Origin of the sequence: Zhongshania sp. (assembly GCF_029212375.1) — a bacterium.
In the GTDB taxonomy this organism is placed as follows: Bacteria; Pseudomonadota; Gammaproteobacteria; order Pseudomonadales; family Spongiibacteraceae; genus Spongiibacter.
The window spans coordinates 68,395-242,323 of record NZ_JARGNU010000005.1 but is presented as its reverse complement, the minus strand read 5'-3'; the positions used below and the strand labels follow the sequence as shown (position 1 = coordinate 242,323).

The following is a 173,929-nucleotide window of genomic DNA, read 5'->3' as shown; positions in this document are numbered from 1 at the left end:
GAATGAAGTGATCACGTTCAAGCGGTACGACTGATCAGGTTCAGCGGAATACGCACATACGCCATCTTCAATAGCATCCATCAGTGAATATTGATAATCAACAATGAGCCGCCCTTCCGGTGTCGAGTAACGAGCCAAGGCAATTACTTTTTCATCAGAACGCCACGGAGTGCCGGACATTGCCAGCGTATACGCAGCCGCATCCTGAAGTTGCTGAATGATTTGTTGCCCCCAGAAATTACCTCCCTCAATTTCATCCCCACCCGCGCAATGGTGAATTTCGTCGAAGATAACCAATATCCGCATACGTTCAAAAAGTCGCCAGAAAGCATTACTCTGATGTTCAATGGATTGGTATGAGAGCGCCATACCCACAGCCCCTATTCGGCCATCAAAGGCCATATTCAAAACATCTGAGAAGGTTTTTTGAAACCCGTCAACGACCTGGCATGAAGGCGCAAAGCAAACAACGGCATCTATTTTGTTCTGCTCTAAAAGCCTTTTGGCTAACTCCGCAGCCATCCTAGTTTTTCCTGCCCCAGGGGTTGCTTGGCAGAGAAAATGTTGATCCCGTGAATAATGAGAAAGCGCACAAGTAATACACTCTAACTGCCAACGACGAAGACTCATTGCAACGTACCAATTTTTTGAAGTGCCAGCTCGAGAGCATTCACATGCCCAAGAAGGCGGGAGCTTTTGTTACGTGCTGCGACCAAATCCGGCTCCAAGGTGACTTGTAGACCCGGTATTTCTTCAATCATTAGAGCGTATCGCTCAGTTTCTCCATACGATGTCATAAAATCCAGTTGAGTTTCCTTGAGCATTTGTCTTAGCTTGTCCGAGGCATGAGGATTCTTAGACGACCCTGCTTTCAATGATTGCGAAGGAGCCTCTAAGATGGCTTTTTTCTCAAGCCGCCAATTTGTGCACTCTTCCATATTCCTGCCAGGAGGAAGTAACTTCACAGTCAGATTCTCTGGCTTTACATTCATCTCAAAACGCTGTCCACGTGTCTTTTTCTCGCTGTGATACGACGCCCAGCCACACCTAACTAAACGAAGAACCTGGCTATAGATGTAGACCCGCAGTTTTGGCAGTGAAACATCTTTAGAATTGACGAGTTTCAGGTATCGATCACGCAGCTCCATAATAGTAAATGCGCCAACGTCCTCTTCCATGAGAATGCGGTGAAGAATACGATCAAGGGTTATCGAGGAGGATTTCATTCTCGTACCACTCCAAAAAATGCGGATTATAATCCGTGGCTATAAATACCGCAAAAGGAAACATTGCAGCTCTTATTACGGAGTAGCGATGAAGATTCTTGCGAGAGAGCTGGGAGCCAACATCCGAGCCAAAAGAAAGGACATGGGAATATCCCAAGACGACTTAGCCCTTGATTGCGGTGTTGATCGAAGCTATATGGGGCGCATCGAAAGAGGTGAAGTAAATATCACCTTAAAGAAGCTGTATAGCATAGCTTGGGCTCTGAGCTGTGAAACGGCAGCATTACTCCCCCCTGTTGCGGTGATCAAAAGCCAAGATTGATTGTCTTCCAAGAGTAATATGGGCAACAAGCAGGCGATTCGACGGAGGATGAATTCTGAGTTATAGCTATACACTCAGGGGAGCATACGGCTATATAGGACCTCCGGGGCCAAAGTTTTGAGACTGGAAATAGATACTCCAATTAATAGATAGAAAGCTACGCCTGTCAGGTTCTTCCGTATCTGCCGGGTGAATTTTGATGGCCAAATCAATAATTCAAAAGAAGTGAAGGATTGTTGACCTGTTTTATATTAAAACTGTGGTTCCCACCCTATCTAATCCCAACTAATCAGACCTAAACACATAAAACCATATGTACATGGTACTTGGCATATGTAATTCTACTCAAGCTATCACACCTCTAACTGTTTGACGGAAGAATACCTAATGTCTGAGCGCTGGCTTTCAGTAGAAGAAATGGCCGAATACTTGGGTGTCAGTAAAGACACCGTGTATGCCTGGATCAACAAAAAGAACATGCCAGCGCACCGGATTGGCCGCTTTTGGAAATTCAAGGCTGATGAAGTCGATCAGTGGGTTATATCTGGCGGTGCTGCAGAATCGGATGGTGAACGTGACACAAAGTAGCAGTATCGAAAAACTAGGATTTAGTATCTCTATAAGTGGGGCGCATCTGTCGCGCACGATAATGCTGTCGGAATTACAGCAATTGTTCGACTATTTGCCCGAAGCAACAGCAGAAAAGGAGGTCTATTTCGAGGCGATAGTAGACGACAACTGCTTGTCAAAACGCTCAGCGCGCACCCGACTATTAACGGCCCGCCATCTGGCAGACCTTTATGGCTTAGATAATGCCTTTCTGCTTTTTCGTGCCCTGAAGTTTTTTTGGTATCGCGCAGAATCCGCTCGCTCGCAACTGGCACTGTTACTTGCCTATGCTCGCGACCCCATTTTGCGTATGAGTGCTAAGCATATTTTATCCACAAGCCCAGGGGTGCAAATTCAACGGCAGGAAATTGAAGACATCATCAGCAATCAATTTCCTGATCGTTTTAGCGAAGCAACCCTAAGATCGACGGCTCAGAATATTAATGCAACCTGGACCCAGGCGGGCTATTTAACGGGTAAAGTTAAAAAAATTCGTTGCACATCAGAAGTCAGTGAGGCAGCTCTGTGCTTTGCACTGTTGATGGCCTATCTTCGTGGCACACGCGGCGAAGAGCTCTTCACCAGCGAATACGTTCAGTTACTAAATTGCCGGCCAGACAAAGCAATTGACCTTATCGAGTCTTCTGCTCGCAAAGGTTGGGCAGTATTTAAGCGTGTTGGCTCGGTTGTCGAGGTAGCGTTTCCTTCCTTGATCAATCAACAAGAAATGGAGTGGGTGCGTGAGCAAGCTTAAACGCCTCGTCGAAAACTATGGCAACTACATTGCAACACCTTGGAGTGATGCTGCAGCGGCTCAGCGCGTCATTTTTTGTGTCTACAACGAAAGTGATGAATTACGGTTGCGCGTCTCCATCGATGAGTTTGAGCTTGCAACCAAAGCCAAAGGCCATCAATGGTGTCATTTTGATCTGACAGATACCTTTGCGGATTGGTTGGCGAGTCAGAAATATGCCAAGAGCTATTTTCAGAAGCCTCTGTTGATCAACACGCTATTGCCAAAATACGCAGAATACATCGCTGCCCAATTCAAAGAGCATATCGAGCAAGCGGGAGCCGATCACAGCACCGTTGTTGCCGTGTCGGGTGTGGGCAGTTTATTTGGCTTTCAAAAGGTCAAAGATATAGTTGATAAGCTGGCACCGATGGTGCCTGGTCGCCTGCTGGTGTTTTTTCCTGGAAGCTACGAAAACAACAATTACCGATTGCTTGATGGTTACGACGGCTGGAACTACCTCGCCGTACCGATTACTGCCGAAAAGATATATTAACAAGGACGCTCGAGTATGATTAACCAGGATATTTATTTAACCAGCCCATCTAGCCGTAAATTGGTTAACGAAGGTGTTGCCAGTGTTAATGATGATAAAACCCAAGAAGCACTGAATGTTCTTAGGTACGAACTGGAAACCTTCGTTTGCGATGGCCAGTACGAAAAAGGCGTTGAAGATATTTTACATACTTACCTCAAGAATATTGATCAAGCTCAGCAGCCAGCGGTTTGGATCAGTGGTTTCTATGGCTCCGGTAAATCACACCTGGTAAAAATGCTGCGCGCTTTGTGGACGGACATGACCTTCCCCGATGGCGCCACCTCGCGCGGTATCGCTAAACTGCCGCAAAACGTTAAAGACTTGTTGGCAGAGCTTTCCACTCAAGGCAAACGTCACGGTGGGCTGCACGCTGCGTCGGGCACATTGGGGGCGGGAGCGAGCGGCAGTGTGCGTTTGGCGCTGCTGCGCATTGTCTTTAAATCGGTTGGCCTGCCAGAACAATATCCCGTTGCCCGCTTTGTGATGTGGCTCAAGTCGGAGGGTATCTACGAGCAAGTTCAACAGCATGTAGAAAACAATGGCCACGATTGGAATGAAGAGCTCGATAACTTCTACGTTGCAGAGGGCTTGCATGAAGCCCTGTGTGAGGTAAAACCCAACCTGTTTTCATCGCCCGTTTCATGTGTTGAAACGCTCAACAACCTGTACCCCTACGTTCAGGATGTCAGCTCTGACGACATGATCAAAACCATCAAGGCGGCCTTGTCGAACAATGGCAAGTTCCCGCTAACCCTGATCGTGTTGGACGAAGTCCAGCAGTACATTGGCGAAGACAGCCAGCGCTCCATCGACGTGCAAGAGGCGGTTGAAGCCTGCTGTAAAAACATCGGCGGTAAACTGCTGTTTATTGGCACCGGCCAGACCGCAGTAACGGGTACGTCTAACCTCAAGAAACTGGAAGGTCGTTTTACCGTCCGTATTGAACTATCCGATGCCGATGTGGACGCGGTTATCCGCCAGGTGATTCTGGCGAAAAAAGTAGAATCGCTCCCCAAAATTGAACAGACCCTGCAGCAAAACCTAGGTGAAATATCCCGTCATTTGGCGGAGTCAAAAATTGGCCACCGTCAGGACGATATCCAGTTCTTTGCCCAAGATTACCCCATCCTGCCAGTGCGCCGCCGCTTCTGGGAAAACACCCTGCGTGTGTTGGACCAAACCGGAACGGACAGTCAGCTGCGTAACCAACTCAGCATGATCCACAAGTGCATCCAATCTAATCTGGATAAGCCCCTGGGCAGTGTGATCCCCGCCGATTACCTTTACTTCGACGGTGCCGACAAACTCCTGCAATCACGCGTGCTACCGCGCAAGGTGCATGAAAAAACCTTTAGTTGGATGAAAGGCAACGAAGAGCAACAGCTATTAGCCAGAGCCTGCGGTCTCGCCTTTTTGGTCGGTAAGCTTCAAGCCGAGAACAAAGAAATCGGCATCAAAGCGAATTTAGAAACCCTTGCTGATCTAATGGTTGAGGATTTAAACCAAAGCAGCTCGGCACTGCGCACTAAATTGGCAGGCTTATTGGATAACTGCGAATTGCTGATGAAAGTCGGTGATGAATACCGCATTCAAACCGAAGAAAGCCAAGCCTGGAACGATGCCTATTTGCGCCACCGCAATACCCTGGCGAACGAAGCCCACCGATTGGAAACCGAGCGTACCGACCGCATCCGTAAGAAGTTCTCTGAACGGGTAAAAAAATTCTCCGTCAATCACGGTCAGTCTAATGTGCCACGCGCGTTGTCGCCGCTGTTTGATACTTCACTGCCAGCCGATGCCGATAGCAAAATTTATGTCTGGGTGCGCGACGGCTGGAGCATCGACGAAAACTCAGTGCGTGTGGACGCACGCCAGGCTGGCAACGCCGCCTCTACCATTTACGTGCACATTCCCAAACGCTCTGCCGATGACCTGCGCCATCATTTAATCGACCTAAAGGCAGCCACCGCCACCTTGGAAGAAAAAGGCTCGCCCGATACTCCAGAAGGCAAAGAGGCTCGTGCCGCCATGCAAACGGCCCAAGCCATGGCCGAATCAAAAGTTAATGACTTGCTGGGCGATATTCTTGATGGCGTGCGTGTATTCCAGGCCGGCGGTAACGAAGTGCTGGGCAACGACCTGCAAGAGATGATTATAGAAGCGGCTGAAAATTCGCTCACCCGCCTCTACCCGCAATTCCATGTCGCCGACCATACCGGTTGGAGCAAGGTGTACGACAAAGCCAAAACCGGTGCATCGGATGCCTTAAAAGCCGTAGGTGACGACGGCGAGCCCGCTAAAAACCCGGTATGCAAAGCGGTGATCAACTTTTTGGCCGGTGGTAAGAAAGGCACCGATATTCGCACCCAGTTTGAAAGTGCGCCCTACGGCTGGCCAGGCGATGCCGTGGATGGTGCTTTACAAGTATTGGTGGTGGCAGGCGTGGTTCGCGCCCAAACAGATCGCGGCCAGAACATTGAGCCGCGCGAACTGGAGCGCAAAAAAATCGGCCTTAGCCTCTTTAAGCTAGAAACCGCCGTGGTCACCACACCGCAGCGCATCCAAATCCGCAAATTGCTACAGCAAGTGGGCTGCCAGGCCAAGCAAAATGAAGAGCTGGCAGTACTGCCAGAATTCTTACAAAAGCTCAGCCAGTTGGCCGACAATGCAGGCGGCGATGCCCCGCGCCCGGCTAAGCCTGACACCAGCCACCTGGACGATATTCGTCGTGCCGCAGGCAACGAGCAGTTACTGGCGATTTACAATCTGCGTGATGAGTTCAAGCAACAAATTGAAGACTGGCAAGCCCTGAACGACAGCATTCAGCATCGTCTACCGGCCTGGCAAAGCCTGCAAACCTTCGCCAGCCACGCCAAGTCGCTTGATGGTGCCGAGGTGCTGCAAACCCAGGTCGATCAAATTAAAGAGCAGTGCCTGCTGCTGGCTGAGCCAGACCTGATGGCACCGTTAATGGCCAGCTACACCCAACTGCTGCGCGATGAACTCAATAGCCTGCAACAGGCCTACGATGCCGCACATGCCAAAGGCATGCAACGCTTAGGGGAAGACAGCAACTGGCAGCAGTTGGAACAGGAACAAAAACACCAGTTCTTGGCCGAGCAAAAGCTTACCGCAACCGATAAACCCGAAATTGCCGTTGGCTCCAGTGACGATATTCAACAGACGCTGCAGCGCATCAGCATTGGCATGCTGGCCGAGCGTATTGCCGCCATGCCTAGCCGTTTTGATGCCATCTCCATCAAAGCCGCAGAAGAAATGGAGCCCAAGGCCCAGTTTGTATCATTACGCCGCTGTACTTTAAAAACTGAAGCTGAGATACAGCAGTGGTTACGCGATGCTGAAAACCAACTCAAACAAGCCCTGGCCGAAGGGCCAGTGGTTATACGGTAGGTATGCCATGCTAACCCAAATTACCTTTGAAAATTTCAAGAGCTACAAGGCTGCAACCTTACCCTTGGCCGCCATCACTTTTTTAATTGGTGCCAATGCCTCTGGGAAAAGTAACGCACTGGAAGCAATTCGCTTGCTCAATTGGCTGGCCAAAGGGAGCCGACTGGATGACATTGAAAAAGTCATTCAAGGTGGAGATGGCATTGTTCGCGGCTTGGCCAAGGATTTATTTCGCGATGAAGCGGCAGCTTTTAAATTAGGCTGTCATATCAGTGACGCGCCTGAGGGGTGGTGTGATTTTAAAATTGATATTCACCAGCTTGCTGAACAGTTAGTCGTTGAAAGCGAGACTGTCACAGGTAAAAGCCAGAATATTCCGCTTTATAAAGTTGATAGCAAGCCCAACCAGCATTCAGATGAACTGAGTATTGCTTACAACAATTTCACCAAAGGTAAAAATAAACCGCATATTCCTTGTTCAAACCGTCAGGCAATTTTTTATCAGCTTGAAACGCCTGGGAGATTTAATAAATCACATAAAAAATCACAAGAGATCATTCCTAGCGTAACAAAGTCTCTTCGTGAAACCTTACGTGACATCGTATTCCTAGACCCGCGCCCCGCCTTAATGCGTTCATATGTATACGCCAAAGATGATGATATAAAAGAGGATGGTAGTAATCTTTCAGCCGTGTTGTATAGCGTTTGCCAAAAAGGCGAATCAGAAAAACAACAGCTGCTTGAGTTTATCCGCTCTTTGCCAGAGCAGGATATATCTGACATTCAGTTTATTGAGACCGAACGTAAAGATGTGATGGTGCGCTTGGAAGAAAGCTTTGGCGCTCAAAAACGCAAAGTAGATGCTCCCTTATTGTCTGACGGCACTTTGCGAGTGCTGGCCATTGCTGCCACCTTGCTGACTGCTAAACAAGGTGCCTTGGTAATCATTGAAGAAATTGACAATGGCGTGCACCCCAGCCGTGCGAAATCCTTAGTCACGCAAATTCAAGCACTGGCCAGCGAGCGCCAGCTTCGTGTGTTGTTAACCTCCCATAACCCAGCATTGCTGGATGCGCTGCCAGATGAGTCATTGGCCGATGTCATTTGTTGTTACCGAGACCCTAAAGAAGGCGACAGTCGTTTAGTGAAATTAGGCGATTTAGAACGGTATTCAGAATTAGTCGCTCAAGGGCCGCTCGGCCAATTGATGACACAACGTGTATTGGATCGCTTTTTAAAAGACGACACCACCGCCGAGCAGCGCCAACAGCAGTCTTTAAATTGGTTGGAGTCGCTAAAACAAAATACAGCAAACTCTGAAAATAAGGGCGGTAGCGAATCATGACCGCCATATGTTTAATCGACACGTCTATTTTTGTGGAAGTGCTGAATATACCTACAAAATCGAGCCAGCATGAAGCGATTGTTGAACAACTGGGGCAAAAAATAACAAACAGGGAAGAGCTGTTTTTACCCATGGCCACTATTATTGAAACCGGCAACCATATCGGCCAAAACGGTGATGGCACCCTGCGCCGTCAATGCGCTGAACGTTTTGTTGCACAAGTGAATCAAGCATTAGATGGCTGCTCGCCCTTTAAACCCATCAGCTTTTTAAAGCCTGATGAATTAAAGCAGTGGTTAGGTGAATTTACCGATCACGCCATGCTCGGTAGCGGTCTGGGCGATTTATCCATCATTCATGATTGGCAGCGGCTGTGTGCCCAGAACCCCAGCCGTCGCGTTTATATCTGGTCGTTAGATACCCATTTAGCCGGTCACGATCAAGCAGCAAGGATGTAACGAATGACTTTAAATAATCACCTACAGCCCCTCGATAAAAAGCTGCGCAGCCAGCTGGAAAATACCGTAAAAAAAGCGCGGGATATTGCCGAAGAAGCCGCGGTAGCAGTATTAGAGCAATTGGGTGTGGGCGAAAAGGCCAAGCCGTCATATCTTAATGACGCCCAGCAAAACCTTCGTGTGCGCCTGCGTGCTCATGCCCGTAGCTTGGGTGATGCGCGCAAAGCCGATGGCGAACAAAGCATTGAACGCCTGCAAGAAGAAGTGGCCTACGAACACTGGCACCGTATGCTTTTTGCCCGCTTTTTGGCGGAAAACAACCTGCTGATGTACCCCGACCCAGATGAGCCGGTGGCCATTACCCTGGAAGAATGTGAAGACCTGGCGGCAGATGAAGGCGCCGCCAACGGCTGGGAGTTGGCCGGGCGTTATGCCTCGCAGATGCTACCGCAGATTTTCCGCGCCGATTCACCGGTGTTTGAGCTCAAGTTCGCCCCCAACCACCAGTTGGATTTAGAAAAGCTGCTGATCAGCCTACCTATCGAAGTCTTTACTGCGTCGGATTCTCTAGGCTGGGTGTATCAGTTCTGGCAAGCCAATAACAAAGAGCGCATCAATAAATCGGAAGTGAAAATCGGCGCGCGGGAATTGCCTGCCGTCACTCAGCTGTTTACCGAGCCCTATATGGTCAGCTTTCTGCTGGATAACTCTCTGGGTGCCTGGTGGGCAGCACGGCGTTTAAGCGAAGATGATTTTAAAAACGCCAGCACCGAAGAAGAGTTGCGCCAAAAGGCGGCGATTGAAGGCGTGCCGTTGGAGTATCTGCGGTTTGAACAAGATGATAGTGGAGTTTGGTCACCTGCAGCGGGCACCTTTGATGATTGGCCTGAGCAGCTAGCAGAGTTAAAAACGCTTGACCCCTGCTGTGGCTCTGGGCACTTTTTGGTTTCAGCATTCCTGATGCTGGTGCCCATGCGAATGGAACTCGACGGGCTTTCAGCACACGAGGCGGTGGACGCGGTTTTAAGCCATAATATTCATGGTTTAGAGTTGGATCAACGCTGTGTGGAGTTGGCTGCTTTTAATTTGGCATTAACGGCTTGGAGGTTTCCAAGCGCTGGAGGCTATCGAGTATTACCAGAGCTACATATGGCGTGTTCTGGCTTGGGAATTAACGCCAAGAAAGAAGATTGGTTGGCATTAGCGGGGGGCAGCAACAATCTTCGGATAGCGCTTGATGAGCTATATAAACAGTTTGAGCAAGCGCCTGTATTAGGAAGCTTGATTAATCCAGAGGCAAGTTTAGGTAAGGGCTCGCTATTCGAGATAACATGGGATGAAGTAGAGCCACTATTATCAAAGGCTCTCATTGAATTAAAGGATGTTGAGAAGAGTGAACTTGGTGTTGTTGCAAAAGGGACATTTAATGCTGCGAAAATCTTGTCGGGGAAATTTAATTTTATTATCACCAATGTTCCATTTAAAGAAACGAAGCAACTAGTTGATGAGGCCCAAAAATTTATTGAGCAGCATTTTGCAGCGGGTAAAACAAACTTAGCAACAGCATTTGTGTTGCGGATAAAAGCCATTCTGGCGGCGGGAGGTACTGCGGCTATTGTAACGCCACACGAATGGCTTTTTTTGAAATCATATGACAAGGTACGCAAAGATTTATTGACGCATGCTACCTGGAATAGTCTTGCGGATTTAGGTGAGCTTGCATTTGAAAGTCCACAAGCGGCAGGGGCTTTTACCGCGTTAATCTCTTTTACTAAGCGTATCTCTACAAAAAATAATTCTTATCTTGGTGTCAATGCAACACAAGAAAAGGGTGCCGCAGCAAAGAATAATTTTTTGAAGAATTGTACAGTTGAACGATATTCTCAGAACCAACAGTTATCAAATCCGGATTGTAGAATCGGATTATTTGAGGCGTCCGATCAACCTCTACTGTCGACACTGTCTGGTTCTTATGTTGGTCTCCAGAATGGAGATGCACCCAAGTTTTTGTATCAATTTTGGGAAATATTTGAGCATAAGCATCAAACTATTTGGGATTTCTTTCAGTTACCATGCGACGTGCCAAAGCACTTTAATGGAAGAGATGGGATGGTTCGTTGGGAAGGCGGGAGTGGCGCTTTAAGCACTTCATCACAAGCGAGAATTCAGGGCGTTGAAGCTTGGGATAAAAGTGGAATCGCAGTGCGCCAAACTAGGTCTCTACCAGCAACCCTTTATTCAGGTGACAAATATGATCAATCAAGTGCAGCAATAATTCCTACTGACCCACTTCATTTGCCCGCCATATGGTCATTTTGCTCTAGTCAAGAGTTTCACGATGAAGTCAGAAAAATTGATAAGAAAAAAAATGTAACTAATGCAACGTTAGTGAAAATTCCATTCGATCTAGTCCGCTGGACTAGAGTCGCCGAAGAGCAATACCCCAACGGACTGCCCAAACCCTATACCGACGATCCCATACAATGGATCTTCCACGGCCACCCATGCGGTTCGGTGGTTTGGGATGAAGAGCAAAAATGGACGGCTGATGGCCCACTGCGCACCGACGAAACTGTCCTGCATATCGCCGTGGCTCGTTTACTCGGCTACCGTTGGCCTGCTGAATTAGACTCAGAAATGGACTTGGCCGAGGAACAACGCGAATGGGTGAAGCGTTGTGGGGCTTTACTTCCATTGGCCGATGAAGACGGCATTGTCTGTATCCCTGCAGTGCGCGGTGAATCCTTAGCTTCTGACCGTTTAATCAATCTATTGGCTGCCGCTTATGGCGATGCTTGGACTCCGTCGACACTCAATCAACTGCTGTCATCAGTTGGTTATACCGGTAAAACCCTGGAAGCCTGGCTGCGCGATAAGTTCTTTGAAAAGCATGTAAATCTGTTCCAAAACCGCCCCTTTATTTGGCATATCTGGGATGGCTTGAGCGACGGTTTTGCCGTGCTGATTAACTACCACAAGTTTGATCAAAAACTCATGGGAACCCTGATTTATAACTATCTGGGTGACTGGATCAAACGCCAGAAAGACGAGATTACAGCGGGTGTGGATGGTGCCCAAGAACGCCTGGCGGCTGCCGAAGCGCTGCGCAAACGCTTAATTAAAATCCTAGAAGGCGAAGCACCGCTGGATATCTTCGTGCGCTGGAAGCCACTGGAGCAACAACCCATCGGCTGGAACCCTGATTTAAACGACGGCGTGCGCCTGAATATTCGCCCGTTTATTTTGGTAGATGATGTGAAGGTAAAAGGCGCCGGTGTACTGCGCAATAAAATCCCCAGCATCAAATGGACCAAAGATCGCGGTGCGGATGTCGAAAGCGCCCCCTGGTACCACTTAGGCCCGCAATACGGCGGCAAAGAAGGTGATCGTATTAACGAACATCATTTGAGCCTCGCTGAGAAAAAAGCAGCTCGCGAAAAACTACGTGAGAGTTCTTAATATGGGAACAATCAACCCAATCAATAATTTAACGATTCAGGGCTTTAAATCTATTAAGGATTTAAAACAGCTACGCCTTGATAGCTTGAATGTGCTTATTGGCGCCAATGGTGTCGGCAAAAGTAATTTTGTTTCTTACTTCCGATTACTCGGCGAAATGCTGGATAAACGCCTACAAGTGTGGACCAGCAAACAAGGCGGTGCAGACAGGGTTGTTTCTTATGGCGTTAAAGAGACGACTAAGTTTTCGTCCTTCATTAAATTTGGATTGAACGGTTATCAATTTGATCTGGAGACTACGGCTGACGGCGGCTTTACCTTTGCTCGTGAAGCGCTTTTCTTTAGAGGGCCATATTATGGTGATAAATGGATAGAGCTTGGCGCCGGTCATGTTGAAGCGAAGCTTAAAGATGCTTTTGAAAAAGGGCATAAAGGCAGTGAAGCTGACTACTGTTATAGCTCTATTGCTAGCTGGCGGGTTTACCATTTTCACGATACCAGTGACACCGCAGGTGTAAAACGCTTAGGTGCTTTGCACGATAACGCCTACTTTAGACCCGATGCCTCCAACCTTGCGGCGTTTTTGTATTCACTGAAAGAAAGCGAAAGCAAAGCCTATGAGCAGATTGTTAAAACGGTACGGTTAGCTATTCCGTTTTTTGATGATTTTGTATTAAAACCTCAAAAGCTGCCTACCGAAGAAGAACAAATCAGACTGCTGTGGAAGCAAAAAGACAGCGACTATTCGCTATGGCCAAGCCAGTTGTCCGATGGCTCCATTCGGTTTATATGCTTGGTGACGGCTTTGCTTCAACCCAAACCCCCATCAACCATCATTATTGATGAGCCAGAGTTGGGCTTGCATCCATTTGCCATTGCACTGCTGGCAGGTTTATTGCGTTCAGCGTCCAAACGCATGCAAGTGATCGTGTCTACCCAATCCGCACCGCTTGTGGATGAGTTTTCTATCGACGATTTAATTGTGGTGGAGCGTGAACAAGGCGCGACGGTATTTAAGCGACTCAACGAAGAAGACTTCACCAACTGGCTGGACGATTACACGGTAAGTGAGCTTTGGCAGAAGAACATTTTGGGTGGGAGACCATCCCGATGATTCGAGTGCATGTAATTTGTGAAGGGCAAACGGAAGAAATGTTCGTTAACGAGGTAATGGCGGACCTATTTACACCTCAAGGCATTTATTTGTTTCCTTCTTTAGTCGGCAAGCCAGGTCACAAAGGTGGCAATTTCAAATTCCAACGCGTGCTGCACGATGTGAAAAGCCGTCTGCTCGATGATACAGAGGCCTATTGCACCACGTTCTTCGATTTTTATGGCTTACCCGAAGACTTCCCAGGCAAAGCGGAAGCGCTGACCTTGCCGAATATTGAGGATAAGCGACGCCGGGTGGAAGAAAAGCTCGTAGAGCAATTGATTCCCCATATTGGCGAAGACGCGATGCGCCGGTTTATCCCTTATGTGCAAATGTATGAGTTTGAAGGTCTGCTGTTCAGTAAACCCAATTCGATTGCCTCGGAAATAGGAGAAGCTGGTTTAACGGCCCATTTTGAGCGTATTCGAAATGCATTCGACTCTCCAGAACACGTAAACAACAGTAGCGCGACCGCGCCGAGCAAACGCATCAAGGCGTTGTTTGACCAATATGACAAAGTCATTCATGGCTCTTTAGTCGCGTTAGATATTGGGATCACCACAATGCGCGAAGAATGCCATTTATTTAATGATTGGGTCGGGCAACTTTTGGCATTGGAGATGGCTGCATGACCACCGTATTAGCCGCCGTAGAGCACGCCTTACTGAATTCAGGTTCTTTCAACCCGGATATTGAAGTGGCCCCCGCCGCCGTGCTGTGGCCGGACAAAGACCGTTTGTGGCAACCCATCATTGGGCAGCTACAAGCGAGACTCCCGCAATTGTGGACCTTAGGCGACTATGCGCCGGAGCAAAAGACTGGTCCGGCTATTTGGCTGCGCTGCGCTATGGCTAATCGGGTAGACGGTATCGATGCAGCTGGCGCTATCCCAATTTTGTATCTGCCGGGTGTCAGTCGCCAGGAAATCCGGGCCATCGAAAGTTGCCCTGAATCCCTTAAACCCTTGGCAGAGCTGCAGTACCGAGGCGTGATTTGGTCGCAAGTGAATGCCAAAGACTGGACCATTCTCGCTTTTTTGCGTTCAGACCAAGGTGGCTTGGGGCTGGACGTAGCCCAAGATCGCGCTGCTTTACATGCCATGCAACTGGCCTTGTATCGACTGCTGGATGTTGATGTAAGCCTGCTTAAAGGCAAACGCTTAGATAAAGACTACTTCAATACCTTATTGATTGATGGCGACCCGATTCGTGATCTGTTGCATTGGTTGGATCAGGGCGATGCTTTTAAAGCCGCCAAGGGCGATACCGCCTGGCCAGCCTTTGTAGAGATTATTAAATCGCAGTTGGGTTTTGACCCAGACAAACAAGGCACATTGAGTGCGGCCGCTTTATTGGCTGCTCACGAGGGCCCTTGGCAACCGGTTTGGGACCGATACTGCGAAGCACCTAAGCGTTACCCTAATATTCCAGCGCAGCTGGAAAAAACCGCACTGCCCATGGATATGTTTGCCGATAAAAGTGGTTGGCCACAGTGGAATCGGCAACAAGAAAATGAATTACGCCTGGCACTGGCGCGCCTGGAGCAGGCATCCCCTGCGCAAGCCCGCAAATCGATTGCAGATTTGGATAACACCCACGGTGAACGCCGAACCTTGGTGTGGGCAGAGCTCGGCTTGTCGCCACTGGCACAGTCATTGAAGTGGCTCAAAAAGCTGGCCGATGTGACTAGAAGCTCGATTGCGGGTGGCACCATTGCGGATATGGCCAATACCTATCAAACCGTCGCCTGGCAGGCGGACGATGCGGTTGTGCAGGCGTTAAAGCCCATTGATCAACAAGAAGACTTTGATGCGGCCTCTAAGGCCATTCGGGCTATGTATACCGATTGGGCGCAAGACGCTGCCCGCTATTTACAAGAGTCCGTGCAAAAACATGGTTACCCAGGACTCATTGCTGCCAACCGTAAGCCGGTTAAGTACGCCAAAAGCGAGACCGTATTTTTTGTGGATGGTTTGCGCTTTGATGTGGGCAAGCGTTTTGCTGAATCACTGGAAGCCAAAGGCTACAGTGTCGAGTTGTCGACACAATGGTCCGCTTTACCCAGCGTAACAGCGACGGCTAAACCTGCTGTGTCCCCTGTGGCGCAGCTTATTTCAGGTGTAGTTGGTAGCGAGGCTTTCGAACCTTGCGTTAAGGAAACCGAGCAAAAGTTAAGCGGCCATCATTTTCAAAAGCTGCTGGAAACCAACGGCTGGCAAAAACTCGCGAAAACCGATGTTGGTGAAAGCTCTGGACAAGCCTGGTGCGAGTATGGAGACATAGACTCTGAAGGCCACGATCGGGGTTGGAAGCTGGCAAAACACATTGATGCCATTTTGGTCGAAGTTGAAGACCGCATTGCGAGCCTGTTGAATGCTGGTTGGAAGCAAGTCCGCTTGGTCACTGACCATGGTTGGTTACTGCTACCTGGCGGGCTGCCGAAAACGGAACTGCCGGCGGCGTTGGTGGATAGTAAATGGGGACGCTGTGCTTCGATTAAGCCAGGTTCTCACACCGATGAACAACTGTACCCTTGGCATTGGAATGCCGACCAGCATTTTTCACTCGCCAACGGCATTAGTTGCTACAAGCTGGGTGAAGAATATACCCATGGTGGCCTCAGTCTGCAGGAATGCTTAACACCGGAGTTGATCATTCGCAAGGCAGGCAATGCTTATGTTGATGTTAAAGCTGAAATCACGGATGTTTCCTGGCGTGGCCTGCGTTGCAATGTGGCCGTAGAGGGTGCGTTTGAAGGTTTATTGTTGGACGTTCGCTTAGATGCTGGTGACGCTACGACCAGTAAGGTTATGAGTACAAAAACGATTAAAGAATCCGGCGTGGGTTCTGTGGTTATAGATGATGAAGATTTAGAAGGCGTTGCTGCGGTCATCGTGTTGCTTACCGAAAGTGGTGAGCTAATCGCCCAGCAGCAAACGCGTATCGGCGGAGAATAAACAATGGAATTAGACCAGCTCGATCAAATTGCCGCCGCGCATTTGGAAGGTTATTTAGTCCGTAAAGATTTAGTGCGAACCTTTGCTCGGCAATTTCCTGTACCTACCTATGTGGTTGAGTTTCTGCTGGGCCGGTACTGTGCTAGCACCGATCCAGATGAAATTGAGGAAGGGCTGGAAATTGTTCAGCGGCAATTGGAGTCACGTACCGTCAGAGCCGGTGAAGAAGAGCTCTTTAAAGCGAGAGCCTATAAGAACGGTACGGTAAAGCTGATTGATTTGGTTAGTGCCAGATTCAGCCAAAAAGATAATGGTTACGTGGCGACTTTACCAAGTGTACAGCTCAATCGTGTTCGTATTAACGATAACGTCGTAGACGATAATGAGCGACTATTAACGGGTGGGTTCTACGCCGAAATCACTTTGGAATATGACTCTTTGATTGCCGAAGAAAAAGGCGATGCTTTTGGCATTAAGGATTTACGCCCCATTCAACTTTCAAAGCGTGACGTGCTAGATGATTTAGCCGAAGCAAGAAAGCAGTTTACCAGCCAGCAGTGGAAAGACTTTCTTCTGCGCAGTATTGGGCTCGAAGCAAACGCGTTGAGCGACCGCGCCAAAGATGCCAATTTGCTGCGTATGGTTCCCTTTGTAGAGCGTAACTATAACCTGGTGGAGCTGGGGCCGCGCGGTACCGGCAAGAGCCATCTCTTCCAGCAGGTTTCCCCCTATGCGCATTTGATTTCCGGTGGTAAAGCGACCATTGCCAAGATGTTCGTGAATAATGCCTCCGGAGCGCGCGGCTTAGTATGCCAATACGATGTGGTCTGCTTCGACGAAGTGAGTGGCATTTCCTTCGATTCCAAAGAAGGGATCAACATCATGAAGGGCTACATGGAGTCAGGCGAGTTCTCACGAGGCAAGGAAAGCATTCGCGCTGACGGCTCGATGGTGTTTGTCGGCAACTTTGATGTGGATGTAGAGCACCAGCAGCGGGTTGGACATTTATTCGGGCCACTGCCTCAAGAAATGCGTGACGATACCGCTTGGATGGATCGTATCCATTGTTATCTGCCCGGCTGGGATGTGCCGAAAATGAACAAAGAGCTCACGACCGATCACTTTGGATTGGTCAGTGACTTTTTCTCTGAATGTTTAAGTCGTTTGCGTTTCCAAAGCCGAGTTAGCGTACTACAAAATCGCGTTCACTTTGGTGGGGCATTGAGTGGTCGTGATGTAAATGCCGTTAACAAAACCGTATCTGGCTTGCTGAAACTGATGTATCCCTCACAGGACATGGAGATCAGCGACAAAGATCTGGAATGGGCGGTAAGACTGGGGTTAGAAGTACGTCGCCGCGTCAAAGAGCAGCAAAAGCGTGTGGGTGCCGCCGAGTTCCGCAATACCCATTTCAGTTATTTCCTGGGTGATGACGGTGTCGAGAAGTTTGTTGCCACGCCTGAGCTCCGATCAGATAACGAAATTGGCGATGACCCACTAGAGCCAGGTCAGATTTGGACTGTAAGCGAGGGTGGCCAGGACATTGACGACAACCCTGGCTTGTATCGTATTGAAGTTAATGAAGGTCCGGGCTCGGGAGTCAAAATCCTCAACAATCCAGTACCGCCAGCGTTCCGTGAATCTGTCCGTTACGCTGAGCAGAACCTTTATTCTCGAGCTATGCAACTGGTTGGCGATCGTGACCCGCGTGCGCATGAGTTCACGATACAGCTCAGGGCGTTTGACGCCTCCAAGCGTGGATCGAAGCTTGGTATCGCCTCTCTGGTTGCGATGTGCAGCGGCCTGCTCAAAAAACCTGTTAAAGGTGGCCTGATTGTGGTGGGTGAAATTAACCTGGGTGGCTCAATTGAACCGATAAATAGTGCAGTGAATATTACTGAACTGGCGGTTGAGAAAGGAGCGTCATCATTGTTGATGCCAGTGACCTGTCGCAGGCAGCTGTATGATCTATCGGATGATATGGCGACCAAGATCGACATCCAGTTTTACCAGGACGCAAGAGATGCGCTGTTGAAGGCGATTGTGGAGTGATAAATAAGGTCGCAACGTACAATCATCTTTCGATGAGTGGTGCCGTAAAAGAAATGGTTGCTAAGAAGAATTTATAAAAGGATAGATCCTCAACCCTAATTTATCCTCATTTAGGAAGGAAGCATGGAAGTAGAAATTTGGGATGGTGGCTTACAAGAGCAGGAAGTCGCAGCCATCGAGAAAATAAAGGCTGCCTTTTCGGGTTCTACTAATGCACCTAAGGCTCCTGTTCGTGGAGGAACTCTGCGCGACCAGCTGCAAAGCAGTTATGGCAACAACAAAGGTATGTTCCCATGGAAAGGCTATGCAGGCTTTCGATTTGTTGACTCGAAGAATCACGATGGGGAGTTTGACCTAATCATCGTGACTCACTGCATTGTGATCATTGTCGAACTGAAGGATTGGAACCATCAACCAGTAACGGCGAGAGGCGATAATTGGTACAAAGGTAACAAAAATATGAAACGCTCGCCTGTGAGCGTTACCAGAGTAAAGAAACAAACTCTGGATAATAAACTATTAAGAGTTGCTCATCGTTTTACCAACAAGGGATTTGTACCTCATGTCCATTTCTTCGTAGTTATGACGGGGAACGCTGATTTTAGCAAGCTGCGGGAAGATCAGTTACTTCACACTATATCGCTTGAAGAATTTCTTAAGTTTGCAGACCGAAAGTTATTTAACTCACGCTTTAAGCCGCACCCTAATGCGCAGGTTTTAAACCAAGACTTTCCTTTGTTTGATGAATTGTTTATTGGGCCGCAAACAGCCCCTAAAGCTCATCGGGTAGATGGCTATGAAGCCATAGATATCATCTTCGAACATCCGAAAAAGGTATATAAGGAATACATTGCTAAGTCGGAAATATCGAGTAACGCAGAAGCCTTGCTTCGCGTATGGAAGTTTAAGAATGTTGAGGGTAGCAAGGCATACACTCCTGAAGGAAGAGCAGAAATTGTTTCCCGAGAGCGTGAGGTGTTACAGCACATCAACCACCAAAACCGGGATCTATACAACCACTGCCTGAGATCTCTGACGAGTTTCCAAAAAGACGAAGTAACAGCAGAATACAGTGAGGTATACGAGCTACCACCTGGTCATGTTCGGTTTAACGAATTTATAGGAAAGTATGGCAAGGCTTTCTCAGAACTAGACCGCTTGAATGTCGCTAAGTTGTTAATTGCTAAGTTTGGCGACTTGCACGAGATGAAAATTGCTCACAGGGATATTGCTGATCACAGTCTCTGGATCTCACCATCAAAAGAGGTCGCGTTATCAAACTTTATCTCAGCATACCACCAACCTGCTGGTACGGTTGGAGATTATCGCAAGAGCTTGTCAGTGGGTCCGATTGAAGCTCAAGGCATGTTAGATGGGGGCGACTTGACACCTTTTCAGCAGGATATTCATGCCTTAGGTCTTGTTGCCTGGCATTTGCTTAGCGGCACGCGTATGTCTCCTAAGAGCCTTGAAACAGTTCAGGATGACATGCTCAATAGTGATCAATGGTTTTCAGAAGTCTTATTGGCTGCTGTTGCTGCAAGGTTCGCTTCTGCTACGGAATTTTTTGATGTATTGAAGCAAGCTGAACCTGCAGGCGAGCCTATTCCAACATTTGATGACGCTGATCTTGATCCCTACCGGCATGCTATCAACCACTCGCGTCAGTATCGAGAAGATGATGACTTTCTGGTAGAGACAGCTGAGAAAGAAGTCTATGTATCAGGCGGAAGACTCGTAAAAGCCTGGCTGAATGCAGGCGGACAAGGAGATGACTCGGCAGCAAACTTCCGGGTTCTTACTTTTCTGAAACAGCTAGATAAACTTTCGTTAGTTAAACCGACTTACCTACCAGAAATACGAGAGTTTGGTATTGCCTCTAAGTCATCGAGTCTGTACATGGTTACAGATAAAGTCCAAGGTGCTACCTGGGACAAGGCGCTGATTGCGGACGATGAGAAAACAGAGCTAATTGGTAAGTTCGTTGCTGCTGTAGAGCATTTGCATGGCCTTGGCATTGCTCATGGCGATATTCATCCTGGCAACGTGATGCTGGAGACTGAAAGTTGCTCTCTCTACTTAATCGATATCCCAGATTTTTCACCGTCAGGAGAAGAGCCCAAAAACCACAGTTATAGTCCTGAATACATCGATGGGTGTACTTCTTTTGAACGTGACAACTTTGCAGTGATGAAGATGTCCTGCGAGTTGCTTGGTTTGTCTTGGGGGCATGAGTCTGAGACTTACCCCGCCTTGGCAGATGCAATTCGCGCTGAGTTAGAAGATTCTCAGTTTGGGTTTAAGGATTTAGGTCGCTTTAAAAAGGCGATAGATAGCGATGAAGCATCGTCGACGCAAAGCCTGATTGAGATTACAGCAGGCGACGCCGATGAAGCTATCACCATCCTACCCGATAACGGGCATATGTATGTCAAAATAGAGCCTAACCATAGAGAGCCAACTGAGGTCAAAGTAACCTTTATTGGGATTGGTGGCAGTTTTTCTGCAATGTTTTGCAAACAGCAGAAAGCTCTGCTTGTTGGGTTTAAACCATGGCCACGGACATCTATTCGCAAGCAGGATATTGACGATAGCCAGTTTGAGATTGGCACTGGTATACGGGTTATTCCTGGTCGCCCGCAAGACATGTCTACTTTGACTGCGCTGCTTAATGAAGATGAGTCTTTTGCTCGTGCGATTGAGTTGGCGACAGCACCTGAAGAAAAAACAGAGCTTGAAGTAGACACGCTAACTCTTCAGCTGAAGGAAGCCTTCTCAAGGCTAGATGAACAGGCTGTTGCGCCAGCGTCAGCAAAGACCCTCGAAATACCGACAGCGAAGCTATGGAGGGCAATCCTAGATACAGAGACTGAGTCGTATCCCAATATTGAAGTTAGTGGTGAAATTGTTCCTGTAGCAGACGTCCGTGGAGAGCTTCTGATACCTTACTCTGCAGATGTAGATCCTCTAGGTGGATTCAGCAGTAGTGATGAAGTCGAAGCATTATTGGTTGATAAGGAGGGTGTAGAGAGGTTCATTGGTGAGGTGTCACTTAAGAAATCAGCGCTCAAGGAAGTTCGACTGATCAAAACACGAGCGGCAGCATACAAGTTGAACGACTCTGATATCGTCTTCTTCCGTACCAAACAGGATCGTGCTTCATATCGCAAACGTAAACGAGCTTTGGAGCGACTACTGGATCGAGAAGGTGTGATGCCAGACCTGATGGATCTCTTTGATCCAGCTTGCGAAAAAGCCGCAACGAACTACGGCATATCGTTAAGGGACACTGACTTCGCCAGGTATGATCGTGAAGACCAGCACGGAAACAAGATTAGCCTAAATGAACAGCAGCGAGAGGCCTTCGCCAAGTTGGTCAACAATGGGCCACTTTCCCTGCTACAGGGCCCTCCGGGGACGGGTAAAACAGAGTTTATTGCAGCCTTTGTGCATTATTTGGTTGAAAAGCAGAACACCAATCGCATCTTATTGGTAAGCCAGTCGCATGAGGCTGTAAATACAGCTGCTGAGCGGATCAGGAAGCACTGTGCCCGACTCAATACCGATCTGGAAGTCGTAAGGTTTAGTAATCGCGAAGGGGCTGTTTCTCCAGGTCTAAAAGATGTCTATTCGAACTCAATCACAACTGAGAAGCGTGAACTTTTCAATGCTGAGAGTAAGTATCGCGTTGAAGCCTTGAGTGAGGCCATTGGCTTGGAGCCTGAGTTCATTTCCAGTGTTGTGCTGGCAGAGCTTAAACTGTTCAAGCAAATTGATCACCTTGAGACATTGCTATACCAAGTCAATGACTTAAGCGATGAGAAAGACATAAAGGAGCTTAAAGATATATCAGTAGAACTGGATCTTTCAATCCGTTCCAAGCTAAGCACAGAGTATGGCATCAGCCTAGAAGCAGGAGCGAGGGTCTCAGACGCAAAAGAAATACTGATTTCCACGTTATGTAGGAAGTACGGTGTTAGGCCTGATGAGGCACGTCGAGTCAAAGCACTAGCAAAAATATCGAGGGATATGCAGGATGCTTTATCTGGAGAGCGGGTCAACTTAGATGAGTTTTATGCGCGCTCCAGACAGTTGGTGGCTGGAACATGTGTAGGTATCGGTCAAGGTCACATTGGCATTCATGAAAACATCTACGACTGGGTGATTATCGATGAGGCTGCTCGGTCAATTGCTAGTGAACTAGCCATCGCGATGCAATCTGCTAGACGTGTTTTGCTAGTGGGAGACCACCTGCAGTTACCTCCGTTGTACTCCGATGCGCACAAGGCTGCGTTGGCTAGGAAGTTGGGAATCCACAGTTTGCGCACTGAGATCGACGAAGTATTACGAAGTGACTTTGCTCGCGCATTTAACTCTACCTATGGTGATCAAGCTAGCGCTGCACTGCTGACTCAGTATCGAATGGCTCCGCCTATTGGTGATTTGGTATCGAAGACCTTCTATGAAGGCAAGCTTCGTAATGGCGATCGAGTAATTCCGGACGTCTATCAGCATGCACCGCAAGCTTTGCGTAGTATGGTGACTTGGATAGATACCTCTAACTTGGGCCAGCGGGCGCATCACTTGGAAGATCGTGGGACAAGTATTTACAACCGCAGCGAAGCTGATCAGATTATATCTGTGCTCAAACAGGTGTCTGAGAATGCTGATTTTGTTGTGGAGCTTTCAAAGCTCACTAGCAAAGATGAAGCTGCAATCGGTGTGATCTGTATGTACGCCGAGCAAAAGCGGTTGCTTCGCCAGAAATTCAATCAGGAAATCTGGAGTGATGGCTTCAAGGATATCGTCAAAATTGACACGGTAGACAGCTATCAAGGTAAAGAAAATAGGATCATCATTTTGTCCTTAACGCGTTCTGATAAGCGGCATAGCCCAGGATTCCTGCGCGCACCAAATCGGATCAACGTTGCGATGTCCCGTGCAATGGATCGTTTGTTGATTGTTGGTAACGCGGATATTTGGAAGGGGATCAACAAGGAGCTGCCATTGGGCTCCGTTGTTAGCTATATGACTGAGCGTGGTCAGGAAGCTGGGTACGCATTTACCTCAGCTACGCAGGATGGGAAGCAGAAATGATGTCTGATAACACTGTAACGTATCACGAGGTTGACTTCCTACTGCCTGCGCAGAGGTTTAACATTCAGTTTTCATATGTCTCTCAGAGAGGGCTGCCATTTATCAGAGAGTTTGTGCTGAGGATTATGCATGTCGCACCTATGAGCAAAGTACAAATTTCGACCTATTTTGGCCTTAGCCGCCGTGAGACTGACGAAGCAATTTCAGACTTGGTTCAGCGTGGTGAACTGACACTTTCACCGGAAGGACGCCTGACCTTGACTGAAAAATCAAGTGGGTACTTCTCTGAAATTGGTGAAATCCCTCAGCTTTCTACCGTACAAGATAGTGGGGCTACCCTGTCATTTGATCTAGCTACGTTTAGTTGCTTCAGCAACCAGAATGACCAAGACAAGTGGAAAGATGGTATATCTCTCAATATCGATAATGGCAACGCCTCTCAAAGCGAAAAGCTGGTAGAGAAACACTTCCAGCATCAGTTCAACCAGATTCTAGATAAGGGCTACCTATCTCACATACAGACTCAGGATGGAAAAGAGCAACCCTCTATCTACACCGTGAACTCTGTCAATAAACTGCGGCAGCTGCCGCTACGTTTGACTACAACGTTTCAGATGGATAACGACGGTAAGGCTGTTGAACGTGAAGACTATGAAGAGCTAAATAGCTCGGAGTGTGTTCATGAACTAATGGCCATTGAGCTATCTAGGTTATCGACGCTCAACAATACCATGAGTATCTTTAAGTCCATGCTTTCGCTAAGCGATGAAGAGACTCTGAAGCTGTTTGATTCAAATACAAATCTGATTAATCCGAACTATTTAGAGGATATACGAGCTTTGGAGGAGCATACTGCTTCTGGCAGGACGACTTTCCTTGGCCCGATATACTCGAAAAGCAACTGGGATCAGTTTCAGAAGTCTTTAGTTTCAGTGATCAATGAACGTATAAAAAGCAAAGCTGATACCAGCGGCAGCCGATTTATTTGGATTGCGCCTTCGGATCCATACTGGGCAAAGAGTAGTCGCTTTAGTTCTAGCTTAAGCGATTTCATTCGAAGGTCTAGCACGAAGGAGAAGAAGCTATATGACCCCATATTGTATGTACCCGTATCGGATGATAAGGATTTCAGAGTAGCTAGGCAGTGGAAGCATGAACTTGGGCAGTTTCATGATTATGCAAGAGGACTTGCGGAAGGTTTCTTGGATGGGAATATTGAAATTCTGCATCTTGAGGATGAAGTGGGTGTTGTGATTTACCATTTCTCGCAACCAGAAACTTTACCGGTGACTATGCCCCTGGGCTTTATGACAACAAATAAAGAGCTGGTTGCTAAGCTCGGAAAGCTGGTTAATGACTATGTAAAAAGTAGCTCTAGTTTCGATAAACCGAATGATTGTGGAGCTATTTCTTCAATAGCTAAAGGCGGTTAATGTGCCTACATGCAGCCGCTGATCGAAAATATGAAGAGCACGAACAAAAGTAGAGTAAATTATATTATTTTTTTACAACTTTATTGTCTACCAACAACATGCTGTTGTCATCCATAGAGCCCGGAGTGTACGACACGAATATGTTCCTTACTTTTAGCTGCGATCATAGATACGGGGTAGAACCCTACCCAACTTAGGAGCATAAACGGCCGAATATTGAAACCCAACATCGGCGTCCATGCCAGCCCTCTAGGTGCCGAATCATTCTCCCGCAGGAAATCCGCGTCCTGTATACTAAAAGCCTAATTTTCTAGGCGTACCGGCAATGCAACAACATCCCTACAGCAAGCTAACACCTGACGTCATCCTTGATGCTATTGAGGCCGAAGGCTACCTCTGCGATGGCCGTCTAACAGTCCTTAACTCATATGAGAACAGAGTATTTCAGATAGGTATAGAGGACACCCAGCCTATAATCTCCAAATTCTATCGTCCCGAGCGCTGGACACACGAACAGATTGCAGAGGAGCATTCTTTTAGTCGTGAGTTAGAAGCAGCCGAGTGGCCAATCGTTGCTCCTTTAGTTTCGCCTGAAGGCACAACCACGCACCAGATTGACGGTTTTACTTTTGCACTATTTCCACGCTTTGGAGGGCACGCACCAGAGCTGGATAAGTTTGACACTATAGCGCTGCTAGGACGCTCTTTAGGACGACTCCATGCAATAGGTGCCCTATCATCGTTCAAATACCGTCCGACTATCGACATACAGTCTTATGGTATCGACAGTCGCGATTATTTACTATCTAGCGGTTATATCCCGGATAGCCTCCGAGAGGCTTATGAAACCCTAAGCAAAGACCTTCTGATCCAAATAGAAGCACTTTTTAAACAATGTCCATACACAGCAATTCGCCTTCATGCTGATTGCCACCCAGGCAATATCCTTTGGCGTGATGAGCGTGCAGTTTTCGTGGACTTTGATGATTGCCGAATGGGGCCCGCAGTGCAGGATTTGTGGATGCTGCTCAGCGGAGACAGGCAGGATCAAACAGATCAGCTGGAGGCCTTGCTAGAAGGCTATGAGATGTTCCACGAGTTCAATGATGATGAACTGATATTGGTTGAACCACTGCGAACACTAAGGATGATGCATTACGCAGCTTGGATAGCAAGAAGATGGAACGATCCAGCTTTCCCTTCAGCCTTTCCATGGTTCAATACTGAGAGGTATTGGGCGGAGCACATTATTGAGTTAAGAGAGCAATTCAGCATCCTCCAGGAAGAGCCGTTATCCAGACAGAATGGCAATTCTTAGCTCACCGGTCGCATGTGTACATTAATTATTTTTTGAATTTGAATATGTACATTATTTTCTAATTTTGTACATAAAAACCGCCAATTCCTCCTTGTACATATATTTTCACCCCCCGTCCTTAAATAGCCATGTCTTCTGGGCTACAAGCGATGTACATAAACGCGGCAATTAAGGTTGCTACGAAAATCGAGTGTACCAATTTGGGTTGGAAGACAAAGAACCACTAGTAGTGAAATTTTATCGCCCCGAACGCTGGAGCGACGAGCAGATTCTAGAGGAGCACCAATTTACCCAGCAACTCTTTGATACCGATATTCCTGTCATTGCGCCCTGGCGCAATGAAGCGGGCGCTAGTTTATTCAGCTTCGAAGGCTACCGCTTCGCACTTTACCCCCGTCGCGGGGGGCACGCCCCAGCCCTCGACGATATGGACAATCTCTTTCAACTCGGCCGCCTCATTGGCCGCCTGCATCTGGTTGGCGCCAGCACGCCTTTTCAATATCGGCCGACCTTAGATACCACCAGTTTTGGCGACGAAAGCCGCAGTTTTATCCTCGACGGGGTAATTCCAAGCAATTTAAGCGATGCTTACGCCAGCCTCAGCGCAGATTTGTTAAAACGCGTTCACCAGCGCTTTACAGACATTGCACCTCAGTATATCCGCACCCACGGCGACGGCCATGTTGGCAATATTTTGTCGCGCAACGGCGAAACCTGGCTGGTCGACTTTGACGACAGCCGCATGGCTCCAGCCATACAGGATTTATGGATGTTCCTCTCTGGCGAGCAGGACGCCCAACAGCGCGCCATTATGGAGTTAGTGGAAGGCTACAATGAGTTCTACGATTTCAATCCCAAAGAACTGGGTCTCATCGAGGCGCTACGCAGCCTGCGAATTATGCACCACGCCGCATGGCTAGCGCGCCGCTGGCAGGATCCAGCGTTTCCCAAAGCCTTCCCTTGGTTTAACACCGAGCGCTACTGGGGCGAGCATATTTTACAATTGCGGGAACAGCTGGCCTTGATGCAAGAAGCGCCGCTGCGCCTGCCTTACTGAGTAATTTTAAATAGTAGTAATTTAGATGCCCATCACAATGATCCACTCCCAGTGTTTACACGTATAACATTCGCTGCTACTTTCGGCGGCACACACAGTGCCGCCGTTAGGCCACTGTAAAATAAAATAAAACTACGTCGTAAGCACAGCCAGTATTCACCCGGCCAGCCCCTTTTACCCAAAGTGGCGCAGTGCATCGCTATCAGCTCAAACCGCCGCAACGGTTCGATTAGGAGTTAAGGCATGCTAACAATCCAAGTAAACGGTGTTGCCCAAACCGTGGACGCCCCCGAAGACAAACCCTTGTTGTGGGTATTACGTGAAAACCTCAAGCTAACTGGCAGTAAATACGGCTGCGGTCAAGCGCTCTGTGGCGCCTGCACCGTGCATATCGACGGCCAACCCACTCGCTCCTGTGTGTTACCCGTGGGCGCAATTGGCAATAAGGCCGTGCGCACCGTTGAAGACATTCGCAATGAGCATATCGGCAGCCTAGTGCAAAATGCCTGGCGCGAGCTGAACGTGCCCCAATGCGGCTACTGCCAGTCTGGCCAGATTATGGCGGCCACCGCTCTGCTCAAAAGTAATTCCGCGCCCAGCGATCAAGACATCGACCGCGCCATGTCGGGCAATATTTGCCGCTGCGGCACCTACCCACGTATTCGCAAGGCAATACACAAAATTGCTAGCGAGCAACTGTAGGAGCGGGCCATGAAAAAGCATTCAGGATTTAATCGGCGAGATTTTATTAAAGTCAGCGTGATGGCAAGTGGCGGCCTACTTGTTGCCTGTGGCGGCAGCTCATCTGGTGGTACAACAGCCAATTCCAACATCGCCCCTAGCGACAACACGCCGGCGTCACCGAGCGAAGAATACCAACTCAGCGAATTTATGCGGATTGGCACCGACAACCGAATTACGGTGCTTGTTGGCGCAGCAGAAATTGGACAAGGTGCGCTCACCGCGATTCCCATGATTGTTGCCGAAGAACTGGACGCCGACTGGAGTCTAGTCAGCGCTGAACTGTCACCGGTTGCCACCCGCTTTAACAACCCCTATTTCCAAAACCTATTGCAATTTACGGTGGCGAGTTCGGCAATTCGCGGCTATTTCGACACCCAGCGCAGTGTTGGCGCCACCATCAGACAAATGTTCCTCAGTGCTGCCGCCGAGCGATGGGAGGTAAGTGCCAGCAGTCTGCGCACCGAAGCCAGCTATGTCATTGACGACATTGGCGGCCGCAGTGCCAGCTACGGCGAACTTGCCAGCGCTGCCGCTGAGCAAAATGTGCCCGCCAATCCAGCCCTGAAAGACCCCGCCAGCTACCGCATTATCGGCACCTCTCGTGAGCGCACCGACGCCAGCGCCAAAACCGACGGTAGCTTTAAGTACGGCATGGACGTGGATATTCCCGGTATGCTCACCGCACTCATCGCTCGGCCGCCCCGCTTCAATGGCCAAGCCTTGAATATTGATGACAACGCCGCACTCGCCGTTTCTGGGGTGCGCGGCGTGCACAGAATCCCTGGCGGTGTTGCGGTCGTCGCCGACGATTTTTGGTCAGCCGAAAAAGGACGCAAAGCCCTGCAAGTCAGCTGGAATGAATTGCTGGCTGGCCGCACCGACTCGGCCAAGCAGCGCGCCGAATACAGCTTTAAACTCAATTTACCAGGGGTACCTATTCGCTCCGACGGCTCCACCCTACTCGCCCAAACCTTGAGTAGCGAAACCCTAAGCGCAGACTACTATTTTCCGTTTATGGCCCACGCCGCCATGGAACCCTTAAACGTGGTGGTGGATTACGACGGCAGCAGCGCAGAGATTTGGACCGGCACCCAGTCGGCCAGCCTCGACAAGATTTTTGCGGGTGTTGTACTAGGGCTACTCCCCAACCAAATAAACTTCCACATGATGCCCTCGGGTGGCGGCTTTGGTCGCCGCGGCAATCCACTGGCCGATTTTGTCCGCGATGCCTGCTTTGTTGCTAAATCTTTACAACAACCAGTCAAAGTTATTTGGACGCGGGAAGATGATATGAAGGGTGGCTACTACCGCCCCGCTGCATCGGTGCGGGTATCCGCCTCGCTGAACAAGGCAAATAAAATTACTGCTTGGACCCATCGCGCAGTCACCCAAGACGTTACCGCTTCGCTATATGCCGAGAATGCGCTAGATGCGCTTCACGACATGAAGCTACCACCGCTAGCCGAACTAACCGATTTTGAAACCGGCATGCCCTATAAAATCGACAATGTCAGCATGGACGTTCACCTTACCGTGCTACCAAATATGCCGGCGTTGTGGATGCGCTCGGTAAATAAGTTTTCGGACGTTTACGCGCAAGAGACCTTTATTGATGAGCTCGCCCTACGCGTTGCTCAAAACCCCTACGCCTTTCGTCGCTCGCTGCTCAGCGAAAAGCCGCGTCACCGCGCCGTTCTCGACGCCGTAGCCCAAGCGGCCAACTGGGGGCAAAGCGCTTCTGGCGTAAGCCAAGGTATCGCCGTAATGGGTCACTGGAATAGTTTTGTGGCACAGGTGGTTGAGGTTTCCGTTTCGGCGAACCGTGAATTAACTATCCATCGTGTCGTCAGTGCTGTCGATTGCGGCACCGCAATTAACCCAGACCTCGTCATTGCCCAGGTCGAATCAGCCGTTATCTTTGCATTATCAAGCGTGTTATTTGGCGAAATCATTTTAGACGACGGCGTAGTCCAACAGAGTAATTTCGATGACTACCCCGTACTGCGCATGCACCAAACGCCCAGCATTGAGACGGTGATTGTAAATAGTGGAAATACCGTCGGCGGCGTTGGCGAAATTGGTGTGCCCTGCGTGGGTCCCGCCCTCGCTAACGCAATTTTCGGCGCCATCGGCGAGCGGATTCGCGAACTGCCGCTGAGTAATAGCAACTTTATTCTTGCCTAAACGGGGACGCCAATGATCACTGCACACTTTACCAAACCACACGCCCTGTTTATCTGCGCAGCGCGTGTAATGCTATTAGCCTTGTTAAGCAGCACTGCCATGGCCCAATCGCCCCTGTTTCAACCGCTGTACGAGGTGCTCACCCATCCGCGCTGCCTAAACTGCCACACCAAAACCGAGTTTCCCCGCCAGGGTGACGAGCGCCGTCGCCACGATCAATTAGTGGTGCGCGGCGCCGACAATCACGGCGCGCCAACGCTGCAGTGCGCCGCGTGTCACCAGGATGAAAATGTCGCTGACGATGCCGTGCCCGGCGCGCCACACTGGGGTTTAGCCCCGCTCAGCATGGCATGGGAAGATCTAAACGCCAGCAAGCTGTGCATTGCGCTGAAGGATCTGAGCAAAAACGGCAACCGCAGCTTAAGTGACTTGCTGCGCCATATGAGCGAGGACGAATTGGTATTATGGGGCTGGAGCCCAGGCGCTAACCGCACCACGCCACCTCTTAGCCAAAGCGAATTTGTTGACGCCTTAACACGCTGGGTAAATGCCGGCGGGCCATGTTAGCAACAGTGAGCTTAGCGCAATGAGCGACGCAGAAGATCGGCAAGGCAATACTGAATTGCCAATCTACGTTCAATTTATCAGTGTGACGCCACTAATTCTTTAATCGATAGCCAGTGCGAAATATCCAATAAATAAGGGCCAAACACGTGACCATAAACACCAAAATCATTGCCGCACTGACGCCGACATTCACATCTGCAACATCGTAAAAACTCCAGCGAAAGGCGCTAATCAAATACACCACCGGATTCGCCAAGGTAATAGTCTGCCATAGTGGCGGCAGCATGCTAATTGAATAGAAACTCCCACCAAGAAAGGTTAAGGGAGTTACGATTAACATTGGCACCACTTGCAGCTTTTCAAAACCGTCGGCCCAAACACCAATGATAAAACCAAACAAGCTAAAGGTGATCGCCGTTAACACCAAAAAGGTAATCATCCAAAGCGGGTGGGCGATATGGTAGTCCACAAATAAGCGCGCGGTGAGCAATATAATTAAACCCAAAATAACCGACTTGCTCGCCGCTGCGCCCACATAGCCAATTACAATCTCGCGCATGGAAATCGGCGCTGACAAAATCTCGTATATGGTGCCGTTGTATTTAGGAAAATAAATACCAAAAGAGGCATTGGAAATACTTTCGGTCAATAGCGCCAACATCACCAAACCGGGAATGATGAACGCCCCGTAACTCACGCCGTCAATCTCCACCATGCGCGAACCAATCGCGGATCCAAACACCACAAAATACAGTGAGGTCGAGATGACTGGCGAGGCAATACTCTGCATCAAGGTGCGCCAAGTACGGCCTAATTCAAATTTATAAATCGCTCTTATCGCGTGCATATTCATTGTGCCGCCTCCGCATTTTGCGCTGCGCTACTTTCCCGCGCCGCCGACACCAAGCTGACAAAAATTTCCTCTAGGGAACGCTGTCGCGACTGCAAGTCTTTATAGTCGATGCCATGCTCATCCAAACGTCGGAACAAATCGGCGATACCGGTGTGCTCCGCCAAGGTGTCAAAATGGTAGATCAATTCCATCCCCTCTTTTCCCAAGCTCAGGGGGTAGGACTTCAGTTCTAGGGGAATTTCAGTGAGTGGCTGTTGCAGCTGTAAGCGCAGTTGTTTTTGGCCGAGCTTGTCCATAAGTGCGCTTTTGTCTTCGACGAGAATGATTTCTCCTTTACTAATCACGCCGATGCGATCGGCCATTTCCTCGGCCTCTTCAATATAGTGAGTGGTCAATATAATGGTTACTCCGCGCTCGCGCAGGCCGCGCACCATGTCCCACATATCGCGGCGCAGCTCTACATCCACCCCCGCGGTGGGTTCATCCAAAAACAGAATGTCGGGCTCATGAGACAGCGCCTTAGCAATCATCACGCGGCGTTTCATACCGCCAGACAAAGCCATTATGCGCGAGTCTTTTTTGTCCCATAGCGAGAGCTGCCGCAAAATCTGTTCGATATACGCAGCATTCGGCGGCTTACCAAATAGGCCGCGACTGAACTTCACGGTTGCCAGCACACTTTCAAAACCATCGGTGCATAGCTCCTGAGGAACCAATCCGATTTTGCTGCGCGCTGCGCGGTAGTCCCGAGCAATATCACTGCCATCGGCGCTAATATTGCCGCTACTGGGATTGACGATGCCGCAAATAATACTAATTAGCGTGGTCTTGCCCGCGCCATTGGGGCCGAGTAGGGCAAAAATTTCGCCGCGACGGATCTCGAGATTGACATTTTTTAAGGCCTGAAAGCCAGTGTCATACACTTTATTTAAATTTGTTACCTTGATAATGGCCGACACAGCAGCTCCTTTGTAAGTAACCGACAATAAGCTTGAGAAGTGTCCAGCAAGTACACCAGCGAGGCAAGGCTTGCGCAGTTTTATCTGAAGCGCCAGATAGCCTAGCCCGAGGATTCACTACCACGTAGCTGCTGCCAGAACATCCGCGCCGCGGTGTCGGTCATGGCGGCCACAGCCGCAGAGTCGAGATAAATACCGTCAATTAACAAACAACTCATGCCGTGCAGAGTAGACCAACTCACTTGGGCATAGCGCAATGCGTCCACCGCAGTTTCTTTAGCGGCAAATTGCTGCCAAGCCCTAACCTGATCAACATACAATTTAAAAGAGGCGTGGGCCTCATCCTTTAATGAAGCCGTTAATTGTTGCGACTTCCACAAATGGCCGCCAAACATAAGTCGGTAATATTCGGCATTGTTCACTGCAAAATCGATATAGTTGCGGATAAAATTACGGATAGTCTCCTCGTCGAGTACTGGACTTAACGCAGCGTTTGTTTCGCCGCCCGAATACGCCTGCGGGCCAAAACTGACTTGCACCCGAAAGCGCCGAAAACCCTCTTCTGCCACTGCGCACAGCAGGGCCTGTTTATCGCTAAAATGGTGGTAGGGAGCGGTGCGCGATACGCCTACTTCCTGAGCAAGCTTGCGCATCGACAAAGCGGCCTCGCCCTCGTCGCGAATGATGCTTGCCGCGGCGTCCAGCAATTGCCTCCGCAGGTCGCCGTGGTGATAAGGTTTACTGCTAGACAAGGTATTGTCAGGTATAAAATTAGTCATACATGCAATCTATCAAGCAATCTTGACGGCGTCTATATAGAGCACAGTTAGAGTTCAGCTAACATTCCGTTAGCGTGATAAATCAGGAACAAAGTGTCATCAGCGCACTCTATACTCGGTACTTAGCGCTCAGCCCCTGCGTTCGCCCCCACCAGAAACAATAGGAATATTATGGCCCGCCCCAAACTTAGCGCACTTGCCGGACTGTTCTGTGTTCTGGGTTTGCTTTTGGCTTCGGCTTGGCCGCAACCCAGCTTAGCAGCCAAAGCGAGCGAAGCGGCTAGCGAGCAGTTTCAAGTGAATGCCCCCCAACTCAAGGAAATGAGCGGCATCAGCGCCAGCCCCAGTCGCGCCAATCGCTATTGGGCGCACAACGACAGTGGCGACAGCTCGCGCCTATTTGCCTTTGACGAGCAAGGCAAGCTACTAACTGAACTGAAGGTCAAAGGCGCAACAGCCTTTGACTGGGAGGACATGAGTAGCTTCAGCGACAGCAGTGGCAGCTATTTATTAATTGGTGATATTGGCGACAATTTATCCTTCCGGCCCTTCACCGATGTTTATTTGCTAGCGGAACCCCAGACGCTAACTAGCCCACAGATGGAATTGGCCATTAGCCGCCATTTTTTATTGGTCAATGAAGACGGCCCCCGCGATGCCGAAGCACTGGCGGTAGACAGCCGCGAGCGCTTTGTTTACATCCTTAGCAAACGCGACATTCACCCCCGCCTCTATCGCTTTTCGCTAGATGCACTCACCGGCCAGCCGATTCCGCTGAACTATCTTGGCGAAGTGCGCAGTATTCCCAGCGCAGACAAACACCAAGCCCAAGGTGCCGGACGCATCACCCGCTTTTCGCCCACCGCCATGGAGTTCAGCCCCGCAGGCGATGCGGCGATCATTGTAACCTTGGGCAAAACTTATTATTTTCCCCGCAAGAAAACGCAAACGTGGCTACAAGCGCTAAACCAGACGCCAACAGTGGTAAATGTGAACAGAATGCCGCAGATTGAAGCTGGCACATTTAGTCGCGACAGCAAAAAGCTATTGATTGGATCGGAAGGCTTGCCCGCCAAAATTGAGGTAATCCCGCGCCCAAAGGCAAAATAATATAGCGCGGGGCGCGAATCGTCGGCGCAACCCATTAGGGCAACATCCAGTTGTGTAGTCTAAGCCTCACCCGCGTTACAGACGCCGCCGCCAGCGCTATACTATTGCAACATTTTCTATTACCGTGTTGACGATGACTATTCACGCCGCAAGCAAAACAACTGACAAACTCGACCCCGTATGGCAAACCATCCGCAAGGAGACCGCCTGCGAGGTTGAGCGCGAGCCTGTATTGGCCAGTTTTCTGCATTCGACTATTCTCAACCACGACACCTTGGAAACCGCACTGAGCTATCACTTGGCGCATATTCTCAACAGCCCAGCGGCGTCTGCTCTACTGGTGCGAGAAGTGATTGAAGAAGCATTTCTTACCGACCCAGAGATTGGCCGCGCCATACGCGCCGACATCTGCGCGGTGTTCGAGCGCGACTCCGCATGCTCGAGCTTGTCGATACCCTTTTTATACTTTAAAGGCTTCCACGCCCTGCAGTCCTACCGCATAGCTCACGCGCTGTGGCTGCAAGGTCGGACCTCGCTGGCACTGTATTTTCAAAACCGGATTTCCTGTGAGTTTGGCGTGGATATTCACCCTGCTGCCAAGATTGGTCGCGGTATTTTAATGGACCACGCCACGGGGATCGTCATTGGTGAAACCGCCGTGGTCGGCAATAATGTTTCCATTATGCAGTCGGTCACCCTTGGCGGTACCGGCAAAGAGGAAGGCGACCGCCACCCGAAAGTTGCTGACGGAGTATTACTCAGCGCTGGCGCCAAAATATTGGGTAATATCCATATTGGTGAGGGTGCACAAGTCATGGCGGGTAGCGTGGTATTGCGTGACGTACCTGCTCACACCATGGTCGCTGGTGTACCAGCCAAGGTCATCGGCAAGCCAGACTGCTTGGCCCCAGCGCTGTCGATGAATCACCGCGCCTGTTGCGACGAATAATATCCGCCGCAAGACCAGCGACGAGGCAACCCTCCTCTCGTCGCTAGCGCACTTAGTTTTAAAACACGTGTGAACTTCTCTTAGCGGCGGCATACCGGCTTAACGCCATTGGCCTGAGCACGCTGATACAGCGGTTTTGCCGTTACTAGCTGCCTCTGTAAATCTTTGATACGCGAGGCATGCGAGGGGTGAGTAGACATAAACTCCGGTGGCTGTCCGCCGCCAACTGCACTCATATTCTGCCAGAGCGCAATACTGGCTTCGGGATTAAAGCCAGACTTGGCCATCAAGTCCAAACCCACCAAATCCGCTTCTGATTCTTGAGCGCGGCCATAGGGCAGTACGACGCCATACTGGGTACCTAAACCGAGCAAACCCATCACCGTTTCTTTACCGGCGCCCTCACCCAATAACACGCCTACCAGCTGAGTACCGGTACCCGCCACACTCTGCACCGACATGCGCTCTGCACTGTGGTGGGCCAATACATGACCTACTTCATGGCCAATAACCGTGGCGAGCTGATCGGCATTTTTAGCCACGGCGAATATACCGGTGTGCACGCCAATTTTTTTGCCTGGCAAAGCAAACGCGTTGGCCGACGCCTCTTCAAACACCACAACTTCCCAACTGCCACGCCACTCAGAGGGCAAGCTAGCAGTAATCGCATCAGCAACGCAGCTAACATAGCGATTGGTGGCACTGTCTTTGTTGATGGTCATTTTCTTTTTCATTTCATCAAATGCAGTACCGCCCATTTGCGACATTTCACTATCGGAAAACAGCAGCACTTGACGACGACCCGTAGGCGACTCAGCGCACGCGACAACCGTTGCCGCCAATAACAAGGCCAAAACTGGCTTAATGATTTTCATAGAACTCCCTGTTGAATTAGTATATTAGGAAATAATGGCCTTCATTATGGCATAGCCGCCAGCGCTGTGAATGGTGTAATCTGCCAGAATTAGAAAAAGGAGTGTGAGCTGTGTCTGAAGTCTGTAGCTGGTGCCAAAGCGACCCACTGTATATTCGCTATCACAACGAAGAGTGGGGCGTACCCAGCGACGACGACGCCAAGCATTTTGAGTTTTTAACCTTGGAAGCCGCCCAAGCAGGTTTAAGTTGGCTGACCGTTTTGCGTAAACGCGAAGGCTATAAAAAAGCCTTCGCCAATTTCAACCCTCGTAAAGTCGCTAAATTTGACGAGGCTATGGTCGAGGTTTTAAAGGCAAACCCAGCGATTGTGCGCAATCGTTTAAAAATTGAAAGTGCGATTAGCAATGCTCGGCTATTTTTAGATATCCAAAAAGAATACGGGAGCTTTGCCCGCTATATGTGGTCTTACTTTAACGACAAGCCGATTCAAAACCACTGGCAAAGTATGGCCGAAATCCCCGCTACCAGCCCCGAATCTGACCAGATTAGCAAAGATCTTAAAAAGCGCGGTTTTCGTTTTTTTGGCAGCACTATTTGTTACGCCAATTTGCAGGCCTTGGGCTTTGTAAACGATCACCTGCTAAGCTGTCCTAGACACGCAGCGTGCGCCAAATTAGGCAAAAATTTCCAGCCACACTGGCAATAAGGAAAAACAAATGAAAACCACCAGCCTATTAATGCTCATCTTCGCCACCCTGCTAAGTGCTTGCAGCACCACCAAAGTGGTAAGTGACTACAACCCGAGCGTCGATTTCAGTCGCTACCAACGCTACATTTGGTCAGAAAACAACGGCGCAGATAAAAGCGTCTCACCCTTTATTATCGACAATGTTAAAACTGCCCTGCAAACTCAGCTCAATAACCGTCTGTTTACCAAAGCCAAAACGCCCCAAACGGCCGACTTCATTGTTCAATACTATTTAGCCGAAGCCGCCGACACCATTGACCGCAGCCCCCGCCTAGGCTTAGGGATTGGCAGTTTTGGCGGCAATTTTGGTATGAGTAGCTCGGTGGGTGTTCCACTTGGCAAAGACACCGTCAACCGCAATGTGCAAATTATTATTGATTTTCTAAGCTCCGCCGACATGAAGTTAAGCTGGCGGGGTTCACTCGTTGTCGAACTGCACAACAACGACCCCAAAGCCAATGCCGCTATCACTGAACAGGCAGTGGATGCGATATGGAATCAGTTTCCACCAACTAAATAATCGTCCGTTAAAAGCGCTAATTTAAACACAGGCTCGATTGTAAAATTGGCCACTTACGATGGCCCAATCATATGGCGCCGCACAAGCAATACCCCGTCCTTTTGTCTCGTGAGGCACATAGAAAACTAGCAAATAGATCACCACACGCTCGGTGGACAAGGCGATAGAATAACGGCAGACGAAATCGGCGCTCCGTCGCGAGCGCCGCGTCCCCTCAGCCATGCGGTGCGGTTTTAGCGCTCAGCGGCGCGTGAGGCAAGATAGCTTTTGATTTCATCCAAGGTCACACTACCACGCTGGGTCTGGTCAATATCGTCAAATTTGCGGGTGACAAAACGCATGCCGCCTGCCTTGGCTTCTTCGAGGCTAAGCTTACCGTCGCCGTTGCTGTCGGATTCGCTAAAGCGCTCGGTCAGTTTTTGCACCAGTTTTTCCTGCCGTGTCAGCTCCTCGTCGGCCTGTGCGGCCACAATTACACCACAGCTGAGTAGCGCGGCGATGATCGCCTGATGGTATTTTTTCATTGTTGACTCCTTTTGAGGTTGTAGATGCTCTAACGCGATGGACAGGCAATTTCACTGCCGCTGCCATCAAAGCAGGTTGCGCTATGGCTGACGCCAGCTTCTTTACTATACTGGGTGTTGCCCTGATAAGTATTTCCCGTTTGCGCGTTGGTGATAGCGGTGTCGCGGTTCTGGGTGAGATTGCCATTGGCATCGCGCTGATAACCACCGTTTGTTTCAACGCCGCCTTTCTCGCCACTGGCTTTCAAGCCGCTTTGATGTTGCACCGATCCATCCGCGCCGTGCACGGTGTTGCTAAAGCGTCCGCCTTGGCCACCATTGGGCGTTCGGAACAAACCGCCGCTGGTTTTGCTGACATTGCCTTGATCATCGCTGCGAACGACCCGACGTTGCGCCAATACACCGCCGTTTTCGGCCGCCACATACCGACCGGCACCAACGGTGCGGCCGCCCTTCATATTGTCCCGATCAACGTGTCGCCCATCGGCCGCCGCGCTGCTGGCACCAGCCAAGCTGGCTAGGCTGAGACCGAAACAAAAGGCCATGGTGGTGATTGAGGTTTTCATAGTGTGCTCTCCGTATTGATTATGCAGGCGTGTTATCGACAGTGACCAATTTACGGGAATGGCGGTCTTGCTGGGTTACAGGCAAGAGCTGAAGTATGACTAGAGATAACCTAGGAGGCTGCTGTAACCCATTGCAACAATCTGGCCGAAGGTAACTTGCCGAGAGTGCTTTATGATGCACCAGTGATAGCAGAAACGGATAAAGCATGAGCGACTATAAAGGCAAACTACTGGTGCTAGACGACGAGGTGGAGCTTCGGGCACTGCTCAGTAACTATCTGGGCTCTCGGGGCTACCTAGTACGCCAAGCGGAAAACGCCAGACACTTAGATACATTGCTGGCGCGGGAAAGCTTCGATGTGCTGATACTTGACCTGATGATGCCAGGCGAGGATGGTTTGTCGATTTGTAAACGGCTGCGGCTGGCGGGTGAGACCATTCCAATTCTCATGTTGACTGCGCGGAGAGAGACTATCGACCGCATTGTCGGTTTGGAGATGGGGGCTGACGATTATTTGGGCAAACCATTCGAACCGCGGGAGCTGCTGGCGCGGCTCGACGCGATGTTGCGGCGGCAAAGCATTCTGGGCGCTCACCATAAACAGCATGCCGAAGCCTGCGAAGGGTTTGGCGACTACCGCTTAGACTACTCAGGCCGCCGCCTATTTCACGGTGACCGCGAGCTGCCGATTCACAGTGCTGAATTCGATTTATTGCAGGTACTGGTCGCCAATCGCGGTCGGCCACTCAGTCGCGAGCGCTTGCTTGACCTCACCCGTGGCCGAGGCGCGAATCTTACCGAGCGCAGTGTCGATGTACAGATCCTGCGCATCCGCCGGTTGTTGGAAGACGACCCCAGCGGATCCAAATACATTGTGACAGTTCGCGGGAAAGGCTATATGTTAGCGGATGAGATCAAGCCATGAAATTGTTTCCCGCCAGCCTGCTGGGCCGCAACACGCTGCTGCTAATTACTCTGATTCTGCTTGGGCAGATCTTTGCTGGCCTGCTGTTTCGGCAGTTTGTGCAAAAGCCTTTTGTAGAACGTCTGTCCACGATACTGGCCAACGACCTGATCGCCGTGCAAGCGGGTCTAAGCGCCCTGCCCGAGACCCAACGCCAGCCCTTTGTTGAAGCTTACAATATCCGTGACAGGGCGCTGCGTGACGACACGGTTGACCTAGAGATCATCCTGCCAGCGGAGAAGCTGCTAATACGCCGCACGTCAGCCAAACTCGCGAAAAAAGGGATAAAGGTTATCTGGCGGCGCGAAGCCGAAGAACAGTATTTTGCACAATTCAGTGTCACCAATAGCAGTTACTGGGTGTCTACCAGCGGCATGCAGCGGGGCAACCGGCTACCCAGAGCAGCGCTATTTTCCTGGTTGGTGGGTATTAGCCTAGCCTTAGCTGGCGCATATTTAATACAGCGTCGTTTGAATAAGCCACTGAGACAATTGGCAATCGCCGCCGATCAAGTCGCCAAAAATGAACATATTGACGCATTGCCCGAAGATGGCCCCGACGAAATAGCCAAAGTCTGCCGCCGCTTTAACCTCATGCAGCGAGAACTACTGGAACAGGAGCGCCAGCGCGCACTAATGCTAGCCGGTGTTTCCCACGACCTGCGCACACCGTTAACCAAAATTCGCCTGGCCACCGAAATGTTAGGTTGTGGCAGCGATGAGGATAACCGCGACAGTATTATTCGCAGCTGCACACAGCTTGACGCCATTATCGACCAGTTTGTTGATTTTGCTGGCGTGGGTAACAGCGAAGCCAGAGCGCGGTTGGAGTTGTCGGCACTGATTCGCGAGGTGGTGGAAGACAGCCAACTTGACTTTACGCTATCAGTGGAACTGGGGCATTACGTCTGGCTGCGGCCCCGAGCATTTAAGCGTGCACTCTCGAATATTTTGGAAAACGCCCACCGTTACGGCGCGCCGGAGTTTGGCGTGGTCTTGCGTGGTGAACAAGACCATGTGGCGGTATATGTCAGAGATAGAGGCGATGGCATCGACGAAGACCAAGCGGAAGCCTTGCTAAAGCCCTTCACCCGTGGCAACAGCGCCCGTAGTGGCCCGCTAGGAGCCGGATTGGGGCTAGCGATTGCCTGGCGGATTATCAGCATGGAGCAAGGCGAGCTGCAACTAGGTAATCGTCAGGGTGGTGGTCTGGAGGTGTGTATCTCGCTGCCGCTGCCTTAAACAGTAAATTGCCTAATCGCCCCTCAAGTCATTTCAACTGAACGAGTAGTCATCAAGGTTTGTATACCCCAAAGGCTAAAGGCGTGTTATTCGAAATGCTAGAACTTTTACCAAGACCATGCAGGGAAGCTTTGGTGAGTTTTTAACGGACAACTATATAGCAGTGCCTGCTCAGCGAAAACAATAGGGGAATAACGCCTTAATAGCGGCTTTATCCATATTCTGAAACAGCTGAATATTTCGCTCCGGAATTGCCTCTGGATCAGGGTACACCGCTAATACCGCCTCAAGACTAGCCTCGCGCAGTAGATGAAATATCGGGTAAGGCGCCCGATTGGTGAAGTTTTCCGCATCACTTAGCTCAGTTCCAGCAAACTGGTAATGGGGATGGAAGCTGGCAATTTGAATCACCCCTTCCCAATCACCTTCCTCCACCATGGCATCGGCGATATCGAGAAAGTCGTTATAGTCGTAAAAATCAGCCAGCATATTGGGCACAACTAAAAGACTGGTTTCCAATTCGGCGGCGGGAGTTTCCTCTAATCGGCACAGCCCTAGATGTAAATCACCCGCCAACTCTTCGGGGGTTTGGGCCAAACTAACATCTATTCGCACCCGCGCTTCCAGCAAGGGTTTGGCGGCAAAGGGGCACAAACCCAAACCCACCACAACCTGCTCCAGCCAAGCGCGGACACCGCCCTCAACAATCTCAATACTAGCTTTTTCACCGTTTATAGTGCTCATTTAACTCCCAAAATCACCTTGGCAATAGATTTATCGGCAATCACAGTCACGCCGCTTAGACAAAAATACAATAATAAAGCCCCATAAAGCACGGGGCAGCCTGCCCAGACACTGATAGACTGAAGCAGAGGATTGTAGCAGTAATGGCCACACTCTCTTAGGCCCAGCGCTACTCCATAAGCTAGCTACGGTTAGGAGCACAATAATATGAAACGCTATTTTTTTCTGGCTGATAATCTCGACAAACTCGAAGCTGTTGAACACGACCTTGAAGCAAACGGAATCTCCACCCCGCAAATACATATTTTAAGCAATGATGACAGCGGCGTGACAGTACGCAAACTCAATGATGTGGAAGCCGTGTTACGCAAAGACGTAGTTCATTCAATGGAACGCGGCGCACTGCTTGGTGCAGCGGCTGGAGCCGTTGTACTTGCGGTGGGGCATTACTCTGGCGCGACTGACACAGCGGCAGGCTGGATGCCCTTTATTTTCCTCGCCATTGTGGTGCTCGGCTTCTTCACTTGGGAAGGTGGCCTCTTTGGTATTCAAGAACCACACCACGAGTTCAAACGTTTCCAGCAGGCCTTGGCCAGCGGTCGCCATTTATTACTTATCGATATTAACGAAAAAGACCACGGCATACTCAATCGTGTGACCGCGCACTACCCCGAACTGGAATTTTCCGGCACCGGCAACGGCGCGCCCCAGTGGTTTATTAGCCTCCAAAACAGATGGAAGCATTTTGTGGAGGTTATGCCCTAGGCCTTAAACTTTAACTGAGGTATCTATAAAGCTACGAAAAAAGGCGGGATAACCCGCCTTTTTTACGATTAAAGCTTAGCAATTACTTGCGGTGATATGGCGCCGATAGCTCTCGAACACATTCGATGAATGCGCCAGCATGCGCTGGGTCTACCTCAGGGGTAATCCCGTGACCCAAATTAAATACGTGACCAGGGCCAGTGCCGTAACGGGCTAAGATTATCGCAACTTCTTCGCGAATCCGCGCCGGCGACGCCCGCAGCATAGAAGGATCCATATTGCCCTGCAGGGCAACTTTATCGCCAACCCGAGCTCTCGCCGCACCAATATCGGTAGTCCAGTCTAGGCCCAGCGCCGAGGCACCTGTTGCCGCCATCAACTCTAACCACTGCCCGCCGTTTTTGGTGAACAATATAACCGGCACTTTGCGACCATCATTTTCTTTAATCAGGCCATCAACAATCTGCTGCATATAACGCAGGCTGAATTCTTGATACGCATTGTGACTAAGTGCCCCGCCCCAAGTATCAAAGATTTGCACCGCTTGAGCTCCAGCGCGAATTTGATCGTTCAAATAGGCAGTGACGCTTTTAGCCAGTTTATCTAATAAGGCGTGCATCAATTCTGGCTGGTCAAAAGCCAAGGCCTTGCAGCGGGCATGGTCTTTTGAGCCACCGCCCTCAACCATATAGGTAGCTAAAGTCCAAGGGCTGCCAGAAAAACCAATTAACGGCACGCGGCCATTGAGCTCACGACGGATAGTACGCACCGCGTCGCAAACGTAAGTGAGGTCATTCTCGCCATCGACAATCGGCAAGGCGTCAACATCGGCCATGGTGCGCACGGTTTTCTTAAAGCGTGGGCCTTCGCCAGTTTCAAAATACAAGCCCAAACCCATCGCATCGGGAATAGTCAAAATATCTGAAAACAGAATAGCGGCATCTAGCGGATAGCGCTCTAGCGGCTGTAAAGTCACCTCGCAGGCCAGCTCAGGATTCATGCACAGCGACATAAAATCGCCGGCCTTGCCCCGAGTAGCACGGTATTCAGGTAGATAACGGCCAGCTTGGCGCATCATCCATACCGGCGTGTATTCCACCGGTTCGCGCTGCAGGGCGCGGAGAAAGGTATCGTTTTTAAGTTCAGTCATAAGTCGCTCAATGCTAGACGGTAAACGGGAGACGCTAGGATGGAACGCCACACAGTTTTTGCGTTTTCCGTCTCCCGTCTAGCGTCCTGCGATTTAAACTTTTAAGTAATCCAATATGCCTTCAGCGGCTTGGCGGCCTTCCCATACGGCAGTAACCACCAAGTCTGAGCCGCGCACCATATCGCCACCAGCAAATATCTTCGGGTTGCTGGTTTGGAATTTATAGGTTTGCTGCTCGGCGGCATCGATACCGCCCCAGCTATTTACGGTAACACCAGCGTCTTGTATCCACGACGGTGGATTGGGCTGGAAGCCAAAGGCAACCAAGACCACGTCTGCGGGAATCACTTCTTCGCTGCCTGGAATCACTTCGGGGCGGCGACGACCATTCTCGTCGGCTTCACCAAGCTGAGTACTTACAACTTTGATGCCTTCGACATGCTCATCACCAACAATGGCGATTGGCTGGCGATTAAAGAAGAACTGCACGCCTTCTTCACCGGCGTTTTGTACTTCTTTACGCGAACCTGGCATATTTTCTTCATCGCGGCGGTAAGCGCAAACTACGCTTTCGGCGCCCTGACGAATCGAGGTGCGGTTACAGTCCATTGCCGTGTCACCACCGCCTAAAACCACAACCCGCTTGCCTTTCACGTCAATAAAGTCGGCTGCGCTTTTTTCCCAGCCCATATTGCGATTTACATTAGAAACCAAAAACGGCAGAGCGTCGTAAACACCTGGCAGATCTTCACCGGGGAAGCCGCCCTTCATGTATTTGTAAGTACCCATACCGAGGAATACGGCGTCGTATTCGTCAAGCAAGGACTCGAGTGTGATATCAACACCAACATCAACGTTAACTCGGAACTCGACGCCCATGTCTTCCAACACTTTGCGGCGACGCTGGATAACAGACTTCTCAAGTTTAAACTCGGGAATACCAAAGGTCAGCAAACCGCCAATTTCTGGATAGCGATCAAATACCACTGGTTTAACACCAGCGCGCACCAATACATCGGCACAACCGATACCGGCAGGGCCAGAACCAATCACCGCAACTTTCTTATCAGTCCACACCCGCTTAGACATATCTGGGCGCCAACCCATGGCCAGTGCAGTATCGGTTATGTACTTTTCGGTAGAGCCAATTGTAACCGCGCCAAAACCGTCATTTAGGGTACATGCACCTTCGCACAGACGATCCTGCGGGCAAACTCGGCCACACACCTCAGGCAAGCTATTGGTCTGGTGGCTTAACTCCGCCGCCTCGAACAAATTGCCCTCGGTGACTAGTTTTAGCCAATTGGGGATATAGTTATGAACTGGGCATTTCCACTCACAATAGGGATTGCCACAGCTCAGGCAACGGTGCGACTGCTGCTTTACGTCCTCTTCTTTATAAGGCTCGTAAATTTCAACAAACGCAGTTTTACGCTGCACCATGTCTTTTTTGCTGGGATCCTGACGACTAACATCAAGAAACTGGAATGTATTTTGTAAACGTTCTGCCATTTTCGATTTACCTCATCGCTACTCGGCTTAGCTTATTCCGGACGTCTTCTGGTGGAGTCAAGCAAACGGCTGAGGCTCGCCGCCTTAGGCTTAATCATCCAGAACTTACCGATGTAGTCATCAAAATTATCAAGTATATGCTGACCCCAAGCCGATCCAGTTTCAGTCACAAACTCTTGAATATTGCCGCGCAGATGTGCCCGATATGCCTCCATAGACTCAGAGGTAATCCGACACATTTCGACTAGCTCACTGTTATAGCGATCGACGAAGCGGTTGGCTTCATCGAGCACATAGGCGAAGCCACCGGTCATACCTGCACCAAAATTGACCCCTGTAGGACCCAATACGGTCACATTACCGCCAGTCATGTATTCACAGCAGTGATCACCAGCGCCTTCTACTACCGCATGGGCGCCAGAGTTACGCACGCCAAAGCGCTCGCCGGCAATACCCGCGGCAAACAATTTACCGCCTGTAGCACCGTACAAACAGGTATTACCAATAATCGCGGTATCCTGGCTAGCAAACACGCTACCTTTGGGTGGGTAAATTACTAATTTACCGCCAGCCATGCCTTTACCGACATAGTCGTTAGCATCGCCTTCCAAGAGCATGTTCAGGCCACCCGCATTCCACACCCCAAAGCTCTGACCCGCAGTGCCTTTTAGGTTGAGGATAACCGGTGCATCTTCCATCCCAAGATTGCCATAACGCTTGGCAATCTCACCGGACAGACGTGCGCCAATAGAGCGATCGCAGTTAGTAACAGCAAAATCTAATTCAATACCGGTTTTCGCTTCAATTGCCGGCAGTGCCGCGGCAACCATTGCCTCGGCTTTCTCGCCCTTGTCGAAAGGTGCGTTTAGATCCACTTCGCAGAACTCAGGCTGACCGGCCATTGCCGGATCTTTGTACAAGATCGGTGCCAAGTCGAGCAAGCCGTGTTTGTCAGTCTGGCCCTGTTTCTGTTCCATTAAATCGGTGCGGCCAATCAACTCAGCCATAGTGCGAATGCCCATGCTGGCCATCCACTCGCGGGTTTCCATCGCGATAAAGGTGAAGAAATTCATCACCATTTCGACAGTGCCAATAAAGTGTTCATCGCGCAGGCGCTCATCTTGAGTAGCCACACCCGTTGCGCAGTTATTCAAGTGGCAGATACGCAGGTATTTACAACCTAACGCCACCATTGGCGTGGTACCAAAGCCAAAGCTCTCAGCGCCGAGCATCGCCGCTTTAACCACGTCGAGGCCGGTTTTTAAGCCACCGTCGGTCTGAACCCGCACTTTGCCGCGCAAGCCATTGCCGCGCAAAGTTTGCTGGGCTTCGGACAAACCGAGTTCCCACGGCGAGCCAGCATAGCGGATTGAGGTAATTGGGCTTGCCGCCGTACCACCGTCATAACCAGAAATGGTAATCAAATCGGCATAGGCTTTAGCAACACCCGCGGCGATAGTGCCAACGCCGGGCTCAGACACCAATTTAACCGACACTAACGCGCTGGGATTAACCTGTTTAAGGTCAAAAATCAGCTGGGCCAAATCCTCGATAGAATAAATATCGTGGTGTGGCGGCGGTGAAATCAAGGTTACGCCAGGCACCGCATAGCGCAAGCGCGCGATCAAGGCGTTTACTTTACCGCCAGGCAACTGGCCACCTTCGCCAGGTTTCGCACCCTGAGCCACTTTAATCTGCAGAACTTCGGCATTCACCAAGTAATGCGGGGTAACACCAAAGCGGCCAGAGGCAACCTGCTTAATTTTAGATACCCGCTCAGTGCCGTAGCGCGCGGGATCTTCACCGCCCTCACCAGAGTTTGAACGACCGCCAAGCCGGTTCATCGCCGTTGCCAGCGCCTCGTGAGCCTCGGGGCTCAATGCACCCAGCGACATACCTGCCGAGTCGAAGCGGCGCAGCACGCTCTCTATAGGTTCGACTTCATCAAGCGGAATAGGCTTAACGTCGCCTTTAATGCCAAGCAAGTCGCGCAAAGTCGCCACTGGGCGGGTATTCACGAGATTCGCGTATTTTTTCCAAACCGCGTAGTCACCGCTCTTAACCGCGTCTTGCAGTGTCATTACCACATCGGGGTTAAACGCATGATATTCTTTGCCGTGCACGTATTTCAGCAGGCCACCCTGATCTAGCGGCTTACGCGGCAGCCATGCGATGGTCGCCAAGGCTTCTTGATCGCGTTGCAACTCGGCATAACCTGCTCCGGCGATACGGCTAGCAACACCCTTAAAGCATGTGTTTACAATCTCGTCAGCTAAACCAATAGCCTCAAATAACTGGGCGCCACGGTAAGAGGCGATAGTCGATATGCCCATTTTGGACATAATTTTGAGCAGACCTTTATTAATGCCTTTGCAGTAATTGGTGTGCGCAGTCTGCTCGTCGCCGAGAATCGAGCCATCTTCCAACATATCGCTAATAACAGCGAAGGCCATATAAGGGTAGACCGCCGTCGCACCAAAACCAAACAAGCAGGCCATTTGATGAGAGTCGCGGCCGCTGCCAGTTTCAACAACAATATTGGCATCGCAGCGTAAACCCTGTTTTATCAAGTGGTGATGCACGGCTCCCGTTGCCAGCAAGCTGTGAACAACCAACATGCCAGGTTCAATACCACGATCACTTAATAACAAAATAACTTTACCGCTGCGCACGGCGGCTTCAGCCGCTTCGGCAACAGCAGTCACTGCGTCTTGCAGGGAGGTCAATGCTGGGTCATACGCCAGTTCAATCCGCGCTAGCGGGTAGCGCGGCGAATCAACGTGCATCAGCCGGTCAAATTTATCTGGCGATAACACTGGGCTAGTCAGAATCAAACGGTCGGCGTGGTCAGCCGTTTGTTCAAAAACATTTTGCTCAGCGCCGAGCAACGTTTCCAGACTCATTACAATCGACTCCCGCAGGGGGTCGATTGGCGGATTGGTAACCTGCGCAAATTTTTGACGGAAGTAATCGTATAGCGAGCGCTGCTGACGGCTCAGAACCGCCATCGGCGTATCGTCACCCATCGAACCAACGGCTTCGTTGCCGCTATCGGCCAAAGCAGACAACACCTGCTCACGCTCTTCAAAGCTGACTTGGAAATACTTTTGCAAGGCAACGAGGGTATCGCCCTCGGGCAGGTCGGGGCGATTGCCCTGCGCCAATTGGTCTTGCAGACGATTGCCGTTTTCGCGCAGCCACTGTTTATAGGGGTGTGCAGACTTCAGGCGATTATCCACTTCTTCGGTGTGCAGGACTTCACCGGTTTCAGTGTCAACAACCAATATTTGCCCAGGCCCAACTCGGCCCTTGGCGACAACGTCGTCTGGCTGATAACCGTAGGTGCCAATTTCGGATGCCACGGTAATAAAACCGTCTTTGGTAATCACCCAGCGCGACGGGCGCAAGCCGTTGCGGTCGAGCATACATACGGCGTAACGGCCGTCGGTAAGCACCAAACCAGCAGGGCCGTCCCACGGCTCCATATGCATGGAGTTGTATTCGTAGAATGCTTTTAAATCCGCATCCATGTGTTCAATATTTTGCCAAGCTGGCGGCACTAACATACGCACCGCGCGGAATAGATCCATGCCCCCAGCAACCAGCAATTCAAGCATATTATCCAAGCTTGAAGAGTCAGAGCCAGTGCGATTCACTAGCGGCATTAAGCCTGCAACGTCAGGCAACAGCGGGCTGCTGAAGTTTTTGGTTCTCGCCTCAGCCCAGTTGCGGTTACCTTCAATAGTGTTTATTTCACCATTGTGGGCCAGCATGCGGAATGGCTGAGCCAGCGGCCAACGTGGACTGGTATTGGTTGAGAAGCGCTGATGGAATACGCATATCGCCGTTTCCAGCTCAGGATTCGCTAGGTCTAGGTAAAAACGCGGCAAATCCACCGGCATTACCAAACCTTTATAAGCAATTACGTCGGCCGAGAGGCTACAGATATAAAAATCCGGATCATCTTTTGTCGCAATTTCCACTTCGCGGCGCACCACAAAAAGGCAAGTACGCAGCTGTTGGGTATCCATGCCCTCAACGTTAATGAACAACTGTTCAATACGAGGCAGGCTAGACAGGGCGATTTCGCCGCACACCGTTGGATCGATAGCAACTTCACGCCAGCCAGCAGGCTGTAAGTTGTTGTTTTTGAGGACAGTCTCAAAGGCATCCCGAGCCGCTTTAGCGCGCAGTGGATCGCGGCTTAAAAAGATTTGGCCAACACCGTAGGTTGCCGTTAATTCAACGCCATTTGCCTCACGGGCCATAGTCCGCAGGAATGCATCGGGCTTTTTAAGCAGCAAGCCGCAGCCGTCACCGGTTTTACCGTCGGCGGCAATGCCGCCGCGGTGCGTCATGCAGGTCAGCGACTCAATAGCAGTCTGCAATAAAGTGTGACTGGCGGTGCCCTGCATGTGAGCGATCAGGCCAAAGCCACAGTTGTCGCGCACATCTTCAGGTCTGTACAGGCCTGTACTCATAAAACGACTCTCGCAAAATTTACTAAGAAAAACAAAAAGATAGTCGGAAAGAATGTTTCAGGATTTTTCACATACCCGAAAAAAGGAGTGACATTCTACACGGACAGAGCATAAGCGACAAACTTAGCCCCGCCCCGCGGTCAATTTTTAAACAATTACCGCCATTTTCGACAGCTAAGCACTGACACCCGCAGCAAGCAATACCTCGGTGATAATTTCGATAGGGGCCTCGCTTGTCACCACTGCTTCGCCTAAGCCGATCAATAAAACAAGGCGTAAGCGGCCGTCGACAACTTTCTTATCACGCCCCATTAGCTGCAAAAATTGATCCACATTCATATTCGAAGGCGGCGCAACGGGCAGCCCAGCCTGTTCCAACAGCGCCACACCGCGAGCAGCGACATCTGGCGCTAGCCAAGTCAACCTAACCGATAACGCCAAGGCCAGCGCTGTACCTGCTGCAACCGCCTCACCGTGCAGCCAATTGCCATAACCTTCGGCGGTTTCAATGGCATGACCAAAGGTGTGACCCAAATTTAAAATTGCGCGCCGCCCGCCTTCGCGCTCATCCTCAGCAACGACAGTCGCTTTATTTTCGCAGCAGCGATATACCGCTTCGCTCAATAACTCGGCGTCGCGGGCCATTAAACCCGCTATGTTTTGCTCTAACCACCCGAAAAACTCGGCGTCACAGATCAAACCGTATTTAATGACTTCTGCCATGCCTGCGGAAAATTCGCGATCCGACAGGGTTTTCAACACGTTTAGATCAGCTAGTACGCAATTGGGCTGGTGAAACGCACCAATCATATTTTTACCAAGCGGATGGTTTACCCCAGTTTTACCACCAACCGAAGAATCCACCATCGCCAACAAGGTAGTAGGTATCTGGATAAACTGTACCCCGCGCTGGTAGCAAGCCGCAGCAAAACCGCACATATCGCCAACCACTCCACCGCCTAAAGCGATCAATGTGGTGCTACGATTGTGGTTATTGGCCAGCAAGGTGTCGAAAATCTGCTCTAGAACGGCCAAGGTTTTATGGGCTTCGCCATCTGGAAGTATCACTTCGCAAACATTTTTCTCGCTCAGCTGCGCCTTCAGACCAGCCAAATACAGGGGCGCAATGGTGTCGTTACTTACAATACATACCTGACTGCCCGCAATATACTTCAGCCACAGAGCGCCATCAGCAAGGATACTGGGCGCGATAAAGATGGGATAGCTACGCTCTCCCAGATCGAGTTCGAGGTTTTTCATTAATGACGTATCCGGGAAAAGAGAAAGAGGCACTAGACCGGGATACGTAGTATATCAATATTGTGCGCTGGGGTCGCCGGCGCCGAGTTGAGTACACAATTCCTGCACAACAGACTTTGGCGTGCGATTATCGGTTAGTACTGTGTAATCGGCAATTTCTTCGTATAGCGGCTCCCGCAGCGCCATTAAATTGCGCAAGGTGGTACCGGGGTCACCGCTCTGCAACAAGGGCCGCTTACGGTCTCGAGCGGTGCGACGAATCTGCTCTTCTACCGAGGTTTTAAGGTAAATCACCGTACCGCGAGCAACCATTAATTTACGGCTAACGCTACGTAAAACCGCGCCACCACCGGTAGAAATAACCACTTGGGAGCCATCGCTTAATGCCGCCAACATACTTTCTTCGCGGTCGCGAAAGCCCTCTTCACCTTCCATATCGAAGATCCAAGGAATATCAACACCACTGCGCTCTTCAATTTCGCGATCAACATCGCAAAACTCAAAACGTAGCGTCTCTGCAAGCAAACGCCCAATGGTACTTTTCCCTGCACCCATTGGCCCCACTAAAAAAATTGCACCCGATTTCAACATCACCAATCAATCTACCAAGCTGTCGGCGAGAATTCGCGGTGTAATAAAAATCAAGGTCTCTTGCTTCTCACGTGTCACCGTTGTGGTCTTAAACAAATGTCCGAAGAATGGAATATCACCAAGCAGCGGCACTTTGGTTTCTGACTGCACATCAATTTGATCGTATACCCCGCCCAGCACCACGGTTTCTCCGTTGCTTACCAGAACACGGGTTTTCAACTCGGTGGTGTCGATTGTTGGCACTTGACCACCTAAACCAGTGGAAATAACAAGTGAACCGATGGTGTCCTGATTAATCGTTAAATCCATAATAATCCGGTCATCTGGGGTGATAATTGGCGTAACATCCAGCTTAAGCACCGCCTCTTTAAAGGCAATGGTTGTTTTACCGTTAGCCGAAGACTCAGGATAGGGAATTTCAGTACCCGACTTGATAATGGCAGGCTCTTTATCGCCAGTAACAACCCGAGGCTGCGACACAATCTCACCCCGCCCTTTAGACTCCAGTGCCGACAACTCTAAATTCAACAATACATCAGGGCCGATAAAACCGAGCGCAAATGAACCCGCGGCGCCGGAAACACCCAAATCGGTAACCAAACCTGGCACTGCGGTATAGGTTGGCGAGCCCGCCGCTAATGCACTCAAATAATTATTCTGAGTGGCTTGATCGCTGGCGATATCACCGTTGGCAGAATAAACCTTGTCGCCATCTTGTTTAACGTAGGCGCCGCCCCATTTAACCCCGAGCGAACGATCAAAATCAGAGCTTGCGCGAACGATACGCGCCTCTATCTGCACCTGACGAACCGGCACATCAATAAGCGAGATCAGACGCCGAAATTCATCTAGGCGCTCGGCAGTTTCGGTAATCAATAAAGAGTTAGTACGTTCGTCAACAATTACCGAACCCCGAGGGGAAAGAATACTTCCGGTTGATGGGCCGTTATTATTACCTTCATCATTAACATTGCGATCAAATAACTTAAACAATTCCGCTGCATCTGCGTAACGCACCCGAATAAATTCGCTTTGCAAGGGTGCCAATTCTTCAACTTGCTTTTGCGCTTCAATTTCTTGACGTTCACGCTCGGCAATTTCTGCCGCGGGCGCCACCATTAGCACATTACCGATCTGACGCTTGTCCAAGCCCTTAGTTTTCAATACTAATTCCAGCGCTTGGTCCCAAGGTACATTCTGTAAGCGCAGGGTAATATTGCCCTTCACCGTGTCACTAGCAACCAAGTTTAGCTCGGTAAAGTCAGCAATCAACTGCAGTACAGAGCGCACTTCAATGTCTTGGAAATTAAGTGATAGTTTTTCGCCCACGTAGGCAAACTCACGACGGCGATCTGCCACTTCTTTTTTCGTGAGCGGTTTAACACTCACCACGTATTCGGTATCCGTTTGATAGGCTAAGTAGTCGTATTCACCTTGGGCCTCTAAGGATAATTTCGCACCTTTTTGACCCATACGGGCTTCAATCGATTTCACCGGCGTGGCGAAATCAGCTACATCAAAGCGACGCTGCAAATTACTCGGTAAGTTAACCCCGCCAAAATCAACTTTTATCTTAGAGCCTTCAACATACACATTGATGTCTGCCTTGGCGTCGGCCAACTGAATCACTAAGCGGCCTTCGCCTTTATCGCCACGACGAAAATCAAGATCGGTAATATTATTAGCCGCTGCCATCGCAGGCTTTGAAGATGCAACTAGCGGGCTATTATATTTCTCTTTGAGATAAGCTTGACCACCACCGCTGCCCACTTCAACAACCAGTGTATTACCCTCAACTCGCGTCTGATAAGACGCCAGCTTAATCAGATTAAATACCACACGAGTTCTATCTCTCCCCTCTAATACCACCGCGCTGCTGGCATTATCGTAAGACAGAGGAAACTTCTTCTGGGACAGCTTATTGCCGGTAGCAACTAAGTCCAGCGCAATCCGCGCCGGCTTTTCAATGGTATAGCCCTTCACGTCGGGGGCCGGCCCATCAAAACTAAGGCGCGCTTCAAAGCTACCGCCCTGCAGCGAGTTAAATTGCACGTCGGTCAGGTTCGCTGCTGAGGCGGCAATCGACGCCAACAACAAACACACCCCACTTAGGATCTGTCGCCCCATACTTGTGGTTGCGCCACCAGCGCGTTTGCACTGCTCTGCGCCTTGTATTTGCATTCGGGTATTCATTTACTTCTCCGCCAATCGAATTCTTAATTACGGACTTTCAGTTCAAGGGAGCGCGGCCGTTCAACCCAACCATCCCCGCCGGTGGATACAATCTCAATAACCGTCAGGTAATTCTCTGCAACCTCAATGATCTTGCCATAGTTCCGTCCTAGGTAATTATTTTTACTCACCCGATGCACGCCGCCATCAGCGTCTTTCACTAGCGCCCACAATTTGCCGCTAAGCCGAACAGTGCCCACTACCGACAAGGAATCGAGTGAGTATTGTTCCAAATATTCTTTTTCGCGTTTGGTGTCGGGTTTAACGCTGCTAGCCGCTTCAAGACGAGCAATCTCTTTAACGTCAACTGGGCGGTTAAAAGGGCCGCGCAGTCCAGATGCGGTATAACTGAAAGCACGGTAGGCTTTTAATGCTGGAATTGGGGCAATCTGCCCCGAGGGTGCGGCCCGCTTTTCAGCCACAAAAGCATCGAGATCAGCAAACTCGGTGTGACCACTACATGCAGACAGTGCTAACAACGCCAATATGCCCAGCGAGATACCAGAAAACCTCATCATGATCCGGCCTCCGTATCTTTATAGCGATAGGTCTTGGCGGTTATCGACATACTCTGCTGACTGCTGTCTTTGTTTGAGCTAATACTGTAATTATGTAAGGTTACTATGCGCGGCAAGCCGGCTATGCCACTCACAAACGCAGCTAAATCGTGGTAACTGCCGCTAACCTTAATCGCAATTGGCAGCTCAACGTAAAACTCTTGTACTCGCTCGGTTTGCAATTGAATACTGCTGATTTCCAAACCATTGGAAACCGCTTTCTCAGTCATATCTTCAAGCAAACCTGGTACTTCGGTATCCACAGGCAATTGACTAAGCAAAATCCCAAAAGACTCTTCCATCTCTTCCATTTGCTTTTTCAAGGGAATCAACTTTGCCGCCTTGAACGCCTTTTGCTCAAACTCCTGCTTTAACTGTATTTCCTTAGCTTCAACCCCAGACAATTTAATTCTGAGATCGGCGACCAAGTAAAAATAACCGCCCACCAAACACAGAACAAATACCGCAAGCCACGCTGCTACCCGCACCAGCAAAGGCCAAGCACCAATGTTCTCGACATTAAGTTCACCGAGATCGAAGCTTTTCAGCTCGTCAACTAATTCCTGCCACGCAGCCACCGCTATCGCTCCCTATTTCTCATCATCAGGCGCAGGCGCACTGATTTGGAAAGACAATTTGAAACTGCTGGCTTGATCGCCATACGCCGAGGCCGCGCTCACTGCCGTTAAGTTGGGGTCTGCAAACCACGGCGAGGCATCGAGCTTACGCATCAAACTTGATACGCGATTATTCGACTCAGCAATGCCTTCAACATTAATGCGTTTCTCATTGCGAACCACCGAGGTATAAAACAAACCATCCGGCAGGGTTCTCACCATTTCATCAAACACCCGCACAATTAACGGACGGGTGCCCTGTAAGTCTTGAATAATTGTCATTCGGTCAAGTAACTGTTGGCGCCGCTTTTCAAGGTCGCGGATTTCCGCCACTTCCTTATTAATTTTGGTGATTTGGCCCTGCATGTAATTATTGCGGGCCTCTTGGCTGCTAATTGCACCATTAACAATAGACATTGCCAGCACTACCAGCAGCCCACCAAGCACGGCCACCCCGCCAAGCACCACAAGGAACTGCTGCTTAATTAGCTCGCGGCGCTCCTCGCGCCAAGGCAATAAGTTAATTGTTGCCATTAATCAAAACTCCTCAGTGCCAAACCGCAGGCAATCAGCATGGCTGGAGCGTCGCTGGTCAATTTAGTGGCATCCACCCCTGGCGCCACTGACATCGCAGCAAAAGGATTGGCAATAATGGTATTAATTCCCAAGCGCTCATGCACCAACTCGACCAAACCCTGCATTACCGCGACACCGCCCGCCAACAAGATAATATCGACACCGCTATATTGGCTGGCAGAGTAAAAAAATTGCAGCGACCGCGATACTTGTTGAATTACCGCTTCTCGGAACGGCGCCAAGACCTCGCTGTCATAGTCATCGGAAAGCCCGCCCTGTTTTTTGGCCAAGCCCGCTTCTTCCACGGTCAAGCCATAGCGACGTTGAATCTCTTCGGTTAGCTGGCGACCACCAAATATTTGATCGCGGGTATACACAGTTTCACCCGCTACCACCACGCTTAGCGAGGTCATACTTGCGCCCACATCAACAATGGCCACCACGGTATTATCATCGCAGCCCAATTGGCTCGCAATCAGTTCAAAACTCCGTTCAATGGCGTAGGCTTCCACATCCACAACTTTTGGCACCAAACCAGCCACTTCCAGCGATTCACTACGGGTATCAACATTGTCGCGTCGACAAGCCACTAACATCACGTCAACTTGATCTGGATTGCCATCAGACTCACCGAGAACCTCAAAATCCAAGGAAACCTCATCGAGAGGGTAGGGAATGTATTGGTCTGCTTCCAGAGAAATCTGGGTTTCCATCGCATTGTCGTTTAGGCCGGCTGGCATATGCAAAATTTTGGTAATAATGGCAGAACCCGGCACCGCAACGGCTGCTCGCTTGAGCTTTGTTTTTGATCGCGCATGCACGGCGCGCACGACCTCACCCACCGCTTCGACGTCTGCGATATTCTTTTCAACCACAGATTGCGAGGGCAAGGACATTACCGCATAGCTTTCTACGCGATACTTATCGCCATTTCGACTCAATTCCAACAGCTTAACGGCGCTGGAACTTATATCGATACCGAGCAGACTGCGGGAACTCTGACCGCCAAACAAGCCATCTAGCACTGTAATTTTCCTATTTACATCGTGGACTTAGGGCGCACTTTTATATACAAGATTAAATACCAGTGTATACCAATGCGCAAATAGTAATGAAAAAAAGACACCGATAATGTCACAGATTTAGTTATCCTAGCCTTCGAATTTCCACCGACTTCTCGATTTACAGGAAAAATATGTCACGCAAGACCAGCTTCTTCCGTCTTTTCATCGGCCTAGGCGCTCTCGCCAGTTGTGGCGCCGTCATGATTTTTGCCGCAGCCTTTCTCTATATTAGCCCTAAATTGCCGTCCGTCGAGGCGCTAAGAGATATTCAGCTACAAACCCCACTGCGGATATATAGCGCCGATGGTAAATTATTAGGGGAGTTTGGCGAAAAACGCCGCTCTCCTATCAGCTTCCAAGAAGTACCCGAGCTATTCATCAAAGCTTTTCTTGCCGCTGAAGACGACCGTTTCTATGTTCACCATGGCGTTGACGTTACTAGCTTGCTGCGCGCCGCATCCCAATTAATCACCAGCGGCAGTATCCAATCAGGTGGTTCCACCATCACCATGCAAGTTGCTAAAAACTACTTTCTCAGCCAAGAGCGCACCTTTACTCGTAAATTTACCGAAATTTTCCTCGCCATCGAAATAGAGCGCGCCCTGAGTAAAGGCGACATTCTTGAACTCTACTTAAACAAAATTTTTCTTGGCAACCACGCCTATGGTATCGAAGCCGCGGCCCAAGTCTATTACGGAAAACCCATAAGAGAGCTCAATCTCGCCCAAATGGCAATGATCGCCGGCCTACCCAAAGCCCCCTCTGCTTACAACCCCGTCGCCAACCCCAATCGCGCTAAAGTACGGCGCAACTGGATTTTGGGCCGGATGCTCAGTTTGGGCTATATCACCCAAAACGATTACCAAGCCGCCATTGTTGAACCCATCAGCGCCAAAGCCTACGGTACCCAGCTCGATGTAGACGCACCCTATGTGTCAGAAATGGTTCGCCTGCACATGCTCAGCACCTACGGCCAGACCGCCTACGAAGATGGCTACACGGTCATCACCACGGTTGACAGCCATTTGCAGCAAGTTGCCAATCACGCCCTGCTCGACGGCGTCGTTGAGTACGATACCCGTCACGGCTACCGCGGCCCAGAACGTCACTGGAACTTGAGCAAGGATATTGACGAGGAGCAGCGCCAACGCCTAAGCCAAAAACTTGAGGAAGTGGGCAGTATTGGCGCGTGGTATCCGGCGCTGGTAATCGCGGTTGCAGAGCAAAGCGCAACGGTGTTGCTCGCCACCGGCCAGCAAACCACTTTAGACTGGGAACATGGCCTTAAGGGCACGGTGCGCTATATCAGCGAAGACCGAGTTAGTTATGCCCCCGAAACCGCAGGTGATCTGCTCAAGATTGGCGACGTCATCCGCCTACGCATGAGTAACGACGAACCCCGCCACTGGGAGTTGTCACAACTGCCTAAAATTCAAGGCGCACTGGTTTCATTAAACGCCGATAGCGGCGCAATCATCAGCCTTGTGGGCGGCTATGATTATCAAAAAAGCGCCTTTAACCGCGTTACTCAAGCCGAGCGACAGCCTGGCTCCAACTTCAAACCTTTTATTTACACCGCTGCCCTAGACAACGGTTTTACCCCCGCCACCATTATCAATGACGCCCCCATCGTGTTCGACGATGCGGGCCTTGGCAACACTTGGCGACCCAGCAATGACAACGGCACATTCAACGGCCCCATGCGGCTGCGCAAAGCCCTGTATATGTCTCGCAACTTAGTATCCATTAGGGTGCTAAGAGACCTTGGCATCGGCAAGGCTATCGACTATGTTGCACGTTTCGGCTTTGACCCCAACAAATTGCCACGTGACTTGTCTCTAGCGCTAGGCAGCCATTCACTGACACCGCTGGATATCGTCACCGGCTACGCCGTATTTGCCAACGGCGGCTACAAAGTCAAACCCTTCCTCATTGACCGTATTATCGACCGCGACGGCAACACCCTCTATCGTGCCGAACCCGAAATTGTCTGCCGCAGCTGTGGCAACGATAACGATGACGACGATATCAACAACACCCATCACAGCATTGAGGCCGACTCCCTCGACGACATCATCAATCGCGGCGACGAAGTGGTCCACGCCAACTATGCCGAGCGAGTGCTCAATGAAGAAGTGGCGTTTCTGATCGACAGTATTCTGCAAGATGTCATTACACGGGGAACTGGGCGCAAAGCACTTGTGTTAAACCGCAGCGATGCGGCGGGTAAAACCGGCACCACCAACGGCCCCACCGATGCGTGGTTCTCTGGCTACAGTGGCGGCGTAGTAACCTCAACATGGGTCGGCTTTGACCAAAACCACAACTTGGGCCGCCGCGAATACGGCGGTTCGGTGGCGCTACCAATCTGGATTGACTACATGAAGGAAGCGCTTAAAAATAAGCCGGTGCGTCACTTAAAACAACCAGATAGCATCATTTCGGTACGGATTGATCCCGATACCGGCAATCTTGCTCACCCTGGGCAAGCGAACGCCATCTTCGAATTCTTCCGCAGTGACAATGCGCCCAATGAAGGCTTCAACCAACCCCAAAGCCCCTACGGTGGCAGTGCTGGTGACGACCCAATCGAAATATTCTAAAGCTAAGTTCGAAATGGAGTCGCTGGCAGTCTAAATGGCCTCCAACGCCTCGGCGAGGGTTTTAACTGCCACCACCTCCATCCCCGCCAGCGCTCCCCTTGGCGCATTGCCGTGAGGCACAATAGCGCGGCGAAAGCCGTGCTTGCGGGCCTCTTGCAGACGCTCTTGGCCACTGGGCACGGGGCGAATCTCGCCAGACAAGCCCACCTCACCAAACACCACCAAGTCTTCCGGCAGGGGCCGATCCCGAAAGCTCGACACAATGGCAAACAACAGCGCCAGATCCGAGCCGGTCTCCAACACCTTGACGCCGCCCACCACATTTACGAACACATCTTGATCGCCAACCTGCAGGCCACCGTGACGATGCAGCACCGCCAGCAACATCGCCAAACGATTTTGTTCCAAGCCCACTGCTACTCGGCGCGGATTGCCAAAACCAGAACTATCGACTAGGGCCTGAATTTCCACCAACAAGGGTCGCGTACCCTCCCAAACCACCATCACCGTGCTACCCGAAGACACCACTTCACCGCGGTTGAGAAAGATTGCCGAGGGATTTTTAACCTCTTTCAAGCCGAGTTCGGTCATCGCAAACACGCCCAGCTCATTCACCGCGCCAAAGCGGTTTTTACTACCGCGCAAGGTCCGGTAGCGGCTGTCGCTGCTGCCTTCAAGCATGATGGAGCAATCGATTATATGCTCCAGTACCTTGGGGCCAGCCAAGCCGCCATCCTTGGTAACGTGGCCAACCATAAGCAATACCGTACCACTCTGTTTGGCAAAGCGAGTCAGGGCCGCCGCACACTCGCGCACTTGAGACACACTGCCCGGCGCCGAGCTGACTTGCTCACTGTGCAAAACCTGAATGGAATCGACCACCAATATCGCCGGCTTATTCGCCACCGCTTGAGCCAAAATGAGCTCTAAACTCGTTTCTGCACACAGCTTTAAAGTATCTGCGCTCAAATTTAAACGCTGCGCCCGCATCGCAATTTGAGGCAGCGACTCCTCCCCGGTCACATACAGGCATTCACACTGAGCTGCCAAACGACACAGCACCTGCAACAGCAAAGTACTTTTACCGGCGCCGGGGTGACCACCAATCAACACCGCGGAGCCCGCCACCAAACCGCCGCCCAGCACTCGATCAAACTCGTCAAAACCCGTGGAGCGTCGCGGCAGCGCCTCAATACTTACATTGGCCAGCATTTGCACCTCGCCGCCCACCTCGCCAGCGTAACCTTGGCGCACCGGCGCGGCTTTGGCGCTAGTCGCGGGCCCTAGCCGCAGTTCCGACAGCGTATTCCAGGCACCGCAGTCCTGACACTGACCCTGCCATTTATTGTGATCTGAGCCACAGTCAACACACACATACGCGGTTTTTTGCTTTGCCATAATATTGAAGCAATCGCTCCCTCTCACTAATAATAATGGACGACACAAACCTAAAACTTGGGGCTAAAGACAGGGCTGACAGCAGCCCATACAAGGCCGTACAATGGCCCGCTATCCACAGAGTAAATTGAATGTCGGCTGCATTTGTAGAACGCCAACTATTGGTATCCCCGTCCCTCGCCGCAACCCTCGGCCTAGAGGCGGCACTGCTATACCAATTACTGGCCGACTGGCTGCCTCTGCTCGACAGTCGCGAAAGCCAAGGTGTTGCTTGGTATATCATCGACAAGCAACGCCTCAACAAACAGCTGCCCTTTTGGGACATGGACAAAATTGAAGAAGTGCTGCGCACCCTCAGCGACCAAGGTGTCATTATTATTGGCGCCGCCTTAATGAGCAATGCCCAAAATATTCGGCTCGCCTTGGCTCAGTCCAAATTAGCCCAGCCCAACTCGGCGCAGTCGAAATCTGCCCCGCCGCGAGCCAACAACACCCAAGCGCCCACTGCTCGTGTGTCACAGCAACCTCAACAACCATTACCGGCCCAGCAGTCCGACCGCAGCGGCCAGCTGGTGGCCAACAGTACGCGCATTAACCGCCACACCAATACTGCCAGCCCGCGTCACCCCGTGCCCGGCAATAGTATCATTGCCGCCGACTGGCTGCCGGATCAAGCCGGCATCGACTATCTCACGCGCTTCAACCAAGTCGATCCCGCTTTTATTAACGCGGTTCTACCTGAGTTTATTGCCCACTATCGCGAAACCGGCGAAACCCGCAGCTCGTGGAGCAGCGCCTTTAGCCAGTATGTAAGCCGGCGCTGGAAAAAGCAGCAGTACCAAAAAATCGAAGAGTCGCGCAATCTGCCCATTAACGACAGCTGGAAACCCAGTCTCGACGCCGTCGAAATTTTAGAGCGCGACGGCATCAGTCACAATTTTATAGAAGACGCGATTCCCGAGTTCACCCTATTCTGGCGAGAGCGCGGCACCGCCGACAGCAACTGGAATTCGCGCTTTATACAGCATATTCGCTTGCAGTGGGCGCGCTACACCAATACCGTCAGCAATGAAAACGAAATAGCCCCAATTCGCGGCGACTGGCAACCCAACGACGCGGTGTTCGATATCTTGCGCATGGCCCGCATCGACCCCGAATTTGCCAGAGCACAAATTGCCGAATTCATTTTATTTTGGCAAGACAGCGGTCAGGCGCACCGCTCATGGAACACAAAATTTCTCCAACATGTAAAATACCGTTGGGCAAACAATCATCAACTGGGACAGAGCGATGCAAGACAGCAACAAGCTTCTGGAGCAAGCAAATCGGCAACTGGCTTCATCGCCAAGCACACCGACCGCAGCTGGGCCGACGAACTCTGAGCCACTGCCCGATCGAGACGCGGTAATTGACGCACTCAATCAAATGTTTGCCGAGTTTGAACTGGTTTACCACAACCAGTACAACAAGGCCTTTTCCAATGCCGAAAAGCTCTCTTACGCCAAAAAAATCTGGTTTAGCAATCTGCGCCACATCAGCCCTGAGCGTATTATTGCCGCAACCCACCGCGCCATTCGCGAGTCTGAATTTTTGCCCACCGTAAAAGGCATTTTAAAATACTGCGAGCCCGACCTACGCGAACTCGGCCTGCCCGATAGTCATAGCGCCTATCTCGAAGCCTGCCGCGCACCGCAACCCAAGGCAGAGTACTCTTGGTCGCACCCTGCGGTTTACCACGCTGGCCGCGCCTGCGACTGGTTTTTTTTGGCCGGCAATACCGAACACGCGGCTTACCCTGTTTTTAAGCGCCACTACGAAGACATTTGCCAGCGCGTAATTAATGGCGAAACCCTGAGCTTACCAGCGCAAATCGCCCTACCAGAAACCATTAGCAAGCCCCTCAGCCCCGACGAGCAGCGTCAGCGCATGCAACAGCTTCGCGATGAACTGGATATCTGAGCTGCGCGTATAAGATCCCACAAAATCCTATCGTGCAGGGCGCCCACGCAAACGCTACAATAGCGGCCTAACTACGCGGGCCGCCCCGCCAAGACCATACCAAGCAGGCAGAATTTATGGCAGACGACAAAACCACCCACTTCGGCTACAAAACCGTCGACAGCAAAGACAAGGTCAAAATGGTCGCAGGTGTCTTTCACTCGGTTGCAGCCAAATACGACATTATGAATGACCTAATGTCTGGCGGGGTTCATCGTTTGTGGAAGCGCTTCACCATTGAATTATCTGGAGTGCGGCCAGGCAATAAAGTCCTCGATATTGCTGGCGGCACCGGCGACCTCGCCGCAAAATTTAGCCGCTTAGTCGGCAGCGATGGCAAAGTGGTACTGGCCGACATCAACGATTCCATGCTCACCGTTGGCCGCGAAAAACTCACCAACAAAGGTATTGTTGGCAATATCGAATACGTTCAGGCCAATGCCGAGTGCCTGCCCTTTCCCGACAATTATTTCGACTGCATCACCATCGCCTTTGGTCTGCGCAATGTCACCGACAAAGACGCTGCCCTGCGCTCCATGAACCGCGTACTCAAACCCGGCGGCCGACTGCTGGTGTTGGAGTTCTCTAAGCCGGTTAACCCCGTGGTGGCCAAACTCTACGACCGCTACTCCTTCGACATTCTGCCCAAAATGGGTCAACTGGTCGCCAGCGACGAAGACAGCTACCGCTACTTGGCCGAGAGCATTCGCATGCACCCCGACCAAGAAACCCTCAAGGGCATGATGAGCGACGCCGGCTTTGTCGATGTGCGCTACCACAATATGACCGCTGGAGTGGTTGCCGTACACCGAGGTGTCAAACCGTGATTCCGCCGGTACTGCAAGGTGCCGCGATTTCCGGCCTCGAAAACCTAATTAACAAGGCTCTGCACCTCGACCCCGCCGCCCGCGCCAAACTGCGCGAGCTAGACGGTCAGCGCTTTGCCCTTGAGCTAAAAGATCCCGATGTGAATTTAGGTATTGGTGTGAGCGGCAGTCGCCTGCGCCTGCTGGGCAAGCTCAACGACGGCATTAGCACTCGGCTCAGCGGCACCTGGCGCGAATTTGCCAGTGTGGCCACCGCCGCCGACCCCGCCGGAGCGCTGATTAATGGCAATATTCAAATCAGCGGCGACACCGCGCCGCTGCTCGCACTGCGCAAAATTCTCGCCGAATTAGACATCGACTGGGAACAACCCCTGGCCGACTCCTTTGGCGATGTTGCCGCCCACCAAATTGGCACAGGGCTGCGCGCTGGCCACCACTGGCTGAGCAGCACCCGCAAAAATTTACACCGCCAGCTCGAAGAGTTTTTACTAGAAGAAAGTCAGCTGGTTCCCCACCCCTGCCAGGCAGATGCGTTCTACCAAGAAATTGACGAACTCAAAACCCGCAGTGAACGCCTTGAAGCCAAAATGCGCCGCCTGCAGCAGCGCCTAACGCCCCAAACCAATAAAAACTAAGGAAACACGCTATGGGGCTGCGCCGCCTGCTCGCTATTTGCTGGATTATTTGTCACTACCGCCTCGACACGCTAATTCCCGCTGAGCGCCTACCACTGCGCGCCCGTTTGTTGCTGCGCTGCGGGCCATGGCGCCTCTTTCCCAAGGGCGAATACAGTCGCGGCGAACGCCTGCGTCTTGCACTGGAGCAACTCGGCCCAATATTTATTAAATTTGGTCAAATTCTCTCTACCCGCCGCGACCTGCTCGCCGACGATGTCGCCATGGAACTGGCCAAACTCCAAGATCAAGTGCCGCCGTTCCCCAGCGACCAAGCCGTGGCGGTTATTGAGGCTGCACTCGGCAAGCCAATAGACGAGCTTTTCGTTGCCTTCGACCGCCAACCCCTCGCCTCGGCCTCTATCGCCCAAGTGCACACCGCCACCCTCGACGGCAACATCGACGTGGTCGTTAAAGTAGTGCGCCCAGGCATTGAACACACTATTAACGCCGACTTAAAACTGCTGCAAACCATTGCCGTGTTGATTGCCCGCTATATTCCCGACGGCCGCCGCTTGCGCCCCACCGAGATCGTCGACGATTACCGCCACACCATTCTCGACGAGCTAGACCTGCAACGCGAAGGCGCCAATACCTCGCAATTGCGCCGCAACTTTAAAGATTCCGACATTCTGTATGTGCCGGAGGTCTACTGGGATTACACCCGCCGCAATGTTTTGGTGATGGAACGGATTCACGGCATTCCCGTCACCGATTTAGACACCCTGCGCGAACAGGGCACCGACATGAAAAAACTCGCCGAGCGCGGCGTAGAGATTTTCTTTACCCAAGTATTTCGCGACAGTTTTTTTCACGCCGACATGCACCCCGGCAATATTTTTATTGCCCACAACCGCCCCAATTCGTCGCAGTACATCGCCATCGACTGCGCCATTATTGGCAGCCTCAGCGATTTCGATCAGTATTATTTAGCGCGTAATTTACTGGCGATATTCCAACGCAATTACCGCGAAGTGGCCGAGCTGCATGTAGAGTGTGGCTGGGTGCCGCCAGAAACCCGCGTGCATGAGTTTGAAGCCGCAATTCGCACCGTGAGCGAACCAATTTTTGAAAAGCCACTGTCAGAGATATCCTTCGGTTTATTGCTCTTGCAACTGTTCCAAACCGCCCGCCGCTTTGACATGGAAGTGCAGCCCTCACTGGTACTGCTGCAAAAAACCCTGCTCAACATTGAAGGCTTGGGTCGCCAGCTCTACCCCCAGCTCGATTTATGGTCTACCGCCATGCCGTTTCTAGAGCGCTGGGTGCGCGACCGCTACTCACCGCAAAGCATGCTTAAAAAGGTCAGTCATCGCCTGCCCGGCTGGTTAGAGCAATTGCCCAACTTACCCGAGGCCCTGCTTGAGCGCGGCAATACCACTAAGCATCCTGCGACCGGCAATGGCAATGCCCCGCAGCCGCAAGGCGAGCTTAGCGCCCAGCTACGCCAGCAATCCGCCCGCGCCCGCAATCAACGCATTGCCATTATGGCCGCGCTGGCCGCCGCCCTAATCGCCGACCCAAGCATAAGGCACGGCCTGCAAAGCCTACCCAATATCAGTATTGGCCTTTTTAGTATCGCTTTATATTTCTTTATCCGCAGCCGCTGAGGTAAAGTATGGCCCTTGTAAATACGGGCGCAGATATAAGCATGTCGCAGTTATGCCCAACGGAACGCACATGAGCAGCAAACCCAAAGACAGCACTTGGCTAGATCAAGTAAAGTGGAACAGCGACGGCCTTGTGGCCGCCATTGCCCAAGACGCCGCCAGCGGCCGCGTATTGATGATGGCGTGGATGAATCAAGAATCACTGCTGCTGAGCATTGCCAGTGGCGATGCTGTGTACTGGTCGCGCTCACGCAGTAAGCTGTGGCGCAAGGGCGAAAGCTCCGGCCACGTTCAAAAAATTCACAGCATGTCGCTAGACTGCGACGGCGACGCCCTCTTGTTGCAAGTTGAACAAATCGGCGGCATTGCCTGCCATACTGGCCGCCAGAGCTGCTTTTATCGCCAACTTCAGGAGCGCGACTGGCAGAGCACCGAAGCCGTCTTAAAAGACCCAGCAACAATGTATAAAAGCGTGGACCAATAGTATGGCAGAATCCATTTTAGCCCAGCTCGACGTGGTACTCGCGGCCCGCAAAGACGCCAGCCCCGACAGTTCCTACGTGGCCAGTCTTCACCACAAAGGGCTGAACAAAATATTAGAGAAAGTTGGCGAAGAAGCGATAGAAACTGTGCTCGCCGCCAAAGACGCAGAAATCAGCGGCGATAATAGCAAACTCATTTATGAAACCGCCGACCTGTGGTTTCACAGCTTGGTGATGCTCTCTCAACTCGGCGAAAATCACCAGCCGGTACTAGACGAACTGGCGCGACGCTTTGGCTTATCTGGCCTCGATGAAAAAGCAGCGCGCAAATAATAACTTTTATTCACACTTAGTAAAAAGGACAAACTCATGGGCTTAGGCGGCATCAGTATTTGGCAACTCTTAATCATTCTCGCCATTGTGGTCTTACTTTTTGGCACCAAAAAGCTTAAAGGCATGGGCACCGACCTTGGCGGCGCGCTTAAAGGCTTTAAAGACAGTATGAAAGGCGACGAAGACGACGAGGCCAAAAACCTCGAAGGCAAAAAGCCCCAAGACAGCAGCACAAAAACCGAGAGCAAAGAAGAGACCAAACTGTAAATGTTCGATATCGGCTTTGCAGAACTCTTGGTTATTGGCGTACTCGGTCTGCTGGTAATTGGCCCCGAGCGTCTGCCGGGTACGGTGCGCACGCTTGCCCTGTGGATTGGCCGTTTGCGGCGCAGCTTTAGCGACATTCGCAGCGAGATCGAGCGCGAGGTTGGCGCCGACGAAATTCGTCGTCAACTTCACAACGAATCAATTATGGCATCGTTAAAAGAAAGCAAAGACCAGATTAATAAAGAAATAGACAAAGCCGGCAAAGAGCTCAGTAATATTGAGAACAGTATCGCGGCCAAGCCTAACTTAAGCCAAAGCTCAAACCCGAGTTCAACTCCAGATTCAACGACAGGCTCAACAACAGAAGCCGAGCCCGCCGCAATCGCTGACGAACAAGCAAGCAAACCCTCACCACAAGACCCTAAATCATGACCGATGCCGACCAGGATCAAGGCCAACCGCTGGTTGCCCACCTAACGGAATTACGTGATCGCCTGCTGCGTATCGTTCTCGCCGTGCTCGTCTGCACCGTGGGCCTTATGCCCTTTGCCAACACCATATATTCTTTTGTTGCTGAGCCACTGCGTCGCTATTTACCGGAAGGCACCAGCATGATCGCCACCGAAATAGCCTCGACGTTTTTAACCCCATTTAAACTGGTGCTAGTCTCAGCATTTTGCATGGCCATGCCGGTAATCCTTCACCAAATATGGCAGTTTGTTGCACCAGGTATGTACCGCCACGAAAAACGCATTGCTGCGCCGCTACTGGCCTCGAGCGTTATCTTGTTTTACGCAGGCCTCGCCTTTGCCTACTATGTGGTATTTCCACTGGTCTTTGGCTTTTTTAGCGGCATCACCCCCGAAGGCGTCAATTACACTCCCGACATCGCGCGCTTTCTCGACACCGCATTAAAGCTATTTTTGGCCTTTGGCATCGCCTTTGAAATTCCCATTGCCACAGTGCTGCTAATCGCGTCGGGGGTAACCACCGCCAACGATTTAGCCGAAAAGCGCCCCTATGTAATCATCGGCTGCTTTGTATTTGGCATGCTGCTCACCCCACCCGATGTTATCTCTCAAGCCCTACTCGCGGTGCCGATGTGGTTGCTGTTTGAAGTAGGGATTGTGTTTGGCCGACTAGTCAAAAAGAAGCAAGCTGAACAAGCACCAGATTAACCATCGGTTATTTACACCACCCCAAAGGCCAGCATTGCATCGGCCACTTTTTTAAAGCCAGCGATATTGGCGCCACGTGAATAGTCCACGTGGCCGTCGTCTTGCAGGCCATAGCGCAAACAGCGGCTATGGATATCTTGCATCACTTCCCGCAACAAGCTATGCAACTGCTCTTCTTTCCAATACAGCCGCTGGCTGTTCTGGCTCATCTCCAAACCCGACACGGCAACACCGCCAGCATTAGCGGCCTTAGCTGGACCAAATAAAATTTTGGCGTCGCGAAACAAGTGCACGGCGTCATTGTGGGTGGGCATATTTGCGCCTTCCGCCACCAAGCTAACGCCATTGGCGATAAGCGTGCGAGCATCAGTTAAACTAATCTCATTTTGGGTCGCGCAGGGCAGCGCAATATCACAGGGAATTACCCACGGACGCTTTTCTGCATAATACGCCGCACCGGCAAACACCTCGCAGTAAGCCGCCAAATCACCGTCACCCTGAAATTTACAGGCTTTAAGCCATTTGATCTTCTCGCTATCAATACCCGCTGGGTCGTGCAGAAAACCGCCTGAGTCAGACACGGTTAACACCACCGCACCCAGCGCAATCGCCTTTTCGGCGGCGTGCAGGGCAACATTACCGGCCCCAGAAATAACAACGCGTTTACCCTCTAGGCGCTCGGTACGGTATTTGAGCATTTCCTCAACAAAATACAGCAAACCGTAACCGGTCGCCTCGGTGCGCACCAAACTGCCACCCCAATCCACGCCCTTGCCCGTCAACACCCCCACATAACGGTTGGTAATACGCTTGTATTGGCCAAACATATAGCCAATTTCCCGAGCGCCCACACCAATATCGCCAGCGGGTACGTCGGTGTCTTCGCCAACATGCCGATAAAGCTCGGTCATAAACGATTGGCAAAAGCGCATAATTTCACGCTCACTTTTACCTTTGGGGTTAAAGTCACTACCACCTTTGCCGCCGCCCATCGGCAAACCCGTTAAACTATTTTTAAACGTCTGTTCAAAGGCAAGAAATTTGAGAATACTTTGATTAACACTGCGGTGAAAACGCAAACCGCCTTTATAAGGCCCAATAGCATTACTATTCTGAACACGATAGCCACGCTGAACCCGAATGTTGCCGCCGTCATCCTCCCAGCACACGCGAAACGAAATAACCCTATCTGGCTCAGCCAAACGCCGCAGTATTTGTGCCGAGTGGTAAACCGGCTTGTCGCGGATGTACACATAAATATCCTGTACAACCTCAAAAACGGCTTGATGGAACTCCAATTCACCAGGATTGCGGCGTACAACTCCCGCCATAAATTCATCCAAGCTCAGCGGAAAATTAGTCATCATTTGTCAATATTCCTCAACACGGCGCACAAGAGACAAGTACCCATTAGGCTCGCTCATCAAACATGATGTCAATGTCCAACCATTCGAGCCTTACCTTACCCAACTCGCCATCCAAACTGACGAAAATCTGTGTAAGGCATAAATTGGGTTTGGCGCCTAAGCAATTTAATTTCGACTCCGTCCGCGCGGCTCATCACCCTCATAGAGCACAATATCAGAATGCAAAAATTCCGCAGCCTCGGCTGAGCCTTCCACCTTAATTGCACTGCGCGCTAGCATCTCTGTTTCAAACTCCCTTAACACACTCTCCCGCACGCCAGTTTTTCGCCATTGAGCAGACAACCGGCAGCCTTTTGCGATTCCTCGCGCCAGTGCCAGCGCATCTAACAGCGCTTGATTGGCGCCCTGGCCTTTGAACGGGCTCATCGGATGAGCCGCATCGCCAATCAGGGTCACTTTAGCGCCTTTTTCCAATAACTCTGCCGTGAGCAATTCGCGGTCATACACAGGGTAGCCAGACACCTGTGCTAGCCGAGTCGCCGCTAAAATCTGGGGAATGGGCTCGTGCCACTGAGTTCGTCGGCAGGCTTCCTCTTTAAGGGCCTGCGCACCTTGGGCACTTAAGGCCTTGGCTTCGCCCTCTGACAGTGGAAAACTGAGCTGCCACATCACCGAGTCTGCCGCGTAAGGCATAATATAAATTCGTTCATTGCCATTGGCGGTTTGAAACACCGTCGCCGAGTCTAATAAATCGCTTTCAATACCGTCTAAATCCGCCAACGGGCAAATACCCAAAATCACAATACAGCCTAAGTAACGCAGCGGTGTGTCTTCGCCAATTAGCAGACGACGCACTGTGCTGCGAATACCATCTGCGCCCACCACTAGATCGGCCTTGGCGTGTTGTATCTCGCCGTTAACCTCAAAACTCAAATCAACACCGTCACCCTCGCATTCCTTTAAATCGACTAACTGATGCCCCCACTGCACCGCGTCGTTGCCGCCAAGCTGATCAAGCAATGCTAAGCGCAATGACTGCCGCGCAATATGCACATTGGTGCGCTTGGGTGCCTTTTTGCTACCTGAGTGCACCCACTTTCTCATTCCCCATTCGGCGACCACTTTCCCTGTGGTGGTATGAACCACATGCCTTGTGGAAATAACGCCGTCTTTTAAACCGAAAATACCAAATCCTTCAATCGCCTTGCTCGCTTGCTGCAAAGTGAGCCCATAACCCTGAGAGCGAACACCAAAGCCGCTGTCGCGTTCAAAAAGCGTAAACGGAATACCGCGGTGCAAACACGCCACCGCCAGCGCAACACCGCCTATTCCGCCGCCAATAATGGCCACCTGAGGGTAATTTTCATTGTGTGCAGTAGCACCACAAACCGCTGCAATCAAACCCGAGCCGGCACATTTAAGGCATAGTTCAAGGTGGCCCTTAGGGCGAACTGGCGCGTGCCCCTCTCCGTTTGATTGTTCAAATTCGCCCAACTGCTGCTGATAAAGCAGCCGTACTTTTTTGCGAATCCGTCTGCTTCGTTTTCCGCGTCCCTGACAATCCGGACAAATAGCCCAACTAGCCGCTTGATCATTCATTTATGTCACTTAAACGTTTTAAACTGATGCACACTTCTTTTTTAGAAGCGAAACAGATAACGCCCGTTAGCACGCTCAATGGAGACCGGCTTTGGCGGTAACGGTGCTTGAACAACTTATTACATGGCGTTTACTCCGGCGCATGACATACGGCCTCTACATTATTCCCATCTGGATCAATGGCGAAGGCGCCATAGTAATTTTCATGATACATAGGACGCAACCCGGGTTTGCCATTATCTTTGCCGCCATTCCTAATTGCCTGATAATAGAAACTATCGACCGCGCTACGGGAAGCAGCAGAAAAGGCAATGTGCCTTGATGTAGAAATTTCCTTAGTTTCAATTATCCAGAACGAAGACTTACCTTCTACGCCAAACGCACACATTCTTTGTGTAGGAAATTCCTGATTCCACTCTGCAACAAACTCCGTTTGCAGTGAATAGCCCAACGGCAAAAACGCCGCCGCGTAAAATGATTTTGTAACCAAATACTTTGTTGTATATGTGCTAATGTGGTCGATCATGAACTCTCCTTGTAATTTAACGCTCAGCTCACCGAGATAATTCTTAATGGCGGCTTTTGTGCGTTGCTTTGCACATAAGGTGGCAGCAAAAATTTGTCCGGTTCAGCCGTTTGTTATGCGATTTACACTCCATAGTATTTTGAGCTAAATGCCACCGTCAACGGTGCGCCATCATAAAAGCAAAACACACCAACCTTGAGCTTTCTTCTATGATCATAGCAAGCATGGTAATGAGTTTTCTTTCTCTCTAAATCGAGTTCCGTTAGCCCAATACGTAAAGCACCAAGAATTGGCTCTAAATCAAACTCTTGATTTTGGCTGTGTGGAGCCGCTGCTTTAAGATCAACCTCAACGTAGCTAATAAAATTTCCTTCAGCTTCTAGGGGCATTCTGCAATCATCTGACTCTACGATAATGTAGCAAACGGCGAACAAACTCCTCGCGCTTTCCAACGATTTCTTTGCGCGACCTATCGCGTAATCTTTGTAGCGGAAGATCACGGTATCTCGACTTACCGCTTCCAGCCCAGCTCATAATGCGGGAAGACGAGTTATTTAGAGGAGCTCGGTATGCTGACGCGAGCCTTGATGGAAAACGGCAACGAGGGAGTAACGCATAAAGCCGGTGCAGGTGGTGAGGTAATCGTGAAGGCCGTGTTTGACGATATCGGCAAATGACTCGCCTTTATATTTCCACTGTTCAGATTCAGAAAGCTGTTTGATTTTGGCATTCATAGCTGACATATCGCAGCGAACGCGATGCTTTGCGTCGCGGCGTTTGCTGTCGTCACAAACCACCACGGTTAACACCGATGCGTTTGTATTCCACTCGAACATGAGATAGAGAGAGTCGTCTTCAATATTAACGGCAAGCAGGTCCACCGCGCGCTCAACGCAATTTGCCAATAGCGCTTCTATTTGCCACTTATCTGGGTCGCTAACCGCGGCGCTATAGAGCATATTCTCTTCGCCGTTTTCTATCAGTACCGAATCCGACCATGCCAGCGTCTGCTCGCCATATTGCTGTGGATTATACAAATGAAACCCCTTAAATAAAAAAGGCTGACCCGCATAGCGGAACAGCCCAAAACCAACTTACTTAGCCGCAGCTAAGCAAAGAGTAAAACTTTAGCGAATACTGGCCGTAGCGCGGCTGGCAAGATGCGTAGCAATTTTGCGCTTTTGGTATTCTTTAGCGGCGCTGGCGACGGTGCCGCCATTGCCGGAGGCCAGCCAGCGTTTGATCCGACCGGCGTCACCCATCGGGCTGGTTTTGCCAAAGGAGTCGAGCATTACAATCAATAGGTCTTTGCCATCGACTTTCGCCTTCATCACTAAGCAGCGGCCAGCTTCGTCTAGGTAGCCGGTTTTACTCATGGCTACGTCCCAGCGCTGGTAGCGAACCAGCGGATTGGTGTTTACATAGTCGAGACGATAACGTGGGCGGCTAAAATTAGCGGTGTATATTGGGGTGGTTGAGTAATTGGTGATTTCTTTATATTTAGCGGCCGCGGCAACCAGCTTGGCTAAATCGGCAGCGGTTGAGACGTTTTCGTGCGACAGGCCACTGCTGTCTACATAACGGGTGTTTTTCATGCCCAAGGCGCGCGCCTTGGCATTCATTTTAGCAACGAAAGCAGGTAGGCCACCTGGAAAATTACGACCCAAGGCCGCCGCCGCCAAGTTTTCTGATGACATTAGGGCTAAACGCAGCACTTCGCCACGATCTAGCTCAGAGTCGACCCGAATACGCGAATGATAGTAATTGATGGCCTTGCGGTCGTCTTGGCTAAACCGAATCGTCTCATTCAAGGGCAGTTTGGCGTCTAGCACTACCATGGCGGTCATCACCTTGGTTAGCGAGGCGATGGGTTTCACCATATTGGCGTATTTCTGGTAGAGCACTTCTCCGCTGCTCGCATCCATTACCACAGCACTTACCGAGGCTAGCTGCAAATTGGCGGGATTATGTGCACCACTCTTGTCTGCCGCCATTGCTGGCGCGAGAAAAAGGGCTAAAAACAGGCTAATCATTATTTTTGTCATTACAATACCATTGGCCAAATAGGCTCTAACACAAAAACTAAGCTGAGATTATCACAGCCAAAACGGCCAAAATGCCGACTCTGTTCAATTTTCATTCAAAACTCGCCAGTCTCTACCGCTCAATCTTGCTCATCGTCTTTTAAACGCAGCGTATCTAAAATTTGATCTACTGCGGCGCGATCCATATCGCGGTCGTCTTCCGCGCAGGCATAGCTAATAAGTAACAAATGGTCACCAGCGTGTAAAAACCATTCCCGAATATAATCCCCTTCTTCGACAGTTTCAAATTCCCAGCCTTGGTAATCGTCGCCGATTTTACAGATTTTGCCTTCTTCGAGACGCATACCCACTTCTTTTATCAGCTCGCGCACGTCGTCGGCAGTCGTCGGTTTACCGTGTTTGGCCTGCAACGTGCTCAAGCTTATACAGCCAAGCTCGTCTTGGTCGAAGATGAGTATGCTGTCTTCATCCTGCTCGGTATGCCACTCTTCGGGCAGCCCGATAAACCACCAATCTGATTCAACTTCCTGCATTTCAAGATCTGACATTGGCTATAACCTGCGTAATTTGCATTGATATTAGTGCTTACTGACAGCTAAACGCTATCCACCTAGCGGTAAGTCTGCCGACATTAAAACCGCATGTTCATAACCATCGCCAAGGGGGTAATAGTTCTTGCGAATACCGTCTTCAGCAAACCCAAGGTCGCTGTATAAAGAGCGCGCTACTGTATTGGATAGTCGCACCTCAAGTAAACAGCGGGCGCCACCAAATTGCTGCATCCACTCCAGCCCCTCGGTTAATAAGCGCCGACCTGCACCTTGGCCACGGCTGTCGGCATCCACCACAATGTTTAACAAACTTACGTCGTCTAGCACCAAGCAGTAACAACTAATGGCCAGCAGCTCGGTGCCCTTCCACAAACCTAGGCAGTGGTCGTCGCGCAAACTGCGCAACCAATTTTCTCGCCCCCAGGGATGGGGGTCAGAACGGCTTTCTAGTAGCAGACATTGCTCTAGGTGTTTAATGCCAAGCATCGCGACGCGCATCATGAACTGAATAAAACCTTACGTAAATTCTGCCACAGCGGGGCTTTTAAGCTGCCATCGCTAAGCATTGCCGCTGGCTCAGCGGCGTAGAGTAATTGTACTGCTGCGGTTTGCAGGGTCGCCACGTCAATAAACGGCTGTAGGCTACTGCCAAACAATATTACGCAATGGGCTTGCTGGCGTTCAGCCTGTGCCATGATATTGGCTTGCAGTGCTTCTTTAGCCGCGTCGCGGCCCAATGACAAGCCAGGCGCTTTTAACACCGGCCATTTAAAGCGCGAGGTGGCGAACTCTGGCGCCTTAGCAAGCTTGTGATGGCGACTTACCGCCACCGCAATATTGGCCATTAAGCGTTTTTCGGCGGGGCTGGGTGGCCCTGCGGTGGTGTCTACAATCATTAATAAGCCGATTCCTGTGGCCACCAGCTCTACAGTAAATTCTGGATTAGCCGCTGCCGCTTGCGCCCCGTCGCCGACAATTTGCTCCGTTGCCGCGGCTGGATTCTGGCCTGCTTGGGCAGAACTCGCCAAGCCCAATTCCTGCATTGTTGAGGCTAGCCGCGAGCCTGCGCTGAGCGGTGCATTTGACGCGTCGCGGTTGTTGCGCTCCGCCGCCTCAGCCATCTGCTGGTATTCGGCGTCGCTGTCGAAGTGCCCTGTCTCAGTGGCGTGTTCCTCGCGATTAGACTCTTCGTTGTAATCGTTGGCAGGGGTGGTAGCGGGCACATCTGCAACCACAAGGTTTAAGTCACAGAGCGGAGACGGTGCAGCACCCTCTAATTCAAAGCGCGGCACATAGCTCGCTATCCCCATGGCGTGGAGATAATCTAAGCGCAGCGCTTCATTCACCTTATACGCCCTCGCGTTGTGGATGCGCCTTAATTAATCCGGCATCCAGTAAGTTAAGCGCGTCCAGATAGGCTTTTACCGAGGCCACAATAATATCGGTGTCGGCGCCATTGCCATTCACAATGCTGCCGTCTTTTTCCAATCTTACTTGCACTTCCCCCTGGGAGTCGGTGCCCTTGGTAATGGCGTTTACAGAGTAAAGGAGTAAATTGGCGCCGCTATTAACTAACTGTTCCACCGCTTTAAACGCGGCATCGACTGGGCCATCGCCTTCGGCTGCGGCTTGCTTGGCCTCGCCGTCAACCAAGAGCTGAATATCGGCACGAGGTTTGAAACCGCTGCGCGATACGGCTTCCAATGCCACATAGCTGTAGCGGTTATGGCGCTCGCTAGGCTGCACATCGCTCATTAATGCCTGCAAATCTTCGTCGAAGATTTCATGTTTTTTGTCTGCCAGCTCTTTAAAGCGGGTAAAGGCCAAATCTACCGCCGCCTGGTGGGCAAGGGTAATACCCAAATCTGCTAAGCGGGCTTTAAACGCCGCGCGGCCTGAGTGCTTGCCCAACACCAATTTATTGGCGTTCCAGCCAACGTCTTCGGCGCGCATAATTTCGTAGGTTTCGCGGTATTTCAGCACGCCGTCTTGATGAATACCCGACTCGTGCGCAAAGGCATTGGCACCCACAATGGCTTTGTTAGGTTGCACCGGAAAACCCGTAATAGACGAAACCAGCCGCGAGGTGGGCACTATTTGAGTGGCGTCAACACTGACTTCAACTGGGAAGATATCGCTGCGGGTGCGAATGGCCATTACCAACTCTTCGAGTGAGGCATTACCCGCCCGCTCGCCCAGACCATTGATTGTGCACTCTACTTGCCGTGCGCCGTGCATTACTGCCGACAAGGAGTTGGCCACCGCAAGGCCAAGGTCGTTATGGCAGTGCACTGAGAAGATGGCCTGATCGGCATTGGGCACGCCGTTCATGATGCGCGCTACCATGGCGCCGTATTCACCTGGCTCGCCGTAGCCGACGGTGTCGGGCAAATTAATGGTGCGGGCGCCGGCTTTGATTACTTGTTCAATAATCCGGCACATAAAGTCGTATTCAGACCGCGAGGCATCTTCGCAGGAGAACTCAACATCGCCAACGAGATTGCGGGCGTGTTTAACAGCCGCCACCGCGCGCTCCAGCACGTTGTCTGGGGCCATGCGCAGCTTGTATTCCATATGAATAGGCGAGGTGGCGATAAAGGTGTGAATACGGCCGGCGGCGGCAGGCTTAAGCGCCTCGGCGGCGCGATCTATATCTTCTGCGCCGGTTCTTGCCAAGCTACACACCGTGCTGTCTTTTACTGCTTCGGCCACAGCCCGCACCGATTCGAAGTCGCCAACGCTGGCAATCGCAAAGCCGGCTTCAATAACATCCACCCCCATTTTCTCCAGCATTTTGGCAATGCGGACTTTTTCGTCGCGGGTCATAGACGCGCCGGGGCTCTGCTCGCCATCGCGCAGGGTGGTATCAAAAATAATCAGGCGATCTTTAGCCATGACAAACTCCTAATTTATCGTTATGCGGGGCAACAAACCGAGGTGTTGCAAAACTCTGGCGGCAATTATAGTCGGACACGCCCCAGACTTCTTGGCTCTTTTATCGCCAAAGGCCCCGATTTTTAGGAAATATGCGTTTACCAGCCTCTGCAATTGGCAAAAATGCCAGCGCTACAGACTGAACTTCGCCAGCGTATACCGTCAAAGCCCCAGCAAGGTAAATAGAATTTGGGGCAATTACCAAGTTTTGGGCGTTTATGTTGGTGAATTTGTATACAATTTGGCCCAAATCAACTTATTGTCAAAATACGGCATCGCAGCCCACTGGCCGATGCGAATACTCAAGGGAGCAAGCCGCATTATCATGCGAAGCACTTTCGTTTTTAGCGTAGCACTCAGCCTGTTGTGCGTAATTAATCCAGCAATGGCCAATGAGCAAACGCCTGCGTCACTTGACGAGTCAACTAGCGTCGATGCCGATCCTACGTTCACGCCAAGCCGCCGCAGAAATGCAGCGCTCAATATCGACTTTGACAAAAATGGCAGCGCCGCGGGTAATACCGAGGTCGCCTTAACCCTGCTCGGGCAAGATGTGCTGCGCGGCAGTTTTGAGCGCCTGTACTGGACCGCCGGCCAAGCGGTGGCGGGCTTAGCCATGCCCACCCCCATTTTGGTTGCTGCCGGCACCAAACCTGGCCCAACACTTTGCCTAACCGCCGCCGTACACGGCGACGAGCTTAATGGCGTAGAAACCATTCGCCGCGTAATGTTCAGCTTAGAAAGCGACAAACTAAACGGTGTGGTGATTGGTGTACCCATTGTAAATATGCATGGCTTTCGCCGCACCTCGCGCTATTTGCCCGACCGCCGCGACTTAAACCGCTATTTTCCTGGCGACCCCAAAGGCAGCTCAGCAGGCCGCATTGCCTATAGCTTTTTTAACGAAGTAATCTCCCACTGCGACCGCCTAATCGACATTCACACTGGCTCGTTCCACCGCACCAACCTCACCCAGCTGCGCGGTAATTTGGGTAAGGAAAGCGTGCTGCAATTTAGCCGTATGTTCCACGATGTGACTGTGCTCGACGGTGGCGGCGCGCCCGGCACCCTGCGCCGCGCAGCGGTAGATGCCGGCATTCCCGCGGTTACCCTAGAGGCTGGCGAGCCTCTGCGCCTGCAATTAAAAGAAGTAAAGCAGAGTGTTAACGGCATTAAAGCGGTTATGCATCATCTCAATATGATTGACCAAAAACCCCAGCGCGCGCCCAAGCAAAATGTGTTTTATAAATCCACTTGGCTGCGCGCCGACCAGAGCGGCGTTTTTCTGACCGAAGCTAAGCTGGGGCAAACTGTTAAAAAGGGCGATATTCTTGGCTCGGTTACCGACCCCATCACCAACCGCAGCTCGGTAATACGCTCCAATGTTGCCGGCCAAATTATTGGCTTAGCCTTAAACCAAATGGTAATGCCCGGCTTTGCTGCTTACCACGTGGGTATTGCCGCCAATGTAAAAGAAGTGACCGCCGATAAAGTCGCCGACAGCGTGGTTGCCGAAGCGCTGGAGCCGGTGGCTGAAAACATGAAAGAAGTGGCCAGAGAAGCGGCGCAAAAAGCGGCTAAAACCAGCAATGACCCCGCCACAGTAGATGCCGCCGTGCGCAAGGCAATTAAAGACAACGCCAAAAACGCCTCGCAGCTAGTCGATGAGCCGCCTAAAGAAAATGTACCTGGCGACCACACCAACAACGGCAACAGCCCAGCGCCCGCGGTTTCCAACCGGCCCAATGACGAGCTAGAAGAGCACCCCGAATAAGCGCTTTCGCTCCTCCGACTAAGGCCAGTTAAACCCCCGCCCCGCATACCCTGCGGGGCTTTGCATTTTGGCCTCGCCAATTTAACAGGTGAATCCCAACTCCCGCTCTAACTGCGCCGCTAAATTGAACAGCGTTGCCTCGTCGGCCATGCGGCCAGTAAACTGCATACCAATCGGCAGACCATTCTTACTAAGGTATAAGGGCACCGACATAGCGGGTAAACCGGTAACATTGCCCATAATAGTAAATGCCATTTTCGCCAAAAGCGGCCCCGCCATTTGCTCCACCAATCCGCTTCGCAACAGCAATTTGCCAATATTGAAACGGTGGCTAGCCAGCATCAAAAACGCTTCAAACTGAGTATTAGGCAGCACGCCGTGGGGCTCGGCCGGCGTGGGCACCGTGGGGCAAAGCATCACGTCAAAATCGGCCAATAAGCGCCCCATCGCCAGCTGCACATCGTGCCAACCGCGCTTGGCCGTTACTAGGTCGGCGGCGCTAAAGGAGCGGCCCAGCATGGCCATATTTTTGGTTGCCGGTTCAAATTTAGCGACACCAGCGGCGCCATACAAACGCCGATAGCGCTCAACCATGCTCGCCACCTCGGCGCAGACCACCACAAAGAAATCTCGCCACAATTGGTCCGCATCAATCTGTGGATCAGTCTCTTCCACATGGTGGCCAAGCTTGCGCAATTGATGGACGGTAAGGTCTACTGCGGCGAGCACGTCGGCGTCGACCACGGTTTTTACCATTGGCCTCTTACTCACTGCAATGCGCAGCGGCTGGGCTTCGCGCTGGGTCGCCGCCAAAAAACGTTCTTTGGACGGGGCAATATTATATGGCGCGCCCAACTCAACGCCGCTGCTGCAATCCAACATTGCCGCGCTGTCGCGCACACTGCGGGTGAGTACATGCTCGGCAACCGCGCCCTGCCAATCTTCGCCATTATCGGGGCCCAGTGGATTGCGCCCCCGCGAAGGTTTTAAACCAAACACCCCACACCACGATGCGGGAAGGCGAATTGAACCACCGCCGTCACCACCATGGGCCATGGGCACAATGCCCGCCGCGACCGCCGCCGCGCTGCCGCCCGAGGAGCCTCCCGTGCTGTAACCGTGCTTATGGGGATTGTGGCTAGGGCCAAAAGATTTAGGCTCGGTAGTAATAATTAAGCCAAACTCTGGGGTGTTGGTTTTTGCAAAAATATTCACCCCGCTGGCTTTGTAGCGCCGCACCAGTTCGCTGTCGTAGTCCGGTGTAACACAAATACCGCGGCTGCCCATACGCAGCGGCTCGCCGGCAAAGCACGCGAGCAAGTCTTTTAAAACAAAGGGCACACCTTTAAACGGGCCATCTGGCAGCCCCTGTTCAATTTGGCGATAGGCGCGCTCGTCAAAGCGATGAATAAGGGCATTTATCTCGGGGTTGCGCTCGTTGGCGACTGCCAGTGCCGCGTCAAGCACATCTTTGGGACTTACGTCGCCCTTGCGAATTAGCTCGCCTAAACCGAGAGCATCGTATTCGCCGTATTCTTTAAACATTCGCAGCCACCCCTATTATTTTATTAAGAATAGTAACAGAGCTGTTACCTAAACCAAGGAATATCCCCACAAGCAAAAATGCCTTTGGCAGCACGGTGCAATACGCGCTACAGTAGCAAAACAAACGCCGACACACTGTTTGCAAGCAACACACCCATCTCATAACAATACAAGGTTGCAGATATGCCGTTATCGAAAGACATTCTTGACGAAATTCGCGTATTAACCCAATTCAACCCCGCCTCTGCACTTGAGGGCATTAAGGTCCACCACACCGCCGAGCCAGCAACTATCGCGGCCACCGAGCGACTGTTTGCAAAAGAACTCATTAGCCAAGCCGATGGCGGCTATCTCACCAGCAGTGGCCTAGAAGTTATTCGCCACCTCGACAGCCTGATGACGGTATTGAGCTGCAAAGACCAAGAGCCAGCCTAGCCACTCGCAAGGTAACATGGATCCACTCACCCAAGGCCTACTCGGTGCGACTGCCGTCGCCAATAGCCGAATAGGCAAAGCCCCTCGCGCCGCGGCACTCGGCCTTGGTTTTTTGGGCGGCATGGCCGCCGACTTGGATGTGCTGATTCGCTCGTCTAGCGACCCATTGCTGTTTTTAGAATTTCACCGCCAGTTCACGCACTCGCTCATTTTTATTCCCTTTGGCGGCTTGCTTTGCGGGCTGGTCTTGCACGCGCTGTTTGCCAAACGCAAAGGCGTTAGCCGCTGGCAGAGCATTTTATTTTGCACCCTAGGCTACGCCACCCACGCCCTGCTCGATGCCGGCACCACTTACGGCACCCAGCTGTACTGGCCGTTTAGCAATGAGAGAGTGGCGTGGAATGTTATTTCAATTATCGACCCGCTCTACACCCTACCCATTGCGCTGCTGGTCGCGCTTAGCCTGTCGCCGCAACGCCGCTGGCTGGCGCGGCTTGCCTTAGCGTGGGTGGTCGCCTATCCCGCGCTGGGTTGGTGGCAGAAAAGCCGAGCAGAAGATGCTGGCTATCAATTAGCGGCGAGCCGCACCCACCAAGTTATTAGCCTGAGTGCTAAACCCTCTTTTGCTAACGTGCTGCTGTGGAAAGTGATTTATCGCACCCCAGACTACTTTTATGTGGATGCCATTCGCGTGGGAATAAAGCCAACAGTGATCGCCGGCGCGGCAGTTGCGCCGCTCAATATCCAACGCGATTTACCGTGGCTGCAAGCTGGCTCCCAACAAGCGCTGGACCTTGAGCGCTTTCGCTGGTTTTCGCAAGACTACATTGCCCTGGCGAACGACAATCCGCTGCGGGTTATGGATTTGCGCTACTCGCTACTGCCCAATGAAATTGAGCCGCTGTGGGGCATTGAATTGTCGCCCGCCAACAGTGGACAGCACGTGCGCTATATAAGCCAGCGGGGCGACAGCCGCGCTAAATCCGCTGAATTATGGCGAATGTTATTCGAATAATTTAGCAGCTTGCGCTTAGCCTTATGTGCTAAAAATAATAGCCAAAGTTTAAACGTAAGCCCTTAACATCGCCGGCTTTTACCACACTAACGCCAAGTCGTAAAAAACTCAGCTGGCCCATATGGCGGCGAGTACTGCCAACACTAAAAGCGAGCTCATTCTGGCTGCGGGCATAGGTTTTAGTACCGGTAAAATAAGTATTCACAAAACTAAATTCAACACTGCGCAACTTGTTGAAAAAATCCAAAGGCAGCGAATACAACACCCCATTTCTAAACACCGTATTAGCAATATTGGGGTCAAACTCGCTGCCAGCCAAGTTCACTTTTACAGTTTTGTAATAGCCTACAAGATTACCGATATGAATCGAATCACCCCCAGCCCCCAACGGAATACGGTAGGCGCTAGACAGCGACGCCCCAGCTTGCTGCGCCTCTTGCTCTAAATCATTTGACTTTACATAGCCAACAGCCAAAGCCGGCGTAAGTGCCCATCGCGAGGTCACCGGCACCCGCAGCGCTAAGCCCGGCCGCACTGAGTAGGTTTTAGCACCATTTACCTCACCGACAGATAGCGGCGCGCTCACAATCCATTCACGCCCTAGATCCTGCTTGGGTGGAAAGGTATACGACAGGGGCACGGTGACATAGCTGGTTTTTATGCCGTTGGCTTCAAACCTGCCAATTGTGAAACTAAGGCCAAATAAATTGGAAATATCACCGAATTCTCTAAACGCTTCATCGTTGCGGTCCAAGGTATCGCCCATCATAGTGGCAAAGGCATCTTCCACAGCCTGAGTCTGCAATGACGCAGGGTTACCGGCCAACAAGCTAGACGCGCTGCTCCCCAATGCGTCGCCAATACCCGAAAGCAAGCCCGAATCATTCCCAAGATTAGATAATGGTGACGTAGAATCCGCGGCAAAGGTTTGCGATACCGCAATAGAGAAGAACCAGAGAAAAACAACTACCGCGCACTTTGCCACTCGCATTAGCCCCCAATACAGCGACTACGTGAGTATCCAAACCCACGCCGGTTCACCGCCACAAATTAAAATTCAAACACAACAACCGCTAAGACAATCTGTTATAGCCTAATACTGAGCAATTTGCGACCTTCCGCTTGGCAAAGCTATCGCGACAACTTAGCTGAACACGTTGAAATATCCCCAGCTCGCCCCAATCATATTTAAACGCCTAGACTCAGGAATAAGCCATGACTCAGCTCTCCGTGCTCGACCTATCGCCCATCACTGCCGACGGCTGTGCCGGTGATTCCCTGCGCAACACGCTAGACCTAGCCCAGCACGTCGAGCAGTGGGGCTACAACCGCTACTGGTTGGCCGAACATCACAATATGAGCGGTATCGCCAGCGCCGCCACCGCGGTGGTTATTGGCCATGTTGCAGCAGGAACCAAAACCATTCGGGTAGGTGCTGGCGGTGTTATGTTGCCCAATCATGCACCGCTGGTTATTGCCGAGCAATTTGGTACCTTGGAAGCACTGTTCCCCGGTCGTATTGACCTAGGACTAGGCCGCGCCCCTGGCAGTGACCAAGCCACTGCCTACGCCCTGCGCCGTAACCTCCATGCCGACGCTGACCAGTTTCCCCAAGATGTTGTAGAACTGATGAACTACTTTGGCGAACCCGAACCTGGCCAGCGTATTCACGCTTTTCCCGGCAGCGGCCTAAACGTACCGATTTGGATCTTGGGCTCGAGTTTATTCGGCGCTCAGCTCGCCGCCTCGCTGGGCCTGCCCTATGCCTTTGCCTCGCACTTTGCGCCAGGGCAAATGCTCGAAGCCATTGAACTCTACCGCCAACGCTTCCGGCCTTCCGCCCAATTAGACAAACCCTATGTGATGCTTGGTTACAATGTATTTGCCGCCGACAGTGACGCCCAAGGCGAGTATTTATCTAGCTCCATGCAGCATACCTTTGTTAATTTGCGCAAAGGCAATCCTGGCAAACTTCAGCCGCCGGTCGACAACTATCTGCAAACCTTAGCGCCTAGCGAGCAAATGATGCTGCAGCAGGTCATGTCGTGCAGCGCCATTGGCAGCCCCGCAACCGTGGCCAGAAAAATGCAGGAATTTATTGCCCTGACCCAAGCCGACGAGCTGATGATTACCTCGCAAATTTACTCCCACCCCGCTCGTCTGCGGTCTTACGAGATTCTTGCTGGGCTGCGCGAGCAATTAGCATAGCCCTGCGCTAAAACGGCCGATTAAAATCAGGGCTTAGAGCGCGCGAATTTAATACTTGGATCGGGCAGTTGATTGGGATAAAAATCGCGCAAATAACGCAGCCGGTAGCGGCGCATAATTAAGCCGCGTACCAGTTTAAAAACATGCCAGCGCAGCACCGTTGCCCGTGACGGTTTCATACTGCCCCAGGGTTTGGCAATCGACGACGGTCGCTGGCGCTCGGCGATAACATGGGGCTCAATGCCGTAGCAGCGGATGCCGGTTTCCCAATAGCAATCATAAAAGCCGTCAATCGGCTGGCTCATGCAATTGGCGTGGCGAATAAATTTTTCCATGCCGCTGCGATTAATAATATAGCCTTGGGTGCCACACCAACCGCGCAAGGGCCTAACCAACTGCCAGCACTCGGCAATGCTCGCCACCACTTTGCGACGGCGACGTTTTAGCCCCATCAAGCGCACCATCTCGGCCTCGGCGGGCAGCGCCAAAATGCCTTGCACCACCTCGACCAATCCGTCGCGAATCTCAACATCGTCTTCTAATAGCAGTAAATGTTGCGCGCCCTTGGTGTAGGCCTCGCGAATCGCTCGAGCGTGCGACAGAAAACACCCCACCTCGGCATTCGACAAAATCGCCCGCCGACGCAATAAAGAACTCGCTTGATCAACAGACTCACCAGCGCGTAACACCGGCATTGCAGAGCGGCCATCAACGGCCGCAAATAACTGGGGCTTAAAGCCCAAATTTCCCAATTTACGCAGCAAGTCACGAACGTCGGCGGTGTCGGGTTCCAGAGATATAACAAGAGTTGGCAATTGCGCCAATGCAGACATAACAAACCTTAAATGAAAAAACTGCGCCTGCGCCATCCAATACAGCGCATACCGAGCAATCCACCATTTAAATCAAGGCCTGTGACAATAAGGTGACGAAAGTCTAATTTTTAGGTTCTGCTTCGCGTTTAAAAAGCGTCATTTTCACTAAACACCTGCACCCGCGGTAACTCGTCCTCATCAATGGCCACACTCACCACCATTGGCCGGCAACACACCTCGCAATCTTCGGTGTACTGCTGCTCCCCCTCAGAGCTATCAACCAATAACTCCACGCGCTCGCCGCAATACGGGCAGCGCGCCACCACAGACTCTAGTGCATTCATATACCCTTGCCTCACATATTACGGATGAACGGGTGATGAACCTTATAATGGACGGCTTTCCATAAAAAGTGCAAATTGGACCGCCTATCGATATAAATAAGGTAGCAACTGTATCTTAATTGAGTCATTGCGAAATGACTGACATCCTCGTTTCGCTGAACAATAACAACGACTGTCACACATTTCGGTATAGGGAAATACGTGTTAAGTGAAATAAACGCCGCGAACAGCCCAGCGTTAAGGATAATAATGTATTTAGTTAGGTCTGGCGCCGTCGAGGGCATCGACACCCTTGTGCGCAAACTGGGTAGCAACCCCAATCGCATTAAAGAAAGCGCCGGACTGCGACCTGCGCAGTTTCGCGACCCCAATAGTTTTTTGGCGCTAAGTAAACTATCGCTGTTGCTCGAAACCGCCGCGCGCAGCTGTAAGTCTCCGTATTTTGGGGTTTTACTTGCCGACCATCAGGATTGGCATGTGCTGGGCGAACTGCCGATTAATATCTGCCAAGAACCAACAATAGAAGCTGCCATACACAAGTTTGGTAAGATTCTGTTTTTGCATGCCGGTGGTATCGAAATTACGATCGCGTCTTGCCGAAAACAAAGCCAAATACAGTTTCGCTATCTCTTCGGCAACGCCGACGACATGCTCCAGCTTTATCAAATTTCCTTAGGGCAATTATGCCATATTTTGCTCAGTCTCCTTGGTTCAGACAAAGGCATTCTCAGCCTCCACCTTAGGCAAACAAAACCAAAAACCGAGCAGAGCTTTACCAGTAAACAGTTCTCAAACATCCAATTTTCTAGTGCGTTTAATGGTATTTCTATCACGCCAGAGGCCCTTAAAATCAAGCCTCGTCTTGATAATGAGATGATTAAGCAACACTTTGATGATTACCTGCATCACCTCCAAAACAATTTCCCCAACAGCTTCAGCGATCAGCTCAAAGCACTGATTGGCAGAATGCTGCCGTCCAGCGATTGCAGCTTACGCAATATTGCCCAAGCGCTCGACCTTCACCCCCGAGAATTGCAGCGGCGGCTGCAAGCGGAAGGCACCTCTTATATAAAACTGATACACGAAACCAGAGAAAAAATTGCCAAGGAATATCTCGAAAAAAGCGATATCGCTATTACCGATCTGGCGCTAAACCTTGGCTTTGCCGAAACGGCCTCTTTTAGTAGAAGCTTCCGCACATGGACAGGTGTATCTCCCAAGGCATGGCGTAAAAAAGCCATGGCGAGCTAAGCCACTAAGCCACGCTAGCGGCCACGCCCTGCGGCCGTTGAAACACAGACATACACCAAGCAGCACCATTAAAATCCGGCGTTAATCTTTCAAAAACGTAGCAAGCCAGCTTGTCGCAATCCATCAATTCTATGTCGCATTCCGACAATTTTTTAGCTCAGCTGCGCATAGAATAATGTTCGAAACGTGGCGTATAAGCCGCCACAGCTAATAACAAATAAAAGCAAACCTCGCAAAGCCATGCTCTGCAGGCATTCTAATAATTACGATATCTAGGCGGGTAAATTGATGAACGAATCCATATCTATCATTCCCAATGCAGATGGCGTTACCGCAGATTTTATCAACGCGCAATTGAATAGCCACGGTCATCCGGTTCAAATCAGTGCTATAAGCTCAGAGCCCGTTGGCGCAGGGCAGGTCGGCGACACTTATCGCTATCACTTGCAGCACGAATCCGCCGCGAGCGAGTTTCCCCGTGTGATGATTGGCAAGCACCACTCCGCCAATACCGACAGCCGCGCCGTGGCCAAGCAGTTGTCGCTGTACCGCAACGAAGCGCTGTTCTACAAGCATATAGCCCCTAGCGCCGGAATCTGCAGTCCCCATGCGTATTTGGTTATGCACGACGACAGTGATCGCTTTTTGATGTTACTAGAAGACGTATCCCCCGCCCGCGTTGGTGATCAACTCGGCCTAACAACTGAGCGGGAAGCACGCATGGCAGTGTTAGAAGCGGCCAAATTGCACGCCTCGCACTGGGGACGCAACGATATTGTTAGCAAAGGCTATATTCAAGCGCCAGACCTAGCGCAAGGCATTGGTTCACCGGCCGCAATACAACAATGCTGGGACGGCTTTAAAGCGCGGTTTGGCGATATTGTCTGCGCACCGCATTTAAAGATTGTAGAACGCTTTGTAAAAAACAATAGCCACTGGAATAGGCCTTTAGATCGACCGCGCTGCATTACCCACAACGACTACCGCCCCGAAAATATGCTTTTTTCCGAAATTGAAAACAGCAAACACCCGCTCTATGTGGTCGACTGGCAAACCCTGAGTTTCAACTATGGCGCCTCCGACGTTGCCTACTTTCTCGGCGGCAGTTTTGAAGAAAATCAGCTGGCCATTATGCAAGAACTCTTGCTCCCAGAATATTATGACGCGCTGTGTAGCCAAGGTGTTAGCGACTACAGCTATGCGCAGTTCTACCGCGACTACCAGTATTTTTCATTTGCTGGACTCACCATCACCATCATTGCATCCATGAGCGTAAAGCGCACCGAGCGCGGCGACCAATTATTTAACAAGATGCTGTCGCGCTACTGCCATCAAATTGAGATTAACGACGCGGCGCGCTTTTTATAATTACTGCGCAGCCGAAGCGGCGACAAAACCAAAACCACAAACATAACGAGGCGTTAACATGATTACAAAAGGCGATGACTACCCTATTCACCAAACCGCAGATCCAATTGCGTTTTCTGGCACCGACCGTAACTTTTACGACCGCTATTTTTTTAATGGTTACACCGACGACGGCCAAAACTACTTTGCCGTGGCCTTCGGGGTTTACCCCCATTTAAATATTGCCGATGCTCACTTTTCGGTGATACGTGACGGCAAGCAGTACAGTGTGCACGCGTCTCGGCATTTGGGCATGGAGCGTCTCAATCTTGAGGTTGGCCCAATCGCAATTAATATTATTGAGCCGCTGCAAGTACTCGAAGTTGTTATCGACAATTTCGAAGGCATCAGCGCAACAATCCGCTTTGAGGGCAGTGCCTTTCCCATTCAAGAACCGCGTTTCACTCACCGCTTTGGGCCGCGAGCGTTTATGGATTACACCAGAATGACCCAGCGCGGCACCTATACAGGCTGGATAGAAATAGACGGCAAAAAGCAGCAACTCGACGAGCAATACAGCGGCATTCGCGACCGCTCATGGGGCATTCGGCCCGTTGGCGAATCAGATCCCCAAGCCTTCGCGCCCGCCGTTCCCGCTGGCTTTTTTTGGATATGGGCGCCGGTAAACGTTGCAGGCACCAGTTATTTCTTTCACGTTTGCGCCGACGGCAACAGCACCATATGGAATAAGCGCGGCGCAATTGCGCCCGATGGCAGCAGCGCCGAGCGCATTATTGAGGTGAGCGACACCGAGGTGATCTGCGACTTTCTCCCCAAAACCCGTTACCTAAAGTCGGCGACCGTAACCCTGCGACCAGAACGCGGCACCGAGATTTCAATTAGCTACCAACCAATCACCCGCTTTCTGATGCGTGGCTTGGGCTACTTCGACAAGAAATGGCATCACGGTAAAAATCAAGGTCCACTGTGCATTGAGCGCGAAGACTTAAACCCAGCCGAGCTCAATGTTGCTGACACCGAGAACGTCCACACACAGGCGATTTCGAGGGTAGAAGTAAAGCGCAATGGCGTCATGATTGGCAGCGGCATCGGCATATTGGAGTCGCTCGTGCAAGGGCCAAACACCCAGTTTGGTTTTAGTGAAGCGAACGACACCTTTCAAGCAAACTTTACGCCGGTATCCAATCGTCTATAAAACAGTTCTAGTAGCTGATATTTATGGAAAGCTTAACAATCTAGACGTAATTCACTGCAATGCAAAAATCCGCTCGCAATATTGCTTGGGGATTTTTTAAACTCTACAGGTTACCATTTGCAGCTAATAAACCCTCAGTGGATAGTGACTATGCCCGATAATAAAACAACTAAAATTAAGGATACCGCCGCAGCACTCTTTGACGGCTACAACGACGAAAAGCCGTATGAATTATGGTTAGGCTTTGACAAAGAGTTAGCCAAAGGCATATCCCGATTTGTCGTCGGCGACATGTACGCCCGTGATGTGCTGCCCCGCACCACACGACAATTAGTTGCCATTGCTGCACTCAGTGCAATGGGCAAGCAAGACGAACTCAAATTGCATATTCACGCGGCGTTGAACGTAGGCTGTAAACCACGGGAAATTTCAGAATCTATTTTCCAAATTGGCGTTTACGCCGGTTTTCCCGCCATGAATAACGCGCTTGTTACGCTGCGTACCGTACTGGAAGAACATAACCTTTGGCCACTTGATCAAAGCTCTGCTGATTAAATCAGGTTCGATAAAAATTAGGCCTCAGCAAAATAAGTTTACTGAGGCCAATATCGTTAACATTAGTCTTGAATCTATTTAAAGCGCTTTGATTGCCGCCGCAATATTAGGCTGCCCAGTGTGAGCGGTCGCGCCCCCGTCAACGGCCCAAATTGCACCCGTTACGTAACTAGCATCATCAGATGCAAGAAATGCCACAACCTTGGCGACTTCTTCGGGCTGTCCGGCACGGCCAATGGGAATAGAGGCGGGCCATGACTCACCCAAACCGAGGTCGTCAATTAACGCAGTTAGCGGTGTCTGAATAAGGCCCGGGCAAACCGCATTCACCCTAATGTTTTCTTTGCTGTGGTCCACCGCTAAATTACGTGTGTAATTCACCACTGCGCCCTTTGAGGCGTTATAGGCAGAAAAGCCATAGTCGCCCCCCAAACCAGAAATCGATGCGGTATTAATGATGACCCCTCGACCACCGCGGCGCATCAAGGGAATAGCCAATCGACAGGCGTAAAACACGGCGTGCACATTCACCTCAAACACCTTCTGCCATTCGTCCGGGCCCAGATCAGGCGTTGCGTGAAAACTGCCGATACCGGCATTATTATGCAAAATATCCAAGCGCCCAAAATGGGCATCGGCGGCATTCACCAATGCCTCAACCTCTTCCCGACGTGACACATCACAGCGCTGAAATATAGCCCTGTCTTGGCCGCCCAGCTCAAGTGCAAGCGCTTGGCCTGCCACCTCATCAATATCGGCTAATACTAGCTTTGCACCGCCAGCCGCTAGCTCTCTTGCCGTTGCCGCGCCAATTCCAGAGGCGGCACCGGTCACAATCGCAACACGGTTCTTAAATCGTTCTAATGTCATTTTTATTGTCCTTCTTCTGCTTCGCGGCGCAGTTCGCGCTTGAGTATTTTCCCCGCGCCGGATACCGGCAGTGGCGCGCTGCGAATATCGTAGCTGCGAGGAATTTTGAACCCCGCCAAGTCTTTGCGCAGCGCGGCAGTCAGCGCCTCGGTATCAATACTTTTACCGGGTTGCGGCACAATCACCGCATGAATGCGCTCACCCCACTGCGCGTCAGACACACCAATTACAGCGCACTGGGCCACGCCGGGAAAAGCGTAAATAAATTGTTCAACCTCAATAGAGAACACGTTTTCTCCGCCGGTGATGATCATGTCTTTAAAGCGGTCGGTCACGTAAACGTAGCCATCATCATCCATATAACCGGCGTCGCCGGTATGCAACCAGCCATCTTGTAAGGCTGCGGCGGTTTGGGCTTTGTCTTGCCAGTAACCGGTCATTACACTGCCGCTGCGCGCCACAATTTCACCGACCTCGCCATTCGCCATAGCCGTGCCATTTTCATCAACAATACACACATGGCAGCCCGTTACTGGGCGCCCTGCCGCGCGGCGACGAGCAAGATGTTCGGCTGGCGGATTATGATCTGCCGATTCAAAAATAGTAATAATAGGCCCAGCTTCGGTTTGGCCATAAAGCTGAATAGGCGACACATGGGGCAGAGCGTTAAGCAAACGCAAAATAGTTTGCTCAGCCAGTGGCGAGCCGCCATACCAAAGTCGGCTAAGACTAGTGGTGTCAGTTGTCGCCAACGCGGGGTGATCCAATAACATCTGAATCATCGTAGGTACCAACACCACATCCGTTATTTTATGCCGCGCTACCGCATCTAGAAATGCGCCAGCCTCAAAGCCCGGAATAGTAAAGTGGGTACCGCCGATATACGTCACCCCGTAAATAAACTCTGCGTCGGCAATATGAAACATCGGCGCCGCGTGTAGATAGCGCAACTCGGCTGGGTTAGCACTGCGACCTGCCCACATGGCTAAACTGTGAACATGATGATTAGCCTGCGACAACATCACGCCTTTTGAGCGACCAGTAGTACCACCGGTATAAAAAATGCCAGACAAATCATCGCCACGTCGGCCCGCATCTTCGCAGGGCTCGTGGTCGGCAATTAACTTAGGAATATTTACATCCGCTTCACCAGCATGAATACCCACCACCGTCGCGAGCAAACCTGTTTCGGCAATCGCCGCCAAAGTTACATCCTTTAGCGCCGAGTCTACAAATACAAAATTACTTTCCGCGTGGCCCAATATATAGGCAATTTCCGGTACGCTAAGCCGCGTATTCACCGGCACCACCACCCCGCCAGCCCACGCGACAGCGAACATGGCATCGAGATAGCCAACTGAATTAAGAGCAATAATCGCCGCCCGATCCCCCGCCTTCATGCCCTTTGCCCGCAGGCCTGAGGCAAGACGCGCAATATCGTCTCGCCATTGCCGCCACGTTCTCGCCCCATTTTCGCCAACAATGGCAGTGCTATCTGCTCGCATTTGCACACCGCGATGCACGGCTTGGGTAACACTCATCATTTTTATTATCCCTCTTTTTTTGTAAAGCTCAGCGCAGCCTTGCAACAAACTAATACCTCATCAAATTGTGCTAGACATACGTAAGCAAAAATTAATGCTATGAAGAGATCAGTTGTAGCACAAATAATAATAAAAATGCCCACACCGCAACGCGCTATGAAAAGATTATAAAGTGACAGTCCTGCCTAGTTCTTGTGCCAGAATTGCGCATCGACAATGCGCTTGCACCAAACTTTGGTTAGCGGCGCCAACCACATTGCAAGGTACATTTCACCCATCAGGTATTTACTTTGGCAAACGAGTGGGAATGTCTCTACCGTTCACATCCATTAACGACGCCGTCATGCTGGACATAATTCAACATCAAGTGCAGTAGCCGTGAACCGCTTCAGTGGTATTAGATTCTGAATCAAGTTCAGAATGACAGTTCGCTGCGTTCAGAATGACATTTCGCGGCGCTCTGAACGACGATACGTAGAGTTCCGAAGATGACGCGTAGAGCTCTGAAGGCGATGCGTAGAGTTCCGAAGATGATGCGTAAAGTTCCGAGGACGATGCGTCGAGCTCAGAGACTGTGTGACAGCAATGGCAGCTGCGCCGTAGCAACCGCACATTAGGGCTTAACCCAGTTCTCCGCTCTTGGGCTTGGGACGCTATTAAATTCTTTTATGCTATTGGTGACGATAATTAAACCGCGAGATCGAGCGTGGCCTGCAATCATTTGATCTTAAAGTCCGAGGCTTACCTACCTTTGCAAGTTCTGCGCGTATTTGGCCGGTGTGGTAGCGGCAGTGTCGTCATAAACCAAGACTTCTAATGCCTCTCCTAGCGACATACCTTTGTGTAAGCTATCTAACCAAGACTACCCGATTACGGGTCCCAATTTCGCCGTAAGATGCTGCTTAACCCCAAGCCATTCATTGCTGATTATGGTGAACACCACGGAGTCGCGCACGCGGCCGTCGGCCATTACCATGTGGTTGCGCAGGATGCCTTCTTGCTTGGCGCCTAGCCGCAAAATGGCGTTGCGCGAATTTTGATTGAGGAAGTCGGTAACAAACTCGACTCGGTTTACTTTGAGTTTTTCAAAAGCGTGTTCCAGCATCAAGAGTTTGGTTTCGGTGTTGATGTGGGTTTTTTGATGGGATTTGGCAATAAAGCTAAAGCCAATTTCTACCCTTTTATTGGGCGGGCTGGCGCGCATATAGCGGGTTGAACCAACAATTTTGCCGCTGGCTTTATCGATAATGGCAAAAACGAGGCCATCGCCCTCTTCTAGCGCGTAATAGGCGTTGCCGATAAATTCGTCGAGGTCCTTGGGGTGAGGGACTTTGGTAACAAAAATATTCCACAGTTCGCCGTCGGATATCGCCTCGCTCAAGCCGTCTTTGTGACTGATTGATATTGGCTCTAGGCGCACTCGCGGGCCTTCCAAGGTGACTTTGTCGAAGACCTTATCAAACACCATGACGTTTCTCGCTTTAATCCATTAATAACGATAGAAATGCAAAGCCGATGCCAATCCTAAAGAGGCCAAACAATAGGCATCGAGTGAATTAGCGCGATGCCTATTTAAACAGCTTAGCCAGCGAAGGCTGCCATCGCGCTGCCGATAAGACTTCCGAAAACCAGAATAATGGTGGCCAAGCCGCCAATGCCAAAACCCAAACTGCGCTTTGCGGCAGCGGCCATATAGCCTTTGCAATACAGGGCGCGACCAATCACAAATACGCCGCCTAGGCCAGCGGCTACTGGCGCACTCACATACATGGCAAACAGCCACATGGCCGGAATGACTAATACCATCTGCTCTAAGGTATTTAACTGCACGCGCAGCATGCGCTCTAATTTTGGGTCACCGGTCATCGCGGGGGCTTGAATGCCGGTTTTACCCCGTGTTACGCCAACCAGCATCACAAACACAAAATACTCAATCAAAATTAAACTCATTACCACGGCGACTAAAGCCATTATGTTTTCCTTATGGTGACGTTATTTATAGTTAATGTTATTACGCGGCTTCTGCGCCGCTATTAATGGCCTGTTTGCGAATCAGCTGCTGCATGCTCTGCTGCACGTCTGGCCCCAATAGCGCCACCCAACGTTTAGACAAAGCCTCTAGACGTTTATCAACGCGCAGCAACTGCTGTTCATCGCGCTCTTCCACCAGTAGTAAGCCCTGCTGAATGAGGGTGTCCATATAAACACGGAACAAGTTTTTGTCGAAGTATTCTGGCGCCTCGCGGCCACTTAAAATGGCCAAGCGCTGTGCCATTTCAATGGTGTGCTGTTCTATATCCATACGCGGCGCGGGGGTATCTGAAATCTCTTGCACCAGTAGCAAGCTGGTTACGGTGTAGCGCTCAAAGGTTTCTCGCAATATTCGCCCAAGGCCGGTGAGTACTGCGTAGGTCTCGGTGCCAACATCGGCGCGGCTCAGGCTGCCGTCTTGTGCATTGCGGCTAAGTAAATTTAAGGCGATAAAATTATCGATTTGCGCCTTAACATCGGCAGCGCAATCTTCTAGGCGCACCCGCAAGAACAACTCTTGCTTCACAAAGGGGTACAGGAGCACGCAGGCCTCGATGAGTTCGGCCTCGTTAACGGTTTGACTGTGCCGAAAGAAACGCGCAATCAAGCTTGGCAGCGCCAAAACATGCATTACCGAGTTGCGGTAATAGGTCAGCATTACTGCTTCTTTGCCAGTCGCGGTGATGATTGGCCCCCAGGGGTGTTCGATTCGCGACAGGCCAGCGGTGCGCGCCGCTTGTTCAAAAATCTCTGCGGCGCTGCCCTCGGGCAAGGTTACGTCTGGGCTGTAGGGCAGGCGTTTTAATAGCGCAATAAAGTGGTCGATTTGCAGTAGCAATTCGTCTTCGGCCATGGCCCGCTGGGGGCTAGACAGCAGGATCATCGACACCAAGCCTATGGGGTTGACCACCGCCGCGGCATTGATCCGCTCCATGTTTTCCTGGGCGATATAATCAATAACCGCGGGCACAAAGCTGCGATCTCCCGCCTGTGCCAATTTCCGCCAATTGGGCTCGATATGACTAAAGCACTCATCCAAACTCAGGGGGTCGCCAAAGGCGACATGGGGGCTGCCGTAGGATGATTTAAAAATTTTGCGCGCTTTTAGCAGGCCGCCAGCCGACTCGCTCTGCTTGCTTGCACCGCGCAATTCCTTGACATACGAGGCGCTCTCTACCAGCTTGTCGTAGCACACATAAATCGGCACCATCGCCACTGAGCGCCCCGGTTGCTGAAGAAAACTCTCCACCGTCATTTTTAACACGCCTTTTTTGGGCGGCAATAAACGGCCGGTGCGGCTGCGGCCACCCTCGGGGAAAAACTCCATGGGATAGCCGCGACTCAGAATTACGTCTAAATACGATTTAAATATCGCCGAATACAGGGGCTGACCACCAAAGCTGCGGCGAATATAAAACGCGCCGCCGCGCCGCAGCAAGCCGCCCACCGGCCAGAAATTAAGATTTACACCGGCGGCAATATGGGGCGCAACCAAGCCTTGCACATATAGAGTGTAAGAAATTAACAAATAGTCGAAATGGCTGCGGTGCGACGGCATGTAAATAAGCTGGCGGCTATTGGCGGTCTCGCGCAGGCGATCGATATGATAAATATTAAGACCGGCAAAGATCTTGCGAAACACCCAGCTAAGAATCAGCTCCAGCGCGCGAATCATGCGGTCATCGTAGTTTGCCGCTATTTCCTCGGCCATCTTACGGGCCTTTTTATTAACCGCCGCGGCGTTTTCGTCTGGCGACTCCAGCGCGCTCGCAATGGCATCACGCACTGATTGCCGGCGCAGTACCACGTCTACAATCCGTTGCCGAGACAATAAATGCGGCCCTAAGGTTGCGGTTGCACGCCGCGAAAAATAGAAAGACATTAGGCGCGCTAGCATGGCCGCCGCCGCGGCGGGATCTTGCTTGCGCTCTACAAACTTGTCGAAGGTTAAGGGCTGCGCAATATGCACCAGCACATTGCGCCGCTGGGCAATAATAATCAGCAGTTTGCGCAGTGCACCGGCGCGTTCGCCGTCACCTAATAGCAGTTTAAAGAACGAGGTTTCACTGCCGGGGTTGCGGCCCCAAAAAATCGACACCGGCACAATCTGCAAGGGGTAATCGCCCTGCGCGGCCTGCTTTATAAGCCCCGCCATGGTTTGCTGCCCGCGTGAACCGCCACGCTGGCCAGCCAACACCGGCAAATACAGGCACGCCGCACGTTCGGCATCTGGCAATTTGCCAGGCGACGCCCGCAGCAGGGGAAGGTTGTGGGCTTTAAAGATGCGCTCTAGCAAGAAACGGTCGGTCCAGCTGTGCAAGCGCAACACATAGCACACTGGCTTGCCCTGCAGTTCGTCGTGCAAGGCCTCGTCAAATTGCAGTAACTTGGGCTTTACGCCGACGAGGAATGGTGCCGACAACAGCCGACACAGCACAAAAAACAAACGGGTAAACCACGGCATAATGCTCAAATCCTTAGTTATATAGGGCGCTCAATTATGTTTTTAGTTTTACCCTTGGGGTCAGCGCCTAAATTGGCCCGTTTTAGGCCACTGGCGGCGATTTTACTTGGTCTGGTCGCTCCCGTCTCGTATTTCACCAACCTTGCCAACACGCCCCCAGCAGCCAACAGCAGCAGCGCCACTGCAGGAAATACACCGCTATTAAGGTACAATCCTCTTAACTACACCGGCGCTCACAGTCTATACCCGCCGTTTTACCGTTTTTATACAGGCCAATGTCATGACGCCATCATCCAGCCCTGAATTTGACAATACTTACGCCGAGCTTCCCGAGCGCTTTTACAGCAAGCAAGCGCCCAGTAGCGTCGCTAATCCGGGCCTCATTCGAATCAATACCGAGTTAGCCAAGCAGCTCAATATTTCGCCTGAATGGCTGGCCTCGCCAGAAGGCATTGCCACTATGGCGGGCAATCACGTACCTGCCGGCGCCCAAAGCCTAGCAGCGGTCTATGCTGGCCACCAGTTTGGCGGTTGGAACCCCCAGCTTGGCGATGGTCGCGCGGTATTGCTCGGCGAGCTAATGGGCCGCGACGGCATACGCTACGACTGGCAGCTAAAAGGTTCGGGGCGCACCCCTTACTCTCGGGGCGGCGACGGCAAATCGCCGCTTGGGCCGGTAATCCGCGAATATATTCTCTGCGAGGCCATGGCGGCGTTACATATTCCAAGCACCCGCGCCCTAGGTGCGGTGACCACTGGCGAGATGGTATTTCGCGACCAAGGTTTGCCGGGCGCCGTTTTTAGCCGCGTGGCCCGGAGCCATATCCGCGTTGGCACCATGCAATTCTTTGCTGCCCGCCGCGACACCGAGGCATTGCAAATACTGAGCGACTATTTAATAGCGCGGCACTTCCCCGCGGCAGCGCAAACCAGCAACCCCGTGTTAAGTATGCTCAATGAGATTATTGGCCGCCAAGCCAAACTCATCGCCCAGTGGCAATCTGTCGGTTTTATTCACGGCGTAATGAACACCGACAATATGCTGCTGTGCGGCGAAACGATCGACTACGGCCCCTGCGCGTTTATGGAAAGCTATGATCCTGCAACCGTATTTAGCTCGATCGACCACAATGGTCGTTACGCCTATGGCAACCAGCCGGCGATTGCTCATTGGAACCTTATGCAACTCGCCCAAGCGCTGCTGCCTATTTTAGATCCGCGCCCCGAAGCCGATGAAGACAGCGCAGTAGCCATCGCCCAAGCAGCCATTGACGGGTTTCAAAACCTATTTTTGGTGGCTTACCAAGATATTATTAAAGACAAACTTGGCGTGAGCAGCTTTACCGACGCCGACGACAGCCTTTATCAAGACTTACTCACCTTGATGAAAAAAGAGCGTGTCGACTTTACCCTGTGCTTTCGCCGCCTTGGCGAGTTAGCCAATGAGGGCGCCTGCATTAACAGCAGCATTCGTGAGTTATTTGAATTTAGCGACGCCTTTACGCCCTGGCTGCAACAGTGGCGCCAGCGTCTAAGTGACGACCCGCAAACTGCCGAACAGCGCCAAGCGCGAATGTTTAAAGCCAATCCGGTATTTATTCCGCGCAATCATTTAGTGCAAGAAGCCATTGCCGCCGCTGAGCGCAAAGGCGACTTTAGCTTTTTCAATCAATTGGTGGAGGTGCTCGCCAAGCCCCACAATTTTGACCCACAAAAGCTGCGCTACGCCATGCCCGCCAAAAGCAATGAGCAAGTACTGCAAACTTTTTGCGGAACGTAATTTTTAAAATACAAAACATCAAAACTAAAACTAAAACTAGGAATACAAAATGCGAATTTGTGGTGTAGAACTCAGCGGCAATGATGCCGTAATTTGTTTGCTTAATTTAGAGAAACAGCAATTTAATATTCCCGATTGCAGGGCCCGCAAATTAAGCCTAGCGAAAGAACATGGCCGCGAAGAACTTGTGCAATTTCAAGCGGCCTTTGCAAAGTTAATGAGCGATTACAGCGTAGACAAAGTCGTTATAAAAGGCCGTTTAACAAAGGGCAAATTTGCCGGTGGCGCCGCCAGCTTTAAACTCGAAGCCGCTATTCAGTTAATTGCCAATCTCGACGTGCAGGTGCTAAACACCAGCCAACTCAAAGCCGCCATTGCCGAAAATCCCTGCCCTATCCAGTTTGCAGATACCGGATTAAAGCAATTTCAAGAAGCCGCATTTACCGTTGCTTACGCGGCGCACGCAGCGTAATTAAGGGCGGGCAGCAGGCGACGATAACAGTGATTAATCTCAACTTAAAATACCTGCAAGCCTACCCTGAGCATTTACAAAACCAAGTGCGCAAACTCATCACTGAGCAGCGCATTGAAGCCTATCTAAATCAGCGCTACGGTCAAGTTCACAATATTCAAAGTGACAAAGCGCTCTACAGCTATGTGACAAAACTAAAACAGGAAAACCTGCGCAACGCGCCGCAAATCGACAAGGTATTATTCGACAACCGCCTCGACCTCACCCACCGCGCACTCGGCTTACACACTGCGGTATCGAGGGTGCAGGGCGGAAAATTAAAGGCCAAAAAGGAAATTCGTATCGCCTCGCTATTTAAGGCGACAGCACCCGAGTTCTTAGAGATGATCGTGGTTCATGAACTCGCCCACCTTAAAGAACACGATCACAACAAGGCCTTTTACAAGCTCTGCGAATACATGTTGCCAAATTACCACCAATTAGAATTTGATTTGCGAATTCACCTTACGTGGCAAGAACTTAAAACCGCGCAGTAAATAGTATTGCGTTTACAAACAAATAGTTAAAAACCATCCGCTGAAAAAATGGCCGCCAAATAGGTCCTCGCTAATCACAAGGTAATTATCAAAACCGAAAAAATGAGTCATGGCTTTTTTATTTCTACGCGATTCTTTCTAGACAATCACCGCAAATGTCTGCCAAAATTCTGAAGATGTATTTATTTAGTTCTCTATGATGCTCCCCAGCTGTATTGCGCTGTAGATCAATACTTGCAAATGGAATTTGCTATGACAAAACCTCAGCACTCTACTGGCTATAGCCTAATTGAAGTCTTGGTCGCACTCTTAATAACCACCACTGGTGTGATGGGCAGTGTTGCTACTCACCTCAATGCCATTAAATTCAATCAAACTGCCGATGTGCGCTCCCACGCCACCTTGCTGGCTTATGAAATAGTCGATCGCATGCGCGCCAATCGCAACGCCGCTTTATCGGGTAATTACACTATCGCCCTCAGTGCCGACGCACCTAGTACAACGCCGAGCACCATCGCGCAAATTGATATTCAAGACTGGTTCACCGCCATCGGATCGCGCTTAACTGCCGGTGATGGCGCCATTGACAAAAATGGCAATGTTTTTACGGTTACCGTGCAATGGGACGAAAGCCGTATTAGCCGCAGCCGCGAAGCCGATGCTAACGGCGGCAATACACAGTCCTTTGTGTTTACCACCGAGCTGTGAGGTGGGCAGCATGACCCGACAATCTCAATCTGGTTTTGGCATTGTTGAATTGATGATTGCCATGACACTCGGCTTGTCACTCAGCGCGGCGGTGATTCAAGTGACCCTCGCCAGCCAGCGCAGCCAGCGGGTGCTCGAAGCATTGGCGCGACTGCAAGAGAGTGGCCGTTTTGCCGTAAGCTTTCTGCGCAAAGACATACGTATGTCGGGTTATATGGGCTGTCCAAACGTGCAGCGCATCCCCGTGAATGTGATTGCCAAAAATCCACCAGCTGATTTGAATTTTATTGCCGCTGGCGTACTGGTGGGCGAGGACAACGTTGATGCCAACAATGATTACGACGCGCTAGAAAATACCGACATGCTGTTTATACAGCGGGCGGTCACCCCCGCCGCGACACTCACCGGTAATATGGCCGCAGACAATGCCAATATCCAAATTAACAGTAATCCCGCTGGCCTCGAAGCCGACGACTACGTGTTTATTACTGACTGCATTACCGCCGATCTCTTCAGTGCCACAAATGTTTCTAACGACAATGGTAATAGTGGCCACATCACCATTGCTCATGCCAACAACAATAATATAACGAATAAGCTCAGCAAGGTTTACGGCAGCGATGCCGAAATTATGGGTTTTCAATCACTCGTCTATTTTGTGCGCGACTCAGGCCGCAACACTCCTGCGGGCAACCCAATTCACTCGCTGTGGGTGCAGGCCCGCAACCTTGGCGGCGCCGCGCCCGTTGCCACCGAACTGGTGGAAGGAGTTGAAAACATGCAAATTAGCTACGGCGAAGATACTAACGACGACCGCAATATTGATGTGTACCACACCGCCGCCACCGTCGGTAATTGGGCTGCGGTTTTGAGTGTGCGTATTGAATTACTGCTGCACAGCACCGACGACAACATCGTTGGCGCCGCTGGCGAGTTCGTGCAAAACAACCTGATATTCAATGGCGCACCGGTGCCCAGTGATCAGCGTTTGCGGCAGGTATACAGCACCGCTGTCGCCATCCGCAACCGCCTGCCGTGAGATGCACTAATGACCTCAGCCACGCTAAGCAAGCAATCCCAACACGGCGCAGCACTGCTTATAAGCTTAGTTTTTATGCTAATTCTCACCATTATTTGTGCCAGCGCCCTGCAGTCTACCACTCTGCAGGAGCGCATGGCGGGCAACGCGCGCGACACTAACACCGCGTTTCAAGCCGCTGAAGCCGCCCTCCGCGAGGGCGAAACGGTATTGCAAGGCGCCTCTGCAGGCCCCTTCGACGGCAGTAATGGCCTATACCAACAATGCAGCGGCGCTGGGGCAGAATGCACGCCGCCCGACTGGAACGACCTCGCCGCCACGGGCTGGCGCACGGTCAATACCATCGCTGGGGTATCGAGCGCGCCGCAATTTTATGTTGAGGAACTCACCCAAATAGATGACCCCGTCGCACCATTGGATGCCGGCACGCCAGTAAAATTAATTACTAATTACCGCATCACAGCTCGCGGATTCGGGGTCAGCGACCGAGCCATGGTTGTGCTGCGCACTATTTATCGCCGCGAATAAAACCTCGAGGACCGTGTATGAACGGTAACGCCGCCCTGCGCTGGGCACAGCACACTCTCGTTCTAATGCTGCTCGCACTGGGCTCAAACAATGGCCTAGCGGCGCTTGATGTTGCCGATACGCCGCTGTCGCTCGCCACAGGTGTTACCCCAAACATTATCATTGCGATCGACGACTCCGGCAGCATGGACGCAGAACTGCTCATGCCCACTAACGATGGCGCCTTGTGGTGGCATACCGGCAACGAGAGTTTTATTGGCCTAGATAAAAGCGATGTTGCAGCGCCTGACACCCTAAATTTCAATAAGGTCGGCGGCGCAAACGACACTTGGAAAAAGTACATTTATCTTTTCCCCAACGGCACCGGCACGGGTAAGCGCGTGTATAGCGATTCCAATAACGATCACTACGCCGTGCCGCCGATCCCAAGCTTTGCCTTTGCCCGCTCCCCAGACTATAACAAAGCTTATTTTAATCCTGAAGATCGCTATGTGCCGTGGCCCAGTGTTGGCAGCAAGTCTTTCTCTAACATTACAGCAAGCAGTGCACCGAGTGACCCCAACGTGGGGACATCCACGTTTAATCTGACTGCCGATATAGATAACGACAGCGAAAACCACACCTTCCGATTTCAGCAGGGAATGACAATCCCAAACAATATAAGTGTCGCCGGATACCCCAGTGACAAGAAGGTAAAATACTACCCTGCTACATTTTATTTACAGAACCCACTACCCGCCAGCTATGGCTACACCGGAGCCACCTTAACCGGCTATGCACCCAACGGTTCAAGTACGCTCATTGGCTATGAAATTAAATCAGCCAATTTTTCGACACCGGCAGCCTATACCGCCATGATGCAAAACTTCGCCAATTGGTTTTCCTATTATCGCAAACGCCATTTAGCAACCCGTGCCGGCGTCGCACAATCTTTCTTCGACGTAAATAATGCGCGGCTTGGCGAATTCACCATTAATAACCGCAGCGACGTCACGATGAAAACCTTAGCCAATAGTGATGACCGCAATAGCTTTTACAACACACTCTACTCTCGCGGCGGTAATAGCGGCGGCACCCCCAACCGTGAAGCCCTCAATCACGCCGGTAGCCAATACCAGCGCAGCAACGACGACGCGCCAATTACCCACGCATGCCAAGCCAATGCCGCCATTCTTTTTACCGATGGCTATAGCAATGTTAGTAGCATTAGTGGTGTTGGTAATGAAGACGCAGGCAAAGGCGCGCCCTACGAAGACACGGCGAGCTCCACCATGGCCGATATCGCCATGAAATATTACGACAACCCCCTGCGCTCAGATTTTGCGACTGGGCAAGTCCCTGTTGCCGCCGCGTGCAACCGTCAATCGCCGCCACCCGCCCTAGACTGCAAAACCGATTTACACATGCTTACCTATGCCGTTACCTTGGGCACCGGCGGCATTTTATATGACCCAAACAACCCTGCAGATCCCTATACCAGCCCACCAAACTGGCACACCTCATTTGAAAATCGCAGCCCCACTGCTATTGACGATTTGTGGCACGCCACCATCAACGGTCGCGGTGCCTTGCTAATTGCGAGCAAGCCGGTAGAGATCGCCGAAAAATTAAAATCGGCCATCACCCAAATTTTACAATCAGTTGGCTCATCTTCGTCTATCGCCACAAACTCCACCCGCCTAGATTCCGACACCATAATATTTCAAGCTCGCTACGACAGTCGCGACTGGTCTGGGCAAATACTGGCTTATGAGGTTGGTAGCGATGGCGCCCTAGCGGAAGAAAAATGGGACACTAACACCAATGGCGGCATACCCGCTCACGGCGACCGCAATATACTCACATGGATTAGCCCTGCTACGGGCGCAGAATCGGCGGTTAATTTTACGTGGGATAATTTATCTGCAACTGAACAGCTAGCCCTCACTCTTGATGTGGCCACCGCGGATGTGTCACTTGAAGGCCCGCGGCGCGTAAATTGGCTGCGGGGCGACCAAAGCCTAGAGGGGGTCAACGCCAACTACCGTGTTCGCTCGCACTTACTTGGCGACATTGTTAACTCCAACCCCTATTTTCACTGGGGTCAAAACTACGGCTTTAGCCGTTTGTCTGGCACCGCTGGCATTAGCTATGCAGCCTACCTCGGCGCCAAAAAGACCAAACCACCCATGTTGTATGTTGGCGCCAACGACGGCATGTTACATGGTTTTAATGCAGCTACCGGTGTAGAGAGTTTTGCCTACATACCCAAAAGCGCCTTTGGCAATCTGGCCTCGCTAACAAAACCCGATTACACCCATTCATATTTTGTAGACGGCTCGCCGCTCGTGATAGACGCCTATTGGGATGATACATGGCATACCATATTGGTCGGCAGCAGCGCAGCGGGTGGCGGCTCGGTATTTGCCATTGATGTCAGCGATCCCGCCAACGTCGACGCCAGCGATGTGCTGTGGGATTTTCACACCACAGCGGGCGCCAGCAATAAGCTGGGCCTGAGTATGAGCAACCCTGTTTTGACTCGGCTCGCAAGTGGTGACTGGGTTGCCCTTTTTGGCAACGGCTATAACAGCGGCGACACGGTAAAGCTCTTTGTGGTTAACCTTAAAACGGGGAATTTAATCAAAGCGATAGACACCGAAGTTTCCGGCAGCGATAACGGTCTTGGCGATATTTTGGCGGTAGACAGCAATAGCGACCGCATTGCCGAGTATGTCTACGCTGGCGACCTCAATGGCAATGTGTGGAAATTTGATTTAAGCAGTAGTAACAGCAACCAGTGGAAGCTTGCCTTTAAATCTGGAAACACGCCCAAGCCATTATTTGTAGCGAAAGCCCCCGATGGAAGCACCCAGGCCATTACCGCAGGGATGACCTCTGGACGCCACCCCGATGGCGGCATCATGATTTATTTTGGCACGGGTAAATATTTTGAGCGCGGCGATTCCCTTGTCGCTAATTCGCCGCAATTACAAAGTTTTTACGGCATTCGCGACAACGGCAGCCAAATCTCGGCGCGCAGTAATTTACAGCAGCAGACTATCACCTATGAGGGCACGCCCACGCTGCGCGGTGGCACCGCTGAGTTTGCTGTTCGGGTAGTGTCGAATACCACAGTAGATTACAGCGCCAAAGCCGGTTGGTATCTCGATTTAATAGGCCCTTCTGCCGCCGGCGGGGCTGGCGAGCGGGTGATTGACCAAGCTATTTTACGCAATGGCAGGGTGATTTTCCCTACCCTCATTCCCTCGGCCGATCCCTGCAACTTCGGTGGCACTGGCTGGCTAATGGAAATCGACAGTATTAATGGCGGTCGCCTCGCCGACACGGTGATTGACATCAATGGCGACGGCTTAATTAATGACGACGACATGGCCAATCTCAGCGACGAATTCTTTCCGCCCAGCGCCAAAAAATTCGATCAATTACTCACTCGGCCAGGCATCATTGGCGCCGGTGAAAAAGAGTATAAATACACCTCCGGCTCCCGCGGTAGTATTGGCCTCACTGTTGAACGGGGAACGGGCAACGAATTGGGCCGACAAGCGTGGTGGCAACTGCGATGATATCGCGCAAGCCAAAAACTGGCGGCGATAAGGGCGCTATCTCGAGCAGCGCCCTGCACTTGTTTATTATTTCGCGTTTTAGAAATTTTGCGTTAAAAAAGCCCCGCCTTGTATAAAAAGCAGGGCTATTCTTAATACTAGGCGCAGTCTTACAAGCGCAGCTGTAAACGCACAAAGCCGCCCTCTTCAAACTCAAACTTGTTACGCGCTTCTACATCGAACTCCATGCTGCCGTAACCGACCTGAATAGCTGAGTTCTGAAATAGACTGAACTCGGCACTGAGCGACCATTCATCGTAACCTTCAATATCGCCAAAGCCCGTCGCATCTGGCGCGTAATACAAGCCCGCCCGTAAGCGCACAATTTCATTTAAGGGCAAGCTTACATCGCCACCAAACGCGACCGCGCCACCGTTTACATCGGCGTCGTCACCTTCAAGACCAATCGCTTTAGCCCCTACTCGACCACTCACAGCGCCACGCTGACCATTGGCATACAAGCCCAAGGCGACCATGTCGGCGTCGTCATCGTGATGTAGCCAGTCCAGTTGCGCACTGCTTTCTGGGCTCATGTCGCCAGCAACTGACACGCCAAAGGTGTCTGAGCCAAAGCGAAACGCGACACCGCCGGCCAATACCGAGCTGCTCGCGCTAGCCAATAGTAAAGCTGCAATAAAGGGGGCTTTCATGCTACTGATTCTCCTGTTTACAAAAATCTAAAAATAAAATCGCTACCATACACGTTACCAGCCGCAACTGCCTATATGATCGCGTTTTTTACTACCGCCCCTGAAACCGCACGGGTTCCTTGGCCTTGTCGCTAATGACCACCGTACCCGCAAGTTTGTCGTGCCAGCCCTGTTTACGGCGATCCAAACCAACCCAAATAAAGCCCAGCATCAACGCAAAGGTAGAAAGATAGTAACCCAAATAGCGAATCAGCCATTGTGACGTGGTGGGCTTGCCACCGGTTTTAGCGTCGACAATGCGGAGCTTCAGCACTAATTTACCTGGCGTTGCCGACTTGTAGAACCAAAACACCATAACGGCCACCGCGGGCAGAATATAGTTCAGCAATATGCTTAAGCCGCTGCTCATCCCCATAGCCTGGAATGACATTGTTGAGGCGTGCATGCCTTCACGCTCCATACTCGACCACTGGGCATCGCCCATGGTAAGGGCAAAAATAGGAATCAGCAGCAGGCCAAACAACATGGTGTCAATAATGGAAGCCAGCACCCGTATCCAAAAGCCCGCGTATTCTAATTTATCTGGTTCTGGTGATTGCGGTATAGCGTCCATAGGTACTCCACTGTGGTGAATTTAGCTGTCTACTGGCGGGTATTAATTATTAAAATAGACAGCAATGATCGGGCATTGTTGTAGCCAATGTGCAAAACAAGCCAAACTGCCGATAAAGAGGGATCATAGCAAGAGCACATTACAGCATCTACAAATTGGCAGCACACTCGCCACCATAAATACCTAGGGATTAGCTATCTTAGTGTTTGCGCTGCTTCGTGCACCAGCATAGCTTGCTTGCGCTGGGCACCCCAGCGATATTGACTGAATTCGCCGGTACTGCGAATTACTCGGTGACAGGGAATAAGGTAGGCAACGTGATTGCGGGCAATGGCACTGGCCACCGAGCGCACCGACGACGGAATTCCCATTGCCCCAGCCACTTGCTGGTAGGAGCACAGCTCTCCGTGGGGAATAGCCATTAGCGCCTCCCAGACTTTGAGCTGAAATTCGCTTCCCTTGAGCAATACCCGCAGCGGCGCCGCGGGATCACCGCGACCTGAAAACACTTGCCTAAAAACGCCCGCTAGCGCTGGCTCATCCCGCTGTAAATCTGCCGCTGGCCACTCTTGCTGCAACTCCTGCAGTACAGCGACCTCTTGGCTCGGTTCGTCAAAAAAGGCCATTTTGCAGATCCCGCGCTGGGTAATCGCAATAAGGCAGTAACCAAAAACCGAAGTTTGAACGCTATAGGCAATCTGCAAACCCGCCCCCAAACTGCGATACTCGCCAGGGGTCATGCACTCAGCTTTAATCATTAAATCGTGTAAGCGACCGCTGCCGCTCAAGCCGCTGGCGAGCGCCGCCTCAAGCACGCTCGATTTGCGCAGCTGTTGTTTGGCCCGCTCCTTGGTCAAGAACTGCAAAAATTGCTTGGGCGAGATACCTGCCCACTCCGAGAATATGCGCTGCAGATGAAACTCGCTCAGACCAACATGGCTGGCCAACTCAGCCAAGCTCGGTTGCGCGGCCTGTCGCTCACTAAGATAGTGAATTGCCTTGGCCACCCGCTGATAATTTATATGTTGTTCTGTCATAACGCCCCAGCGATCGTCTGCGTAATTAAAATAAGTGTGCCTTTCACACCTTTATCTTGCCACCCGATTCTTGCGTAATTCTACTGCGTCACATCAATGGCGCTGCATTTACGGCACAATTGGCTATACTTAGCGCACGAACCGTTTGGTGAACTTATCGGCAGCGACAGGTCAAACCCATACTATCCAAAATAGATCTACCCACCCTGCTAAGACCAAAAATACATGGAGAGATAAATGGCCCGCGCAATAAAATACATTTTTATCGGCCTGCTCAGCGTTGTAATTTTAGCTGGCAGCGCCATTGCCGCCTTGGTATTTTGGGTAGACCCAAATATCTTTAAAGATGAAATTGAAAAACTCGCCGCCGACCAAGGCTTGATTTTGCACTTGGACGGCGATTTAGCTTGGCAGATATATCCCGACATTCAAATTGCACTCGGCGCCGCCAGTCTCGCCATCCCCGACGCGAGCACCACACCCAATTCAAGTACAGGGGAAAGCACCGAGATTGTGCGCTTTGAACAGGCCCAACTCGCGGTTGCCCTAAAACCCTTGCTGCAAAAAAATATTGTTATTAAAGGCATTACCCTGAAGGGCCTCAATGCCAACTTGGTGGTTGACGAACAGGGCGTGGGTAATTGGAGCAATATTGGCAAGCAATCTGCTTCGGCAGCTAAGGAGCCGACCACCGAGAGCAGTGCCCCCCAGCAATTGGGCATTCAAAAATTCCAATTAGCAAACAGCACCGTGCACTACCGCAACGCCCAAACAGGGCAGACCATCGCGCTCGAAAAGCTCAATGTAAACGGCGAAGATATTCAGCTTACCAACAAAGCTTTTCCCCTAGAATTTAGTGCGGCAATTAATTTCAAAGACCCTCTGCAAAGTTTGGCGGCCGACATTAGCCTTAGCGCCAAAGTACAAGTTAACGACACCATGGATAATATAATCGTCAATGACGGCGACATTAGCCTTAGTGCCGAACATCGCAACGAACAAGCACAGGTCTCGGCAAAAACTCGGCTCAAGCTGGCCGCCACCGCGAACTTCAAAGACGCCTTGGTTTGGTCACTGTCTGAGCTTGCCGTGCAGAACACCACCATGCAGTACGCCGCCAAAGACGGCACTAAATTAGAGTTGAAATCCTTGGATGTCAGCGGTGCTATTCAGCCTGGTGGCGACGCGAACGCCCTGAGCGTGGCGTCGGCGCTAAACTACAGCGCCACGAATCAAAGCCCTATTAGCACCAAAATCAAACTAGACACCCGGCTAAAGGTTGACGCCGCGCTGAACAATTTCACTGCGAGCAACACCGTGCTAGCTGCCGACGTTGGCGACGAAATACTCACTTTGAAAGGCGATGCCAACGCAAGTGTGAGCCCCTTGGTCTATCAGGCCAGCCTGCAGCTCAGCCCCGCCAATCTCCGCAATATTGCGAAGACATTGGCCATTAGCCTCCCAGAAATGGCAGAGCCAAGCACGTTGAGCAACGTAGGGGTAAAAGCTAAGATTAAAGGCGATGACAAGCTTATTAGCATTTCTGATCTCAACGCCACCTTAGACACCACCACGATAAGTGGCGACGCCAGTTTGCCCATGAACAAGGAGCAAGTTACCAAGCTAAATCTTGCCATTGATAAAATTAATCTCGACCACTATTTGCCGCCCAAGCCGCCAGCAGACGCCAGTCAAGCCAATGACAAAACCACGCCGCCGGCCGGCAGCACGCCGAGTAGCGATGAGCTTCCTCTGCCCAGAGAGCTATTAAACGCCCAAAATATTAGCGCTAAGCTGAAAATTGGTGAACTTGTGGTCAGCCAGCTGCCCTTTAAAGATCTCAATGTAACGCTGGCGGCTAAGCAAGGCCTTAGCCGCATTAGCCCCTTTAGCGGCCTTGTTTACGACAGCCCGTTTAAAATCGAAACCGAATTGGACACCCGCGCCGTGGCGGCCAAACTCCACATAAAGGCCAACAGCGATCAACTTCCGCTTGGCAAGGTGTTAACCGCCCTAGAGATCAGTCAGGAATTGTCTGGGCTAAGCAATGTTAATCTCGACCTCAACACCAGCGGCACCACCATCAGCGGTCTCAAAAAGAACCTTGACGGCAATATTGCACTGAGCGGCCAAAAGTTGCGTTTAGCCAATATGAATATCGAACGCGCTTTCTGCCAGCTGGTAACTCGCCTGCAGCAGGAAACCTTCGACCCCAATAATTGGCCGCTGTACACCGACCTGCAAGACACCACCACCAAGATTGTGATCACTAAAGGCGTGGCCAAAATTGAGCAGTTTAATGCCGGTGTCACCAAACTGGCTTTGCGCGGCAGCGGAAGCGTTGACTTAAATAATGACAGTTTCGACGTGGTGCTCAACAGCCGCCTCGCCCAAGGCGATCAAGAGGCCATGGCGTGTAAAATAAACAACGAAAAATTACTGAATCGCGATATTCCAATTCGCTGCAAAGCGAGCTTCGGCAGTATTGGCGCCACCAGCTGCCTGCCCGATTTTCGCGTGATTGAGGACATTGCCAAGGAAAAAGCCAAAAATAAAATCGAAGAAAAAACCCAGGAGTTAATTGATCGTAAGATGGGTGGCGAAAATGGCGAAGCCGCCAAGCAGTTATTCAATCAGTTTTTCAAAAAATAAACGCGCCTGAATAGGCGGAACGGCAAGCAAAGAACGATGACTCGCGGTGTAGATGTTCAGGTCTCGACCTCTACACCGCAGTAATCGGCTAGTTTCGCAGCGACAGTTCACTCAAGCACCACGTTCCAAAGGCTATATTCGCGCTGCTGAGCGCCCGCAACCGCTGGGCAGGTCAACATTCCCCGCGCCACACTTAAGCCTGCAGCCAAACCAGGATTAGCGTTTAAACACGCCTGCAAACCACTGGCTGCTAATTTTTGCACATAGGGCAAGCTCGCCTGACTGAGCGCTTGGGTAGCGGTGCGCGCCACCGCGCTGGGAATGTTGGCCACGCAATAATGCACAATCCCCGCCTCGACAAAGCTTGGCGCCAAGTGGGTGGTGGGCCGCGTGGTGGCAAAGCAACCGCCTTGATCGACGGCAACGTCAACCAATACAGAACCCACTGCCAAGTACTTGAGGTCCTCAACGCTTAACAGCTTAGGGGCCGCGGCACCTGGTACTAATGCGGCGCCAACAACCATATCGGCGTCGGCCAGCAAGCTCGGCAAATCGAGTCCCTCACTGCCAATTGCGGTAAAGCGATCGCTAGTAAACTGCGCAGCCAGACTGGCGCGACGTGGCGCAAAGGGTTCTATTAATGTGACTTTAGCACCCATGCCCAGCGCCACATCGGCGGCATTGCTACCAACCACGCCACCGCCAAAAATCAAGACATGGCCTGGATCTAAACCGGCAACCGAACCAAGCAAAACTCCCGAACCGCCTTGGGCTTTTTCTAGGCAGTGAGCACCGGCTTGGGTGGCTAAGCGGCCAGCAATTTCGCTCATAGGTTTGAGCAGCGGGAGGCGCCCATGCTCGTCAGTAATGGTTTCGTAGGCAATACAATTGGCGCCACTGGCAATAAGCGCATCGGTAAGCGCGCGATTAGGGGCAAGATGCAAGTAACAAAACAACATTTGCCCTGCGCGCAGCCGCGCCACTTCTTCGGTTTGGGGTTCTTTTACTTTTACGATCAGCTCGGCTTGCTGGTATAGCTCACCAACGCTGGCAAGGATCTGAGCGCCGCTGGCGCGGAATTCCCCATCGTGGTAACCCGAGTCTAAACCTGCGCCCGATTCCAATAAGACTTGGTGCCCCTGCTGCGTGAGCATTAAGACCGCTTGTGGGGTTAAACCAACACGATATTCCTGAGCTTTGATTTCTTTGGGTACACCGATACGCATACAAACCCCTTTCCATCGTTGCTTAAATCTAGAAAAACGTCCTCTCTACTTGCAATCTACACCAGCTCCCACTGGCCCTCGTGTTGGCGAGCGCTAGACTCCTTCTCTAATTTAAGCAGATGCGCCCATAAAGACAATTTTGCAATGGGGTGAATGCTCACATCAACATCACGATACGCCACCGCCACCAAGGCGTCGAGGTCGCCTTTTACGACCTCCTTAAACGCGGCGACAATTTTCGCTTCTCGCCCTCGTCGGTGGGCAACCAAGGCCTCCACCTCGGCGTGGGGGCTAGCGATTAAACTGCCGTGGCCCGGCGCCAAATATTGCATGGGGTAATCGAGTAGTAAGTGCAGCGAGTCAACATAGTCGGCCATATCACCAGCAGGTGGAATTATCACCACCGTGGAGCCCTGCATAATATGATCGCCGGTAAACACGGCGCCGGTGGCTTCGTGTAAGAAGCAAAAATGATTCGCAACATGGCCAGGGGTGTAAATTGCGCGCAGCGAGCTGCCCTCAATAGCAAAGCAATCGTCGTGAGCAAGGCCCTGTGTGGGCGCAAAACTCTGATCCTGATATCCGTCATCAACAATACGCGCACCAATCACCGGCACACCTGGAAAATAGTCTTGTAAAGTGGCAGCGCCCGGCGAGTGGTCGGAGTGGGTGTGGGTGGTCACAATGCGCTCCACCTCGGCTCCCAGGGTTGCCACGGCCGCCACAATAGCGTCGATATGCGCTGGAATATCTGGGCCTGGATCTAAAATAGTAATGGCCTTACTACCCAGCAAATAGGTGTTGGTGCCCGGCCCCGTTAATGCACTGGGGTTAGGCGCCACCAGCCGGTGAATACCGGGAAGAATTGTCTCCAAAACACCTGCTTGCATCATAAAGCCCGTCTCGCATTCAAGTTAGTCACTGTACATATCTGTAAATCATTAATATGAGAAGAGTAAGAGCCTAAATAGCCAATGGCAAGTCGACAACGCAACGCGTTGCTATCGGTGTATGCAGGGACACCTGCCCGTGATCGAAAAAGCCATCACTAAGACTCATTTATGGTATATTGTGTAAATGGAGCAACGCCGTTCAGGACGACATAATTTTGCCACTGGCGCTTAAGCCAGCAGGGGAACGCGTGAAACGCTTATTCTATCTACTATTCAAAGCCGAGATTCCCGATTTTGGCGAACGCTATCGCAGGCTTGCCAATGCGTTGGTAATTGCATTTGCGCTCACCTACAGTATCGGTTTTTTACAGCTTCTGCACCTTGGCGCCTACCTCGGCCCAGGCCTTGGCGACGTAGTCAGCTTTCAACCACTACTGGACAGTTTGCACCAACTGCACCGCGCGCAGCCAATGTTGTGGTATAGCGCCCTCAGCTTACTGGCCTTTACTACCCTATTCAGACTTGTCGTGATACTGGCTGGCTATTTTCTATTTCAGCGAGAACAAGGCAAGCCCTACCCAATTCAGTGGCTTGCAGTTTTTTTATTCACCAATGTCCTCGCCACGGCGGCCATTCCGCTAATACTGTTTGGCCTTGGCATACTGGGCAGTTTAGCAGGCCTAGACTTTAGCCTCGGCTGGCATTGGATAAGCCTCAATGTAAGCTTTGCCCACCAGCTCGTTATGCAGAATATACCAACGATTTTCGATACACCAGCGCCCTTAGCGGTCGTTATTATTGCGGTACTAAGCGGGTTTTTCCACTACTGGTTTCACCGTCTCGGCCACAGTTATCGCCTTCTCTGGCTATTATTCCACCGCCCCCACCACATGACCCCAGCGCTGATTCAGCCCACCACCCTCGCGGTATTCAGCGCTCTACCACTGTTTGTGTTTTTGGTACTGCCCTACAATTTAGTACTGGGCGCCTGTACCAAACTATTCAGCACTGAGCCGCTGTATACCGAGGTGATTATTTATAATTGCCTCATTTTGATTCCAGAGATTTTTGGTCATCAGACGGCCTTATACCGCTGGGCATCCCGCAGCCGAATCATTCGCGTGGCGAGTTTTATCTCGGGCGGTGGCGTGTATCACTATATGCACCATTCATCGGAACCCGAACACTGCGGCCGCAGCGGCGCAGTGAACTTGGTCAATATTGGCGGTGGCCCGCTGTTTATTTGGGACATTATGTTTGGCACTTACTGCCCGCTCAGCGCCACTACGCCCCGCGTTGGCCTCAGCGGCCAGCCGACTTTACACATGAACCCACTGCGCCTGACCCTAGCGGGCGTGATGCAGGTGGGCAATGAGTTGCTGGCCAACCCCAGTTGGGCGGTAAAATGGCGCGTACTGAGCGGTAGTTCGGCCTATAGACCACGTATCAGCCACGATTTTGCTATTCGCAGTAATAAGTCAGTAACTGCGCAAGAAATACCCAGTCCGCTCTTTGCGCCTTCGCAGTATTTTTCACCTGCAAGCACCAAGCCTAGTGCAAGGGCTGGCGTAATCGCCAACGCAAGCGCAGGCCCAGCAATACCGCGGCAGAGCTAAGCCCCGCAAACAGACCCAACCAAAAGCCACTGGGCCCCATTGCGGGCACGGCTAAATCGGTCATGGCGAGCATATAGCCGAGTGGCAGACCAACACCCCAGTAGGCAAACAAGGTCAATACCATTGGGATAGTGGTGTCTTCAAAGCCCCGTAAACAGCCGTTTGCCGTTACCTGAATAGCATCAGAGATTTGATATAGGGCGGCAAAGAGTAAAAGGTAGCTCGCCAAGCTAATCACCGCGGCGTTATCGGTATAAATTAACGGTATCCAAGCTCTGGTCAGCACCAGCAAGGCCGCAGCCGTGCCACCAATACAGAGGGTAATTTTAAACGCGATTTTCACTGCGCGGCGCAGCCCCTCGGGGTCATTGCCACCGCGGGCAAGGCCGACCCGCGTGGTCGCCGCCAATGCAAAACTTAGGGGCAGCATAAACACCAGCGAGGTAAAATTGAGCGCCAGCTGATGCCCCGCAACAATTTCTGCCCCCGCCTGGCTGATAAACAGCGCGATAATGCAAAACACACTCACTTCAAAAAAGATGGTCATGCCAACTGGCAGGCCCAGCTTAAGTAAATAAGCGATGGTGCGTGGCTCCCAGTGCCAGGGCTTAAAGCTTAAACGAACCTCTTGATAAACTCGGTGCCGATATACATAGACCAGCATCATTATAGCCATCAGCCACATCACAATTGCTGTAGCCCAACCACAACCAACGCCGCCCATCGCGGGTACGCCCAGCTTGCCGTAGATCAAAACGTAATTGATAGGGATATTGGCAAGCAGCCCGACAACACTAATGATTAACACTGGGCGGGTGTGGCTCAAAGCCTCGGTATAGCTGCGCAACGCCAACACCAGTGCTACCGCCGGCATTCCCCAGCTCAAACCGAACAGGTACTCCAGCACCAGCGGACGCATGGCGGGATCAACATCCATAAACTCGAGTAGCGGTTCGGTATTGCACAGCAATACCATGGCGATAAGCCCCACCCCAATCGCGATAGTGGTCACCTGATGCATCAGCGGGTTGATACGCTGCAATTGCTTGCCACCAACGTGGCGAGCCAACACCGAGGTGGCGCTCATCAACATGCCGGTCATAAAGAGGAATACTGGCACCCAAATACTGGCGCCCACCCCCACTGCCGCCAAATCCAAAGCGGACACGCGGCCAGACATCACCGTGTCGACAAAGCCATTGGCCGACTGGGCGAGTTGGCCACCAAAAATTGGCAGCGCCAATTTTAACTGGGCACTCAATTCCTGACGGGATAATTGACGAGACATTAAAGACATGGAAATTCCGACGCAAAAAGCCGCCACACTCTAGCTCAGCGCGGGCCTTGCCGCAAATGCTACGGGCATAAAAAAAGGAAGCCGCAGCTTCCTTTTTAAACAAACAGGGCCAAAATTAGACCATGTTTTTAATCGCCACTTCTGGATTAACATCAGCGTCGTAATCTACGCCATCAATTTCAAAGCCAAACAAGCGCAGGAACTCGCGTTTGTAGCCGCTAAAATCAGTGGTCTCGTGAAGATTTTCGGTGGTGACGGCTTCCCACATTTTGGCAACCGCATCTTGCACCTCAGGCCGCATTTCCAAGCCATCGGCCCGCAAACGCCCCTCGTCATCACAAATTGGCTCGCTGCCATACAGGCTATTTTTGAACAGGCCGTAAACTTGCTCAATACAGCCCTCGTGGCTGCCATCGCCTTTCATGACTTTAAACAACAGCGCCAAATACAGAGGCATAACCGGAATTGCCGAGCTAGCTTGGGTAACAACCGCTTTAAGCACCGACACCCGTGCGTCGCCACCTTTGGCGGCGAGGCGTTCGCGAATATTAATCACGCGCTTATCCAGGTCTTTCTTGGCTGCGCCAATCGTGCCGTGCCAGTAGATATCCCAGGTTAGACGGTCACCTAAATAGGTGTAAGCGGTAGTCTTGGCACCATCGGCCAGTACACCGGCGTCGTCCAGTGCATCAATCCACATTTGCCAATCTTCACCACCCATTACCGCAACAGTGTTGCTTATCTCTTCGTCGCTGGCCGCAGCCAAGGTAAAGTTTTCGATGGTTTCTTTATCGGTATTCACGCCGCGCTGGGTAACATCTTTACCAATCGGTTTTAAGGTAGAGTTATACACCACACCTGTTTTAGGGTGCTGGCGACGCGGCGAGGCCAAGCTATACACCACTAAATCGACCTGACCAAGATCGGCTTTAATCTGCGCAATGGTCTTTTCTTTAATGGCATCGGAAAACGCGTCGCCATTAATGCTCTTTGCATACAGGCCTTCGGCCTCGGCAAATTTATGAAAGCCTGCCGAGTTATACCAACCAGCGGTGCCAGGCTTTCTTTCAATCCCTTCTTTCTCAAAGAAGATACCCAAGGTGGCGGCGCCAGCGCCAAAGGCGGCTGTAATCCGTGAAGCAAGGCCGTATCCCGTAGAGGCACCAATTACCAGCACCCGCTTAGGACCATCTGCAATTGGCCCCTGCGCTTTAACATAATCGATTTGCTGACTAACATTGGCCTCACAACCCTTGGGGTGAGTTGTTACACACATAAAACCACGTACACGAGGCTTGATGATCATAAAGGGTCCCTGCTCCGAATAATTGAATAAAACTTGTAACGTGTGGGCATTATAACCACCCTTGCCCGCTCGCACTAATACTCAGCGTAAACATCCGGCGCACCAAGCGCTGCACATCATCAATAATGACCATGGCTACTCAAAACCTTATAGCCTCGCGATTTTTCCCCGAACCTCGTTACGACGTTAGCTATTGCAGTACTTGTACGTAGTTGCCGTCAATAACTAAGTCGACACAGTAGTAGTGCCAGACATAGCTACCTATACTGTGGACTAAGCTGGGCGCAGGGCCGCGGACCCTAGGAATTAACTATTTGAATAACATCCGCTAAGCTGCGGCCAAATGCTATAAATAAACAAGCCATCACCCTCATTGGCTATGATATTGGTGGCAAGTATTTCCTACAGGTTATTTGTCCACACTATGACTGAACAGCAAATACCAGAAAAGGATCAAGGTGCCATCCTCACCGAACAGCAAGCCTTGGAAAAGGCCGGCGGTTTGCATTGGGTCCACTGGCTAGTGGTGAGCTTGTCACTCCTGCTAACCCTTGGTGTATGGCAATATTCCCGCCACCAAGTGCAAGACAAAATCGAGACTCGCTTTAGCCGCGAAGCAGATCAAAGTATTACGTTACTTTCGGAGCGTCTGCAGAAATACGAAGATGCGCTGTGGGCTGGAGTTGCTACCATCCAATCCCACGATGGGAATATGAGCCGACATCAATGGCAAGAATTTGCCAGCGCGCTGCACTTGCCAATTAAATACAAGGGTATCAACGGCATTGGCGTAATTCACAAGGTAAGCAAGGGCGATTTAGATCGCTATTATGTGGAGCAGCGCAAAAGCCGAGCTAATTATGAAATTCACCCTCAGCACAACAATGGCTACTTACTCCCCATTACCTATATAGAACCAGAAAAAGACAATCTGGCCGCGGTCGGGCTTGATGTTGCCCACGAGACTAATCGTTTAACCGCCGCGCTTAAGGCTCGCGATACCGGCCAAGCGCAAATCACCGGTCCGATTGTCTTGGTACAAGATGCCGAGAAAACCCCAGGTTTTTTGTTTTACGCACCGTTCTATCGCAAACCTCCGCCTGTTAACGCGGTTAGTAGCCTAGAAAGCAGGCGCGCGCAATTTGAGGGCATGGTTTACGCCCCCTTCGTTGTTCATAAGCTGATGCGTGGCACCTTGGAGAAAAGTCGTCGCCAGGTCGGTATTCGCATTAGCGACCAAGGCGAGTCGCTATACGATGAAAACAATCGCGATGAAGCCTACTTTGACCCCAATCCACTGTTCAAAAAAAGTTACACTATTGAGGTTTATGGGCGGGAATGGCTGGTCGAGGTGTGGTCAACCAAGGCATTTCGCGCAGAAACTCAAAATACTCAACCCACCTTAATACTCATTGGCGGTATTTTTGTCGACCTCCTGTTGCTTAGCCTATTTCTATTACTCTCGCGGGCCAATCGCCGCGCGCTGGGATTTGCACAGCGCATGTCTGAGGGCTATCAACTCAAGGCGCAGCAATTACAAAAATCGGTCCTGCGCTTAGAAGCGTCCAACGAAGAATTAGCCCAATTTGCCTTTGCTGCATCTCACGACCTTCAGGAGCCCTTGCGTACTTTAAGCAATTTTAGCGATCTACTGCGCGAAGAGCTGTCGGGTAGCGAACCCAATGAACGGGTTTTAATGTCGGTAAACTTTATTGGCGAAGCCGCCGAGCGGATGCGCAAGCTCGTGTTTGGGCTAATGTCTTACAGCCGGATAGGCAGAGCCCCAGAACTGGTTACGGTTAACTGCGAAGCGCTTGTTAGCAAGGTCATTGCCGATTTAGATGCAGGCATTAATTCTGACACTACCCACATTAAGATAGGTCGTTTACCGGTGATAACGGCCTATGAAACCGAATTGCGCATTCTCTTCCAAAATCTGATTAGCAATGCCTTAAAATTCAGAAAACCAGACACCCCTCTGCAAATTGACATTAGCTGTGTAGATAAAAAAAGCGACTGGTGTTTTACTGTCAGTGATAATGGCATTGGTATTGAGGCTGAGTATATAGACCAAATTTTTATGATATTTAAACGCCTGCACAGCCAAGACACCTACCCCGGCAGCGGTATTGGTCTGGCTAATTGTAAAAAAGTTATTAATTTGCACGGCGGCAAAATTTGGGTAGATTCTGCTTTAAACCAAGGCTGCCGCTTTTGCTTTACTATACCCAAGGTGATATCGATATGACCGCGAAGCTCGAAAAAATTATCTTGGTTGACGACAGCAGTGCTGACAATTACTACCACCAAATGATTATTGAAAAAGCGCGTATCTGCAAAACGGTCACCAGCTACACCCTCGCTGCCGAGGCCTTGAATACCATTGGCAGCGCCATAAAACTAAAGCAGCGGCTACCCGAACTCATTTTTTTAGACCTCAATATGCCGGCCATTAATGGCTGGGAATTCCTTGATCGATATGAAGGTATTGTTCCCCAGGATTTACGCCAACCTGTGATTATTATTTTATCAACATCCGTCAACCCCAGTGATCATGAGCGCGCAGAGTCGCACCCCGCTGTATCTGCGTATTGCAGTAAGCCGCTTAACGCAGACAAATTGCAGGATATTGTGGAGCAATATTTTTCCTAGGGCCGGTGCAGATAACGTGGTTAATTAAGTCCACCGTTATGGTACTCCACACAGCAATCTCACTCCTTCTCAAAAGCGTCTTCAATCGTTTTTCCTACTAAATATGCACCGATCGCGGCAAGCACAACTAAAACCCCAGCAGCGAACCCCGTCGTTTTTAGAAAACTAAACGCCTTCTCTTTGACTTCGTCTACTTCAGAAAAAAGATGAGAGTGCCCAGCTTTATCACTAAAGCCAAGTTCAGTTATTGCAGTAATAACCGAAGTTTCGTGTTTACCGCTGACAAAATACACCAGATAAGAATTACTCAGCTGCAGTGGTAGAGGTTTGTTTACCGCCGGCCGATAAATTCGCGTATTTGTGCAAGCGCTTAAGCTAAAGGCCATCGTAATGGCGATTAATTGACGCAACCGAAGCTTTCTGAGCTGCATATGAGATCCATCCCAATACCAGACAATTCCATTTCCAGCTAATATACTAAAGTATTCGCCAGCCTAGCGAAGAATATCAACACACAAAAATCACAACGGTCTGCAAGAAAAAATATTAGCGCCGGATGGCGACCCCGCTTTAGCCTTCACAAGTATCAATCAAACAAACAAAAAAAACCCGCACTAAGGCGGGTTTTAAGCGGCATTGAACTTAGTTTTAAAATAACTTACCTAGGTTTAATAACTGCGTTTCACCATTGCTGTCATCAACGCCATCATTATCATTCACCATTAGCAAATCGCCATTTTCCAGCAGCGCCAAACCTTCAATTTTCTCGGTAACCAGACCACCCGTTGCCTTCATATCGGCAAGTACATCGCGCACGAGGGTTTTGCTTACCGTGGCACCATTGGCAAGACCGGTCGTATCAAACTTGTACAAACGTTTAATTACTGCGTCTGGCCCACCTTGGTTGTCCCGCTCAATAACCACGAACTCGCCATTGCCTAAGGCAGTTATTTCCGACAAGCCTACCCAACCACCGTTCTGAGATTCTGGGGCATCTAGCGTATAAAACAAGAAGCTCCAGCTTTGCGCATTAATGTCGTAAATACCAATCCGCACCTTATCCTCTGTCTGCCAAGCGCGCTGGAAGGCGACGTAAAGCTTACCTTCATGCTCGGCAACCCCTTCAAAGCCATTATTGCGCTGCAGTAAATTAACCGCTGCGGGCAAAGTTACCGCCTGCTGGATCACCCCATTTGCGTCGGTTTCAATCAGTACATTCATACTGCTAACAGGGCCATCAATTAGGCTGCCCTTGCCCTCAGAGGCAATCCAAAAACTACCGTCTGCCAGTTTGGCAACACCTTCGGGGTCAATATTAACGGTCTTATCTTCGTTCACCGTACCCGCAGGCAAGGTTCCCAACGGCAAGGTAGCGAGCACACCGTTAGTGTCGACAATACGGGTTTCCGCAGTGATTACCGCTGGCTGCGCGCTAACATCTAAGGTAAAAATGCGGTTCTTCTTGTAGTAACTATCGTCTACCGCGTAAACCAACTTGCTGTCAGATGGATCGGCAGACAAGCCCGACAAGGCGCTCCACGATATTGGTGAGCCATCCTCGCGATCGTTAGACACGATGGTCGGGTAGCTAGCCGCCGCAGTGCTATATTGGTATATATTTAAGCCCGAGCGGATTACATCGCCACGGCTATCTTCCTCGCTAGCTGCAATCAACAGATTGCGCGAAGGGATAGCCAAGGCGCCCTCTGGACCCACGCCAGCGGGAAGCACTTGTTTAAATACCGGCTTGGTGTAGTCAGCCACGTCGTACACAAACACAACACTGGCGCGCTCGGAGTTTACAAACAGCAACTGATCTTCGCCAAATACGCCGTATTCAGCATTTTCTGGTTCATTACCTTTGTTCTCGGAGCGAGACTCTGGGTAGTGACCAATGCGGGCGGTGAGCTGATCTAAAGTATTACCTGCCTCATAAACGACTTCACCGGCGGTGTTAAACACACTAAAGCTGCGGCTACCACCGTCGAGGTCGCCTTCGTTGGCGGTGACAAAGTATTCAGTAGACAGCCAGCTCACACCATCGGGTTCACGCAACACATCGTCGAGCGATTCATTCTGGGTAATAACATCATCTTCATTGGCATCAATTCCAGTCAGGTCGACACTGCCGGCGCTGAATTCATTAACGATGCTACCGTCTGAAAGATCGACTAAAACAATGTGGTTGTTTTCCTGCATTGAGACAACGGCAATATTATCGGCGTTGATATCAACAAATTCTGGTTCAGGATCGGTAGGGTACAAATCGGCCAAGCCAGCGAGGTCAACGGTATTGCTGGTCCAGTCTGCTGGCTCGCCGGTTAATTTCACAATAACCAAATTACCTGCTGGCATTTGCGGTAAGGCGCCATCATTAAGGTCTTCGTCACGCTCATTTTCAATGACTACCGCTGCGTAGCTACCGTCGGGGCTAACCGCCACCGAGTCTGGCTGACCACCCACATCAATAGAATGCACTATGCTGCGGGTGGCAATATCTACAACAACCAGTAAACCGGAAACACTCACAAAATCACTGCTGGTATTAACGCCCACAAGCGCGTAATTGCCCTTAACGGCCACCGAGGTTGGTTCACCGGCCAGCGGCAATACACCTAGGCCCGTCGGCGTTGCTGGATTGGTGATATCGACAAAACCCAGTTGCTCTTTGGGGCTGTCGGTGTAAATAAGGGTCATACCGTCGGTGCTGGCAGCAACAATTTCGGCGGCCGTAGCGTCATCGCTGTTACATGTGGGATCCGCTTGCATGCATACCGGATATACCGCAATGCGGTTAAAGCTTTTCGCTTCACTGCTTTGCACCGCGTGAGTTTTGTTGTCATCGCCACCGCAGGCGGCCAAAAACAGAGGCGTTGCCAGTGCAATCCCCCAAGATAATGCTGTTTTCTTAAATTGCATGCTTCCTCCAGAATTACTGCGAAAATAATAATCGCTAAAGACTACGGGGGAATTGCGACAAAACACTGACAGTTTTATGTCAGAAATAAGGCGATTTTATGAAAGCAGCACGCTCAAGAAGTTAACGTAACGCGGAGAAATGTTATTGCCGCTACGCCGCTACGATGTTTATTATGGATCTATCCCAAACGGCTGCGAGCGCATTACCTCCGCGCGCTGGCGGTAGCGCGTAGCAAGGTCTTATATGAAGTCTCTTTATAAAACATTTTTAGAACGAGCAATTGTTCAACACGGTAGTATCGCGGCGATTGAAGATCTGCTGCCCAGCAGCCTGAATACTGAAGAATTAAACGCTGTTCCCGATCATCGCTACTTAGCCGAGATGGCCGCCTGTGTGTTTCGCGCGGGTTTTGTATGGCGGGTTATTTCCAATAAATGGCCTGGCTTTGAGGAGGTGTTCAATGGCTTTCTGCCGATTTGGGTTGCTTCGCGCTCTCCCGAACAAATTGAAACTATGGCCAGCGACCGGCGCATTGTACGCAATTTAACCAAAGTTAAATCTGTGCAAGACAACGCCCTGTTTATTCTCGACATTCAACGAGAACACGGCAGCTTTGGCCAGTTTTTAGCAAGCTGGCCCAGCGAGGACCTTGTCGGTTTGTGGGCCTACCTTAAAAAACATGGCAGTCGCCTAGGCGGCAATAGTGGCCAGTATTTTTTGCGCTTCAGCGGCAAAGACACCTTTATTTTAAGCCAAGATGTGTGCACCGCGCTGATTAGCGTCGGGCTAATAGATAAAAGCCAGCTTACTGCGCAGCGCGATCTTAAAATCGCACAACATGCCTTTAATGAAATGCAGCAGGAAAGCGGCCGCTCTATGGCGGAATTAAGCATGATTTTGGCCCTGTCGATAGGGCCTCACTAACAACCTGAGGACAAAAAACGAGTAAGGGCAGCTACGCTGCCCTTATGCTTGCTAAGCTTAAGCTAACACTCCTCAGTGAGCGTGCGCTACCACACCAACTTGGGGCATATTGGCCAAGCCGATGTCTCGTGCATGCTCTTCAAAATCTTTGTTCTTCCAAAAGAACGCGCCGGGCATGGTTGTGGGTATTACCAATACATAGAAGAGGCAGCGTCCAATTATCGCCGTTGCTAATATAGAACCGCACAATACCGCGCCACCAATTAAGTTCAGCACCCCAAGCTCGGAGCCACTGAGCAGCACCGCCGCCAGAATCAGATTACCCAGTAATAGTAGGTTACGCAGGGCATAGCTTTTGCCAAACAAGGTGCATTGAATATAGTGCGACACACTACCTTCATTATTTCCCTTATCCATCGCCACCCCATGACGCCACAATCCAAAGGCTTCTAAAGCAATACCAATCACCATGACGGCAAGGCACAATTTCAGCATTGCGAGGCCGTCGGCGCCAATCAACATCAAGGTTGGCACACCAACGGCGCCCAGCACGACACTGCCCAAGCTAAGCGATGTGCCTAAGAATGCGCTACCGGTCTGCCAGTGATTCCAAAACGGCCGCGCGGGGATACGGTAGCAGCGATACATATAGTAAAGCCCCACCGCGCCGGCGATTAGCGCCAAATAACCGCTAGTGATTGCCACACCGCTGAACGTTCCCCAAGTACCAAACAGAGAAATAAACACGGTATTTTCAGGTAGCATCGCTAATAAATGTATTCCAGCAAATACCATATACAGCAGCATACCCAAGCCTTCACGACACACAGGAGAATGACGTAAATTATTAAAGCCCCGATAAAAGCGCCAAGGTTTACCAAGGTGAGTCGCCGACATCAGCATACCCAGCCCAGCTAGACCCACTGTTGCCGCCATAAAGGGGATGTACATCACTGAGTCACGCAGGGCGATAATGCTGTCGATACCCAGCTGCGCGCCAAGGAAACTCAACAAAAAGGCGCCTAGCGAGGTTTGGCTAACCAAGGTAAATATCACCAGCGGATTTTCGCGAGAGCTAAGTTTGCCGAGACTCCACTTCTTCTCAACGCCTTTCTTCTGATCTACCACTGGCCGATACTGGCCATCGTCGCCCTTATGGTATTTCACCGACATACCATCGGTGCGAGTCACTTCGTCAGGCATATTTTGAATTTGCTGGAAGCGAATATTAGGGTGGGTGATCTCGGGATCGGGAAAGCCAGGAATACTCGTTTTACCCTGTTCGCGGTTTTCCGGCAGATCATCGACCACACCAAAATTAAGTGCATTACCCAAGCACGCCGACACACAGGCGGGTTTTAAATTAACCTCGAGGCGATCTACACACATATTGCACTTAGACACCTGACCTTTGATTGGGTCGAGTTGCGGCGCGTTATAAGGGCAGACCCAAGTGCAGTAACCGCAGCCAAAGCAGGTTTCTGGATCTTGCAGCACCGCGCCGTATTCCACATGCTTGGTGTAAGCGCGGGTTGGACAACCTTTTAAACACACCGGATCGTCGCAGTGATTGCAGGCCATGGAAATATTCATGCGTTTGAAGTCGGGGTAGGTGCCGCCTTCAACATAGCCTACAGAGCGGAAACTGATATGCGCAGGATTGTCGTTTTTCTCACTACAGGCCGCTTCGCAGGCGTGGCAGCCTATGCAATTATCGGCAGTAAAATGAAATGCATGCTGTTTATTACGATTGGGGTTATTACCCACGCCAGGCTCTTCATTAATAAACATTTCGCGGCCAGCGGGCAAGGCCCCACCAGTACGCGCAATAAGATCGATGGGCGCCTCGTAATAATTTACCTCAGGAGCCGTTGGCTCCTTGAGAAAGGCGTAACTGGGTTCATCGTCTCTAACTTTCCACATATATAAGACCCTTTGCCGAGCGTATTGGCGCTAAAGCCACAAACACTCTAAAAACCATATGACAAACTACAAGATGTTCTGCGCGGGCAGCGCCCGCACCATTCAGTAGGCGCGACGCTCAACGTTTAGTCGCCCAGCTTCTTTTTGATCAATCTGCTCTATGCGCACCGCACACTGCTTAAAGGCAGGTTGCCGTGAATAGGGATCGAGTAAACCCAGTGACAAGCGGTTAACACAATCGTGGTAATGCATGGGAATAAACACCATATTGTGAGGCACTCGCTGCGTGAGCTGAACCATCACCACTGCATCGCCACGCTTAGATACTAGCCGCACATAACTCTGGTGCTTAACCCCCTGCTCACGGGCAGAATCTGGATTCATCTCCATATAAGGTGTGGGGCTAAACTTATTCAAATTACCAATTTTGCCGGTCTTAGTACGCGTATGAAAATGCTCAACCACTCGGCCGCTATTCAGCCAGAAGGGGTAGCTATCGCTGGGCACTTCGTTGTCTTCGATATAATCCATCGCCAACAAATTCGCCTTGCCATTCGGGCTGGGGAATATACCGTCGCTATATAAGCGCGGATCGCCGGTTTCTGCACCTTCGCGCATTGGCCATTGAATACCACGCTGAGCCTCAATTAAGTCGTGGCTCATGCCGGATATATCGAGATTACGGCCGTCACCCTTAGACAGCTGTTTCATCTCGTCAAAAATTTCAGAGGTGGTCTCGGGAAATACCATCGTCCGCCCCTGCTCAAAACGCTTTGCCAGCTCACTAAATATCCAGTGATCTGGCTTGGACTGTCCCGGCGGCTCAACAAATTTGCGCACCAAATTAACCCGACGTTCGGTATTGGTCTGCACCCCTTCTTTTTCACCCCAAAGCGCGCCTGGCAAATACACATGGGCAAAATTTACCGTCTCACAGTCTTTGTAGCCGTCTTGCACCACCATAAACTCGAGTTTTTCCAGCGCCTTCTTAATTCGCGGTTGGTTCGGCATCGACGTTAGTGGATTAGTGGCCACTATCCACAAAGCCTTAATCTCGCCGGACTCAATAGCGGGGAAAATATCGGTTTGCTGCAGGCCGCGCTTAGCTGGGAAGAAACTTTCGTCCACACCCCAAAATTTAGCGACCTCATCACGGTGTTCTTGTTTTTCAAGGGCGCGATAACCCGGTAAGCCCGAGCAAGACGACCACTCCCGCGTGCCCATTGCATTACACTGACCAGTGATCGACAGACTGGTGCCGCCAGGAATACCAATATTGCCGGTGATTAAATTGAGATTATTAATACCACAAACACCGTCGGTGCCGTGGGTGCTCTGGTTAATGCCCATGGTCCAGATACTCATCGCCGATGGCGCTTTGGCATAAATTCTGGCCACATTTTTAATCATGTCGGCGTCTATGCCGCAAATCCGTGAGGCACTGACCGGATCGTATTTGGCTACCGTCGCTTTCAGCTCCTCAAAGCCATTGCAGTGGGCTTCGATATAAGCCTGATCTTGAAGCCCTTCCGCTAAGATCACGTGCGCTAGGGCATTCAATAACACTAGGTCTGTGCCAGGGGTAATCGGCAGATGAATGTCCGCAAACTGAGCAAACATGGTGACGCGTGGATCTACCACGATCAGTGGGAATTTACGTTTTTCCAGCGCTTCTTTTAAGCGCCAATAAATAATGGGGTGCTGCTCTGGCAGATTAGAGCCAAAAGCCATCAAACAGTGGGTGCTTTCAAAATCGTCGTAACAACCTGGCGGACCATCTGCGCCAAAAGAGCGTTTATAACCCGATACCGCAGAGGCCATGCACAGAGTGGTATTACCATCATAATTATTGGTGCCAATGACCCCACGCACCAACTTACCTAAAGTATAAAATTCTTCTGTAAGCAGCTGCCCAGTCGAGACAACCGCGACACTATCACGCCCATATTTCGCTTGAATACGCTTAAACTCTGCAGCGGTTTTATCCAGTGCAGTATCCCAACTCGCGGGCTGAAACTGATCATATATCTTATTGCGCATCAACGGCTCAGTACCGCGACCCGGAGTAACGCTTAGCTCGTGTTCAAAGATACCTTTAATGCAAAGCTTGCCTTGATTGACCGGCGCATTGCCCTTGCCACGGCTAGCCACGGGTTTACCCTCGGCGTTCAAGCCCACCTCGATAGAGCAGCCAGTGGAGCAGTAGCCACATACTGCGTACTTCCAGTCGACAACCTTTTTATCAACTATGGTTATTGGCTTACGGTGTTTTCGGCCAAAGATCATCTATATCTCCCCAATACTATGGCGCACCACTAAGGAGCATCCATATAATTACAAGCCACCAATAAGCGCACCATAATGGTGAATTCAGCTCGATTTATGGCTATCTATACAGGTGATCTACAAGATCCATGCCAGCTATACACTTGCAGTCAAAATCACGAAAACAAACCTCTTTTCAAGACGATAACTCCGCCTTAAGGTCTTTCTAAACACCTTCGCGCCACCACTAAAGCAGTTTTTTCAGACATAAAAAAAGGGACCCGAAGGCCCCTTTTTTTATTTAGCTTGCTGAAGTTTATTCAGCAACCTCTGCCGCCATTACCGCAATAACACGGCGGTTAGCACGACGGCCATCCGCTGCTTTATTATCGGCAATTGGGCGCTCTTCACCGTAACCCACTGCACTCAGACGATTCTCCGCAATATTGTAATCGCGAATCAAGGCGTTGCGCACTGCGTCTGCACGACGCTGAGACAATTGCTTGTTATACGCTGCAGCGCCAACGCTATCGGCGTGACCTTCTACAACCGCTTTAATACCGCTGAACTTAGTCATGAAGTCAGCAACCTTTTTCAGCTCTGAAGCATAGGCTACTGGAATCGCATCTGAGTCGTTAGCGAAATTAATTTCCAGCTTGAGGCTTTCGGTGTGCTTAAGAACGAACTTGCAACCGAATTTATCAACCTGACGACCAGCTGGGGTGTTTGGACACTTGTCACGGTAGTTTGGCACGCCGTCACCGTCTTTATCCAAAGCACAACCTTTTGCATCCACAGCAACACCAGCAGGCGTACCTGGGCACTGGTCAACGCCATCTTCTACGCCATCAGCATCGGAATCATTCGATACAGGCATAGGAGTAGGTGCTGGCGTGGGTGAGCCACCAAAGTTATAACTCAAACCAATTGATACATTACTATCTTGAGTTTCATGGTCGGTACCATAAACCATGCGCGCATCACCACGCACAGACCACTGCTGATCGATGGCGTAACGAACACCGCCACCAGCATTCAGTTGAGTCTGGCTGTCGTAGCGACCATTTTCAAAATCTGATTCAATAACACCCACACCACCAGCGAGATAAGGAGTTAACTTACTGTCAGTGCTGAAATAGCGCAGCATATCAACACTGCTGCCAAGGATTTTTTGATCCAACGCTTTAATATCGCGATCGCTTGCCGCAACGGCGTACAAACCACGCAATTCAACGCCCCAGTCTTTGCTGAGTACATATTCAGCGCCAAACAGCGCCACTTCTGTGCTGGTCAAGTCACGAGAACCGTCAAAAAAGTACTGGCCGATGGCTGGGTTCAAATACCAAGTACCTTCCTCCGCAGCAGAGACCAGAGTAGGCAACATGCAACTAGCCACTGCCGCACTCAATAGAAATTTACGCATAACTCTCCCCTTCATTTTTTAGAAACTTCCTTTGCTATGCCGTGAAAGCACGCCATGAGTCCAGAATAACATGGGCATTGACGCTTGCACGCCTGATTTTGTGTAATTTTACCACGCAAGCCCTCATTTTAAGCACCCAGCCATTCTAGTTGAATGAAGTTCTCCGAACACCTGTTAACAAGCACGTCCCTATGCTTATGCTAAAAATAGTCGCAAATATACGTATTACCAGTTTTACGACAAAAATACTTACCACCCCATCGCCTTTTTTATAAAGGGAATAGTGAGCTTGCGTTGCTCAGCCAAACTGAGCAGGTCCAGAGTATTCAATATTCCAAATAAACTCGCAAGGTCGCGCTGGCAACGCATGTAAATATATTCAGCCACCGCGTCAGAAATTGTAATTCCTCGCAGCCCCGCCCGAAACTGAAATGCAGCCAGCTTGGCCGCCTCGTCGGAGCTGTGCAAAAAATAAGCACTAAAGCTCTGCAGGCGCGAACGCAAATCAGGTAATTCCACCTCCTGCTGACTTAGCGGCTTGGCCGATGCAACCAGCATCCGCGATTCCGTTGTTAACATCTGGTTATAGCAATTAAACAACGCCCGCTCCCAATTGGCGCGCCCCACCACGGCGTCTAAGTCATCTAAACACAATAAATCAAGGTACTCAGAGCCTTCCAACAAAGCCTCGGGTTCATAATCCACCACCTCGGCCAATGGAATATAGCGGGCATACAAACCTGCGCCTTCGGCCAAATGACAGCACGCCTGCAGCAAATGACTGCGCCCAACGCCCCCCCCCAAATAAACCCACTTTTCACCTTGGGCAGCGGCCTGCAAGCGCAGTTGATTCACCACTAGGCGATGCTCTTCAGCCACGTAGAAATTATCAAAAGTTGCTTCATTGTCTAGCTTAAACGCCAATGGCAGTTGCTGACTTGCCATTAATCCCCAAGCTCCTGCTCGTCAGTCAGCACCGTGACCGCGCCATAGAAACCACTTTGTTTATAAGAGGCGTGTAAATGATTAATCATCACTTTAATAACCGCGGCAACAGGCAGTGCCAGCAAAATTCCAACAAAACCAAATAACTGGCCGCCAGCCAATATTGCAAATATCACCACCACCGGATGCAGGCCTATTTTTTCGCCGACCAACATCGGCGTTAACAACATCGATTCCAATAGCTGGCCCACTCCAAATACCGCCGCCACCCCCGCAAGAGGCCAAAGGCTATCAAACTGAAAAAATGCGGCCGTACCGGCGGCGCCAATACCAACAATAACCCCAAGATACGGAACGATACTCGCCAAACCAGCAGCCAAACCCAGCACCAAGGCTAAATCTAAACCCACAATCCACAGCCCCACGGTATACAGGGCTGCCAAAGCCAACATCACCAATAGTTGGCCGCGAGCAAAAGCGCCAAGAATTTCATCACACTCGCTGGCAATAAGCACCGTGCGCGCCTCTATTGACCTTGGCAGTAAATTGCGAATTGCCGCCATTAGCACATCCCAGTCGCGCAACAAATAAAAGCTAACCACCGGCACTAAAGTGATGTTCGCCAACCACGCAAGGAGGGCAAGACTTGAGCCGCTAACCTTACCCCAGAGGTAAAAGAGAATTCCCCCTGCACTGTCCCAATGCTTGCTTATCGCGTCACGCGCAGCGTCCATTGGCTGAGATTGCCCAGGCAAATCCAAATATTGGCGCAGCGCGGGCAAGGCTGTGGCCTGCAACCAACGCAGGCCATCGTACAGCCGCTCCATTAACAACTGCAGCTGCTCTATCAACAGCGGCACCGTAATTGCCAACACCACCAATCCGCCAACACTCAGGGTAGCAAACACCGTCACCACCGCCCAAGTTCGGCCCATGCCCTTAGCTTCGAGCCGATCGGCAAGCGGGTCACCCATGTACGCAAGCACCGCCGCCAGCAAAAATGGCATCAGAATTGGCCCCAATAAATGAAGGACCAAAGCGAGAACACCAAGGCCGGCAAAGACCCAAACCGGTTTAGGCAAACTACTCACAAGTGCCTACCTGACCAACGATAATACGCTGCCACCGCTTGCGGAGATTTTGATTGCATCATCCCCGGCGACTCTTCCAGCAAACGGCCATCTAAGCTAAGGAAGCGCTTTACCTTTTCCATATCGTCATTAAGCACCAGCTCAAGAATCAACTCATTGCTGGACAGCCACACGGTATTGGCATGCTGAACAACAGCCAAGCCCTCTAAATAGGTGACCATGTCAGCGTAGGCTGCGAAGTCTTTTACACCGCTAATATAAATTAAACTATTTGCGCTACTACTCGCTCCGCCAGCCACTACCGAATACTTTGATGCTTGCAGATCGGCTAACGCGTCCACCGGCGCGGCCAGCAAATCTCGGCCATCCATGCCTTCGCTGTCGAGCTGAATCATCTCATCACCCTGCAAAACCGCCCAACTGGCCACCCACTGCCCAGTCGAAAACTGCGAAGCGCGGCCCATCAGCACAAATGGCGCAGAATACCGCTGCGATGCCGCACGCACATCGTCCACCGACATTTGCCAAAGTTCATCGGCGCTCAAATTGGTCGAATCCGCCAAATCAAACAGAGGCAATTGCAATACTATGCCTCGACGCTGGGCGACTTCCTTCAAATCTCTGAGCAATTCCGCCTGAGTGTCGGTACCCACAAATTGGCGACCATCCACGGTGTCAGCAAGCAACCACACCAATACTGCCGGACGATTGGCAGACCATACCGGCAAACCCGCCGATTGCAGCTCGGAATTGACCTGTCGCGGCGAGAAGCTAAGGCTGAGCTGCAGCACATCGCCGCCCGCATCACTTTTACTCCGCTGGTAGCGGTATTGGGTAATAAAAGGCTCCGGCTGTGCCAGTGCAGCAGCCAAAGACGGGCTACTACCGACATCTCGACGCCCAGAGACCCGCACAAAAACCCGTTCTAGCGCCTCGGCTGCGGCTGCTTTCAAGACTTCGCGCGACTGAGACTCCACCGCCAGCTGCTCGTCGTATAAGTTAACAACCGTACCGGCCATTACTTGACCGCTTCCGGCCATCACCCATATGCAGAAAATGACCGACACCCGAATTATTTGCTTCACTTTATTTATGCCCTTTTCCCTGTCGCGAGGCGCCATTGTAGCAAGCAACCGTGACATCGTCGTGAGTAGTGGCAAAAAGTCGCGTTTTTGCTGCTGAATTAAACTCGCAATCAAGCTAGAATGGCGCCCTCTTAGAGGACAGCCAACGACTATGACTGACACCAGTAAGCCCAGCTTAAGCTATAAAGATGCCGGCGTTGATATCGATGCCGGTGATGCGCTAGTAGAACGCATTAAAGATGTTGCCAAACGCACCCGTCGCCCCGAGGTCATGAGTGGCCTTGGCGGCTTCGGCGCCCTGTGCCAAATTCCAACCGACTATAAAGAACCGGTATTGGTTTCCGGCACCGACGGCGTCGGCACCAAACTCAAACTCGCCATGGAAGTGGGTATTCACGACACCATCGGTATCGATTTGGTCGCCATGTGCGTCAATGACCTACTGGTAACGGGTGCCGAGCCTTTATTCTTCCTCGACTACTACGCCACTGGCGCGCTAAATGTAGACATAGCCGCCAGTGTTGTTGGCGGCATTGGCGCGGGCTGCGAGCAAGCAGGCTGTGCATTGGTTGGCGGCGAAACCGCTGAAATGCCAGGCATGTACGAAGGCGACGACTACGATTTAGCAGGCTTCTGTGTTGGCGTAGTAGAAAAAGCCAATATTATCGATGGCAGTTCCGTTAAGATCGGCGACAAACTTGTCGGCATTAACTCCTCCGGCCCCCACTCCAACGGTTACTCGTTGGTACGCAAAATTATTGAGCACAGCGGCGCCACCTTAGACCAAGCCTTTGGCGACAGCACTTTAGGGGAAACCCTGCTAGCGCCCACGCGGATCTACATCAAGCCCGTACTGCGGGTTATCAAGCAGTATCGGGTCAATGCCCTCGCCCACATTACTGGCGGCGGCCTGTTAGACAACATCCCCCGCGTTCTGCCCCGCAACACTAAAGCGGTTATCGACAGCAGCACTTGGCAGCGCCCAGCGATTTTCGACTGGCTGCAAGAGCAAGGCAATGTTGAAGCGCGGGAAATGTACCGCACCTTCAACTGCGGTATCGGTATGGTGATGGCGGTTGCCGCCGATGACGCCGAAGCTGTTATCGACATGCTCACCCAGCAGGGTGAAGTGGCACAGGTGATCGGCAGCATCGAAGCAGCAGGGGAAGACGAGCCGCAAGTCAATATTGCAGGCATGTAATTCATGCCCTGCAAACTTGTCATACTGCTATCGGGTAGCGGCTCTAATCTACAGGCATTTATCGATGCCAGTAGTGACGGCCGACTGCCCAACGTGGAAATCTGTGCGGTCATCAGTAATAAGGCGCAAGCCTTTGGTCTTGAGCGCGCCAAGCAAGCGGGTATCGCTACCGCCTGCATCGACCACACCCAATTCGCCAGTCGCGAAGCCTTCGATGCCGAGCTGCAAGCCTGCATCGACAGCTATCACGCCGACTTGGTAGTGCTCGCAGGCTTTATGCGCATACTCACCCCTGGCTTTGTTCGTCACTACATTGGACGGCTAATTAATATCCACCCCTCACTACTGCCCAAATATCCAGGCCTACACACTCACCAGCGCGCACTAGACGCCGGCGACAGTGAAGCCGGCGCCACCGTGCACTTTGTTACCGAAGAGTTAGATGGTGGCCCGGCTATAATTCAGGCAAAAATACCGGTATTTGCCGGCGACGATGCTGCAGCACTTGCCGCTCGGGTACTGTCCAAAGAGCATACAATATATCCCCTTGCCGCAAGTTGGTTTGCCGAGGGACGATTGGTTTTGCAGAACTCAAAGGCGGTATTCGATGAGCAAATCTTACCCGAAAATGGCATTCTTTTTCAGCAGGATTAGCGCAGCAATCTTCACCCTAAGCTGCTTAATAAATGTGGCTAGCGCAGGCGAAACAGCGCAAGCGAAGCCGCAAATCCTGCCCTACACCGCAGAATATCGCATTAGCAGCAATAGCCTAACCACCACCGCTACTCGCAGCTTGAGCAAGCAAGGCGACAACTGGCAGCTATCCCAACACGCTAAACTCATGTTCATTAAAGTGAGTGAAGAGAGCGTGATTGAAGACGGCGCCATGGGCCTGCGTCCGCTGCGCTACGAATACAGCAATAACTTTAGCAGCAGACAAGATCAAAAAATTAAATTCGATTGGCAAAACGCCTTGGCTAGCGATAAAAAATACCGCAAGCCGTGGTCAGCACCCTTAACAGCAGGCACCTTTGATCAGCTCAGCGCCCAATTGCAAATGCGCCAAGCCCTGATTTGTGGTCGTTTCGACACCACCATGGTGCAAACCGTGGTCAACCGTGGCAAACACAAAACCTACCAAATTGAAAAAATCGGCGAAGAAATCATCGACAGCCCCGTCGGCAAGCTCAATACCGTCAAGCTGCGCCGTAGCCGTGAAGGCAGCGACAGTGAAACCATCGTGTGGTTGGCAAAAGACTGGAATTATTTGATCGTTCGGCTTGAACAAACCGATGAAGACGACACCTACTCACTGGAATTACTCAACGCCACCCTTAACGGTAAAAAAGTTAAGGGCTAGCGGCTTAGCCCGTATCGCCCTTGCGCAGCAAGGGCCTGCTTTAGCGTATACCGTCTCCCATCAAGCGTTGCGCGCCCGCCCTCACGTCTTAGGTAAGGTCACGCCCGTTTGGCCCTGATACTTCCCGCCGCGATCCTTATAACTCACCTCACAGACTTCATCTGATTCAAAAAACAGCATCTGCGCCACGCCTTCATTGGCGTAAATTTTGGCGGGTAGCGTTGTGGTATTAGAAAATTCCAAGGTCACATGACCTTCCCACTCAGGCTCCAGCGGGGTGACATTCACAATAATACCGCAGCGCGCGTAGGTCGACTTACCCAAACACATGGTTAGCACACTGCGGGGAATCCGAAAATATTCCACGGTGCGCGCCAGCGCGAAAGAGTTGGGGGGAATAATGCAGTAGTCGCCTTTAATATCGACAAAGCTCTTTTCATCAAAGGCCTTGGGATCAACGGTTGCCGAATAAATATTAGTAAAAACCTTAAACTCATTGGCGCAACGCACATCGTAGCCATAGCTTGAGGTGCCGTAAGAAATAATCTTAGCCCCGCCCTGTGCCCGCACCTGGCTCGGCTCAAAGGGTTCAATCATGCCCTCGTTTTCAGCCATGCGGCGAATCCATTTATCCGACTTGATACTCATTGTGTCCCCTTACCTTCTAAACCGCCGCTATCGTTTAAGCCGCTACTTTATAAAAATGAATTAATCATCACTAATGGAAATATTGGGAAAGGCATTGCTCTGCACCCGCTGGCGCTTGGCCAGCTCGGCGGTCATACCAATAGCCACACCGCGGTACAAAGCAGCGGCATCGCCAGAAGGATCTGCCACCATGACCGGCTTGCCGCAATCGGCCTGACTGCGAATTTGCATAGACAACGGCAGCGAACCCAGCATTGGCACTTGATAGTTACTCGCCATCCGCGCACCGCCACCCTCGCCAAACACGTGCTCGTGATGCCCGCACTCACTACAGATATGCACCGCCATATTTTCAACAATACCTAATACTGGCACTGACACCTTGCGGAACATCTCGATGCCTTTTTTAGCATCGAGCAAGGCGATATCCTGCGGCGTGGTAACCACAATTGCACCCGACACCGGCACTTTTTGCGACAAGGTCAGCTGAATATCGCCAGTTCCCGGCGGCATATCAATAATCAGATAATCCAAATCCTGCCAATAGGTTTGATTTAATAGCTGCTGAAGTGCGCCGGTCGCCATTGGCCCGCGCCATACCATGGGCGTGTCTTCGGTAACCAAATAACCCATGGACATCGACTGCACGCCGTGGGCTTCTATCGGCAACAAATAATGGGTGCCGTAGGGTTTGGGCCGCACACCATCGGCAACGCCCAGCATCATCTGCACGCTGGGGCCGTAAATATCGGCGTCCAACAGGCCAACGCGTGCGCCCTCGGCCACCAGCGCCAAGGCCAAATTAACCGCTGTGGTAGACTTGCCCACGCCGCCTTTGCCCGACGCTACCGCAATAATATTGCGAACGTTCTCCATACTTTTAATATTTTGCTGAGCCGCGTAGGGTGCGATTTTCCAAGTAACGCGCACCGCAGCATCGGCAACGCCATTGAGCGCTTTTAAGGTATTACTCAGCGCCTGCTCATAGGATTGCTGGGCGCTGCGCGCCGCAAAACCCAGCTCCACAACCGCGTCGACGCGATCGCCCTTCACCGCCAGAGAATGAATATCAGCAAACGCGGCAAGCGGCGCCGACAAACCCGGCAAAACCACTGCTAACAATGCTTCGCGAACGCGAGATTCCAATTCTGTCGCCATTTCCAGTCCCTACTCAGATAAACCTTTTAATCAGCGGGCGAGTATACGCGGCAGACCGGCATCGAACAACGCCACAGCAGATGCACGAGGAGGCCAAAAACGCTATAATACGGCGCCTCGGAATCCACCTGCGCCGCCAGTCACACCAACTGTCGCCGCCATGTTACAACAAGGACACTCATGTCGCGCCAGATCCTCGTTACCAGCGCTCTGCCCTATGCCAACGGCCCACTCCATCTCGGCCATTTGCTGGAATCCATCCAAACCGATATTTGGGTGCGTTTTCAAAAGCAGCGCGGCAATGACTGCATCTATTTATGCGCCGACGATGCCCACGGCACCGCCATTATGCTCACTGCCGAAAAACTCGGCATTACGCCAGAGGAGCAAATTGCCAGGGTAAAGGCCGAGCACGAGCGGGATTTGGCCGGATTTTTAATCCGCTTCGACAACTACCACTCCACCCATTCCCCAGAGTGCAAACACTACTCTGAAGAAATTTATCGCCGCCTCGACGCCAATGGCCATATTGAGCGCAAGGACGTTACCCAGCTTTTTGACCCCGAGAAGCAACTATTCCTAGCCGACCGCTACATCAAGGGCACCTGCCCCAAGTGCAAGGCCGACGACCAATACGGCGACAACTGCGAAGCTTGCGGCGCCACCTACACCCCAGCAGAGCTGATTAATCCCCGCTCGGCAATTTCCGGCGCCACGCCCATCGAGAAAAGCTCCACCCACTTTTTCTTTAAACTCGGCGACTTTGAAAACCTACTCCGCCAATGGACCAGCAGCGACGCCCTGCAACCGCAAATCGCCAACAAACTGCGCGAGTGGTTAGATGCCGGTTTGCACAGCTGGGACATCTCTCGCGATGCGCCCTACTTCGGCTTTGAAATTCCCGGCGCGCCAGGCAAGTTCTTCTATGTTTGGCTAGACGCCCCCATTGGCTACATGGCCAGCTGCGCCAACTGGTGCGAAGCCAATGGCCGCGACTTTAATGAATTTTGGGGGGTGGATTCTAAGGCAGAGCTCTATCACTTCATCGGCAAAGACATCATTAACTTCCACGGTTTGTTCTGGCCTGCGATGCTCGATTCGGCAGGTTTCCGCCAGCCCACCGCGATTTATGCCCACGGTTTTTTAACCGTTAATGGCAAGAAAATGTCGAAGTCTCGCGGCACCTTTATTAAAGCCGAAACCTATCTGGAACACTTACCCGCCGAATACCTGCGCTATTACTTTGCGGCTAAATTATCCGGCGCGGTAGACGACATCGACCTAAACCTCGAAGACTTCATTAACCGAGTCAATTCCGACCTCGTTGGCAAACTAGTTAATATCGCCAGCCGCAGCGCCAAATTCGTACACAAGGGCAATGCTGGCAAACTGGCTAGCAAACAGCACAACATCGAGCTGTGGAAGCGCGTCACTGGCGCCAGCGATGCGATTGCCGAACTTTACGAGCAGCGTGAATACAGCAAAGCCGTGCGCGAGATCATGGCATTGGCCGATGCCACCAACGAATACTTTGACTCCTGCGAACCATGGAAACTGGCAAAAAGCGAAGACACCGCCGGCCAAGCCGCCGACGTTGCCTCCCAGTGCATCGATATTTTCCGCGTGTTGATGACCTATTTAACACCGGTACTACCCGAGCTCGCCGTACAAGCCGAGGCCTTTTTAAACTGCAAGCTGACATGGCAGGGCGAGTTCAGCCCACTGCAAGACCACGCCATTGAGCCGTTTAAGGCAATGATGAATCGCGTTGACGCCGACAAAGTCGCAGCCATGGTCGCCGCCAGCGGCGACAGTAGCACCGCCGCGGCGCCAGCAGCACCAGTAAAAGCCAAAGCAAAAAAGGCAGCAAAAGACAAAGACACGGGTATCGCAGACACAATAGCCTACCCCGATTTTGCTAAGATCGATTTGCGCGTAGCAGAAATCATTGCTGCCGAAGCGGTCGAGGGCGCCGACAAATTACTTCGCCTCACCTTAAGCCTTGGCGAATATGGTGAGCGCCAAGTCTTTGCTGGGATTAAAACCGCTTACACTGCCGAGCAATTGGTGGGTAAACTCACAGTAATGGTGGCCAATCTCGAAGCCCGTAAAATGCGCTTTGGCCTATCCGAAGGCATGGTGCTGGCCGCAGGCCCAGGCGATCAAGAGATTTGGTTGCTCAGCCCCGACAGTGGCGCCAAAGCAGGCATGAAGATCCAGTAACTCAAGTCAAAGACACGCTCGCCAGAATGCCTAACAGCCATACTGGCAATTTGAAGGCTTGATTGAAATAAACTAAGATCCGGCCCGCCACAAGGGGCAGCCAGCGGCGTATGCTGGTCACGGCGCACTTTTTGCGGAATGCCGCATCAAGCTAGCGGGGAAACAAAATGAGGCTACAATTGTGTTAGCAGACTATTCAATACTGTTAATCGGCGCCATTCTGGTTAACAACTTTGTACTGGTGCAGTTTTTGGGCCTGTGTCCATTTATGGGGGTTTCCAATAAATTGGAAACCGCCATTGGCATGTCCAGTGCAACTACCTTTGTACTGACCCTCGCCTCGATTTGCAGCTGGCTTACCTATGAGTGGCTGCTGATTCCCCTCGGTTTAGAATACCTGCGCACCATCACCTTTATTTTAGTGATTGCCGTAGTAGTGCAGTTCACCGAAATGGTGGTCCGTAAATCTAGCCCCATGCTCTACAAGGTGCTTGGCGTATTTCTGCCCCTGATCACCACCAACTGCGCAGTGCTCGGTGTTGCCCTACTCAACATCAATAAGGACCACAGCTTTGTTGAATCAGCCCTGTATGGCTTTGGCGCCGCCGCGGGCTTTTCCATGGTTTTGGTATTGTTTGCCGCCATGCGCGAACGCATTACCGCCGCCGATGTGCCCCAACCCTTTAAAGGCCCTGCCGTTGGTATGATTACCGCCGGACTCATGTCACTGGCCTTTATGGGCTTCGCCGGTTTGGTATAACGATGATTGAATTAATTGCCCAAAACCCGTTTATCGCGTCCCTGCTGGCACTGGTCAGCCTCGGCGTGGTGTTCGGCGCCCTACTCGGTTTTGCTGCGGTAAAATTTAAAACCGAGGGCGACCCGATTGCCGACCAAGTTGAAGCACTGCTGCCGCAAACCCAGTGCGGCCAATGCGGCTACCCCGGCTGCCGCCCCTACGCCCAAGCCATTGCCGACGGCGACGACATCAACAAATGCCCGCCTGGCGGCGAAGCCACCATCGCGGCGCTTGCGGATTTGCTGGGCGTAGAAGCTAAACCCCTAGACGCAGCTGAAGAGTCCGTGCCGTCGGTCGCCTATATTCGCGAAGAGGAATGCATCGGCTGTACCAAATGTATTCAAGCCTGCCCCGTCGATGCCATTTTGGGCTCGGCCAAACATATGCACACCGTTATCGCCAGTGAGTGCACCGGCTGCGATCTTTGCGTTGAACCCTGCCCAGTAGACTGTATAGAAATGCGCCCCATCGAAACCAGCTTGCAAACCTGGCACTGGGACAAACCCAAGCCGCCCGAAGACCTTATTGCCAGCGACCGCAGCGGGGCCAGTGCATGAGCCAGCTGATAAGAAAGGTGTGGGATATTCACGGCGGTATTCACCCAGCAGAAAACAAACAGCAGTCCCTGCAGTCGCCTATCCAAGCTGCCGGTATACCGCCGCAATTAATACTGCCGCTGGCCCAGCACATTGGCGCGCCAGCTAGTCCAATCATTAGCGTCGGCGACCGCGTTTTAAAAGGCCAAATGATTGCCGAAGCCAAGGGCTTTGTTAGCGCCCCCGTGCACGCGCCAACATCTGGCACGGTAGTGGCCATTGAATCGCGCTTAATCCCCCACCCCTCAGGCATGAGCGGTGCCTGCATTGTGATCGACACCGACGGCCAAGATGAGTGGATTAGCCATAGCGGCGTTGACGACTTTCGCAGCTTAAGCAAAATGGATTTAATTGACCGCGTTCGCCAAGCCGGTATTGCGGGCATGGGCGGCGCGGGTTTTCCCTCCGCAGTAAAACTCAGCACCCGCGACGACAAACCCATTGAGACCTTAATTCTCAACGGCACCGAGTGCGAACCCTATATCACTGCCGACGATATTCTTATGCGCGAGCGCGCCGCCGAAATTATTGCCGGCGCCGAAATTCTTCGTCATTTAATTAAGCCCAGCAAAGAAACCCTGATCGGTGTTGAAGACAATAAACCCGAGGGCATTGCCGCACTGCAAAAAGCTGCGCAAGGAACCGGCATCGAAATTGTGCCCTTCCCCACCAAATACCCCTCTGGCGGCGAAAAACAATTAATTCAAATTTTAACGGGTAAAGAAGTGCCCGCTGGCGGCCTGCCCGCCGATATCGGCATTGTCTGCCAAAACATCGGCACCGCCACCGCAATCTACCGCGCCATTTGCTTTGGCGAGCCGCTGATCTCGCGCATTACCACCATTACCGGTGAAGCCTGCAGTCAGCCCCGCAATTACGAAGTATTACTCGGCACGCCAGTGCAATTTCTGCTGGACCAAAGCGGCTTTAAAAAAGACGACTGCATTCGCTTGGTTATGGGCGGCCCGATGATGGGCTATACCCTGCAAGACACTGCCGTGCCCATCGTCAAAACCAGCAACTGCGTTTTGGCGCCCAGCGCTGCCGAGCTACCGCCACCGCCGCCAGCTCAGGCCTGTATCCGTTGCGGCATGTGCGCCGAAGCCTGCCCCGTGTCGCTGCTGCCCCAGCAAATGTACTGGTTCTCCCGCGCCCAAGAACACGAAAAACTCGAAGACCACCAACTTTTCGACTGTATCGAGTGCGGCGCCTGCTCGTATGTCTGCCCAAGTAATATTCCCCTGGTGCAATATTACCGCGCCTCTAAAGCAGAGATCCGTCAGGCCCAGCAAGACAAAATTAAAGCAGAGCGTTCCAAGGAACGCTTTGAAGCGCGCACCGCCAGACTAGAGCAAGAAGAGGCAGAGAAAGAAGCCAAACGCGCCGCTCGCCTCAAAGCCGCCAAAGACAAAGCCGCTGCCGCCGCGAGCAATCCCGACAGCAGCAAGACAGATCTTATTCAAGCGGCAATTGAACGCAGCAAGGCCAAAAAGGCTGACGCCGCCGACCCCGCTCAAGATGCCATAGCGCGCGCTCAAGCCAAGGCTCAAGACAGGGTTCAAGACAAGGGCGACGGCAAGGTCGCAGCAGAAGACCCCGCTGCCAAAACCGAACGCCTGCAATTACTGCTTGCCAGCGCTGAACGCCGACTCGTCAGCGCCCGTGAAAAATTGGCCCTTGCTAAAGAGCAGGCCAGTGAAAACGTCGAGGCCTTTGCCACCGCGGTAATCAAAACCGAAGATAAAGTCGCGGCCCTGCAAATAGAAATTGCCAACCATCAAGCCAGCCTCGCAAGTGCGCCCGCGCATGACGCAGCCGATCCAGCACAAGCGGCCATCGCCCGCGCCATGGCTAAACGTGCAGGTGTTAGCGCCGACGAGAGCGACGAGGACAAAACCCAACGCCTACAGAACCTCGTCGCCACCACCGAAAAACGCCTTGCCGCCGCCCAGCAAAAACTGAGTACTGCCCAAGAGCAAAACGACGCCAATGTCGCCGCCTTTGCCACTGGAGTTGAAAAAACGCAAAGCAAATTGGAAACGGCGAAACAAGACTTAGCCGCGCACTTGGCGAGACTTGCGGCGGAGACACCAGCCAGTGCTGAAACTACACCAGCACCAAGCAGCAGCGATGATCCAGTACAAGCAGCTATTGAACGCGCCAAAGCTGCGCGCGCCGCCCAAGCAGATATGAGCGACGAAGATAAGCTCAAACAAACCATTGCGTCTTTAGAAAATCGTATTGCGCGCACTCAAGAGAAATTAAGCGCCGCCCAAGAAAGCGGCGACGACAAGGCCGAGATTCTCGCCGACTCAATAGCGAAGCTACAAGACAAACTGGCCAGCGCTAAACAGCAGCTGGGCTAATACCCTTTTATAGAGCACACAGCAGACTATGGGATTTTTAAAAGTCAGTTCACCCCACGCCCACGGGCCCATGAGCACCGCCAGTGTCATGCGCCTTGTGTTGCTGGCGACCCTGCCCGGCATGCTGGCGCTGACCTGGTTCTTTGGTTTTGGCACCATTGTTAACGTGCTATGGGCCAGTATTACCGCATTGGCGTTTGAAGCCTTAGCGCTGCGCTGGCGCAAGCGGCCTATTGGCTTTTACCTCAATGATTACAGCGCCCTAGTCACCGCCTTTCTGCTCGGCATAGCGCTGCCGCCGGCCGCGCCATTTTGGCTGATTATGATCGGCACCGGTTTTGCGATTTTAATTTGCAAACAACTCTATGGCGGCATGGGCTACAACCCATTCAACCCCGCCATGGCCGCCTACGTCATGCTGCTGATTTCCTTCCCCGTGCAAATGACCCAGTGGCTGGCGCCCAAGGGTAGCTTTGCCGGCGACTTACTCGGCCCCATCGAAGCCCTGCGCTACTGCTTTGGCTTTGGTCGCGAGGCCATTGACGCCATCACCATGGCCACGCCTTTAGATGTGCTAAAGCAAAACAACTCACTGCTCGTTAGCGATCTCTGGTCACAATCGCCCCAGTTTGGTCAAGTTGCGGGTAAAGGCTGGGAGTGGGCAAATGCCGGATTTTTACTGGGCGGCGCCTACCTAATATACCGTCGTATTTTTACCTGGCACGCGCCGCTGAGCATGCTCGCGGTGCTCACCCTAATGTCGCTGTTCTTCTACGACGGCGGCAGCTCGGCCTCTGGCGGCTCGCCTTTCTTTCACTTGTTCAGCGGCGCCACCATGCTCGGCGCTTTCTTTATTGTTACCGACCCCGTGACCTCGGCGGTGTCCAATCGCGGCCGCCTAATTTACGGCGCCTTAATTGGCCTGCTCATTTATATTATTCGGGTGTGGGGCAATTATCCCGATGCCTTGGCCTTCTCGGTATTGTTAATGAACTTTGCCGCGCCCTTTATTGATCATTTCACCCAGCCGCGCACTTATGGGCATAAAACGAAGGGAGCCGATAAATGAATATTCTCGGCCAATCGATCAGTAAAAACAGTCTATTATTGGGCCTCTTTGCGGTGGTCACCACCGGCGTGATTGCCGGCACTTATCTTTCTACCCGAGGTTTAATTCAGGAAAACATCCGCCACGCCGAAGAGCGCGCGCTGCTGGAAATTATTCCCAAATCCCGTCACGACAACTCCATGCTCGACGCCGCCGACACCATCGCCGACACCGAGTTACTGGGCCTGCGTGAAACCAAAAAATTCTACCGCGCCACCCAAAAGGGCCATTTTGTGGGCGCTATTTTGCCCGCCACGGCCCGCGACGGTTATACCGGCGATGTCGATATGATCGTCGGCATTAACCTCGACGGCAGCATTGCTGGAGTACGAGTTTTATCACATCGCGAGACGCCGGGCCTGGGCGATCAGGTAGACTACAAAAAGAGCCACTGGGTAGACGGCTTTGTCGGTAAAAGCCTCACAAACCCAGAACCAGGTAAATGGGCAGTAAAGAAAGACAAGGGCGTGTTTGACCAGTTTACTGGCGCAACCATCACCCCGCGTGCGGTAACCGGTGCAGTACACCGCGCCCTACTTTATTTTGACGCTAATCGCGCCATGATTACCGGCATAGAGCCTGACAAGGAGAACAGCAATGAGTGACATCAGCTACCGCGAGATCTCCCTAAACGGGCTGTGGAAGAACAACCCCGCCATTGTTCAGCTGCTCGGCTTATGTCCGCTGTTAGCGGTAACCGGCTCAGTGATTAATGCGCTGGGTATGGGGCTGGCAACAATGCTCGTGCTCACCGTTTCAAATACCTGCGTGTCGATGATTCGCAGCTTTGCCTCGGATGCCATCCGGCTACCGGCATTTGTAATGATTATTGCTGCGGCAGTAACCTGCATCGAGCTATTAATGCAGGCATTTGCCTATGAGCTATTTCAAATCCTTGGTATTTTTCTACCGCTGATCACCACCAACTGTGTAATTCTTGGCCGCGCCGACGCCTTTGCCTGCAAGAATAAAGTACTGCCCGCCATGTACGACGGTTTTATTATGGGTGCGGGGTTTGCCGTTATATTGATGCTGCTCGGCGCAGTGCGAGAAATTATTGGTACCGGCGCGATTTTCGCGAATATGGACTTACTGTTTGGCGAAGGTGCCAAGGCATGGAAGATTGTACTGGTAGAGGATTACACCGCGGTGTTGGTGGCAATTTTACCGCCGGGCGCGTTTATTTTTACGGGAATGATTATCGCGCTGAAGAACATCATCGACGATGGTATTAAGAAACGCGAAGCCGCAAAAACCATAGAATCTGCGCCCACCAGCCGCCGAGTTCGGGTTACGGGGAATATTAGCTAAGGCAACACTGTGGTTTTAAAAATGCGATGAGGACAGGGTGACGCAAAAGTATCACCCTGTTTTGTTCTAAATGCTTATTCTACTTCGCTGCCAAACTCTACTTCTACCTCAGCATCGCTTCGGTATTTACGCTGCAAGCCTTTCAGAAAATTGCGTAAAATCTGGTCCTTGCACTCGCGATAATGCTTGTGGTCGGTTTTGCGGAAAAACGCACTCAGCTCGTGCTTGCTAATAATCACATCTGCCAAAGCTAAAATTGCCATAACATCCTCGGCCTTGAGGTTTAGGGCAATTTTCAACTTCATAAAAATCATATTATTGCTTAAGCGCTTTTCATTCTCAGGCTTTGGGCCTTCGCGCTTGCCGCGTTTATCGCTAATCAAACCGTTAAGAAAAGCCGCGAGATGCAAATCACCGAGGGGTTGATAAGTCGGATCGCCTTCGCGCTTCAACCAATCACTCACTTCTTCTCGACTCACCAAATGATCCGCCAAACCAAAAACCGAAATCATTTTTGCGTCATTAAAATCGAAGATGTAGCGCACCCGGCGCAGAACATCATTATTATCCATGCTTACTTCCCAATTGATTAAACGCTATTTGGTGGGCGCCGTTTGCCATTATAGCCAATCGCCATCACCTAGGGCCCAGCCATAAACCCGCCGCCATTATGCCATACTTACGCCCGCAGTGATTAAGCGAAGCACCTCAGCCCGCATTCCACCGTGTAAAATTCAGAACAGGCTAGACTTAATCATGTCAAAACCATCCATAATCCGCGCTACAAACTGATCTTTAGGCCGAAAGCTGCTAGTACGCTTTTCGTTAAAATCGTGCTCCAAATGATCTAACATTTTCATTAAACGGCGGCGATGCACGCCCAAAAGCGCCTGCACAGGGTCGGTTATCACCCCCGAAAATGCCGCAAAGGCCGCCAACAAGGCCATAATCCCCGCCAACATCCCTAAGGTTAAGCTCAAATTCGGTTCTGGCGGAAACACACCGTAATACCAGCGCCCCAAGGTTTCACCAAACACAAAATTGCGGCTGGCCAACTCCGTCGCCAACAAAGAGGCCAACAGCGCAGCCACGCCAATACCACCCGGGGTGAACTTCTGAAAGGCAAACGCACCAAGCACCGTGCAGGAGAGACTATTGGCGATGTCCGCTGAGGCAGTGCGAGTGAGCTGATATTGCTTTAAGGCGTCGTTGAGCAACGGCTCAATGATCTGCGCAAAATGCTGATCAGTAGTCGCGTCATGATTATGCCGGCGATAGACCGTTTGCAAGGACGTCAGCAGATGCACTTCGAAGGCATTGTCCTCGCTGCGAGCATTAAGGAGTTCGTCCATTACCAGTGCGCTAATTTGCGCCTGAACTTGCGTACTAAAGCCGCTGGGAATACGCGCCAACAAGCTCGCGAGCCCAGCTAAGCGCGGCTGTTTAACGCAGGCGAAATGCAGCAGTGAAATAAGGCTATACAGCGGTGCCCAAAATAAATTTAGCGGCGCGCGCAACATATCCCAGCCCAAGGCAACTCGGTTTAAGGCTATTGCGCCAGGGTAAGTAAAATGGCGGCGAACAAAGCTCGGTACCCGCTGGCGGCACTCATCAAAATAGCGTGCCGCAGCCTGTGATATGGCTTGTTCAATTTCGGCACTTAACTGGCCGTCATCAACGCCGGAGCTTGCGTTTAATTGCCCAGCATTTTCACCTGAAGACATGAGTGATATTTACTTTAATTTACGTGGTTTCGTCGCCTTTGGCGGCCGCGATCCACGCGGTGCTCGCTTAGCATTATTCGCCTCCTGTGCCGCCAGTTCGCTGTCACTGGGGTTGCGCGAGCCTTGTTTAAACCGCCGCTTACGCTCAGCCGCATCGGCCTCCTTTTTAGCTTGCGCTTCAGCAATAGCGATTTTTTCCTGCACCACCATTTCTGGTGTTTCTAAACTAATCCGGCCAACAGTGCCCGCGCGCAGCTCATTAATCAGCAGCTCACAGATTTTGTGTAAATTAATGCGCCCGCCCGCACTTAGCGCGCCCCGTCGGAGCGCCGCCACTTCTAAAAAGGCAAGTTCAGTATCGGGGATACTCTCTAGCTGAAAGCGCTCTTTTAATAATTCAGGGTAGGCCTTAATCAAATAATCGGCCGCGTAAAAGCCCACATCGTCGTATTCCATGGCGGTGCTTTTAATCGCACCCGTCACCGCAAGCCGGTAACTACTATTGGGATTATCAATTTTGGGCCACAAAATACCCGGCGTATCAAACAGCACAATGCCGCTGCCCAAATTAATGCGCTGCTGGCTTTTGGTTACCGCTGGTTCATTGCCGGTCTTGGCAATAATTCGATCGGCCAAGGTATTAATGATGGTGGACTTACCCACATTGGGAATGCCAACGATCATTGCGTTGATGGTTTTAACCCCAGCATCCTTAGCGGGAAACATACGCCGACACAGCTCCAATAGCTGCTTAATTTTAGCCGGTTCATTGGTCGTGGTTGGAAACGTCTTCACCCCGCGCTGCTGCTCTAAATGCGCCTGCCACGCCGCCGTTACCGCAGGGTCGGCAAGATCCGATTTGCTCAGAATTTTGATACAGGGTTTATCGCCACGAATCTTTTCAATAGCGGGGTTTTCACTGGAGTACGGGATGCGGGCATCCAACACTTCGATCAACAAATCAACTTGGGGCAATAGCTCCCTGATGTCCTTCTGGGCCTTGTGCATATGCCCCGGATACCACTGAATCGCCATGTAATACGCCCTGTTCGTAAATAAAGCGGTATTGTACGTTATGGCAGGGTAATTTAGCTAAACTGGCTCGCAAAGACCGTAACTACGACTTACTTGACTCACTAAACAGAATTCGATTTGAAAATGGATCTGTCACCGTAAAACAACGACCACCCCACACGGCTGTTTCGAGTACAGGATTGCAATAGGGGTAATCTTTAGCCGCCAACTCACCGAACAGCGCTTGAATATCACTGACGTCCACAAAAATTTTACTGCCCGGCGTGCAGTCGCCGGAATGCTCGCTTAAATGCAGCGTGAAATTCCCTTTAGATACCTGCATGTAAATAGGCAGCATCGGTTCAAATCGATGCGCCCAATCGAGCGTCATGCCGAGATATTCAAGATAGAACGCCTTGGCTTTGTCTTCATCAAAGATACGGGTAATAGGTATAGTTTGAAAATCCATTGTTCAGTCCAAATTAAAACAATCACCCCACAGCAGGCCGGACCATTTTATCGGCAAAAACGGCTAAGCCGTTATACCTCGTTTCAAAGGTCTCTACCGTGATAAATCCGTATTTTTCATAAAGCCTTTTAGCGGGCAGATTGCTACTAGCAAGGTAAAGACTCATTTCGCCTCCAGCCTTTGCCATCAAGAACGCTAAAATTGCCTGCCCTACACCGAGTCCACGATATTTCGAAAGCACAAATAATGCCCTTATTTCTTGGCCAAATACCGCGCCGTAGCCAAGAACTTCGCCGTTATCGTAAAGATAGATATCAGATTCGCTTAATTGCTTCAGCCGCACCGCGTCTTCCTCAAGGGGAAGCAGCTCAAATACTTTATCCTCGTATCGCAACTCATCTAACTTAGTATTTGCGTATATCCGCGTTATCGTAGAGTAATCGCTATCTTTAAATGGTCTGATACACATATAAAACTCCGCCTGCACAGAACATCTACCACTAACTATACAATGGCACATTTCATTTTGTAGCCACCGGTTATCTCAAACCCATTAGTATTTTTCCTTGCATGAACCAATTACGCTTTTTACCAGTAATACGTAGCGCCGCTGTCTAGATAGCATTATCTATATTCCGCTCAGTATTACTTTATTGCCAAAGCCCATCACACATAGCAGGGTAAGTTGCTGGCGCAAAGGAATCGAATTTAATATCTCGCACGCGGTTTAAGTTACCCCAGAGCAATTTATGACCTTTCAGCTTTTTTGTAATTCGTATGGTAGCCTGAAGTGTTTCAATTTCGTCTGCGCTAGCATCCCGAATTTCACCAACCTCACCAAATAGTCGAACCGCTGGCGCTGAATTAAACTTGCCGTTAAAAAGCGACTTAAACCAAAAGCCCGTGCTGCTGTTAACCCCCATTAGACATACCCGCTTATTGTGCTCAAAGTTTTTTGGCATAGCTTTTGAGTAGGCATCAAAGTAGTAAGCCGTCATATCATTGCGAAAAAAAACATGACCAATGGGGGTGATGTGCGGGTTGCCCGCGGAATCGACCGTTGCGACGGAGAAGAAACGGTTGGCCTTTTTAGCGCTGCCAAGAACGCTCAAAATTTCCGGCCAATTTTTCTCAAGATCCATTTGAAACCTCCATCCTTTTGCTTATACAGATTTAGCAGGTGGTAGTAAAAGACCGCCTATCAGTGGCCTATTTATTTACACATTAAGGATGATCTTAGACGCAAGGAATACCGCTGCAAGCAGCTCAACTCTATAAACATTATTCCGGCTGCCAGTCGCGTATCGCGTCTATATTCGGGGGATTATTCCTTAACACAAAGCGTACAGATTCGGCCAACACCCGCTGCCGTGTGGTTTCCTGCGACAAGAAATGATCTGCGCCTTCAATCTTAATAAATTCATAAGGCTTTTTCGCCGAGCGCAATTTGCTCGCCATCCGTTCGCTGTGCACAATCTCCACCGTGGTGTCATCGCTACCGTGAATCAGTAAAATTGGTGCATCTGCGCGCTTGGCCAAGGTGTAGGGTGATATGGCATCTAAGCTATTGTCCCCTACGCCATCAGCGCCCATAAACTCTTTCCAGTAGCGCAATTCACCGCGCTTCTTGTCAAATTCGGTATTCCGCAACATTAGGTTTAAGTCACTAACTGGTGCAATTGCCACCGCACAGCGATAGATACCTTGCTGAACCGTAACCCCCGCCAGCGCGGCATAACCGCCGTAACTTCCGCCAACAATACAGGCGCGACTAGGGTCAATAATTCCTTGCGCCGCTAAGGTCGCTATACCATCAGACAGGTCGGTTTGCATTTTGCGCCCCCACTCGCCAAAACCGGCATTGCGAAAGCCAACACCATAACCGCGAGAGCCTCTAAAATTGGGCTGCAACACCGCATAGCCACGGCTGGCAAACGCCTGAGCCATCCAGTGAAACTCGGGGTAATCCCGCGACTCTGGGCCACCATGCGGCAGCACGACTAAAGGTAACTGCTTGGCCTCGCGATGCGGCGGCAACGTTAAAATAGCGGGTATGTCCAAGCCGTCGGCAGCGGTGTAATGCCAAGTCGTCACCGGACCAATTTGACTTGGTTTAATACCTGGGTAGCGCCAACCAATTTCAACCGCCGATCCCGAGGGTATATCCACAAACCACCATGTGCCACTATCGGTGGCGCCGTCGGTACGTACCACCATACGACTAAAATCATCGGTCACCGACTCAAAATGCACATTCAAGTTAGGAAAGGCCTTGCGGGTGCCCCTCACTCGGGCCTCTAGGCCATCGTCTATCATTTCTAATGTGGGCGTATCGCCGCCAATAACAATGCCGGTCAATAGGCCTGTGGTGCGACTATAAACATACTCGTTAATATTTAAGGCTGGGTATAATTCGACCGGCGCGGCTTTTCCGTCTAGCGGCATCTCCATCAATTGCGCAACGCCGCGCTTATTATGAATTATAAAGAGTACGGTGCCTGGCGTTCGACCTTGGCCAACAATGGTATTTCGACCAAAGCGGTCTTTAGCTTTATATAAACGGTCGCCACGCTTACCCGCGTAAAGTTCCCAATCGGTGCGGATGCTGTCGTAGGTTTCGCGAGCAATAACGGTTGGCCCTGCGCCGAGCAACCAGCCGCTGCCGTCTTCGCGCCCCGCAGCCAGTAACTTCAGTTTACGCGAGTCTAAATTTATGCAGCTAAGCTCAATGTCAAATCCTGATATCCACACTGATCCAGACCGGCTGCTCCTATTTAACGGCAAAGTATTAACGCATTGCTGCCAGCCGTCGTCAGCTTTAACCGGCATGTGAACACCAAATGCGGCATTTAGAACACGGTCGGATTTAGCCAAAGGCCAAAAAAAATCCTTAGATTGGGTATCTAAAACAGCTATATTCTGTAGCTCATATTTATACCCGTAGTTCATCCCTAGGTTTTGAGTAGAGCTGGTAATCACCACCACGTAGCGCTCACCAGCCCAATACAAATCCCGAGCTTTGATGTCGCCTAAGCCGAGTTTGATCTCAATTTTTTTGCCAACATCCCCAACTAGCAGTATCCGCCGGTCATCGACGGTAGCGAGCATTGCCTGCTGCCGACCCGATTCAGAAAGCGCAACCATGTCGATGCTGGGCAAATGCCCATACAGCGTAAGTGCCGGAGCGTGATAAGGCTCACTTGGCGCGGTGGCCGGTGCAACTTCGGCAAAAGCGCTAGCTCCGGCAAAAAGTGCCACGGTAAGTAATAAGGAGGTTACGCCCATTTTATTTTTAATCATCCATGACACCTAAACATCATTCCGCCAACGGGAAAAATATATCCTTTACACCCAGCACTACGCCTAAGCGGCGTTTGTTAGCCGCATACTAGACCAAAATAAGCGCTTGTAAATAAGTCTGTTTAACTTACCAAGACTTACGTATAGTCATTCAAGCGACCTTTGATTTCAATTATAAGCACAACAAAGCAGATCTCGAAAAAGGCAGTGCGTTGCCACAAAAAGCCGCTTCTGATTTTACAACCAAATCACCACTAATGTGCTGGCCACTGCACAATGCCACCATAATAAATTCCCAACTGTCATATATTCTTCATATTAACAACCTACTCTCGGCGCAATGAATTTGAGTTAGCGACCGATGTTAATCGGCCATGATCTTGATAGGAGAATATGTCTAATAAAGTAATACTCATCGTGCTTGATGGCCTAGCCTATAACACTGCAGAGCAGTGCATGGGCTTTCTTCAGGGCCTAAACGCCCAGGGAATAACCACCCTGTATAAGCTTCAGTGCGAGCTACCGTCCAAGTCTCGCCCACTCTATGAAACCGTCCTCACCGGCGTTACCCCAGTTTTAAGCGGCATTGTCCATAACGACGTAAACCGCAATTCCAATCAACAAAGCGTTTTTAGTTTGGCCCGCGAGGCAGGGCTCACCACCGCGGCCGCCGCATTTCATTGGTTTAGTGAGCTATACAACCGCAGCCCCTATGACGCGGTACGCGATCGCCACACCGAGGATCTTGAACAACTGATTCAGCATGGCTGCTTCTATCACGGCGACCACTATCCCGACGGCTATGTGTACCTCGATGCAGAATCATTACGGCGCCGCCACAACCCCGACTTTATGTTGATACACCCAATGAATATTGACAATGCGGGGCATCACGAGGGTGTAGATAGCGCCCATTACCGCAATTCTGTACGCAATTCCGACGGTGAGTTATCTAAATACCTGCCCACGTGGATTGATGAGGGCTATCAAGTGTTGATCACCTCTGACCACGGTATGAACGGTGATAAGAGCCACGGCGGCATTCTCCCTGAGGAACGCGACATACCACTTTTTGTGATTGGCGAGCACTTCTCTCACCGCTCAGATTCTGCACCGCAACAAACTGAACTCTGCGGTTCTATCTGTGAATTGCTCGGCATTACTGGCCACGGCAAACCCGTGGCGTCGGGGATGTTGCTTACTACCCAAGCACACTGCTGTCCCATAACTTTTCATAGTAGTTCAAGTTGAGGGTGATTTAGTTTATCTACTAACTCCGGCGGGTCACCTCTCAACAGCGTCATCAAATCCCTCCGCTCGAATAAATTAAGCTGGAGTAACCGAATCATCTGCTGAAGACTGCGATCAATTTGACAGCTGAACTTTATCCATAAAAGTAGCAAGTAGGCGCACATGGCAATCCAGATTTGCGTCATGACGGCATTTTTAGACGTACCGACAAATGACTTAATCTTGAGGTTTTGCTTAATGCACTTAAAAAATAATTCGACCTGCCAGCGGGATTTGTAAAGGTCAGCGATAGTTTTAGCGGCAAGGTGAAAATTATTAGTCAGAAATACGTAGTGCTTACCCGTCGTCGCGTCTTTAAAGCCGATTCGTCGCAAAGGAATTGAACAAGTTTGCGCTTTGCTACCAGTAATGTAGATAGTTTGATCGCAGGTCAGCCCTTTGGCCTTAATGACGTCCCTCCGCTCAGTAATACGGTAAGTGGCATTGCGTTTTTGTCGAGTGACAAAGAAAATTCCTTTGTCATTCAGGCTGTTAAACCATGCATAGTCTATGTAAGCGCGATCCATTACGACAATGCTGTCGGCGGGTAAGGCGAGTGCGCGGGCGACGGTGACATCATGCTGTTTACCGTCGGTGATACGGACAAAGCTGGGCAGAAAACCCTGATGGTCAAGACCGACATGGACTTTGACGGCCCCTTTGGTACGACGAAATTTTGCCCACGGGAAAACAGAAAGGCACAGGTCAATCGTAGTGGAATCCAGAGAATACAGTTTGTTCTTGAAACGAAACCCGTGTTTTGGTGCGGTAGCGTGACATCGGGATAACAGTTTATGAAACAAGGCTTCATAAAGTGTGTAAGGCTGACATTCGTTCACGCGTGATAAGGAGCTGCGCGTAACATTATTGCTGCCGAGATGGTAAAGCTTGGCCGCTTGAGCAGACAGATTGCTGACAATATCACGCAGGCTGGCGCGACCGGAAAGCTGAGCCAAGCTTAAGGAAACAAATTGAGACCACCGTGACATTTTGCGCAGTTTTTGGCCCTCGTGGTGCTCTTTTGCTAGACCTTCAAATTCATGTCTCGATACCAATTTTAACAATTGTGAAAAGACCGTGTTATGATGTGACAAGGCTTGGTTACCCCTGTTATTACAGTTTTTGTTCGCAACTTCATTGTATCAACTTGTTGAGAACCAAGCCTTTTTTATTTCTAAGTTATGGGACAGCAGTGAAGCCAACAATATCATGCAGCTTTTCTTCAAACAAAAGGTCATTGCTGACTTTAAATGACTTTGTCAAATGCGGCTTCAGCCCGGCTGATTTCCAAACACGATGAACAAATGTATCTGTGGTATTTAAAGCTTTGGCTAATGAGCGGGTCGACCAGTGTGTCCCATCGGCAGGTTTTTCCTGTGTGGTCATCCGAATAACGTTATTGCGTAAACGTAGTTGGCCAAGACTGCTTTTCCCTGCATGGTTTTTACCGCGCGGGAGGTTCTTTTCTAATGCTTTGAATCCACCTTCAGCATAGCGGTTGCGCCAACGTCCAACTTTGTTCTTGCCTATCTCCAATTCTTCCGCTATAGCTTGATTCTCTTTCCCTTCATGAGCTAATAAAATAATTTTTTATGCGCTCCATAAGGCGTACAGGGGGTTTTCCGCTGTGAAGCAATTTAGTGAATTTTTTGCGTTCTTCTTCTGACAGGATTATGGGGGCTGCTATTCTCATGACTATTCTGCAAAATAAATTTTACGGATTATAGCAAAATCATCCATATTCTTCAGTTTATTTGAAGCGGCACACTAGGTTCCAACGATTGATAACACTCACTACAATGTTCAAACCCACTCGCGCTTGCTCACCAATACCTCTACAAACGCGGATTTCACTATATTATGCCTGCAAACAAATCACCACAGCTGCGCTGTAAGAGCGCCACACCGCCGGCACCACGTAAGAACGCATCTCACTGGGTAAGTGAATTTTACTCGGGGCACCAGACACAACAACCGGCACAGAGATCATAAAATCTTTGCCCAGCTCACGACGCGCATTCCCTGAAATTGTATTAGCCACTTCACCTACGAGGTCGATCATATTAGCTTCTGAGGTGTCTGGCTCACCTAAGCTCATCATTAAATGTTTCAGCATGATTTTGGGCGCAGTAAAATACACACACCCCTTATTGTTACCGGAAATACCAATAATGCCGGTGTAATCCATAGAAATCGGATCTGCATTAGAAGCTAAATAAGGCGTACCTACACGCATATCATTGTCTGCAGTATGTTCAAAATAACGCACAACGCCGTCTATAAATATTTGCAGTTTATCTTCAGTCATTAAGATGTTCCGTTAGTTCGTCTAGGGCCGCACGCAAGTCATTTTCGCTAAAAGGTTTTAATAAAAAGCCACTGGCACCTTTTTCGAGGGCTTCAATACCTGTCGCTTGATCCGACAAAGCAGAAACCACCAATATAAGCACCTCAGGATTTATCGCCGCTAAACGCGCTATACACTCAATACCATCAATATTGGGCATGGTTAAGTCCATGGTGACCACCTGAGGATGGTGCATTTCAAAAAATGCAATGGCTTCAGCACCGTCAGTCGCGGTTGCAACAATCTCGAATTTATCCGCATTATGAGCGCGACAAATTTTTGAGCGAATGATATTAGAATCGTCTACTACCATTAATTTCAACATAACCACGCCTCTTTATACTGCCACGTTCATTTGCAGTGCCGTTACTGGTATTGAAACAACAAAGCGAGCGCCGCGACCATTGCGTGAGTTAATAGCAATTTTCCCCCCCATCTCCCGCACGGTCTGACGCAATGCAAATAGCCCCATGCCACGCCCAGCATCTTCGTCGGCAGCATCCCGAGTAGAAAAGTCTGGGTGAAAAATCAATTCCGCAAGACGGCGATCATCACCCTCTAGGTCTTCCTCGCCACTGATAAGACCACGCTCTAAAGCCGCTCGTAAAATGGCCTCGCGATTGAGACCACTGCCGTCGTCTTCACACACTAACTGCAAATCACCATTATTACGCTTTGCGATACGAAGATTAATTTCTCCCTGAGGACGTTTACCTGCAAGAATACGGCTCGAGCAAGTCTCTATGCCATGACTGACAGCATTGCGCACCAATTGTACTGCTAGGCCATTCAGCGTGGATTGCGCCTCGTCGCCAAGGGCAACGTCATTAAAGCCTGTGCACACCACTTCGACCTCTTTACCCTGACGCTCGGATATTTTTGTCGCCAGCATCTGCAGATGACTAAACGATAAATAATCACCATTGTTTGCGGCCAAGGTAGCCACAGACGTTTTGGTATTCGATCTAAAGCTAGCCACCTTGCTTAATAAATCCTGAATACTCTCGGTTTCAGCAATGAGCTTATTCAAGATCACTGCCAAACCCAGAAAATCATTCCCAGTCAATTCACTACGATTTTTCAAGGCAATAATTTGCTCCTCAAACTCATGAGCCTGACTGCTAAATCGACCAAGATTTAAGGCCGAGGCCTCACCCTTATAGTTATGCACCAGAGCAAATATTTGATTGGCCTTATCTATATATTGGGGTACCGACTTTGCTTGATGCTTTAGAATCTCATTAATTTTGGCAAAACTACTGACACTGTTTTTTAAGAACATGTTCAACATATCGCTGTCAGCTTGCAGAACTGTAGACAAAAGAGCCAACTGCTCCTGCCCCTGCGCCCGAGCCACATCCAACTCGCCAGCAAGTAATACCTGTTTGGATACATCCACAACCGTGACCAGTATATGGATGATATTGCCCTCGCTCATAACGCGAGAAAACGAAAAACTCAAATACTTATTAACGTAACTACCGTCTGCCTGTGGTATATAAATCTCAACCTGACGCAAAGGATTTAGATCGCCAATGAGCTTTTGCTTTTTACGCAGATCGAATAATAAGCCTATATAGCTCGTCGCGGTGGCGCGATCTTTCTCCGACACGATACCACTGAGTAAGTCATTAAAACTTTTTCCGGCAATATCGCGCCGCCCAAACATATCCGCCAATGCCTTTGAACACTGCTCACCAATCCGCTGCTCTTTATCAATCAAAAACAAGCCTTCGTTAACAGTATCGAGGATCTCTTGGGTTTCCCCACGCGCCACTTCAATATGACGATCACTGTCCCGAAGCTGACGCAAAAAATGGAACATAATAATAAAAAAGTTAATTATTGCCAGACTGATCCCCGCCGTTTGAATCCAGCGCAGACGGCTAGCCTTTGAACTAGCGACATTTTCCAATTCACCAGTGAGTTGATTCATGAGTTTTAGTAACGTTAAATTATATTCGCGACCATAGGCCACAGCAGTATTTAACTGAGCTAAAAATATCTGGGACTCGGCAGTCAAGTTCGTCTTCTGCAAAGCATTAAGTTGCTTATAAAATGGCGCCCAAATTTGTTTCGCCTCATGTAAAGCGGCAACACTGGCCCCAGACCCAGCTGGTTTCAAAAGCACCTCACCACCCTCTGCACCCGGCGCCAAACCACCTTCATCAAACGCGATAAGCGTGGCGTGAAACATATTCACCGTGGCATCGAGTTCCTTTAGCGCTGAATTGAGCACGGACGTAATATCAGCTCCCTCAGACTCACTAGCAACTAATACAGAACGCATATCCAAAAGTGATTTCATCATCCGCTGCGACAGCATCCGTTGCCGACCAGCAATATTGACACCCACGGCATCTTCCGAAATTTCATATGAAATATAAAAATTTAATGACATTACCGATGCGTCGAGCAACAGAAATAATGCAATAGAAACAATTATTCCCCGGTACTTCCCATAATCTAGCTTCATCTAACCACCTTAGAAGATATCGTCTAAATAACATTGAGATCTCCTTAAGCAATTAGTACGCCCACTTTGCAGAACTCTAGCGATGAAAGGCTAAGATCAGGCCATAAGGCCTATGACATAAGGGGGTTATGTTTGTGAAATAATTTTTTACTGACTGATTTTATCGTAATCGGCACTCATTACTGCACCTAAAATGCACGCAGCCCGACTAGCGGGTCACTGCGCACACTGCCCACAATTGGCGCAACAAATCCCACCTTGCACACTTTTGACTATAGATTTGCATTTATAGACCTTAACGCTTTTTTATTGACATGCCGCATCCGCTGCAAACGACGCATACGCCACATAGCTAAGCCGCTGGCAATCAACATCACCGGACTAAAACCCAACACTGCCCAGATTAATCGGCTCCAGTTGCCAGCAAAATTGCCAAAGTGCAGGCGTCGAAAACTGTTTTTTATTTGAGCAGTGACGCTAGACTCACGAATGTCGCGCAAGCCGGAAAATTCTCCGGTTTGAGCATCGTAGCGAAGAGAATTGGCGAATTCACTATAGAGCGGATTTTGCCCGCTCACCCCGCCCAAAATATTAATAGCATAACCAGGCTTGCTCGGCAGCGAGACAAAGCTCGGCGCGAAGCCCACAAGGCGCCCCTGACTTTCCCTTAGCAGGGCATCTATCGACAGCATTGGATTATATAAGCGCTCGCCAACACTATAGGGTGCTGGCCGCATAACTGGCTTAGCGAAACTATAGCTGAGCTGGTTTATATTCCAGTACGCGCCGGTAAATCCCAGTACCAACAATACCGGCGTGGCCACAACACCGAGCAGTTTATGGAGGTCACCAAAATAAATAATTGGCCGCGCGCGATAGCGGAAGGTAAATAGCACTTTCCAAAATTTACGGTGCAGGATCATGCCGATAAGGGCTTGGATGCAGAGCAGCACTGCGACGACCGCATACAGCAATAGACCAATATCACCCGCCAAAAAGGTGTAATGGAACTCGCGCACAAGGTCAGTGACATAATATTTAGGAGGGCTGGGATCTGATAAAATTTTAGCGCGGTATTGATCAACAAACAGCGACGACCACTCGCTACCGCCGTGAGCCATCACATAAACAAGATCGGCTCGACCTGGGTCTGCAAATAACTGCCAGCCGGTGACTTCATACGCGGGGTAAGCTTGGTTAAATGCGTGCAGCAATACATCAAAGGACTGGCGCGCCTCGCCCACTGCAGCTACACGCACGCGCTCAGGCATTAGCAGCGCATCAATCTCATGCTTATATACCAGCACACTGCCGCTCAAGCTAATGAGTAATAGCGGCGCGCAGATCAACAGGGCGAGTAGTCGGTGCAGCTTAAATAAGACTTTATTCATCAACAGGGAGGGAATCTGAGGGCTAGATCACGGCTTTAAATCGAAGGGGAAATCAGGCAGCTTATGCGCCGCCTGCCACCCAACAAAGCATTAACCGCGAATACGGCGCACTCTAAAGTTACGCCCCTTGAGCTGGCCTTCGCTTAATTTACGCAGCGCGTCAGTGGCCACATCGTTGCGCACAGCCACATAAGCGGTATTGTCGAATACGTGGATTTTACCCACGTCGGTGCCAGCAATGCCGTCGGCACCCGTTAACGCACCAACGATATCGCCGGGGCGAATCTTTTGCTTTTTGCCACCATCGATCTGCAGACAAGCCATTGGCGGCTTGAAAGTGGGCTTATCCAAGTAATTCACCTGGGGCAGCGCCTCAGGCACAATTTTATTGCCGCGCATTTCTTCTATACGGGCAATTTTGGCACTTTCACGCTCGGTATACAGGCTACAGGCAATACCTTTGCCGCCAGCGCGGCCGGTACGGCCAATGCGGTGAATATGCACTTCGGCGTCGCGGGCAATGTGGTAGTTAATCACCGCGTCGAGAGCGTCTATGTCTAAGCCCCGCGCCGCAACATCGGTAGCCACTAGAATCGAGACGCTTTTATTGGCAAAGCGCACCAAGGTTTGATCCCGCATTTTCTGATCTAAGTCGCCGTGCAAGGCTTGCACGCTAAATCCCGCCTCGCGAAGATCGTCGCACACCTGCTGGGTCTCGTGGCGAGTATTACAAAATATAACGGTGGAATCTGGGCGGTAGCGCAGCAGCAGCAATTTTACTGCGACAATACGCTGAGTATTGTCGGCTACTTTAAAAAAGTGCTGGGCGATGCTTTCGTTGTCGTGAGTAGATTCCACTTTAACCAGTAGCGGCCGCTGCATAATACGGGTGGCCACGTCCTGAATTTCGTCAGGGTAGGTCGCGCTAAACAGCAGGGTCTGCCGCTCTTTAGGAATATAACCAATGATGGTATCGAGGGCGTCTTGAAAACCCATTTCCAACATGCGGTCTGCTTCATCCAAAACCAGTGTGTTCACATTATCTAATTTAAGGGTGCCCTTGCGCACATGCTCTTCAATACGACCTGGAGTGCCAACCACAATATGCGCGCCGTGCTCTAGGGAGCCGACCTGCGGACCAAAGGGCATGCCACCACACAGCGTTAACACTTTAATATTATGAATAGTACGCGCTAACTTACGCAGCTCTTTAGCAACCTGATCGGCCAATTCACGAGTCGGGCACAACACCAAAGACTGCACATAAAACTTTTTGACATCTAATTTTTGTAACTGGGTAAGACCGAAGACAGCGGTTTTTCCCGAACCGGTTTTGCCCTGTGCAATAACGTCTTTGCCATGGAGTGTGTGCGGCAAAGCCTTGGCCTGAATGGGGGTCATCTCGGTATAACCGAGCGAGCTCAGGTTTTGCAATAGCGAGGGGTTTAGCGGAAGGGTAGAAAATTCTAGCTGACTCACAATGTGTATCCTGTAATACCGCCAGAAAAATGCGCGGCGGTGGCGCGGTGAAACCGGATGTTAAATAGTGTTGCTGAAATGAAAAAAGGGCAAGACCCGTAGGTCCTGCCCCTTTAGCATTCAATCCACAAGGGTTTGAAGCTGGCCGCTGCCCGAGGGCGCGGCCACATAGCAAATTACAGTGCTACGATGTTCTCTGCCTGAGGACCTTTCTGGCCCTGAGTAACAGTGAACTGAACGCGCTGGCCTTCAACCAAAGTTTTGAAGCCTGAACCAGAGATAGCGCTGAAGTGAGCGAAAACGTCTGGGCCAGATTCTTGCTCGATGAAGCCAAAGCCTTTAGATTCGTTGAACCATTTTACTGTGCCAGTAGTAGTAGACATAATTTTATTCCTGAAATATTCAAAGGTAATTTTTGATCTGAAATCAGATCGATTAGGCTGGAAGTGATTCTATTACTTATGAAGTACAGGACGAAAACTACAGACAGGACTTCGAAATGGTGTACATAAATATAGGTCGAACTTTCTAGCTGCGATTGAGTATATACAGATTTCAGGCCGTGTCTACCCCCTATTACTACCAATTTACAGCGCGCAGCCGCAAAAATGCGCCGTATTTAGTGTGTGACACGCCACAACGCTAACAATAAGGATTTTCATGCCTAGGCCGCGCAGTCCCGTCCATTTTACTTAGTTAAGAGTCACTAGCACTGCAAGCGGCACTCAGCCAGCGAGTCCTCGTCGAGATAGGTTATAGACGCAGTATTAAAGTTAAGGTCTACAAATAAGCGGCAGTAATACTCGCCGTGGCGCCAAGCCATATCCACGCTGGAATCATTGGAGTAATTCAGCTCAAAATGGCCATCGAAGGCGGGGTAATTGCTCCTAAAACGCATCAAGGCCAGTAATCGCTGCACCACCGGCTGTGCTATTGCCTCGTCAATTTCGGGCAAGCTGTAAAAATGGCGATTGATGTCGCGCAGCTCGCCAGTCTCCTCCATCAGCTCAATATCATTGCAACCGGCAAGCAGGCCCACGTAATACACTTGGGGAATACCCGGCGAGAAAAACTGAATCGCCCGCGCCGCCAAGTAGGCGTCGTCGTTACGCATTAGGGCGTCGTAGAACGTGCAGGTTAGCTGGTAGATAGCACCAACGCTGTGAATATTCGCCGCCGAACGCCGCAAAATTGGATCGGCGCTACGGGCGGAGATATTGTCGATTAAGGCCCGAATTTTATCCTCGGGCAGCACGCCCTCCACATCGGGAATACATATGCCATCATGGGTATCTAATACCGTCACCATATTGCGCGGGCACATCCGCAGCCAGTTTTTAAGGTAGACGCTATTGGCATCTAATAAAGAGAACAGTAAGAGTGGCGGCAGGGCAAAACCATAGGGGTGCATATTGCGACGGCTAATCGCGTACTGATAGCTGCTGTGGTCGTGAACCTCGGGCAGCACTTCGGCGCCGTGGAGCTGAGCCACGCCATTGATCCAATCCAGATTACGGTACACATCTGGCTCCACCAAAAAGCAACTGGTGCCGATGCGCTTAGTGGTATAGCCAAAGGCGTCTAAGCGAAATAGTTTTACCCCGCGCTGCGCCAAAAAGCCGATGTAGTTTTCCATCAGCTGAAAGGTCAATTCAGACTCGTAATTCAGGTCGATTTGATGCTCGGTAAACGTACACCACACGCGACCGGTGCCGCCGCTGGCAAACTCAACACGTCGAAACGGCTCCTTCTCTTTGCGAATATGAATTTTAGCGAGGTCGTCTGGCGAAATATCACCAAACTTTTCCACATGCACAAACATATCGGCGTATTGGGAATCGTAGCCCTTGGCAACAAAGTCTTTAAACTCTTCAGACTCATCGGAAATATGGTTTACCGTAACGTCGCAACACAAATCGTATTTAGAAGAAATACGCTCAATATCGTCCCAGTCACCGTAATCGGGATCGACTTCTTTGTGGGTTAGCGGCGAAAAGCCCGCGTCGGCATTCGAGGGAAAAAACGGCAATATATGCACGCCGCCAATGGCCTCCGACAAGTGCTTTTCAATAACCGCGTGTAAGTCTTTTAGATTGTCGCCCATGCGATTGGGGTAACAGATCATTTGTACCGCATTGCGTAAGGCCATCATTACTCCTTTGCGTGCTACTTTGCTTTGCTATTACTGCGCGATCTTAAACTACGCAGCTCTCGTCACTACACTGCGCCTCGGCGTCATCGCTGCGACAGGCTTCCACCGCGGCCATAAACTCCGCCCCCCATAATTTGATGTCGTTGTAGCACACCACATCAAAGGCTTCGCGCATGCGACTGCGAGCCTCATCGCGTTTTAAGGTCAGCGCCAAATAACAGGTTTGCACCAGCTCTTTGGGATCGTGGGGATTGGCCAGTATGGGCCCGCGCAGCTCCGCCGCAGCACCGGCAAACTCCGACAACACCAACACCCCAGAGCCCTCGGTCATGCCTTGGGTGGCAATGTATTCCTTGGCCACCAAATTTAAACCGTCGCGCAGCGGGGTAATCCACATCACATCAGCCATGCTGTAGTAGGCCACCAACTCTTCAAAGGGCAGACTGCGGAAGAAAAATTGCAAGGGGCTCCAGCCTACTTGAGCAAAGCGCCCGTTTATACGCCCCACCGCCTGCTCAATTTGCACTTGCAGCTTGCGATAGATAGTCATCTCTTTGTCGGCTGGCACACAGACCATGATCAAGGTCACCTTGCCGTGTAAGTCGGGGTGCTGCTCGAGCAAAGTTTCATAGGCAGTGAGCTGTTCTATAACGCCCTTGGTGTAATCCAAGCGCCCCACCGACAAAACCATACGAGTGCCGCTCAACTCCTCGCGCAATTCATTCATGCGCTGTTGCACCGACTTTTTCGCCAATGCCGCCCGCACCCTATCCAAATCCAAACCCACCGGATGGGCGCCAAGACCAATACGGCGCTCATTAACTTGTATTTCGGTGGTCATTTCATCTAGCCCCATGGCGCAGCCATAGGTTAAAAAGCGCGGTGCGCAATTCATTTTCTGGGTGACTTCGAGCGGCATTACGCCGCGGGCAACATCAACAAAATTTTCGGCCTGGCGAGGAATATGAAAACCGATATAGTCGCACTGCAATAAGCTGCCAATAATTTCGCGGCGCCAAGGCAGTACATTAAACACATCTGCCGACGGGAAATAAGTGTGATGAAAAAAGGCAATAACAAGGTCGGGGCGTATCTCACGCAGAAACGCCGGCACCATCCACAAATTGTAATCGTGAATCCACACCACCGCGTTTTCTGCTGCTTCTGCGGCGGCGCGCTCGGCAAATTGCTTATTTACTTTTAAAAACACCTGCCAGTGATCGTCGCGAAAAACCGCGCGCTCCCAGAAGGTGTGCAAGGTTGGCCAAAAGGCTTCCTTAGAAAATTTCTTATAAAAAATATCAACATCTTTTTTACTTAAGGGCACCCGCGCCGCGAGCAGGCGCGGATACAAATCGGTATCGACTTCGGTGTGAATTTGAAATGTGCCGTGACGCGGATCGTGTATCGACCACGCGATCCACGACCCCGCGCGACCGTCGCCAAAAAAGCTTAGCAAGGTCGGCAATATGCCATTGGGTGAGGTTGGCCGGCGCCGAATCAGCTCGCCGTTTTCAATCAACTCTTCATAGGGAAGACGGTGATAGACCATCACCAATTCAGACTTTCCCGGCACCAATACCTCGCGCTGCTCAGCCTCCATCCCCGCCAAACCAAGAAAGCCAAAATGCTCTATGGCCTGCAAAATTCCGCCGCAACCAGGCGCCGAGGCATGCAAAACTCTGGCCCGATTCTCGGTGTTTTCCAATAGCGCAAGTTCAGACTCACCCACGCACACGCCGATAAAATCATGCTCATACATCGACAGGTCGTTAAGGGTATCCCCCGCCACCAACACCATCTCGTCGCTGAGGCCAAGATGCCCAACCAATGCTCGCAAAGTCGAACCCTTGTTTACGCCCTTGGGCAAAATATCTAAATACAAATCTGCCGAGTACAACAGGTCGCAATCCAAGCCCGCAACTGCCACCTCAAGTTCAGCGCTCACTGCGCCCGCCGCACAAAAAAATGACACCCGCCGTTCCTGCGGAACATCTTGGCGCTGCAGATTGGGAATATGTGCAACCGCTTGTTCAACCACATGTTCACCAGGCCAATATTGATCTATATCGGACTGTAAAGGTTGAATAGCCTGTTGAGTGCGACCGTCTACTACCGTGCAGCCCACATCGCAAATAATATAATCCGGCTGGGGAATGGTTGGATCAGCCAATAAGGGCAGCACCGATTCCAAACCGCGACCGGTGACAAAGGCCAGCTTAATTTCCGGATGTGCCGTAATTAGCTGATAGAGTTTTAGGCGACTCTCACTGTCGCCGGCAAGAAAAGTACCGTCTAAATCTGTTGCTAAAAGCATGTTCAAATTCCTGCGTCGTGACGCAGGGTCCAGCTCCCACCAGACCCCGGGTGCTGTTACAAAAAACATAACCAAGCCAACACGACGACAGCCGCAACGCTGCGTCAACACAAAAAAGGGGAACACCAAAAATGCACGTATTTTGCTGCGACTGTGGCCGCCGTGTTTTTCCTTTCAACTAAGTCGATGCATGATCCGTGCCTTACCGAAATCACCTAGGCCACCGAAAAGAGTGCAGACGCTCTTTAGCAGGGCCTTTCAGCTAATTTCCAGCATATTGAAAAATAAGATAAAAGAAAGAAACGACATAATTTTTTGCACCATTAAATGCCGTGCGCACCAACATAGAATCCCTCTGCGCGCCGTAAAGCAACAAAAATATAAATTTGCAAAAACAGTATTTGCCAGCCTGTAACAGCTGTGCGACAGTAAAAGCATAATGGCAAATTACTGGACTGATACAATCGCCACCGCGCAGCAGCTGCGCCGCGACTTACACGCCCACCCCGAGCTTAGCTGGCACGAGGTTCGCACCGCTGAAACCGTACGCAATACCCTAAACCAACTCGGCATTTCTTGGCAGGCCTGCGCTGGCACCGGCACCATCGCTAGACTCGTGCCACCAAACAGCAATTTTAAAAATTTAAACCTAGCGCCCAAGCATATTGCTTTGCGCGGCGATATCGATGCACTGCCAATTACCGAGCAAACATCTAAGCCGTGGACATCCCAACACCCCACCTGCATGCACGCCTGCGGTCACGACGGTCACACCGCGACTCTATTGGCTACCGCGCAGTGGCTTAAACACCACGAGCAACAATTAGCGGGGCCAGTCAGCTTATTATTTCAACCGGCAGAAGAAGGCGGCCACGGCGCCCGCGAAATGATTAACGAAGGTGCCCTCGACGGCATTGACGAAATTTACGGTTGGCATAACTGGCCAGCGATAGGCTTTGGAAAATTACTCTGCCCCGACGGCATTGTGATGTGCGGCAACGGCACATTTACCATTACCGTAATGGGTAAAGGTGGCCACGCCAGCCAGCCTGAGCTGTGTCGCGACCCCGTGCTCGCCGCCAGCGCGATCACCTTAGCACTGCAACAAATCACGAGCCGCCGTTTGGCACCCCAGCAAGCCGCCGTGCTGAGCGTCACCTCAATTATGGCCGACAGCGGCCCCACCATTATTCCGCAAACTGCCAAACTCAGTGGCAGCATCCGCGTGCCAGACCAGCAAACCCGCGATCACATATGTCAGCTTATTACTGAAATAAGCCAACACACCGCACACAGCTATGGCGTTGAATGCAGCGTAGAAATTACTCCGCGCTACAACGCAACCATCAATCACACGGTGCAAGCTCAGCATGTTCGTAGTCTGTGGGCGGAACAATATGGCTTTACCGCCATCGAAACCCATGTCGCCACGCCAATAATGGCCTCTGAAGACTTTAGTTATTACTTGCGGGAAATACCAGGCGCCTTTGCATTGATCGGCGCCGACGACGGCGAAGATCACGACTCGCCCTGTCACAGCCCGCATTACGATTTTAATGACAAGCTCATTCCATTGGTTACAACTCTTTTCTCACGCCTGTGTGGCGTGACAACGCCCGAAAAACCTGCACCAACCATCTAAAGATAGAACGCCACCGCAACACGGGTGGAAATATTCAAAAGAAGGAGTACGCATGAGTATTTTTGAGCAACGTGAATCGGATATCCGCGCCTATTGCAGGGTTTATCCCGTGGTTTTCGACAAGGCCAGCAACGCCCGCCAAACCGACGAAGACGGTAAACAATATATCGACTTCTTCGCTGGCGCTGGGGTTTTAAACTTTGGTCACAACAACCCCCACATGAAAAAGGCCATGATTGCCTATCTGGAATCAGATGGCGTCACCCACAGCCTAGACATGCACACCACGGCTAAACGCAGCTTTATGGAGCGCTTTGTTAAGACCATTCTTGAACCCCGCAAGATGGATCACAAAATGCAATTTATGGGCCCCACTGGCACTAACGCCGTTGAGGCTGCCTTAAAAATTGCCCGTCGCGCCACGGGTCGGCAAGAGATTGTTGCCTTTACTCACGGCTTTCACGGCATGACCCTCGGTTCACTGGCCTGCACCGCCAATAGTTATTTTCGCGGCGCCGCAGGTGTGCCTTTAAATCACGTTAGTCACCACGCCTTTGGCAATATGGCAGTACTGCAGCAATTGCGCGACTACTACGCCGACACGTCCAGCGGCATTGCGCCACCAGCGGCCTTTATGGTGGAAACCATACAAGCAGAGGGCGGGGTAAATGTTGCTAGTAAAGAGTGGTTACAAGGCCTAGCCAAGCTCGCCAAAGATGTCGGCTCGCTACTTATTGTCGACGACATTCAAGTGGGCTGCGGGCGCACCGGCTCCTACTTTAGCTTTGACGATATGGGAATCGAACCCGACGTAATCTGTCTTGCCAAGGGTGTGGGCGGCATGGGCACACCCATGGCACTGAACCTAGTTAAACCCGAAATAGATAAGCACTGGTCACCCGGCGAGCACACCGGCACCTTTCGCGGCCAGTCGCTGAGCTTTGTCGCTGGCGCCGAGGCACTGGCTTACTTCGAAAGCCCAGAATTAATGTTGGAGGTTCAGGCCAAGGGCGAGATTATCGCCAATGCCCTGCAAGGTTTAGCGAAGCGTTTTACGCCAATTGAAATACGCGGCAAGGGCATGATCTACGGCTTGGATGTGGGCAGTGGCGAAAACGCCAAAGCCATTGTCGACGCCTGTTTTAAAGCAGGCTTGCTCATTGCCAGCTGCGGCACCGGCGGGCGCGTCGTAAAACTGATTCCACCGTTGACTATTCCCAACGACGATCTGCGCATCGGCCTCGACACCCTGATTCAAGTTACCAGCTCAGTAATGGAGGCCACCGCATGAAACAGCGCGACGACATGACCTTCCCCATAGAGGAGTACCAGCGGCGACTGGCCGATTTACGCGAGCGTATTGCCCTGCGCCACCTTGATGCGGTGGTGATCTCTGACCCAGAAAACATAATGTACCTCACCGACTATCAAACCACCGGCTACTCCTTTTTTCAGGCACTGGTGGTGCCCCTAGACGATGAGCCTTTTATGATTACTCGGGCAATGGAAGAGTCCAATATCATCGCCCGCACTTGGGTAGAGCGCACGCGACCCTACCCCGACACCGGCGATGCCATTCAAATGTTGGTCGACGCCCTGCGCGAGTTTGGCTTGGCCAACAAGCGTATCGGCTACGAGCGCAATAGTTATTTTTTCCCGGCCTACCAGCAAGACCGCATCCACACCACACTGACCGAAGCCAAATTACTCGACTGCTTTGGCATTGTTGAGCAGGGCCGAATCTGCAAATCACCGGTAGAAATTCAGCTAATGCGCAAGGCGGCTGCGGCTACTGAAGCCGGTATGCAAGCGGGTATCGACGCCTGCATGCCAGGGGTGACCGAAAACGAAATTGGCGCCGCCATTAGCGCCGCGATGTTCCGCGCCGGCGGCGAACCCCCAGCGGTAATGCCCTATGTTACCTCGGGGCCGCGAACCATGATTGGCCACGCCACCTGGGAGGGGCGCACGGTATTGCCCGGCGAGCACGTATTTTTAGAAGTCGGTGGCTGCTATCGCCGCTACCACACCGCCATGATGCGCACCGTGGTGCTCGGCGAGTTAAGCGAGTCAATGCACCACGCCCAAGAGCGCATGAAACACGCCCTGCACATGGTTCACAAACAAGTGCAACCGGGCATGACCGTGTCAGATGCCGACAATCTAGTGCGCAATATCATTTCCGAAAACAACTGTGGCGCGCGGCTTATTACCCGTTCGGGTTATTCGATTGGCATTGCCTTTCCCCCCAGCTGGGACGAGGGCTATATCGTCAGCCTCAAACAGGGTGAATCCACCGTACTGCAAGAGGGCATGACCTTTCATATTATTCCGTGGATGTGGGGTGTCGACGGCGACAAAACCTGCGGTATTTCAGATTCGATCTATATTACCGACAAGGGCTGCGAATCTTTTTTCACTATGAACCAGGACTTCACCGTAAAAAAAGACGCCCCCGAACCCGCCCTACTCGAGTTTGACGAGGCGCGGAAAGCCAAAACGCAAAAATCCCAAAAGGTTCAAAATATCGAATCTGGCGAACGTCCCTAAGGAGCTGATTATGCTAATAGCGACAAATCCCTGCACCGGCAAAATCATTGCAGAAACGCCGGGCCTCAACAGCGTGCAACTTCACGAGCGCATTGGCGATGCCTTTCGCGCCGCCGACAGCTGGCAAGCCACCGCCATTGCCGAGCGCGCAGAAGTACTGCGCGCCGTTGCCACTGAATTGCGCGCGCAAAAAAACCATCTCGCTAAATTGATGTGCGCAGAGATGGGCAAGCCGATGAAAGAAGGCCTTGCCGAGGTTGAAAAATCGGCGGGCTGCGCCGACTACTATGCCGAACACGCAGCTGAGTATTTAGCGCCACAAACCCTGCCCTCCGATGCTTCCATAAGCTATATTTGCCATCCACCGCTCGGCACCTTATTGGGTATATTGCCGTGGAATGCGCCGCTGTGGCTGGCCTTTCGCTATATGGCACCAGCGCTCATGGCGGGCAATACCTGCGTAATGAAACACGACCCCAATGTGCCCGCCTGCGCCGAAGCCATCGCCAAAGTGTTTAAAGACGCCGGCGCTCCCGCCAATATCATGGTTAACCTGCCCATCGATAATGACGCCATTGAAACTGCAATTCGCGACCCCCGCATTGCCGCCGTGTCGTTTACCGGCTCCGGCACCGCAGGTCGCAAAGTGGCCGCCATTGCCGGCTCAGAGATTAAACCCACAGTATTAGAATTGGGCGGCTCAGACCCTTGCATTGTGCTTGCCGACGCCGACTTAAACGCCGCCGCCGACACTGCCGTGCTGTCGCGCATGATAAACGCCGGACAATCCTGCATTGCCGCCAAACGTATTATTGTTGAAAACAGTATTTACGACGAGTTTGTCACCATGCTCAAAACCCGCATGGCCAAACTTAAAATGGGCGACCCCATGCACGACGACACCGACATTGGCCCCATTGCCAGAGACGATCTGCGTCAGAACCTACACCGCCAGGTAACAGAGAGTATTGAAGCTGGCGCCAAGTGCCTGCTCGGCGGTGAAATGCCTAACAGCCCTGGTTTTTTCTATCCGCCCACCCTGCTCACCGATGTTACCGAGAACATGTGCGCCTTTCGCGAAGAAACCTTCGGTCCGGTAATGGCCGTTATTCGCGCGGCAGACATTGAAGAAGCCATACAGCTCGCCAATGAAACCCCCTACGGTCTCGGCGCTGCAATTTGGAGTGGCAATGCTGAGCTAGCCGCCAAAACTGCCGAGCGTCTAGAGGCCGGCCAAGTGGCGATAAACGGCATTGTTAAAACCGACTCGCGACTGCCCAGCGGTGGCATAAAAGGGTCGGGCTACGGCCGCGAACTCGGCCCCCACGGTATTAAGGAGTTTGTGAATACCAAGCAGGTTTGGGTAAAGTAAAAGCAAGCTCGTCGATTTGATAGATGATGGCGGCAAACGCTGTCATCTATCCTTGCGCAAACCCCCTAGCCAGTTAGAATGGCCTATTTAAACTCAACAGCAACTTACTCGGCTTCGCGCTCAGCGGCTGCCGCTCTCTCCGCTTTAGAAATATAGCGCGGCTTATTGCTAGGCTGATTTTTGGCATTGGCTTTTTTGATCTTGGCGTTTAAGACCTTGTTCATTTTCTTTTTGCGGTTCATAGCAACCCCTAAACATATACAGCGCAAATAATAACTCGACTTCACGGCGTCAGTGCAACCTCGCGACGCGCCAGTCATTGAGCTAAATCGGCAATAACCTAGGCGCCGCCATCATACGTTGAAATCGCCAAAACCCAAAGCGGCGGCGCAACGCAAACCACACGTATACCAAATCGCCTCGCGGCCGCTAGCGATGTCACGCTCAACGCGCGACGGCTCGCCTATTTGTAGTAAACTCAAGCAACAGACTACCGCGCTCAGCGTCAAGGACTCCAAATTGAAAAGCAAACTTCCCGAGGTTGGCACCACCATATTTTCAGTGATGTCGGCCATGGCTAGCGAGTGTGGCGCCATCAACCTGTCGCAAGGCTTTCCTGATTTTACGCCCAACGAATACCTGCTAGACCGGCTTAGCCACCACGCCCACAGCGGCAAAAACCAATACGCGCCCATGAACGGCATTCCCGAGTTGCGCCACGCCATCGCTGCGCTCACCCAAGAATGCTATGGCCGCGCCATAAACCCCGACACCGAAATCACCCTCGCCTCTGGCGCCACCGAAGCCTTGTTTGTTGCCATTCAAGCCGTGGTTAATCCCGGCGATGAAGTGATTCTGCTCGACCCCGCCTACGACAGTTACGCGCCAGCCGTGACCTTGGCGGGAGGCAACTCCAAACACATCAGCCTTATGCCGCCGAGCTACCAGCCAGACTGGCAGCAAATTGAGGCGGCAGTGTCAGCCAAAACGCGGCTGATTATCGTCAATAGCCCCCACAACCCCACCGCCACCGTATTTAGCGACAGCGACTGGCAGGCCCTCGCCAACTTAGCCGCTAAGCACGATCTATTCGTGATTAGCGACGAGGTTTACGAACACATTGTGTTCAACCAAGCCCGCAATAGCGCCCACTGCTACCCCGCGCTGCGCGATCGCAGCTTTGTCATTTCGTCCTTTGGCAAAACCTTTCACGCCACCGGCTGGAAACTCGGCTACTGCATTGCGCCGCCAGCCCTGAGTGTGGAGTTTCGCAAAATTCACCAGTTTGTGACCTTCACCAGTTTTACACCGGCCCAATACGCCGTGGCCGATATGCTCAATGAATACAGCGACGAGGTTCACAGCCTAGGGGATTTTTACCGCAGCAAACGCGACTGCTTTATCAACGCTATGCAAACCTCGCGCTTTAGCATGTTGCCCAGCGCCGGCACCTATTTTGCCCTTGCCGACTACAGCGCCATTAGCGACCAAAACGACGTAGACTTTTGCGAAGAGCTCACCCGCGAGCACGGCGTTGCCGCTATTCCGCTGTCAGTATTTTATAAAACGCCGCCAAACAGCCGCATCATCCGCTTCTGTTTTGCCAAGCGCGAACAGACCCTATTAGATGCCGCCACCAAACTCTGTGCCCTTTAATAAAACGACTATAGAAAGAAGCACTCAGATGAAAATAGCCGCCCTGCAAGCCCCCCTGTACTGGCAAGACCGCGAAGCCAACCTCGCCTACTTCAACGACCTAATTGACAGTATTGGCGTGGTTGACGTGCTGGTCTTACCCGAAATGTTCACCACCGGCTTCTCTATGGCGCCAGAACAGATTGCCGAACCAGCAGACGGCCCAAGCCTGCGCTGGCTGCGCGACATGAGCCAGCAACACAATATCGCCATTACAGGCTCCGTTGCCGTTGAAGAAAATGGCAACTACTACAACCGCCTCTACTGGGTAAGCCCAGAGGGCGAAAGCCACTACGACAAACACCACCTATTTCGCATGGCCGGCGAACACACCCACTACGCCGCGGGCAACGAGCGCAAAATAGTTGAATACCAGGGCTTCCGGCTGTGCCTGCAAGTCTGCTACGACCTGCGTTTTCCCGTGTTCTGCCGCAACCGCAACGACTACGACGTGCTGGTCTTTGTCGCCAACTGGCCAGAACCCCGCCGCCACGCGTGGTCGTCCTTACTCACTGCACGCGCTATCGAAAACCAAAGCTACGTTATTGGCGTGAACCGTGTCGGCGAAGACGGCAACGGCATAAACTACAGCGGCGACAGCGTCATCCTCGACTACCTAGGCCAGCCGCTGGCGCAAACCACCGCCCATACACCCGCTATACTTACAGCGGAATTGTCCCTGCCAGAATTGCAGAGCTTTAGAGAAAAGTTTCCGGCGCACTTAGATGCCGACGATTTTGAACTACGCTGAAGAAGTCGAAGCCGCTGCCTTAGCCAGCTAAAACACCCTCGGTGCCGACACCCGCACAGCAATACCAGACGCCATTGCCGGAGACCGCCCAACATGAAAACCAAGCCGATCCAAGTAAACTGCAAGGTGCTATACCGATGAACCTGTGGTCGGTGGATTGGTCGCTCCTCGTCGCTGGCCTAGGCTTGTTTATGCTGGGCATGTATTTTTTAGAGTTGTCACTCAAGTCTTTATTAAATCAAACCGCAGCAGCTCTAATGCGTACCGCCACTGCGTCGATATGGCTAGCGGTACTGCTTGGTACCGCCTTAACCGCCTTAATGCAAAGCAGCTCGCTCGTTGGCCTGCTCGTGCTTGCCTTTGTCGGCGCCGGCATTATGCCAATGCGCAACGCCCTAGGCGTAATTCTTGGTGCCAATTTGGGCACCACCATAACCGGCTGGGTGGTCACTTGGCTTGGCTTCAGTCTAGAACTCAATAGTATTGCCCTGCCGCTTATGGGGGTTGGTGCGCTACTCAAAGTTTGGATGGACGACCGCCCGCGCTTACTCGCGGTCGGACACCTCGCCCTCGGTTTGGGTTTATTACTATTTGGTCTCGACGCCATGAAAACCGGCGTGGCAGAAGTTGCTCAAGCGGTCAATATCGACACCATCAAACACCTTTCACCCATTTGGTTTTTGGGCATTGGTATGGCCCTAGCCGCGGTAATTCAATCATCGTCGGCAGTCGTTATGATGGTTCTCTCGGCAATGCACAGCGGCATTATTGGTTTCGACGCTGCCGCGGCCATGATTATTGGCGCCGACGTTGGCACCTCTAGCACCATGATTTTAGCCTCTGCCACCGGCGCGGTGGTCAAGCGGCAAGTGGCGGCCTTTCATTTAACCTATAACCTATTCACTGGGCTATTCGCCTTTTTTATACTACTCCCTGCCGCACCCTACCTCCTCAAGCTCATCAATATTCACGACCCGCTATATAGCTTGGTGATTTTCCACAGTAGCTTTAATTTTGTTTGTATATTTTTAGCGCTACCCTTTCTTGGCCTGTTCGCCAACTGGATAGAACGCTTTCTGGGTAAAAACGACGTCCTTACCCGGTTTATCCATAAAGTGCCCGTTAGCATACCCAGTGCCGCCGTAGTCGCCTTAGAACAAGAAACCCGCTACCTATGCGCCTGCTCGCTGCAGTTAATAGCGCAGGCCTACGAACATCCGACGCGCATAAGCCTAGACGGCCAAGACTCGCTACCCCAGATAAAACTGGGCTATGCAAACTTCCTCGACCACTACGAATCCTTAAAAGCCCTCGAGGCCGACATCATCACCTACGGCACCCGAATCAACGATCTACCACTTCCCGATGTAGGAAGAATTAACACCGCCCTAGGCCAAGTTCGCTATGCGGTTTACGCCACAAAATCCGTCAAAGACATTCGCGACGACCTCGAGCTCCTGTGGCAAGCAACATCCCCCGCAGCAGAAACCTTACGGCAGTCATTAACAGAGCAAACTCAGCAATTACTAGAAATGGGCCAACGCTGGTTAAAGTCAGAATTAAGCCTTGGTCAGCTTCAAGAACTAGACATAGAACAACAAAAGAAAATGCGCGCACTGCAGAACAATATGTACAAATCCGGAACAGTTGCTGGCATCGGCTTTTCCAGCCTCCTCAATGTTCTGCGCGAAACCGACGAATGCCGACGAGAGTTGCTGCGCCTGTTCGCAAATCAAAATGGATAGCGGTGGGAGGGATGTGTGCAGTGAAGAGGAGTGTCTGGTGTCTGGTGTCTGGTGTCTGGTGTCTGGTGTCTGGTGTCTGGTGTCTGGTGTCT

At 51.2% G+C, this 173,929-nt stretch carries 148 protein-coding genes and 1 pseudogene; 75 read left to right on the top strand and 74 right to left on the bottom strand.

The window, feature by feature from the left end; genetic code table 11:
- Both P1U47_RS07830 and P1U47_RS07825 read right to left on the bottom strand, forming a co-directional pair.
- On the bottom strand, nt 1-630 hold a 630-nt coding region (locus P1U47_RS07830), incomplete at its 3' end, for a DEAD/DEAH box helicase family protein (RefSeq protein WP_301028148.1).
- Entirely contained in the window at nt 627-1,226 is a 600-nt protein-coding gene (locus tag P1U47_RS07825) for a hypothetical protein (protein WP_301028147.1), read from the bottom strand. The genes P1U47_RS07825 and P1U47_RS07830, both read right to left, overlap by 4 nt.
- Nucleotides 1,227-1,314: 88 nt before the next feature.
- Between P1U47_RS07825 and P1U47_RS07820 the strand changes: the two genes are divergently transcribed.
- From P1U47_RS07820 to P1U47_RS07730, 19 genes and pseudogenes are all read left to right on the top strand, one after another.
- The gene (locus P1U47_RS07820; protein ID WP_301028145.1) at nt 1,315-1,548 is read left to right on the top strand and encodes a helix-turn-helix transcriptional regulator; all 234 of its coding nucleotides are present in this window, start codon (nt 1,315-1,317) and stop codon (nt 1,546-1,548) included.
- A 387-nt stretch (nt 1,549-1,935) separates the two neighbouring features.
- Nucleotides 1,936-2,136: a helix-turn-helix domain-containing protein gene (locus tag P1U47_RS07815; protein ID WP_301028143.1), complete on the top strand. Its 201-nt coding sequence runs from the start codon at nt 1,936-1,938 to the stop codon at nt 2,134-2,136.
- Nucleotides 2,123-2,911 (top strand): hypothetical protein, encoded by a 789-nt coding sequence (locus P1U47_RS07810; RefSeq protein ID WP_301028142.1) that lies wholly within the window; start codon nt 2,123-2,125, stop codon nt 2,909-2,911. The genes P1U47_RS07815 and P1U47_RS07810 overlap by 14 nt, the downstream gene beginning before the upstream one ends.
- Nucleotides 2,898-3,446, top strand: coding sequence for a BREX protein BrxB domain-containing protein (locus P1U47_RS07805; RefSeq protein WP_301028141.1), 549 nt, complete (start codon nt 2,898-2,900; stop codon nt 3,444-3,446). The genes P1U47_RS07810 and P1U47_RS07805 overlap by 14 nt, the downstream gene beginning before the upstream one ends.
- Before the next feature lie 15 nt (nt 3,447-3,461).
- The gene (gene brxC, locus P1U47_RS07800; protein WP_301028140.1) at nt 3,462-6,899 is read left to right on the top strand and encodes a BREX system P-loop protein BrxC; all 3,438 of its coding nucleotides are present in this window, start codon (nt 3,462-3,464) and stop codon (nt 6,897-6,899) included.
- The gene (locus tag P1U47_RS07795) at nt 6,844-8,244 is read left to right on the top strand and encodes an AAA family ATPase (protein WP_301028138.1); all 1,401 of its coding nucleotides are present in this window, start codon (nt 6,844-6,846) and stop codon (nt 8,242-8,244) included. Before brxC ends, P1U47_RS07795 begins: the two co-directional genes overlap by 56 nt.
- Nucleotides 8,241-8,702: a hypothetical protein gene (locus tag P1U47_RS07790; RefSeq protein ID WP_301028136.1), complete on the top strand. Its 462-nt coding sequence runs from the start codon at nt 8,241-8,243 to the stop codon at nt 8,700-8,702. Before P1U47_RS07795 ends, P1U47_RS07790 begins: the two co-directional genes overlap by 4 nt.
- A 3-nt stretch (nt 8,703-8,705) precedes the next feature.
- Entirely contained in the window at nt 8,706-12,161 is a 3,456-nt protein-coding gene (locus P1U47_RS07785; protein ID WP_301028135.1) for an N-6 DNA methylase, read from the top strand.
- 1 nt (nt 12,162) lies between these two features.
- Entirely contained in the window at nt 12,163-13,275 is a 1,113-nt protein-coding gene (locus P1U47_RS07780) for an AAA family ATPase (protein WP_301028134.1), read from the top strand.
- On the top strand, nt 13,236-13,946 hold the full coding sequence (locus tag P1U47_RS07775) for a DUF4276 family protein (protein ID WP_301028133.1): 711 nt from the start codon (nt 13,236-13,238) through the stop codon (nt 13,944-13,946). Before P1U47_RS07780 ends, P1U47_RS07775 begins: the two co-directional genes overlap by 40 nt.
- The gene (gene pglZ, locus P1U47_RS07770; RefSeq protein ID WP_301028131.1) at nt 13,943-16,270 is read left to right on the top strand and encodes a BREX-1 system phosphatase PglZ type B; all 2,328 of its coding nucleotides are present in this window, start codon (nt 13,943-13,945) and stop codon (nt 16,268-16,270) included. Before P1U47_RS07775 ends, pglZ begins: the two co-directional genes overlap by 4 nt.
- A gap of 3 nt (nt 16,271-16,273) precedes the next feature.
- Nucleotides 16,274-18,322, top strand: coding sequence for a BREX system Lon protease-like protein BrxL (gene brxL / locus P1U47_RS07765; protein ID WP_301028130.1), 2,049 nt, complete (start codon nt 16,274-16,276; stop codon nt 18,320-18,322).
- 123 nt (nt 18,323-18,445) lie between these two features.
- A complete protein-coding gene (locus tag P1U47_RS07760) occupies nt 18,446-23,419 on the top strand; it encodes an AAA domain-containing protein (RefSeq protein WP_301028128.1) in 4,974 nt (1,657 codons plus the stop codon).
- Nucleotides 23,416-24,852 carry a hypothetical protein gene (locus P1U47_RS07755; RefSeq protein ID WP_301028127.1) on the top strand — a complete coding sequence of 479 codons (1,437 nt, stop codon included), beginning with the start codon at nt 23,416-23,418 and terminating at the stop codon, nt 24,850-24,852. Before P1U47_RS07760 ends, P1U47_RS07755 begins: the two co-directional genes overlap by 4 nt.
- Before the next feature lie 325 nt (nt 24,853-25,177).
- Complete coding sequence (locus P1U47_RS07750; RefSeq protein WP_301028126.1) at nt 25,178-26,170, top strand: serine/threonine protein kinase; 993 nt, start codon at nt 25,178-25,180, stop codon at nt 26,168-26,170.
- A gap of 187 nt (nt 26,171-26,357) precedes the next feature.
- Nucleotides 26,358-27,227: pseudogene (locus P1U47_RS07745) on the top strand (serine/threonine protein kinase); the annotation flags it as partial.
- Between the two features lie 243 nt (nt 27,228-27,470).
- Nucleotides 27,471-27,929: a (2Fe-2S)-binding protein gene (locus P1U47_RS07740; protein ID WP_301028124.1), complete on the top strand. Its 459-nt coding sequence runs from the start codon at nt 27,471-27,473 to the stop codon at nt 27,927-27,929.
- 9 nt (nt 27,930-27,938) lie between these two features.
- Nucleotides 27,939-30,155, top strand: coding sequence for a molybdopterin cofactor-binding domain-containing protein (locus tag P1U47_RS07735; RefSeq protein ID WP_301028123.1), 2,217 nt, complete (start codon nt 27,939-27,941; stop codon nt 30,153-30,155).
- Between the two features lie 12 nt (nt 30,156-30,167).
- Nucleotides 30,168-30,722 carry a hypothetical protein gene (locus P1U47_RS07730; RefSeq protein WP_301028121.1) on the top strand — a complete coding sequence of 185 codons (555 nt, stop codon included), beginning with the start codon at nt 30,168-30,170 and terminating at the stop codon, nt 30,720-30,722.
- A gap of 91 nt (nt 30,723-30,813) precedes the next feature.
- On the opposite strand, the gene P1U47_RS07725 is transcribed toward P1U47_RS07730, so the two are convergent.
- The 3 genes from P1U47_RS07725 to P1U47_RS07715 all read right to left on the bottom strand — a co-directional run bounded on the left by P1U47_RS07725 (nt 30,814) and on the right by P1U47_RS07715 (nt 33,313).
- A complete protein-coding gene (locus tag P1U47_RS07725) occupies nt 30,814-31,575 on the bottom strand; it encodes an ABC transporter permease (RefSeq protein ID WP_301028120.1) in 762 nt (253 codons plus the stop codon).
- A complete protein-coding gene (locus P1U47_RS07720; protein WP_301028119.1) occupies nt 31,572-32,534 on the bottom strand; it encodes an ABC transporter ATP-binding protein in 963 nt (320 codons plus the stop codon). Before P1U47_RS07720 ends, P1U47_RS07725 begins: the two co-directional genes overlap by 4 nt.
- A gap of 101 nt (nt 32,535-32,635) precedes the next feature.
- The gene (locus P1U47_RS07715) at nt 32,636-33,313 is read right to left on the bottom strand and encodes a TetR/AcrR family transcriptional regulator (protein WP_301028118.1); all 678 of its coding nucleotides are present in this window, start codon (nt 33,311-33,313) and stop codon (nt 32,636-32,638) included.
- Between the two features lie 171 nt (nt 33,314-33,484).
- On the opposite strand from P1U47_RS07715, the gene P1U47_RS07710 reads away from it, so the two are divergent.
- Entirely contained in the window at nt 33,485-34,423 is a 939-nt protein-coding gene (locus tag P1U47_RS07710) for a hypothetical protein (RefSeq protein WP_301028117.1), read from the top strand.
- Nucleotides 34,424-34,556: 133 nt separating this feature from the next.
- Nucleotides 34,557-35,372: a serine O-acetyltransferase gene (gene cysE / locus P1U47_RS07705; RefSeq protein ID WP_301028116.1), complete on the top strand. Its 816-nt coding sequence runs from the start codon at nt 34,557-34,559 to the stop codon at nt 35,370-35,372.
- An 80-nt stretch (nt 35,373-35,452) separates the two neighbouring features.
- Here the strand turns inward: cysE and P1U47_RS07700 are convergent, their stop codons facing one another.
- Nucleotides 35,453-36,247: a M48 family metallopeptidase gene (locus P1U47_RS07700; RefSeq protein ID WP_301028115.1), complete on the bottom strand. Its 795-nt coding sequence runs from the start codon at nt 36,245-36,247 to the stop codon at nt 35,453-35,455.
- Between the two features lie 110 nt (nt 36,248-36,357).
- Between P1U47_RS07700 and P1U47_RS07695 the strand changes: the two genes are divergently transcribed.
- Together P1U47_RS07695 and P1U47_RS07690 are read left to right on the top strand one after the other, a co-directional pair.
- A complete protein-coding gene (locus P1U47_RS07695) occupies nt 36,358-36,954 on the top strand; it encodes a DNA-3-methyladenine glycosylase I (RefSeq protein WP_301028114.1) in 597 nt (198 codons plus the stop codon).
- A 10-nt stretch (nt 36,955-36,964) separates the two neighbouring features.
- The gene (locus P1U47_RS07690; protein WP_301028113.1) at nt 36,965-37,516 is read left to right on the top strand and encodes a DUF4136 domain-containing protein; all 552 of its coding nucleotides are present in this window, start codon (nt 36,965-36,967) and stop codon (nt 37,514-37,516) included.
- Between the two features lie 233 nt (nt 37,517-37,749).
- Here the strand turns inward: P1U47_RS07690 and P1U47_RS07685 are convergent, their stop codons facing one another.
- Together P1U47_RS07685 and P1U47_RS07680 are read right to left on the bottom strand one after the other, a co-directional pair.
- Entirely contained in the window at nt 37,750-38,040 is a 291-nt protein-coding gene (locus tag P1U47_RS07685; RefSeq protein ID WP_301028111.1) for an EF-hand domain-containing protein, read from the bottom strand.
- Nucleotides 38,041-38,069: 29 nt separating this feature from the next.
- Nucleotides 38,070-38,606: a hypothetical protein gene (locus P1U47_RS07680; RefSeq protein ID WP_301028110.1), complete on the bottom strand. Its 537-nt coding sequence runs from the start codon at nt 38,604-38,606 to the stop codon at nt 38,070-38,072.
- A gap of 206 nt (nt 38,607-38,812) precedes the next feature.
- Between P1U47_RS07680 and P1U47_RS07675 the strand changes: the two genes are divergently transcribed.
- Together P1U47_RS07675 and P1U47_RS07670 are read left to right on the top strand one after the other, a co-directional pair.
- Nucleotides 38,813-39,532 carry a response regulator gene (locus tag P1U47_RS07675; RefSeq protein WP_301028109.1) on the top strand — a complete coding sequence of 240 codons (720 nt, stop codon included), beginning with the start codon at nt 38,813-38,815 and terminating at the stop codon, nt 39,530-39,532.
- On the top strand, nt 39,529-40,812 hold the full coding sequence (locus tag P1U47_RS07670) for an ATP-binding protein (RefSeq protein WP_301028108.1): 1,284 nt from the start codon (nt 39,529-39,531) through the stop codon (nt 40,810-40,812). Before P1U47_RS07675 ends, P1U47_RS07670 begins: the two co-directional genes overlap by 4 nt.
- A gap of 171 nt (nt 40,813-40,983) precedes the next feature.
- On the opposite strand, the gene P1U47_RS07665 is transcribed toward P1U47_RS07670, so the two are convergent.
- On the bottom strand, nt 40,984-41,556 hold the full coding sequence (locus tag P1U47_RS07665; protein ID WP_301028107.1) for a DUF1415 domain-containing protein: 573 nt from the start codon (nt 41,554-41,556) through the stop codon (nt 40,984-40,986).
- 207 nt (nt 41,557-41,763) lie between these two features.
- Between P1U47_RS07665 and P1U47_RS07660 the strand changes: the two genes are divergently transcribed.
- Nucleotides 41,764-42,321 (top strand): NAD/FAD-utilizing enzyme, encoded by a 558-nt coding sequence (locus P1U47_RS07660; RefSeq protein ID WP_301028105.1) that lies wholly within the window; start codon nt 41,764-41,766, stop codon nt 42,319-42,321.
- 82 nt (nt 42,322-42,403) lie between these two features.
- On the opposite strand, the gene hemE is transcribed toward P1U47_RS07660, so the two are convergent.
- From hemE to P1U47_RS07610, 10 genes are all read right to left on the bottom strand, one after another.
- A complete protein-coding gene (gene hemE / locus P1U47_RS07655; RefSeq protein WP_301028103.1) occupies nt 42,404-43,471 on the bottom strand; it encodes a uroporphyrinogen decarboxylase in 1,068 nt (355 codons plus the stop codon).
- Between the two features lie 93 nt (nt 43,472-43,564).
- On the bottom strand, nt 43,565-44,983 hold the full coding sequence (locus P1U47_RS07650; RefSeq protein WP_301028102.1) for an FAD-dependent oxidoreductase: 1,419 nt from the start codon (nt 44,981-44,983) through the stop codon (nt 43,565-43,567).
- A 32-nt stretch (nt 44,984-45,015) separates the two neighbouring features.
- The gene (gltB, locus tag P1U47_RS07645) at nt 45,016-49,464 is read right to left on the bottom strand and encodes a glutamate synthase large subunit (RefSeq protein WP_301028101.1); all 4,449 of its coding nucleotides are present in this window, start codon (nt 49,462-49,464) and stop codon (nt 45,016-45,018) included.
- 174 nt (nt 49,465-49,638) lie between these two features.
- Nucleotides 49,639-50,724 carry a 3-dehydroquinate synthase gene (gene aroB / locus P1U47_RS07640; protein WP_301028100.1) on the bottom strand — a complete coding sequence of 362 codons (1,086 nt, stop codon included), beginning with the start codon at nt 50,722-50,724 and terminating at the stop codon, nt 49,639-49,641.
- Between the two features lie 54 nt (nt 50,725-50,778).
- Nucleotides 50,779-51,315 (bottom strand): shikimate kinase AroK, encoded by a 537-nt coding sequence (gene aroK / locus P1U47_RS07635; RefSeq protein WP_301028155.1) that lies wholly within the window; start codon nt 51,313-51,315, stop codon nt 50,779-50,781.
- A 6-nt stretch (nt 51,316-51,321) separates the two neighbouring features.
- Nucleotides 51,322-53,508: a type IV pilus secretin PilQ gene (locus P1U47_RS07630; protein ID WP_301028099.1), complete on the bottom strand. Its 2,187-nt coding sequence runs from the start codon at nt 53,506-53,508 to the stop codon at nt 51,322-51,324.
- Nucleotides 53,509-53,531: 23 nt separating this feature from the next.
- Nucleotides 53,532-54,065 carry a pilus assembly protein PilP gene (locus P1U47_RS07625; RefSeq protein WP_301028097.1) on the bottom strand — a complete coding sequence of 178 codons (534 nt, stop codon included), beginning with the start codon at nt 54,063-54,065 and terminating at the stop codon, nt 53,532-53,534.
- Nucleotides 54,062-54,682, bottom strand: coding sequence for a type 4a pilus biogenesis protein PilO (gene pilO, locus P1U47_RS07620; RefSeq protein ID WP_301028096.1), 621 nt, complete (start codon nt 54,680-54,682; stop codon nt 54,062-54,064). The genes P1U47_RS07625 and pilO overlap by 4 nt, the downstream gene beginning before the upstream one ends.
- A gap of 12 nt (nt 54,683-54,694) precedes the next feature.
- Entirely contained in the window at nt 54,695-55,255 is a 561-nt protein-coding gene (locus tag P1U47_RS07615) for a PilN domain-containing protein (protein WP_301028095.1), read from the bottom strand.
- Complete coding sequence (locus tag P1U47_RS07610) at nt 55,255-56,322, bottom strand: pilus assembly protein PilM (RefSeq protein ID WP_301028094.1); 1,068 nt, start codon at nt 56,320-56,322, stop codon at nt 55,255-55,257. Before P1U47_RS07610 ends, P1U47_RS07615 begins: the two co-directional genes overlap by 1 nt.
- 170 nt (nt 56,323-56,492) lie before the next feature.
- Here P1U47_RS07610 and P1U47_RS07605 point away from each other — a divergent pair, with 170 nt between their 5' ends.
- A complete protein-coding gene (locus P1U47_RS07605; RefSeq protein WP_301028093.1) occupies nt 56,493-58,964 on the top strand; it encodes a penicillin-binding protein 1A in 2,472 nt (823 codons plus the stop codon).
- 30 nt (nt 58,965-58,994) lie between these two features.
- Here the strand turns inward: P1U47_RS07605 and radA are convergent, their stop codons facing one another.
- Nucleotides 58,995-60,362 (bottom strand): DNA repair protein RadA, encoded by a 1,368-nt coding sequence (gene radA / locus P1U47_RS07600; protein WP_301028091.1) that lies wholly within the window; start codon nt 60,360-60,362, stop codon nt 58,995-58,997.
- 131 nt (nt 60,363-60,493) lie between these two features.
- On the opposite strand from radA, the gene P1U47_RS07595 reads away from it, so the two are divergent.
- From P1U47_RS07595 to tatC, 10 genes are all read left to right on the top strand, one after another.
- Nucleotides 60,494-61,744 (top strand): DnaT-like ssDNA-binding domain-containing protein, encoded by a 1,251-nt coding sequence (locus P1U47_RS07595; protein WP_301028090.1) that lies wholly within the window; start codon nt 60,494-60,496, stop codon nt 61,742-61,744.
- Nucleotides 61,653-62,321 carry a replication protein P gene (locus P1U47_RS07590; protein WP_301028088.1) on the top strand — a complete coding sequence of 223 codons (669 nt, stop codon included), beginning with the start codon at nt 61,653-61,655 and terminating at the stop codon, nt 62,319-62,321. The genes P1U47_RS07595 and P1U47_RS07590 overlap by 92 nt, the downstream gene beginning before the upstream one ends.
- Nucleotides 62,322-62,437: 116 nt before the next feature.
- Entirely contained in the window at nt 62,438-63,187 is a 750-nt protein-coding gene (gene ubiE, locus P1U47_RS07585; protein ID WP_301028087.1) for a bifunctional demethylmenaquinone methyltransferase/2-methoxy-6-polyprenyl-1,4-benzoquinol methylase UbiE, read from the top strand.
- Nucleotides 63,184-63,822, top strand: a complete 639-nt coding sequence (locus tag P1U47_RS07580) for an SCP2 sterol-binding domain-containing protein (RefSeq protein ID WP_301028086.1) — start codon at nt 63,184-63,186, stop codon at nt 63,820-63,822. Before ubiE ends, P1U47_RS07580 begins: the two co-directional genes overlap by 4 nt.
- Before the next feature lie 11 nt (nt 63,823-63,833).
- Nucleotides 63,834-65,471, top strand: a complete 1,638-nt coding sequence (gene ubiB / locus P1U47_RS07575) for a ubiquinone biosynthesis regulatory protein kinase UbiB (RefSeq protein ID WP_301028085.1) — start codon at nt 63,834-63,836, stop codon at nt 65,469-65,471.
- Nucleotides 65,472-65,541: 70 nt separating this feature from the next.
- On the top strand, nt 65,542-65,955 hold the full coding sequence (hisI, locus tag P1U47_RS07570) for a phosphoribosyl-AMP cyclohydrolase (RefSeq protein WP_301028084.1): 414 nt from the start codon (nt 65,542-65,544) through the stop codon (nt 65,953-65,955).
- 1 nt (nt 65,956) lies between these two features.
- A complete protein-coding gene (locus tag P1U47_RS07565; RefSeq protein WP_301028082.1) occupies nt 65,957-66,286 on the top strand; it encodes a phosphoribosyl-ATP diphosphatase in 330 nt (109 codons plus the stop codon).
- 36 nt (nt 66,287-66,322) lie between these two features.
- On the top strand, nt 66,323-66,553 hold the full coding sequence (gene tatA, locus P1U47_RS07560; RefSeq protein ID WP_301028080.1) for a Sec-independent protein translocase subunit TatA: 231 nt from the start codon (nt 66,323-66,325) through the stop codon (nt 66,551-66,553).
- A complete protein-coding gene (gene tatB / locus P1U47_RS07555) occupies nt 66,554-66,985 on the top strand; it encodes a Sec-independent protein translocase protein TatB (protein ID WP_301028079.1) in 432 nt (143 codons plus the stop codon).
- On the top strand, nt 66,982-67,731 hold the full coding sequence (tatC, locus tag P1U47_RS07550) for a twin-arginine translocase subunit TatC (RefSeq protein WP_301028078.1): 750 nt from the start codon (nt 66,982-66,984) through the stop codon (nt 67,729-67,731). Before tatB ends, tatC begins: the two co-directional genes overlap by 4 nt.
- A gap of 11 nt (nt 67,732-67,742) precedes the next feature.
- On the opposite strand, the gene gdhA is transcribed toward tatC, so the two are convergent.
- From gdhA to P1U47_RS07500, 10 genes are all read right to left on the bottom strand, one after another.
- On the bottom strand, nt 67,743-69,095 hold the full coding sequence (gene gdhA / locus P1U47_RS07545; RefSeq protein ID WP_301028154.1) for an NADP-specific glutamate dehydrogenase: 1,353 nt from the start codon (nt 69,093-69,095) through the stop codon (nt 67,743-67,745).
- Between the two features lie 168 nt (nt 69,096-69,263).
- Entirely contained in the window at nt 69,264-70,697 is a 1,434-nt protein-coding gene (locus P1U47_RS07540; RefSeq protein ID WP_301028077.1) for an NAD(P)/FAD-dependent oxidoreductase, read from the bottom strand.
- A gap of 130 nt (nt 70,698-70,827) precedes the next feature.
- On the bottom strand, nt 70,828-71,223 hold the full coding sequence (locus P1U47_RS07535; RefSeq protein ID WP_301028076.1) for a VOC family protein: 396 nt from the start codon (nt 71,221-71,223) through the stop codon (nt 70,828-70,830).
- A 122-nt stretch (nt 71,224-71,345) separates the two neighbouring features.
- Nucleotides 71,346-71,612, bottom strand: coding sequence for a hypothetical protein (locus P1U47_RS07530; protein ID WP_301028074.1), 267 nt, complete (start codon nt 71,610-71,612; stop codon nt 71,346-71,348).
- A 165-nt stretch (nt 71,613-71,777) separates the two neighbouring features.
- Entirely contained in the window at nt 71,778-72,260 is a 483-nt protein-coding gene (locus P1U47_RS07525) for a hypothetical protein (RefSeq protein WP_301028073.1), read from the bottom strand.
- Between the two features lie 90 nt (nt 72,261-72,350).
- Entirely contained in the window at nt 72,351-73,268 is a 918-nt protein-coding gene (pbpG, locus tag P1U47_RS07520; protein WP_301028072.1) for a D-alanyl-D-alanine endopeptidase, read from the bottom strand.
- Nucleotides 73,269-73,387: 119 nt separating this feature from the next.
- Nucleotides 73,388-73,816 (bottom strand): hypothetical protein, encoded by a 429-nt coding sequence (locus P1U47_RS07515; RefSeq protein WP_301028071.1) that lies wholly within the window; start codon nt 73,814-73,816, stop codon nt 73,388-73,390.
- Nucleotides 73,817-73,870: 54 nt separating this feature from the next.
- A complete protein-coding gene (locus P1U47_RS07510; protein WP_301028070.1) occupies nt 73,871-74,320 on the bottom strand; it encodes a GNAT family N-acetyltransferase in 450 nt (149 codons plus the stop codon).
- Complete coding sequence (locus P1U47_RS07505) at nt 74,317-75,165, bottom strand: hypothetical protein (RefSeq protein ID WP_301028069.1); 849 nt, start codon at nt 75,163-75,165, stop codon at nt 74,317-74,319. The genes P1U47_RS07510 and P1U47_RS07505 overlap by 4 nt, the downstream gene beginning before the upstream one ends.
- A 1-nt stretch (nt 75,166) precedes the next feature.
- On the bottom strand, nt 75,167-76,714 hold the full coding sequence (locus tag P1U47_RS07500) for a 2-isopropylmalate synthase (protein ID WP_301028067.1): 1,548 nt from the start codon (nt 76,712-76,714) through the stop codon (nt 75,167-75,169).
- 364 nt (nt 76,715-77,078) lie between these two features.
- Between P1U47_RS07500 and P1U47_RS07495 the strand changes: the two genes are divergently transcribed.
- A complete protein-coding gene (locus P1U47_RS07495) occupies nt 77,079-78,527 on the top strand; it encodes a succinylglutamate desuccinylase/aspartoacylase family protein (RefSeq protein ID WP_301028066.1) in 1,449 nt (482 codons plus the stop codon).
- Between the two features lie 81 nt (nt 78,528-78,608).
- Here the strand turns inward: P1U47_RS07495 and P1U47_RS07490 are convergent, their stop codons facing one another.
- On the bottom strand, nt 78,609-80,072 hold the full coding sequence (locus P1U47_RS07490) for an amidase (protein WP_301028065.1): 1,464 nt from the start codon (nt 80,070-80,072) through the stop codon (nt 78,609-78,611).
- A gap of 183 nt (nt 80,073-80,255) precedes the next feature.
- Here P1U47_RS07490 and P1U47_RS07485 point away from each other — a divergent pair, with 183 nt between their 5' ends.
- Nucleotides 80,256-80,507 (top strand): TIGR02647 family protein, encoded by a 252-nt coding sequence (locus tag P1U47_RS07485; RefSeq protein ID WP_301028064.1) that lies wholly within the window; start codon nt 80,256-80,258, stop codon nt 80,505-80,507.
- Nucleotides 80,508-80,523: 16 nt separating this feature from the next.
- Nucleotides 80,524-81,522 carry a metal-dependent hydrolase gene (locus tag P1U47_RS07480; RefSeq protein WP_301028062.1) on the top strand — a complete coding sequence of 333 codons (999 nt, stop codon included), beginning with the start codon at nt 80,524-80,526 and terminating at the stop codon, nt 81,520-81,522.
- Between the two features lie 28 nt (nt 81,523-81,550).
- Here P1U47_RS07480 and P1U47_RS07475 read toward each other — a convergent pair whose 3' ends face one another.
- Nucleotides 81,551-82,513 (bottom strand): hypothetical protein, encoded by a 963-nt coding sequence (locus P1U47_RS07475; protein ID WP_301028061.1) that lies wholly within the window; start codon nt 82,511-82,513, stop codon nt 81,551-81,553.
- 224 nt (nt 82,514-82,737) lie between these two features.
- On the opposite strand from P1U47_RS07475, the gene P1U47_RS07470 reads away from it, so the two are divergent.
- A complete protein-coding gene (locus P1U47_RS07470; RefSeq protein WP_301028060.1) occupies nt 82,738-83,730 on the top strand; it encodes an LLM class flavin-dependent oxidoreductase in 993 nt (330 codons plus the stop codon).
- Nucleotides 83,731-83,756: 26 nt separating this feature from the next.
- On the opposite strand, the gene P1U47_RS07465 is transcribed toward P1U47_RS07470, so the two are convergent.
- Entirely contained in the window at nt 83,757-84,563 is an 807-nt protein-coding gene (locus P1U47_RS07465; RefSeq protein ID WP_301028059.1) for a glycosyltransferase family 25 protein, read from the bottom strand.
- A 128-nt stretch (nt 84,564-84,691) separates the two neighbouring features.
- Complete coding sequence (locus tag P1U47_RS07460) at nt 84,692-84,889, bottom strand: CPXCG motif-containing cysteine-rich protein (RefSeq protein WP_301028058.1); 198 nt, start codon at nt 84,887-84,889, stop codon at nt 84,692-84,694.
- A 249-nt stretch (nt 84,890-85,138) separates the two neighbouring features.
- Here P1U47_RS07460 and P1U47_RS07455 point away from each other — a divergent pair, with 249 nt between their 5' ends.
- The 4 genes from P1U47_RS07455 (at nt 85,139) to P1U47_RS07440 (ending at nt 89,258) form a co-directional block, all read left to right on the top strand.
- On the top strand, nt 85,139-86,140 hold the full coding sequence (locus P1U47_RS07455; RefSeq protein ID WP_301028057.1) for an AraC family transcriptional regulator: 1,002 nt from the start codon (nt 85,139-85,141) through the stop codon (nt 86,138-86,140).
- A 288-nt stretch (nt 86,141-86,428) separates the two neighbouring features.
- A complete protein-coding gene (locus P1U47_RS07450) occupies nt 86,429-87,508 on the top strand; it encodes a phosphotransferase (protein ID WP_301028055.1) in 1,080 nt (359 codons plus the stop codon).
- A 58-nt stretch (nt 87,509-87,566) separates the two neighbouring features.
- Complete coding sequence (locus P1U47_RS07445; protein WP_301028053.1) at nt 87,567-88,703, top strand: hypothetical protein; 1,137 nt, start codon at nt 87,567-87,569, stop codon at nt 88,701-88,703.
- Between the two features lie 150 nt (nt 88,704-88,853).
- Nucleotides 88,854-89,258 (top strand): carboxymuconolactone decarboxylase family protein, encoded by a 405-nt coding sequence (locus tag P1U47_RS07440; protein WP_301028052.1) that lies wholly within the window; start codon nt 88,854-88,856, stop codon nt 89,256-89,258.
- Between the two features lie 78 nt (nt 89,259-89,336).
- Here P1U47_RS07440 and P1U47_RS07435 read toward each other — a convergent pair whose 3' ends face one another.
- The 5 genes from P1U47_RS07435 to plsB form a co-directional block, all read right to left on the bottom strand.
- Nucleotides 89,337-90,128 (bottom strand): SDR family NAD(P)-dependent oxidoreductase, encoded by a 792-nt coding sequence (locus P1U47_RS07435; protein WP_301028051.1) that lies wholly within the window; start codon nt 90,126-90,128, stop codon nt 89,337-89,339.
- Nucleotides 90,129-90,130: 2 nt separating this feature from the next.
- Nucleotides 90,131-91,672 carry an AMP-binding protein gene (locus P1U47_RS07430; RefSeq protein WP_301028050.1) on the bottom strand — a complete coding sequence of 514 codons (1,542 nt, stop codon included), beginning with the start codon at nt 91,670-91,672 and terminating at the stop codon, nt 90,131-90,133.
- 862 nt (nt 91,673-92,534) lie between these two features.
- A complete protein-coding gene (locus tag P1U47_RS07425; RefSeq protein WP_301028049.1) occupies nt 92,535-93,140 on the bottom strand; it encodes a GNAT family N-acetyltransferase in 606 nt (201 codons plus the stop codon).
- A 113-nt stretch (nt 93,141-93,253) separates the two neighbouring features.
- The gene (locus P1U47_RS07420) at nt 93,254-93,643 is read right to left on the bottom strand and encodes an MAPEG family protein (protein WP_301028048.1); all 390 of its coding nucleotides are present in this window, start codon (nt 93,641-93,643) and stop codon (nt 93,254-93,256) included.
- A gap of 40 nt (nt 93,644-93,683) precedes the next feature.
- Nucleotides 93,684-96,167 carry a glycerol-3-phosphate 1-O-acyltransferase PlsB gene (gene plsB / locus P1U47_RS07415; protein ID WP_301028047.1) on the bottom strand — a complete coding sequence of 828 codons (2,484 nt, stop codon included), beginning with the start codon at nt 96,165-96,167 and terminating at the stop codon, nt 93,684-93,686.
- A 280-nt stretch (nt 96,168-96,447) separates the two neighbouring features.
- On the opposite strand from plsB, the gene P1U47_RS07410 reads away from it, so the two are divergent.
- The 7 genes from P1U47_RS07410 to P1U47_RS07380 all read left to right on the top strand — a co-directional run bounded on the left by P1U47_RS07410 (nt 96,448) and on the right by P1U47_RS07380 (nt 104,796).
- Complete coding sequence (locus P1U47_RS07410; RefSeq protein ID WP_301028045.1) at nt 96,448-97,947, top strand: YdiU family protein; 1,500 nt, start codon at nt 96,448-96,450, stop codon at nt 97,945-97,947.
- 49 nt (nt 97,948-97,996) lie between these two features.
- A complete protein-coding gene (locus tag P1U47_RS07405; RefSeq protein ID WP_301028044.1) occupies nt 97,997-98,419 on the top strand; it encodes a DUF3010 family protein in 423 nt (140 codons plus the stop codon).
- Nucleotides 98,420-98,448: 29 nt separating this feature from the next.
- Nucleotides 98,449-98,955 (top strand): M48 family metallopeptidase, encoded by a 507-nt coding sequence (locus tag P1U47_RS07400; RefSeq protein ID WP_301028042.1) that lies wholly within the window; start codon nt 98,449-98,451, stop codon nt 98,953-98,955.
- Between the two features lie 252 nt (nt 98,956-99,207).
- On the top strand, nt 99,208-99,663 hold the full coding sequence (pilV, locus tag P1U47_RS07395; RefSeq protein ID WP_301028041.1) for a type IV pilus modification protein PilV: 456 nt from the start codon (nt 99,208-99,210) through the stop codon (nt 99,661-99,663).
- 10 nt (nt 99,664-99,673) lie between these two features.
- The gene (locus P1U47_RS07390; RefSeq protein ID WP_301028040.1) at nt 99,674-100,702 is read left to right on the top strand and encodes a PilW family protein; all 1,029 of its coding nucleotides are present in this window, start codon (nt 99,674-99,676) and stop codon (nt 100,700-100,702) included.
- Between the two features lie 9 nt (nt 100,703-100,711).
- Nucleotides 100,712-101,230, top strand: coding sequence for a PilX N-terminal domain-containing pilus assembly protein (locus P1U47_RS07385; protein WP_301028039.1), 519 nt, complete (start codon nt 100,712-100,714; stop codon nt 101,228-101,230).
- A 17-nt stretch (nt 101,231-101,247) separates the two neighbouring features.
- The gene (locus P1U47_RS07380; protein ID WP_301028038.1) at nt 101,248-104,796 is read left to right on the top strand and encodes a PilC/PilY family type IV pilus protein; all 3,549 of its coding nucleotides are present in this window, start codon (nt 101,248-101,250) and stop codon (nt 104,794-104,796) included.
- A 149-nt stretch (nt 104,797-104,945) separates the two neighbouring features.
- On the opposite strand, the gene P1U47_RS07375 is transcribed toward P1U47_RS07380, so the two are convergent.
- The 3 genes from P1U47_RS07375 to P1U47_RS07365 all read right to left on the bottom strand — a co-directional run bounded on the left by P1U47_RS07375 (nt 104,946) and on the right by P1U47_RS07365 (nt 107,135).
- Complete coding sequence (locus tag P1U47_RS07375) at nt 104,946-105,485, bottom strand: YfaZ family outer membrane protein (protein WP_301028036.1); 540 nt, start codon at nt 105,483-105,485, stop codon at nt 104,946-104,948.
- A 91-nt stretch (nt 105,486-105,576) separates the two neighbouring features.
- Nucleotides 105,577-106,098, bottom strand: a complete 522-nt coding sequence (locus tag P1U47_RS07370) for an RDD family protein (RefSeq protein ID WP_301028035.1) — start codon at nt 106,096-106,098, stop codon at nt 105,577-105,579.
- 194 nt (nt 106,099-106,292) lie between these two features.
- Nucleotides 106,293-107,135, bottom strand: coding sequence for a methylated-DNA--[protein]-cysteine S-methyltransferase (locus tag P1U47_RS07365; RefSeq protein ID WP_301028034.1), 843 nt, complete (start codon nt 107,133-107,135; stop codon nt 106,293-106,295).
- 237 nt (nt 107,136-107,372) lie between these two features.
- On the opposite strand from P1U47_RS07365, the gene P1U47_RS07360 reads away from it, so the two are divergent.
- Entirely contained in the window at nt 107,373-109,787 is a 2,415-nt protein-coding gene (locus P1U47_RS07360) for an AsmA family protein (RefSeq protein WP_301028033.1), read from the top strand.
- 107 nt (nt 109,788-109,894) lie between these two features.
- Here the strand turns inward: P1U47_RS07360 and ald are convergent, their stop codons facing one another.
- Both ald and P1U47_RS07350 read right to left on the bottom strand, forming a co-directional pair.
- Nucleotides 109,895-111,013: an alanine dehydrogenase gene (ald, locus tag P1U47_RS07355; protein WP_301028032.1), complete on the bottom strand. Its 1,119-nt coding sequence runs from the start codon at nt 111,011-111,013 to the stop codon at nt 109,895-109,897.
- A 56-nt stretch (nt 111,014-111,069) separates the two neighbouring features.
- Nucleotides 111,070-111,906, bottom strand: coding sequence for an MBL fold metallo-hydrolase (locus P1U47_RS07350; RefSeq protein WP_366943130.1), 837 nt, complete (start codon nt 111,904-111,906; stop codon nt 111,070-111,072).
- Nucleotides 111,907-112,154: 248 nt separating this feature from the next.
- Here P1U47_RS07350 and P1U47_RS07345 point away from each other — a divergent pair, with 248 nt between their 5' ends.
- The gene (locus P1U47_RS07345; RefSeq protein ID WP_301028031.1) at nt 112,155-113,522 is read left to right on the top strand and encodes a sterol desaturase family protein; all 1,368 of its coding nucleotides are present in this window, start codon (nt 112,155-112,157) and stop codon (nt 113,520-113,522) included.
- On the opposite strand, the gene P1U47_RS07340 is transcribed toward P1U47_RS07345, so the two are convergent.
- Together P1U47_RS07340 and fabV are read right to left on the bottom strand one after the other, a co-directional pair.
- The gene (locus P1U47_RS07340) at nt 113,458-114,819 is read right to left on the bottom strand and encodes an MATE family efflux transporter (protein WP_301028029.1); all 1,362 of its coding nucleotides are present in this window, start codon (nt 114,817-114,819) and stop codon (nt 113,458-113,460) included. The genes P1U47_RS07345 and P1U47_RS07340 overlap by 65 nt on opposite strands.
- Nucleotides 114,820-114,934: 115 nt before the next feature.
- Nucleotides 114,935-116,125 (bottom strand): enoyl-ACP reductase FabV, encoded by a 1,191-nt coding sequence (fabV, locus tag P1U47_RS07335; protein ID WP_301028028.1) that lies wholly within the window; start codon nt 116,123-116,125, stop codon nt 114,935-114,937.
- Between the two features lie 424 nt (nt 116,126-116,549).
- Here fabV and P1U47_RS07330 point away from each other — a divergent pair, with 424 nt between their 5' ends.
- Both P1U47_RS07330 and P1U47_RS07325 read left to right on the top strand, forming a co-directional pair.
- Complete coding sequence (locus tag P1U47_RS07330) at nt 116,550-118,373, top strand: CHASE domain-containing protein (RefSeq protein WP_301028027.1); 1,824 nt, start codon at nt 116,550-116,552, stop codon at nt 118,371-118,373.
- Nucleotides 118,370-118,777: a response regulator gene (locus P1U47_RS07325; protein WP_301028025.1), complete on the top strand. Its 408-nt coding sequence runs from the start codon at nt 118,370-118,372 to the stop codon at nt 118,775-118,777. The genes P1U47_RS07330 and P1U47_RS07325 overlap by 4 nt, the downstream gene beginning before the upstream one ends.
- 59 nt (nt 118,778-118,836) lie before the next feature.
- Here P1U47_RS07325 and P1U47_RS07320 read toward each other — a convergent pair whose 3' ends face one another.
- Both P1U47_RS07320 and P1U47_RS07315 read right to left on the bottom strand, forming a co-directional pair.
- Nucleotides 118,837-119,187 (bottom strand): hypothetical protein, encoded by a 351-nt coding sequence (locus P1U47_RS07320; protein WP_301028024.1) that lies wholly within the window; start codon nt 119,185-119,187, stop codon nt 118,837-118,839.
- A gap of 238 nt (nt 119,188-119,425) precedes the next feature.
- Entirely contained in the window at nt 119,426-121,696 is a 2,271-nt protein-coding gene (locus tag P1U47_RS07315) for an esterase-like activity of phytase family protein (protein WP_301028023.1), read from the bottom strand.
- 244 nt (nt 121,697-121,940) lie between these two features.
- Between P1U47_RS07315 and P1U47_RS07310 the strand changes: the two genes are divergently transcribed.
- Entirely contained in the window at nt 121,941-122,621 is a 681-nt protein-coding gene (locus P1U47_RS07310; protein ID WP_301028022.1) for a DNA-3-methyladenine glycosylase I, read from the top strand.
- Between the two features lie 72 nt (nt 122,622-122,693).
- On the opposite strand, the gene P1U47_RS07305 is transcribed toward P1U47_RS07310, so the two are convergent.
- From P1U47_RS07305 to P1U47_RS07280, 6 genes are all read right to left on the bottom strand, one after another.
- Nucleotides 122,694-124,544, bottom strand: a complete 1,851-nt coding sequence (locus P1U47_RS07305; RefSeq protein WP_301028021.1) for a DmsC/YnfH family molybdoenzyme membrane anchor subunit — start codon at nt 124,542-124,544, stop codon at nt 122,694-122,696.
- A 102-nt stretch (nt 124,545-124,646) separates the two neighbouring features.
- Complete coding sequence (locus P1U47_RS07300; RefSeq protein ID WP_301028020.1) at nt 124,647-126,830, bottom strand: molybdopterin oxidoreductase family protein; 2,184 nt, start codon at nt 126,828-126,830, stop codon at nt 124,647-124,649.
- Nucleotides 126,831-127,125: 295 nt separating this feature from the next.
- A complete protein-coding gene (locus P1U47_RS07295) occupies nt 127,126-128,232 on the bottom strand; it encodes an OmpA family protein (protein ID WP_301028019.1) in 1,107 nt (368 codons plus the stop codon).
- A 249-nt stretch (nt 128,233-128,481) separates the two neighbouring features.
- The gene (hda, locus tag P1U47_RS07290) at nt 128,482-129,177 is read right to left on the bottom strand and encodes a DnaA regulatory inactivator Hda (protein WP_301028018.1); all 696 of its coding nucleotides are present in this window, start codon (nt 129,175-129,177) and stop codon (nt 128,482-128,484) included.
- The gene (locus P1U47_RS07285) at nt 129,177-130,268 is read right to left on the bottom strand and encodes an AI-2E family transporter (RefSeq protein WP_301028017.1); all 1,092 of its coding nucleotides are present in this window, start codon (nt 130,266-130,268) and stop codon (nt 129,177-129,179) included. The genes hda and P1U47_RS07285 overlap by 1 nt, the downstream gene beginning before the upstream one ends.
- Nucleotides 130,265-131,353 (bottom strand): DUF2066 domain-containing protein, encoded by a 1,089-nt coding sequence (locus P1U47_RS07280; protein WP_301028016.1) that lies wholly within the window; start codon nt 131,351-131,353, stop codon nt 130,265-130,267. The genes P1U47_RS07285 and P1U47_RS07280 overlap by 4 nt, the downstream gene beginning before the upstream one ends.
- Nucleotides 131,354-131,504: 151 nt before the next feature.
- Between P1U47_RS07280 and purM the strand changes: the two genes are divergently transcribed.
- From purM to P1U47_RS07265, 3 genes are read left to right on the top strand one after another with little or no spacing between them, the layout of a single operon-like run.
- Complete coding sequence (gene purM, locus P1U47_RS07275; protein WP_301028015.1) at nt 131,505-132,554, top strand: phosphoribosylformylglycinamidine cyclo-ligase; 1,050 nt, start codon at nt 131,505-131,507, stop codon at nt 132,552-132,554.
- A 3-nt stretch (nt 132,555-132,557) separates the two neighbouring features.
- Nucleotides 132,558-133,208 (top strand): phosphoribosylglycinamide formyltransferase, encoded by a 651-nt coding sequence (purN, locus tag P1U47_RS07270; protein WP_301028014.1) that lies wholly within the window; start codon nt 132,558-132,560, stop codon nt 133,206-133,208.
- Nucleotides 133,162-133,914: a DUF3108 domain-containing protein gene (locus P1U47_RS07265; RefSeq protein ID WP_301028013.1), complete on the top strand. Its 753-nt coding sequence runs from the start codon at nt 133,162-133,164 to the stop codon at nt 133,912-133,914. Before purN ends, P1U47_RS07265 begins: the two co-directional genes overlap by 47 nt.
- Nucleotides 133,915-133,995: 81 nt before the next feature.
- Here P1U47_RS07265 and dcd read toward each other — a convergent pair whose 3' ends face one another.
- A complete protein-coding gene (dcd, locus tag P1U47_RS07260; protein ID WP_301028012.1) occupies nt 133,996-134,562 on the bottom strand; it encodes a dCTP deaminase in 567 nt (188 codons plus the stop codon).
- Between the two features lie 60 nt (nt 134,563-134,622).
- Nucleotides 134,623-135,720 (bottom strand): iron-sulfur cluster carrier protein ApbC, encoded by a 1,098-nt coding sequence (gene apbC / locus P1U47_RS07255; protein ID WP_301028011.1) that lies wholly within the window; start codon nt 135,718-135,720, stop codon nt 134,623-134,625.
- Between the two features lie 180 nt (nt 135,721-135,900).
- Here apbC and metG point away from each other — a divergent pair, with 180 nt between their 5' ends.
- From metG to P1U47_RS07220, 7 genes are all read left to right on the top strand, one after another.
- Nucleotides 135,901-137,943 carry a methionine--tRNA ligase gene (metG, locus tag P1U47_RS07250; RefSeq protein ID WP_301028010.1) on the top strand — a complete coding sequence of 681 codons (2,043 nt, stop codon included), beginning with the start codon at nt 135,901-135,903 and terminating at the stop codon, nt 137,941-137,943.
- Nucleotides 137,944-138,124: 181 nt separating this feature from the next.
- A complete protein-coding gene (gene rsxA, locus P1U47_RS07245; protein WP_301028009.1) occupies nt 138,125-138,703 on the top strand; it encodes an electron transport complex subunit RsxA in 579 nt (192 codons plus the stop codon).
- A gap of 2 nt (nt 138,704-138,705) precedes the next feature.
- Nucleotides 138,706-139,299: an electron transport complex subunit RsxB gene (gene rsxB / locus P1U47_RS07240; protein WP_301028008.1), complete on the top strand. Its 594-nt coding sequence runs from the start codon at nt 138,706-138,708 to the stop codon at nt 139,297-139,299.
- Complete coding sequence (gene rsxC, locus P1U47_RS07235) at nt 139,296-141,704, top strand: electron transport complex subunit RsxC (RefSeq protein WP_301028007.1); 2,409 nt, start codon at nt 139,296-139,298, stop codon at nt 141,702-141,704. The genes rsxB and rsxC overlap by 4 nt, the downstream gene beginning before the upstream one ends.
- 28 nt (nt 141,705-141,732) lie before the next feature.
- A complete protein-coding gene (gene rsxD / locus P1U47_RS07230; protein WP_301028006.1) occupies nt 141,733-142,773 on the top strand; it encodes an electron transport complex subunit RsxD in 1,041 nt (346 codons plus the stop codon).
- A gap of 2 nt (nt 142,774-142,775) precedes the next feature.
- The gene (gene rsxG, locus P1U47_RS07225) at nt 142,776-143,417 is read left to right on the top strand and encodes an electron transport complex subunit RsxG (protein WP_301028152.1); all 642 of its coding nucleotides are present in this window, start codon (nt 142,776-142,778) and stop codon (nt 143,415-143,417) included.
- Nucleotides 143,410-144,123 carry an electron transport complex subunit E gene (locus tag P1U47_RS07220; protein WP_301028005.1) on the top strand — a complete coding sequence of 238 codons (714 nt, stop codon included), beginning with the start codon at nt 143,410-143,412 and terminating at the stop codon, nt 144,121-144,123. The genes rsxG and P1U47_RS07220 overlap by 8 nt, the downstream gene beginning before the upstream one ends.
- Nucleotides 144,124-144,197: 74 nt before the next feature.
- Here the strand turns inward: P1U47_RS07220 and P1U47_RS07215 are convergent, their stop codons facing one another.
- From P1U47_RS07215 to P1U47_RS07185, 7 genes are all read right to left on the bottom strand, one after another.
- Complete coding sequence (locus tag P1U47_RS07215; protein WP_301028004.1) at nt 144,198-144,695, bottom strand: DUF1456 family protein; 498 nt, start codon at nt 144,693-144,695, stop codon at nt 144,198-144,200.
- A gap of 162 nt (nt 144,696-144,857) precedes the next feature.
- Nucleotides 144,858-145,847, bottom strand: a complete 990-nt coding sequence (locus tag P1U47_RS07210; protein WP_301028003.1) for a DUF6635 family protein — start codon at nt 145,845-145,847, stop codon at nt 144,858-144,860.
- A 9-nt stretch (nt 145,848-145,856) separates the two neighbouring features.
- Nucleotides 145,857-146,882, bottom strand: coding sequence for a ribosome biogenesis GTPase YlqF (ylqF, locus tag P1U47_RS07205; RefSeq protein WP_301028002.1), 1,026 nt, complete (start codon nt 146,880-146,882; stop codon nt 145,857-145,859).
- A gap of 82 nt (nt 146,883-146,964) precedes the next feature.
- Complete coding sequence (locus P1U47_RS07200) at nt 146,965-147,330, bottom strand: glyoxalase superfamily protein (protein ID WP_301028001.1); 366 nt, start codon at nt 147,328-147,330, stop codon at nt 146,965-146,967.
- A 22-nt stretch (nt 147,331-147,352) separates the two neighbouring features.
- Nucleotides 147,353-147,817, bottom strand: a complete 465-nt coding sequence (locus tag P1U47_RS07195) for a GNAT family N-acetyltransferase (RefSeq protein ID WP_301028000.1) — start codon at nt 147,815-147,817, stop codon at nt 147,353-147,355.
- A gap of 163 nt (nt 147,818-147,980) precedes the next feature.
- Nucleotides 147,981-148,472 (bottom strand): pyridoxamine 5'-phosphate oxidase family protein, encoded by a 492-nt coding sequence (locus P1U47_RS07190; RefSeq protein WP_301027999.1) that lies wholly within the window; start codon nt 148,470-148,472, stop codon nt 147,981-147,983.
- A 139-nt stretch (nt 148,473-148,611) separates the two neighbouring features.
- Nucleotides 148,612-150,630 (bottom strand): alpha/beta fold hydrolase, encoded by a 2,019-nt coding sequence (locus P1U47_RS07185; RefSeq protein WP_301027998.1) that lies wholly within the window; start codon nt 150,628-150,630, stop codon nt 148,612-148,614.
- A gap of 393 nt (nt 150,631-151,023) precedes the next feature.
- On the opposite strand from P1U47_RS07185, the gene P1U47_RS07180 reads away from it, so the two are divergent.
- Nucleotides 151,024-151,881, top strand: a complete 858-nt coding sequence (locus P1U47_RS07180) for an alkaline phosphatase family protein (protein WP_301027997.1) — start codon at nt 151,024-151,026, stop codon at nt 151,879-151,881.
- On the opposite strand, the gene P1U47_RS07175 is transcribed toward P1U47_RS07180, so the two are convergent.
- The 10 genes from P1U47_RS07175 to ggpS all read right to left on the bottom strand — a co-directional run bounded on the left by P1U47_RS07175 (nt 151,863) and on the right by ggpS (nt 164,082).
- Complete coding sequence (locus tag P1U47_RS07175) at nt 151,863-153,014, bottom strand: IS4 family transposase (protein ID WP_301027996.1); 1,152 nt, start codon at nt 153,012-153,014, stop codon at nt 151,863-151,865. The genes P1U47_RS07180 and P1U47_RS07175 overlap by 19 nt on opposite strands.
- An 85-nt stretch (nt 153,015-153,099) precedes the next feature.
- Nucleotides 153,100-153,504, bottom strand: a complete 405-nt coding sequence (locus P1U47_RS07170) for a helix-turn-helix domain-containing protein (protein ID WP_301028151.1) — start codon at nt 153,502-153,504, stop codon at nt 153,100-153,102.
- A gap of 274 nt (nt 153,505-153,778) precedes the next feature.
- A complete protein-coding gene (locus P1U47_RS07165; protein ID WP_301027995.1) occupies nt 153,779-154,228 on the bottom strand; it encodes a chemotaxis protein CheX in 450 nt (149 codons plus the stop codon).
- Nucleotides 154,221-154,592: a response regulator gene (locus P1U47_RS07160; protein ID WP_301027994.1), complete on the bottom strand. Its 372-nt coding sequence runs from the start codon at nt 154,590-154,592 to the stop codon at nt 154,221-154,223. The genes P1U47_RS07165 and P1U47_RS07160 overlap by 8 nt, the downstream gene beginning before the upstream one ends.
- Nucleotides 154,593-154,604: 12 nt before the next feature.
- Nucleotides 154,605-156,743: an ATP-binding protein gene (locus P1U47_RS07155; RefSeq protein ID WP_301027992.1), complete on the bottom strand. Its 2,139-nt coding sequence runs from the start codon at nt 156,741-156,743 to the stop codon at nt 154,605-154,607.
- A gap of 272 nt (nt 156,744-157,015) precedes the next feature.
- Entirely contained in the window at nt 157,016-158,134 is a 1,119-nt protein-coding gene (locus P1U47_RS07150; RefSeq protein ID WP_301027991.1) for a PepSY domain-containing protein, read from the bottom strand.
- Nucleotides 158,135-158,224: 90 nt separating this feature from the next.
- Nucleotides 158,225-159,616, bottom strand: a complete 1,392-nt coding sequence (gene dbpA, locus P1U47_RS07145; RefSeq protein ID WP_301028150.1) for an ATP-dependent RNA helicase DbpA — start codon at nt 159,614-159,616, stop codon at nt 158,225-158,227.
- 173 nt (nt 159,617-159,789) lie between these two features.
- Nucleotides 159,790-159,996, bottom strand: coding sequence for a cold-shock protein (locus P1U47_RS07140; protein ID WP_008251819.1), 207 nt, complete (start codon nt 159,994-159,996; stop codon nt 159,790-159,792).
- Nucleotides 159,997-160,319: 323 nt separating this feature from the next.
- Nucleotides 160,320-161,762 carry a sucrose phosphorylase gene (gtfA, locus tag P1U47_RS07135; protein WP_301027989.1) on the bottom strand — a complete coding sequence of 481 codons (1,443 nt, stop codon included), beginning with the start codon at nt 161,760-161,762 and terminating at the stop codon, nt 160,320-160,322.
- A gap of 46 nt (nt 161,763-161,808) precedes the next feature.
- A complete protein-coding gene (gene ggpS / locus P1U47_RS07130; RefSeq protein ID WP_301027987.1) occupies nt 161,809-164,082 on the bottom strand; it encodes a glucosylglycerol-phosphate synthase in 2,274 nt (757 codons plus the stop codon).
- A gap of 439 nt (nt 164,083-164,521) precedes the next feature.
- Here ggpS and doeB2 point away from each other — a divergent pair, with 439 nt between their 5' ends.
- Genes doeB2 through P1U47_RS07110 form a run of 4 tightly spaced genes read left to right on the top strand, consistent with a single transcriptional unit; the run spans nt 164,522 to nt 169,646 of the window.
- Complete coding sequence (gene doeB2, locus P1U47_RS07125) at nt 164,522-165,724, top strand: N(2)-acetyl-L-2,4-diaminobutanoate deacetylase DoeB2 (protein WP_301027986.1); 1,203 nt, start codon at nt 164,522-164,524, stop codon at nt 165,722-165,724.
- Nucleotides 165,725-165,776: 52 nt separating this feature from the next.
- Entirely contained in the window at nt 165,777-167,015 is a 1,239-nt protein-coding gene (locus P1U47_RS07120; RefSeq protein WP_301027985.1) for an aspartate aminotransferase family protein, read from the top strand.
- Nucleotides 167,012-168,274: an ectoine hydrolase gene (gene doeA / locus P1U47_RS07115; protein WP_301027983.1), complete on the top strand. Its 1,263-nt coding sequence runs from the start codon at nt 167,012-167,014 to the stop codon at nt 168,272-168,274. Before P1U47_RS07120 ends, doeA begins: the two co-directional genes overlap by 4 nt.
- A 10-nt stretch (nt 168,275-168,284) precedes the next feature.
- On the top strand, nt 168,285-169,646 hold the full coding sequence (locus P1U47_RS07110) for an NAD-dependent succinate-semialdehyde dehydrogenase (RefSeq protein ID WP_301027982.1): 1,362 nt from the start codon (nt 168,285-168,287) through the stop codon (nt 169,644-169,646).
- Nucleotides 169,647-169,750: 104 nt separating this feature from the next.
- Here the strand turns inward: P1U47_RS07110 and P1U47_RS07105 are convergent, their stop codons facing one another.
- Nucleotides 169,751-169,888 carry a DUF2986 domain-containing protein gene (locus P1U47_RS07105; protein WP_301027981.1) on the bottom strand — a complete coding sequence of 46 codons (138 nt, stop codon included), beginning with the start codon at nt 169,886-169,888 and terminating at the stop codon, nt 169,751-169,753.
- A gap of 277 nt (nt 169,889-170,165) precedes the next feature.
- Here P1U47_RS07105 and P1U47_RS07100 point away from each other — a divergent pair, with 277 nt between their 5' ends.
- The 3 genes from P1U47_RS07100 (at nt 170,166) to P1U47_RS07090 (ending at nt 173,837) form a co-directional block, all read left to right on the top strand.
- Nucleotides 170,166-171,302 carry a methionine aminotransferase gene (locus tag P1U47_RS07100; RefSeq protein WP_301027980.1) on the top strand — a complete coding sequence of 379 codons (1,137 nt, stop codon included), beginning with the start codon at nt 170,166-170,168 and terminating at the stop codon, nt 171,300-171,302.
- A gap of 28 nt (nt 171,303-171,330) precedes the next feature.
- Nucleotides 171,331-172,092: an amidohydrolase gene (locus tag P1U47_RS07095; protein WP_301027979.1), complete on the top strand. Its 762-nt coding sequence runs from the start codon at nt 171,331-171,333 to the stop codon at nt 172,090-172,092.
- 137 nt (nt 172,093-172,229) lie between these two features.
- Complete coding sequence (locus P1U47_RS07090; protein WP_301027977.1) at nt 172,230-173,837, top strand: Na/Pi symporter; 1,608 nt, start codon at nt 172,230-172,232, stop codon at nt 173,835-173,837.
- Nucleotides 173,838-173,929 lie beyond the last annotated feature (92 nt).

Coding starts and splice junctions, on each gene's coding strand:
- tatC (WP_301028078.1), top strand. CDS start 66,982: ATGACCGATGCCGACCAGGATCAAGGCCAACCGCTGGTTGCCCACCTA.
- P1U47_RS07210 (WP_301028003.1), bottom strand. CDS start 145,847: ATGTCTTCAGGTGAAAATGCTGGGCAATTAAACGCAAGCTCCGGCGTT.
- P1U47_RS07305 (WP_301028021.1), bottom strand. CDS start 124,544: ATGTGGAAAGTTAGAGACGATGAACCCAGTTACGCCTTTCTCAAGGAG.
- P1U47_RS07340 (WP_301028029.1), bottom strand. CDS start 114,819: ATGTCTTTAATGTCTCGTCAATTATCCCGTCAGGAATTGAGTGCCCAG.
- gtfA (WP_301027989.1), bottom strand. CDS start 161,762: ATGGCCTTACGCAATGCGGTACAAATGATCTGTTACCCCAATCGCATG.
- P1U47_RS07760 (WP_301028128.1), top strand. CDS start 18,446: ATGGAAGTAGAAATTTGGGATGGTGGCTTACAAGAGCAGGAAGTCGCA.
- P1U47_RS07380 (WP_301028038.1), top strand. CDS start 101,248: ATGAACGGTAACGCCGCCCTGCGCTGGGCACAGCACACTCTCGTTCTA.
- P1U47_RS07330 (WP_301028027.1), top strand. CDS start 116,550: ATGACTGAACAGCAAATACCAGAAAAGGATCAAGGTGCCATCCTCACC.
- ald (WP_301028032.1), bottom strand. CDS start 111,013: ATGCGTATCGGTGTACCCAAAGAAATCAAAGCTCAGGAATATCGTGTT.
- hisI (WP_301028084.1), top strand. CDS start 65,542: ATGAGCAGCAAACCCAAAGACAGCACTTGGCTAGATCAAGTAAAGTGG.
- P1U47_RS07700 (WP_301028115.1), bottom strand. CDS start 36,247: ATGAAAATCATTAAGCCAGTTTTGGCCTTGTTATTGGCGGCAACGGTT.
- P1U47_RS07785 (WP_301028135.1), top strand. CDS start 8,706: ATGACTTTAAATAATCACCTACAGCCCCTCGATAAAAAGCTGCGCAGC.
- P1U47_RS07460 (WP_301028058.1), bottom strand. CDS start 84,889: ATGAATGCACTAGAGTCTGTGGTGGCGCGCTGCCCGTATTGCGGCGAG.
- P1U47_RS07530 (WP_301028074.1), bottom strand. CDS start 71,612: ATGCCCCTAGAAGCTGAAGGAAATTTTATTAGCTACGTTGAGGTTGAT.
- P1U47_RS07500 (WP_301028067.1), bottom strand. CDS start 76,714: ATGGCTAAAGATCGCCTGATTATTTTTGATACCACCCTGCGCGATGGC.
- P1U47_RS07370 (WP_301028035.1), bottom strand. CDS start 106,098: ATGGACGCTATACCGCAATCACCAGAACCAGATAAATTAGAATACGCG.
- P1U47_RS07140 (WP_008251819.1), bottom strand. CDS start 159,996: ATGTCTACTACTACTGGCACAGTAAAATGGTTCAACGAATCTAAAGGC.
- P1U47_RS07200 (WP_301028001.1), bottom strand. CDS start 147,330: ATGGATTTTCAAACTATACCTATTACCCGTATCTTTGATGAAGACAAA.
- P1U47_RS07715 (WP_301028118.1), bottom strand. CDS start 33,313: ATGACTAATTTTATACCTGACAATACCTTGTCTAGCAGTAAACCTTAT.
- ubiB (WP_301028085.1), top strand. CDS start 63,834: ATGGGGCTGCGCCGCCTGCTCGCTATTTGCTGGATTATTTGTCACTAC.
- P1U47_RS07385 (WP_301028039.1), top strand. CDS start 100,712: ATGACCTCAGCCACGCTAAGCAAGCAATCCCAACACGGCGCAGCACTG.
- P1U47_RS07685 (WP_301028111.1), bottom strand. CDS start 38,040: ATGAAAAAATACCATCAGGCGATCATCGCCGCGCTACTCAGCTGTGGT.
- brxL (WP_301028130.1), top strand. CDS start 16,274: ATGGAATTAGACCAGCTCGATCAAATTGCCGCCGCGCATTTGGAAGGT.
- rsxC (WP_301028007.1), top strand. CDS start 139,296: ATGAGCCAGCTGATAAGAAAGGTGTGGGATATTCACGGCGGTATTCAC.
- P1U47_RS07430 (WP_301028050.1), bottom strand. CDS start 91,672: ATGATGAGTGTTACCCAAGCCGTGCATCGCGGTGTGCAAATGCGAGCA.
- P1U47_RS07630 (WP_301028099.1), bottom strand. CDS start 53,508: ATGAATACCCGAATGCAAATACAAGGCGCAGAGCAGTGCAAACGCGCT.
- P1U47_RS07595 (WP_301028090.1), top strand. CDS start 60,494: ATGTCGGCTGCATTTGTAGAACGCCAACTATTGGTATCCCCGTCCCTC.
- aroK (WP_301028155.1), bottom strand. CDS start 51,315: ATGTTGAAATCGGGTGCAATTTTTTTAGTGGGGCCAATGGGTGCAGGG.
- rsxD (WP_301028006.1), top strand. CDS start 141,733: ATGGGATTTTTAAAAGTCAGTTCACCCCACGCCCACGGGCCCATGAGC.
- P1U47_RS07155 (WP_301027992.1), bottom strand. CDS start 156,743: ATGAAGCTAGATTATGGGAAGTACCGGGGAATAATTGTTTCTATTGCA.
- tatA (WP_301028080.1), top strand. CDS start 66,323: ATGGGCTTAGGCGGCATCAGTATTTGGCAACTCTTAATCATTCTCGCC.
- P1U47_RS07490 (WP_301028065.1), bottom strand. CDS start 80,072: ATGTTTAAAGAATACGGCGAATACGATGCTCTCGGTTTAGGCGAGCTA.
- P1U47_RS07220 (WP_301028005.1), top strand. CDS start 143,410: ATGAGTGACATCAGCTACCGCGAGATCTCCCTAAACGGGCTGTGGAAG.
- P1U47_RS07825 (WP_301028147.1), bottom strand. CDS start 1,226: ATGAAATCCTCCTCGATAACCCTTGATCGTATTCTTCACCGCATTCTC.
- P1U47_RS07105 (WP_301027981.1), bottom strand. CDS start 169,888: ATGAACCGCAAAAAGAAAATGAACAAGGTCTTAAACGCCAAGATCAAA.
- P1U47_RS07190 (WP_301027999.1), bottom strand. CDS start 148,472: ATGGATCTTGAGAAAAATTGGCCGGAAATTTTGAGCGTTCTTGGCAGC.
- doeA (WP_301027983.1), top strand. CDS start 167,012: ATGAAACAGCGCGACGACATGACCTTCCCCATAGAGGAGTACCAGCGG.
- P1U47_RS07680 (WP_301028110.1), bottom strand. CDS start 38,606: ATGAAAACCTCAATCACCACCATGGCCTTTTGTTTCGGTCTCAGCCTA.
- P1U47_RS07710 (WP_301028117.1), top strand. CDS start 33,485: ATGGCCCGCCCCAAACTTAGCGCACTTGCCGGACTGTTCTGTGTTCTG.
- P1U47_RS07365 (WP_301028034.1), bottom strand. CDS start 107,135: ATGACAGAACAACATATAAATTATCAGCGGGTGGCCAAGGCAATTCAC.
- P1U47_RS07755 (WP_301028127.1), top strand. CDS start 23,416: ATGATGTCTGATAACACTGTAACGTATCACGAGGTTGACTTCCTACTG.
- P1U47_RS07420 (WP_301028048.1), bottom strand. CDS start 93,643: ATGGCTTTAGTCGCCGTGGTAATGAGTTTAATTTTGATTGAGTATTTT.
- apbC (WP_301028011.1), bottom strand. CDS start 135,720: ATGGCGACAGAATTGGAATCTCGCGTTCGCGAAGCATTGTTAGCAGTG.
- P1U47_RS07265 (WP_301028013.1), top strand. CDS start 133,162: ATGAGCAAATCTTACCCGAAAATGGCATTCTTTTTCAGCAGGATTAGC.
- P1U47_RS07675 (WP_301028109.1), top strand. CDS start 38,813: ATGAGCGACTATAAAGGCAAACTACTGGTGCTAGACGACGAGGTGGAG.
- P1U47_RS07180 (WP_301027997.1), top strand. CDS start 151,024: ATGTCTAATAAAGTAATACTCATCGTGCTTGATGGCCTAGCCTATAAC.
- pbpG (WP_301028072.1), bottom strand. CDS start 73,268: ATGACAAAAATAATGATTAGCCTGTTTTTAGCCCTTTTTCTCGCGCCA.
- P1U47_RS07485 (WP_301028064.1), top strand. CDS start 80,256: ATGCCGTTATCGAAAGACATTCTTGACGAAATTCGCGTATTAACCCAA.
- P1U47_RS07445 (WP_301028053.1), top strand. CDS start 87,567: ATGATTACAAAAGGCGATGACTACCCTATTCACCAAACCGCAGATCCA.
- P1U47_RS07455 (WP_301028057.1), top strand. CDS start 85,139: ATGTATTTAGTTAGGTCTGGCGCCGTCGAGGGCATCGACACCCTTGTG.
- P1U47_RS07730 (WP_301028121.1), top strand. CDS start 30,168: ATGATCACTGCACACTTTACCAAACCACACGCCCTGTTTATCTGCGCA.
- P1U47_RS07150 (WP_301027991.1), bottom strand. CDS start 158,134: ATGAATAAAGTCTTATTTAAGCTGCACCGACTACTCGCCCTGTTGATC.
- P1U47_RS07740 (WP_301028124.1), top strand. CDS start 27,471: ATGCTAACAATCCAAGTAAACGGTGTTGCCCAAACCGTGGACGCCCCC.
- P1U47_RS07315 (WP_301028023.1), bottom strand. CDS start 121,696: ATGCAATTTAAGAAAACAGCATTATCTTGGGGGATTGCACTGGCAACG.
- ylqF (WP_301028002.1), bottom strand. CDS start 146,882: ATGGCGATTCAGTGGTATCCGGGGCATATGCACAAGGCCCAGAAGGAC.
- P1U47_RS07410 (WP_301028045.1), top strand. CDS start 96,448: ATGACGCCATCATCCAGCCCTGAATTTGACAATACTTACGCCGAGCTT.
- P1U47_RS07350 (WP_366943130.1), bottom strand. CDS start 111,906: ATGATGCAAGCAGGTGTTTTGGAGACAATTCTTCCCGGTATTCACCGG.
- hda (WP_301028018.1), bottom strand. CDS start 129,177: ATGGCAAGTCAGCAACTGCCATTGGCGTTTAAGCTAGACAATGAAGCA.
- P1U47_RS07390 (WP_301028040.1), top strand. CDS start 99,674: ATGACCCGACAATCTCAATCTGGTTTTGGCATTGTTGAATTGATGATT.
- pglZ (WP_301028131.1), top strand. CDS start 13,943: ATGACCACCGTATTAGCCGCCGTAGAGCACGCCTTACTGAATTCAGGT.
- P1U47_RS07470 (WP_301028060.1), top strand. CDS start 82,738: ATGACTCAGCTCTCCGTGCTCGACCTATCGCCCATCACTGCCGACGGC.
- P1U47_RS07425 (WP_301028049.1), bottom strand. CDS start 93,140: ATGGTGTTTGATAAGGTCTTCGACAAAGTCACCTTGGAAGGCCCGCGA.
- P1U47_RS07090 (WP_301027977.1), top strand. CDS start 172,230: ATGAACCTGTGGTCGGTGGATTGGTCGCTCCTCGTCGCTGGCCTAGGC.
- P1U47_RS07725 (WP_301028120.1), bottom strand. CDS start 31,575: ATGAATATGCACGCGATAAGAGCGATTTATAAATTTGAATTAGGCCGT.
- fabV (WP_301028028.1), bottom strand. CDS start 116,125: ATGATCATCAAGCCTCGTGTACGTGGTTTTATGTGTGTAACAACTCAC.
- P1U47_RS07735 (WP_301028123.1), top strand. CDS start 27,939: ATGAAAAAGCATTCAGGATTTAATCGGCGAGATTTTATTAAAGTCAGC.
- P1U47_RS07625 (WP_301028097.1), bottom strand. CDS start 54,065: ATGATGAGGTTTTCTGGTATCTCGCTGGGCATATTGGCGTTGTTAGCA.
- P1U47_RS07820 (WP_301028145.1), top strand. CDS start 1,315: ATGAAGATTCTTGCGAGAGAGCTGGGAGCCAACATCCGAGCCAAAAGA.
- P1U47_RS07480 (WP_301028062.1), top strand. CDS start 80,524: ATGGATCCACTCACCCAAGGCCTACTCGGTGCGACTGCCGTCGCCAAT.
- radA (WP_301028091.1), bottom strand. CDS start 60,362: ATGGCAAAGCAAAAAACCGCGTATGTGTGTGTTGACTGTGGCTCAGAT.
- P1U47_RS07670 (WP_301028108.1), top strand. CDS start 39,529: ATGAAATTGTTTCCCGCCAGCCTGCTGGGCCGCAACACGCTGCTGCTA.
- P1U47_RS07215 (WP_301028004.1), bottom strand. CDS start 144,695: ATGGATAATAATGATGTTCTGCGCCGGGTGCGCTACATCTTCGATTTT.
- ubiE (WP_301028087.1), top strand. CDS start 62,438: ATGGCAGACGACAAAACCACCCACTTCGGCTACAAAACCGTCGACAGC.
- P1U47_RS07405 (WP_301028044.1), top strand. CDS start 97,997: ATGCGAATTTGTGGTGTAGAACTCAGCGGCAATGATGCCGTAATTTGT.
- P1U47_RS07360 (WP_301028033.1), top strand. CDS start 107,373: ATGGCCCGCGCAATAAAATACATTTTTATCGGCCTGCTCAGCGTTGTA.
- hemE (WP_301028103.1), bottom strand. CDS start 43,471: ATGACTGAACTTAAAAACGATACCTTTCTCCGCGCCCTGCAGCGCGAA.
- aroB (WP_301028100.1), bottom strand. CDS start 50,724: ATGAAAAACCTCGAACTCGATCTGGGAGAGCGTAGCTATCCCATCTTT.
- P1U47_RS07815 (WP_301028143.1), top strand. CDS start 1,936: ATGTCTGAGCGCTGGCTTTCAGTAGAAGAAATGGCCGAATACTTGGGT.
- pilV (WP_301028041.1), top strand. CDS start 99,208: ATGACAAAACCTCAGCACTCTACTGGCTATAGCCTAATTGAAGTCTTG.
- purM (WP_301028015.1), top strand. CDS start 131,505: ATGACTGACACCAGTAAGCCCAGCTTAAGCTATAAAGATGCCGGCGTT.
- metG (WP_301028010.1), top strand. CDS start 135,901: ATGTCGCGCCAGATCCTCGTTACCAGCGCTCTGCCCTATGCCAACGGC.
- P1U47_RS07435 (WP_301028051.1), bottom strand. CDS start 90,128: ATGACATTAGAACGATTTAAGAACCGTGTTGCGATTGTGACCGGTGCC.
- P1U47_RS07185 (WP_301027998.1), bottom strand. CDS start 150,630: ATGATTAAAAATAAAATGGGCGTAACCTCCTTATTACTTACCGTGGCA.
- P1U47_RS07310 (WP_301028022.1), top strand. CDS start 121,941: ATGAAGTCTCTTTATAAAACATTTTTAGAACGAGCAATTGTTCAACAC.
- P1U47_RS07450 (WP_301028055.1), top strand. CDS start 86,429: ATGAACGAATCCATATCTATCATTCCCAATGCAGATGGCGTTACCGCA.
- P1U47_RS07375 (WP_301028036.1), bottom strand. CDS start 105,485: ATGAAAGCCCCCTTTATTGCAGCTTTACTATTGGCTAGCGCGAGCAGC.
- P1U47_RS07605 (WP_301028093.1), top strand. CDS start 56,493: ATGTCACGCAAGACCAGCTTCTTCCGTCTTTTCATCGGCCTAGGCGCT.
- P1U47_RS07690 (WP_301028113.1), top strand. CDS start 36,965: ATGAAAACCACCAGCCTATTAATGCTCATCTTCGCCACCCTGCTAAGT.
- gltB (WP_301028101.1), bottom strand. CDS start 49,464: ATGAGTACAGGCCTGTACAGACCTGAAGATGTGCGCGACAACTGTGGC.
- P1U47_RS07790 (WP_301028136.1), top strand. CDS start 8,241: ATGACCGCCATATGTTTAATCGACACGTCTATTTTTGTGGAAGTGCTG.
- P1U47_RS07510 (WP_301028070.1), bottom strand. CDS start 74,320: ATGATGCGCGTCGCGATGCTTGGCATTAAACACCTAGAGCAATGTCTG.
- P1U47_RS07165 (WP_301027995.1), bottom strand. CDS start 154,228: ATGACTGAAGATAAACTGCAAATATTTATAGACGGCGTTGTGCGTTAT.
- cysE (WP_301028116.1), top strand. CDS start 34,557: ATGACTATTCACGCCGCAAGCAAAACAACTGACAAACTCGACCCCGTA.
- P1U47_RS07565 (WP_301028082.1), top strand. CDS start 65,957: ATGGCAGAATCCATTTTAGCCCAGCTCGACGTGGTACTCGCGGCCCGC.
- P1U47_RS07475 (WP_301028061.1), bottom strand. CDS start 82,513: ATGCGAGTGGCAAAGTGCGCGGTAGTTGTTTTTCTCTGGTTCTTCTCT.
- P1U47_RS07650 (WP_301028102.1), bottom strand. CDS start 44,983: ATGGCAGAACGTTTACAAAATACATTCCAGTTTCTTGATGTTAGTCGT.
- tatB (WP_301028079.1), top strand. CDS start 66,554: ATGTTCGATATCGGCTTTGCAGAACTCTTGGTTATTGGCGTACTCGGT.
- P1U47_RS07750 (WP_301028126.1), top strand. CDS start 25,178: ATGCAACAACATCCCTACAGCAAGCTAACACCTGACGTCATCCTTGAT.
- P1U47_RS07780 (WP_301028134.1), top strand. CDS start 12,163: ATGGGAACAATCAACCCAATCAATAATTTAACGATTCAGGGCTTTAAA.
- P1U47_RS07795 (WP_301028138.1), top strand. CDS start 6,844: ATGCTGAAAACCAACTCAAACAAGCCCTGGCCGAAGGGCCAGTGGTTA.
- brxC (WP_301028140.1), top strand. CDS start 3,462: ATGATTAACCAGGATATTTATTTAACCAGCCCATCTAGCCGTAAATTG.
- P1U47_RS07615 (WP_301028095.1), bottom strand. CDS start 55,255: ATGGCAACAATTAACTTATTGCCTTGGCGCGAGGAGCGCCGCGAGCTA.
- P1U47_RS07515 (WP_301028071.1), bottom strand. CDS start 73,816: ATGTCAGATCTTGAAATGCAGGAAGTTGAATCAGATTGGTGGTTTATC.
- P1U47_RS07535 (WP_301028076.1), bottom strand. CDS start 71,223: ATGATCGACCACATTAGCACATATACAACAAAGTATTTGGTTACAAAA.
- P1U47_RS07295 (WP_301028019.1), bottom strand. CDS start 128,232: ATGCGTAAATTTCTATTGAGTGCGGCAGTGGCTAGTTGCATGTTGCCT.
- P1U47_RS07660 (WP_301028105.1), top strand. CDS start 41,764: ATGAAACGCTATTTTTTTCTGGCTGATAATCTCGACAAACTCGAAGCT.
- P1U47_RS07465 (WP_301028059.1), bottom strand. CDS start 84,563: ATGTCTGCATTGGCGCAATTGCCAACTCTTGTTATATCTCTGGAACCC.
- P1U47_RS07110 (WP_301027982.1), top strand. CDS start 168,285: ATGCTAATAGCGACAAATCCCTGCACCGGCAAAATCATTGCAGAAACG.
- P1U47_RS07325 (WP_301028025.1), top strand. CDS start 118,370: ATGACCGCGAAGCTCGAAAAAATTATCTTGGTTGACGACAGCAGTGCT.
- P1U47_RS07120 (WP_301027985.1), top strand. CDS start 165,777: ATGAGTATTTTTGAGCAACGTGAATCGGATATCCGCGCCTATTGCAGG.
- doeB2 (WP_301027986.1), top strand. CDS start 164,522: ATGGCAAATTACTGGACTGATACAATCGCCACCGCGCAGCAGCTGCGC.
- P1U47_RS07590 (WP_301028088.1), top strand. CDS start 61,653: ATGCAAGACAGCAACAAGCTTCTGGAGCAAGCAAATCGGCAACTGGCT.
- ggpS (WP_301027987.1), bottom strand. CDS start 164,082: ATGCTTTTAGCAACAGATTTAGACGGTACTTTTCTTGCCGGCGACAGT.
- P1U47_RS07160 (WP_301027994.1), bottom strand. CDS start 154,592: ATGTTGAAATTAATGGTAGTAGACGATTCTAATATCATTCGCTCAAAA.
- gdhA (WP_301028154.1), bottom strand. CDS start 69,095: ATGACTAATTTTCCGCTGAGCTTGGATGAATTTATGGCGGGAGTTGTA.
- plsB (WP_301028047.1), bottom strand. CDS start 96,167: ATGCCGTGGTTTACCCGTTTGTTTTTTGTGCTGTGTCGGCTGTTGTCG.
- P1U47_RS07440 (WP_301028052.1), top strand. CDS start 88,854: ATGCCCGATAATAAAACAACTAAAATTAAGGATACCGCCGCAGCACTC.
- purN (WP_301028014.1), top strand. CDS start 132,558: ATGCCCTGCAAACTTGTCATACTGCTATCGGGTAGCGGCTCTAATCTA.
- rsxB (WP_301028008.1), top strand. CDS start 138,706: ATGATTGAATTAATTGCCCAAAACCCGTTTATCGCGTCCCTGCTGGCA.
- P1U47_RS07495 (WP_301028066.1), top strand. CDS start 77,079: ATGCGAAGCACTTTCGTTTTTAGCGTAGCACTCAGCCTGTTGTGCGTA.
- P1U47_RS07540 (WP_301028077.1), bottom strand. CDS start 70,697: ATGAATGATCAAGCGGCTAGTTGGGCTATTTGTCCGGATTGTCAGGGA.
- dcd (WP_301028012.1), bottom strand. CDS start 134,562: ATGAGTATCAAGTCGGATAAATGGATTCGCCGCATGGCTGAAAACGAG.
- P1U47_RS07665 (WP_301028107.1), bottom strand. CDS start 41,556: ATGAGCACTATAAACGGTGAAAAAGCTAGTATTGAGATTGTTGAGGGC.
- P1U47_RS07300 (WP_301028020.1), bottom strand. CDS start 126,830: ATGATCTTTGGCCGAAAACACCGTAAGCCAATAACCATAGTTGATAAA.
- P1U47_RS07095 (WP_301027979.1), top strand. CDS start 171,331: ATGAAAATAGCCGCCCTGCAAGCCCCCCTGTACTGGCAAGACCGCGAA.